Source organism: Brevibacillus brevis NBRC 100599 (assembly GCF_000010165.1).
Taxonomy (GTDB): Bacteria; Bacillota; Bacilli; order Brevibacillales; family Brevibacillaceae; genus Brevibacillus; species Brevibacillus brevis_D.
Window position 1 is genome coordinate 4,347,501 of sequence record NC_012491.1, and the last position, 230,686, is coordinate 4,578,186.

Annotated in this window: 211 protein-coding genes, 1 pseudogene and 1 riboswitch (2 of these 213 only partly in view); of the genes and pseudogenes, 62 read left to right on the forward strand and 150 right to left on the reverse strand. The window is 48.8% G+C overall.

Annotation, left to right across the window (positions count from 1 at the left end; translation table 11 throughout):
• Positions 1-1,038: the 5' portion of a tRNA uracil 4-sulfurtransferase ThiI gene (gene thiI, locus BBR47_RS20665; protein ID WP_015892361.1), read on the reverse strand. The gene continues 162 nt to the left of window position 1, outside the view; 1,038 of the gene's 1,200 nt are visible here — the first part of the coding sequence; it begins with the start codon at positions 1,036-1,038; its stop codon lies off the left edge, out of view.
• Between the two features lie 25 nt (positions 1,039-1,063).
• Positions 1,064-2,233, reverse strand: a complete 1,170-nt coding sequence (locus tag BBR47_RS20670; RefSeq protein WP_081437255.1) for a cysteine desulfurase family protein — start codon at positions 2,231-2,233, stop codon at positions 1,064-1,066.
• Positions 2,234-2,509: 276 nt separating this feature from the next.
• Here BBR47_RS20670 and BBR47_RS31365 point away from each other — a divergent pair, with 276 nt between their 5' ends.
• Positions 2,510-2,656 (forward strand): hypothetical protein, encoded by a 147-nt coding sequence (locus BBR47_RS31365; RefSeq protein ID WP_015892363.1) that lies wholly within the window; start codon positions 2,510-2,512, stop codon positions 2,654-2,656.
• A 111-nt stretch (positions 2,657-2,767) separates the two neighbouring features.
• On the opposite strand, the gene dapF is transcribed toward BBR47_RS31365, so the two are convergent.
• Positions 2,768-3,628, reverse strand: a complete 861-nt coding sequence (gene dapF / locus BBR47_RS20675) for a diaminopimelate epimerase (RefSeq protein WP_015892364.1) — start codon at positions 3,626-3,628, stop codon at positions 2,768-2,770.
• 142 nt (positions 3,629-3,770) lie between these two features.
• Here dapF and BBR47_RS20680 point away from each other — a divergent pair, with 142 nt between their 5' ends.
• Positions 3,771-4,301 carry a DUF84 family protein gene (locus BBR47_RS20680; protein WP_231850500.1) on the forward strand — a complete coding sequence of 177 codons (531 nt, stop codon included), beginning with the start codon at positions 3,771-3,773 and terminating at the stop codon, positions 4,299-4,301.
• A gap of 54 nt (positions 4,302-4,355) precedes the next feature.
• On the opposite strand, the gene BBR47_RS20685 is transcribed toward BBR47_RS20680, so the two are convergent.
• Entirely contained in the window at positions 4,356-4,937 is a 582-nt protein-coding gene (locus tag BBR47_RS20685; protein WP_015892366.1) for a hypothetical protein, read from the reverse strand.
• Between the two features lie 97 nt (positions 4,938-5,034).
• On the opposite strand from BBR47_RS20685, the gene BBR47_RS20690 reads away from it, so the two are divergent.
• Entirely contained in the window at positions 5,035-5,625 is a 591-nt protein-coding gene (locus BBR47_RS20690) for a 5' nucleotidase, NT5C type (protein ID WP_015892367.1), read from the forward strand.
• Between the two features lie 58 nt (positions 5,626-5,683).
• On the opposite strand, the gene BBR47_RS20695 is transcribed toward BBR47_RS20690, so the two are convergent.
• Positions 5,684-5,908, reverse strand: a complete 225-nt coding sequence (locus tag BBR47_RS20695) for a DUF1540 domain-containing protein (RefSeq protein WP_015892368.1) — start codon at positions 5,906-5,908, stop codon at positions 5,684-5,686.
• Between the two features lie 52 nt (positions 5,909-5,960).
• On the opposite strand from BBR47_RS20695, the gene BBR47_RS20700 reads away from it, so the two are divergent.
• Complete coding sequence (locus BBR47_RS20700; RefSeq protein ID WP_081437256.1) at positions 5,961-6,791, forward strand: SDR family NAD(P)-dependent oxidoreductase; 831 nt, start codon at positions 5,961-5,963, stop codon at positions 6,789-6,791.
• Here BBR47_RS20700 and BBR47_RS20705 read toward each other — a convergent pair.
• Together BBR47_RS20705 and BBR47_RS30495 are read right to left on the reverse strand one after the other, a co-directional pair.
• A complete protein-coding gene (locus BBR47_RS20705; RefSeq protein ID WP_015892370.1) occupies positions 6,768-8,024 on the reverse strand; it encodes an MFS transporter in 1,257 nt (418 codons plus the stop codon). The two genes, BBR47_RS20700 and BBR47_RS20705, sit on opposite strands and share 24 nt — an antisense overlap.
• A gap of 140 nt (positions 8,025-8,164) precedes the next feature.
• Complete coding sequence (locus BBR47_RS30495) at positions 8,165-9,382, reverse strand: MFS transporter (protein WP_081437257.1); 1,218 nt, start codon at positions 9,380-9,382, stop codon at positions 8,165-8,167.
• Positions 9,383-9,546: 164 nt separating this feature from the next.
• On the opposite strand from BBR47_RS30495, the gene BBR47_RS20715 reads away from it, so the two are divergent.
• Both BBR47_RS20715 and BBR47_RS20720 read left to right on the forward strand, forming a co-directional pair.
• Positions 9,547-10,269, forward strand: coding sequence for a transcriptional regulator (locus BBR47_RS20715; protein ID WP_015892372.1), 723 nt, complete (start codon positions 9,547-9,549; stop codon positions 10,267-10,269).
• On the forward strand, positions 10,241-11,548 hold the full coding sequence (locus BBR47_RS20720; RefSeq protein ID WP_015892373.1) for an MFS transporter: 1,308 nt from the start codon (positions 10,241-10,243) through the stop codon (positions 11,546-11,548). The genes BBR47_RS20715 and BBR47_RS20720 overlap by 29 nt, the downstream gene beginning before the upstream one ends.
• Before the next feature lie 70 nt (positions 11,549-11,618).
• On the opposite strand, the gene BBR47_RS20725 is transcribed toward BBR47_RS20720, so the two are convergent.
• The 14 genes from BBR47_RS20725 to BBR47_RS20790 all read right to left on the reverse strand — a co-directional run bounded on the left by BBR47_RS20725 (position 11,619) and on the right by BBR47_RS20790 (position 25,222).
• On the reverse strand, positions 11,619-13,055 hold the full coding sequence (locus BBR47_RS20725) for a serine hydrolase domain-containing protein (RefSeq protein ID WP_015892374.1): 1,437 nt from the start codon (positions 13,053-13,055) through the stop codon (positions 11,619-11,621).
• 32 nt (positions 13,056-13,087) lie between these two features.
• Entirely contained in the window at positions 13,088-14,200 is a 1,113-nt protein-coding gene (gene menC, locus BBR47_RS20730; protein ID WP_015892375.1) for an o-succinylbenzoate synthase, read from the reverse strand.
• Positions 14,181-15,188 carry an ABC transporter ATP-binding protein gene (locus tag BBR47_RS20735; protein ID WP_015892376.1) on the reverse strand — a complete coding sequence of 336 codons (1,008 nt, stop codon included), beginning with the start codon at positions 15,186-15,188 and terminating at the stop codon, positions 14,181-14,183. The genes menC and BBR47_RS20735 overlap by 20 nt, the downstream gene beginning before the upstream one ends.
• Positions 15,185-16,174 (reverse strand): ABC transporter ATP-binding protein, encoded by a 990-nt coding sequence (locus tag BBR47_RS20740; RefSeq protein ID WP_015892377.1) that lies wholly within the window; start codon positions 16,172-16,174, stop codon positions 15,185-15,187. The genes BBR47_RS20735 and BBR47_RS20740 overlap by 4 nt, the downstream gene beginning before the upstream one ends.
• 23 nt (positions 16,175-16,197) lie before the next feature.
• Positions 16,198-17,052: an ABC transporter permease gene (locus BBR47_RS20745; protein ID WP_015892378.1), complete on the reverse strand. Its 855-nt coding sequence runs from the start codon at positions 17,050-17,052 to the stop codon at positions 16,198-16,200.
• A gap of 15 nt (positions 17,053-17,067) precedes the next feature.
• Entirely contained in the window at positions 17,068-17,988 is a 921-nt protein-coding gene (locus BBR47_RS20750; RefSeq protein WP_015892379.1) for an ABC transporter permease, read from the reverse strand.
• A gap of 17 nt (positions 17,989-18,005) precedes the next feature.
• Positions 18,006-19,604: an ABC transporter substrate-binding protein gene (locus BBR47_RS20755; RefSeq protein ID WP_015892380.1), complete on the reverse strand. Its 1,599-nt coding sequence runs from the start codon at positions 19,602-19,604 to the stop codon at positions 18,006-18,008.
• A gap of 24 nt (positions 19,605-19,628) precedes the next feature.
• Entirely contained in the window at positions 19,629-20,507 is an 879-nt protein-coding gene (locus BBR47_RS20760; RefSeq protein ID WP_015892381.1) for a MurR/RpiR family transcriptional regulator, read from the reverse strand.
• On the reverse strand, positions 20,508-22,001 hold the full coding sequence (locus tag BBR47_RS20765; RefSeq protein ID WP_015892382.1) for a M81 family metallopeptidase: 1,494 nt from the start codon (positions 21,999-22,001) through the stop codon (positions 20,508-20,510).
• Positions 22,002-22,205: 204 nt separating this feature from the next.
• Entirely contained in the window at positions 22,206-22,982 is a 777-nt protein-coding gene (gene codY / locus BBR47_RS20770) for a GTP-sensing pleiotropic transcriptional regulator CodY (protein ID WP_015892383.1), read from the reverse strand.
• Positions 22,983-23,178: 196 nt separating this feature from the next.
• Positions 23,179-23,955 (reverse strand): sporulation protein, encoded by a 777-nt coding sequence (locus BBR47_RS20775; RefSeq protein WP_041749550.1) that lies wholly within the window; start codon positions 23,953-23,955, stop codon positions 23,179-23,181.
• 56 nt (positions 23,956-24,011) lie between these two features.
• Positions 24,012-24,557, reverse strand: a complete 546-nt coding sequence (locus BBR47_RS20780; protein ID WP_015892385.1) for a hypothetical protein — start codon at positions 24,555-24,557, stop codon at positions 24,012-24,014.
• Complete coding sequence (locus BBR47_RS20785) at positions 24,554-24,865, reverse strand: YtrH family sporulation protein (protein ID WP_007720892.1); 312 nt, start codon at positions 24,863-24,865, stop codon at positions 24,554-24,556. The genes BBR47_RS20780 and BBR47_RS20785 overlap by 4 nt, the downstream gene beginning before the upstream one ends.
• A 132-nt stretch (positions 24,866-24,997) precedes the next feature.
• Positions 24,998-25,222, reverse strand: coding sequence for a hypothetical protein (locus BBR47_RS20790; protein WP_015892387.1), 225 nt, complete (start codon positions 25,220-25,222; stop codon positions 24,998-25,000).
• A gap of 326 nt (positions 25,223-25,548) precedes the next feature.
• Here BBR47_RS20790 and BBR47_RS20800 point away from each other — a divergent pair, with 326 nt between their 5' ends.
• Together BBR47_RS20800 and BBR47_RS31370 are read left to right on the forward strand one after the other, a co-directional pair.
• Positions 25,549-26,796, forward strand: a complete 1,248-nt coding sequence (locus BBR47_RS20800) for an MFS transporter (protein WP_015892389.1) — start codon at positions 25,549-25,551, stop codon at positions 26,794-26,796.
• A 97-nt stretch (positions 26,797-26,893) separates the two neighbouring features.
• A complete protein-coding gene (locus BBR47_RS31370; protein WP_015892390.1) occupies positions 26,894-27,031 on the forward strand; it encodes a hypothetical protein in 138 nt (45 codons plus the stop codon).
• 70 nt (positions 27,032-27,101) lie between these two features.
• Here BBR47_RS31370 and BBR47_RS20805 read toward each other — a convergent pair whose 3' ends face one another.
• Positions 27,102-27,617, reverse strand: coding sequence for a hypothetical protein (locus BBR47_RS20805; protein ID WP_015892391.1), 516 nt, complete (start codon positions 27,615-27,617; stop codon positions 27,102-27,104).
• A 19-nt stretch (positions 27,618-27,636) separates the two neighbouring features.
• On the reverse strand, positions 27,637-28,716 hold the full coding sequence (locus BBR47_RS20810) for a M42 family metallopeptidase (RefSeq protein WP_015892392.1): 1,080 nt from the start codon (positions 28,714-28,716) through the stop codon (positions 27,637-27,639).
• Between the two features lie 153 nt (positions 28,717-28,869).
• On the opposite strand from BBR47_RS20810, the gene BBR47_RS20815 reads away from it, so the two are divergent.
• Both BBR47_RS20815 and BBR47_RS20820 read left to right on the forward strand, forming a co-directional pair.
• Positions 28,870-29,709 (forward strand): GNAT family N-acetyltransferase, encoded by an 840-nt coding sequence (locus BBR47_RS20815; RefSeq protein WP_015892393.1) that lies wholly within the window; start codon positions 28,870-28,872, stop codon positions 29,707-29,709.
• A gap of 78 nt (positions 29,710-29,787) precedes the next feature.
• Positions 29,788-31,089, forward strand: coding sequence for an NAD(P)/FAD-dependent oxidoreductase (locus BBR47_RS20820; protein ID WP_015892394.1), 1,302 nt, complete (start codon positions 29,788-29,790; stop codon positions 31,087-31,089).
• Between the two features lie 239 nt (positions 31,090-31,328).
• Here BBR47_RS20820 and BBR47_RS20825 read toward each other — a convergent pair whose 3' ends face one another.
• From BBR47_RS20825 to BBR47_RS20860, 7 genes are all read right to left on the reverse strand, one after another.
• A complete protein-coding gene (locus BBR47_RS20825) occupies positions 31,329-31,529 on the reverse strand; it encodes a hypothetical protein (RefSeq protein WP_016742115.1) in 201 nt (66 codons plus the stop codon).
• A 5-nt stretch (positions 31,530-31,534) separates the two neighbouring features.
• Positions 31,535-33,997 carry a septation ring formation regulator EzrA gene (locus BBR47_RS20830; RefSeq protein ID WP_041749551.1) on the reverse strand — a complete coding sequence of 821 codons (2,463 nt, stop codon included), beginning with the start codon at positions 33,995-33,997 and terminating at the stop codon, positions 31,535-31,537.
• Positions 33,998-34,044: 47 nt separating this feature from the next.
• Positions 34,045-34,647, reverse strand: coding sequence for a forespore capture DNA-binding protein RefZ (gene refZ, locus BBR47_RS20835; RefSeq protein WP_015892396.1), 603 nt, complete (start codon positions 34,645-34,647; stop codon positions 34,045-34,047).
• A gap of 257 nt (positions 34,648-34,904) precedes the next feature.
• Positions 34,905-35,813 carry a DUF6612 family protein gene (locus BBR47_RS20845; RefSeq protein ID WP_015892398.1) on the reverse strand — a complete coding sequence of 303 codons (909 nt, stop codon included), beginning with the start codon at positions 35,811-35,813 and terminating at the stop codon, positions 34,905-34,907.
• Between the two features lie 126 nt (positions 35,814-35,939).
• The gene (locus tag BBR47_RS20850; protein WP_015892399.1) at positions 35,940-36,938 is read right to left on the reverse strand and encodes an MBL fold metallo-hydrolase; all 999 of its coding nucleotides are present in this window, start codon (positions 36,936-36,938) and stop codon (positions 35,940-35,942) included.
• 66 nt (positions 36,939-37,004) lie between these two features.
• Positions 37,005-39,245 (reverse strand): sensor domain-containing diguanylate cyclase, encoded by a 2,241-nt coding sequence (locus BBR47_RS20855; protein WP_015892400.1) that lies wholly within the window; start codon positions 39,243-39,245, stop codon positions 37,005-37,007.
• Between the two features lie 38 nt (positions 39,246-39,283).
• Positions 39,284-39,865: a histidine phosphatase family protein gene (locus tag BBR47_RS20860; protein WP_016742108.1), complete on the reverse strand. Its 582-nt coding sequence runs from the start codon at positions 39,863-39,865 to the stop codon at positions 39,284-39,286.
• Between the two features lie 230 nt (positions 39,866-40,095).
• On the opposite strand from BBR47_RS20860, the gene BBR47_RS20865 reads away from it, so the two are divergent.
• A complete protein-coding gene (locus BBR47_RS20865) occupies positions 40,096-42,384 on the forward strand; it encodes an S-layer homology domain-containing protein (RefSeq protein WP_015892402.1) in 2,289 nt (762 codons plus the stop codon).
• 292 nt (positions 42,385-42,676) lie between these two features.
• Positions 42,677-43,276: a 30S ribosomal protein S4 gene (gene rpsD, locus BBR47_RS20870; protein ID WP_015892403.1), complete on the forward strand. Its 600-nt coding sequence runs from the start codon at positions 42,677-42,679 to the stop codon at positions 43,274-43,276.
• A gap of 54 nt (positions 43,277-43,330) precedes the next feature.
• Here the strand turns inward: rpsD and BBR47_RS32025 are convergent, their stop codons facing one another.
• Complete coding sequence (locus tag BBR47_RS32025; RefSeq protein WP_081437259.1) at positions 43,331-43,504, reverse strand: GrpB family protein; 174 nt, start codon at positions 43,502-43,504, stop codon at positions 43,331-43,333.
• Positions 43,505-43,808: 304 nt separating this feature from the next.
• Here BBR47_RS32025 and BBR47_RS20880 point away from each other — a divergent pair, with 304 nt between their 5' ends.
• The 4 genes from BBR47_RS20880 (at position 43,809) to BBR47_RS20895 (ending at position 49,486) form a co-directional block, all read left to right on the forward strand.
• Complete coding sequence (locus BBR47_RS20880; protein WP_015892406.1) at positions 43,809-46,949, forward strand: penicillin-binding protein 1A; 3,141 nt, start codon at positions 43,809-43,811, stop codon at positions 46,947-46,949.
• A gap of 71 nt (positions 46,950-47,020) precedes the next feature.
• A complete protein-coding gene (locus tag BBR47_RS20885) occupies positions 47,021-47,653 on the forward strand; it encodes a hypothetical protein (RefSeq protein WP_015892407.1) in 633 nt (210 codons plus the stop codon).
• Positions 47,654-47,687: 34 nt separating this feature from the next.
• Positions 47,688-48,332 (forward strand): CBS and ACT domain-containing protein, encoded by a 645-nt coding sequence (locus BBR47_RS20890; RefSeq protein ID WP_015892408.1) that lies wholly within the window; start codon positions 47,688-47,690, stop codon positions 48,330-48,332.
• On the forward strand, positions 48,329-49,486 hold the full coding sequence (locus BBR47_RS20895; protein WP_015892409.1) for an acetoin utilization protein AcuC: 1,158 nt from the start codon (positions 48,329-48,331) through the stop codon (positions 49,484-49,486). The genes BBR47_RS20890 and BBR47_RS20895 overlap by 4 nt, the downstream gene beginning before the upstream one ends.
• A gap of 78 nt (positions 49,487-49,564) precedes the next feature.
• Here the strand turns inward: BBR47_RS20895 and BBR47_RS20900 are convergent, their stop codons facing one another.
• From BBR47_RS20900 to BBR47_RS20915, 4 genes are all read right to left on the reverse strand, one after another.
• Positions 49,565-50,497 carry a 5'-methylthioadenosine/adenosylhomocysteine nucleosidase gene (locus tag BBR47_RS20900; protein WP_015892410.1) on the reverse strand — a complete coding sequence of 311 codons (933 nt, stop codon included), beginning with the start codon at positions 50,495-50,497 and terminating at the stop codon, positions 49,565-49,567.
• Between the two features lie 44 nt (positions 50,498-50,541).
• Entirely contained in the window at positions 50,542-51,552 is a 1,011-nt protein-coding gene (gene ccpA / locus BBR47_RS20905) for a catabolite control protein A (protein ID WP_015892411.1), read from the reverse strand.
• A 117-nt stretch (positions 51,553-51,669) separates the two neighbouring features.
• Positions 51,670-51,978, reverse strand: coding sequence for a metal-sensitive transcriptional regulator (locus tag BBR47_RS20910; RefSeq protein ID WP_007720961.1), 309 nt, complete (start codon positions 51,976-51,978; stop codon positions 51,670-51,672).
• Between the two features lie 127 nt (positions 51,979-52,105).
• Positions 52,106-53,203 carry a bifunctional 3-deoxy-7-phosphoheptulonate synthase/chorismate mutase gene (locus BBR47_RS20915; RefSeq protein WP_015892412.1) on the reverse strand — a complete coding sequence of 366 codons (1,098 nt, stop codon included), beginning with the start codon at positions 53,201-53,203 and terminating at the stop codon, positions 52,106-52,108.
• 314 nt (positions 53,204-53,517) lie between these two features.
• Here BBR47_RS20915 and BBR47_RS20920 point away from each other — a divergent pair, with 314 nt between their 5' ends.
• The gene (locus tag BBR47_RS20920) at positions 53,518-55,674 is read left to right on the forward strand and encodes a cell division protein FtsA (protein ID WP_015892413.1); all 2,157 of its coding nucleotides are present in this window, start codon (positions 53,518-53,520) and stop codon (positions 55,672-55,674) included.
• A 72-nt stretch (positions 55,675-55,746) separates the two neighbouring features.
• Here the strand turns inward: BBR47_RS20920 and ytxJ are convergent, their stop codons facing one another.
• From ytxJ to BBR47_RS20935, 3 genes are all read right to left on the reverse strand, one after another.
• The gene (gene ytxJ, locus BBR47_RS20925) at positions 55,747-56,073 is read right to left on the reverse strand and encodes a bacillithiol system redox-active protein YtxJ (protein ID WP_015892414.1); all 327 of its coding nucleotides are present in this window, start codon (positions 56,071-56,073) and stop codon (positions 55,747-55,749) included.
• A 122-nt stretch (positions 56,074-56,195) separates the two neighbouring features.
• Positions 56,196-56,594 (reverse strand): hypothetical protein, encoded by a 399-nt coding sequence (locus BBR47_RS20930; RefSeq protein WP_081437260.1) that lies wholly within the window; start codon positions 56,592-56,594, stop codon positions 56,196-56,198.
• Between the two features lie 442 nt (positions 56,595-57,036).
• Positions 57,037-57,270 (reverse strand): hypothetical protein, encoded by a 234-nt coding sequence (locus tag BBR47_RS20935; protein ID WP_015892416.1) that lies wholly within the window; start codon positions 57,268-57,270, stop codon positions 57,037-57,039.
• A gap of 186 nt (positions 57,271-57,456) precedes the next feature.
• Here BBR47_RS20935 and BBR47_RS30505 point away from each other — a divergent pair, with 186 nt between their 5' ends.
• Together BBR47_RS30505 and BBR47_RS20945 are read left to right on the forward strand one after the other, a co-directional pair.
• Positions 57,457-57,549 (forward strand): YjcZ family sporulation protein, encoded by a 93-nt coding sequence (locus tag BBR47_RS30505; RefSeq protein ID WP_016742096.1) that lies wholly within the window; start codon positions 57,457-57,459, stop codon positions 57,547-57,549.
• 173 nt (positions 57,550-57,722) lie between these two features.
• Positions 57,723-58,835, forward strand: coding sequence for an aminopeptidase (locus BBR47_RS20945; RefSeq protein WP_015892417.1), 1,113 nt, complete (start codon positions 57,723-57,725; stop codon positions 58,833-58,835).
• A gap of 53 nt (positions 58,836-58,888) precedes the next feature.
• Here the strand turns inward: BBR47_RS20945 and BBR47_RS20950 are convergent, their stop codons facing one another.
• Positions 58,889-59,422: a PadR family transcriptional regulator gene (locus tag BBR47_RS20950; protein ID WP_015892418.1), complete on the reverse strand. Its 534-nt coding sequence runs from the start codon at positions 59,420-59,422 to the stop codon at positions 58,889-58,891.
• Positions 59,423-59,668: 246 nt separating this feature from the next.
• On the opposite strand from BBR47_RS20950, the gene BBR47_RS20955 reads away from it, so the two are divergent.
• Positions 59,669-60,196 carry a S1C family serine protease gene (locus tag BBR47_RS20955; protein WP_015892419.1) on the forward strand — a complete coding sequence of 176 codons (528 nt, stop codon included), beginning with the start codon at positions 59,669-59,671 and terminating at the stop codon, positions 60,194-60,196.
• Here the strand turns inward: BBR47_RS20955 and BBR47_RS20960 are convergent.
• Entirely contained in the window at positions 60,141-61,235 is a 1,095-nt protein-coding gene (locus tag BBR47_RS20960; RefSeq protein ID WP_015892420.1) for a YheC/YheD family protein, read from the reverse strand. The two genes, BBR47_RS20955 and BBR47_RS20960, sit on opposite strands and share 56 nt — an antisense overlap.
• Positions 61,236-61,436: 201 nt before the next feature.
• Here BBR47_RS20960 and BBR47_RS20965 point away from each other — a divergent pair, with 201 nt between their 5' ends.
• The 3 genes from BBR47_RS20965 (at position 61,437) to BBR47_RS20975 (ending at position 63,618) form a co-directional block, all read left to right on the forward strand.
• A complete protein-coding gene (locus tag BBR47_RS20965) occupies positions 61,437-61,757 on the forward strand; it encodes a winged helix-turn-helix transcriptional regulator (RefSeq protein WP_015892421.1) in 321 nt (106 codons plus the stop codon).
• Between the two features lie 111 nt (positions 61,758-61,868).
• Entirely contained in the window at positions 61,869-63,317 is a 1,449-nt protein-coding gene (locus BBR47_RS20970) for a recombinase family protein (protein ID WP_015892422.1), read from the forward strand.
• 22 nt (positions 63,318-63,339) lie between these two features.
• Positions 63,340-63,618, forward strand: a complete 279-nt coding sequence (locus tag BBR47_RS20975) for a S1C family serine protease (RefSeq protein WP_015892423.1) — start codon at positions 63,340-63,342, stop codon at positions 63,616-63,618.
• A gap of 29 nt (positions 63,619-63,647) precedes the next feature.
• Here BBR47_RS20975 and BBR47_RS31375 read toward each other — a convergent pair whose 3' ends face one another.
• Both BBR47_RS31375 and BBR47_RS20980 read right to left on the reverse strand, forming a co-directional pair.
• Entirely contained in the window at positions 63,648-63,794 is a 147-nt protein-coding gene (locus BBR47_RS31375) for a hypothetical protein (protein ID WP_015892424.1), read from the reverse strand.
• A 63-nt stretch (positions 63,795-63,857) separates the two neighbouring features.
• Positions 63,858-64,139: a DUF2325 domain-containing protein gene (locus BBR47_RS20980; protein ID WP_015892425.1), complete on the reverse strand. Its 282-nt coding sequence runs from the start codon at positions 64,137-64,139 to the stop codon at positions 63,858-63,860.
• 330 nt (positions 64,140-64,469) lie between these two features.
• On the opposite strand from BBR47_RS20980, the gene BBR47_RS20985 reads away from it, so the two are divergent.
• The 3 genes from BBR47_RS20985 to BBR47_RS20995 all read left to right on the forward strand — a co-directional run bounded on the left by BBR47_RS20985 (position 64,470) and on the right by BBR47_RS20995 (position 66,917).
• A complete protein-coding gene (locus BBR47_RS20985) occupies positions 64,470-65,069 on the forward strand; it encodes an IMEF encapsulin system ferritin-like cargo protein (RefSeq protein ID WP_015892426.1) in 600 nt (199 codons plus the stop codon).
• Positions 65,070-65,106: 37 nt separating this feature from the next.
• Entirely contained in the window at positions 65,107-65,955 is an 849-nt protein-coding gene (locus tag BBR47_RS20990) for a family 1 encapsulin nanocompartment shell protein (protein ID WP_007721249.1), read from the forward strand.
• Between the two features lie 143 nt (positions 65,956-66,098).
• Positions 66,099-66,917 (forward strand): alpha/beta fold hydrolase, encoded by an 819-nt coding sequence (locus BBR47_RS20995; RefSeq protein ID WP_015892427.1) that lies wholly within the window; start codon positions 66,099-66,101, stop codon positions 66,915-66,917.
• 54 nt (positions 66,918-66,971) lie between these two features.
• On the opposite strand, the gene BBR47_RS21000 is transcribed toward BBR47_RS20995, so the two are convergent.
• The 5 genes from BBR47_RS21000 to moaC form a co-directional block, all read right to left on the reverse strand.
• A complete protein-coding gene (locus BBR47_RS21000; protein WP_015892428.1) occupies positions 66,972-68,180 on the reverse strand; it encodes a PLP-dependent aminotransferase family protein in 1,209 nt (402 codons plus the stop codon).
• Between the two features lie 195 nt (positions 68,181-68,375).
• Positions 68,376-68,846, reverse strand: coding sequence for a hypothetical protein (locus BBR47_RS21005; RefSeq protein WP_015892429.1), 471 nt, complete (start codon positions 68,844-68,846; stop codon positions 68,376-68,378).
• Between the two features lie 154 nt (positions 68,847-69,000).
• Positions 69,001-70,182 (reverse strand): pyridoxal phosphate-dependent aminotransferase, encoded by a 1,182-nt coding sequence (locus BBR47_RS21010; protein WP_015892430.1) that lies wholly within the window; start codon positions 70,180-70,182, stop codon positions 69,001-69,003.
• A gap of 82 nt (positions 70,183-70,264) precedes the next feature.
• Positions 70,265-70,381, reverse strand: a riboswitch (SAM riboswitch).
• 60 nt (positions 70,382-70,441) lie between these two features.
• Entirely contained in the window at positions 70,442-71,698 is a 1,257-nt protein-coding gene (locus tag BBR47_RS21015) for an MFS transporter (protein ID WP_015892431.1), read from the reverse strand.
• A 3-nt stretch (positions 71,699-71,701) separates the two neighbouring features.
• Positions 71,702-72,184: a cyclic pyranopterin monophosphate synthase MoaC gene (moaC, locus tag BBR47_RS21020; protein WP_015892432.1), complete on the reverse strand. Its 483-nt coding sequence runs from the start codon at positions 72,182-72,184 to the stop codon at positions 71,702-71,704.
• A gap of 172 nt (positions 72,185-72,356) precedes the next feature.
• Between moaC and BBR47_RS21025 the strand changes: the two genes are divergently transcribed.
• The 5 genes from BBR47_RS21025 to BBR47_RS21045 all read left to right on the forward strand — a co-directional run bounded on the left by BBR47_RS21025 (position 72,357) and on the right by BBR47_RS21045 (position 76,274).
• Positions 72,357-72,896, forward strand: a complete 540-nt coding sequence (locus BBR47_RS21025) for a methylated-DNA--[protein]-cysteine S-methyltransferase (RefSeq protein ID WP_015892433.1) — start codon at positions 72,357-72,359, stop codon at positions 72,894-72,896.
• On the forward strand, positions 72,889-73,602 hold the full coding sequence (locus BBR47_RS21030; RefSeq protein WP_015892434.1) for a 2OG-Fe(II) oxygenase: 714 nt from the start codon (positions 72,889-72,891) through the stop codon (positions 73,600-73,602). Before BBR47_RS21025 ends, BBR47_RS21030 begins: the two co-directional genes overlap by 8 nt.
• Before the next feature lie 12 nt (positions 73,603-73,614).
• Entirely contained in the window at positions 73,615-74,433 is an 819-nt protein-coding gene (locus BBR47_RS21035; RefSeq protein WP_015892435.1) for an SPL family radical SAM protein, read from the forward strand.
• Positions 74,434-74,536: 103 nt separating this feature from the next.
• Positions 74,537-75,244 (forward strand): molybdenum cofactor biosynthesis protein, encoded by a 708-nt coding sequence (locus tag BBR47_RS21040; RefSeq protein WP_015892436.1) that lies wholly within the window; start codon positions 74,537-74,539, stop codon positions 75,242-75,244.
• A gap of 4 nt (positions 75,245-75,248) precedes the next feature.
• Complete coding sequence (locus BBR47_RS21045; RefSeq protein WP_015892437.1) at positions 75,249-76,274, forward strand: ThiF family adenylyltransferase; 1,026 nt, start codon at positions 75,249-75,251, stop codon at positions 76,272-76,274.
• Positions 76,275-76,337: 63 nt separating this feature from the next.
• Here the strand turns inward: BBR47_RS21045 and BBR47_RS21050 are convergent, their stop codons facing one another.
• From BBR47_RS21050 to BBR47_RS21060, 3 genes are read right to left on the reverse strand one after another with little or no spacing between them, the layout of a single operon-like run.
• Entirely contained in the window at positions 76,338-77,402 is a 1,065-nt protein-coding gene (locus tag BBR47_RS21050) for a sensor histidine kinase (RefSeq protein WP_015892438.1), read from the reverse strand.
• On the reverse strand, positions 77,399-78,073 hold the full coding sequence (locus tag BBR47_RS21055; RefSeq protein ID WP_015892439.1) for a response regulator transcription factor: 675 nt from the start codon (positions 78,071-78,073) through the stop codon (positions 77,399-77,401). Before BBR47_RS21055 ends, BBR47_RS21050 begins: the two co-directional genes overlap by 4 nt.
• Positions 78,074-78,076: 3 nt before the next feature.
• The gene (locus BBR47_RS21060) at positions 78,077-79,834 is read right to left on the reverse strand and encodes an ABC transporter ATP-binding protein (RefSeq protein WP_015892440.1); all 1,758 of its coding nucleotides are present in this window, start codon (positions 79,832-79,834) and stop codon (positions 78,077-78,079) included.
• A gap of 287 nt (positions 79,835-80,121) precedes the next feature.
• On the opposite strand from BBR47_RS21060, the gene acnA reads away from it, so the two are divergent.
• From acnA to BBR47_RS21075, 3 genes are all read left to right on the forward strand, one after another.
• Positions 80,122-82,851: an aconitate hydratase AcnA gene (gene acnA / locus BBR47_RS21065; RefSeq protein ID WP_015892441.1), complete on the forward strand. Its 2,730-nt coding sequence runs from the start codon at positions 80,122-80,124 to the stop codon at positions 82,849-82,851.
• A gap of 176 nt (positions 82,852-83,027) precedes the next feature.
• On the forward strand, positions 83,028-84,209 hold the full coding sequence (alr, locus tag BBR47_RS21070; RefSeq protein WP_015892442.1) for an alanine racemase: 1,182 nt from the start codon (positions 83,028-83,030) through the stop codon (positions 84,207-84,209).
• A gap of 63 nt (positions 84,210-84,272) precedes the next feature.
• On the forward strand, positions 84,273-84,596 hold the full coding sequence (locus BBR47_RS21075) for a DUF3892 domain-containing protein (protein WP_015892443.1): 324 nt from the start codon (positions 84,273-84,275) through the stop codon (positions 84,594-84,596).
• Positions 84,597-84,681: 85 nt separating this feature from the next.
• Here BBR47_RS21075 and BBR47_RS21080 read toward each other — a convergent pair whose 3' ends face one another.
• Complete coding sequence (locus tag BBR47_RS21080) at positions 84,682-85,185, reverse strand: DUF4188 domain-containing protein (protein ID WP_015892444.1); 504 nt, start codon at positions 85,183-85,185, stop codon at positions 84,682-84,684.
• A gap of 9 nt (positions 85,186-85,194) precedes the next feature.
• Complete coding sequence (locus tag BBR47_RS21085) at positions 85,195-85,827, reverse strand: TetR/AcrR family transcriptional regulator (protein ID WP_015892445.1); 633 nt, start codon at positions 85,825-85,827, stop codon at positions 85,195-85,197.
• Between the two features lie 412 nt (positions 85,828-86,239).
• Between BBR47_RS21085 and BBR47_RS21090 the strand changes: the two genes are divergently transcribed.
• Positions 86,240-86,656 carry a MarR family winged helix-turn-helix transcriptional regulator gene (locus tag BBR47_RS21090; protein WP_041749553.1) on the forward strand — a complete coding sequence of 139 codons (417 nt, stop codon included), beginning with the start codon at positions 86,240-86,242 and terminating at the stop codon, positions 86,654-86,656.
• 22 nt (positions 86,657-86,678) lie between these two features.
• Positions 86,679-87,968 (forward strand): MFS transporter, encoded by a 1,290-nt coding sequence (locus BBR47_RS21095; protein WP_041749908.1) that lies wholly within the window; start codon positions 86,679-86,681, stop codon positions 87,966-87,968.
• Positions 87,969-88,045: 77 nt separating this feature from the next.
• Here the strand turns inward: BBR47_RS21095 and BBR47_RS21100 are convergent, their stop codons facing one another.
• Entirely contained in the window at positions 88,046-88,792 is a 747-nt protein-coding gene (locus BBR47_RS21100) for an IclR family transcriptional regulator (protein WP_015892448.1), read from the reverse strand.
• 266 nt (positions 88,793-89,058) lie between these two features.
• On the opposite strand from BBR47_RS21100, the pseudogene BBR47_RS21105 reads away from it, so the two are divergent.
• Positions 89,059-89,746, forward strand: a pseudogene (locus BBR47_RS21105) (YheC/YheD family protein).
• A 54-nt stretch (positions 89,747-89,800) separates the two neighbouring features.
• Here the strand turns inward: BBR47_RS21105 and BBR47_RS21110 are convergent.
• From BBR47_RS21110 to BBR47_RS21200, 19 genes are all read right to left on the reverse strand, one after another.
• Positions 89,801-90,625: an aldo/keto reductase gene (locus BBR47_RS21110; RefSeq protein WP_015892450.1), complete on the reverse strand. Its 825-nt coding sequence runs from the start codon at positions 90,623-90,625 to the stop codon at positions 89,801-89,803.
• A gap of 78 nt (positions 90,626-90,703) precedes the next feature.
• Positions 90,704-92,341 (reverse strand): hypothetical protein, encoded by a 1,638-nt coding sequence (locus tag BBR47_RS21115; RefSeq protein WP_015892451.1) that lies wholly within the window; start codon positions 92,339-92,341, stop codon positions 90,704-90,706.
• Between the two features lie 36 nt (positions 92,342-92,377).
• The gene (locus BBR47_RS21120) at positions 92,378-94,477 is read right to left on the reverse strand and encodes a phage tail protein (RefSeq protein ID WP_015892452.1); all 2,100 of its coding nucleotides are present in this window, start codon (positions 94,475-94,477) and stop codon (positions 92,378-92,380) included.
• A 33-nt stretch (positions 94,478-94,510) separates the two neighbouring features.
• Entirely contained in the window at positions 94,511-96,754 is a 2,244-nt protein-coding gene (locus tag BBR47_RS21125; protein WP_015892453.1) for a putative baseplate assembly protein, read from the reverse strand.
• Between the two features lie 17 nt (positions 96,755-96,771).
• Positions 96,772-99,846, reverse strand: coding sequence for a putative baseplate assembly protein (locus BBR47_RS21130; RefSeq protein ID WP_041749555.1), 3,075 nt, complete (start codon positions 99,844-99,846; stop codon positions 96,772-96,774).
• Between the two features lie 46 nt (positions 99,847-99,892).
• The gene (locus BBR47_RS21135; RefSeq protein WP_015892455.1) at positions 99,893-100,294 is read right to left on the reverse strand and encodes a GPW/gp25 family protein; all 402 of its coding nucleotides are present in this window, start codon (positions 100,292-100,294) and stop codon (positions 99,893-99,895) included.
• Positions 100,295-100,311: 17 nt separating this feature from the next.
• Entirely contained in the window at positions 100,312-101,037 is a 726-nt protein-coding gene (locus tag BBR47_RS21140) for a phage baseplate assembly protein V (RefSeq protein ID WP_015892456.1), read from the reverse strand.
• Complete coding sequence (locus tag BBR47_RS21145) at positions 101,034-102,149, reverse strand: phage late control D family protein (RefSeq protein ID WP_015892457.1); 1,116 nt, start codon at positions 102,147-102,149, stop codon at positions 101,034-101,036. The genes BBR47_RS21140 and BBR47_RS21145 overlap by 4 nt, the downstream gene beginning before the upstream one ends.
• A gap of 7 nt (positions 102,150-102,156) precedes the next feature.
• Entirely contained in the window at positions 102,157-102,792 is a 636-nt protein-coding gene (locus BBR47_RS21150; protein WP_015892458.1) for a CIS tube protein, read from the reverse strand.
• 57 nt (positions 102,793-102,849) lie between these two features.
• Complete coding sequence (locus BBR47_RS21155) at positions 102,850-106,692, reverse strand: hypothetical protein (protein WP_015892459.1); 3,843 nt, start codon at positions 106,690-106,692, stop codon at positions 102,850-102,852.
• Positions 106,693-106,725: 33 nt separating this feature from the next.
• Positions 106,726-107,190, reverse strand: coding sequence for a phage tail protein (locus tag BBR47_RS21160; protein WP_015892460.1), 465 nt, complete (start codon positions 107,188-107,190; stop codon positions 106,726-106,728).
• 5 nt (positions 107,191-107,195) lie between these two features.
• On the reverse strand, positions 107,196-107,387 hold the full coding sequence (locus BBR47_RS21165; protein ID WP_015892461.1) for a DUF6760 family protein: 192 nt from the start codon (positions 107,385-107,387) through the stop codon (positions 107,196-107,198).
• On the reverse strand, positions 107,384-107,761 hold the full coding sequence (locus BBR47_RS21170) for a hypothetical protein (RefSeq protein WP_007721338.1): 378 nt from the start codon (positions 107,759-107,761) through the stop codon (positions 107,384-107,386). The genes BBR47_RS21165 and BBR47_RS21170 overlap by 4 nt, the downstream gene beginning before the upstream one ends.
• 89 nt (positions 107,762-107,850) lie before the next feature.
• Positions 107,851-108,282, reverse strand: coding sequence for a phage tail protein (locus BBR47_RS21175; protein ID WP_007721341.1), 432 nt, complete (start codon positions 108,280-108,282; stop codon positions 107,851-107,853).
• Between the two features lie 40 nt (positions 108,283-108,322).
• A complete protein-coding gene (locus BBR47_RS21180) occupies positions 108,323-110,080 on the reverse strand; it encodes a phage tail sheath subtilisin-like domain-containing protein (RefSeq protein ID WP_015892462.1) in 1,758 nt (585 codons plus the stop codon).
• A 181-nt stretch (positions 110,081-110,261) separates the two neighbouring features.
• Positions 110,262-111,068: a hypothetical protein gene (locus tag BBR47_RS21185; RefSeq protein WP_015892463.1), complete on the reverse strand. Its 807-nt coding sequence runs from the start codon at positions 111,066-111,068 to the stop codon at positions 110,262-110,264.
• Entirely contained in the window at positions 111,068-111,640 is a 573-nt protein-coding gene (locus BBR47_RS21190) for a DUF4255 domain-containing protein (RefSeq protein ID WP_041749556.1), read from the reverse strand. Before BBR47_RS21190 ends, BBR47_RS21185 begins: the two co-directional genes overlap by 1 nt.
• Before the next feature lie 112 nt (positions 111,641-111,752).
• Positions 111,753-113,909 (reverse strand): ATP-binding protein, encoded by a 2,157-nt coding sequence (locus BBR47_RS21195; protein WP_015892465.1) that lies wholly within the window; start codon positions 113,907-113,909, stop codon positions 111,753-111,755.
• A gap of 18 nt (positions 113,910-113,927) precedes the next feature.
• Entirely contained in the window at positions 113,928-116,684 is a 2,757-nt protein-coding gene (locus tag BBR47_RS21200) for an adenylate/guanylate cyclase domain-containing protein (RefSeq protein WP_015892466.1), read from the reverse strand.
• Between the two features lie 170 nt (positions 116,685-116,854).
• On the opposite strand from BBR47_RS21200, the gene BBR47_RS21205 reads away from it, so the two are divergent.
• From BBR47_RS21205 to BBR47_RS21215, 3 genes are read left to right on the forward strand one after another with little or no spacing between them, the layout of a single operon-like run.
• The gene (locus tag BBR47_RS21205) at positions 116,855-117,241 is read left to right on the forward strand and encodes a DUF4280 domain-containing protein (RefSeq protein WP_015892467.1); all 387 of its coding nucleotides are present in this window, start codon (positions 116,855-116,857) and stop codon (positions 117,239-117,241) included.
• A gap of 19 nt (positions 117,242-117,260) precedes the next feature.
• Positions 117,261-118,934, forward strand: a complete 1,674-nt coding sequence (locus BBR47_RS21210; protein ID WP_015892468.1) for an MORN repeat-containing protein — start codon at positions 117,261-117,263, stop codon at positions 118,932-118,934.
• A 2-nt stretch (positions 118,935-118,936) separates the two neighbouring features.
• Complete coding sequence (locus tag BBR47_RS21215) at positions 118,937-120,373, forward strand: eCIS core domain-containing protein (protein WP_015892469.1); 1,437 nt, start codon at positions 118,937-118,939, stop codon at positions 120,371-120,373.
• A 54-nt stretch (positions 120,374-120,427) separates the two neighbouring features.
• Here the strand turns inward: BBR47_RS21215 and BBR47_RS21220 are convergent, their stop codons facing one another.
• From BBR47_RS21220 to dpaL, 9 genes are all read right to left on the reverse strand, one after another.
• Positions 120,428-121,066: a pyridoxamine 5'-phosphate oxidase family protein gene (locus BBR47_RS21220; RefSeq protein WP_015892470.1), complete on the reverse strand. Its 639-nt coding sequence runs from the start codon at positions 121,064-121,066 to the stop codon at positions 120,428-120,430.
• Positions 121,067-121,139: 73 nt separating this feature from the next.
• Positions 121,140-122,480, reverse strand: coding sequence for a YjiH family protein (locus BBR47_RS21225; protein ID WP_015892471.1), 1,341 nt, complete (start codon positions 122,478-122,480; stop codon positions 121,140-121,142).
• Between the two features lie 73 nt (positions 122,481-122,553).
• Positions 122,554-123,828, reverse strand: coding sequence for an imidazolonepropionase (gene hutI, locus BBR47_RS21230; protein ID WP_015892472.1), 1,275 nt, complete (start codon positions 123,826-123,828; stop codon positions 122,554-122,556).
• Positions 123,829-123,833: 5 nt separating this feature from the next.
• A complete protein-coding gene (gene hutU, locus BBR47_RS21235) occupies positions 123,834-125,504 on the reverse strand; it encodes a urocanate hydratase (RefSeq protein ID WP_015892473.1) in 1,671 nt (556 codons plus the stop codon).
• Positions 125,505-125,667: 163 nt separating this feature from the next.
• Positions 125,668-127,164, reverse strand: a complete 1,497-nt coding sequence (locus BBR47_RS21240; RefSeq protein ID WP_015892474.1) for a helix-turn-helix domain-containing protein — start codon at positions 127,162-127,164, stop codon at positions 125,668-125,670.
• 98 nt (positions 127,165-127,262) lie between these two features.
• Positions 127,263-127,820 (reverse strand): signal peptidase I, encoded by a 558-nt coding sequence (gene lepB, locus BBR47_RS21245; protein WP_015892475.1) that lies wholly within the window; start codon positions 127,818-127,820, stop codon positions 127,263-127,265.
• Between the two features lie 98 nt (positions 127,821-127,918).
• The gene (locus BBR47_RS21250; RefSeq protein WP_015892476.1) at positions 127,919-129,700 is read right to left on the reverse strand and encodes a sigma-54-dependent Fis family transcriptional regulator; all 1,782 of its coding nucleotides are present in this window, start codon (positions 129,698-129,700) and stop codon (positions 127,919-127,921) included.
• 74 nt (positions 129,701-129,774) lie between these two features.
• A complete protein-coding gene (locus tag BBR47_RS21255; RefSeq protein ID WP_041749557.1) occupies positions 129,775-130,935 on the reverse strand; it encodes an ArgE/DapE family deacylase in 1,161 nt (386 codons plus the stop codon).
• Positions 130,932-132,176, reverse strand: a complete 1,245-nt coding sequence (dpaL, locus tag BBR47_RS21260) for a diaminopropionate ammonia-lyase (protein WP_015892478.1) — start codon at positions 132,174-132,176, stop codon at positions 130,932-130,934. The genes BBR47_RS21255 and dpaL overlap by 4 nt, the downstream gene beginning before the upstream one ends.
• Before the next feature lie 760 nt (positions 132,177-132,936).
• On the opposite strand from dpaL, the gene BBR47_RS21270 reads away from it, so the two are divergent.
• The 3 genes from BBR47_RS21270 to BBR47_RS21280 all read left to right on the forward strand — a co-directional run bounded on the left by BBR47_RS21270 (position 132,937) and on the right by BBR47_RS21280 (position 137,061).
• On the forward strand, positions 132,937-134,157 hold the full coding sequence (locus tag BBR47_RS21270; RefSeq protein ID WP_015892480.1) for a hypothetical protein: 1,221 nt from the start codon (positions 132,937-132,939) through the stop codon (positions 134,155-134,157).
• 210 nt (positions 134,158-134,367) lie between these two features.
• Positions 134,368-134,769, forward strand: a complete 402-nt coding sequence (locus BBR47_RS21275; RefSeq protein WP_015892481.1) for a BlaI/MecI/CopY family transcriptional regulator — start codon at positions 134,368-134,370, stop codon at positions 134,767-134,769.
• Positions 134,770-134,820: 51 nt separating this feature from the next.
• Positions 134,821-137,061, forward strand: coding sequence for a M56 family metallopeptidase (locus tag BBR47_RS21280; RefSeq protein ID WP_015892482.1), 2,241 nt, complete (start codon positions 134,821-134,823; stop codon positions 137,059-137,061).
• 397 nt (positions 137,062-137,458) lie between these two features.
• On the opposite strand, the gene BBR47_RS21285 is transcribed toward BBR47_RS21280, so the two are convergent.
• The 20 genes from BBR47_RS21285 to BBR47_RS21380 all read right to left on the reverse strand — a co-directional run bounded on the left by BBR47_RS21285 (position 137,459) and on the right by BBR47_RS21380 (position 158,039).
• Positions 137,459-137,872 carry a VOC family protein gene (locus tag BBR47_RS21285; RefSeq protein ID WP_015892484.1) on the reverse strand — a complete coding sequence of 138 codons (414 nt, stop codon included), beginning with the start codon at positions 137,870-137,872 and terminating at the stop codon, positions 137,459-137,461.
• Positions 137,873-137,950: 78 nt separating this feature from the next.
• Positions 137,951-138,703, reverse strand: a complete 753-nt coding sequence (locus tag BBR47_RS21290; protein ID WP_015892485.1) for an RNA polymerase sigma factor — start codon at positions 138,701-138,703, stop codon at positions 137,951-137,953.
• A 133-nt stretch (positions 138,704-138,836) separates the two neighbouring features.
• On the reverse strand, positions 138,837-139,694 hold the full coding sequence (locus tag BBR47_RS21295; protein WP_231850504.1) for a putative RNA methyltransferase: 858 nt from the start codon (positions 139,692-139,694) through the stop codon (positions 138,837-138,839).
• 325 nt (positions 139,695-140,019) lie between these two features.
• Complete coding sequence (locus BBR47_RS21300; RefSeq protein ID WP_015892487.1) at positions 140,020-140,979, reverse strand: ATP-grasp domain-containing protein; 960 nt, start codon at positions 140,977-140,979, stop codon at positions 140,020-140,022.
• Positions 140,980-142,251, reverse strand: a complete 1,272-nt coding sequence (locus tag BBR47_RS21305; RefSeq protein ID WP_015892488.1) for a hypothetical protein — start codon at positions 142,249-142,251, stop codon at positions 140,980-140,982.
• A complete protein-coding gene (locus BBR47_RS21310; protein WP_015892489.1) occupies positions 142,244-143,416 on the reverse strand; it encodes a DegT/DnrJ/EryC1/StrS family aminotransferase in 1,173 nt (390 codons plus the stop codon). Before BBR47_RS21310 ends, BBR47_RS21305 begins: the two co-directional genes overlap by 8 nt.
• Positions 143,416-144,444 (reverse strand): GNAT family N-acetyltransferase, encoded by a 1,029-nt coding sequence (locus BBR47_RS21315; protein ID WP_015892490.1) that lies wholly within the window; start codon positions 144,442-144,444, stop codon positions 143,416-143,418. Before BBR47_RS21315 ends, BBR47_RS21310 begins: the two co-directional genes overlap by 1 nt.
• Positions 144,413-145,060: a sugar transferase gene (locus BBR47_RS21320; RefSeq protein ID WP_015892491.1), complete on the reverse strand. Its 648-nt coding sequence runs from the start codon at positions 145,058-145,060 to the stop codon at positions 144,413-144,415. Before BBR47_RS21320 ends, BBR47_RS21315 begins: the two co-directional genes overlap by 32 nt.
• Positions 145,044-146,054 carry a polysaccharide deacetylase family protein gene (locus tag BBR47_RS21325; protein WP_015892492.1) on the reverse strand — a complete coding sequence of 337 codons (1,011 nt, stop codon included), beginning with the start codon at positions 146,052-146,054 and terminating at the stop codon, positions 145,044-145,046. The genes BBR47_RS21320 and BBR47_RS21325 overlap by 17 nt, the downstream gene beginning before the upstream one ends.
• Positions 146,021-147,259 (reverse strand): glycosyltransferase family 4 protein, encoded by a 1,239-nt coding sequence (locus BBR47_RS21330; RefSeq protein ID WP_231850629.1) that lies wholly within the window; start codon positions 147,257-147,259, stop codon positions 146,021-146,023. The genes BBR47_RS21325 and BBR47_RS21330 overlap by 34 nt, the downstream gene beginning before the upstream one ends.
• A complete protein-coding gene (locus BBR47_RS21335; RefSeq protein WP_015892494.1) occupies positions 147,219-148,421 on the reverse strand; it encodes an O-antigen ligase family protein in 1,203 nt (400 codons plus the stop codon). The genes BBR47_RS21330 and BBR47_RS21335 overlap by 41 nt, the downstream gene beginning before the upstream one ends.
• A complete protein-coding gene (locus tag BBR47_RS21340; RefSeq protein ID WP_015892495.1) occupies positions 148,422-149,138 on the reverse strand; it encodes an NTP transferase domain-containing protein in 717 nt (238 codons plus the stop codon).
• Positions 149,083-149,910, reverse strand: coding sequence for a CDP-alcohol phosphatidyltransferase family protein (locus BBR47_RS21345; RefSeq protein ID WP_015892496.1), 828 nt, complete (start codon positions 149,908-149,910; stop codon positions 149,083-149,085). The genes BBR47_RS21340 and BBR47_RS21345 overlap by 56 nt, the downstream gene beginning before the upstream one ends.
• Positions 149,911-149,925: 15 nt before the next feature.
• Positions 149,926-151,323 (reverse strand): flippase, encoded by a 1,398-nt coding sequence (locus BBR47_RS21350; RefSeq protein ID WP_015892497.1) that lies wholly within the window; start codon positions 151,321-151,323, stop codon positions 149,926-149,928.
• A 23-nt stretch (positions 151,324-151,346) separates the two neighbouring features.
• Complete coding sequence (locus BBR47_RS21355) at positions 151,347-152,042, reverse strand: CpsD/CapB family tyrosine-protein kinase (RefSeq protein WP_015892498.1); 696 nt, start codon at positions 152,040-152,042, stop codon at positions 151,347-151,349.
• A complete protein-coding gene (locus BBR47_RS21360; RefSeq protein ID WP_015892499.1) occupies positions 152,017-152,769 on the reverse strand; it encodes a YveK family protein in 753 nt (250 codons plus the stop codon). The genes BBR47_RS21355 and BBR47_RS21360 overlap by 26 nt, the downstream gene beginning before the upstream one ends.
• The gene (locus BBR47_RS21365) at positions 152,762-153,850 is read right to left on the reverse strand and encodes an LCP family protein (RefSeq protein WP_015892500.1); all 1,089 of its coding nucleotides are present in this window, start codon (positions 153,848-153,850) and stop codon (positions 152,762-152,764) included. The genes BBR47_RS21360 and BBR47_RS21365 overlap by 8 nt, the downstream gene beginning before the upstream one ends.
• A complete protein-coding gene (locus BBR47_RS21370) occupies positions 153,847-155,742 on the reverse strand; it encodes a polysaccharide biosynthesis protein (RefSeq protein ID WP_015892501.1) in 1,896 nt (631 codons plus the stop codon). The genes BBR47_RS21365 and BBR47_RS21370 overlap by 4 nt, the downstream gene beginning before the upstream one ends.
• 40 nt (positions 155,743-155,782) lie before the next feature.
• The gene (locus BBR47_RS21375) at positions 155,783-157,063 is read right to left on the reverse strand and encodes a nucleotide sugar dehydrogenase (protein WP_231850505.1); all 1,281 of its coding nucleotides are present in this window, start codon (positions 157,061-157,063) and stop codon (positions 155,783-155,785) included.
• Positions 157,056-158,039 (reverse strand): NAD-dependent epimerase, encoded by a 984-nt coding sequence (locus BBR47_RS21380; protein WP_015892503.1) that lies wholly within the window; start codon positions 158,037-158,039, stop codon positions 157,056-157,058. The genes BBR47_RS21375 and BBR47_RS21380 overlap by 8 nt, the downstream gene beginning before the upstream one ends.
• Before the next feature lie 192 nt (positions 158,040-158,231).
• On the opposite strand from BBR47_RS21380, the gene BBR47_RS21385 reads away from it, so the two are divergent.
• Entirely contained in the window at positions 158,232-159,770 is a 1,539-nt protein-coding gene (locus BBR47_RS21385; RefSeq protein ID WP_015892504.1) for a glycosyl hydrolase family 28-related protein, read from the forward strand.
• 56 nt (positions 159,771-159,826) lie between these two features.
• Here the strand turns inward: BBR47_RS21385 and BBR47_RS21390 are convergent, their stop codons facing one another.
• Both BBR47_RS21390 and BBR47_RS21395 read right to left on the reverse strand, forming a co-directional pair.
• Positions 159,827-160,222, reverse strand: a complete 396-nt coding sequence (locus BBR47_RS21390) for a hypothetical protein (protein WP_015892505.1) — start codon at positions 160,220-160,222, stop codon at positions 159,827-159,829.
• 111 nt (positions 160,223-160,333) lie between these two features.
• Positions 160,334-163,336: a DNA translocase FtsK gene (locus BBR47_RS21395; protein ID WP_041749909.1), complete on the reverse strand. Its 3,003-nt coding sequence runs from the start codon at positions 163,334-163,336 to the stop codon at positions 160,334-160,336.
• A 169-nt stretch (positions 163,337-163,505) separates the two neighbouring features.
• On the opposite strand from BBR47_RS21395, the gene BBR47_RS21400 reads away from it, so the two are divergent.
• Positions 163,506-164,780 (forward strand): hypothetical protein, encoded by a 1,275-nt coding sequence (locus BBR47_RS21400; protein ID WP_015892507.1) that lies wholly within the window; start codon positions 163,506-163,508, stop codon positions 164,778-164,780.
• Between the two features lie 66 nt (positions 164,781-164,846).
• On the opposite strand, the gene cysC is transcribed toward BBR47_RS21400, so the two are convergent.
• From cysC to BBR47_RS21460, 11 genes are all read right to left on the reverse strand, one after another.
• The gene (cysC, locus tag BBR47_RS21405; RefSeq protein WP_015892508.1) at positions 164,847-165,452 is read right to left on the reverse strand and encodes an adenylyl-sulfate kinase; all 606 of its coding nucleotides are present in this window, start codon (positions 165,450-165,452) and stop codon (positions 164,847-164,849) included.
• A gap of 39 nt (positions 165,453-165,491) precedes the next feature.
• Entirely contained in the window at positions 165,492-166,631 is a 1,140-nt protein-coding gene (gene sat / locus BBR47_RS21410; protein WP_015892509.1) for a sulfate adenylyltransferase, read from the reverse strand.
• Between the two features lie 40 nt (positions 166,632-166,671).
• Complete coding sequence (locus BBR47_RS21415; RefSeq protein ID WP_015892510.1) at positions 166,672-167,388, reverse strand: phosphoadenylyl-sulfate reductase; 717 nt, start codon at positions 167,386-167,388, stop codon at positions 166,672-166,674.
• Entirely contained in the window at positions 167,385-168,863 is a 1,479-nt protein-coding gene (gene cobA / locus BBR47_RS21420) for a uroporphyrinogen-III C-methyltransferase (RefSeq protein WP_015892511.1), read from the reverse strand. Before cobA ends, BBR47_RS21415 begins: the two co-directional genes overlap by 4 nt.
• Positions 168,864-168,985: 122 nt before the next feature.
• Positions 168,986-169,798 (reverse strand): sirohydrochlorin chelatase, encoded by an 813-nt coding sequence (locus BBR47_RS21425; RefSeq protein ID WP_015892512.1) that lies wholly within the window; start codon positions 169,796-169,798, stop codon positions 168,986-168,988.
• A 423-nt stretch (positions 169,799-170,221) separates the two neighbouring features.
• Positions 170,222-170,989, reverse strand: a complete 768-nt coding sequence (locus BBR47_RS21435; RefSeq protein ID WP_015892513.1) for a potassium channel family protein — start codon at positions 170,987-170,989, stop codon at positions 170,222-170,224.
• Positions 170,990-171,136: 147 nt separating this feature from the next.
• On the reverse strand, positions 171,137-171,574 hold the full coding sequence (locus BBR47_RS21440) for a DUF350 domain-containing protein (protein ID WP_015892514.1): 438 nt from the start codon (positions 171,572-171,574) through the stop codon (positions 171,137-171,139).
• 21 nt (positions 171,575-171,595) lie between these two features.
• Positions 171,596-172,837 carry a glutathionylspermidine synthase family protein gene (locus BBR47_RS21445; protein ID WP_015892515.1) on the reverse strand — a complete coding sequence of 414 codons (1,242 nt, stop codon included), beginning with the start codon at positions 172,835-172,837 and terminating at the stop codon, positions 171,596-171,598.
• A 10-nt stretch (positions 172,838-172,847) separates the two neighbouring features.
• Positions 172,848-173,102: a hypothetical protein gene (locus BBR47_RS21450; protein ID WP_041749559.1), complete on the reverse strand. Its 255-nt coding sequence runs from the start codon at positions 173,100-173,102 to the stop codon at positions 172,848-172,850.
• Positions 173,103-173,112: 10 nt separating this feature from the next.
• Complete coding sequence (locus BBR47_RS21455; RefSeq protein WP_015892516.1) at positions 173,113-173,559, reverse strand: hypothetical protein; 447 nt, start codon at positions 173,557-173,559, stop codon at positions 173,113-173,115.
• Positions 173,560-173,668: 109 nt separating this feature from the next.
• Positions 173,669-174,445, reverse strand: coding sequence for an inositol monophosphatase family protein (locus BBR47_RS21460; protein ID WP_015892517.1), 777 nt, complete (start codon positions 174,443-174,445; stop codon positions 173,669-173,671).
• A gap of 112 nt (positions 174,446-174,557) precedes the next feature.
• On the opposite strand from BBR47_RS21460, the gene BBR47_RS21465 reads away from it, so the two are divergent.
• Positions 174,558-174,935, forward strand: coding sequence for a hypothetical protein (locus BBR47_RS21465; protein WP_016743021.1), 378 nt, complete (start codon positions 174,558-174,560; stop codon positions 174,933-174,935).
• Positions 174,936-174,983: 48 nt separating this feature from the next.
• Here the strand turns inward: BBR47_RS21465 and BBR47_RS21470 are convergent, their stop codons facing one another.
• Positions 174,984-175,472, reverse strand: a complete 489-nt coding sequence (locus BBR47_RS21470) for a PaaI family thioesterase (RefSeq protein WP_015892519.1) — start codon at positions 175,470-175,472, stop codon at positions 174,984-174,986.
• 221 nt (positions 175,473-175,693) lie between these two features.
• On the opposite strand from BBR47_RS21470, the gene ilvD reads away from it, so the two are divergent.
• The 3 genes from ilvD (at position 175,694) to BBR47_RS21485 (ending at position 179,486) form a co-directional block, all read left to right on the forward strand.
• Entirely contained in the window at positions 175,694-177,370 is a 1,677-nt protein-coding gene (gene ilvD / locus BBR47_RS21475) for a dihydroxy-acid dehydratase (RefSeq protein ID WP_015892520.1), read from the forward strand.
• A gap of 136 nt (positions 177,371-177,506) precedes the next feature.
• Positions 177,507-178,109 carry an ArsR/SmtB family transcription factor gene (locus BBR47_RS21480; protein WP_015892521.1) on the forward strand — a complete coding sequence of 201 codons (603 nt, stop codon included), beginning with the start codon at positions 177,507-177,509 and terminating at the stop codon, positions 178,107-178,109.
• Positions 178,110-178,229: 120 nt separating this feature from the next.
• Positions 178,230-179,486 (forward strand): MFS transporter, encoded by a 1,257-nt coding sequence (locus tag BBR47_RS21485; RefSeq protein ID WP_015892522.1) that lies wholly within the window; start codon positions 178,230-178,232, stop codon positions 179,484-179,486.
• 139 nt (positions 179,487-179,625) lie between these two features.
• Here BBR47_RS21485 and BBR47_RS21490 read toward each other — a convergent pair whose 3' ends face one another.
• Positions 179,626-180,126, reverse strand: coding sequence for a C40 family peptidase (locus tag BBR47_RS21490; RefSeq protein WP_015892523.1), 501 nt, complete (start codon positions 180,124-180,126; stop codon positions 179,626-179,628).
• A gap of 449 nt (positions 180,127-180,575) precedes the next feature.
• Between BBR47_RS21490 and trmB the strand changes: the two genes are divergently transcribed.
• On the forward strand, positions 180,576-181,220 hold the full coding sequence (gene trmB, locus BBR47_RS21500) for a tRNA (guanosine(46)-N7)-methyltransferase TrmB (RefSeq protein WP_015892525.1): 645 nt from the start codon (positions 180,576-180,578) through the stop codon (positions 181,218-181,220).
• A gap of 363 nt (positions 181,221-181,583) precedes the next feature.
• Here trmB and BBR47_RS21505 read toward each other — a convergent pair whose 3' ends face one another.
• The 3 genes from BBR47_RS21505 to BBR47_RS21515 all read right to left on the reverse strand — a co-directional run bounded on the left by BBR47_RS21505 (position 181,584) and on the right by BBR47_RS21515 (position 185,296).
• The gene (locus BBR47_RS21505) at positions 181,584-182,279 is read right to left on the reverse strand and encodes a response regulator (RefSeq protein WP_015892527.1); all 696 of its coding nucleotides are present in this window, start codon (positions 182,277-182,279) and stop codon (positions 181,584-181,586) included.
• Positions 182,257-183,912 (reverse strand): ATP-binding protein, encoded by a 1,656-nt coding sequence (locus BBR47_RS21510; protein WP_015892528.1) that lies wholly within the window; start codon positions 183,910-183,912, stop codon positions 182,257-182,259. Before BBR47_RS21510 ends, BBR47_RS21505 begins: the two co-directional genes overlap by 23 nt.
• A gap of 76 nt (positions 183,913-183,988) precedes the next feature.
• A complete protein-coding gene (locus BBR47_RS21515) occupies positions 183,989-185,296 on the reverse strand; it encodes a CitMHS family transporter (protein WP_015892529.1) in 1,308 nt (435 codons plus the stop codon).
• A 289-nt stretch (positions 185,297-185,585) separates the two neighbouring features.
• On the opposite strand from BBR47_RS21515, the gene BBR47_RS21520 reads away from it, so the two are divergent.
• A complete protein-coding gene (locus BBR47_RS21520; protein WP_015892530.1) occupies positions 185,586-185,981 on the forward strand; it encodes a VOC family protein in 396 nt (131 codons plus the stop codon).
• A 64-nt stretch (positions 185,982-186,045) separates the two neighbouring features.
• On the opposite strand, the gene BBR47_RS21525 is transcribed toward BBR47_RS21520, so the two are convergent.
• The 5 genes from BBR47_RS21525 to BBR47_RS21545 all read right to left on the reverse strand — a co-directional run bounded on the left by BBR47_RS21525 (position 186,046) and on the right by BBR47_RS21545 (position 190,468).
• Entirely contained in the window at positions 186,046-186,912 is an 867-nt protein-coding gene (locus BBR47_RS21525; protein ID WP_015892531.1) for an ABC transporter permease subunit, read from the reverse strand.
• Positions 186,884-187,846 carry an ABC transporter ATP-binding protein gene (locus BBR47_RS21530; RefSeq protein ID WP_015892532.1) on the reverse strand — a complete coding sequence of 321 codons (963 nt, stop codon included), beginning with the start codon at positions 187,844-187,846 and terminating at the stop codon, positions 186,884-186,886. The genes BBR47_RS21525 and BBR47_RS21530 overlap by 29 nt, the downstream gene beginning before the upstream one ends.
• An 89-nt stretch (positions 187,847-187,935) precedes the next feature.
• Entirely contained in the window at positions 187,936-189,111 is a 1,176-nt protein-coding gene (locus BBR47_RS21535) for a zf-HC2 domain-containing protein (protein WP_015892533.1), read from the reverse strand.
• Positions 189,108-189,656 (reverse strand): RNA polymerase sigma factor SigX, encoded by a 549-nt coding sequence (locus tag BBR47_RS21540; protein ID WP_081437262.1) that lies wholly within the window; start codon positions 189,654-189,656, stop codon positions 189,108-189,110. Before BBR47_RS21540 ends, BBR47_RS21535 begins: the two co-directional genes overlap by 4 nt.
• Positions 189,657-189,757: 101 nt before the next feature.
• Complete coding sequence (locus BBR47_RS21545; RefSeq protein ID WP_015892535.1) at positions 189,758-190,468, reverse strand: AAA family ATPase; 711 nt, start codon at positions 190,466-190,468, stop codon at positions 189,758-189,760.
• Positions 190,469-190,564: 96 nt separating this feature from the next.
• On the opposite strand from BBR47_RS21545, the gene BBR47_RS21550 reads away from it, so the two are divergent.
• A complete protein-coding gene (locus BBR47_RS21550) occupies positions 190,565-191,989 on the forward strand; it encodes a L,D-transpeptidase family protein (RefSeq protein WP_041749561.1) in 1,425 nt (474 codons plus the stop codon).
• Positions 191,990-192,135: 146 nt separating this feature from the next.
• On the opposite strand, the gene BBR47_RS21555 is transcribed toward BBR47_RS21550, so the two are convergent.
• From BBR47_RS21555 to tkt, 4 genes are all read right to left on the reverse strand, one after another.
• On the reverse strand, positions 192,136-195,453 hold the full coding sequence (locus BBR47_RS21555; RefSeq protein WP_015892536.1) for a collagenase: 3,318 nt from the start codon (positions 195,451-195,453) through the stop codon (positions 192,136-192,138).
• Between the two features lie 241 nt (positions 195,454-195,694).
• Positions 195,695-196,045, reverse strand: coding sequence for a hypothetical protein (locus BBR47_RS21560; protein WP_015892537.1), 351 nt, complete (start codon positions 196,043-196,045; stop codon positions 195,695-195,697).
• Between the two features lie 101 nt (positions 196,046-196,146).
• Positions 196,147-198,663 (reverse strand): PBP1A family penicillin-binding protein, encoded by a 2,517-nt coding sequence (locus BBR47_RS21565; RefSeq protein WP_015892538.1) that lies wholly within the window; start codon positions 198,661-198,663, stop codon positions 196,147-196,149.
• Positions 198,664-198,829: 166 nt separating this feature from the next.
• Positions 198,830-200,836 carry a transketolase gene (gene tkt, locus BBR47_RS21570; RefSeq protein ID WP_015892539.1) on the reverse strand — a complete coding sequence of 669 codons (2,007 nt, stop codon included), beginning with the start codon at positions 200,834-200,836 and terminating at the stop codon, positions 198,830-198,832.
• Positions 200,837-200,965: 129 nt separating this feature from the next.
• Between tkt and BBR47_RS21575 the strand changes: the two genes are divergently transcribed.
• A complete protein-coding gene (locus BBR47_RS21575; protein ID WP_231850507.1) occupies positions 200,966-201,121 on the forward strand; it encodes a hypothetical protein in 156 nt (51 codons plus the stop codon).
• A 16-nt stretch (positions 201,122-201,137) separates the two neighbouring features.
• Positions 201,138-201,593: an NUDIX hydrolase gene (locus tag BBR47_RS21580; protein ID WP_015892541.1), complete on the forward strand. Its 456-nt coding sequence runs from the start codon at positions 201,138-201,140 to the stop codon at positions 201,591-201,593.
• Between the two features lie 67 nt (positions 201,594-201,660).
• Here the strand turns inward: BBR47_RS21580 and BBR47_RS21585 are convergent, their stop codons facing one another.
• The 10 genes from BBR47_RS21585 to BBR47_RS21630 form a co-directional block, all read right to left on the reverse strand.
• Positions 201,661-203,181, reverse strand: a complete 1,521-nt coding sequence (locus BBR47_RS21585) for an FGGY family carbohydrate kinase (RefSeq protein ID WP_015892542.1) — start codon at positions 203,179-203,181, stop codon at positions 201,661-201,663.
• A 24-nt stretch (positions 203,182-203,205) separates the two neighbouring features.
• Positions 203,206-204,675 (reverse strand): APC family permease, encoded by a 1,470-nt coding sequence (locus BBR47_RS21590; RefSeq protein WP_015892543.1) that lies wholly within the window; start codon positions 204,673-204,675, stop codon positions 203,206-203,208.
• A gap of 24 nt (positions 204,676-204,699) precedes the next feature.
• The gene (locus BBR47_RS21595; protein ID WP_015892544.1) at positions 204,700-205,470 is read right to left on the reverse strand and encodes a DeoR/GlpR family DNA-binding transcription regulator; all 771 of its coding nucleotides are present in this window, start codon (positions 205,468-205,470) and stop codon (positions 204,700-204,702) included.
• A gap of 19 nt (positions 205,471-205,489) precedes the next feature.
• The gene (locus BBR47_RS21600; protein WP_015892545.1) at positions 205,490-205,954 is read right to left on the reverse strand and encodes a CoxG family protein; all 465 of its coding nucleotides are present in this window, start codon (positions 205,952-205,954) and stop codon (positions 205,490-205,492) included.
• A 27-nt stretch (positions 205,955-205,981) separates the two neighbouring features.
• Positions 205,982-206,821, reverse strand: coding sequence for an NAD(P)/FAD-dependent oxidoreductase (locus BBR47_RS21605; RefSeq protein ID WP_015892546.1), 840 nt, complete (start codon positions 206,819-206,821; stop codon positions 205,982-205,984).
• On the reverse strand, positions 206,818-208,233 hold the full coding sequence (locus BBR47_RS21610; protein ID WP_015892547.1) for an NAD(P)/FAD-dependent oxidoreductase: 1,416 nt from the start codon (positions 208,231-208,233) through the stop codon (positions 206,818-206,820). Before BBR47_RS21610 ends, BBR47_RS21605 begins: the two co-directional genes overlap by 4 nt.
• Before the next feature lie 162 nt (positions 208,234-208,395).
• Positions 208,396-210,438, reverse strand: a complete 2,043-nt coding sequence (locus BBR47_RS21615; protein ID WP_015892548.1) for a methyl-accepting chemotaxis protein — start codon at positions 210,436-210,438, stop codon at positions 208,396-208,398.
• A 211-nt stretch (positions 210,439-210,649) separates the two neighbouring features.
• Entirely contained in the window at positions 210,650-211,237 is a 588-nt protein-coding gene (locus BBR47_RS21620; RefSeq protein WP_015892549.1) for a DedA family protein, read from the reverse strand.
• Between the two features lie 189 nt (positions 211,238-211,426).
• Positions 211,427-211,633 carry a YqgQ family protein gene (locus tag BBR47_RS21625; RefSeq protein ID WP_015892550.1) on the reverse strand — a complete coding sequence of 69 codons (207 nt, stop codon included), beginning with the start codon at positions 211,631-211,633 and terminating at the stop codon, positions 211,427-211,429.
• The gene (locus BBR47_RS21630; RefSeq protein ID WP_015892551.1) at positions 211,630-212,028 is read right to left on the reverse strand and encodes a hypothetical protein; all 399 of its coding nucleotides are present in this window, start codon (positions 212,026-212,028) and stop codon (positions 211,630-211,632) included. Before BBR47_RS21630 ends, BBR47_RS21625 begins: the two co-directional genes overlap by 4 nt.
• 22 nt (positions 212,029-212,050) lie before the next feature.
• Here BBR47_RS21630 and BBR47_RS21635 point away from each other — a divergent pair, with 22 nt between their 5' ends.
• Positions 212,051-213,388: an MFS transporter gene (locus BBR47_RS21635; protein ID WP_331383482.1), complete on the forward strand. Its 1,338-nt coding sequence runs from the start codon at positions 212,051-212,053 to the stop codon at positions 213,386-213,388.
• Between the two features lie 64 nt (positions 213,389-213,452).
• Here BBR47_RS21635 and abc-f read toward each other — a convergent pair whose 3' ends face one another.
• The 4 genes from abc-f to BBR47_RS21655 form a co-directional block, all read right to left on the reverse strand.
• Positions 213,453-215,381 carry a ribosomal protection-like ABC-F family protein gene (gene abc-f / locus BBR47_RS21640; protein WP_015892553.1) on the reverse strand — a complete coding sequence of 643 codons (1,929 nt, stop codon included), beginning with the start codon at positions 215,379-215,381 and terminating at the stop codon, positions 213,453-213,455.
• Between the two features lie 455 nt (positions 215,382-215,836).
• Positions 215,837-216,634 (reverse strand): stalk domain-containing protein, encoded by a 798-nt coding sequence (locus BBR47_RS21645; protein WP_015892554.1) that lies wholly within the window; start codon positions 216,632-216,634, stop codon positions 215,837-215,839.
• 99 nt (positions 216,635-216,733) lie between these two features.
• The gene (locus BBR47_RS21650; protein WP_015892555.1) at positions 216,734-217,672 is read right to left on the reverse strand and encodes an AEC family transporter; all 939 of its coding nucleotides are present in this window, start codon (positions 217,670-217,672) and stop codon (positions 216,734-216,736) included.
• Positions 217,673-217,685: 13 nt separating this feature from the next.
• Entirely contained in the window at positions 217,686-218,087 is a 402-nt protein-coding gene (locus tag BBR47_RS21655; protein WP_015892556.1) for a hypothetical protein, read from the reverse strand.
• Between the two features lie 809 nt (positions 218,088-218,896).
• On the opposite strand from BBR47_RS21655, the gene BBR47_RS21665 reads away from it, so the two are divergent.
• The 5 genes from BBR47_RS21665 (at position 218,897) to BBR47_RS21685 (ending at position 222,981) form a co-directional block, all read left to right on the forward strand.
• Positions 218,897-219,724: an amino acid ABC transporter substrate-binding protein gene (locus BBR47_RS21665; protein ID WP_015892557.1), complete on the forward strand. Its 828-nt coding sequence runs from the start codon at positions 218,897-218,899 to the stop codon at positions 219,722-219,724.
• A gap of 80 nt (positions 219,725-219,804) precedes the next feature.
• Positions 219,805-220,638: an amino acid ABC transporter substrate-binding protein gene (locus tag BBR47_RS21670; RefSeq protein ID WP_015892558.1), complete on the forward strand. Its 834-nt coding sequence runs from the start codon at positions 219,805-219,807 to the stop codon at positions 220,636-220,638.
• Entirely contained in the window at positions 220,625-221,320 is a 696-nt protein-coding gene (locus tag BBR47_RS21675) for an amino acid ABC transporter permease (protein WP_015892559.1), read from the forward strand. Before BBR47_RS21670 ends, BBR47_RS21675 begins: the two co-directional genes overlap by 14 nt.
• A 17-nt stretch (positions 221,321-221,337) precedes the next feature.
• On the forward strand, positions 221,338-222,072 hold the full coding sequence (locus BBR47_RS21680) for an amino acid ABC transporter ATP-binding protein (RefSeq protein ID WP_015892560.1): 735 nt from the start codon (positions 221,338-221,340) through the stop codon (positions 222,070-222,072).
• Between the two features lie 534 nt (positions 222,073-222,606).
• Positions 222,607-222,981, forward strand: a complete 375-nt coding sequence (locus BBR47_RS21685; protein WP_015892563.1) for a YybH family protein — start codon at positions 222,607-222,609, stop codon at positions 222,979-222,981.
• Between the two features lie 90 nt (positions 222,982-223,071).
• On the opposite strand, the gene BBR47_RS21690 is transcribed toward BBR47_RS21685, so the two are convergent.
• Positions 223,072-223,842 (reverse strand): ANT(4')-I family aminoglycoside nucleotidyltransferase, encoded by a 771-nt coding sequence (locus tag BBR47_RS21690; RefSeq protein ID WP_015892564.1) that lies wholly within the window; start codon positions 223,840-223,842, stop codon positions 223,072-223,074.
• Positions 223,843-224,007: 165 nt separating this feature from the next.
• The gene (locus tag BBR47_RS21695) at positions 224,008-224,931 is read right to left on the reverse strand and encodes a LysR family transcriptional regulator (protein WP_015892565.1); all 924 of its coding nucleotides are present in this window, start codon (positions 224,929-224,931) and stop codon (positions 224,008-224,010) included.
• A 145-nt stretch (positions 224,932-225,076) separates the two neighbouring features.
• On the opposite strand from BBR47_RS21695, the gene BBR47_RS21700 reads away from it, so the two are divergent.
• Positions 225,077-225,559 (forward strand): DinB family protein, encoded by a 483-nt coding sequence (locus tag BBR47_RS21700; RefSeq protein ID WP_015892566.1) that lies wholly within the window; start codon positions 225,077-225,079, stop codon positions 225,557-225,559.
• Positions 225,560-225,601: 42 nt separating this feature from the next.
• Here BBR47_RS21700 and BBR47_RS21705 read toward each other — a convergent pair whose 3' ends face one another.
• Together BBR47_RS21705 and BBR47_RS21710 are read right to left on the reverse strand one after the other, a co-directional pair.
• Positions 225,602-226,153 (reverse strand): nitroreductase family protein, encoded by a 552-nt coding sequence (locus BBR47_RS21705; RefSeq protein ID WP_015892567.1) that lies wholly within the window; start codon positions 226,151-226,153, stop codon positions 225,602-225,604.
• 160 nt (positions 226,154-226,313) lie between these two features.
• A complete protein-coding gene (locus BBR47_RS21710) occupies positions 226,314-227,096 on the reverse strand; it encodes a SagB/ThcOx family dehydrogenase (protein ID WP_015892568.1) in 783 nt (260 codons plus the stop codon).
• A gap of 125 nt (positions 227,097-227,221) precedes the next feature.
• Here BBR47_RS21710 and BBR47_RS21715 point away from each other — a divergent pair, with 125 nt between their 5' ends.
• Positions 227,222-228,103: a LysR family transcriptional regulator gene (locus BBR47_RS21715; protein ID WP_015892569.1), complete on the forward strand. Its 882-nt coding sequence runs from the start codon at positions 227,222-227,224 to the stop codon at positions 228,101-228,103.
• Positions 228,104-228,124: 21 nt separating this feature from the next.
• Here the strand turns inward: BBR47_RS21715 and BBR47_RS21720 are convergent, their stop codons facing one another.
• The 4 genes from BBR47_RS21720 to BBR47_RS21735 form a co-directional block, all read right to left on the reverse strand.
• Positions 228,125-228,904, reverse strand: coding sequence for an N-acetyltransferase (locus BBR47_RS21720; protein WP_015892570.1), 780 nt, complete (start codon positions 228,902-228,904; stop codon positions 228,125-228,127).
• Positions 228,905-229,063: 159 nt separating this feature from the next.
• Positions 229,064-229,459, reverse strand: a complete 396-nt coding sequence (locus BBR47_RS21725; protein WP_041749563.1) for a hypothetical protein — start codon at positions 229,457-229,459, stop codon at positions 229,064-229,066.
• A gap of 84 nt (positions 229,460-229,543) precedes the next feature.
• Positions 229,544-230,524 (reverse strand): BtrH N-terminal domain-containing protein, encoded by a 981-nt coding sequence (locus BBR47_RS21730; RefSeq protein ID WP_015892571.1) that lies wholly within the window; start codon positions 230,522-230,524, stop codon positions 229,544-229,546.
• Positions 230,508-230,686, reverse strand: partial view of a PadR family transcriptional regulator gene (locus BBR47_RS21735; RefSeq protein WP_015892572.1) — the 3' end only. It continues 394 nt past the right edge of the window; the window shows 179 of its 573 coding nt (coding positions 395-573); its start codon lies beyond the right edge, outside the window — the gene reads right to left on this strand; the stop codon is at positions 230,508-230,510. Before BBR47_RS21735 ends, BBR47_RS21730 begins: the two co-directional genes overlap by 17 nt.

The window sequence follows — 230,686 nt, forward strand, 5'->3', positions numbered from 1 at the left end:
CGTGCAGCAGTCTTCATACGGCAAAATAGAAAGCTCGTACGTATCGATTTGACGAGAAATGTCCACGATATCTACCTTGTCCATGGCGACGAGTGGTCGCAGAATCGGAATTGAAATCACCTTGTTGATCGTGTCCATGCTTTCCAAGGTTTGCGATGCAACTTGACCGAGGCTTTCTCCTGTTGCGAGTGCCTTGGCATTCGTATTTTCCGCAACACGCTCCGAAATGCGCATCATGAAGCGACGCATGATGGTAATCAAATAGTCTTCTGGACATTTTTCACGAATGGCGGTCTGAATCTCGGTAAACGGTACAACGTGGAGACGGACAGTTCCTCCCCATTTCGTCAGCTTATGAGCCAAGTCACGTACTTTTTGCAAAGCGCGCTCGCTTGTAAACGGATAGCTGTGGAAGTGGATCGCTTCCAGCGTCACACCACGCTTCAGCATCATCCAACCCGCTACAGGACTGTCGATACCACCAGAAAGAAGCAGCAGTACTTTTCCACTCACCCCAACTGGCAAGCCACCTAGTCCCTTGATGGTTTCACAGCTAATGTAAGTACCCTCTGTGCGAATTTCTACATTCACGATGGTATCTGGCTCGTGCAAGTCTACGCTGATAGCTGGCAGAGCACGTAGGATGTGCGTTGCCACCATTCGATTTACTTCCATCGATTGAATCGGATAGCGTTTATCAGCACGACGGGAAACCACACGGAACGTACGTGGCTGTGGATTCAATTGACGAACCAACTCCAGCGCTTTTTCCTTGATCGTTTCAATATCAGGATCTACCTGGATCGTCGGACTAAAGGAAGAAATCCCAAAAACGCGCTTCAAACGCTCCATAACCGCGTAAGCGTCCTCGCCGTGCAGCTCCACGTACATCCGGCCGTAATTGCGTCGAACTTTTACTTTAAAAAACGAACGCAGTACGTTTCTCACGCTTTTTACAAGGGCCTCTTCGAATTGATCGCGGTTTTTTCCTTTAAGCGCCAACTCACCATAACGAATTAAAATAACATCGTAGTTCATGATTATCTCCTTTTAGTTGTCCACACTATTTTCTATGAGCGGGGGCAGGTTGTTGTTTGATATAGGTCCGAAGCACACTAACGCATTCCTCTAACGCCTTCAAAAACTGCTGAATGTCGTCCGGTGTATTTTCCCGGCCCAGACTGATCCGCAGAGATGACAACGCGCAATCCCGCTCGATGCCAATCGCAGTCAGAACTCTGCTCGGCTCATTGACTTTGGATGAACAGGCCGACTTGGTGGATATCAGAAAACCTTTTTCCTCCAAAGCATGCAACAGGACTTCTGCTTTTACTCCTGGTACTGACAAGTTCATAATATGAGGAGCCGTATTCGATTCCGGGGTATTCACAACACAACCTTCCATCGTTGCAATCCCCTCACGAAGCTGTTGATTCAATTTTTGCAGCCTGATCATCTCGACGCTGCCCAGTTCTTCTAGAATCCGGATTGCTTTTGCCATACCAGCGATGGCTGGGAGGTTTTCCGTTCCTGAGCGAACTCCCCCTTCTTGACCGCCACCCATCATCAACGGGTGAATGATCAAGCCTTCCCGTTTATACAAGATGCCAACTCCTCTGGGCCCGTAAAACTTGTGCGCAGAGACGCTCAGCAGATCGATCCCTGAATCCTTGATGCGCAAAGGAACTTTCCCAATTCCCTGGACAGCATCGACGTGAAACAGGACTTTCGGGAATTGCTTCAACCATTGTCCGATTTCTAGGATCGGTTGAATAGTTCCCAGCTCGTTGTTCACATGCATTACCGAAACAAGAATCGTATCCGGACGCATTGCTTTCTGAACAGCTTCTACCGATACGCGGCCTTCACGATCTACCGGCAGATATGTCACAGCAAATCCCAGACCTTCCAACTGTTTGCAAACATCGTAAACAGCCGGATGCTCTACCTGCGTCGTAATAATATGTTTCCCTCTGTTTTGATATTGAAAGGCTACGCCCTTAATCGCCGTATTATTGCTCTCCGTACCACCTGAAGTAAAAATAACTTCACTTTCTTTACAGCCCAAGTACTGAGCGGCAACCTTTCGCGCCTGCTTCAGTACATTTTCCGCCTCTACTCCTTTTTGATGCAAGGAAGACGGGTTTCCATAGTAGCTTTCCATCGCGCGTCTAACGGTTTCAATCACTTGAGGATGAGGCCGGGTAGTCGCACTGTTGTCCAAATAAATCACCAGTACACACCTTCCTAAGGGCAAGATGCCCGAATACTACGCTTCATCATAACATGACTTTTCGTAAAGAACATACAAAGTATTACACTTCTCGACCTTATTTTTCCCCGAGTGCATTGCTCTCAAAAGGCCAAATCAGACAATCTGAACAACCGTTCACAGACTATTCACGGATAAAGCGCTTACATCCAGATATAGGCTATTTACATTGGTTTGGCCTTTCGTTAGAATAGTCAATAAATTTAGATAAAAAACACCAACAAGGAGAGAACCACCATGACAGCACAAGCTATGCAAGAAGAAATCAAGAAGATGGAAGCCGAACTGAAAAGACTGCAAGCGGAACTGGCGAAGATGAACAAAAATATCCCTCAGTACGACCGCACGGATGTCGCATACCTAAATGAGGTGTACAACGCGTGACGCTTATTCGAATTCGATAGCGTGGTGACGGCATGAAGGCTTCGCCGTGACCACGCTATTTTTTGTAAAAAAACCGCTCCTGTCAGTTCGACGGAACGGTTTGGCTTGCTTCTATTTAAAGGGAATCTCCCCTACATACTCGCCAGAAAAAACTTCAGTAGCCGGACCCGTCATATAGACGCGATTATCCGCTTCCTTCCATTCAATAAAGAGATCGCCTCCTGCTAGGTGGACCGTGACTTTTCTTCCTGTCTTTCCACTCAAGTGGGCAGCTACTGCAGCAGCGCAAGCTCCCGTCCCACAGGCAAGCGTTACACCTGATCCTCTCTCCCATACCCGGAAAAGAATTTCCTCGTGATTCAATATTTGGATAAATTCAACGTTGGTTCGCTCAGGAAACCACTCGTGATACTCGATCATTGGCCCGTAGTGACGAACATCTTCTTCCTTCACTTCATCCACGAAAAGGATGGCATGAGGATTCCCCATCGAAACAGCCGTCATCGTAAACGCCGTTCCACCGACTTCGATCCCCTCTTCTCGCACCTGCTCTTCTGGAATGCCTGTCATCGGAATTGCTGCTCGCTCAAAACGAGGCTCTCCCATATCGATTGTTACTTGATCGACTCTACCATCTGCTCCTAGCGATACGACAGGAGTGACGGTCCCTCCCAATGTCTCCACGGTAAACGTTGTTTGCTCCGTCAAACCGTGATCGTATACGTACTTACTCACACAGCGCAAGCCGTTTCCGCAATTTTTTGCTTCGCTGCCATCATTGTTAAAGACCCGCATGCGAAAATCTGCTCGCTCAGATGGCATAATGAGGATCAGTCCATCACCGCCGATCCCAAAATTCCGATCACTCACTCTTCGTGCCAATTCGGGTAAATCTACACGTGATAAATCTTCCTCAAAACAGTTGACGTAAACGTAATCATTCCCCAAGCCATGCAGCTTTGTAAATTTCATCGTCCACTCCTCTTTCTCTTTCGTATGCTAGGTCTGACTCTTTTCTATGCCTATTATCTTATCACACCCCAGAGAATCGCGGTCGAATCAAAAGGTGGTATACTACCACTAGCATCGATGATGGGAAGAGGTGGAACAAGCATTGGATTATCATATTTTCCGCTATGCACTCGGAACGAAAAATGAAGCAAAACGCCTCGCTGTACAAAAAGCAACGGGAACGGAACCTTTCTGCATATCCGTCCCCTCTGGCGTAGCGGCTCAACCGATGAGTGAAGAAGAAACGATAACAGGAGCGATCAATCGGGCAAAAGCTGCACGTAGTCAAGCCCCGGAAGCAGACATCGGGCTAGGCTTGGAAGGCGGACTTATGTACGATGAGCGGTTTACAAAACAGTGGTATTTGATTTCCATCTGTGCAGCCTGGAATGGAAGTGAGCTATTTATTGGAAAGGGTTTGGCTTTTCCTATCCCGAATCAAGCTGTTCACCGAATCCAGCAGGAACAAATTGAGCTCAGTACCATCATAGATGAATGGGGGAAAACCGTCGGCAGTAATCATCGCGGCGGCGCCTATTCCCTTTTAACAGATAATCGCGTACGTCGTTCCGATGTGTTTTGTGACGCCGTGATCGCAGCCATTACGCCTTTTGTTTCCTCTTTGTACAAATAACATAAAAAACCCTCTCCAGCTAAACGAACCGGAGAGGGTTTGGGGTTGATGCTTTTAGCGAGCCGTATAATACGGGTAGATGACTAATGCGCCCAAAATGGCAACAGCACCTACGATCATCGCCCAGACTCCCAGCGTCTTCGAGTTGCGTCGATACGCCAGATAGCCAAGCACCATACCAATTGGAGCCACCAAGTACGGCATGAAAAACAAGGACAGGATCGATAAGCCCAAGCCAGTCATCCCGATACCGCTGGCCCGATTTCCCCGGTTTTCCTCGTCTGTGTCGATCTCACTGGCAGCACGACTCGTCGGAAACGGCTCGGCGATTTCCGCCGCCGCCTCGATGTCGTCATCTCTGACTTTGGCAACCGGTGAACGGTCCTCCTTTGTCAAAACAACGCCATCCAAACGCTCCGAAAAGTCTTTTCGCTCCTCATCTAGCTCGCCTGTATAGCGCTCTGTCAAGGAGTGGGGGTCATAGTGAACCCTGCGCCTCGACCGATCTTCCTCTTCGTCAAAGACGGCCTGTGTCCAGGTATTCGCTGCAAACTCCCTGTCGTGCTGATCAACGGTCTCGGAAAAACCGGTGTCTTCCTTCCGCTTCGCATCATTACGTTCGTGTCGATCCAACATAGCATGCTCAGCCCCTTTTTTGGTAAAGGATTAATTAAGTGAAGGAAGTAGCCTTATTGTCTGCCTACGTTGTACAATTTAAACGGGAGGCGAGAGAATGAAACCAGACAAAATCCTAACCATTGGCATTGATATTGACGGTACAGTCACATCACCCAGCAGTATTGTTCCGTTGATGAATGAGAGCTTTGGAAGAGATTTACGATATGAAGATTGTGTGGAATACAATTTAGCCAACGTGTATCAAATCACGGACGCAGAGTTTGAAATGTGGCTGGATCAAAATGGGGAGCGCCTATATGATGGTGCGCCTGTTCACGGAATAGCCGATCAGATTTTGCGCGATTGGTTTACCTCCCACAAGCTGGTATATATAAGTGCTCGTGAGGATCGTCACCGCGATGTGACGTTACAATGGTTTGCTCGCTACAATATCCCTCATCATGAAGTGGATTTGATTGGGAGCCACGACAAGCTGTCAGCTGCCCGCAAGTGGGGCGTGGACCTATTTTTGGAGGATCGTCTGGAGAACGCTTTGCAATTGTCAGAGGCGCTGCAAATTCCCGTGTTCTTGTTTGACACTCCGTATAACCAAGCTGCCTTACCTCCGCTCGTCCATCGAGTCACTTCTTGGGAAGAGGTTGCCCAAAAAGTCAACGAGCTTTTTCCAGCTAAGACAAGCGTATAGGTTGAATAGCAAAAAGACGTATCACCTTAAAGGGATACGTCCTTTTTGCGCCGAAGCGTTATTTCTTTTCGGATGTCTTCGGCTTGAACGTCAGACAACAGGTCTCAGACGATGTCTTAGCCTTATCCTGATGCTGCGTGTTTTGACCGTACTCGCCTGCGAATTCTTCTTTCAGGTTTACGGTGGCGTGTGCGTCAATCTCTACCATGATCTCTTCGGCGCTGCAAAGATTGCCCTTCGCCCAGTACTCACAGTTTGCTACAGAACATTTTACTGCTGGCATGTGCATTCACCCCCTAGAGGCTAGCCTTCACAACAACTCAGGGGCTTATACTTTGCCATTCACAGTGGAAACCAATACTCTACACAAGAAAGAAGTGGATGACATGTCGATTACCCGTATTGTCGTCATCACCGGAGCTTCTGGTGGCCTTGGTCTAGCTTTGACACGACTTCATTTGGAAAAAGGAGATTGTGTTATTGCCACTAGCCGGAAAACGATTACCCAGGAACTCGTTTCGTTACAAAAAGATTATCCGGATCGACTCCATCATTACCCGTTAGACGTCAGCAGCAACGAAGACATTCGGCAGTTCGCTGCATGGGTGCACATCCGCTTCGAACGATGCGATTTTCTTTACAACAATGCCGGGATGGCCGTCTTTGAATCACTCATCGAAATGCGCGTGGAGGAGCTGGAAGAAACACTGCGAACGAATATTTCCGGTGTTCTCTACACGACCCGTGCCTTTTTGCCGATGATGCTTCAGCAAAAGCAAGGGCATATTATCACGGTTGCTTCACTTGCTGGACAGGTCGCTACAGCCAAAGCTTCGGTATACGCTGCCAGCAAAGCAGCCGTCATCCGTTTTAGTGAAGGATTGCGTCATGAGCTGCAAGGTACTGGAATTGCTGTGACGTGTGCGATGCCAGGCCCGATTGACACCCCCTTTTTAGATAAGGCAGACAAAACAGGTAGCTATCGCAGCAAAGTAAGTCGGTATTTATTGACACCAGAACAAACGGCAAGAGCCATTTATCGAGCTGCGGAAGCAAAACGTCCGGAGGTTGCCATGCCATTTCGTCTACATGCGCTCTCCCGTATCTACTTTTTATTACCTCAGTGGCTAAAACACCTCGTCTCACCTCTCCTCAATCGGAAGTGATGAGGAATCCTCCAAGTTTTTCAATGCCCCGAATGCAAGAAGACCGAAAATGATACATACGGCTGCTCCGGCTCCAATGATCCCTTGAACGCCTAGGAAGGGTATGAGGACGCCAGAGACAGCCGCTCCCGCCGGCATTCCCGTCCCCGTAATCGTTCGAACGCTGGTTAACACCCGCCCCAAGAGAGCATCGGGCACCTGTTTTTGCAGGTAGCTTCTGTACATGATGTTATAGGGAGCAAAGCAAAAACCCGCCACAACCATCGAAGCCATTGCGATCTCCAACCGCGAGAATAAAGCGATTGGCAATGTCGTCAATCCCCACGCCACGATAATCCCTGCTAGCGTCGATCCCAACGGAAGTTTCCACGTAACCGTCGAGAAAAAGAGAGAGCCTAGTAATGCCCCGATTGCCAAAGCAGACCAAAGCATCCCTAACGCAACAGATCCCCCTGCCAAATCCTGATTCGCATACAGGGGTAATGCAATTTCAATGGGGCCATACGACATGTTAAACAAAAACGTAAAGAAAACAAGAATGATCAATTGCTTGCGTCCAAATAGGTAGCGATACCCTGTTCGCATGTCACTCCAGAGAGAACGAAAGAACACTCCCATTTGACCTTTTACAATCGTTGTAGGATTCGCACTTTTCGTAAGCTCACGAGGCAGCCTTGAGAAGCAGAAGGCACATACAAAAAAGCTAGCCGCATCAATCAATAGAACATAAGCTTCCCCAATCAACCCGATTAAAACTCCCGCGAGTGCCGGTCCAAACATATACACAATTTGCCATTGCGTTTCCATCACGCCATTTGCTTTGACCAATTGATTTTTGTCCGAGACGATTCTCGGCAACAATGTCTGCGCCCCAGCTGTGCTCAACGGAGAAAGGATTCCTGCAATCACAATCAGCACGTATATCACAAATAGTGGAACTTGATCGACCTGCAATAATGCGACCAACGCTATAAAAATAAGTCCTCGCGCGATATTGTCCATCATGATGAGCTTGCGTCGATCAAATCGATCCAGCAAAACTCCCGCTACTAAACCAGCAAAAACAGCAGGAAGCATATACGCAAGAACGACCCCACCCATCGCCGCAGGTGAGCCTGTTTTCTTCATGACAAACCACGTCAAGCCCATCCAGCCAAACTGATCCCCTAGACTAGACAAGAACATCCCCAGCCAATACCAGCGAAATGAACGCTGTTGCCATAATTCTTTCATGCTGCATCTTCCTTTTTCTCTATATTTCCATTCATTGTATAGTCAGATTAATACTTTTTCAACAATTATATTTATTAAATCTAAAAGTTTCGTTTTGTATCATAAAGAACCTCTGCTCCAAATAAGCAGAGGAATCTCTCCTACATCATTACTGTACGACTGCTATCTTTTTGTAGCTTACGACGGCTCCAAAGCCACAGAATTCCTGCTGCAACCCCAAACAAGCCAAGCCACACGGAGACAGCGGCACTACCGAACTGCTCCGCACTGAATCCGAGAATCAAGCAGCTCGCAGAAAAGCTTCCCATAGTCGCCATTTCCCGTATGGAAAAAACGCGAGCCAGATAAGCTGGATCAGACACACGTTGCAGCTTCGTCACAGACAATATCGATGAACTAAACTGAGCCGTTGATGCAAAGAGGATGGCGATTGCCAGTCCAAGTAGTAGTTTTGCATGAAACACGGCGATAATCGAGCATCCCATCGCTACGAGTGCCCAACCTTGGACACGCCAGGTTGCTTTCTCGCTCAGGCTGTCAGACAGCTTATTCACGGCAATCCCAGCGATCACACCTCCGAGTCCCAACGGAATATCGAGGAGTCCGAATACATACAAGCCCTCTCCCCGCTCCGTAAGAACATAGTACATCAACATGATGTAATAGGCGCCACATACCCGTTCCGCCATCTGATAGCCGATTACACTGCCAATTTCCCGATGCTTGCCAATATAACGGAAGCCCTCTTTTAGCCTTTCCATAAAAGGTGCAGCCGCTTTCGAATCAACAGAATTGGCGATATGCGGGAGCGGCAACAAGATGAACAGCGACAACAAATAACAGGCGGCATCGAGCAAAAAGTTGTAACGGTAGGAGAACAAGTAAACCAGAACTGCTGCTATACCCTGACAAACAATAATGAGAAACGAGGTCGTCCCCTGCAAAAGAGAATTGGCAGCTAACCTGTCCTTTTCCTCCACGGATTGTACGATCGCTACTTGCATGGCTGGTTGGAAAAAAGCACTGCAAATATTGACCAGGATCAATAACAAAAAAGCCACCCATAAGTAGGTCGCAGATGTGATGAAGAAAAACAAGCTGACGAGAATGCCGCGAAGCAGATTGACGACAATCATGACTCGCCGTTTATCCCAACTCTCCACTAGCGTCCCCGCGAAAAAGCTGGCAAATACATAAGGGAGCATGCGAAACACAGTCCCTGCCGCAAAGGAAAGACCCGATCCACTTAAATCATGTAAAAGTCCAACGACCGCAATAAATGTAAATTCATTTCCGATGATGTGTACAACGTGGGCCGTATACAAACGGCGAAAGACGGGATGTTGTAAGATCGCCACAGGAATGCACCCTCTCACCGTTTTCAATATTGTAGCATTTGTCGAAAAATATGCGCAAATCCATCTTGCGAAACGGATCGTTTTGTTGTTACAATACGTTCAAATAAAATTGAACGTCTAAAAGAAACAAAACATTCACGTTCAGAGAAACGAGGTTGATCGACTTGAAACGATACGTAGTTGTGGAAACTTTGGATCAATTAAAAGCTGTCAGCGATTCCTTGCGCCTACAGATCATCACGATGCTGGTCAAGGAGGAATACACAGGCAAGCAGCTTGCTACCCTTCTCTCCCTTTCTCCCTCTAAAGTGCATTATCACCTGAAGGAATTGGAAAGCCATGGCTTCGTTGCGGTCGTGCGTACGGAAGAAAAGAACGGGATCGTGCAAAAGTTTTATCGGGCAGTTGCTTACGACTTCAAGGTTAGTGATGATTTGCTACCCTCCCTGCGCGAAGACAGTATCCTTTTGCAGGAAACGATGATAAATCACCTGCGCTCCGGTATAAATCGCCTGTATAACGCACCAGACGAGTCATTCATGCTCTTTTCGGATCAAGAGGATCGTCCTCCTGCAATTGCAGTTAGCTCCGAATTGAGAGCACCTCAAAAAGAAATATTTGCTTGGCTCACTAAATATAAGGCCTTACTTGAGGAGCTATCCGAAATGGAAGATCGTTACTTAGAGCGGATAGCTGCTGGAGAAGCGGAGGATACAGTTGAAAACTTTTTCATGGTCACGGTCGGGTTCATGACGAATGAACGTTACTACGTCGCAGAAGACGATTCCTTGCCAGATAACTATGAGCACCAACCGTCTGAATTCAATAAGATTGTCGTGAAGAAAAAGAAGGAGGAAAATGGAGATGAGCACTCTGGCGACAAATAATTCCCTTTGGAAAAATGGATCGTTTGTGCGATTATGGTGCGGCACTTTATTTTCGGCAATGGCGGACGGAGCTTTCTTCATCCTGCTCAACTGGTATATCGTGAATGCCATCGGCTCAGGAGCAATCCTCGGCACGACTTTGATTTGTTTTTCCATCCCCCGTCTCCTCTTTATGCTGGCGGGCGGGGTGGCTGCTGATCGTTTGAATCGAAAATGGATTATGTTTTCCTCCCTTTTGGTGAGGGGAATTATTTTAGCCTGCTTCAGTTTGCTTATGCTTCAAGGAAATAGCGACTGGTTCCCAGTGAGCCTGTACGTCATGGCGGCTTTATTTGGAACAGTCGATGCATTTTTTTGGCCAGCACGCAGCTCGATTCTGCCCTCACTTGTCTCTCGAGAACAACTTTCGCCAGCTAACAGCTTAATGGAACTATGCCATCAGATTAGCATGGTTGCCGGACCGGTAGTTACTGCCTTATTAATTGGAACCGTTCGTTATCCGATCATGTTTTTGATCTTGGCATGCACATTCTTCGTAGGAACACTCTTTATACTCTCTCTCCATTCACACCCATACTCCAAAGACACGACATCAGAGTCAAGGGCAAGCTCCTATTTCAAGGATATCGTGGGAGGTATTCGTTTTACGTATTCAATCCCGATCCTCGCTCTTATTTTAACAACATCACTGTTCACCAACATGATGTTCTCTGGCCCAGTTAACATGATCATTCCCATTCATGTAAATGACCTCGGATGGGACGGTAGTGCTTTTAGTTCACTCAGTACCTCACTTGGAGTGGGCATGATTGTCGGCGGTATTTTGACTGCATTGTGTAAAGGATTCCGTGGAAAATTTATGTTACTCCCTGTCATTCTCGGATGTATGGGAGTTGGAATCAGCTCGTATTATTTCATTGAGGAGCTTTCCTATGGACTTGTCTCTCATTTTCTCATCGGAATGGCACTCAGTATGACGAACATTCCGTTTATCACCTACATTCAAAGTATCGTCCCTGCCAGCATGCTCGGTCGTGTCATGTCATTGCTTTCCTTGATGTCCGTTGGCTTCGGGCCAGTCAGCTATGCACTGTGCTCCTTTCTTCTCGCCAAAAACATCACAACACCGGGGCTTCTCTTATTCTTTGGCGGTATCATCTTTGTAAGTATCAGCCTTAGCCTGTTCTTTTTCCGCTCGTTCCGGAACATGGAGCAACATCCGAACTGGAAGCGACCTATGGTAGAGGAGCAGCAGCTTCCTGCCACCCTTTCTTCGTAACGCCTTTCCTATAAATAGAAAGAACGCGCACCACGCAAGCATGAGCTCTTGCAGGTACGCGTTCCGCTATTTATACGGTTTGTTCTTTTTCGGCTAGGACCTTTATCAGCTGACGAGCACCAAAGCCCATCCGGGTAACTACCCCTGCCTCATTGCGGACGAAGTGGATAAACATATCCGTTTCTCCCCGCTTCATGACGAAGCTGTCTTCTCCTACTGAACGAAGTGGAATATTCGCTCCATTACTCTTGGCTACCAGCCCGTTCTCTTCGATTTCTACCGATACAGTAGCCCCTTCAGACGAGCGATACTCCCCCGTAAATGCAGCGAGTGCATCTACAGAAATTTCATAATCCGAATATTCGAACGGCACTGCATCCGGAGAGCGTCCATTGGTTGCGTTTAAAATGCCATGCATCAAATCGGCCATTGGCCCGCCATCTGTGTTCATCAGTACGGCTCCTGTCAAGCCCCGCTCCGGTAAAACAAAAATTTGTGCCGCAACTCCCTTAATCGCTCCACCATGCTCAATCAGTGTTCCATCATGGCAATTGGCTACAAACAATCCATAGCCGTATGCTTGAAACGGCGAAATCGAGACATGAGGCGCCGTCAAGTCCTGCACACTCTCCGATGAGAGCAAGCGATTCTCGCCCACCAATCCACCCGTTCTAAATATTTCCGTATAGCGCAATAGATCGTGAATGGTCGATTTCAGAAAACCAGCCGCACGCATCGATGGTGAATCCCACCATGAAGGGGAACGGTATACCTCACCGCCATCCTTAGGGCTTTTCCGCGTGAATAGCGTAGCGACCTCAGCTTCCTCAGGCAAATCTTCGACGAGAAAGGCACTGTTCTTCATCCCCGCAGGCTCCAAAATATGATCCTGCACAAACTGCTCGTAAGATATCCCGCTCACTCGTTCAATAATCAGTCCGAGCATGGCGTAACTGTCGTTGGAGTAGCTAAATTCCGTTCCAGGCGCACCTAAAAACTCGTAATTCAGCTTGCCAATATAGGCCATGAATTCTTCTTTTGTATTGATCTCTTCCACTTTCTCGAGATCAAAAGCAAGACTGGAGCTAGAGGACAGGTCATCCCCTCCCTCCACAATGCTTCTTTTCATTGCACCCGCTAATGTATCCAAAGGAGGAAAACCTGCGGTATGTGTCATCAGATGCTGGATCGTGATCTCCCGGGTATAAGCTTCATTAGGCGTGCGGAGCTCAGGGAGATACTTGATGACCGGATCATGAACAGATAGCTTTCCTGCGTCTTGAAGCTGCATGATGGCGACACATGTAAAGGACTTGGTCACAGAACCGATGCCAAACACCGTATCAGGGGTTAATGCTTTTGCATCTTCTGTGTCGTCTGCCAAACCGAAGCCATGGAAATACCTTAGCACTCCTTGCTCTGCCAATCCGACTACTGTTCCTGTTACTTTTGCCTCTGCAAGTAGCTTTTGCGCGTATTCCTCAAACGACTGTACCCAATCCGCCATGTTCCTTCTCCCCTTTTTCGTTAAGCTTTGGTTTAAGGCCGGAAGTTTTCCGTGCGAATTACATAGTTGCCGATCGCCTTTTGGTTCAGGGTATAACCGATGCCCGGGCTATCTGGTACTGCCAATTGACCGGGAGCCATCAGCTCTACACCATTCTCTACGATATCTTCCTCCCAGTAACGGCTGGAGGCGGCTGTATCACCTGGGATCGTAAAATTCGGCAAAGAAGTAATCGCAATGTTGTGTGCACGGCCAACACCCGACTCAATCATGCCTCCGCACCACACCGGAATGCCGTGTGCCTGACACAAGTCGTGAATGCGCTTGGACTCTGTTAATCCACCGACCCTCCCCACCTTGATATTAATAATGCCGCAGCTGCCTAGCTCTATCGCTTTTCTGGCATCATCCACATTGTGAATACTTTCATCGAGGCAGATTGGTGTGGACAGCTCCCTTTGCAGCTTGGCATGATCAATAATGTCGTCATGAGCGAGTGGCTGTTCGATCATCATCAGCCCATATTGATCCAGCTCCTTCATCACATCCAAATGCTCCATTGTGTAAGCGGAGTTCGCATCTGCCATCAACGGGACACCCTCGCCAAAGCGTTCGCGAATCGCTCGAATCACCTCGACGTCAAAGCCTGGCTTGATCTTTACCTTGATCTTCTTGTAGCCCTCACTGAGATGGCGCTCTACTTTTGCCAAAACTTGATCAACAGTCGGTTCAATACCGATGCTGATCCCTACATCGATAACAGCTTTCTCGCCTCCTAATGCTTTGGCCAGAGAGATTCCTTTCTGCTTGCTGTATAGATCCCAGATTGCGCCTTCTAAAGCCGCCTTCGCCATGTTGTTGCGGCGAATCGGGGCAAACAACCGATCCACATCCTCAGGGGTCTCGATCTCACTCGAAAACAGCTTCGGTATCATAAACTTTTCCATCATGTGCCATGCTGTCCCTGTCGTTTCTTCACTATAATAAGGGGCCGACATCGCCACACTTTCCGCGTGCCCTACCTCTCCCTCTCCATATACACTGACCAAAATGAGCTCCTTGATGGTCGTATATCCAAAGCTCGTTTCAAAACGGAAACGAAGTGGCATGTGTAGTTGCTGCAATTCAATTCGTTCGATTTTCAATGTACTTCATCCCTTCTATTCCATATAAATGACATGCGACATAATGTTGCGGCGAAGCTAATGTAGCGACAGGACGCACTGTACGGCAAATTTCCGTAGCATATGAGCACCTGGTATGGAACGCACACCCAACGGGAACATTCGCCGGAGAGGGAACATCCCCGGAAAGAACGATTCGCTCCTTTTTCCGAAACGGATTGGCTTTGGGAACCGCTGACATGAGTGCTTCTGTATACGGGTGTAACGGGCGCAAAAACAAATCCTTTTTACTGGCGATTTCGACAATTCGTCCAAGATACATCACCGCAATTCGGTCGCTGATGTGGCGAACGACACCTAGATCGTGCGAAATAAACAAATAGCTCAAGCCTAGACGCTGCTGCAAATCCTGCAAAAGATTCACGATCTGCGCCTGAATGGACACGTCAAGTGCTGAAACCGGCTCATCTGCCACGATTAATGAAGGTTCCACCGCCAATGCGCGAGCGATCCCGATCCGCTGCCGCTGCCCTCCGCTAAACTCATGGGGAAAGCGTGTGGCGTATTGAGCATTCAGCCCGACCATCTGAAGCAGTTCTTTTACTTGATCGCGCCTTTCTTTCGCCGACATCTGCGGATCTCTGACGCCTAACGCTTCCTCCAAAGCCCCTTGCACGGTCATCCGTGGATTTAATGATGCATACGGATCCTGAAACACGATTTGCATTCGCTTGCGGAGTGGACGAAAACGTGTAGCCGACATCTCCGTAATGTTTTGTCCTTCAAATTCAATCGTTCCACTCGTAGGCTCAATGAGTCGCATGATGCTGCGACCAGTCGTTGACTTGCCACAACCGCTCTCTCCTACCAGCCCAAGCGTTTCTCCTTTTCGCAACTGGAAAGAAACCCCATCGACTGCCTTAATCACTTCGTCGCGATTGCGAAATAGTCCTTTGCTAATTGGAAAATACGTCTTTAAATCGTTTACTGATAACAAGATATCCCTCATACCGCCATCTCCTTGTTCTCGTACAGCCAGCATCGAACAGCCTGTGTGCCTGTGCCCGTTGCCATCAGCGGCGGTTTTTCTTTGTAACATCGCTCCTCGGCCTGTGAGCAGCGGAAGCGGAATGCACACCCTTGTGTCACCTCACCGAGTAGCGGGACACTGCCTTCAATCGGATCGAGGCGAAGCTTCTCCTCCTCATCCAGATCGGGTATGCAGCGTAAAAGTCCAATCGTATACGGATGCTTTGGATGCGAAAACAGACTGGCAACGTCAGCTTCCTCTACGATCTCCCCGTAGTACATCACAAGTACACGATCAGCCATTTCAGCCACGACACCTAGGTCATGCGTAATGAGTAGCAGAGAGGTATGATCGTTCTCCTTCAAATCGTTCATCAGTTCCAAAATTTGCGCTTGAATGGTCACATCCAGTGCGGTCGTCGGCTCGTCTGCGATCAATAAATCCGGGTTGCAAGCCATCGCCATCGCAATCATGACACGCTGCTTCATCCCACCCGAAAGCTGATGGGGATAGTCCCGCATGATGTCTTCTGCCCTCGGCACGCCCACTTTTTTGAGCATTTCAATCGCTTTTGCTTGGCGTTCTTTTTTCGATAAATCGGTATGCAGTTGATACACTTCTTCTAGCTGTCGGCCAATCGTATGGACCGGATTGAGCGACGTCATCGGCTCCTGAAAAATCATCGCGATATCTTTTCCGCGAATGTTGCGAAGTTCACCAGTACTCAACTGGTTCAATAAGATATCACGAAATCGAATGCTTCCCTCCATCTGTGCGTTCGCCCGGGACAAGAGTCCCATAATCGCCAAGGACGTCACGCTTTTTCCGCAGCCAGACTCGCCTACCAACGCTACCGTCTCCCCTTTTTTCAGTTGAAAAGAAATGCCTTGTAGCGCTGGCAGCTCACCCTTATCCGTCTTAAACTGCAAGCGTAAATCCTTTACTTCCAAAAGTACCTCTTTCATCAGCTCGTGCCCCCCTTCATCCATTACCTCGTTTTCGGGTCGAATGCATCCCGTAATCCGTCACCTAACAGATTGAAGCCAAGGACAACCAGCATGATGGCCAATCCAGGAAAAATGGACATCCACCAGGCTTGACTCAAGAATGCTTTGCCGACAAAAACCATGGCTCCCCACTCAGGCATCGGCGGTTGCGCACCCAGCCCGAGAAAGCTCAAGGCCGCTGCAGCCAAAATACTCACACCGAATTGAATGGTGGAAAGCACAATGATTGGGGAGAGAATATTGGGTAAAATGTGTTTCAGCAAAATCTGCCAGTCCCTGATCCCCAGAGCGCGAACAGCCTCAATGTACTCTTTTTCCCTTATGGATAATACCGCAGAGCGAACGACCCGCACATAGGACGGAATAACAGCAATGACTACCGCGATCATGGCATTCGTTAATCCAGGGCCCAAGACCGCAATGACAGCGATCGCCAGAAGCAGGGCAGGAAGTGACATGAGAATATCCATGCCCTGCATGATAAACAGATCCACACGACGATAATAGCCAGCGATAATACCGAGCGTTACACCTATCAAGGTAGAAAGTACAACCGTTATCAAACCCATCAGCAAGGAAATTCGCCCGCCGTGCAACAGACGGGAAAAAATATCTCTGCCGAAATCATCCGTTCCGAGAAGATGCGTCAGACTCGGAGCGCTTAATCGGCTGTTAAAGTTCATTTGTTCGACAGGATGAGGGGCAACGACTGGAGCAAGAAGCGATCCAAGTGTAAAGACGATCAGGATGACTACACCCGCCATTGCTGTCTTATTGCGTTTCAGCCGTTTGCCCATCCCTCCCCAATACGACTCCGGACGATTACTGTTCACCATTCATCGGCTCCTTCCTTAGTCGAAATGGATACGCGGATCAATCCGGCTGTAAATGAGATCCACGATCAAATTGGTTAAGGCAAAAATCAACGCCATGAAAAACACCATGCCTTGTATGGTCGGCATATCCCGTTTACTGATCGCCTCAATCGCCAGGCTGCCGATCCCTTGCAGAGAAAACACCGTTTCCACCACCACAGCTCCAGCCATGAGCGCACCGAACTGCAAACCTAACATCGTGACAACCGGAATAATGGCATTCGGCAGGCCGTGGCTCAAAATGACTCGGAAAAGCGCCGCCCCCTTGGCCTCGGCTGTCCGCATGTAATCCTGCTTGATGACTTCCAGCATGCTCGAGCGGGTCATACGGGCGATCATCCCCGCTTCCGCCATACCCAAGGTGATCGCTGGCAGCAGCAAGGAGTGAATCCCCTCATAGCCGGAAATCGGAAACAAGGCCAGCTTGTAAGCAAAAATCCAGATGAGAAACAAGGCAATCCAGAAGCCGGGTGCCGAAATACCGAGTAAGGAGGTAAGCACCACAAGCCGATCGATGATGGTGTTTTGCTTGACGGCAGCAATCGTGCCTAACAAAATGCCGAATATTGCGGCAATGATTACACTAAGGATGGCAAGCTGCATGGTGATCGGGAAACGGTTCATGATCTGATCCCATACCTTTTCACCAGTGAATAACGATGTTCCCAAATCGCCAGTGAACAGGTTTCCGACAAACCGCATGTATTGCTGCCATAGTGGTTGATCAAGACCAAGCTTCGCTCTCATTTGACTGATGGCCTCTGGTGTTGCAAACTGTCCGAGTATTTGTGTTGCGGGATCGCCCGGAATGAGGTGTACCATCAAGAAGATCAGGACGGATACGCCAAGCAGTGTACCCACCAGGGAAAGTAATCTTTTTATTACATATCGGCGCATGCCTTCACCTCCGTTGTCTATTTTTCAAGCGTGACATCATGCAACGTAATGTTTTGCGTGTACGGATTGACCGTAAAGCCTTTGACACCACGTGTCGCTATCACCGTCTCGCTCACCCATAACGGAACCCACGGCATGTCATTCACCAAAATCTCCTGTGCATCTTCGTAAATCTTGAGACGCGCCTGCTCATTCATTTCCAAACGTCCTTTGTTCAGTAAAACATCCAATTCAGGGTTGTTGTAATGAGTACGGCTTGTTGAATTGCTCTTTTCAAAAATGAGGTACAAGATATCCGCATCAAACCAGCCGTAGTACATCAAAGCCATGTCATACGACTTTTTCGAAATGCGCTCTTTGATGGTTGTCATTTCTTGCACGCTAATTTTCATATCAATCCCTGCTTCTTTCAGCTGGCTCTGCAATATCTGCACCGCTCGCTGAAATGCTGGCTCTTGAGAAACGAGCATTTCTACCGACAACGGTTTTCCGTCCTTATCTACGATGCCATCCCCATTACTGTCCGTCCAGCCTGCTTCCGCTAGCAACTGCTTGGCTTTGCCTAAATCTCTCGTATATAACTGCTTCGCCTTGCTTTCAATCGCTTCACTGTAGCCATAAATCGTGGGTGCCAAAGGACCATAGACCGGCTTGCCGAAGCCGTTCAACGCTACCTGAACAAGTGGATCGCGATCTACGGAGAGGGCTACTGCTTTGCGCAGACGGACATCTGAAAACAACGGGTGCTTATTGTTCAATGCGATGTATTTGTTTCCAATGTCCATTACTTTCTCAATCTTGACTCCGGGCAGTGTCTCAAGCTCCGCAACCGAGTTCGGCGGCGCATCATACAACACATGGACCGTACCCTTTTTGAATTCCATCAGGCGCGTATCGTCGTCTTTCATAAACCGGAACATCATGCTGTCGAATTGCAGAGGACCTTTGTTGGCAGCGTACTCCGGTCCCCAGTTATAATCGGGATTTTTCTTGTAGGTGAGTGAAGCCCCCCGCTCGCGTTTGTCAAAGATGATCGGCCCCGTTGCAGATGGGTTATCTGCGAAGCCATCCCCTAATTCTTTTGCCTTTTTGGCGTCAAGAGGCGAGACTAATCCTCCGACAATGACGTTTACAAACGGGGCAAACGGTTGGCTAAAATGCACCTTGAGCGTATGTTCGTCTGTTGCTTCCACTTTTTCAATCGGACCTGCAAGCCCCTTCACAGGCGATATGGTGAGCAAACGGTCAAAGGAATCTTTTACGGATGCTGCCGTCATTGGATCGCCAGAGTGATAGCGGACATCTTTGCGGAGGATAAATGTCCAAACCTTGCCGTCCTGCGAGATTTCGTACTTCTCTGCCAAACGCGGTTGAAGTTTGCCTGTTGCATCACGGGTTAACAGAGGCTCGTATATTAGACTGTTTTCCATGCTCAGCCAGCTCGTTTTGTGCATATCAAGCGAGTCTGGGTCCGTCAAGGAAGCGATGACTAATGTGTTCCCTTTGGCCGACGTGTCATTCCCCGCTTGATTGGTCGGCTGTGAGGAACAGCCTGCAATCAACGCCGTTGCTACAAATACACTCAAGGCCCCTTGCTTCCACCTGTGAATCTTCATGTACATCCCCCTTATCAATAGCCGCTACACTTCTGTCCCTTCCGCAAACGGGTATATTTGTCGACTTGTCTCTTCGTATTCTTTCAGTCTTTGTTGTACCTGTTCTCCATCAGCCTGAACCACACCACTAATCAAAATATTCAGCATGGAAAAGATCGCCGTCATTCCTTTTAAGGCAGTAGGAGCAGGTGCGCTGACTTTTAAAATTTGATCAGCTACTGGCCCAATCGGAGATAGCTCATCGTCTGTAATCCCAATGATTTTGGCGCCTCTCTCTTTGGCTGCTTTTGCAAACAGGATCGTTTCACTCGTATAGCGGGGAAAGGAGAGTGCGATCACGAGCCAATCCTGATTGATCTGGGTCAACAAATAGTTGACGTCATCAACTGGCCCATTGTACAGATGCGCGTTTCCTCTGACGACATTCAGTGTAAAGGCGAGCCAGTGGGCTGGAGCATAGGAGCTGCGAAATCCTACAACGAGAATATGTTTGGCTGCCATAATACTTGAAACCGCTTGCAAAAGATGATTCTTTTGCAATTCCCCTAACGTTTGCCGAATATACGCAACATCCTGCTCCATGTTATAAGAAATCAGGTCTTGTTTTCCCTTCATCTCCACTGCCGCTGTGCGAAAACTGTGGATGGCATCAGCTTTTGGGACTTTTTCCAATAAGGAGCTGCGAATCTCACTTTGCAGTTCACTGTACCCGGAGTAGGCAAGAGCGTAGGATAGTCGGATGATTGTCGTCTCGCTTGTGCCGCTCAATGCCCCGACAACTTTGGCTGGTTGCAGTGCAACGGTCTTCGGCTCGGCGAGAATGTATTTGGCTGCGAGTTTTTGTTGGTTGGTCAATTCCGGATAATGCTTGCGGATGCGCTCCTGTACGGATTCCATGATCATCTACTTCCTTGTCAATTGATGTAGGTTCCACTCTGTGGCTGGGTCTAACGGGTAAATCGGGCGAATGGCGCGCTCGTATTTGAAGAAGCGGAAGTTGAGCGTCGTCAATCCCGGCGAATCGACGGTAATGACGCGTGCGCTGATCGGTTCGAAGGATGCTCGGAAATGTGTGCTTGATTTCAAGGCCACGATCTTGTATTTGGTCACGTCCATTCCGTGCAACAGAAAAATTTGCTCATCCAGCACTTGCGATTTCACGGAGCAAACCAGGACGTCAACCCCGTCGATTTGCAAGCGAACGGACTTGCCAAAATTCTCATGTCCCCCTTGCCCCATCGGCGTCGTAGCAATGAATTTTCCATCTGTCAAAGCTTTGACGTAGGCTGTTACTTCAAGTGGTTCTCCATGCAGGTAGTCTGTCTTTCCACCCAGTGATAGCTGTACGGTAGCGCCTACTCCAGCCTGGTGGGCAATCTGGACCACTTCGGGATCGTAAATAAATCCAAAGCATGCATTTGTCAGCTTGGCTTCCAGCATCGCCCGCAGCAAATGCGTTCCGTCTCCGGGTGTGCCTCCGCCTGGATTATCTGAGGTCTCATTGATTACGATAGGCATGCCTTCCGTTTCCAGTGCCATCGCAATTCCCTCGGCAGGAGTGGGCATGTTCAGCTCGAATTCATCCCGTTTTTCCCAAATCAGACAGGCGACATCTTCGCTCACCTTTTTGGCGAGCTCCTGATCGTTATTCGTCACGCTCAAAACGGAGACGCCCAGCTCAGGAATGTCCGTGTACGGAAAACCGTGGAAGAATGCACAGTCGATGACGCCTTCTTCCTTTTCCCACGCCCAGCAGGCTTCGTTTATTTCACGTGCCGGGGAATGATGAGTAGCAGATGTCGGGATCAATAGTGGCAGTCGGGTCAAATGCATGGTTGGCTTGATACCTTCCGTAACCATCTTATGCGCCAGGTCGATTGCTTCAATACCGCGTTCATAGCAATCCACATGCGGGTAGAGGTGAACACCCAGGAGCGCATCAGCCTCATCCACCATTTTTTGTGTCATGTTTGCATGGAGGTCGAGCGTAACAATTAAAGGAATGTCATAACCGACCAGCTGACGCACTGATGCCAGAATATCGCCCTCCAGATCATCGATTCCTTCTACAACCCCCGCTCCGTGAAGCCCCAGACAAATGGCATCTGCACCTTCTGTCGCAGCAATCGTGTCAAGAAGCTCCTTTTTAATCCGGTCATACGCTTCTCGCAAAATCGTCCCCGCTGGATACGTAAAGGTGAGAAAGGTCGGCAGTAGCTCGATGCCCAGCTCTTCGGCGCGATCCACCATCCCTCCCGGAAAGTTGCGAACGCCCCGATTGCGATTCACAATCGTTTCATGATAATCCCACTCATAGCTTTGAAACATCTCGAGCGTCGTCGGCACATTGGAAAACGTATTCGTTTCATGTGCAAGCCCACCAATAATCACCTTCATTCATAGACCCTCCATTCGATTTTGAAGTATTAACTTTAATTTTTGAATTTTTTGAAGTTTAAACCTTTGTGGACATTATAAAGGGAAGAAAATCATTTGTTCAATCGCTAAATTATGAACGTTTTATCGCTTCTGCTATACTTGTTGATTCATAAACAAAAGCCCTCCCGTTCAGGGAGAGCTTCTCTCGTAGCTCGTGGCAAATTATGAGGTTTTCCATTTCGCCAATTCAGACGGGAATTTGTCATTCAGCACTTTGATATAGGTACCCTTCATTCCTAACGAACGGGATTCTAGCACACCTGCGCTTGCCAGCTTGCGAAGAGCGTTCACGATGACCGAACGTGTCAGACCTGCTTGATCTGCCAGCTGGCTAGCTACTAGCAAGCCTTCGCGCGCATCCAATTGCTCCATAATTTTTTCAATCGCGATCTGTTCACTGTAGGACAACGAAGAGAGTGCAATTTTGGCAAAGGTTTTGTCACGCACTTCATTTTCAATTTGTTCTGTGCGCTGCCGAACGATTTTCATACCGATCACGGTAGCACCGATCTCGCCCAAAATCATATCCTCTGTTTCAAACTGACCGTAAGCACGCAGCAGGACGAGTGTGCCAAGACGGCTCCCCCCTGCGTTGATAGGAACAATCGTCGTCATCATTTGCGGGAAGATCGAATTCAACTCTTTTGGAACCAGGCTGTACGGGCTGGTAACCGGCTCGTTGGCCAAGGTTTGTGAAGCTTCTAGCAGCTTCTGATGTACACCTTCCTGTAGCTGCGTGGATGAACGCCCTTCTTCTTGCAGGGAAATCTCCTGATTCATTCCACTTCCCAGGATTGAGCCATCTGCGGTAATGATGTAAACATTTGCAGAAATCACTTCAGATAATAGTCTTGCGAGATCTTGGAAGCCTACTCCGCTGCCACCCATTGTTTTTTGAAGCATCACATTAATTTTTCTCGTTTTTTCTAACAAATTCATTATAATATCCTCCTCTGGATTCTTCATGCTCACAGTATTGTCAGAAAAATCCAGCCCTATACATCCAAATCGAAAAATTAAAAAGAAGGTTGTGTACAGGAATTTGGGTAGAGAGAAAAGCGAGAAGACCTTCATAAAGAAAAAAGGCTGACAGAGTGGTTATTTTCACCCCGTCAGGCCTTTTTGGTATCATTCTCTAGCGAAGCTGCTTCTTAATAAGCGCTTCAATCGCTTCGGCAATGACATGCGTATGTCTGTTCATGTCTGCATTCGTTAAGCGGAAACGGACATAGCGTTCATCAAGGTTAAACGCTTCTTCAAATGCCCCCATAAAGCCGCGCGCACGTTTGTCCAGTTCCAATAAAACTTCCAATTCGCCATCGCGAAGGTAGAAGACTACTTCGAGCTCCTCCAATCTACTGCGGTATGGCCCTGTCGGACGGAATTCAAATTCCTGTACAAACGGATGATTGCGGCCAAGGTGGCGATTGTATTCGCAGTCTACCTTGTACAGCTGGAATCCGATCTGTTGAACAGCATCCAACACTTTGGTCATTAACGGATGTGGGCGAACCTCGATGAAATCGGAATCACCTGGGTCGATCGCATTTTTAATATCGAGACCTGTCCGCAAGTAAACGGGTTGACGCCCCATTGTCAATGGCGTCTCATACGGCAATTGAAAAGCGAATGGCAGAACGACTTCCTCTTTCGGTTTCAATTGTACCCGCTCAGACAGACGGTATTTGACAAGTGTGCATTCTTCCTTGGTCTTAGAGTCGTTGCTTTCTTTTTCATAGTGTGTGACGACATACATGTAGATTTCGTCGATTTCCTGGGCGACATCTCCTCCCTTGATATGGACCTCACCTCTGACCATATCTCCGGGAATGAGTGAATCCTGCTCAAGACGTGCATCTACTTGCGCAGAGCCAATACCTACACTAGCCAATAATTTTTTGAACATGGACATATGTTCGCCTCTCCTTTATACCGACCCAGACCTACATGATCTGGCTATCAGATATTCTATATTGAAATATACGGTGGAAGAAATAGAAAGTTTCGCGCAATCTTTTGCCAAACATCATCCGGTATAACGTCCGCTGTCACGAACACATGCAACGTTCTACTAATCACGACTGTTTTGATTCGTACCTCCACTGTCGTTCGATCAGACAAAATATATTCGCGGCGCCGCAGCATTTCATGCAAGACCTGATGGACCTCCGCAACCTGCTCAACCTTCTTCCCTTTTAACGAAGCGAGATCCTTTTCCACGCGATCAACTACTTGTACCACAATAGTGGCATGAAGCGGCTGCTTCTGATCTACAGTGAGTACAGAAGCGCGTACGTCTTCGATGACAGTCTCTTGCTTTTTGCGATAGACCCGCTGATTTTGCTTCAGCTCCAGATTTTCCTCGTACAGTTTTTTGTTTTGCAGCTCCAAGCTTTTTTTGATTAGCATCATCTGCTCCATTTCGCGTCCGTATGTAAATAAAATCACGGTTCCGCCCAACACGCACCCCATGAGCAAAAGCGCGAGGTAACGTTTCCAAAGAATCACTTTCATGAGCGCACCTGTACCAGCCAATGCACACAAATCGTTCCGATATGGGCACCCAAGAATGCGACGACGATCATCACGAGCTGTTTGAAGACAGGTGTCAAATTTCCCATCAGTATTTTTTCGATCTGCAAAAACGAATCAAACGTTCCGCCCAATGCCCCAACCAATCCCCATATTTTGAGCTGGTCAGCCAATTGGGCCATCGATAACAGCGGAGGCTTTTCAGTGAGAAAAGCGCCCACCCCACCTGAGAGAGCGCCGCCGACCACAATGCCATAAGCCACGAAAAACGTCAAAATGACTTGTGCCATGTTGTGCTTCATCCTTTCTTCGAACAAGCAGTATATGCTTATCCCTACGCTCGTCATCCCGGTTTTATAACAGAACTCGCCAGCGTTTCAAATAAAAAGCGGCATGCTAGATTGGGCAGCATGCCGGGTCGATCAGCGTTGGTTCCTTCTCCATTTCTTCAGTTTCTTTTCAATGCGCGGCGAGTTCATGATCATAAGATCCGTAAACAAGTTGACCATTTTTGGATTGCGCAGCATCTGGTTAAAAACCTCTGGATTTTGCTTGAACCATTGCTCATTGGCACGGATCCATTTCTTGAAAGCATCGTTTGTTTTGTAATAGTGATTCAATTGCCGAACCGGTCGATATCCACTCATCTTAATCTATCCCTTCGTCAAAAAATATAACGAGGAGAAAAACGATCACGATGATCCAGATGATCACTTCGAAACCTTCCTCGTTGAAGAAACCAAATCCTCTCACGTCAGATCCCCCCTTCATCCTGCCGCGCTCCTCGCACCATTCCATACCGCCCATGGTACCTTTCCCTATAGGTATATGTGGTTCCACGCTTGTTGGATTGGACACTTGCCTGCCTTCATATTGATTTTGTGTGCTGGCCTACTTTGTTGTGAAAAACGACGCATAGGGACACTCCTTTTCCACTCATACTAGAGAGGAATGAATCAAAGAGGAGACGAACATGACAGCCTCTACTGGATCTCTGTTACGCAACAAGCCTTACCTGCTGTTACTGCTAGTCGTCTTTTTCATGCACATGGCCTCTTACCTGGTCATTCCCGTCTTCCCAGTCTTTTTGCAAAAGGTACGGGTTCTTTCACTCTCTCAAGTCGGCATCATTTTGGCAGCGGGAAGCATCACATACCAAATCGGAAGCTTGGCAGGCGGCTTGATGTCAGATCGCTGGGGCAAACGTACCATTCTAGCCTTGGGGGCATTCCTTCAAGGATGTGCCATGGCAGGCTATCACTTCAGCCATTCCTATGGTTTCTTCTTGTTATTCTCCTCGGTCAACGGCTTGGGTCTTGGTCTACTCGCTCCTACCATAAAAGCCATGATCGCGGATGAAGTGGATGAGGATCAAAGAACGGCTGCCTTCTCATGGAGAGGGATACTCGCTCACAGCGGGATTATTGTCGCAGGCTTGATCATTACATGGATGACTGCGGGTGGGAAACAGCCGTTTCTCGTAGCTGCCTTTGTGTACGGAGCACTTGCTGTTTTTTCTCGCTTCATCCTTCCCGATGATCGTTGTGTGGGAACTGATTGTAAGCAAACGCCGCTCAAGGAGTATCGTCACATCTTGACCCATCGCAGCTTTCTGCTCTTTTCCACGATCTCGCTCTTAATCTGGGCGATCTATGCTCAATTCGCCATGATCCTGCCGCTGCGGGGAGAGCATGTCCTGCATTCCGCTACGATGATTGGCCTCATTTGGACGATCAACTCGCTCAGTGTCGTGGTCTTGCAAGGGCTGATCTCACGTTTTGTCCTACAGCGCATCAATCCGTACTTGTCTGTCACAATGGGAACGATCTTGTTGGGTGCAGGATTAACGCTCATGGGATGGGCAAACCACTTCCTCACACTGTCCGGGGCTGCGATTCTATTCATTTTGGGTGAGATGCTGTTTATGCCCATGCTGGACAGTCTCGTCACTCATTTCGCAAAAGAAGAATGGCTGGGGGCTTACTTTGGCTTTTCCAATTTCGTCTCTGGTCTTGGGACGGCTCTTGGGACAGGATTGGGTGGAGCAATGGTTGAAAAGCTTGGGGGAGTCGGGAGCATCTATCCGTGGATTGGCTACGGAGTGATTACACTGTTTTTGGCGGCGGTTCTTGGTCTGTTTGCCCTATACGCCATCCCTCGCCACAAAAATGCTGTACTTGACTCCCCCACAAAAACTCGCAAAGAGGAAGGGGCCACATGAACGCAGTGGAACACGCACAGCATCAACAAGAAAAGCAGATGGAAGTGCTTAGGCGAGTGCGCCTTGGCAGCCATGACTCTGAGAAAGGGGTAGTTATATGACTAAGCAAAACAAGAACTCCTCCCTACAGCAAAATCAACCAGACGAACGCAATCGCCAGCCCAAAAACGTTCAAAACGATGCGCCAGGCTATGGAGACAAAAAACTGGAGGGACCCAATCGTCCTTCCACCTAACCCTTAGGCAATCAATAAAAAAGTCATTTTGCGCCTTCATGCAAGGGCAAAATGACTTTTTTCAATTCCTTTACGAAATCGGTACGAGCTTGTACGGCAAGGAGAATTCTTCCAATCCCTCCAAAAATACTTGACGAGACTTTTCATCAGGCGCAATCAGTTGGAGATAGCGTGTGAAATAAAACACGATGCGATCCTCTTTGCCCTCTTGTAAGCGATAGTGTGACAGCTGTGCGATGTCCGTCAGGTTGTAGAAGTATTCATAGTGCTCCTGTGTAAAAGGCGCATGAAAGATCCGACTGACCACTACACCATTGCTTAGATTTTCCCGCATGTTCTCTTTTGTTGCCCCGAGAAAACGAAGCAGTTCACCAGCGCGCTTCGCCCCGACCTTCTCCACCAGGATGCTGTCGTTGTACTCCACTTCCAGATCAGTCAATTTGTTGGAAACGGCTGCAAGCATCGCCATCAACACCTTGCGCACTGCCAGATTCTCCGTAGCAAATTGATTGTCAAACACATTAAATTCAAACGACGTCGCTTCGCCCTGACGCCGTGTATACAATATGATCGCGTTCAAAAGCATTCCTCCGCTTTCTACTCACTTATCTAGGCAAAATAGCTTCCCACGTCGCACGGTCCACCTTGCGAATGACACTGAACAAGAGACGCTTGGCTGCCTCGTAATCCTCGCGGTCAATGATCGAAGCATGGCTGTGAATGTAACGGGAAGGAATTCCAATAACGGCAGACGGCACTCCCTTGCCATGGTACTGAACGACACCTGCATCCGTCCCGCCTTTTGCCACATAAATCTGGTACGGAATGTTCTCTTCTTCGCACGTGGAGATAAGAAGCTCACGCAATCCTACCGGCATGACGTACATCGGATCGTAGATGCGCATCAAAAGTCCACCGCCGAGCTTGCCGCCATCATCTTTTACCCCTGGTATGTCTGTGGCTGGACTCGCATCCACTGCCAGGAACAAATCCGGATCAATGGACGCAGCGGCAGTTTTCGCGCCACGCTGCCCGGACAATTCTTCCTGTACAGTAGCCCCGACGTAGACGACATTCGGATGATTTGGGTTTTCATGCAGCTCTTTTGCGAGCTCCACTGCCAAACTGCAACCATAGCGATTATCCCATGCTTTCGCCATGATGCGGCGCGGATTGGACATGACCTGCAACGGGCAAACCGGTACGATTTGCTGGCCAGCCCGAACCCCTACCTGTTCTGCTTCCTCACGTGAATCCACGCCGATATCAATGTACATGTTGCGTACATCCATCGGGCGATTACGCTGATCGTCGCTCAAGACATGCGGTGGAATCGAGCTGATTACGCCTTCAACTGGGCCGTTGTCCGTTATAATTTGTACACGTTGCGCGAGTAGAACCTGCCCCCACCAGCCTCCCAGCGTCTGAAATGAAATAAATCCTTTATCAGAAATTCGGGTGACCATGAAGCCGACTTCGTCCATGTGACCCGCTACCATAATTTTTGGACCGTTCTCGTCACCACGCATAACGCCAAAAATACTTCCCAAATTGTCGTACATGAGTTCACTCGTATAGCTGCTTATGTATTCCCGCATAATCTCGCGTACCGGACCTTCGAAGCCAGGCGCTCCTGGTGCCTGCGTCAAACGGTTCCACAGTTCAGCTTGAAATTTATTTTCCATCGCCAAAAATCCTCCCCGACCCTAGTTTCATGCCTGTTAACCTTCTCTATTATCCGCGAGAGAGAATTCAGACGCAACTACCTCCAAGCAGGAATGCAAGATCTTGTCCCGAATGAAGAAAAAACACGAATCGTTTTGAGGGGGAAAAAGCAGATGGCAATCACGTTTCGAAAGTTGTCCGAATTCAGTGAAATTGAGCAATTAGAAAGAATGGAAGGAAAAATATGGGACCCTTCTAGTGCTATTCCTCACCATATGACACTCACCATGCACAAGTTTGGCGGTCTGTTTTTAGGGGCATTCGATGGCGAGGAAATGATTGGCTTCTTGTACAGCTTCCCGGGCTTCACCAATGGAGAACCCCATCTTTGTTCGCACATGCTCGGCTTTTTGCCAGAGTATCGCAAGCAGGGGCTGGGCGTACAAATGAAATGGCTGCAAAAGGAAGAAGCGGCTGCTGCGGGCTATTCCAAAATCACATGGACCTACGATCCGCTAGAGACTGTAAACGGTGTTCTCAACATCGCCAAGCTGGGAGGTATCGTTCGAACGTATTTGCCAAACTGCTACGGACAGCTTGATGACGACTTTAATCGAGGACTGCCGACAGACCGTTTCCTCGTGGAATGGATGATCGGAAGCGATCGTGTGGAATCGCGTCAGGCAGGGAACAACCCTACTCCCTCTCTTGAACAGGTACCTGACCTGTTGCGTCTGGAAATCAAGGATGGCATTCCACATCCTATCGAAATCGATTTGTCACGCGAAGAGCCTATCGTGCTACTACCTGTCCCTGCCTTCTTCCAGGATGTTAAACGAGCTGATATGACCGTCGCTTCCATGTGGCGAGAGATGACGCGCGAATTGTTCACCGCCTATTTTGCCAAAGGTTATGTCGTTACGAATATCCTCCGTGATCAATCCATCGTTCGTTACGTCTTAGAAAAGCAGCCGTTGACTGATATTTTAGGTGCCTCGTCCTCTTTATCCTAGCTAGAATGGCGCGCCGGGTGGGTAGGTTGTGGTAAAATGGTGTTTGCCCAACCTTATACAACAAAGGACGAGAATGAAATGAATCGATCACAATACAAGTATGACGTTATTATCATAGGCGGTGGCCCCTCTGGGCTGATGTCTGCTATTGCTGCTTCTGGCCAAGGAGCAAGAGTTTGTCTCGTGGAAAAAGGCTCGAAGCTCGGACGCAAGCTCATCATATCGGGCGGCGGTCGTTGCAATGTAACCAATGCCAAGGAACAAGATGAATTAATCAAACAAATGCCGGGAAATGGTCGCTTCATGTACAGTGCTCTCACCCAATTCGGCAACCGTGAGATTATCCAGTTTTTTGAGGAGTTGGGTGTCGCGTTAAAAGAAGAGGATCGGGGCCGTATGTTTCCCGTCACAGATAAAGCAGTGACAGTCGCCCAAGCGTTGATTGATTTGTTGAAGCAAAGAGGTGTCAGCATTCATTTAAACGCCGCTGTAAAGGAAGTTCTCTACTCGGAAGGTAGAGTCGGTGGCATCATGCTCCAGTCTGGTGAGAAAATAACCGCGCCTTGTGTGATTATTGCCGTCGGGGGTTGTTCTGTACCACAGACAGGCTCTACAGGCGATGGCTATGCGTGGGCAAAAGCAGCCGGGCACACGATCACAGAGCTGTATCCTACTGAAGTACCGCTTACAGCCAATGACTCTTTTATTCGCGATAAATCGATCCAGGGTCTGTCGCTGCGTGACATCACGATGACGTTGTATGCGCCAAATGGGAAAAAGATCAATACACAGGAAGGCGATATGATCTTCACTCATTTCGGAATATCAGGACCCGCCTCCCTGCGCATGGGACATTATGTCTCTGTGTCGCAACGAAAATACGGAGCGGTTCCTCTATCTCTGACGATCGATCTCATGCCTGACAAAACGGCCGAGGAAATCACGGCGGAAAGCTGGCAGCTGATTGAGGAGCAGCCAAAAAAGGCAGTAAAAAATGCAATAAAAGGCTTCCTCCCCGAACGGATTATTCCACTCTTGCTTTCCTTGGCAGGAATTTCGGATGAAACAACCTACAGCCATATGAAGAAACAAGAGTGGAGCAAGTTCACGAACTTGATCAAAGCTTTTCCACTCACCATTACGGGGACGCTCTCTCTTGAGGAAGCGTTCATTACAGGTGGCGGTGTGAGTGTAAAAGAGATCGATCCACGCTCGATGAGATCCAAGCTCATGGATGGGTTGTATTTCGCTGGAGAGGTCATGGACGTCCACGCCCATACAGGTGGCTACAACATCACCATCGCCTTTTCGTCTGGCTATTCTGCGGGTACGCATAGTGCGCAGGAAGCATTTGAATTTTTTTACGAGAATGACGTTTAGATGATCAGGGAATGGGGAAACTATGAATCAGGTTCTCTTTTCATGAAAAGAGAAATCAGCACATTACTCCCCCCTAGTTGTAATGTGCTGGTTTAACAGACCTTACTCCCTTTATCTTCCTAGATGGGGCATCGCCTGCGTGAGCGATGCTTCTTTTTTTTTACCCAGCAAAAAGCACCTGCTACCAAAGACGGTACATCCATCTTTTCATAGCAGGTGCTTTATCATTGATGATCGGTTTATCCGACAAGGCGGAACAAATACGCAAATCCAGCGAGCAAAAAGCCTAGACCCAACAGAAAAAACGTGTTGGCACGCTGCTTAACGCGCCTTTCGTCTCCCTGAAAATGAGCGTTCATCCGCGATTGCCAACGTTTTGTCTGCGGCTGTACCATGACGAGAATCCCAACTGCCAGTAAGAAGAGAGGAAAGACCATCATCTGGCTCAACCCTTTTTCTTACGACGGAGAAGCCAACCGTTGTCATCTTCGGCTGGTGCGCCTTCGATTACCAGCCGGGCCTCCTCGGCAAGCTGATACGCTTCTGCGAAAGCTAGTTGTCGAAATGATATCTCTGCCTTCGTCAACAACTCATTGACCTGACGATTTTGGCGGCGATACCGGTTTGTATACTGGATGGCACCCTCTGCCATCTGGCAAGTTGCGATAATTCGTTCTGCCATTCGCTCTGTTTCGCCGACCAAATCACTCGCGTCCTGGACCAGCATGGCGACCTCTTCCAGATCATAGCGGTACTGTTCCATGATCGTTTGCACGCGGCCCAACGTTTGTACAACTTCTTCAAACATGTATTTCAATTGATCCGGAATGCCTGGCAAGTAGCTACGCTTGATTTGCTGACGAACGCGGACTAATGTGTTAGAAATGCGCTCCAGTTCATCCAGCGCATCGTCTTCCGTTTCGATGACCAAATACGCTTGCTCTTCTTCTTCCGGAATCATCTCTTCCTGTTCAGGCTGATTCTTCGGCATGACCAACTCGTACTCTTCTTCTTCTTCTTCTTCGTACACAGGTTCCTCAGCTTTGACTTCTGGAGCCGGCTTTTTTGCTTTTTTGTTGAAAAGCTGAGGAATTGCTTGCAACAACACGGAACGTTCAGCTTCACTCAGCTCTGAGGATCTTCCTCTCACCGCTCGCTCTTCTTCCACTTTCGTCTGCTGGAAAGAAGTTGTTATTCCTGGATTTTCTTCGCTGGCAGAATGCTCGATCTCGCTAGCTAAAGTCGGCTCCGGTGTACGAATCTCCGGCTCCACAGGCGTGGGCGTCGCAGCTACTTGCTGTAGCGAATCATCCTGTTCCACCGCGCCTACTTCTGCACTCTTTTCTTCCTGCACAAAGTCTGTTTCATCTTTACCTTGATTTCCTTCTGCTTGCGGTTCCAATTCAACTTCTGCATACACCGTGGCTGCAGCTTCATCACGTGCAAGAACGCCATCTTCTATCGCTTGATACGTCGCATCAATGAGCACTTCGAACGCTTTGACATGGGTCAACACCATTTCCAGGCTGCCCTCTTCCAAAGAGCTCTTCGCTGACATGACCAATTGCTTCGCCTGCAAGAGGGCATTGTCCAAGGAATCCTGTTTTAAATCAAAGCCGTCACGAACGGCCTGCTCAATTCCTTCTTCCAGATGCTTGAATTCTTCTGGCAATTCTTTTTTCACGCGTTGCACAAGCTTTGGAATAAGCTCCATCGCTTGTCCTACCTGCTCCAGTACTTGCTGAGCTTTTTGTGTGGTTTCGTAGGCGGCAATGTCGTCCCCTGCTGCCCGCGCAGTTTTCACGAGTTTTCGCATCGTGTCTACTTCATCCAGCGATGCTTTCAATTCATGGAAAGACAATCCGTACTCCAGACGCAAATCGGACAAACGTCGTTCCATCTGCTCCACTTGCTTTCCGATCTCAGGAACAACAACCTTATTTTCTTGCTTGGTAACTGCCACTTTGGATGTGTCTGTTTTTAGCTCATCCAGCTCATCCTCAATTTTTGTAATGGCCTCTCTCGCCTCATTCAACATACCAAGTGCCAACGTAAAACGGAAACGATCACAAGCCTCTTCCGCATCGAGAATCATCATTTCCACATCAGGGATGCGAATGCGCAACAGATTTTCTTTTTTGTCTGCCAAGTGGTGGTAACGTACTTCTGTCATGCCGCTGGAACGGCGAAGCGGTTTTTCCACCTCGATGACATTGATCTTCTCAACGAGCTCTTCCTTCCAATCCTCTACATCATCTACTTGGGCAAAAATAGCACGGCGTCTGATCATCGCGTATATCAAGCCAATCGATAACCCGGCAAATACCGCACCAACCAGATAAATCCACCACGGAATACCTCCGAGTGCGCTACTGCTTTCGCTCTCTGGCGCCTTACTAGCGTCGGTCGCATCCGGTATTGCTGTTGCTTGCTTGTTTTCAATGCGGCTTAGCTCCCTGTTTACTTCCGCGATTACAGTTTGTATACCGGTCAAATACTGCTTTTGTGTACGAAATGCGTCATAAAAAGACGCGATCTTTTCATGCAGTAATGTCAGCGTCGCACCTTTTTCCTGCAAAGAAGGACCGGCATAAATCCCCAGCTGCTCGGTGTTCATGTCAAGTACGATCATTAGTGCATCATCGGCCAAATTGTAATTGTCAAACAGCTTTTGTGCATACATATCTGGAGATTCAGCTTCTGGTGCGGTGCTTTCCACTACCACGACTTTGTAGCTGCCTGGTAGGCCGTTCAATGAATTTGCAAAGGCGGTTCTGTCTTCTTTTTTCAAATAGTTGTCAGCGTCCTGAACAACTTCATCTTTTTTATCTGGAAACGGTGTTGCATAAACCGGATTCGTATATAACAACATGCCTGCCAAACAGAGCATGAATAGTTTTCGTTTCACTTGTCATACATCCCCTTACTAGAATCATTCATTGGGAGAGGCCACGCCTAAGCAGGCAGCAAAGAACCTCGCAGATAACACATAATCGAGGTTTGCAGCCATTGGACGAACTCCTCGGAAGATGGCTCCAGATCATAGACCTGGCGAACCATTTGTGGTTGCAAAAATGGATATATCATCTGACTCGTCATAGCCAGTACTGTACGATCAATAGAGACGGGCAAAAACTCACCCGAGACGACACCGCCCTCGATCACACGTGAAAGCCCGTGCTTCCATCGGCTCATATATAGCGTCATCACTTCACGAGCAAGCATGGATTCCACGCTCAGCTCACGGTGAATCAACCGCGTGATAGGCGCATGCTCACATTGAAATTGCAAATATAGCTGCACAACTTGTTCCAATCGTTGATAGGCAGGGATGTTGTCCTGCTCGTTTTCCAGTTCTTCCAAAAGGCGAAACAACGTCTCAAAGTAAGAAGCAATCAGCGTCTCCAGGACTCCTTGCTTCCCTTCAAAGTGATAGGAAATCAGCGCGGAATTTACTTGAGCAACAGAGGCAATTTGTCTTACGGAGGTTCCTTTGTAGCCATGAACATCAAAAAGCTTCGCTGCTGCGGATAAAATACGCATTTTCGTCTGATCCATCAGGCATCTTTCCCATTGTACAGATTATTCGACGAAAAAAGATAGTCTTGTTGTATGTTCGACAATGTTTTCCATGATTCCTTCTCATCATGCTGATTCCATCGAAAAATACCGCTACCGCATAGATTTTCTTCCACATAAGAAGTACGTAAAAAGCATCGAGGACGTTACCTCATTTACTCAATTTTCCCTGACAAAAAAAAAGACGCTCCTGTCTGTTTTGCAAGAGGAACGTCTCACTTAATTACTCTTACTCCCTATTTGCTTTTTTCCTCTGGAACTGTGATGGGGGCTACTGTTCCGTATTGCTGCAAATACGTTTCTACTTGCGTATGCTCTTTTACACGCTGATCGTTCAAATCGTACGCAGATCGAATGGACATCGTCATGTTCGTGGGGAGCATCGTTTTTTTGTTGTAGTGAATCGTGTACTCTGCCTCCACTTCCATCTGGTTCACGAGCTCATTTACGTCCACCTTTTTCTTGGACTGAATCGTGGGTCCAGAATGATGGGCAGGCGCCCCTCTCCAATTTCCTTCTGAGAGTGACATCGCTAGCTTTAGCTTCGGTATGTAGGGTTTCTCTCGCCCTGCTATCGATTGGACTTTTGCTCCCGACTTTGTTTGTTCTTGCATTTGAGCAACAAGCCAGCTTTTTAGTTTGGCAGAATCCAATACAACTCCAAGCGCTTCAAAATCGTCCTTTGGATTCTCATCAGGCAGCATCCGGACGTTTCGTTTCATACCGTCGATTTGCTGAAACGAAGCGACGGGGTTCCAGTTGTTCATTTCTTGATGCAGGGCCGGGCTATCCCCTGAGACATGGTTCCAGCCTTCGTTTTGTCCATCCTTGGTATACAGCTTGTCACCATGGCTGAGCAAGGATAAGTCATCCACTCTGTTTTCCTCTGGTACAGAGAGCTTCACGTTCATGTAAACAGCCTCTCCGTCTTTTCTGCCCGAAAAGTTAACCATGTTCGCATTGGCACTGTTCGCCGTCAGCAGCTTGGTTTGCCCGTAGAACGCATACGATTTCTGCGCATCGAACTTGTCCCGGACTTGCTCAAACGTTGTATTCGCATCCTGCTTCACACGCATTTGATTACAGCCACCTACAACAACAGTGCACACTAGAGCCATCACGCAAATGGGCCAATACTTCTGCATAGATGCTACCCTCCCTCGGCTACCCTGGTCAGCCTCATGTAAGGGCCCAGGGTAATAGTCCCTTTTAGCGTTTCCGGGGAGGAATAGGCTTATTCTACTTGCAAGCCTCTCTTGCATAATCACGTTTTACAGGTGGTAATACAAGACTCGATCCTGCTCTCTCACTTCAATCTGATGGAGAATCATCAACAAATCAATGTGTCCCAATGTCTCGGATAACGTCAATGGCAATTCTTTTTGGTACAAGCCTGGAAATAAGAGAGCATTCAGTTCAAAAGCTGTCTTTTCGCCATCTGCAAGAAGCCTGCGGAGCGTGTCTGTTCTCTCCCAGTTCTTTTGCAATCGAGCGAGTATGAGCTCTCGATGGTTGTAAACCGGTTCACCGTGTCCACTCAAGACTTGTTTGATCTCCATGTCCGCACACATTTGCAGCGCTGTGCGGTATTGAATCAAAGTCAGTGGTCTTGTACTCGTGCGATTCCGGGGTGGCTCAATAAACGCATTGGATGAAATTCGCTTGATGATATGGTCTCCACCAATCATGACTTGATCCTTTGCCCGATACAACGACAGATGGCTTTGGCTGTGTCCCGGCGTGTACAGTACCTGCCAGTCCTCCAAGTATGGTACCTTTTGCTCATGTTTGAGATGAAAGTCAATCTGGCTTGGCGCAGAAAACGTCTTCATCAGCTTGTGGAATTTCGAGATAATGACCATCTTTTTTTCTGGTACACCGCTCTGGATGTACAGCTCTTCGAAAAATTGATCATGAAAAGTCATAAACTGCTCATCCTGCTGTACATAGGGCGTTGCCTGCGGATGGGCAAATGTCTTCGCTCCCGATAATTCGCGTACTTTTTCTAACTGCCCGCAATGATCCACATGATGATGCGTCAGTATGACTTGCTCGATATCCTCCACGCTTACCCCAATTGATTCTAAGCCGTTTGTTAAGGCCGCCCACGCATCATCTGTCGATGGACCCACATCAACTAAGGTCAAGCGCTCCCCTTTTAGCAAGTAGACGTTTACTGCCCCGACATCAAAAGGTGTGGGTATCTCCAGACAATAAATATCAGGCGCTACCAGCGTCGCGATCCTTTGCTTGCCATCGTTCGTTGTCATTTTTTATCTACCTCTCAAGTTAATTGCCTTTTTTTCCGAAAAGAGAAAAGAGCCATTGTTTTGGCTCTAGGCGAGAACAACTTGATTCCTACCAGAATTTTTGGCTTCATACAGAGCAATATCTGCTTGATGGAACAGCGCTTCTACACTCAGGTTTACATCCATCTCCCTGCTCCATTTCGCTAGTCCACACGAGATCGTGACCTGTGGAGATGTCTCCTGCTCGACGCATTCCCGTATGCGCTCTGCTACAGAATGCGCGGTGTTTTTGTCCACACGAGGCAAATAAACAGCGAGTTCCTCTCCGCCCCATCTTGCTGCGATATCACTGTCTCGAATGCTATGTCGAATCAGATTGGAGACCTGAATCAGCACCTCGTCCCCTACCTGATGGCCAAATGTATCATTCACGGTTTTAAAATAATCAATATCAATCAAGATCAACGAGCCATAGTTGTCTTTTTCTAAGGATCCTCTTACTCGTTCATTCAAATGTCTTCTCGTGTACAGACCTGTCAAATTATCCGTAATGACCATACGTTCCATTTCATTATGCAGGACGGCGTTGGTCATTGCCAAGCTCGCGTGCTGACCAAATATTTCGAGGAGTTTGTAGTCGTCAAAACTAAAAAAATGATAACGGGAATCTGCGACTAACAGGACTCCACTAATCTCACCCTCGACAACGAGCGGAACCCCCATGAAGGAACAGCACGAAAAGAGCGAAAAAGGGAGCGGTCCTGCCCCTGGCTGAGCCAGCAACAATGCCTGCTTGTTTTGCAAGATTTGCTGAAATGGCTTTTCTTTCGAATCGATAACCTTGCCGTTGAACGCTGGTATGGAGGAAGAGAGCACATGGAAGCAATCTTCTCCCGGCGTTTTTCGCAAAATGGCACAAAACTCCGCATCAAAGGTAGCCCGCATCATCGTCGTAACAAAATCGAGAATTTCCTTTAAATCAAGACTTCTGTTCAACTGGCGTGCCATCTCATTAATCAAACGCAATTCTCGAATTAAATTGCGCGATTGCTGATAGAGTTGTGCGTTTTCAAACGCAGTGCCAGCCGTATCCGCCAAGATCGAGATGTAGTCCTTTTCATGCTGATTCAAGGTAATTCGTTGATCGGAGGTCACTTGCAAAACACCGTAGATGCCTTGCTTGCCCAAGAGTGGCGCTGCGATCACCGTCACCTGTTGTTCCCCTTCTCCCACTTCTTCGGCAATGAGACGTCCTTCTAAATAGGCCTTGGTACTGGTAGACGGCTCTACTTCTTGAAAAGAAAGCTGTTTAACCGGGGTGGTTGCATTGGGTTCAACCGTCAGGAAAAGCTCTGCCGACAAGTACGGGTAAAGGCTGGGAATGCTCGTCACGATTTCATGCAAAACATCATTTACATCAATTGATGCCTGAATTTTTGACATCAACTGATACAATAAGTCTTTTTTGCTCGCTTCACGACGCAGGTCGTCCGACATGATCGAACGCCAAAGCGCACAGCTTGCCTTCGCGCCTATTTCCTGCAAAAAAGCCACATCCCGTTCGTCGTACACGCAATCTGTCTCTTCGGGTGGCAGATGCAAAAACAGTGCGTAGAGCGGAGTTTGATTCAAGGAGACAGGAACGACGACAAGCCTGTGGTCATCCAAAATGGATGGCATGATTTGCGTCGTACCGAATCTCGAAACCAGTTGGGCAATGTGGGTTTGTCCACCTTCGACCTCCTGCGTTGTTACGCTCTCCTGCGGAATCAACGTGGCGTCGTCCGCGAGCTTCACGGCGGAACAACAGCCTTTTTGGATAATGTCACTGATCTGACTCGTCAAGCTTTGCAGCAGCTCTTTGGTCGTATCGTGCAGCGTCAAATCCATGACAATCTGGCTTGTTACGTGTTGAATATAAGCATCATATCCCATGCGAATTAACGGCTCTAACCCGCGCATGTAGGATGACAAATCAAAATGAATTTGGTCTTGGGGCACTAACATGCCTATGACAGCTCGAACCCTTCCATCTTCTTCACACAAAGGAAAGGCTCCACACACGTTGTTCGTTTCACTGCTCGTTTTGACTACGATCTCTTTGGAGGAAAGTGCCTCTACAATAAAATCAAAGACTTTGCCAATCGATACATCGTGTTGCAGGGTAAGCCCTTGAGAATTCTGAGATGGACCAACCTGCATTTCCATGAAGTTGATTACACGGCCCCCGGAATCTGTCAAGAAAAGGATGCCTGGGCGCTTTTCCGGCCAAGATTGTAAGATAAAATGGGCCGTGTAGGAAAAGACTGTCTCTAACTTCCCCAACATTTTACTTGACACGAGAAACTCCCTCTCTCAGCATTTTCTCAAGCTTTCAAATGGTCTGTATCATTAACGGATAGAAGTTCCCACCTACGATCTACATACCGAAATATGGTAATACCGGTATTATCGATACGTGTAATCCCTGTTCCTTGTTCTCCTACCGTCACATAATGCAAGAAGCTATTAATGAGACCGCCATGCGAGACAACGACAATCGCCTCACCCGGATGGCTCCCTGCTATTTCTGTCATGGCAGCAACAGCTCGACGCTGCATGTCTTCGAATGTCTCAATTCCACAGGAGGCTTCATCCTGATTCTCAAATCGCTCACGTATTTCTTCATAGGTGAGCCCCTCCCACTCCCCATAACAGCGCTCCCGCAAGGTTGTCCGCGTAGAAACAGAGGATTGGAAGTTACCAGCAATCTTGGCAGCCGTATCACGCGCGCGACTAAGATCACTCGAATAAAAAGCGTGAATCTTCTCGCCTCGCAACCTGTCTGCTACTTGCTCGGCTTGACGTACCCCGAGCTCGTTTAACGCGATGTCACTGTGGCCTTGTATACGACGAATCTGATTCCACTCCGTCTCTCCATGACGAATGAGATACATGATGGTTTCCAAAACGATTTATCTCCTTACCGTTCTGTATTCTTTGGATAGTATTTCTTATTATATAAGATGCCTGTTCACAATTCTAGATTGATAAAAAAACATTTGGTACAAAATTCCTATATTTCATTTCTTTCTGCAAATACCCAGGACTATTTTTTCGTGGGTTTGAACTGAAACGAACTTTCAATTCCCCTCGTCAGAGGTGATAAGAAGAATATGACATCGTTGGAGGGGTTCCTATGAAACCGTGGATCATTCGATCTAGCTCATTTGTTTTATCTGCCAGTCTTTTGCTGCCTGTCGCACAAGCGCATGCACAATCACCTCATGTGAGTACCAGTAAAATGGCGACTACTGTGGCACAAGCAGACTCTGTGGCACAAGCCAAAGCAAAGCTCTCCAAGGAAGCGGCCTTGGCACTCGCTACAAAAATTGTGCCTACCGCTGGAATGACGGTGCAAAATGTGTCATTTCGTTCAGCAGATAGCTGGCGCTCATTTCCTGAATGGTCGTTTAGTTGGGTGAAGAAGGATCCAGAAAACGGCAGAGTCCTTCTATCCTATAGCGTCAGCATCCACGCTAATACAGGCGAGCTAACTTCCTACTCACGTCAAGAGCAGGAAGCATCCTCGCTTCCCTATGCAAAGCGAATTTCCTATACGGAGGCGCAAGAGCGGGCGAAGCACTTTTTCGAGAAAAACAATGCAGGAAAAGCAGCGGAAACAAGACTGTATACACGCGATATGCCAGAACCAAAAACTCCGCTGAACTCGGAAGTTTACTATAATTTCCGCTTTGTTCGTGATGTGGACGGCATTCTCTTTCCCGACAACGGCGCGGATATCACCGTAGATGCTTCCGGCAAAGTGATCAACTATTCTCTGTCCTGGAACGACGTGACCTTCGCGGATACGGATACACAAATCTCAGAAGAGGAAGCCGAGAAACTTTTTAAAAAACAAGCGAATCCAAAACCAGTTTACCTGTTGCCGTGGGAGCAGATGGAGACACAAAATAACAAGCCATCTCTCGGGTATATAAATCCCTTCCCATTCTACATTGATGCGGAGACTGGCAAAGCATTGACACAATCGTTGACCCGGTATCAACCAGCGAAGGATCCTGAGCCTGTAAGCAGCAAAGTCCTTCCTGCACGCCGCAGCGGACAACCGCTCTCCCAAGAGGAGGCTGTACAATGGGCGCTGAAAGCGTTGAAGCTGTCCAACTACGAGCTTCGTTCTGCCAATTACAATGAAAAAGACTACCGTGGCAATCGTCCTGTCTGGGATCTCGAATTCGGCGAAAAAGGCAACAGCGAAGAAGGGTTTGCGTATGTTTCTGTGGATGCTGTAACTGGGGACATCTACCGGTTGAACAAGGACTTCCGCAACCATAAAGAAAAAACAACCGCTTCTAAAAAACCAGACATGGAAAAATTCAAGGCAAAAGCGATGGAAACGATACGCGAATTGGCGCCAACCATGGCCCACCAGCTTTACTGGACAGAGCGTTTTGAAGAGGAAGTCAAATACCAACCCGTTGATTCCGAGCGGACGCAGATCCGATTTGAGCGTTTTATCAATGGAATAGCAGCAGCTAGCGGCTCTGCCTTCTTCACGTTTGACACAGAAACGGGCGAGCTAATGAGTTACAGTACTGAATTGGGCAGCGAAACATACCCGACACAAGTTCCCAAGCACCTGCCTGCTGCCGAAGCGAGCGAGAAGTGGTGGACCGAGACAAAAGCGGAGGCAGTATACGCCCTTGTCCCTCTTATTCCTGAGGATGCCAAACGCGTAAAAGAGCAGCCTTCCTACACACCGAAACGAACCGCCAAGATCGTTTATCGGGCGACCATTACGCCATTTGAGCAGCCGTATTATCTAGACGCTGTAACAGGCGAGTGGAGCTCCAGCTCTACTGGCAAAACGCTTGTGCTGCATCGTCCCGCTCCTGCCGATTTGAAGGGGCATCCAGCAGAGAAGGAACTCTCGCTGATGTATGAATACGACGCACTAACACTTGAAAACGGTAATATTATGCCGCAAAAACCGATCACACGTGGTGAAATGATTGAGATGCTCATGATCAGTCTCAACCAAGGCAGACACTATCCACAGTACTCTTTGGAACGAAAGGCCACCTACAGCGATGTGGCAAATGGTTCACGCTTCTTCTCAGCCGTAGAAGGTGCTGTTGATCGCGGACTTCTCGATAAAAATGCTTCCAAGCTGAACCCAAATGAGACGATTACACGGGAAGAGCTCGCTGATATGATTGTTCGTGCACTCGGTTACAAAAAACTGACGGACTTCCCTGGCATGTTCCAGTCTGAGCTCTCAGACATTGCCAATTCCAAGTACCGCGGTTCGATCGTGATCGCGACTACCCTCGGTATTGTGCCGACCGATAAGCAGAAATTCCAGCCGCAAAGCATCGTCCCTCGTGCCGATGCAGCCATTACCTTTACCCGTTTCCTCGAAAAACGGGATACGCAAGACGGACTGGTTACTTTGTTGCGAAAATAACACCCAAAAAGCGCCATCCATCCCACTTCTTGCGGCGGATGGCGCGCTTCTTTTCCCTTGACTTTACTATATCGCGCCTAGTATTATTGAATGTATGTGTACAGGGTAGCATTGATTGTAGGTAAAAACGGAAGGATGTACCCTCTTAGTTCCCTCCCTTTACAGACTGCGGCTGATCATCTGTGAGGAGCACGATGCGGAAACGCTACCGTCCGAAGTTCGTGTAGATAAAGTAGGAACTAACCTGCCGGAAGTAAACACCTGCGAATCCATATTAAAGGAGAATGAAAACATGTCACGTTACACAGGACCTCGCCACAAACTGGCTCGCCGTCTGGGTATTTCCCTCGATGGTACAGGAAAAGACATCAAACGCAACTTCCCTCCAGGTCAACACGGTCACAACAACCGTCGTAAACTGAGCGAGTACGGAATCCAGTTGCAAGAAAAGCAAAAACTGCGCCACATGTTTGGCCTTAACGAAAAACAATTCCGCCGCACTTTCGACAATGCTAGCAAAATGGCTGGCGTAGTGGGCGAAAACTTCATGAAATTGCTGGAATCCCGTCTGGACAACCTGGTATACCGCATGGGCTTTGCTCCAACTCGCCCAGCTGCTCGTCAGTTGGTAAACCATGGTCACTTCCTGGTAAACGGCAAAAAAGTAAACATCCCATCCTACCGCGTACAACCGGGTGATGTAATCTCCATTCGTGAAAAGTCCCGTGGTCTGCAACTGATCAAGGACGCTCTGGAAGGTCGCACTTTCCTGCCGAACTACGTTACATTCAACGATGCTGCTGCTGAAGGTACCTTCACTCGTCTGCCAGACCGTGAAGAAATGCCTGCTGAAATCAACGAAGTTCTGATCGTTGAGTTCTACAGCCGTTAATCGTCTGAGGATAAAAAGAAAAAGAGTAGTGCCGCTTGTCGGCCTGCTCTTTTTTTATGTATTTGCTTTTTGCCACGCTTTCACCCGCGCCAACACCTCTCGGACGAATTCATTTTTCTGATTGGAATAGTCCAACAGGGTTAGTGCCCCTTTTTGCACAATCTGCTTCTTGAACTCCCCGTAACGAAAGGCCTCTTCTTTATGTGCCCGCAAATAACTTCGCAGGATGAGATTGTCATTCTACAGAGCTCCCTTATAAGAGACGACATGAGCATGAAAGGAGCGCTGACCTCTTTTGCGAAAATACAGCCTTCGAGATGAATCGGCTCGTCTATATTCATTTGTCTCCTCCTCTGAAATCTATTGTCTGATCCCACTCTGTAAGCTTAACAATGCCTGTGAAACGCAATCAATCACATGTCGTTGACAGCATTCAACGATTTTTGACACATTTTGCTATCTCCTACGCATTTTCTATCCTCTAGGTTCCTCCTATGGTATAATCAGGGGGTATGCTAGGGGGTCGTAGATTATGTCGAATAACCACACATCTTCCTCTGAACCGACGAAGAAAAAGCGACGCAGAAGCCGCAGTAGAATGTTCTGGATCATCTTCCAAATCGTCTTCGTGCTAGGGCTAATGGGTGCTGCAGTCGCGGGAGGAATCGTGACAGGTTATGTTGCCGCACTCGTGAAGGACGAGCCTGTGCGCAGCAAGGAGGAACTGGAGAATAAAATCTTCACCAACTATCTGACTGGATTCGCCTACTACAACGACGGCTCTCTGATCGGCCAATTGCGGGCCGAAGAAGGCGATCGACGTTTAGTGAAGAAAGCAGATGTTTCTCCCTATTTAATTAATGCCATCATCGCAACGGAAGACAAAACCTACTATCACCACTCCGGAGTTTCGCTTCAATCTACCATGCGCGGAGCCATTCAGGAAATTACCAACCAGCCTGTCGTAACAGGTGGTAGTACGATTACGCAGCAGCTTGTAAAAAATACAATTCTTTCTGCTGAAGTTAGCCACACCCGTAAGGCACGTGAAATCTTTACCGCGATTCGAATCGAGCGGATGTTTTCCAAAGATCAGATTCTGGAAGCCTACATGAATGAAATTTACTTCGGAAAAAACGCCAACGGATCAAACGTATACGGCGTTCAGGCTGCCGCGAAAGGGATTTTTGGCAAAGATGTAAAAGAGCTCGGGCTTGCTGAGGGCTCCTATCTTGCGGGCATGATTCAAAACCCAGGTGCCTACTCTCCATTCCGTGCAGAAAGCTATCAGCGCGGGAAGGAACGCCAAAAAATGGTGCTGGATCGCATGCTGGAAAATGGCTACATCACACAAACTCAATACGATGGAGCTATCGCCGGTGATTTGAAGGCACAGCTAGCAAAACCGACGCAGCAAGCTTATCGAGAAGTACCTTTCTTGATGATGGAAATTGAAGATCGTGCCGCACGTCAACTTGTGGATGCAGACCTCTTGGAAAAAGGACGTGACAAATCAACCATCGGCCGCAACGAATACCGACAGCTGGTTGAAGAGAAACGTCGCGACATACTGCGAAAAGGGTACAAGATACATACCACGATCGACAAGAGCGTATATGACATCATGCAGGCTGTTGCAACCGACCCGAAAAACTTCGGTAAGAATCGTACCTATACGATTCGCCGCTCTAACGGCAAAACAGAAAAAATCGAAAATGCTCTGGAAGAAGTCGGCGCAATGCTGATTCACAACAAAACAGGAGCCATCCTCGGCATGATCGGGGGACGGGACTTCACGGTGGAACAGACAAACCACGCCACTGTACCTCGTCAGCCAGGTTCTGCCATGAAACCACTTGCCGCTTATGCTCCTGCTTTTGAACTGGGATTGCTCCAGCCAGCGTCTCCAATCGATGACGCTCCGGTGCTACTCGCTGACGGCCAAAACGGTTCCCATTTACCAAAGAACTGGAACAACAAATGGCAAGGGATGATGAGTGCCCGCGAAGCGTTGCGGATGTCCTGGAACATTCCGGCGATCAAGACGTATTTGAAAGTTGGCATTCCAACGGCTCTCGAATACGTAAAGAAAATGGGAATCACTACATTGGTAGATGCTGACAACTATGCAGCTACTGGTGTAATTGGCGGTCTTACCTACGGAACAACTGTTGAGGAAATTACAAACGCCTATGGGACGTTCGCAAATCATGGTTCTTTCGTGGATGCCTATCTGATTGACCGAATCGAAGATAGCACCGGAAAAGTAATTTACCGCCATGAGACTAAACCAGTGCAAGTGTACAGCGAGCAAACAGCATACTTGATCACTGATATGATGCGTTCCGTTGTCAATAACGGTACTGGTACACACATCCGCAAATACGTGCCGCGCAAAGTCGATGTGGCAGGTAAAACCGGAACAACGAACAACAGCAACGACCTCTATTTCGTCGGTTACACGCCAGAGCTGTCCATGGGGGTATGGGTTGGCTTTGACGAGCCATATCCAATGCCAGACGCAGACAAATATGTTCCGATGGTCGTATGGGGTAAGGTCATGAAGGACGTCATAGCAAAGCATCCGAACCTTTCAGCTCCTGACTCCAGCTTTAAAAAGCCGGCGGGAATTGTCAGCGCGACTGTTGACTCGAAATCAGGTCTTTTGCCAAGTGAGCTATCAAAAGAAGCTGGCCATTTGATCACTGATATATTCAACAGCAAGTTCGTTCCGAAGAAGGTGGACGATACCCACCAAAAAGCACGCGTGATTACGTATAATGGCGAACGATATTTGGCGAAGGAAGGAACACCTGAGGATTTTGTTACCGAAGGCGTCTTCTACCGCTCACCTGATCCACTTCCTACCAAGGAGCAAATTCAAGCGAAAAACAGTAGGGTCTCCACCCAACCACCAGATTGGGAGCAGCGCCTTCCTGACAAAGAAGATCCTCGCACAGAGGCAGGAGGAGCGCCATCTTCGCCAAGTGGTGTAACAGCTACAGGCTCAGGCAAGCAAATTACACTTTCGTGGCAATCAGCCAAAGAGCCTGACTTGGTCGGTTATCGCATCTACCGCGCTGATATGCAGAACGGCTTTGTCAAAGTAGCGACTGTAAAAGATCCAGCGGAATTGACTTTTGCCGATACGACTGCAATCCATCGGGATTTAGGCTATTATGTCACTTCTGTGGATATCGCTGGCCATGAATCGCAGCCTTCCGCAATCGCTTCTGTCGGTTCAACGCAGACATGGCAATTGCCTGATCCAAATCAAGGTACGGAAACAGGCATCCCGAATCCGATGGACAATAACGGGAATGGCCAAACAGATCCAGGCGGAACTGCGACGGACCCAACAGATGGATCAGGAGGCACGAATACAAACACAGATTCTGCTTCACTACCTGCTGCCCCGAAATCCTTGTCTATCAAAAATACGCCTAACGGTTGGCAGCTAAAGTGGAAAGGAAGCAGCTCGTCTGAGCAGATGTACAACGTGTATTTTAGCCCAGACTCAGCAAGCGGCTATTTGCTACTCGGTACAGTCTCTAGTACAAGCTTTACTCACGCAGCAGAAGTACCAAATGGCAGCAACTATTACATTACCGCAGTCAACAGTTACGGAGAATCGCCACATTCTAACATCGTAACTGCCAACACCTCAGAATAAACTGGAATGACAACTGACAGAGATGGTTAGACGCCATCTCTGTTTTTCTACAATCGTAAGGGGGGGAACTGATGGAGCACGTCAAACGCTATCATTCATTGAGTTTAATGGTGAACAACAAGGAGCTGCTCGTCGAAGGACCGATTACAGGAAGTTATCTGGCCTCATTACGCTTTGATGAGGGACTGAAAGCTTTTCGTATCCCTGAACAGCAGCATGAAGCTCTCATCGAAATCGCTGATTTGCCTGAAGGGCGCATTATTATTGCACGCGAAGGAGACCTCGTCCTCGGCTACGTGACCTTTCTGCACCCCGATCCACTGGAGCGATGGTCACAAGCGCAACTGCCCGATTTGCTGGAGCTGGGCGCGATTGAAATCAGTCATAAAGTGAGAGCGGGTGGCGTAGGCAAAAAGCTGCTAGAAGTTGCCTTCCTGGACGATGCCATGGAAGACTACGTCATTATTACAACGGAGTATTATTGGCATTGGGACCTGAAAGGAACAGGACTCGATGTATGGCAATACAGAAAGGTCATGGAAAAGGTCATGGGCAGCGCAGGCCTGAGCTGGATGGCGACTGACGACCCGGAAATATGCTCACATCCCGCCAACTGTCTCATGACCAAAATCGGCAAGCGTGTACCGCCAGAAACAGTCGTTGCCTTTGATGCTATGCGGTTTCAAAATCGTTTTCTTTACTAGTTTGGATGCCTTTTGATTCCAGGAGGTCACTCTTATGCGTATTGAAGAGATTATGCGAAAAAAAATGGTCACGATCCAGCCATCCACTACAATCGGAGAAGCCCTTCTTCTCCTCCGTGCAAACAGAATCAGGCATTTGCCTGTCATTGAAAACGACTCACTCGTAGGCATTGTCTCAGACCGTGATCTGCGAGACGCTCTCCCCTCTCGTCTGCTGACACATGACGATGACGACACCGTCCTGCACAAGCCTGTAGCCGATATCATGAATCAACAAGTCATCACTGCCCACCCACTGGATTTCATCGAAGACGCAGCCCTCCAACTATACGAGCACAAAATCGGCTCACTACCCATCGTCGAAGGAAATCGACTCGTAGGATTGATTACGGAATCGGATCTTTTCTCTAGTCTGATTGAACTGTTCGGCGTTAACAAACCTAGCTCCCATATCGAAGTAGAAGTAGACGACCGCGTCGGCATGCTGGCAGAAGTCAGTCAAGTCTTTCGCGATGCACAAGTAAATGTCACGAGCGTCGTAGTCTTTCCCGGGAAAAAGCCCGCGAAAAAGAACCTTGTTTTTCGGGTACAGACCATTGATCCGCGTATCGTGACGCAATTGCTCCTTGAAAAAGGCTTTTCCGTAATCGGTCCTACGGAAGGAGGGATACCCCAGTGAGCCGAAATGCTCGTCTGATCTACTCTCCAGACTACACGCAATATTATTTTCATGATGATCATCCGTTCAACCAGCGTCGTCTGCTCCTCACACACGATCTGATGAGCAGTTACGGAATACTGAAAGACGCAGATATCCTGGCACCCCGACCAGCAACAGATGAAGAACTCGCCCTGGTGCATGACCCACGCTATATCCAATTTGTTCGCGATCAGGGCCATAGTGAACACGAGCTTCCGCAGGCTGCCAGTTATGGCTTGGGAACAGAGGACGTTCCCTGTTTTTCGAACATGCATGAAGCGTCCTCGCTGATCGTCGGAGGTACGTTAAATGCAGTGGACGCGGTTATGAGTGGACAGGCCAAACACGCCTTCAATCCCGCCGGCGGGCTGCACCATGCCTTTCGTGGACGCGCCTCTGGCTTTTGTATCTACAATGATTGCTCCGTCGCGATCGCCTATTTGCGAAAAAACTGGAATGCGCGCGTGCTGTATATCGACACTGATGCCCATCATGGTGATGGGGTACAATGGGCGTTTTACGATGACCCTCATGTACTGACTGTATCCATTCACGAAACAGGAAAGTATCTCTTCCCGGGAACAGGCAATTTGTCTGAGCGTGGAGATGGAAGCGGTTATGGTTATTCTGTCAACGTTCCGCTCGATGCCTTTACAGAAGACGATTCTTTTCTGGAAGTATATGACGAGCTGGTGTCAAACCTAGCGGCTGGCTTCAAGCCTGATGTCATCCTGACCCAGAATGGTTGTGACGCTCATGCGTACGATCCCCTCACCCATTTGTCTTGCTCGATGAAAATTTATCAAGCGATTCCTCGTCTTGCTCACCGTCTCGCTCATGAATATTGTGACGGTCGCTGGATTGCAGTAGGCGGCGGGGGCTACGATATTTGGCGGGTGGTGCCGCGGGCGTGGACACTGGTATGGAGTGAGATGAGCGACCAGCCTCTTACGGACGGTTCTCTTCCCGAAGCCTGGCTCAAGCGCTGGCAACCTGAGACAGATTTACCCTTGCCACCACGGCTTTTTGACGAACCATTTCCAACAATCCCACGACGAGCAGAGATCACGGAAAAAAATCGGCTTACGTTAGAACGTGCGATGCTGCACGCACCTACTGGATCAGAGAAGTAAGAAAACCTCTACCGAAAAAAAGCGTGCTGCCCTCGTACCTTTGGGTACTGGTCAGCACGCTTTTTCTATTCCAAACTCTTATTTCACTAGCTCTTCCAGCTCAGACGGTGCAAAGCCTTTTACCGCTTTATCGCCTACGACTGTTACAGGCACACCCATGAAGCCAAAGCGCTCTACTTCCTCTTGATAGGCACGACTCGTCATGACATCGCGTACTTCAAAGGAAACATCTTTTACTGTCAGCCAGTTCTTAACCATGTCACAATCCACACAGTTTTTCGTCGAGTAGACAATCACTCCCGCAGCTATCGCTGCTCGTGTAGCTGTCAGCATGTTACGGACAATCGCGTAGGAGCGCTGGGATGCCAGCTTGGTAAATTCCACGAAGTTTACATGCGCGGAGCCGTCTGCTTTATCCGACATCGAGCGAACCACGACAAACGGCACGCCATTCATCGCACATACTTGTCCTACAGATGCCCCTTCCATTTCGGTACAGTGTGCTGCAAATTGCTCATACAGCCATTGAACCTTTTCCCGACTGGCAACAAACTGGTCACCAGACAGGATACGACCGCTCACTACTTGAACTCCCGCTTCCAGCTCCTTGCCCGCATCGATCGCTTGCTGCATCAGCCCAGCATCCGCTTGCCAGGTCCATTGCTCTGTAAACGGAATCTGTCCTGGCTCAAAGCCAAGTGGTGTCACATCAATATCATGTTGGATGCAATCCGTCGAAACCACAATGTCACCAATATTTAATTCAGGGTGAACAGCTCCTGCCACACCTGTGAAAATGACACGTTCCACTTGGAATGAATCAATGAGGATTTGTGTCGTCACGGCAGCATTCACCTTGCCGACACCTGATTTGCACAGCACGACATCCTTGCCTTCCATTTTACCTGTGTAATAGGTAATGCCTGCTTTGGTGGCAGTAGTCGTCTCTTGCATCGCTTCCAAGTAAAGCGCGATTTCTTCATCCATCGCACCGATAATTCCGTAACGCATTTCCCATCCCCCTCTTGCTGTCAATTACCAACGTTCCGTTTCGATCAAGCTTGCTCGGGTTTTGTGCTCTCCCGATACTCAATTCGATGCGGCAGCAGCACGACATGTTCTTCGACGTTCTCGTTATTCATGTACTTGGTCAACAGGCGCATCGCCACCGCACCAATATCATACATGGGCTGTACGACAGAAGTCAGTCGCGGACGCACCATTTCAACCAGACGAATATTATCGTGACCAATCACTTCGATGTCACCTGGCACGTTCAAGCCAGAGTCTTGTATGGCGTGGATTGCGCCAATAGCCATCTCATCATTCGCTGCGAAAATCGCCGTCGGCGGATTTTTAAGGGCAAGAAACCCTTTTGTAGTGGACAAGCCCGATTCATAAAAGTAGTTGCCTGTGGCAATCAGCTCTTCATCCAGCTCGATGCCCGCATCCTTCAACGCCTTTTTATAGCCTTCATAGCGCATCAACCCTGCCAATGGATCGTTTGCAGGACCCGCGATCATTGCAATGCGCTTGTGCCCGCGTGCAACCAATGCCTCCGTTGCATCATATGCAGCTTGGAAATGGTCAATGCTTACCGACGGGAGTACGTTGTCCGCATCGCGAGTCGCAGCGAGTACAGTCGGTACAGACGTGCTTGTTAATGCCTGCAAATGATCTTCTTTGATTTCTGCCCCCAGGAACAGAAGCCCGTCCACTTGCTTTTCGAGCAAAGTATTAATGAGCTGCAATTCCTTTTCCATCCGTTGGTCAGAGTTACACAGAATGATATTGTATTTGTACATGGTAGCGATATCTTCAATCCCCCGCGCTAATTCGGAGAAAAACAAACTGGAGATATCCGGGATGATGACACCAACTGTTGTCGTTTTTTTGCTGGCGAGTCCACGAGCAACCGCATTTGGTCGATATCCCAAGCGCTCAATCGCAGCCAATACCTTTTTTCGGGTCAAAGGCTTTACGTTGGGATTCCCGTTGACTACACGGGAAACTGTCGCCATCGACACCCCCGCTTCTCTTGCTACGTCGTATATAGTAACCGGCATCATGCACCCTCACTTTTCCCTATTTTTTGGTTTTCATAAGCGTTTTCATAAATATATGCACCTATGATACGACAAGCCGTATGCCGTTGCAATCGTTTTTGACGGCTTGTGCACCCGTTACTTCATGAGTTTGTTCATCGTTTTCAATAGCTCATCAATCACTTCATGATCGCCTTGCTGAATGCGATCCATCACACAGCTTTTCATATGTCCTTCGAGGAGCATTTTCCCAACCGCATTCAGTGCAGACTGCACCGCTGCAATTTGATTGAGAATGTCGTCGCAGTAGACATCCTTTTCTACCATTCCACGAATTCCACGAACTTGTCCCTCTACCCGATTCAGACGGGAGATGAGATTAGACTTGATTTTATCCGGCCTTTCAGTGGACCGATCCGTCGAGCAGCATTGATGGTTGTCTTCCATATGGCCTATCCTCCTTCACCAATATCAGCACGTAATTCTAGCTTACTTGGTCGCCAATGGTTCGTCAAATGAGAAAGGTCCTCCCGCGCGCAGGAAGGACCTTCAAAACGTACCCGAAAAGGTATTCTTATACTCTCGTTGCCACATTCTCGTCTTTGTACAGGCCAGAAGCAAGCAGTTCATCAACGAACTCGTTGAACTGTGGAATGTTCAACTGTTGCTTCGCATCAGACAGTGCCACATCTGGATCTGGGTGAACCTCTACCATGATTCCGTCAGAACCGACTGCGAAGCCTGCTTTCGCGCAAGGCAAGAGCAGATCACGACGACCTGTAGAGTGCGTCACGTCGACAAACACTGGCAAGTGCGTCTCTTGCTTGAGGAGTGGTACCGCAGAAATATCGAGCGTATTGCGTGTCGCTTTTTCATACGTGCGAATTCCACGCTCGCACAGCATGACTTGTGAGTTCCCTTCGGACAGGATGTACTCTGCCGCGTAGATGAACTCTTCAATCGTAGCGGAGAGGCCACGCTTCAAGAGGATCGGCTTGTTCACACGACCTGCCGCCTTCAGCAGCTCGAAGTTTTGCATATTGCGAGCACCGATTTGGATAACATCGATGTATTTTGTCGCCATCTCTAGATCTGCTGGCGTCACGATTTCACTGATCGTTACGAGGTTGAATTCATCCCCGATGCGTTTGAGAATTTGCAAGCCTTCTTCACCCAGACCTTGGAAGTCGTATGGCGAGGTACGAGGCTTGTACGCACCGCCGCGCAATGTGCGCAGTCCGCGTTTTGCGTGGTTTTCTGCTACGGCTCTTACTTGCTCGTAGCTTTCCACGGAGCAAGGACCTGCGATCAGAATCGGATTTTTTCCTCCGAACTCTACGCCTTTTACCGTGATAACCGTATCCTCTGCCTTTTTCTTACGGCTAACGAGGAGTACTTTTTTCTTATCGTCGTCTTGCAGATCTAAGGAAACTTGGAATATTTGCTTGAACAAATGACGAATAGCATTGTCATTGAAAGGACCTTTATTGTTTTCCACGAGCAGATTGAGCATTTGGCGCTCACGTTCTGGGTCAAAACGGTTGCTGCCCTGTTTTTCTTTTTCTTTGCCGAGCTCTTGAACCAAGGTAGCTCGTTTGTTGATCAATTCAAGAATTTGCAGGTTGATCTCGTCTATCTGCTTGCGCATGGTTTCGATTTGATCGTGTGCCATCTCTCTCCACTCTCCTCTTTTTATATGGGGATTTATCGATAAATTAGGGTAATTATAATCGATTCAAAGACCCTTGTCAGCAGTTTAGCGCCAAAAAGCGCGAAAGTAAATTTTTTCTGTTTTTTTATCTTTTCCAATTATTCGTCAAAACGAAGAAGATTCCTTGATTCGACAGGATTCTTTCCCTTTCAAATCGAATAGTTTTGGATATATGTTCTAGCTAAAAGCGATTGTTCCTTTCCGATACAGTCCAAAATTACCGATAAGTATTGTAAAGACTTCATGAACAACCTCTTACAAGGAGTGACCTACTTTTGTCTGACATCATAGCCCCTGAGCTTATTTTTTCATTAGATATTGGAACGCGCAGCGTCGTCGGCCTGATCGTGGAAACGACCGGCGAGCAATACCGCGTATTGGACTGCGCCATTCGAGAGCACGATGAACGCTCCATGCTCGATGGGCAAATTCACGATATTGTCGCCGTAGCTAAGGTGATTCAACAAATAAAAGAAGAGCTGGAGGGAAAATACGGCAAGCTGCATCAGGTAGCGGTCGCTGCTGCTGGTCGATCATTGCGAACCCGCCGCGTGCGTGTGGATATGCCCTTAGCCAGACATGCCTTCATCTCGCGTGAAGATGTTGTCGCGTTGGAGTTTTCCGCTGTACAGGAGGCCCAAGCCGCATTAGCCCAGGAGCTAAAGGACCAAGACGTCACCCGCTATTATTGCGTGGGTTACAGCGTCGTCCATTACCATCTGGATGGAGAGTTGATCGGGAGCCTGATTGATCAGCGGGGTGACGTAGCAAGCGCAGATGTGATCGCAACCTTTCTTCCACGCGTGGTTGTCGACTCGCTGATCGCTGCTCTGAAACGATGCGATCTGGAAATGCAGGCATTGACGCTTGAGCCGATTGCCGCCATTAATGTCCTGATTCCTGTGACGATGCGCCGACTGAATATCGCTTTGGTCGACATTGGAGCAGGTACTTCTGACGTAGCGTTAACTGAGGAAGGGGCCATTACCGCTTACGGCATGGTTCCTATTGCAGGCGATGAAATCACGGATGCGCTCATGAACGCCTTTCTCATGGATTTTCCGATGGCAGAAGAAGTGAAGCGTCTCTTATCCACTGAGGAGTCCGTCACCTTCACCGACATTCTCGGCATGGAGCATACGATGAGCGCTGCCGAGGTAACCAGTGCGATTGAAGCAGACATCCAACAGCTCGCTGATAAAATTGCCTTCAAAATATTGGAGCTCAACGGAAAAGCTCCGCAAGCGGTCATGCTGATCGGCGGTGGCAGCCTCACCCCTGGACTTACTGGAAAAGTCGCTCAGGTCTTGAATATTCCTGCCGCCCGTGTTGCCGTTAGAGGCGGCGATGCGATTAAACAATACGTTGGAGACAATCCTGGGCTCAGTGGACCTGAGTTTGTAACGCCAGTCGGCATTGCTGTTGCTGCTCGACGTCATCCATTGCGCTATGTAACGGTTACAGTCAATGACACTCCTGTGCGCATATTCGACTTGCGAAAAATGACGTTGGGTGATGCGCTCATTGCATCCGGACTGGATATCCGCCGTCTGTATGGTCGCCCCGGATTGGCGATGACCGTCACCGTAAACGGACGGATGAAAATGATTCCAGGTGGTCATGGTACAGCGCCGGTGATTCAGCGCAACGGAGAGGGCGTCAGTCTCGACACGCCAATCAATGACGGGGACCAAATCACCGTAGTGGCTGGTACAAATGGCGAGGATGCACGTGTGTTTGCCAAAGATTTATTCGATGAGCTGGACACGCTTGAAGTGGTCTGTAATGATCGTCCCTACTCGCTCGGTCCAGTCGTACATGTTAATGGAGCGACTGCTACTCTCGATACGTTGATCACAGATCGTGCCGAGGTGGACATCCGCCTTCCCCGTACTGTCTATGAAGTACTGGAGCTCGCCGCACTGAAAACGTCAGCGGAATCAGGCTTGCGCTTTTCTGTGAATGGACAAGATTATTCGATTCCGTCCCGTGTCGAGGTGATCGAGCTGAACGGAAGACCAGCAGCCTTGACAGATATCATCCGGCAAGGTGATGTCCTCGTCTATCGACTGGATGAAATCCCCGCCCCTTCTATACAAGATGTCATCCCCTTGGAAGAATGGGTACAGGAGACAATGATCGTCCACTTCAATGGTGAACGGGTCGTATTGCCTGTCGCACAGGTAACGATTACGGTAGACGGAAAAGCGGCGAATGCCTCTGATCCTGTGAGCGAAGGTGCCGACATCATAGTAAAGTCCTCACCTGCGTCAACACCTGTGTTTAGCGACGTCTTCCGTTTCGTCGATGTTTCCTTGGAAAAGCCCGACCGTGAGAGTATCTCTGGATTTGTGATGCTCGTCAACGGCGAACAAGCCAACTTCCAGACAGAATTGAAAAGTGGAGACAAGTTGGAGCTATTCTGGGAATAGTTTCTCCAATGCTCTTTTTCTCCATGCAAAAAGCCGGTCTCACCTCGCTTATCGGGTGTCCCGGCTTTTTGATTACACGTTGAGCGCCTGGCTAATCGCGTCTTTTGTAATTTTCCAGTGAGACGTGTGCCACTTTACTTCTCCGTCTTCCAGCAAAAAGATTTGCGGGGATTCGTGCTTGATGGAAAAACGATCCGCAACGGCGTTGGAGACAGGGCGATCTTCCCGTACCAGAATGACCGCAGATTCCACTTGATTGTCCTGCAAATACGTTTGAAACTCTTCATAGGCAGACGTACTGATCGGGCAGATCGTGCTATGCTTAAACAAAAGCTTTTTCCCATTTTTCGCTACGAACTCATCCAGTTCTTCTATGGAGTGAAGCTGTTTCTGTGACATGTTCATCTCTCCTTATCTCATGTGCCTACCAGTATACATAAGTCCAAGCAGCAAAGTCTACATTTGCGGTGCCGTGGAGAAATGAAAAAAGAGATACCTATCTTCTAGGCATCTCTTATTCCTTACACCATGATTTTCGTTAGACGTTCACGTAGCTCCAGCATCCATTTTTCATCGCCAAGGGACTGCGCCAACAAAAACAGATCCAATAGCTCGTTGACTTTTTCACCAAGTAGTTCTCTAGCGGTCGAATTCACCTTCTCATTAGCAATCAATACCAATAAGTTGGATAACTCTGACACTTCTTCGAATTCGATTGCCTGACGCTGCGGATGTTGGCCCAGTTCCTCCATGAGTGACTTCAAATCATCCTTAATCACATCTACCACTTGGGAATGGTCACAGTCTTCGTCCACGCAGACTTGTACAGGTACATTCATGATTTTAACTCGTTTCCGGTACACGACGTTGCGCAGCTCGATCTCCATTTCGTTCCCACAGCGGGTGCATCTCTTTTGCACGGTGTTCACCCCTACCTATCTATATGTATGTCTCTCATACTATTCGAGGGTCCTCCTTTCAATCCTGCTAGAGAGCAGGTGGTACTTGGTGGATATAGAGCCAGATATAAACTAGAGTCAACATAGTGGAGGAGAACAAAAAGCACAGTTCTCTTCGACTCTGACACGCCCACAAGGGGGATTGACTGTCCGTCTCCACTTCAAAAAGGGGACCGTCGATCCAAAGCCACCCTACGGGCGGATGTTTCTCAGGGAAGAAGTGTTCGACAACCGGGTCCCCTTTTTGAAGTTCCGACTGGGTAGGCGTTGTCAAGGTCTACGAGCCCTGTGCTTTTTCTTCTCACCAGCTTTGTTGGCACATCTGTAGCTTACTAAAACTTGAAAGAAAAAAGACGGTGCCAACAATCAGCATCGTCTTTCTTTTAAACATCAAACTTCAATCTCACGCGTAGATCGCGTTTACTTTTTCACAATGCGGACAAACAGCGACTTTCCCTGCTTTTCCATCTTCGTCTTCTACACGGTAGCCAGTAATTTGCTCGGAAAAACAAAATAGACATTCTGTATTGAAGTCCATATCGTACTGCGCTTTCCACACAATGGATTTAAAGTCTTCTCCAACATTAATCGTAATTTGGACCAGATCATGCTGTAGGCTCGATAATGATCTTTGCATCACATAAACATCCTTTCATACTTGCAAAGTCTTTTGGTATCCTCTAGCTTTTCCTGCTTTTCAGAATAATAAACATCAAATTTCTCAAAAATGGGCGGATGCCCGGTTCGGTCCTATGCGATCACCCATATGTTGTAGATGTAAGCACAAGAGGCTTAACACATATATGAGGAGGATGTTTATTCGATGAGCGGCATCTTTAATGGAGAATTCGACGGCTTCACTCTGGTTTTGATTCTTTTCATCCTGCTGGTTATTATCGCATGCAGCTGCGACTAATCTTTCTTCCCCGAAGATATAGCCATATTCAGCAGGCCGTTGCATATACATGAAGTACCGAATCCTTCAAGTGCGTTTCCTCCGCAAGCTACCCTCGACAGTGGGTAGCTTTTTTCTGTTTGAGTTGTGTACAATGGACAAGAATGATATGGAAAGCGAGGGATCCCCTTCCTATGAAAGATCCACGAATTGAAAAACTAGCTGACGTCCTCGTCAATTATTCAGTGACTGTCAAGCCTGGTGAAAACGTTTTAATTTACTCTATTGGCAACGTTACCGATCTGACGAAAGCCGTTATTGCCAAGGTATACGAAGCTGGAGGAAATCCGTTTGTCCAATTGATTGACCAATCCGTTCAGCGTGAGCTCTTGATGGGTGCTAACGAAACACAATTGGGTATCATGCGTGAAGCAGATGTGGCTTTCATGAAACAAATGGATTGCTACATTGGCATCCGCGGCGGCGACAACATTAGTGAGCTCTCTGATGTCCCTGGAGACAAAATGCAGCTGCATTCCAAGCTGCTAGCGCGTCCTGTACTGGACATTCGCGTACCGCATACCAAATGGGTCGTGCTTCGCTATCCAAATGCATCCATGGCTCAGTTGGCTAATATGAGCACCGCTGCTTTCGAAGATTTCTATTTCAAAGTGTGCACGCTTGATTACGGCAAAATGGATAAAGCCATGGACAGCTTGGTCGAGCTGATGGAGAAAACCGACAAGGTACGTATCGTAGGGCCAGGAACTGATCTGACCTTCTCCATCAAAGATATTCCGGCAATCAAATGTGCTGGTGAAGCCAACATCCCTGACGGAGAAGTATTCACTGCCCCTGTCCGTGATTCCGTCAACGGTACGATCGCGTACAACACGCCATCTCCTTACCAAGGCTTTACATACGACAATATCAAGCTGACCTTCAAGGACGGCAAAATCGTCGAAGCAACTGCAAACGATACAGAGAAGATCAATGAAATCTTTGATACGGATGAAGGTGCTAGATTTGTAGGGGAGTTTGCGATTGGTGTGAATCCGTACATCCAAAACCCGATGAAAGACATCCTCTTCGACGAAAAAATCGACGGAAGCTTCCACTTCACGCCAGGACAGGCCTATGATGAAGCGTTTAACGGAAATAAATCCTCCATTCACTGGGACTTGGTTATGATTCAACGTCCTGAGTGGGGCGGTGGAGAAATTTGGTTTGACGATCGCCTGATCCGCAAAGACGGACGTTTTGTTGTACCAGAGCTCGAATGCCTCAATCCAGAAAACCTGAAATAAATAAATAAGCGAAGGGCTCATTGTTCACAAGACATGAGCCCTTCGCTTTATTACTAAACGGAATAAGCTGGTTGTTTCAACAAGGAAGTCATCTTTTGTTCCATAAAGGAAATCGTTGACTCCAGATGATGAATGGTATACTCCCAGCAAAAGCGTTGATATTCGTCAAAATTTACTTCCAGCTTTTTATAAGAGGCCTTACTTTGTTGGAGCAATTGACGTTGCGTATCTAAGCAGCCCTCTAGCAAATCCTTTTGTTCGTCGATCGTGCGGCCCTTGCCGAAGAAAATCTTAACCAGCATGTCTGAACGCAATACTGGCGGCAAGATAGGCGTCTGGATTTCTTGACGGAACGATTGTTTTCCGGCTTCTGTAATTCGGTACAAAATCTTGTTCGGCTTGCCAGACTGAATGATTTCTTGCTTCGTTACGAAGCCTTCTTCCTCCAGTTTGCGCAATGCTGGATAAATAGCACCAAAGCTAGCGTCATAAAAGAATCCAATACTGTTTGTAAACGCTTGCTTAATATCGTAGCCACTCATTTCCCCATAGCTCAAGAAACCCAGTATGATCGTTTTAACATCCATCTCTTCGCATCCTCCGTTACCGTTCTTTTTCTCTCTCTAGCGGCTAGGACTTAGCCTTTATGTTCGAAATATTCTTTAACTACATGTTATTATAAATGCATTTAAATAATTATACCAATGCTATTTCTTTATCATATCAATCAAAATTAATGATATAACCATACATTCGACTAGAAATTGGGCGTCCCTTCCCTCTCCCCTCCCCATAAGATGATACATACCTATCTGCTGTAGGGGGAGAGATCGGTGAAAAGTAAAAAATGGTCCCAATATACGCGGGTAAAGTACCCTGTGAGCAGCAGCAGTCTGCACCCATTCAATTTCTTCGTTCCCATTGTCGAGCGAGTTCAAGAGGGAGTAGTCTCCATCGTAACCGAGGATGCTCCCCATTCCAAAGACGTGGATTCGTTAATTCGCAGCCTCATTGATCATGAAGATAATTCTCCACCCATGGAACGAAGCTTTGGCTCCGGATTTCTTTTTCATCCGAAAGGGTATATCTTGACGAGCGAGCATGTCATCGGCAAATCCAAAAACATTTTCGTGAAGCTATATAACGGTAGAGTGTTTGAAGCCAAACGCATTATAGCTGATCGAGTCCGGGATTACGCCGTCATCAAAATTGATGCAGACTGCAAGCTATACCCGCTGCCACTAGGCAACTCCTCTCATACAAAAGTAGGAGAATGGGTCATTAGCGTCGGTTCTCCATCTGTATTCAAAGAGACAAAAAACGAGCCTGGTTCCGGGCCAAATACAGCGCAAATTGAATAGGACGGGCTATCGCCTTTCTGTATAGAGCCATGTCACCCATCTGACGAAAAACCTCTCTCCCCGGCTTAGGGTTCACTTCGATTAACCACGCGCGTCCGTCCACATCTACCCCAATGTCCAGCCCGAATTCCATCATGCGGCCGAAATAGTCCTCGAGCGTGTTTGCTACCTCAAAAGCAAGTCGGTAACATTCCTGTTTGATCAGCTCTCCACGCTCCTCGCCAAATCGCCTGGACATTAACCATTCAAAGGGAATCGCTTTGCCTCCTCCATGCAAATTGGAAGTAGCACTACCCTTCTCCCCCATGCGTATTGCGCACCCTGTCACCGTCCACTCCCCACGCTCGTCCTTTTGGATCAATAACCGTACATCGACGACATGCTTGCGTAGCAGTCCGAGGTCCAAGCCTTGCTGCACCAGGAAATTGCCATCGCGAATGCGCTGCTCCTCTACCCACGTTTTGACCCATTTTTCCACGCCTTCCACCGTATCAATTCGAGCTACATGATGCTTATGCTTTTTGTCACATCCAGAGAGGCTATAATCCTTGCCGCTGCTCTTCACTCTGAGGATGCTTCTTCCCCCTGTGCCATTGCCTGGCTTGACATAGACGAGCCCATGGCGTGCGAGCATGTTTCGGACCTTGCCTTTTTCGTAAACATGCGTCTCCGGAATCCAGCGTTTGACGCGTTCATCAGAAGCCAGCAGATTCGTCACTCTCCATTTTTTACTGAACGGACTGTTTGCAAAGAAAAACAGATCGCTATTTCGCAGCCGGATATACTCCTTTACCCTGCGTCGGTACCGATCGATGACAACTTCTGGCCAAGGGAACGATTTACTCATCCACCCCCCATTCGGTTTGGGGATGAAGCCTTTGATCTTTCTGGCGGACACATTGACGTCCTGATGCGAAAACAGGTAGATTTCTGCGCCCAGCTTTTGCCCTGTTTGAACCAGCTTGCGCAAATAGGCTGGTTCCTCAAAGCGTAACCCCTCCCGCCAGGTTAAAATGCCGATTACCCGTTTTGGAAGCATCGCAACACCCTCTTCGCTTCTTTTCTTTCGCGATTAGTGTATGTGTGGTCTCCTAATAGGGAAACATTTGTCCATGAAAACGGGCTTGACCTCTCAAGCATTGATAAAGTGTCATTCCAGTTTTTCGTTACTTACTTTTTTCAAGCTAATCTGTTAGAATAAAGGGCAACAATAATGCTGCAAGATAGAGGTGACGCCGATATGAGTCATGATTTTTCTGGCGAACACATGTGTCCAAAATATGAATGCGCAATGAACGTCCTTGGAAAACGCTGGACCGGCCTGATTATTCATGTGTTGCTACGCGGGACTGTACGATTCAAAGATATCCGGGAAATGGTTCCTCATATGAGCGATAAAATGCTCTCGGAAAGACTGAAGGAGCTGGAAGAGCTCGAGATTTTGGAGCGCAAAGTGTACCCAGAGATCCCAGTTCGCATTGAATACGAATTGACCGATAAAGGAAAAGATCTGCGTCCTGTCATTGATTCCATTCACGAATGGGGCCAAAAATGGATGTAGCATAGCCCCACTTGTCCAAGACGGATAAGCGGGGTTTTTTATTGTGGTCAGGCATAAGCGCCTCCCTTTTGCTGTACACTCTAGCAACCCAAAGTGAAGGGAGGACGGGGAATGCGAACGGCCATCTACATACGCGTCAGTACAGAGGATCAGGCACGTGAAGGATTTTCGATCCCCGCTCAAAGGGAAAAGCTGCTCTCGTATGTTCACTCCCAAGGCTGGGAAGTCCAAGCAGTCTACGCAGATGAAGGCGTCAGTGCCAAAGATACGAAGCGCCCCGCACTCAGTCAGCTCCTGCAAGATATCCGAACGGGTGAAATCGATGTCGTCCTCGTCTATCGACTCGATCGGCTTACTCGCTCTGTCCTTGATCTGTATCAGCTCCTCCAGGAGTTCGATCGACATGCGGTACATTTTAAAAGCTGCACCGAGGTATACGATACGACTACGGCAATCGGGCGACTCTTTATAACCTTAGTGGCTGCCCTCGCCCAATGGGAAAGGGAAAACTTGGCAGAACGGGTCAAGCTGGGGATGAGCCAGATGGCAAGAGAACGAAAACGACCAGGAGGACCTGCACCATTTGGATACAATCTGGTGCAAGGAACACTGGTCGTGAATCAAAGGGAAGCATCTGGCGTACGCAGCATGTTCGAGCGCTATGATCGAGGCGAATCTCCGCGCCAAATCGCCGAATGGGCAAATCATTCCGGATTACGCGGGAAAAATGGCGCTTCCTGGAGTGCCAGTGCCGTGCTTCGTCTGTTAAAAAATCCGGTCTATCATGGCGCGTTGCGTTGGAATTACACCGACGCCGATCAACAACGCAATGACCCCGAGGAATGGATAATCGAAGAGGCAACTCACCCGGCCATCATCGATCAAGCCTGTTTCTCCCGGGTGCAGAAACGGATGAGTGCTCGCGGAACAAGCCACCCCCGCGTTCTCAGCTCCCGCTACCTCTTTTCCGGATTGCTATACTGCTCGCGTTGCGGCTCCTCGATGCGCGGGAAAACAACCACCATTACAGGAAAAGGGGAAAAACGCTACACGCACCGCTACTACTTATGTAAAAACAAGCTGGCTGGTACGTGTGATGCTCCAGCCATACGTGAGGATCGCTTGGAAAAAGCCATGGTGCAAGAGTTGATGCAGCATTCACCAGAGTCAATTGCTGCGTTGCAGGAAGTCGTTCAGACTTTGTTTCAGTCGAATTCCTGCTCCGCGAAAGAAACCGGGCAAGAGCTGCAACTTCGGAAGCAGCGCTGGGAACAAGCTTATGAAGAGGGATTCCTTTCGTTGGCAGACCTACGAGAGAAAATCAATACATTGGAGCGAGCTGCGAAAGAACGAGAACGCACTTACTCTGTTTTTTCAAGTGTAGACCAGTTTGATCCAGATGCTCTTTCCAATTGGAACCTTATTTGGTCGTATGCAAATGAAAAAGAACGGCGATTGCTCGTGTGCATGCTCATCCAACGTGTTGAAGTGGAAGCAACAGACGCTGCCTCTGGTCAAAAAAATCGAGAGGTGTGCCTGCGTCTGTTGTCTTTCCACTAAAACTTCCTCTGATTTTGTTTGTATGCTTACAGGTGGTTCCCCACTTGGTTTGGAAAATTCTGTGACAGCGGGAATCATTAGTGCTAAAAACCGCCGATTACAGGTTGCGAAGCGAATGTACGAAGAAATTTTTCAGACGGATGCTGCGATTAACCCAGGAAATAGCGGAGGTCCACTCATTAATTTGAATGGGGAAGTCGTTGGTCTCAATGCATTCATCATTCAATCCAGCCAATGCTTAGGCTTCGCTATCGGGATTGACGCCCTCAAAATGCAACTGGAGCAGTACGTATTTAAGTGAGAAGCACACGCTTCAACAAAAAACCCCGTCTAGGAGGACGGGGAATGCTTCTCTAATGCAATAAGATATACATTTGGACCTTCTGTGTTGATTTGTTCTTCTGCCTGTTTTAATTGTTGCAGCTGAGCGGCCGTAAGCTGTGCGATAGGCAGTTCACCCAAACGATTCTGTTCCATGCGACATTCCTCCGTTGGTGTCAGACTAACGATCGTAGTCTACCCGATCTGGAGGGTATGTATTTACGCAGTGAGGTCAAAAGCTTTGGCAATCGCAGAACACGAACGCTTGCAGAAAACGATGGGCAGCTCGCGATCTTTGGCTTGGCTTTTCACCGTTTTGGCCAAGTTGTGATTGACGAAATCAGTCAACACCAAAATCATGTGGATACCAGCTGGAATTTTCACCCCGGTTTGCGAGCTTTTCCGTCCAGTTACGTGATGAATATCCTTGAAGCCTTGCCCTTGCAGTAATTCGATAATATTGCCCAGGCGATCTCCGCCTATTACTAAAATCGATGACATAACTTGTTACCTCCTTAAATTTAGGTGAATGTAAGATTTATGTTTTCTTCTCTGAATACTAATTGATAATGAATATCACTCTTATTGATAAATATTATCATTCCCATTTGTCTTTGACAATACTCTCCATGATAACTTTTTTGTCAAAAAACAAAACTAGAGACTAAGCCTAAAGGCAAAGCCACGGCGCTCTAACGTTCCCGCTCTCTTTTCCAAATCACACCGCATCATATCCTTCGCAGTCATAAGAAAATGTACATAGGTGTTGCCCGGGTGTTTTTTCCAACGGTATAATGAAAAAATAGATTGTGAATGAGGAGGTGGCGTAGGGTGCAAGAAATTACACAGCTGCACGCCATTTTTGATCGCACCAGAGGTTACATCAACAACTTCATGGGCGTTATCCAGCCGATTATCGATGCGGCAACGGACGAGCACACTCGTCTTTATTACCATCACATTTTGGAAGAAGAAGAACAGCGCATGGGTCGCTTGCAGGAATTGGTTCCCTACCTGGAGAAGCTGTCAGCAGGAAAAAGCTTGGATCAGCTAAGTGATCGGGACCTCTCGCAAATGCTGTCCGATGTGAATCTGGAACGTTTTGGACTGCATAATTTCCGCGAGCATCTGGAGCTCTCTTTGTACGAATTCAAGGATGACGAAACACGTCAGCTCCTGGATGGCATGCGTGAAAAGACGCATACAGACTATTTGACAGTCAAAGAGATCATGGCGAACATGAGCCAACGATTCTCTGATGCGGCTCATCCTGATCTCACTGATCATGATGAGGGGCACGACATTCACCAGGTAGATCATTTGAAAGCCTCGGCTTCCGCTCCTCACGGTGTTGCTTCCGTGATCAAGCATTCCGCCCCTGCCGTTACCGGTAAAAAAGGACTGACAGTTGGCAGCTTGAAAGGAATGTAAAGAATCGGAAATCCTGAAATGACATGGAGGTTACACTATGGACAAGCTTCGTAAATACCCAGACTCTCCCTTGACGACGGAAGAATGGAATCAACTGGACGCAACTGTTGTTGACATGGCTCGCCGTCAGCTAGTGGGACGTCGTTTTATCGATATTTATGGACCATTGGGTGAAGGTATCCAAACCATTACCAACGATGTATATGAGGAATCCCGTTTTGGTGGTCTCTCCCTGCGCGGAGAATCACTGGAAATGACACAGCCTAGCCGCCGTGTCAGCATGACGATTCCGATCCTGTACAAGGATTTCATGCTCTACTGGCGCGACGTTGCCCAAGCACGCACACTGGGCATGCCTTTGGACATGAGCGCGGCTGCCAACGCAGCTGCTGGTGGTGCACTGATGGAAGACGATCTGATCTTCAACGGTGCTGCGGAATTCGACCTACCTGGTCTGATGAACGTAAAAGGACGCCTCACTCATCTAAAGAGCGATTGGATGGAATCTGGCAATGCGTTTGCCGACATCGTGGAAGCACGCAACAAGCTGTTGAAAATGGGCCATAGCGGTCCGTATGCACTGGTTGTTTCTCCTGAGCTCTACTCTCTCTTGCATCGCGTACACAAAGGCACCAACGTGCTTGAGATCGAGCACGTTCGCAATCTCGTTACAGATGGTGTCTTCCAATCCCCTACCATTAAAGGCCGCTCCGGCGTATTGGTAGCCACTGGTCGCCACAATCTCGATCTGGCGATTGCGGAAGACTTCGACTCCGCATTTCTTGGAGACGAACAAATGAACAGTCTGTTCCGTGTCTATGAGTGCGTTGTATTGCGTATCAAGCGTCCAAGCGCCATTTGCACCTTGGAAGAAACAGAAGAATAGGAAGCCCTTTGACACACCCATTGACGGTTCTCGTTGTGGGTGTGTTTTTTCATCCTTGAAATATGTAACAGATCACTTATAATAAGAACGTACGTTCCAAACTTTCCAAACAGTCTGATATAAATGTCGTTGGGGGGCTTTTTATGAGATGCGAGGTCAATGGCGTCAACCTTTATTATGAAGAGATCGGAAGCGGTTTTCCTGTCGTGATGATTCACGGCTTTTCACTTGATCACCGCTGCATGACTGGTTGTCTGGAACCGATTTTTGAGAAACATCCGGGGTACCGACGGCTTTACATAGACCTGCCAGGAATGGGACAAACGGAAAACTACGAACGTATCCACACCACGGACGATATTCTGGAGGTTGTGCTCGCGTTCATCGATCAACTCATTCCAGGTGAGCCCTTTTTCATTGCAGGTGAATCATACGGCGGATATCTTACACGAGCAGTTATCGAGAAGCGCCGGGAACAAGTAAAGGGTGCCCTTTTCATCTGCCCAAATGTCATTCCTGACAAAGAAAAACGCACACTGCCGGATAAACCCGTTCTAGTAGAGGAGCCTTCCCTCTGGGAGCAGTTGAGTGAGACGGAACGTGCGGAGTTTGAGTCGATGGCGGTAGTCGCTACCGATTATACGTGGAATCGCTATAAAAAAGAGATTATCGACGGCTACATGCTTTCTGACCCTGCTTTTCTCATGAAAATTAGACAAGCGTATGGCGTCTCCTTCCCATTAGATACGGCCCCCTTCCCCCATCCGAGTCTATTTGTTGTGGGGAAACAAGACCAGTCTGTCGGTTATCGCGATATTTGGGATATCATCGAAGCCTATCCCCGCTCTTCTTTTGCCGCTCTCGATTGTGCCGGTCACAATTTGCAGATCGAGCAGCCACTTCTGTTTACAGAGCTTGTAAATGAATGGCTGGATCGGGCACAAAGAGAGCTATCCCAGTAAACATGCATAAAAAAGACAACCAGCTCCTTGAGAATGGTTGTCTTTTTGCTTCTATTAAACATTTGTCACCAGTGATTCGCTGTAGGCGTGGAATGCCTTGCCCAGTCGTGAAATCGCAAGCTCCGTGTCTTCCCGGTTCAACAGCGTATAGTTCAAGCGCATCGTATTGAGATGCGGCTCGGCTGCATAAAACGGCTTCCCTGGCACGAATGCCACGCCTTCCTTTACGGATTGGGCCAGCAGCTTCTCTGCATCGAAATGCTCAGGCAGATTCACCCAGAGGAACATCCCGCCTCTTGGTTTTTCCCACTGTACACCCTCCCAGTTTTGCGCAACCAAGAGCTCATGCATCCATTCCATGCGTGCCTTGTAGGACTCGCGGATTTTCTCAATGTGACGTTCCAGATCAAAGCGGGACAGCAGTTCATACAGAGCGTACTGGTCGATTGTGCTCGACTGCAAATCAACTGCTTGCTTCGCCTTCACCATCATTTGAATCACGCGTGTATCACCGATGGCCCATCCGGTACGCAAGCCTGGTGCGACAATTTTGGAGAAGGTACTGGTGTACACCACACAGCAATCGGTCGGATGCTCATCCAGTGAGAAAATGGAACGGTACGGAGCTTCCCCATCAAATTGGATCTCTCCATATGGATCGTCTTCCAGGATGAGAATGTTTTGCGCCTTGCATTGACGAAGCAAGCCAAGACGGCGCTCAAGGCTCCATACCTTTCCTGTCGGATTGGCAAAGGTAGGAATGACGTACACCATTTTCGGGCGATACTGGGCAATTTTTTTCGCCAGATCGTCCAAATCCATCCCATTGGCATCACCGTCTACCGGAATCGCTTTGATTCCCCGGAATTGGAACAATTGAACCGCTGCCAAATAAGTAGGGTTTTCGACGAGAACGACATCGCCTTCGTCTAAATATACACGGCACAACAAGTCAACTGCTTGCTGAGAGCCCGTAGTGATGATCATATTATCTGCACCGACGTTCATATGCTTTTGCTTCATGCGGGATGCAATCCACTCACGAAGCGGCAGGTATCCATCGGTCAATCCATACTGAAGAGCTTTTGCTCCTTTTTCAAATGCGCGGTTAAACGCTTCGCGCATCTCTGCGATTGGAAAAGAATCCTCTGCTGGCAGTCCACCTGCGAGCGAGAGCACTTGATTGCCTTGGGTCAGCTTCAAGATTTCCCGGACAGCCGAGGAGGATAGTGCTTCGACAGATTTTGAAAATGAGTACTCCATGTTCCGTTCCCCCTTGATTTTGCTTATCCTTGTTTTATCACTGTCAACTGCGTAAGTCCAATCTTTGCTAGCTATGAGCAGATAGGTTTTGACTATGTCGAGCGGTTGTTCAACCATTAGTCTTCACACACTGCATGCAAAAAACCCCTCTTCGTATGAAACGAAAAGGGGTCCATATGTATCGGCTATATTTTCCTAAGCAATACGGAACATACGTGGTTTCTCTGTTTGTGGAAGGAAAGAGAGGTCGACATGATTAGACGCTTCTTCCATACCGATATCGCTTGCCAACAGCAATGCCTCTTCCTGGAAGGTCGGCGTACAGCTGCCTTCATTCAGCTCACAGAGTCGCTTCAATCGCTTCAGTCTCTCTGCTGACTTCTCTACTCTCATGCATTCGTTCGTCAGCTCACATACGTTGACGTGACGAGCATCAGCGATCATGCTGATATCATTCACATGGACAATCAGCCTTTTGCCTTCTTCCGTAACAAATCCGATCGAGCAAAAATGCGCACCTGACATTTCCAAACGAGTGAGAACAGCATTGGCGTAAACTTCTCCCGTCCGCAAGCGAATCTGGCCTGCTTCAATGGCTCCGCCGATTTTTCGCTCGTTGGCGATCACCGTATACATATCCGTGTAACCGTTAATCTGATAGCGCATGGTACCCTCCCGCTCTCGCTGAGACTAATTATCATTAACAACAATGACATCGTATAATGAAAATCATTATCTGTCAATAATGAGAATGATTTTTATTCTAGAAGAAAAAAGCCACACTCCATCTATACGGTAGTGTGGCCAATTTGCCTCGCTTTTATTTTGTTTTCGTAAATAACCCTAACCGCTCAATCCGCTGGACCGCTTCCGCGAGACGCTCTTCATTGGATAACAAAGCCGCTCTCACATAGCCCTCACCTGTTGGGCCAAAGCCATTTCCTGGCGCTACGACGACATGCGCTTTTTCCAAAAGCAGGTCAGAGAACTCCACCGATGTGAAGCCGCTTGGAACAGGAAGCCAAGCAAAAAACGAACCTTGAGATGGCGGAGCCTGCCAGCCAATCCGATGCAGATTGGAGTACAAGGCATTGCGGCGGCTTTCGTAGACAGCGACGAGATCGCGGACGCACTGTTGCGAATCCGTCATCGCTTTGGCTGCCGCCATCTGTACTGCACCGAACAGACTGACGAAGTAATGGTCCTGAATGAGGTTAATCAGACGAACTAGCTCACGATTACCTACCATGGCACCTACTCGCCAGCCTGCCATGTTGTACGTTTTGGACAGGGTATAAAATTCTACACCCACTTCTTTTGCACCCGGAACCTGCATGAAGCTGACCGGCTTTTTCCCGTCATAACTGATTGCTCCGTAGGCGAAGTCGTGGCAGACGACGATTTCGTGTTTTCGGGCAAAACGAATGGTTTCCTCATAAAACTCGAGTGGTGCGTTAACTGCTGTCGGATTGTTCGGATAGTTGAGAAACATCAGTTTCGCTCGATCCAAATCAGCCTGGGACAGCTGGCTGTAGTCTGGCAAGAAGTCATTTTCCGCCTTCAACGGCATCATAACCATCCGTCCGTTGACAACAGCAACCCCCGACCAATAATCCGGATAGCCTGGGTCTGGAACCAGTGCAACATCGCCTGCGTTCATGAGTACTTGGCAAATCTCTACGAGTCCGGTTTTACTGCCAAACAAAATCGCTACCTCTTCCTCCGGATCGAGGTCCACATCAAATTCTTGCTTATACCAATGAGCTACTGCCTGCTTCAGTTCCACGCGTCCCTGAAAAGGCGGATATTTGTGATGGAGTGGTTGTGCCGCTTGCGCCTGTAATTCTTCAATAATGTGCGGCGGTGTCGGCAAATCGGGATTGCCCTGCCCCAGGTTAATGACGTCATGGCCTTGAGCTATGACCTTGTTTACTTTTGCCACCAGGGTCGCAAAAAACTGGGTAGGGAGTCGATCAATCATATCGGCGGGTTGAATGCGCATCTTTCTTCCATTCCTTTCTTGGGCCAATACAGTAAAACCCCCTTTTTCCATACAGAAAAAGGGGGAGATCAGCTTGGTCACGTCCTTATCTGTCAGGAAAAAAAATCCTGCTGGAATTGGCACAGCATCTGTCCATCACATGGAACAGATCCGCTGCCGGGCTTCATAGGGCCAGTCCCTCCACCTCTCTGAATAAGTCAAACACACGGAATATACTGTTTTTTCGTCTATATCATACTACTTGAGCACGCAAATCGTGTCAAGATGCTTGATTCTGAACCGGCACGTGATGCCTTCTTTTATGAAAAGAGGTGTGGAAGGCGAAAAATGCAACAGACAACAGACACAAGCTTGCCATCACGAACAATAGTCCCTGGGCATGAATCGATTGGAAAATGAAGGCCCCAAGTAGTGGTCCGAGCATCCGCCCAGCTGATCCAGTCCCCGCAATCAGCCCTTGAATGAAGCCTTCTCGTCCCTCTGGCGTAAACTGTGCAGCAACTGCTGGCACCGCTGGCCACACGAGCATTTCGCCCAGCGTCATGATGAACATCCCCGCCACAAAGCCTGCATAAGCCGTTGATTGCGACAAAATCAGCATCGACAAGGCAAAAATATAGGCGCCCAAGAGCATTTGGGCTTTTAGCGTTCGGGCAAAGCGTCGAATGACCCAGGCAATCAATGGCTGACCAAACAGGATCAAGCCGCCGTTCAGCGTCCACAACAGACTGTATTGACGGAGGGAAATGCCCAAGGATTGCATATAGGTTGACAGCACGGTTGTCCATTGTACATAGACAATCCAGCTAATTAATAGCCCCCCGCATAATAGCAGCAAGGCTCCCCATACCACCTTTGGCTCTTGCTGTGGTTGTCGCAGCACATCATCAGTTGCTTGCTCAGGCATGCTTTGTCCAGTCGTCGAGTTTTGGCGTTGTTGTTCCACCATTTTTAACTGACGCGGCAAAATGAGCATGAACATGGCGAGGACGATCACTTGTGAGATAGCATTACCGAAAAACGTCCAAGCAAATGACACACTGGCCAAGAAGCCGCCCAACGCAGAACCGGCAGCTACCCCCACATTGAGCGTGACATAAATCAGATTGATTCCTTTACGTCCTCCGTCCGGCCATAACACGACAGCCAATGCATTCATCACAGGAGAAAGTAATCCATAAAACAGTCCATTCAGCAGAAGCAGCACAACATAAATCGTAAAATCCTCCGTAACACCTAATCCGAGCGAAATCAGGATAACGCCGATGGAACCGACAATGATGGTGCGCATTTTGCCCCAGCGGTCAAACAGCATCCCGCCAACAATACTCCCGATCAAGAATGCGCCTTGGTTTAAAAGCAACAAGAAGCCGGCTACAGTCAGCGGCTTTCCGAGATGGTTATGAATATAAATCGTGACCAGCGGCCAAATACATGCCATTCCGGTAGAAAAAATGACGGCAGCAATCGCCAATAAACGAATGCTGCTCGGATAAGATTCCCACTTTTGCCTCATGGCTTACTTCTCTCCCCGATGGAAATCGCCGCTTTTTCCGCCTGTTTTGGATTGCAGACTGGTCGGACCGATTATCATTTCTTTATCCATGGCTTTGCACATGTCATACACCGTCAAAGCCGCTACGCTTACAGCGGTCAATGCCTCCATCTCGACGCCTGTTTTCCCTGTCGTCTTCACGGTTCCTGTAATCGCAAGCGTCGTTTCGTCCTCAAAAGCAAATTGTATGTCGATGCCAGTCAATGGCAGCGGATGACACATCGGGATGATTTCCCACGTTTTTTTGGCAGCCATGACACCTGCTACCTGCGCTACGGCGAGTACATCGCCCTTTTCGATTCGACCTTCGCGGATACGGGCGAGGGTTTCGGGTTTCATGCTGATTTGGCTCTCGGCTACAGCCACCCGTTTTGTGACGTCCTTCTCGGACACGTCTACCATCCGAGCTCGATTTTGTTCATTAAAATGTGTTAATTGATCAGTCATACGAGTATCGTTCCTCCTCTATCTTCTCCTACCTTACTCCCGCCGCTGGATAAAAGCAATGGGAATGTAGATGGCGTAGTTTCGTTATCTTGCTCATCCACTCCTAAAAACGTACGAAGAACAAGTGAGGGAGGTATACTGTGCGTACACAGCTCAAAGGAGGCGTATGGAAATGGAAACGAAGAAGGATCAGACGGTACGTTGGTCAATACTGAGACATGGGGATTGGAGCATTTATTTGGCTGCAACGGCTTCCGGGCTTTGTTATGTCGGCTCAGTCAACCAGCCTTTTGCTGAATTGGAAGCGTGGGTTGAAAAGCATCGCCCACACAGTGCACTAGTGCAAGACGATCCGTGGCTAAAGCCTTTTGCAACAGAACTTATGGAGTATTTGCAGGGGATGCGCGAGCATTTTTCCATGGATTGCGACCTGTCTGGAACGCCTTTTCAGCTTGCTGTCTGGGAGGCACTGCGCCAAATCCCATACGGTCAAACGGCATCGTACACCGACATTGCGAACATCATTGAAAAGCCCGCTGCTGTTCGTGCCGTCGGTGCCGCAATCGGTGCCAATCCGGTTCTCATTACAGTCCCCTGCCACCGTGTCGTCGGTAAAAATGGTTCACTAACTGGCTATCGCGGAGGACTGCCCATGAAGACAACTCTGCTCAATCTGGAGAAAAAATCAAATCGGGGTGTGAAGCATGGCTAAATCAGTGACAGAAAGGATTGCTGCACTTGACTGGCAATCCATGCAACAGGAGCTGGATGAACAAGGGTATGCTGCTTTTCCTTCCTTAATAAGCGCGGATGCGTGCGAAGAATTAATCGCTATGTACGGACAGGATGAGCTTTTTCGCAATACGATCCAGATGGCGCGGTACCGTTTCGGTGAAGGCGAGTATCGCTATTATCAGGCTCCCCTTCCCTCGCTTTTGCAGGAGCTTCGCGAAGGCTTTTATCCGATGCTTGCGCAGACTGCAAATCGGTGGCTGGAACTGCTTGGTCGCGAAGCTATTTATCCTGCTACCCTCCCTGAATTTTTGGCCCACTGTCACGATCAGGGTCAGCTGCGCTCTACTCCATTAATTTTGAAATACGAAACAGGTGGCTATAATTGCTTGCATCAGGATATGTACGGCGAGGTGTTCTTCCCGTTTCAAGTGGTTTTTGCCTTGAATCAGAAGGAGAAGGACTACAGGGGCGGAGAATTTCTACTGATGGAGCAACGACCGCGCGCGCAGAGCCGGGGACATGTGATAACCTTGGACCAAGGCGCTGGTCTGATTTTCCCGACATCCTACCGTCCTGTGCAGGGTACGCGAGGCTACTATAAAAATACGCTGCGCCACGGTGTCAGCACGATTACCTCAGGAAAGCGCTACAGCCTCGGAATTATTTTTCATGATGCAAAGTGAGGAACGCCCCATATGAAAAGCATCCTTTCCTATAAAGTGCCGAAAACCCTCCTTAATAAAGGAAGCGGATTTCTTGCGGATTACACCCATTCGCTCAATCCGTATACTGGCTGTTCTTTCGCCTGCTCCTATTGCTATGTTCGGCAAATGCCTGTCTCTTTGTTTCGCAACGAGCAATGGGGCACGTGGGTAGATATCAAACAGCAAGCTGCCGATTTATTGCGCAAGGAGCTTTTGCGGGCTAAGAAAAAAGGAAAGGTGACCATCTTCATGTCTTCGAGTACAGACCCATACCAGCCCATCGAACAAACGGAAAAGGTAACGAGGTCTTTACTCGAAGTCATGGTAGAGAATCCACCTGATTTTTTGCTGGTGCAGACTCGAAGTCCCTTGGTTTGGCGGGATGCCGATTTGTTGCTCCTGTTGGGTGATCGCGTCCGCGTCAGCATGACTGTCGAGACCGATTTGGAGGAGATTCGCAGGCACTTTAGCCCACAAGCTCCCCCTATTCAAGCGCGACTCAAAACACTCCAGCGCTTGGCGGAAGCAGGCATCCCTACACAAGCAACGATTGCCCCTGTTTTACCGAGCAGTGAGTCATTCCCGGAGATTTTGCGTCCCCTGGTCACCCGTGTTTGTGTCGACGATTTTTATATGGGAGATGGAAGCGGCGGTAAGCGCACGAAAAGAAACGGCATTCCCGCCCTCTATGAACAGCTTGGACTGGAGCAATGGTACGATCCTTCCGCCTATCGGATCGTCCATGATCGGCTATTACGTGTTTTTCCCCCGGATCAGATTTATTTGAGTCAGGAAGGCTTCGCCCCTTAGCATCAACCCTTGATTGTAACACCCCATTCATTGGCAACTTTGATCGGTTTATGATATCGTCTAGCCTAGAGAGTAGTATCATCCAGGGAAATGAGGAATTGTCTTGACCATTACGATCTTGTTATTTGCCGGACTCGCCGAACGTGCGAATGCCCGGGAAGTACAGTTGACCTTATCTGAAGGTGCTACCGTTAGCGATCTTCTGCAAGCAGTGGAAAAAGAATATCCTGCGCTCTCTGCGCTTTTGGGCAGTTGCTTTGTCTCCATCAACCATGAATATGCAGCGAAAAATCAGGTCATTTCAGCCGACGACGAGATTGCCCTCTTACCTCCAGTAAGCGGCGGAGAAGAAAACCCGCGCTTTGCCATTACCGAGGAGCCTATTTCTGCGGACAAGCTCGTTCGTCTGGTGAGCAACCCGCACGCGGGTGCGATCCTTACTTTTGTCGGAACTGTTCGGGAATTTACCCATGGTCAGCGCACCGTGTATTTGTCCTATGAAGCATATGCGCCTATGGCTGTTGAAAAAATGAAGCAGGTCGCAGCTGAGATCGAGGAACGCTGGCCGGGAGCGCAAGTCGCGATGCACCATCGTATCGGTCATTTGACTGTGGAAGAGATTGCAGTTGTCTGTGCCGTTGCAACAGCGCATCGCAATGAATCGTTTGAAGCAGGCCGCTATGCCATCGAACGACTCAAGCAGATTGTTCCTATTTGGAAAAAAGAAATGTGGGAAGATGGAAGCGAGTGGAAGGGACATCAACAAGGACCGTGGAATCCGCTTGCGATGCCAGAAGGAAAGGTGGAGTAACGCCTTGGATACTCGCTATTCCCGTCAAATATTGTTTCATCCGATCGGGCGCAGTGGACAAGAAAAACTCGGTCAAAGCCGTGTAGCCATTGTCGGCATGGGAGCGCTCGGAACGGTTCTCTCCAATCATATGGTTCGGGCTGGAGTAGGTTTTGTCCGCATCATTGACCGCGACTTCGTCGAGCCGAGCAACCTACAGCGTCAAATGCTCTACGATGAATCCGATGCAGCCGAGCATTTGCCAAAGGCAATCGCCGCCCACGCCAAGCTGACGAAGATCAACTCAGCCGTTACCATCGAACCGATCGTCGCAGACCTCACCGCTTACAATGCGGAGGAATTGCTGGCAGATGTCGATCTCGTTTTGGATGCGACAGATAATTTTCAGGTGAGATACCTCGTGAACGATGTTTGCGTTAAACATAGTATTCCGTGGGTGTACGGTGGCGCTGTGAGTGCGACCGGAACCTTTACCGCGATTCGTCCGGGAATCACACCTTGCTTGCGCTGTCTTTTCCCTGAAGCGCCAAACCCGGGTGAGATGCCTACCTGTGACACGGCTGGCGTCATCGGACCGATCATTCACATCGTCGCCTCCTATCAGGCAACGGAAGCATTCAAACTGTTAGTAGGCGCAATCGATGAGCTCAATCCGAATCTGGAGCACTTTGAGATTTGGCATAACCGCCATCAGCAAATCAAGGTGGTCAATGCCCGCCGAGACGACTGTCCGACATGTGGGGAGAAGCAATTTTCGTTTTTGCAGCCGGATACCCAAGATGGACAAGCCGTTTCGCTTTGCGGTCGAGACACCGTACAAATCTCACCCGCCGCTGCAATGACACTTGATCTGCATGCATTGGCAACTAGACTTTCCCCTTTGGGACAAGTCGAACAAAACAAGTTTTTGCTGCGTTTCCGTGTTGATACGTACACACTCGTTATTTTCCCGGATGGTCGCGTCCTCGTGCAAGGCACAGATGACGTCAGCCTGGCACGTTCGCTTCATGCCAAGTATATCGGCGCGTAACTGGTTTACCCGTAATAAAAATAAGCTGTCCCAGACCGTCACTCGGACGAAGGGGCAGCTTTTTTATGCCGTTTGAATAAAGGTAATCGTAAACGTGGTACCTTTCCCTTCTTCACTCTCAACGACAATCGTAGCATGATGCAAATCGATTATTTTTTTCACGATCGCCAGCCCCAGACCGCTGCCCGAATTGGTTCTGTTCCGCGATGGGTCTGCCTTGAAAAATCTTTCGAAAATGCGCTCCTGATTTTCCTTGGATATCCCGATTCCCGTGTCGGTTATTTTCACGAGCACTTCACCGTTTACCGTCTTCAGCTTTACGCTGATTTTCCCGCCTGCCTCGGTGAATTTGATGCTGTTCCCAAGCAAGTTGGTCCAGACTTGACTCAGCATATCCTCGTCGGCTACGATTTCGACTTTTTCCAGGTCTATGTCCATTTCAATCTCTTTCGCCATCCATTGCGGCTCGCTGGCGAGGATCAGTGCGCGTAGCTGCGTGTCCAACCGATACCGCTTCCGCTCCAAATCATGCTGGATGCCCTCTAGCGCAGTTAGCTTAAGCAGGTTGTCGCTGATCTTGGACAGCCGCTTGCTTTCCGATTCGATAATCTCCAGGTAACGAATGCGCTCTTCTGGGCGAAGTCTTTCATTATGCAGGGCGCGAGCAAACCCGCTAATGGACGTCAAAGGTGATTGAATTTCGTGGGAAACATTGGAGATGAACTCCTGACGTAGCTTCTCCATTTCATTTAATTGTTCCGCGACATGGTTAATGCCGTCCACCAGCTCCCCCCATTCATTCGCCAGCTTGATGTCGAGATTGACTCGAAAATCCCCCATGGCAATTCGTCTGAGCGCATCAATCAATGGTTGAAACCTGCCTCGATGCCTTGACATGGTGAAGAAAGAAATAATTATCCCAACCCCAATAAACAACAGGCAGTTCAAAACGGAATGGATCAACACTTTTACAAGATCATTGAGATGATAGCCCATATAGCTATAAAAGAGAGTGGTAATCCCGTATGCACCTAGCCCGCACAAGGCAAAAACCGCACATATACCCACAACTCCTACGATTTTTTTCAGCAAAATATAGGAATGTTCGTCTTGTCGCCTCTTTTTCATACGACAATCTCCAAACGATAACCAAGTCCCCGGACCGTCCGGATCAAAAAGCCGTACATCGCTTCCGGAAAACGCTCCCGCAATCGGTTGATATGCACGTCTACTGTCCGCTCATTTCCTTCAAAATCATAGCCCCATATTTGTTCGATCAGCTGCTCACGGGAAATGGTCTGCCCGGGATAGCTGGCCAGTTTGAACAACATCTCGAACTCCTTTAGTGGAATCGTCCATGTTTTCGTGCCACTGGCGACTGCAAATGTTTTACGATCAAGTATGAGTTTTCCTGCTTGAACCTGATGCGAAGCGGCAATCCGGTAGCGCTTGAGCAGCGCTTTTACCCGGACGACCAGCTCCTGCGGATCAAACGGCTTCACCAAATAATCGTCTGTCCCTAACTCAAAACCTTTGATTTTTTGCGAGGTCTCTCCCTTGGCAGTCAGCATGAGCAAGGGAAAATCATAATGCTCGCGAAGTTTTCGACACAGCTCCCAGCCGTCCATGTTCGGCATCATGATGTCAAGAATCACCAGTTGTGCGGCAACCGACTCCAGTTTGTCCAGTGCCTCCTGTCCGTCAACGGCTTCCACTATCGTAAAGCCTTCATTGCGCAAGAAGACGCTGACGAGCTCGCGAATATGCGGATCGTCGTCGACTACCATAATCGTGGTCACGTTCTACACCCTCTCTTTTACGAGCAATTGCTGGCTAGCTAATTCCCGGTACATCTCATGGGTTTGATAAAGCTCTTCATGTGTACCCATACCTGTGATTTTTCCCTTTTCCAAAAAGATGATTTGATCTGCTTCCACCACAGTCGACAAGCGATGGGCAATCACAAGGGTGGTACGTCCCTTCATCAAATTTTGCAATGCCTTCTGGACAATCATCTCGGAATTGCTGTCCAAACTAGAGGTAGCTTCATCCAGCATCAAGATTTGCGGGTCGCGAAGCAGTGCACGGGCAATGCCGATTCGTTGTCGCTGTCCACCCGATAGCTTCATGCCTCGCTCCCCTACTTCTGTCTCATAGCCATTCGGCAATTCCTCAATAAATTGATCCGCATAGGCCATCTTGGCCGCTTCCTTCAGCTCCTCGTCACTAATCGTCCGTGAAATCCCGTAGCAAATATTTTCTCGGATGGTTCCGGCGATCAATGGACTTTCCTGGGACACGTAGCCGATTTGACTTCTCCATGACTTCAAGGAAAAATCTGTGACGGGTTCATTGCCCAGCCTGATTTCTCCACTGATTGGCTGGTAATACCTTTCAACCAAGGAAAACAACGTCGTCTTGCCGCTACCGCTCGGTCCGACAATCGCATTTACTTTTCCTGCCCCAATCGTAAAGCTGACATCATCGAGAATCTTTTCCCCGTTCTCATAGGCGAAGCTCACATGGCTCAAATGGATGGGCAGTCCCGCGTTTTCAAGCGTCCGTCCTGTCAAAAGATCTTCTTCTTCGGCGTCGAGAGTCGCAATGATTCTTTCGGTTGCCCCCATGGCTTTTTGTAACGAGGTGAAAAACTGTGTGAATTGCCCCAGTGGGATGACAATTTGCACCAGATACAAAATAAACGCAACCAGTTCACCAGCTGTCAATGCTCCCATGGACACGCGCATGCCACCATAGCCGATCACAACTACGAGCAGCACCATCAGGATAAAGGACATTAGCGGTCCAATGACGGCTTGGACTTTTCCTTCTCTTAACCCGAATCGGAACAAATTTCCGATTGCCTTTGTTCCCATTCCCAGTTCGTGGGTTTCGGCATTCGAAGATTTGACAAGCCGCATCTCTTGGAGCACTTGATTCATAATGGTTGTAAAGCTGGCAGTCTCATTTTGCAGACCTTTCGAAATTTTGTACATCTGACTGCCAAGCGGCATGAGAATCCCGATGCACAGCGGTACAGCAATGAGCATGGTTAACGTCATTTGCCAATCGAGGTAGAGCAAGGTCACCACAGAACCAACAATCGTGATCAATCCTGTGAAAAAGCTGGACAGGTGCTCTGTAATCAGGCTTTTCACAACGCCGGTATCGTTGGTCATTCGACTGATCGTATCACCTGTCCGGTTGTTATCATAATAAGAGATCGGCAGGACGAGCAATTTTTTCCATAGTCGTTCACGGAGTGAGGCCACCACACTCTCGCCGACATGATTTAATAAGTAGATGGATAACCCGCCTGCAATGGCTTGTGCGACAAAGGCAACGATCAATAGAATGATTTGTGGTGTGGTGATCGTCGACAGGGAAAAACCGTCCACCAAATCCTTCGTAAACAGTGGAATCACTAAGCTCACCAGTGTGGTGGCGATGCTCATGAACAATGCGACACCGATTTTTAGCTTGGATGGCTTTGTTCCCCTTATTAATCGAAAAAAAGGCCGCCAGTTTCCCCATTTCGCTACGCTATTGGTTTGTTCCATTCGTTCATTTCTCCCCTTTTTCCTCCTCATTTTCACTTACAAGTGATAAGATACTGCATGAATGTAAACGAAATATAAACGGGATAATATTGAAGTGCGTGCAATTATCTTCTTTCTAATAAGAAGACGTTTCTGATCCAATTTTCTTTACCTGTGATTTTTGTATATAAATGATGAATTTGGGGTAGAAGCCGGGAAACAAATCGTATATAATAGGTTCGTAATGAAGAAACGAAACAACGTTTCACCAGATGAAACTCCAAGATATTATAGGGAGGTTGTATACATTGGCTAACAAAGATGCTTACAAAGTAAAGTCATCCCTGCAAGTAGGCGACAAGTCTTTTGCTTACTATCGCCTGCAAGGGTTGGAAGAACAAGGATTGGGCGATGTTTCCAAACTGCCGTTCTCCATTAAAGTTCTGCTCGAGGCTGCTGTACGTCAGTTCGACGGCCGTGCGATCACCAAAGAACACGTACAACAATTGGCGACCTGGACAAAAGGCCGCGACGAAAACCAAGAAGTTCCTCTCATGCCAGCTCGTATCGTTCTGCAAGACTTCACCGGTGTACCGGCTGTAGTTGACCTGGCAGCGATGCGCATCGCGATGAAGCGCGCTGGTGGAGATCCAAAACGAATCAACCCATTGGTTCCAGTTGACCTCGTTATCGACCACTCCGTCATGGTTGACGATTTCGGTAACGCGTCCGCTCTGGACAACAACATGAAATTGGAATTCGAACGCAACCAAGAGCGCTACCGCTTCCTGCGTTGGGCACAAACTGCGTTTGACAACTTCCGTGCGGTTCCTCCAGCTACTGGTATCGTTCACCAAGTAAACTTGGAGTACCTCGCAACTGTAATCGCTACTCGTGAAGTAGATGGCGAATTGGTTGCTTTCCCTGACTCTCTCGTAGGTACTGACTCCCACACCACTATGATCAACGGTCTTGGTGTTCTTGGATGGGGTGTTGGTGGTATCGAGGCAGAAGCAGGAATGCTCGGCCAACCTCTGTATTTCGTAACGCCAGAAGTAGTTGGTTTCAAACTGACTGGCACACTGAATGCTGGTGCAACTGCAACTGACCTCGCTCTGACTGTTACGCAAATGCTTCGTAAAAAAGGCGTTGTAGGTAAATTCGTGGAGTTCTACGGACCAGGCCTGTCCAACATCTCGCTGGCTGACCGCGCTACCGTAGCAAACATGGCACCTGAGTACGGCGCTACAATGGGCTTCTTCCCAGTAGATGCTGAAACACTCAACTACATGCGTCAAACTGGTCGTGAAGAAGACCTCATCTCCTTGGTTGAGACTTACACCAAAGCACAAGGCCTCTTCCGTACTGACGAGACTGTTGACCCAGTATTCTCCGAAACATTGGAACTGGATCTGTCCACAGTCGTACCTAGCTTGGCTGGTCCAAAACGTCCTCAAGACCGCGTAGAACTGACTGCTATGAAGGAATCCTTCAATAACAGCCTCCGTACGCCGATCGAAAAAGGCGGATTTGGTCTCTCTGAAGAGAAAATCGCAGCTAGCGCACCAGTTGCTTATCCAAACGGTGAAAAAGCTACGCTGAAAACAGGTGCTGTTGTAATCGCAGCGATCACTTCCTGTACCAATACATCAAATCCTAGCGTAATGCTGGGTGCTGGTATCCTGGCGAAAAAAGCTGTGGAAAAAGGCCTGAAAAAGCCTGCTTTCGTAAAAAGCTCCCTGGCTCCAGGTTCCCGCGTAGTTACACAATACCTGACTGACGCTGGTCTGATCGACTCCTTGGATGCTATCGGATTCAACGTAGTAGGTTATGGTTGCACCACTTGCATCGGTAACTCCGGTCCATTGCCAGAGGAAACCAGCAAAGCTATCGCAGACGAAGATCTGACAGTTGCAGCGGTACTCTCCGGTAACCGTAACTTCGAAGGTCGTATCCATGCACAGGTAAAAGCGAACTACCTCGCTTCTCCTCCATTGGTTATCGCCTATGCACTGGCAGGTACTGTAGATATCGACCTGACTACAGAGCCAATCGGCACTGGCAAAGACGGTCAACCTGTATTCTTGAAAGACATCTGGCCATCTCCACAAGAGATCGCAGCTGCAATGGACAAAGCGATGAATCCTGCTCTGTTCCGCGCTGAGTACGGCCAAGTGTTCACGCAAAACGAAGCTTGGAACAAAATCGACGTTCCAACTGGCGACCTGTACGAGTGGGATGAAAAATCCACGTACATCCAAGAACCGCCATTCTTCCAAAACCTGGCTGGAGAAATCGCTAAGATCGCAGACATCAAAGCAGCGAACACCATCGCACTCTTCGGTGATTCTGTGACAACTGACCATATCTCCCCAGCAGGTAACATCTCGCCAACTAGCCCAGCAGGTCTGTATCTGCAAGCAAACGGCGTAGAGCGCAAAGACTTCAACTCCTACGGTGCTCGTCGTGGTAGCCACGATGTAATGATGCGCGGTACATTTGCAAACATCCGTATCCGCAACCAAGTAGCTCCTGGAACTGAGGGCGGCGTAACCAAATACTTGCCAACTGACGAAGTAATGTCCATCTACGATGCTTCCATGAAGTATCAAGCAGACGGTACTCCACTCGTTGTACTGGCTGGTAAAGAGTACGGTACTGGTTCTTCCCGTGACTGGGCAGCAAAAGGTACATTCCTCTTGGGTATCAAAGCAGTTATCGCTGAGAGCTTCGAGCGTATCCACCGTGCTAACCTGGTTGGTATGGGCGTTCTGCCTCTGCAATTCGCTGGTGACCAAAGCTGGAAGTCCCTCGGCATCGACGGTACTGAGTCCTTCAACATTGTAGGTCTCTCCGATGATGTTCAACCTGGTCAACGCGTAAAAGTAGAAGCAACGAAGAAAGACGGAAGCACTTTCGAATTCGAAGTAATCGTGCGCCTCGATTCCATGGTAGACGTAGACTACTACCGCAATGGTGGTATCCTGCAAACGGTTCTGCGTCAATTGCTGGATGAAGGCAAACCAGTAAACGCGTAAGCAAACGAATAACAAATAAGTTCGTATCAGCACCCACCCAACCAAAAGAGCAGACTCCGAGTATTCGGCAGTCTGCTCTTTTTACGTTCCCTTCCTGATAGGCCACGCTTAAGTGGAAGATGCCGTGAATACGCATGAAAGAGGGATTGTTTCCCAGAAAAAGGGAGGGATTCGTGATGAATCAGTTGTTTCGCGAAACCTGGATTGAGGTAAATCTCGATGCTATCAAGAAAAACATTCAGTCGATACGCCGGCATATTCCTAAACAGACGAAAATCATGGCGGTTGTAAAAGCGAATGCCTATGGCCATGGTTCTGTCGGAGTAGCTCGCCATGCCCTTGAGTACGGGGCTACTTCCCTCGCTGTCGCCATTCTGGAAGAAGGCATCGTCTTGCGAAAGGCGGGAATTGTAGCCCCTATACTCGTGCTGGGATTCACACCTCTTTCACGTGTCAAAGAGGCGATTGCCTGGAATATTGAGCTGTCTGCCTTCCAGGCCGATTGGATCAAAAAAGCCGATAAAATAATCAAATCAACAGCTTTCACTAATCGTCTAAACATCCATATCAACATCGATACAGGTATGGGTCGTTTGGGCGTACGGACAAAATCTGCGTTGCTTTCAGTCGTGACGGCCTTAACGTCTAGCTCTTCACTTGCATGGACCGGAATCTTCACCCATTTTTCCACTGCGGATGAACCGGATCACACATTGACCAAAGCGCAGCACGAGTTGTTTGTTCAGTATCTTCGTTATCTGAAGGAACGAGGCTTCGAGCTTCCAACCGTACACATGTGCAACACCGCCGCTACCATTGCTTTTCCCGAATACAGCGCCGATATGATCCGCCTCGGAATCGGCATGTATGGGCTGTACCCATCCGCTTATATCCGGCAACTCAATCGCGTCAAGCTCGTTCCGGCTCTCAGCTTGAAATCGCGCTTTTCCTATGTGAAGACAATGCTGACACCGCCGTTTACCATCAGTTATGGCGCTACCTACATAGCAAAACGCGGAGAGGTCATCGGGACGGTTCCAATCGGTTATGCCGACGGGTATTCGCGCGCTCTCTCTAACCGGGGATTTGTTCTGTATCAAGGCAGACGTTTGCCAATCGCAGGGCGAGTGACAATGGATCAGATGATGGTCAGCTTGGGAGAAGGCAGTGGAAAGCAAGGCGATGAAGTCGTGATTTATGGCAAGCAAGGAAACCGCGAGATCCCTGTCGATGAGATTGCCGAAATGCTCGGAACGATCAATTATGAAGTCGTTGCCACCCTCAGTAATCGCATCCCGCGCCTCTTTTTGGAAAAAGGGGTGGTTGTAGAAATCTCTCATCTGTTGCCGGAAGGGTAAATGCCAAAACGAATACATGTTCTCCCCTATTTTAGGCACCCTACTGATGAGGAGGGATGATACATGGATCAACGAAACTTTGAACAAATTTATGAATCGTACAAAAATGCCGGAGAACAACAGGCGATCCAGGAAAATGAAGATAACAGTCCGCTGACGAATACCGGAAAAGAGCAAATCGTCGCCGTCAGGAAAAACGAAGATGGAGACTTGATCGCCTTTAAAACGGACACTGGCCGAGAGCTCGACTATATCACCGCACTCAACGATGCAAAGGCTGGCAAGCTGGCTCATGTAGACGAGTTTCACAAGTATGGGAGAGACATTCTGCGGAGTGAGCCAGACGGCATCAAGGAAAACAATTTGGATCGCCTGCCTGACTTTTAAAGGCAAAAGGGTCGCCCACAGCAGAAGCGGGGCGACCTTGTGCTTGTTTACGACAGAATGTAATTGCTTCCGAGGTATCTTCTCTTTATTGAGTAGGAGTAGGAAGCGCTGGCTCGTTCTCACCGCCCAAACGGCGGCGTGCCGTCTCCCTTTTTCCCACAGCCGGTAGATGCTCACCCGCCTTGGCCAATCCCCAGACAGGCATATTTCCGTATAGGCATTCGTATTTTCCTGCATCGACCAAGTACGTCTCGTGAAAAATCCCAACCGTTCCATCCGTTCCTACCGCTTGGTTGAACTTCTTCCACGCGCTCAAATGATTGTGGTTTTTTCTCGCGTAATTTTCCAGATGCTCATAGGATCGCCAGTACTGGATCAGGGTGATTTCACGCAGATTAAAATGCGAAGTGTGCCCCAATAATCCGAGCTCCGGGTGCTGATACAACTCTCGCATCATACCTCCCATCGCATTGGCTACTGGCATCCACTTGTGAACCGCAAGCATACGGTTGATTCGCATCCCGATGATAAATACGACGAAAGATCCTTCCATTTGTGCTGTAAAACGCCCCGGAACTACTTTTGCCATCCGACTCCCCTACCTTATCAATGATTTGAGATGCAGTTCGTAACACGCCATATAATCAGACACATGAAACAAATGTGCCGTCAGATAGGCTCCGTAAAACATCGAGAATAGCAAAATAACGCCTTCCTCCTCCGACAGGTGAAGGGCAAGCTGACCATCCTCGGCTGCTTCTTGCACGCACTTTTGGAAAAGCTGATGCAGATCAGTAGCTCTAATGGCTTCTCTCTCCTCATGTGCGGGGAAGCGCAAATGCAATTCAGCATCAGATAGAAGCGGGACACTCGGGTGCATTTTTTGCTCGGCTAAAAAGCTGATAAGGCTAAGCATGATCCCCGGCTGCTTCACACCATCGCTCGTAACCTTGGCAAAAATATGCCGCACCGCTTCCCAGCCTCTCTTGGCAGTACTCTGCAGCTCAATGAAACACTCTGCTTGCCAAATGCTCATGTAATAAACCAAGAGCTCTTCCTTTTGCGGGAAAAATTTAAAGAATGTGACCTTCGACACCTCTGCTCGTTCGCAAATGTCATCCACCAGTACATTTCGGAAGCTCCCGTCGCCTATTAGCTCCAAGGCAGCGTCCAGAAGGGCGAATTTGGTTTTGGCTTTCTTTTTCTCACGTAGGGTTAATGCTTCTGCCATCTTGGACTCCTTTTCCATATTTCCATTTTTATTTATCTTAGTATATAAATTAACTTAAGTAAAGTTTTTTATTTTAGTAAAAAACTCGTCTTCTTGTGCTGACGATACGGCAGTAGTATTGGGAAAGTCAGTCATAAATGTTACGAAGAACGATCTCTTACGCCAAATATGCTGCATAGAGCCACGACCAATAACACGCCGGAACCCAAAAACAATACAGCCGCGCCTGCAGCGAGTCCGTAGGCTCTTCTTCTTTTATCGCCAGATACGTGCGAACCCGCATAAGCAGATGAACCGAAGTGGAAATCGGCCACGTGTAATTTATACACATATAATTTGTATACAAATTATATGTGTGCGTGATATCATGTTCCTATGATGACTCTACAAGTTGGCAAATAAGGAGGTACATATGGATCGGATTGAAGATTGCTATGGGTTTCTACTGGGAAAGGCATATCAAAAAGTGTGGCAAATGGAAAAGGCCGCACTATCCACCTACGGAGTAACTCCTGTGCAGTTTATTCTGTTGCATGCCCTTTGGGAAAAGGATGGGCAAAAGGGAGTTGAGTTGGGAGCGCGACTTCGGTTGGATGGAGCAACGATCACAGGCGTGCTGGATCGATTAGAAAAATTAGAGCTCATTGAGAGACGTTCTGATCCCAATGACCGCCGAACAAACCTCATTTTTCTAACTCCGAAAGGCAAAGAGCTGGAGAAACCATTGAATCAGCTGACCGAGGAAGTAAATAACGCGGTGATCTCCCTTTTTAGCGAGGAGGAAGCGAAACTGCTTAAAAACATGTTGACCAAATTAGGATTAAGCTAGAAAGGTGCTATTTTCAACGATGCTGAAGTGGAAACTACATTATGCTTGGATTATTTTATTCGTCACATTTGCCGCTTTATCAGCAGTACAGGGAATAAGACTTTCTTTTGGCGCCTTTATTGAACCCTGGGAGAACCAATTTTCTCTTGATCGCGGGACCATTTCACTCATCTCGGCGTTAAGCTTTGTCGTTTATGGGATTTCCCAACCAATTGCCGGCAGGCTGATCGATCGCTTTGGAGCCCGCACCATCCTGCTATACAGTACGCTCTTGGTAGGCCTTAGCATGATGTTCACACAATGGGTAACATCCCCCTGGCAATTGTTCCTCCTTTATGGCGTAATTGCGTCCATTGGCGTGGGTGGAGCATCCAATGTAGCGGCAAGTGTCATCATCACAAATTGGTTTAACGAAAAACGAGGCGTCGCATTCGGATTTTTGGAGGCAGGCTTCAGTGTTGGGCAAATGGTGATGGTTCCTGTATCTCTTTTCTTCATACAGTGGTTCGATTGGAAAATGGCCGTCGCCGTTTTTGCTCTCTTTCTGCTGATTGTTATTTTTCCCGTTTTGCTTCTCCTTTTGCGGAATCATCCAGCGGAAAAAGGCCTGCATCCTATCGGGGGCTCACGGGAAGAAGAAAACGCAAGCAGCCAAATAGCCTCTGCCAGCAAGCTACCAGTCAGGGGTATTTTTCGATCCAGGAATTTCTGGTTCCTGCTATTGCCCTTTTTTATCTGCGGATTTACCACCACCGGCTTGATGGATACTCATTTGATCCCATTTACCCAGCTTTGCGGTTTTTCAACAACCGTAACTGGTTCGGCCATAAGCCTGTTGGCTGCTTTCAACACACTGGGGACTTTATTGTCCGGTTTTATTGCGGATCGCTGGAGCAGTAGAAAATTTTTGGCGACCCTATACCTATTGCGAGCCGTTTCAATCGGTTTCTTGATTGTATTTGTGAGTGATCCCGAACTTCTCCTGTTTTTTGTCGCACATCCATCTTTGTTGATTCTGTTTTCCATCTCTTTTGGGCTTGTCGATTTTGCAACGGTAGCTCCTACCCAACTGCTAGCAACGCAGCATTTCAAAAATTACTCCATGGGACTTGTCATGGGTTGGCTTTTTCTGAGTCATCAGGCTGGGTCAGCGTTGGGGGCATACTTGCCTGGAATGATTTTTGAGCAGACGGGTCATTATACGCTGGCCTTTTATGTCTCAGTCTTTTTACTGGTGGGAGCTGCTGTTTTGAATCTCTTACTGCCTGAATCAGTTAAGGCTACAAGTCATGAGAAGGCATGCACAGAATAAGAATCAGATAACGGAGTTCGATCCTCAAAAAACAAAGCCAGTCTGACACCTTATTTTCGTGTCAACTGGCTTCTTGATTATTTCATCATTTTCCCCATCCGATAGGCTGCTTCCATGATGTACGGCGCATATTGGCTCATTTTTTCAGGAGTCAGGCGGTTGGATGGACCAGACGCTGCAATAGACGCTACCAATTGTCCGTTGCGGTTGAATATCGGGACGGCTACGGCTGCTGTCCCCAGCTCCCGTTCCTCCACGCTAGTCGCGAAGCCTTGCTTCCTGATTTGATCCAATTGCTCAATGAAAGACTCCTTGTTCACAAAGTCAGGCCAATTCGGATCGCTGATGACTTCCTGCAAAATGAAAGGTTCTGCGTAAGCAACGAGTACCTTGCTCGATGCTCCCACCGCGAGTGGCATACGCGCTCCAATTGGGGCCACCCTGCGAATCGGCTGCTTGCTTTGGACTGCCTGTACGCGTATCCGCTCGTTTCCATCCCGCACATACAGACTGATCGTTTCCTCCACCAAATCCCGCAATCGCTCCATCTCCGGCAGCAGCAATGTCGCTGGATCATCGTTTTGCGACAAATTGGCGGATAACTCCCAAACTCGAAACCCAAGTCGATACTTCTCCGTCTGGACATCTCGTATCAGAAACCCTTTGTTCTCCAGCGTTGCCAGCAAACGGTGCACGGTACTTTTATGCAAGGAGAGTCGACTCGCTATCTCACTCAGGCCCAGATCCGTCGCGTCTGTAAAACAGAGCAGGATATCCAAAGCCCGATCGACTGCTCGAACGTTTGCTTTTTGTTCTTCTTCCATAAGTGTTTGACACCCGCTTCCTACTTTGTTCCGATCGTTTCATCTGATGAAACGAATATGCTACTTTTCAGTATACGAAAAAATAAAGCATAGTAAAGAGCGAATCCGAAGTCTTCCCTACCTATTTTCTGTTGACGAGGACATTCCCACAAGCACTGAACCCAGATCGGACATACATTGACAGAAAGATTGCAATCTTTTTATTCTCGATTGGGGGAGTGACCTCCTTGGGCAAAAAAAGCGAATCAAAACTGACCAAGCATAGCGTGCTGCGTGCAAGCTCTTCACTTGTCTCGGCCTTACCCCGGACACGTCGTTTTTCCAAGCAGTCTTTATATGCTTTTCTGGATCGATACAAAAAGGTGATCGTCAAACCAGCAACAGGTAGTGGTGGTGCTGGCGTCATGCTCGTCACACGGAAAACCAAGAACCGTTACCGTGTCCAGCGTGGACCTGCACAACTCACATTGGGTGGCAAGTTGGAGACCTACAGGTATTTGCGAAGAAAAATAACGACCCCTTATCTGATTCAACGCGGTATCACACTGGCACGCGTCAATGATTCCTTGTTCGATGTAAGAGTGATGGTTCAAAAAAGACCAGGCTCTCCCTGGGTCGTCACTGGAATGCTTGCAAAAGTAGCAGGTAAAGGCTACATCATTACCAATGTCAAAAGAAGCAAAGGACGTGTGCTGCCGATCCGCTTAGCCATTCAACGCTCCTCGATTCGCGGCGCTTCTGCCTCCACGATCATTGCTCGCCTACGAAGAATCGCCATACTCGTTGGCACGCTATTACACACGCCAGAGAGTCTTCGGGCTGGATATGGGCATTGACGCAAGTGGTCGGGTGTGGATTATTGAAGCCAATCTACGACCAGACATTACCCTATTCCTGAAGCTTGCCGACAAATCGATGTACAAAAACATATGTGCCTATCGAAGACACGTATAAAAAAAGGGGAGCCGTTCTGTCACGGTTCCCCTTTTATCTGATGTGGCGGTACCTTTAAAAATCAAAATGATCGGGGTCTGGCCCAAAACGCTTGTTGTCATTTAGAGCAGTGATTTTTTCTACATCCTCTGTGCTGAGGGTGAAATCAAAAACATCTGCGTTCTGGCGAATCCGCTCTGGTGTGATCGACTTCGGAATGGTCACCACTTGGTTTTCCAAATCCCAGCGAAGCACAATTTGCGCAGGAGACTTGCCGTATTTTTGTCCCAATTCTACCAAGAGAGGATGATCGAGATTTCCTTGCATCAACGGGCTCCATGCTTCTAGTTGAATATGGTGCTCTTTGCAATACTCATGCAACTCTTTTTGGGTAAGCAAGGGATGATACTCGACTTGGTTGACAACCGGAATGATCTCGCTATGTTGGCGCAAATCCTCGAGGTAGTGGCTATGAAAATTACTGACGCCAATCGCACGTACATATCCATCGCGGTATAGCTTTTCCAAGGCTCTCCATGTATCTACATACTTGCCTTTTACCGGCCAGTGAATCAGGTACAAATCCAACGTATCCGTACCCAACTTTTTCATACTTTCATCAAAAGCCTTCAGCGTTGACTCGTAGCCTTGATCCGCATTCCACACCTTGGTCGTGATGAACAATTGGTCGCGATCAATCCCGGCTTGACGGATTCCTTCGCCTACGCCGGCTTCGTTGCCGTAGATAGCTGCCGTGTCTATACTGCGATAACCCGCCTCAATCGCGGATCGGACGGCCAACGTTTCGTTTCCGTCTTTTGCCTTCCAGACACCCAGACCCAGCCAGGGCATCTTCACCCCGTTGTTCAAAACGGAATGATCTGTGATATGTGTTGCCATTGGATCTCCTCCCGTCTATCGCTGATATGTACTTACATTAAGAAAGTGTAACATAAATACAAAATGGAGCAAACCTTGCTACTCTTCCGAATCTTGTATCACTATATCTTCTGTCCCCTCTACCAGCGGTTTGATCGCCCACCACCTGATCCTCGCCCGATCTGTCTGTACAGGTCCCTTCACCTGGACGCCGATTCGAAACGTTCCTTTCTGCGGATAAACGATGACCCCTACGGCAAACTGCGCTGCATCTGTCACATACTCCGAATCATCAAAAACACTGGTATGCCCGTACATCACTTGCTCATGCTGGGAAAGCAACTCATCGATCACATCTGCATGAAAATCCTCGATTCCTGCACTGACATACACATTCCCTTTTCCGAGAGAATGCTTGAGCTCCTCAGAAAAATAACGATTGCCGATCTTGACTCCAAACGGCCAGTTGGAGGAGTATGGATCAATTGGTATTTCTACCACGCCCGTTGCTACTTGTTCATTTGCCTTTCCTGGTCGGGGCAGACCCAGCTCAAACTGGTAGACAGACCCCAGATTATCGTAGCTCACATCGAACTGCGGCTTATCAGCTGCCGCGATTTCTTTCACTCGCGTAGTCACCCGAAAGGAATCCGCATGGGAGCCTTGCTCGACTGGCCTTCCCTTCTGTCCACGCAACGCAAGCTTTTGCAAAAGCGCTGGCGTATACACGTACTCCCCAAACGGAACAGGAACAACCTTCTCAATCACATAGGTCGCATTCATTTGCAGCAAGCATACTTTTGCCAAATATAGAAAAGGCTGTTCGTTCGCTTGTGTCACATGATCCAGCTTGCGATTGTAGTAATCGGATACGAGCCGCTCTACCAGATCGTCTGGCGTGATTTCGATTTTCCCTACAGAAACGAGATCGGTATGCACCAAGCGATCCCCGAGTCGAACCTCTGCCTTGCCACCCAGCACCGCCAGCTCTACCGTACCGCGATCCCAGCCAGCCTTGAGCGGAATGGAGACGACATAATCGGTCTCTTTCCCGTCAACAGGCTCTAAGAAGGATACGCTACCGTCACTGCTTTCCAAGACCGTTAGCCCTAGTGCATCCAGCTTGTATTCGAATTGCACGCGTGACGTTTGTACCGTCTTCTCAATGTGCAACTGCAAGGAAAATACTTCACCCGGATTGACGTATCGCGGAGTTGCCTGCCAAATGCGCACCTGTGGATCTGCATAGAGCAGCACTCTTTGCTCTACCAGTTGTACCCCTTCGATGGATGCAGGATGCGGTGCCTCTTCTTTGATAAAAAGCCGATATCCTTCTGCGACCCGGTTGTATTCAGCCATTTCCTGCTCGACGGTTTCGGAGACGGAGAAGACCTGTTCTTTCCCTTTTTCATCATAGGCCAAGCAGACGTACACATTTTTTGCGTAATCGTTGTTGCTAAAGCCTTCCATCATGGACAGCTTCAGCTTCACCGGTTCAGGAAGCACAATTTCCCTCCCGAGATAATCAAGAGCAACCCCAGCCTCGACCGAAATCTGCTTTTCGTCTACAGCGATCACTTGCAAACCGCATACCACCCCACCCCCGTGAAGCAGCCGATTGGTGAGTCGACGCTTGTCATTGAAATAGCGCTGTTCTGATTCGAAATCTCGGACGGTTAACAGCTTCCCTTTGAAATACACATTCCGTTCATGTGGAAAATAACGCAGATTCTTCATCTCTAACACCTCACTTTGCGTATAAATCTCGGCTTCTTACTCCAGCTCTGCATCCAGCCCAATCCTCGTGTCATAATCGATTCGTCTACTGCGGTCCTTCCCACTTAGCACCGTGTTGTATGGAATAGACAAATTTTGATCAAGCGTAAGGAACGACGGCTCCGTCAAATAAGAATTAATCCCCACGTAGCTATGGAGGTCGGCGTAGATGCCCGGGCGCAGAACGATGAGCTTTGCCTCTGTAAAAGCAGGCGTTTGATCTTCCAAAATCTTTTGCAAAACCGACTGCTCCCGCTCTGTTGTCGCGCATTCCTGCGAAACAATCAGACAAAACTGATACGGATGATCCATGTACAAGGAAGAGATTAGCTCGTGTAGCTCCGGGATCGCCTTCATGTCCCTGATTTGAAAATACTCCACGATCATCGGGCGCTCCCCGGTATACAGCTGTACCATCTTTTCCAATCCCGCACGAGTGCCCCGCTCAGCGTATAGCTCCGGTGCGCGACGAATCAGCTCTCGTCGCTGTGCTTCTGTCCAATGCTCATCCCTGCCCATCCCCAACCAAGAAGCGAGCCAAGGGACGAACTCTCCCGGTGTCGTATCAGGATCGAACAACCGTGAAATGGTATCAATCTGTTCCTCCAGCTCCAAGTAAAACGTCCCGAAAAGGGAGAGGAAGCGCTCCAAAAAATTAGCACTGGCAGGTTCACTTTGATAAGTCGCTGGTAAATAACGCAAAAATGTGTCGCGCGGCGAATATATCCTCATTTGCCTGAGCAACGGGGAATGGCGGTCCGTTCCAAGCCATTCGATTTTGAGCCATAGATAGCGGCCTTTTGCGGAATGAAACAGCGCATCCGAAGCGTTGATTACCGGCTCTGACCATAGATTGGCGGTCCTTTGCAGCTTGGTTCTCCAGTCCATGTCGGGTGCCAGCAAAACGTCATCCAGATTGCGGACGGCTCCATCAATCACATGCTCTTTTCGATCAGAAGAAAACGTCGAGATGAGTAACTGTGTTTCTTCCGGTATGTCTGCTTCCAGCGTGAATTTATGCCACACTGTTTCATATTCCGTGCTATCCAATGCACGAGAGAAGTAGATGCCCATCGGTATTCCCGTCGCATCCAGATTGGACGTTCGGGAGACGAGTCTCATCATCGTCAGAACATTTTTCTGCGCGTCCCAAACATACAGTCGTTGCTGGTTATCAAAAACGAGCTTGTCTGCTCGGCCGTGGTAGTTGGTCAACGGCGCAAGTGCTTCCCCCGTTGGTTGAAAACGCAAAATGAATCGGGTATGATCATGAGCCGAATCGATGGAACGCCGATCACCCACATAGAGAATGGGACCTGGACCCACTGCAAATCCCGCGGGCTTGGTGCCTGACGGGATCGCCAGTGTGCACACATCGGCGCCTTCCGAAGAGAACCGAAACACTTGATTCGTCTGTGCCCAAAAGAGATAGGCCTTGCCCGCTTCGGCAACAGACAGGCGAAACAACCTTCTTCGCCTGATCTCACGGAGTGTAGCTGTCTCTTTTACTCTCAATTCCTCATGCGCGTATGTAGCGTCCACTTTTCCTGCCCGATTCAGCCGAAGGACGACGACTTGTGTTCCCGCCGCGATTTCCTTCCGTTCGTTGTCTTGATCTACGAGCACAGGTGTCGTGATGTAAAGACGTCCTTCTTCATCCAGCCCTGCATCCAAAGGAAAAAGCCTCTGTTCCTCCCCCTCCTCCCAGCTCCAAACGCACTGGCCGTTGGCTATGGAATACGCACCGACTTTTCGCCTTGCTTCGGGGTCGAGGATATACACGTATTCATCGTCAGCGACGAGAAACGAGTCTTTGGAAAACAACCCCCGTCCAGCGCGAAACACGGTCTCCTTGAAGTTGTTGCCGTCATCATAATGCGTGATATGTCCGCTTTCATCCAGCCAGAGCAACGAACCAACCCGTGCCATGGCAAAATCCAAGAGTCGAGAGTGATGTGTCGTCCCAGCCTGGTGCACATAATCGATCACATATTCGGGCGATTTGTTCAGCGCAATCCCCTCGTTGGAGACGTGAAGGTTATACCAGATCCCCCGCTGCCAATCGGACGGATTGTTCAGGGAAAAGAAACGATTCATTGTATCCACGCCCACTCCTCCGTTTGTTCCCGTCTATCTTTCTCTATCCACAACGAGCTCCAAGACATGCTCTCCTGAGTACACCAGCCCATGGCGCGGAATCTGTATATCGCCCCCTTCATCCCTGACGATGCCTGTGCCCTCTGCGGAAACCCACAAATCCGTCACGTACAGCACACCCTCGATCTGGTTTAATACCTCGTAGAGATCGCTTTTATAAACAGGCCGACCAAATTCCCAGCCTTTTCCTTGTTGACTCGAAGAATTGTGTAGATCCAATGGTGTCAAATATCGCTGCAATGCCTGTAGCACCATCTGCTTTTTGTCTACAAACGCAGACTCCACCACGATTGTCGCAAAAACGGTCACTTTGATATAAGCTGGAGCAGCCACATGGACCTCTGTCGTCAATAGCCTTCTCTGTTCCAATTGGTGGCGAACAGTCCGCAGGAAGCCTTCACTTGGCAGTGGTGTCGGCTGATCGCTAAATGGGACGATGACGACGGTCGTTTGAGCGGCTGCGTTTTGCTCGGAAGCTCCCACTTCCCCTACTTTGTACAGGGGGATTGCCTTTGCGCGGGCTACTCGCAATCCAGGTGTCGAGAGAGCGAGGGCCTCATAGTCTTCTGCTGTAACGGCCCGCTGCGGTTTTTTCCCTTCTATTCTCATCCTGCGCTTGGCTTGATCAATCGTTTCGCGCTCGCTTCCCCCACTAGCTGGACGTGGATTCGTCACCTGTGCGGTGGTTCGCTGCCGGGCGAGCGGCAGGAATCGGGTAATTTGCCCTCCTTGCACATTCCCCTTCGCACCTTGGCTTGTCTGACAGGATAGGATCCGAATACCCGCCATACCTTCCAGTCTTTCTGGAATGGCTCCGTGCTCATTATTGCCAAACGCAATTTCTGTCCCGTCCGTATCAATCAGCATAAAATGGCGGTCCTGTGGTCCTGATCGGTCAAAATCAGTGACCAGCGACCAGTCTTCCCAGACGGGAAACGGATTGCCTTCGACCTGACGGGCCACCTGAATGACAAACGTTTCTGGCATGATCGATTGGACGTTTGGCCGAAACACTTGATGTGGCAATCCACTGCTTTCTCCGATGGACCGTTGCCCTGCAAAGTCTATCCGATAGGCGATGACCCGAATATTTCTGCGACCTTCAGGCATTGCACCTCCAAATCCAATCATCGTGGTGCCCTGTACTGGGTCACGCGAAACGCGAAACGAAAATACGCCTGTATCGGCTTGGTCTGGTTCATCTTGATCCCATCCACTTTGCCAATGTTGTCCCTTTTTGCATTGAACCTCCACAGAGCCATCGTACGATAGCGAACTGGAAAGGACGATCGTCTGATCTGCTTGCCCCGTTCCATCGAACTCCCACACTTGACTGAAGGTTTCTCGTTGGATGACACTCACGGTATTCAACTCGATTTTTTCCAGGCGAGGAGCCAATTCGAATCGACCTGCACGCAATGTTGCACAGAGCCAGAATCGAGGGCGATCATTGGCGGGGTAAAGCATGAGCGGCTTCATTGTCCCTTCCAGCTCGATCAGGACACGTCCCGAAAAGGATAGATTCATCGTTTCATCCGAGACTAGTGGTAACGGACTCCATCCCGTTTCTTGCGTGCGTTCGTCCTGTCCATAGTACTCCCACTCGAGACTAGCCGATGGAACGAAAAGCGCTGTGGGCGTAAGTGGGGCGATTGGGACAGGATAGTCCTCAAACAGGCGCAATCCAATCGAGACTGCTTTCCCTATTGGCAACGGCCGATCAAAGCCTAAGTAAATCTTGTTCCCTATCGTTGGTTCCTGGCCGAATGCGTAGTAGGAAACACCAGTATGCGCATTGGATGAACTCACATCCGCCGTCCCGCTTTCTGTATGAACCAGAACACGCTCCAGGCTGGCTGGTACCAGAACAAGCGAATGTTCCGTCTCGAAAGGAAGATTCCCCGCGAACAATATCGTCTTCTCCGGAAGGATCGCTTCTTCTGACACGTCGAAAAACGTTACATCCGTCGTCGCACATGACTGGTTCTTTGGGTGTACACCCATGAGCTGCAAAAATTTGCGTTCATTCTTTTCCGTGATCCGGTTGAGATAGTATTGCTGCATTTCCATCAACCACGCGAACATCTCCAAAAGCGTAATGCCAGGATCGTGATGACGGTGATCACCCCACTCTGGCTGCAGCTTGGGGATCGCGTTTTTTGCTTGTTCGACGATCTCCTCAAAGTAGCGATCATCCAGATTCTTGGATGGAAGCATAGCGCACACTTCCTTTTTCAATGTTTGGGTGGGTAGGCAGCCTGGCCTTCGTGAACGCGGACGCTGATTCGATGCGCACCCTCTGTGACAATCCCATGTACGATCGTTTCATATTCAGAAGCGAGCATTTCCTTTCGTTGCCCATTTTCCGTTCGAAATACAGCCAAGGTCAGATGATCCACAAAGCGGACGCCCTTTACGGATTTCAACAAGGCAAACAAGAGCGAAGGGTGCACACGCTGGCCTATTTCCCAGCCCCCACCGTGCAGATTTCCCGATATCGGGTCAAGGAATCGCGAGAGCTTGCCAAGTGTCTCCAGCTCTACCTCCACGATTTCGTCCAAAGCCCCCACTGCCAGCTCTGCTGTCACCGCAATTTCCAAGTAGACAGGCTCCCTGACATGAATCCGTTCGGGAGAGGCTATCGTCGCTGCCGCATGTGTCAGCAAGTAGTTCGTGACAGAACGCCGAAGCTCCAAAAATGGTGTGCCGAAGCATCCCGCTGCGGGCAATACGATCACAGTGACATGCCCTGCTTCTTTTTGCAGGCGGCTGTTCCGATTCGGCAAACACTTCACCTTGACGATCCCCGGATGCGCTTCACGGACGAGCCATTCGAAATCTTCTGCCGTCACCGCTCGATAGCGATGCTTGATTGTCTGTGGACCGCGCTGCAAAGCTTCCGTCAGCAATTCCCGATTACTTCCTCCACTCGCAGGCACCGGATTGCTGACAGCTTGGACGAACGGAATCGATTGTTCCAGTTGATTCAACTGCCCGGCTGGAAGATTTCCTGCTGTTCCCCCTCCGACCTTATACGTCACCCTCACGGAACCGAGTCCGGTTTGAGGAAGCTCCCTACCGTGTCGGCCATCGCCAAACAAAATTTTTCCGCTAGCACTCTCCAAGCAGTAATGGCGATCATCCGGGCCTGAATCGTGCAGATGCTCAACTCGCTGCCACAGAACCCAGCATTTTTGCTCGTTCCCTTCAGAATCGTAGAGAATGTCCACCCGATTTTCTGGATGCTCCAGCCAACTCTTTCGTTCACTCGGCAAAAAGAAGCCTGTTTCATCTACCCATACCTCTTCGTCCATGACGGGATGTCGAATCAGTCTGTACTCGGCTTGTGGTCCCTCTGCTATCCGCTCTGCCATTTCATTGCGAATCGTCTCCTGTTGAATGGCTCGTATCGTATTCGGATAAAAGCCGCTTAGGACGGGGTGTCGTGCATCCGAAGCGACTCCTCCCAGACGATTGTCTACGTTGACGGCGCGAATCCAATAACGCTCCCGTTCAAACATTTTGCTTTTTTCCATATCAAAAGGACCAGCGAAACGTACGGTACCGCTTTCCGTAAAACCAGCGGTCTGATCAATCGTTTGCAGCTTGGCCCAAGTCGTCGCACCTCTATCTCCTCGCTTGTATTCCCATTTCACAATCGGAGCAGCCCCTGGGGATTCTTCCATTGGTAGAAAAGGAAAGTAGAAAGAGAGCGGTCCTTGTAATGGCGGCTGCTCAAATCCAAAGTAGACGACGGGATGCAAGCATTCGGACGGCAAAAACGGCTGGAAGCTAGCCTGATGATTGCCTGTACTGACAGGTTGCTGCCAATCCAAGTCGTTCTGTGTGAGAATCGCTTCGGGCTCATGCAGCGACTCTCGGTACGAGTAGGTCAGACGCATATCTTCCAGCCACGGGGCCATGTATACAGGATTCGGGCCATATAAGCCTTCCACTTGAAGAATTCTTACACGAATCCAATAACCATACTGGGATTGCACGGTTGTCGGCTGCAAATCACCTGGACACGTAAAGGCAACCACAATCTCCTCATCCGAATCAGTGCTGGCGAACAGCTTCTCACGGTCGTCTCCTGACAGAAGCACCATCCATCCACTGCCATTCCAGTATTCCCATACCACCTTGCTAACAGTGACGGGTGTTGTCGCAGGAGGTTCAAAGGAAGATTCCTTCATGATCCATTTCCATTTCGGTTCCGGCTGTGATAGATGCGTTGCAGGATAAGGCACTGTCTTCATCCGAAAACGCAGGGCAACCGTACTTCCAGGCTTCGTCAACGCCTCTTCACAGGACAAAAAAAACATGCCATACGGTGCGAGCTGCTCGCCAAACGCAAGGCAACCACTCCCAGAAACCTGCACATCATTGGAGAAAAGCATGTCGGGTGCAAGGCCCTCCGGATCATCTGTCGGCAAATAATCCGTCTTCATCTTGATTTGGGTCAGAGAGGTGCTCCCGCCATTTTTCATCCACTCATGAATCATGCCTGGCTTCACTCGACAACGAAGCCAACGGTTTTCGATTCCTTGCACTTGACTAGACTCCCATTTTTTCCGTTGCTTTTTTTCCAAGCGAAGCCGATTTTGATCAGCCTCGATCTTGTCGAACAAAACCCATTCGCCCTCTGACAGATACGTCCACTCGACCAGTTCGGGATTCGCTAGCTTCTCTGTCAGCAAGGATTCCAGGTAGCGTTCCTGATTAGAAACCATCGTGAGCTGAATCGAAGCACGATCTCCTAAACAAAACAAGTCCTCATGCCCCAAATACCAGCAATGCTCCTGCTGATTAGGCAAAGCCTTGCAGTCAAAGAGAGGGAGCGGTGCATTTGTTCCAAGCCAACTCGTTGCATCTGTTAAGAAGTCTCGACTGCCATTGGAAAACAACAGGTCTGTTGGAAGAGAGGGGGTAGCCAGCATAGACTGATCGGTTTCAAAAACCACTTCATCGCCAAGGGCAGACTTCCCCGAAACTTTTGTGCCCGCCGGAATCCACACTGGCTTTTGCACGCCCGTACTCAATTCAAATGCCAAAAAGGTTTCTGCCGGTCTTGCCTGAGCCATCCCGGCACCAAGCATATTGAGAAAAGCGATAAAATTTCGCTCCGGGACTTGATTCAAACGCTCACGATTATTCATCAGCATGTCTGCGAAAAGGAGAAATAAAGCCGTACCTGAATCAGGATCTTCTGGCGTGAAGCGCCACTCCGGTGTGTAGAAGGGCACCATTTCGCGCATTTTTCGGATGACTGCCTGCATATCCCGTGGATCGACCAAAGGTGGCTTCACATTACCCACCTCCCTTCCTTTTTTTCACGCGACTGTGATTCTTGCGCTATCCATGTGGACCGAGACGGTGGACTGGATACAACAGCTGATACCCTTTGTTTGTCGCACGTACGGTATAACTAATCGTAACGTTCACCGTTTCGGAATGAGTCTTGTCGACCTTCGCCTCCACCTGCACATCCCGCACACGTGGTTCCCAGATCATGATCGCTTCTGCGATGTCCGACTGGAGCAAGGCCAGGCTCGTTCCGTCCGTGCCATCAAACATGAAGCCTTGCAATCCGCTCCCGAATTTCGGTCGCATCACACGCTCACCCTTTGCTGTGGAAAGAATGATGCGAATGGCTTCTGCGATGTCATCCTCGTAGTCGGACAAACGAATACGGCCTGTAGCCTGATCCACCTGAATAGGGAACTTCCATCCTTTTTCACCGAATGGCTGCTGCATGGAATCCCCCCCATGAGTTAATTCAATTTGATCACCGAACCGTTGATGGCAACAATACCGTCAGATTTGATGTTCAGGGACGCTCCTGCTTTAATCGACATAGCTCCCTGTGCCTCCAGATTTAGCTGGGTGGACTTGATTGTCAGTGATGTGTCTGACTGAATGGTCACTTGCCCTTTTGCATTCAACGTAATCGTACTTGAGCCGCTCTTCACCGTAACTTCATTGGCGCTGCCGCCTTTGATGGAGATTTGGTTGTTTCCGCTGCTCTCCGTCAGCACAATACTCTCATCCTTGTCCGACAGCTCCACCTGTTGTCCTTTTTTCGTGGCAATCGTGATCTTCCCGTCATTGGGATCATCGCCAAAAATCACTTCATGGCCAGCTCGGGTCGTGATTTTTCGGATGTTGTTTTTCTCCGCCATTTCCGGGCCTTTGTTTTCCTTATTCCATAACATCCCGATCACAAATGGCTCGCGTACATCTCCCCAGTGAAAAGCGACCAGCACCTCGTCGCCTACCTCCGGAATAAACAGGCTGCCGCGATCTTTTCCTGCAAAGAGAGTGGCAATTCGCACCCAATCTGTCTCCCGCTCGTTATCCACCAGAGGCAGCTTCAGCTTTACACGCGAGAGCTTTTCCGGGTCTTCGTTGTTCGTCACAATGCCGACAATGACTCCGTGGATCCTAGCCCGTTCTTCTTCTGTGATTTCATCCTGGTAGAACCAATGATCAAAGCTCATATCGTATTTCCCTTCACTTGAAACGTCGTGACATAGCCAGATGCCACATCGATGGTGTGTGTGACAGATGTGATGTAATAAGGTTGACTCAGCTTTTTCCCCATGCCCTCTAGTGTGATATAACGGCCAGCACGTATTTCTGGCAGACCAATGGCCTCACAGTTGCCGTCGAGAAGGTTCATGGCGAGTTGATTCAGGCGTGCCTTGGCGACTGCTTTTATCTCCTCAGGTGAGTCCAGCTTTTTCGTAGACTCGTATTTATCAAAATAATCACCGATTGCTCGCAGCAGATCAGCGCTTGTCTTCGAATTCGTCCCGAGCTTCCCGATATCTGCGCTCGTTGCTTTCGCTTCCTGAAGCACCGTTGTTTTGTCCTTGTCTACCCATCGCACCGTATAGGAGGAGGCTTGAGAAGCAATGTTGACATCGACGGAAAAGCTGCGCAACGAAACTCCCCAAATCAAGGTAAGGACCGGCGTCATGTTGCTCAGTGGCTTACGAAAATACAAGTTCTTCCCGACGATAAAAAAGTCGTAGTTACAAATTTTCGCAAGACGATTGATAAACTGAAAGTCAGTCTCGGACACCGTCTTGGTAATGGTCTCGATTGTCTGAACCGTATCATCCACATGCGTCGACAAGCCGTATTTTTGTCCCAGCTCTTTCACGACATCGCTGTATTTCTTTTTATTCCAGGCGGTAGACTTGTTATCGACCATAAGCAGGAACGATTTGTCCATCCCTTTTACCGTTATGGTAGGCGTCTCCTCGCATGAAAACGAAACGGCTGTAATATGTCCGTAAAAGAGGCTGGATAGCTCGGTTCCATAGCCCAGCTGAATTTCAATTTCATTGCCAGGAACCAAAAAGTCATCTACCCAGCGGAACTCCCACGCTGCCGTATCAAAAGCATTGGTTACCGAAAACGAGAACGTATCTGCTTTACCTTCCAGGCTAGAGTTGATCGTTGCTTTCGTAATGGCGACACCTACCTGGCTGATGAGCTTTTTCCCTCCAACGAGTATTTCCAAGGCTGGGGAATGAAAGTTGTTGTATGTTTGGCGCAGGTCATCGAAGGAATGGTGGTCTGTCGTCAATTTCAATTCGCTCATGCCTTCGTCACCTCACTAGTGGCACATGTAGGGTAGTAGCCGGTTTTAGAAGTCTGGGATTGTCGATCTGATTGGCGTTCGCAATGTTACGCCATTTCGACGAATCATTGTACGAGCGATACGCCATCAAGTGCAGCTGGTCTCCTTGGTTGACCATTTGTTGTGCGACCTTTTCTCTTGCAGTCCCGATATCGTCCGCGGACTTTTTCACGCTCGTGCCTTTAAATGTGACGCCTAACGTAGCTCGTACCGGTGTCCCTTGATCGAGAAACATCGTAAACCGCTGCGAAACCTTTTCAACAACACCGGTGAATTGAAAGCTGTCCCAGACAAATTTGCATAGGGGCGGCGTACTGATTTTCTTTTCTACGGCCATCAGTCCCAGCACTTGATTGGTGAATGCACGCACATCCACTCCAGCCTCGTATGTATCAAAAAACAAGTCGACCGATAATGTCTCGATATCACCGCTCGTGAACATTCCGACTGGTACCGATTGCCCCAATATCTTTTGCCACGAGTAGTTGTTGGAAGCATCGACCTTGTATTCCGAAGGGTTAAAGAGAACGGAAATACTCTCCTTGAAGTCACCTTGCCCGTTGCGATCCACTAAAATTTTGGCCTTTTTCTCCTGACCCATCATTGGCTTTTGCCTCTCTTTATCGAAGAAATAGTCGTCTGTGAGTACGGGAATTTTTGGCTATAGACCTCGTCGCTGCCGCTCTTGCGTGAGGCGCTTGTCCAGCTCCTTCATCATTTTATCCATCAATCGATCCACCTCTTGTGGGGATAACGAGGTCTGATTCCCAGTCCTCTCTTGCACGTGTAGATCGACTTGTCGTTGGGGTGGAAGTGTTGTCGCCTGCTGCACTGCGGTTTCTTGAGGAGGGATGCTTTTTCGCAAATACTCCATCGACGGTGGCGACTGAACAGTAGCAACAGGGCTTGTGTGGCTGTCTGCTGTGCGTAACGCTCGTCGATGAATATGGGTTGCGTTTTTGGACAGGGAACGCTGCTCGGATTCGCCGGGTCTTCTTTGAGCTTGTTGCATTCGTTGCAGGAGCTGAAGTTGCATCGTCATTGCTGTTGGCTTCAGATTGAATCGCCCTGGTCTTTGCAGCGACATGAGCCTAGCGTCTCGAACCTCGATCCTCTGTGTCTTATCACTCGTTAACCGATTAATCGTCTGCGTCTTCTGGTTGACCGTCAGAGTCTGATCATGGTTGGTTTGTTGGAAAAGTCTGCGGCGACTAAGTTGTCTGGCATGCAGTCTGTCCAAGACAAAATCAATAGATGTTTCTCTCGAGAATGGAGCCGAGCTGATTGGATGGTGGTGAGATAATGGCTCCAAGCGGCTCACTCGATCTTTTCGTTGGAGTGGCTCGATTGCACGACTTCTTCCACTCTCATGAATGAAACTGTCTGACGCTAACATGCTTTGATGCACAAGGCTATGAAGTGGTCCCCATTGTTTCTGAACAACCATTTGTGCATCGTGACGATTCAAAACAGTCGAGAATGAATGATGGTTCTGTACATATGCTTCCGTCCGGAAATCAGTCTGGATTGCTTTTCTGATTTGTTCCATGACCTGAAGATAGGGACGGACACGTAGGGCAAGGAATCGTGTCATCAAGCTAGCTGTTTGCTGAAAGAAGCGAGAGTGACTGATTTCACGAGATTGACGGCTTTCTCGTAATAGATTACTTTCGCCCATGCGAGACCTTGACTGATCATTCGATTGCTTTTCATTGCTTGGCGGAGCTTTCCTACTTGTGCTTGCGGTGCCTAGCTTTGCAACCCCACTTGTTGATGCGAGCTTTGCAAACTCGCTTAATGCCACTAGCTTCGCGCTTTTTTGCATGAGGATCGTAAGCCCTAGTTCCGCACTCCATCCAGCAGCTATCCGTCGCAATGAGTTCCTGTCAAAGACGTCTTCTCTCATGGAAAGCGGCTTCGCAGACGTGTTGTACAATCGCTGATGATCTGCTCCACCGGGTCCAATCCACTCTGTAGTACGAAGCATTGCAGAACCAAAGCGTTTCAACCTGAGGAAAAGTGCCTCCTGATCATGACGACGAGTAAGCACGAGTGATCGACTTGTCCTTCGCTCATTATTCAAGAAAACGGCGTGCCGTAATGGACGATGCTCATGCTCGTGTACCATTGAGATCGTCGCTTTTCGTCCCGGTAGACTAAACTTTTCTTGATTCTTGGCGAAAGAGAAGGCGACATCTGTCTGCATGTCCTTCCCACCCTGAAACGATAGTAGCTGACGTACCATTCCATATGACATCTGAGAAAGGTGCTTATTTTGCAGAAAATGAATAACTGGCTGGAAAAATGGTTGGGAGATGCCTTCAGGTGTACTTGCAGCAGGATGCAGAGGTTGCTTCCCCGGCTCATATAGAAGGTTCCTTGGCGCATGAAATCTAGTAGTATGGAGCTCCCTTGTTCTGAGCTGTTTTGCCGCCATCTGTTGAAGATGCACCCACTCCATCACAGACTTCCCGTTCGTCTTGTGGTGGGTAGTACTGACGATACGATTCTGTAACGTTTGCCAGCGTTGGCGATTTGTATGGAAGATAGGCGCGAAGCGATTCACACGGAAGACAGGCACGAAGCGCTCCCATACAAACCGTGCAGTACTTGCTATACCAGCTGGCTCACGCTCGATTTCGTTATGAGTTGCAAGATGTTCCTTCATCCACGGCTGGTTCAACCATCCTCGTTTTTCAAAGAAAACAGGATCAATGCCCGACCGGAAGCTCTCAATCCAATAAGCAGTGATCGACTTTTTGACAACTGACTGCGAGAGAAGCGGAACTGTTCGGGAGCTATCGGTGATACGCGCTGGTTGCAATGGGAACGGTATCCCCTGAATGGAGTGTAAAAGGTGTAAGGACAAACCCGTTCGCCACTCTTGCTGTAGCATATCAGGCTGCTGATATGAAGTAGGGAACATGGCAGAGATGACGCTCGTTTTGCCAAAATGAGTTTGCTCATGGCTTGATTCCAAACGAATGGACTGCTCCCTAGCAATCTCGTTCAACCTGGCTTCCTGTGATATCAGCTGTTGAAGCAACTCGTATGTCCGCTGATTCCTTCCTCTCTCTATCTGCTTCAACCTCTGTCGAGAACCGAGCGCTGCTAGCCCACGTTCGCTTTCTGCCTGAGGAAACTGTTTAGCTAAATGGAACAGCTGCTTAAACCGTTCCCTTACAGCCTGTTGTTTTGTCCGACCAGTATCCGCTGGATGAAACATGCTTGGCATTAAGGACGTGAACATCTTCGAAAACCCATTGCTCTGAAGTATCCTCTGTTCCAATGGGATAAAAGAAACGTCCGACAGTGTTTCTAGCATCCACCCGTTTTTTGCTTGCGGATGCTGACGGCTTCTCGGGAAAACAATCGGCTGTAAAACATGTAGACGTGGATGAGCGATCATCGTCATTGGCAGCCGTGTTTCTCGACTTTGTTGCCAGTGCAGACTCAGGTTTTTCCACCAGCGACCCCAAAGTTCAGTCTGCTGAGAAGCTACAGACCAATGAATATTTTCACTTTCATGAACGATTCGTCTCGTGATGTCTCTACCGTCTATTCCGGCTTGCACTGTCCACACCGAGCGATCCAAAGGTAAGGCAGTAGCTCGTCCTTCTGCTCTTTTTAGCAAATCAGGAAAAGACCGCGTCCCCATCTCTGGTTCCATCCTTTTGCGGATCAACTGCAAAAAGTAGCGGACTCCAGATTGTTCGAATCGGACTTCGCTAAAACGCGTTGCTCTGAGAAGTGGAATCGAAATTGCATCTACTCCTGCTGCTGATTCAAGCCGTATCCGTTCACGTTCATATTGCAAGCTCCTGAGTTCACCAGGATCACCCATTCGTGCCGTGTGTACCCATAATTCCGGCGAAACATAGGAGGTCTCAGGCGTCCAAAAACTTTCACGTACGGTTTCCTTGCTGTCTGAAACCATTGCTTTCAAAAGAGGCGAGGCAAAATCGGCCGGGTGTATCTGCTCTTTGAACCGCCCCAGCGGCAGCCATTTCTCAAGTGAGCTTCCTCGCTGAACCGAAGATTGAACATTGCTGGACCAGCGATATCGATCTCTTCCCTTTGAGACAACCGTGATCTGCGGCAGGGAAACCTTCTCGATTATTTTGGATGACGCCCACTTCTGAAAAAGCTCATGTATGAAAGCAGCTGGTCGTACTTTTCGTCCTGATCCCGATGCTTGCGTCATGACTACGCGCTCTTTTGATCCTGGTAAGCCAGCCTGTCCATTCGGCAACATTTCTCGATTCAATCCGAGGTAGGAGTCCACTTGTACTTGCATACGCACATGAATGAAGGTCTGATGAAAGTGGTTTTCCTGCCCTCCGATACTCGGCGAAAAATCACGATGGATCAAAGCGAGGTAGCCGGGATCGCGACCTTCCGCGTGCCGATACTTCTGCATGATGCTCTGTGCAAAGCCTTGGCTGGACGCCCTTGGCTGCAGTGATGGACGACGCGAAAGTGGGAGCGCCTTGATCGTTATCATCGTTTCTTTTGCTCCTTGCAAACGGGATAAGGCTTAAAAATACGATTTTAAGCCGTGGTGCACGATTTCCAATGTCTCAACGGCTACTTCTCCATGCGTGGCCCGAAACTCCGGTCCAACCCACTTGACCGGATAAGCCCCTTCAAATGCCCAAGCCCCCACGTCATTTCCGTTTGCGTCCATAAGAATGATTGCCCCTTGCTTGCGCTTGCGCTTTTCTGGCGGGCCAAAGTGGAATTCCTCATACCATCGCCACAGCTCGTTTGATCTCACAAACCCTCGTTTGAAGACGAGATTGGGAAACTTGCTGCGTTTCGGTAGCTTGTGAACGAAATGGTTCACGCCACCCTCTTGGTACTCCTCCAGCTCTGTTTCGACGGCCAATCCGGACACTTCACTAAATCCAGCGACCCAGATGCCATCCATCTCCAATCCAAACGGAAGAAAGTCCACACGAAATCGGAGGTTGGTGTAAAACGGATTCTCATTGGCGAACACCAGAATCACCTCCGCTTGAACACATCAAAAACATTTTCGGGTTCGTCATTTTGCCTGCGATTGATCGCGGATATCTCTTCACACCAGCGCCGCCGTTCCTTGTGTTCCATCGACATGATCTCGTCGTGAGGCCAGTGAAAATAGTAGGCGATGAAGGCGGCTTCTTCATAGATCTTGTCGACGGGATACCCACTCATACTCCCTCCAGCGCCCCTGAAAAAGCCATGTCTACCTGAAATTCATGCTCGCATTTCGGACAAGATGTCTTGAACATCGAGCTGTCCAATTCATTAATCTGTCTGTACAGGTTTTGCAGGTACGCGAGATCCGCCGTAAACAGCCGTTCCACCACTCTGGTGTCAATTCCCCGTACATCCCCCAGCTTGGTAATCACTCTCGTCAGCAAAATAATCGTCAAGTAGCCGGGATTTTGCTGAACACGTGGATCACGCATCGGCAAAATCTCATCGGCAGCCGTCGCCAAGCGCATGACGCCCCGCTTGTGCAGGTTTCCTTCTTCATCCACATAGCCGCGCGGGAGCTCAAATTCGTATTCCGTTTTAAATGCCATGGTGTCATCCTCCTCATCACCCTAGGCCAGCAAGAGTGACAAAGAAAAACCCTCTTTTCCTTGCCACTCTTAGGCGTTCGGATCTTCTCTTATTTCGTGCGTGTCATTCCTTCATGGGCGATTTCCAACTGCTCAATTGCTACCTCTGAGGACGTACCGTTAAAATCAGGCGCCGTGTATTTGGTCGGCCATGCTTCGATGACCTTCCATGTAGCGACATCATCTCCGGCTTCGTTAATGGCAATGATCGTTACCGTTTTGCGTGCGACCTTGCCCTGGATGGTGTCCTGCATCCAGTTGTACAAATCCATCGAATCTGTCACGCCCCATTTCAGCGTGATGTTCCCGTACTTCGCCAAGCCCGGGAGCTTGCGGGGTGTAATCACCTCATTGCCTTCACGATACTCGACTACGTCCACAGACGCGTCAAAGCCCGACACCTCACTGAAGCCTGCCTGCTGAATGCCGTCCATCTCTACCCGATACCGAAACTTGCGGTATGGATCCTTGCGATCTGCCATACTGTACCCCTTTCTTCACATCGTTTTTCCCCGTGAATTATTACTGATCAGATGTTTTTTGCGTAATACGGAAGATGACGAACTCTGCTGGTTTGACAGGAGCTACACCAATCACGCAGATCAATCTGCCATTGTCGATATCATCTTGCGTCATCGTGCTTCTTCCGATTTGGATGTAAAAGGCTTCCTGCGGGCTTGAGCCCATCAACGCGCCATCTCGCCAAACTCGCGTCAGGAAAGAATCGATCGTGCGTTGGACGCGGGCCCACAGCCTCTCGTCATTTGGCTCAAATACCACCCAGTTTGTCCCGTTTTTGATCGATTCTTCGAGGAAAATGAACAGGCGGCGCACGTTTATGTACTTCCATAGCCCGTTGGATGACATCGTCCGCGCACCCCAGACGCGAATTCCTTGACCTGTAAACGCGCGAATCAGGTTGACTCCCTTCGGATTCAAAATATCCTGCTCGCCCGTATTGTACTGGCAATCCAGTCCTGTGCAGCCGCGTACGACCTCGTTTGCCGGGGCTTTGTGGACGCCGCGGGTGTTGTCCGAGCGCGCGTAAATGCCTACCATGGAGCCAGATGGCGGAATGTAGATGTTGCGCTTGTCCAGCGGATCAAACACTTGCAGCCAAGGATTGTAGATGGCAGCGTATTGCGTATCGAAAATATTGCGATGCGTCAACACATCGCTTACTTTTTTCTTGTCGCGTGGGATATCGAGGATGGCGAAGCGGCTTTTCAGGTTTTCACAATGAGCCACAAGCGCGAGCTGCACATTCGGGTCTGTTACGCCAGGAATGGCCATAATGCTCACTTCGTCATTATCGATGAAGGCTTGGATTCCGGTACGTTTTCCCGGTCCATGATCCTCCCCCATGTATTCGCCCGCCGACAGATTGGCGACAGAACCGTCGCTACCCCCTGCCAATGAGATTTGATACAGACCGAATTCCGTCTTTCCACCCTCAGATTGAGTTTCTTCCGCCATCCCTGAAATGACGGTAAAAGGCGGTATGACTTCTGAGCTCGCAGGGGCAGCACCCGCTTCGACCTCTACGATATTGCTTTTGGCCAGCAGCTTGCTGACATGATTGGCAGCAGAGACATTGAGCGAGCATTTGTCGAACTCTTCGGCCTCATCGTTGTAGAAGACTTGCACCGTGAATTCGCATGTGGACAAAATTTTGACCGGCAGCAGATTGTTATCGATGACGTCTCCTGTGAGCACGGCAGACAGCTCGATCACATTGTCTTGGGAAGAAACCACTTCGCTGTACTGCTTGGTTTCACCGTCATAGAAAGAAACGACATCACCCGCTTGAAAGCCTGCACTGTTTTTCACGCGGTATTTAGGAGCCTCGCCAAGCTGCTCGTAAATCTGCGTTTTTGCCTTACTCGACGGAATCAAATTTACGCGGATCTGATTTCCCCATGCCCCCGGGTTTTTGGCCGTAATCCGAAGGACAGCCCCTTCGCTGTTGCCTTCATTGGAAGCCGGCTTCGCATCTGCTGGCGCTACCCGCATTACATAACAACGGGAGCCTCCATTCAGGAAGAAGTGATCCACCGCATAAGCGAGATAACGGTATTCGCCAAACGCATTTTCAGACAAATAGGAACCGAACAATTTGCGAAAATCATTGACACCTGTAATCAGCTCAGGCAATCCTGCAACGGGTCCTTTTTGGGCAAGCCCGATAAAGCCGGCTGTGCTCGTGCTCGCTCCCTCCATGGGAACGGGGCCACTATCAAATTCTTCGACATACACCCCTGGTGATAAGTACTCTGGCATCGTAACCTGATTGGAGAGTTCCGCGTGTATCAGCAGCAGAAACCTGCAATCAGTCCCTCCCTCCGATTAATTTCATCACTTGCTTTACCACTTACAAAAAAGCCGTTTTGATACGTGAGTCTTGCTCTATAATCAGGCAGCAGGATGTCATGGACCGACGCCAAGCAACTGCCGGATCACCCTATTTGGGTCTGTTCATTTGGATGATACCTATGGATTGGGTCGTACTGGCTTGAATGGAAAGCTCGGCAAAACCAACGGCTTCTTCCCGCCACACTTCAATTTTTATACGCGCATGAGTTTTTTCCAGAAACAACGGAAGGGCAACTACGAATTCTCCTCTGTCGTCACAGTTCGTTTCGAGCAGTGGGAGTAAGACAGTGCCTTTTGGGTAGGCAAAAGAAAGAGGTTCGGTCAAGGGATAAACTCGACCTTTTGGGGGACCTGCAAAACGAATGATCGTCCCTTTGCATGTGGGTGATTCGAGAAGAAAAGCGTCAGCCAAATCGACTTGACCCTTTTTACTGGCTACGATTAGCTCCGTGGCCTCTTTGGCAGCGTCCTCGGCCAATTTCACCGGGGCATCTCGCTCATATGAGATGACAGCCTGCACACAGGCACCACCAGCTGGAGAGCCATCCTCCACGCAAGCTCTCCCTCGAACAAGGGAGTCTCCTGCCCGAAATGGATAGGCTGGACTCGGATGCAAGGAAATGATTCGTTCGGAGTAAGAGGTGCTCCCAGTCGTCACGGAGAAAGTCACGGAGTGATCCATATACTCCCGGCTGCTTATATTGAGCTTGTATATCCCATCAGGCAAGTCAGAAAAGATATACCATCCATCCCCTTTGCATACAGGCACTTGTGGATGATTCGCCAAGCGAACAGACAAGCTCGAGCGAAAAGGGGCTCCCCTTGTATACATGTCCATCAGACGGACGGCATACGAGAAAACGGAACGAATGCGCACCTGGAAATGCTGATCCATTAACCATGACCTTCCCCTCGTATGCGAATATCCCGTTCCAGTACGCGCTTCGTTGAACGAACTCGGGTGGAATCGATATGAACCGGCCCTACCGAGTAGCCGATGGATAGCTTGTACGGAACATGTGGAAAGAGTTGGATGAGTTTATCAACGGGAGGCTGCTCCACGACGACACGAAGCTCTGTATCCATGTTGGCAAGGGAGCCTTGAAGCTGATCGCCACGCAAAATGGCGTTGTCGTAGAGAACCTGCATGGCACGCCCGAGGATGCGATGCTCGTCCAGCATGCGGGTATGCTGTTCTGCTGGGGAATGGGCAGTCAATATGTAGGATAGATTGACCGTCATTGGGGGATATCGCAACTGATCAGTACCTTCACTGATCATCATGTGCTGCCTCTCCTGACTTTCCCGGATTTCGTATAAAAACAAGGCTAACGCCAAATCTCCTGGCTGAGCAGGCGAGCTTAGACCAATCAACTCCGGTTGGCTAATCGGCTCCGGCGTCATCTCTTTTCGCAAAAGAGTGAGCAGTGTCTCTCCTACTTCAGCAATGGCGGTGTACTGGCTAATACCCGTTCACCTCGACATTATTAGACAGAATACACTTATCATAACATCCAAATTAATGGTTTTACATGAATTTTTATCTAATTTTGTAAAATTACACACTTTCTTCGACATGCTACCTGTTGGCATACTCCCCCAAATCCTCTTTCAATAGCAGCTTACCCGTCTTTTTTAATTCCTGCTTCGCAGCCTCAATCAAATGACGCATGGAAACGGGCGTGCCTTCCGATGCAGCCAAGAAAGAGGCAGCGAGCACCACATTTTTGATCCCGCCTCCCGCAATATGCAGCTTGGAAGCGAGAAACTCAAAATCGATGTCAGCAGCTCGTGGTGTATCGGCCGGGAACATGCTGCGCCATATTTCTTCGCGATAGTACGGTTCCGGAAAAGGAAACTTCACCACGTAGTTGATTCTGCGCATGAAGGCCTCGTCAAAATTTTGCAGGAGATTCGTCGCCAAAATGGAGACCCCCTCGTACTCCTCCATCTTTTGCAGCAAGTAGGCCGTTTCCACATTTGCGTATTTGTCGTGCGAATCTTTCACTTCTGAGCGTTTGCCAAAAAGGGCATCGGCTTCGTCAAAGAAGAGGATGGCATTGCCGATCTTCGCTTCCGAGAAGATATGGTGGAGGTTTTTTTCCGTCTCCCCAATGTACTTGCTGATCACCTGCGACAAGTCAATTTTAAAAAGCTCCAGACCCAGTTCTTTTGCTACGACTTCCGCCGACATCGTCTTGCCCGTACCCGGAGGACCTGCAAACAACATGCTGACGCCTTTCCCATAAGAAAGCTTTCTCCCAAAACCCCACTCTCCCAAAACAACATTTCGATAGGTGACCTGATTACAGGCGTTCCGCAACAAAGTCAGTTGCTCCTCAGGCAAAATCAGATCTTCCCAGCTGTATTTGGGTCTCAAGCGTGTGGCGTGCTTTTCTAGCGCATGTCTCATTTGCAGGAAGCAAGCTTCGTGGAGATGTGTTTTCGTAATGATCCCGTCTTTCGTCTGCATCGCCATCTCGTTTGCTCTGTGAAGCGCCTGATTGATTTGCCCGGCATTCAGCTTGAATTTCCCTGCTAAAACGCCTACGTCAATCTCTTGAGAAAAGCTCATGCCTACACGGCCTGTCTCCCATAATCGCCTCCTTTCCGTTTCATCTGGACTTGGCACCTCCATTTCCAGCCAAATCCGCTTCCCCAGTGCGTTTTCCGGCTTCCATTGACTTTTCGCCACAATGGCAATGGGACCAGAAAAGCTTTCGAGTTCATCCATCACCAGCTGCTTGCGCCCAACTGTTTGGACTTCTTCTGTCAGAAAAACCTCGAACTGATGCAAGCACAGCACACCCCGAAGCAGCTGCACCTCCCGCAATACCTGCTGTAATCTGCGCGAAAAAGCTTCCTCGCGGATCAAGCGCTCTGCATCGACGAACAACACCGGTCGCCTGACGCGGTGAAACAGATGCTTCACCCGATGCCTTTTTCCAACGCCAGTCGGACCATGCAAATGCAGGAGAAGCCGATTTGAATCTGCTCCTGCCGTTTCCCACAATGTGTCAAAGCGCTCCTGCAAATGAATCGCGCTCTCTCCTACCAACGGTTCCAGCCCTTGATCTGGCAAGCTCCAGGATAGCCAAGGCGGCAGACTGGCATCACCTCCATCCCTTGTCGTCAAAAAGTGCAGCAGTCGTTCATCCAGCTTTAACGGTCGAGAGAGCCAAGAGCCGCTGCCACCCATATCCCCCTCGGTAAAAAGCAGTAGTCGGCCCAGCTTGCTTTTTTGCGCAAACGTAGTCCAAACCTCTATCCTCTCGGTCGCTGTCCGGCAAAATAGCTGCATTGCCAATTCAGGAGTAGGTGACTTGCACGTAATATCATCGAGGAGGTAGCCAAACAGCTTTTCATACTTCCGATCCAGCTCGACTGACAGACAAAGAAATAAACACCCCAGCTCGAAGCGGTTGAGTGAAAAAGCGTCTGCCACTACCAAAATCGGTATGCTACCCGCTTCTTGTATGTGCAGGGCATGAAGTCGTTCCTCGCATGCTGCCAACCGCTCTGCGAAGGCGTCCCATAGCTGCGTTGCTGGCGGAGCTGCCTCGAGCAATTGCACGACTTCTTCCTCTGTGACAATCACCCCCCTCATTTGATCTAGCGGATAATCTTCCCCCTGCTGTGCTCGTACGGCCAGCAAGCGCATCAGATGAATATCTAGCCATCGAAGCATCTCTTCGTAATAGTTCCACTGGTTGTGATTCGGTTCGAAATTCGTCATTTCGCTTTTTCACCGCTCCTACGATATTTTCAACTCGCCAGACCAATTTTGTTCGGCCCCTTTTTGCGCGTATTCATCACATAAGTAGAAATACTGTCGCGCCGCCTGATCCCAGCGATTTTGCTTGATGACGGACAGAAAAGCGGATCGTGCATCGTGAAATCTCCCATTCTGATACATCACAATCGCTTGCTCAAACAATTCCTTCGTCTCATCCTTGTGCGTACGAATCTGGTCAGCGTCCCCCTCGTATACGTCGTACAAATGCATCGGCTGAGCCTCTCCCTCGATATGCACCCAGCCTAAATCACGATATCGATACGATGTACTCTCTCCCATCTCGGCAAACAGCGAATCGGACATCAGGATGCAGGCCCCGAGTGTTTCCGCCATCTTTTCCATTTTCTCCACCACGCGGACATGATCCGATATAATCGCAGCCTCCAGACGCGTCGCCTCGCCAATAATCCCCAACATCAGCGGACCGTGATGCAGCGCAACCCGCAATTCAATCGGATCGTATCCTTTTTCTGCCCGTTGCTCGTTATAGTCTGCTAACGTACGGCGCATCTGTACCGCCGCATCCAACGCGTCTTTTGCCTCTCTTGAATAAACAGCAAGCACCCCGGGATCGAGATATTCCGTAATCATCCCTTGATTCTCGTTTACAATCGGAGCAAACCGCTTGAGAAACGCATTGATGACGCGGAAGGTCGTCTCTGGTCGCAGACGATGGGAGATGGCATGAAACGATTGCAGACTCATCCGCATAACGGCCATTTCCCGCTCTACCTGATCACCCAGCTCTACGTCGAGTATGCTTTCCTTCCCGAGAAAATGGATAAACTGCTGCGGCACAAAGCGATTGTTGGCCTCGCTCATCCTCGTGATATTCGAAATGTACTGACGAATGCGCTTTGCCATTTGGTTGAAGCTTTCTGCCAGCTTTTGAATTTCATCCATGGAGCGAACCCTGGCCACCACACTGTAGTCGCCTTTTCCCATATGGGAGACGTTCGTTTGGAGATTGCGGATGTTTCGGTATGTCAGCCACGAGAAAAGGAAGAATAGACTCGCACAAATCGACCAGACCAGTGCAGCGCCACGGCCTAGCTCACGGGACATTTCGTTGTGCTGTATGCGGACCCCGTTCATTTCCCTGCCTAGCTCCAACACACCGGATAGCTTGCCTGAGGAGCTGTATATCGGGGCCATCGCGTACATCCAGTAGCCTGTCCGATCCTGAGCTTTACCCGAGACGATCTCCCGTTTCATGACCACACTGCGGAACTCGTCATCAATGGCCACATTCTCAAACACTTCTGCGCTGTCATTGTCATCCATCATGAGAAACAATTCGCCATCTGTGTATTTGTAAATCGTTTTATACAGCCCCCTGTTCACATTCACATCATCGGGGACCTCCAGTTTTTTCAGATTGGCCTGTACGGCTTGATAGTCCGCATTCATGTAATCAATCGCTCCATTGATTCCATCCAGCTTGTCCCCTTCGATCAGCGTAGAAATAACATAGGCTTGGAGACGAAGATCGGTTTGATTTTCCTGCTCCATAAACGAGAAGGTCAGCTTCGTTCCCTCCAGTTGAAGGAATACAGGGACAACAATGAGCGGAGCTATCACAATCGTTTGCTTGATAATCAACGGAATCCGGAAGAGGCGAAACAACAGAAACTGAATGACACAAAACAGGAGAATTGCCACGCCCAATCCTGTCCACCAGGTCCATTCCTTCAAGCGGTCTTTTTCGGATACAGACGGGGACGTGAGCTTGGTCATCACATTTCCTTGTTGATCCAGGAAAGCGAGTTGACTATCTGTGGCGACTACGATGTGATACTGGGGAGTTACAGCAAACGCCGTTAGGGCACTGCTATCGCTCGAGTTGATCTGCTCGAATGTTTTGGAAGGCACTATCAAGGCGATTTCATCTGGATGTGCGGGATCGAAGCGTTCAATGACATTTTGATCAGAATTGTAGAAAAGAAGACGACCTGCTGGCCCCACTTTGACATGATCGGGGACGGTACGATTCGTTTCCGAGCGTTCGGAGTGAATGTAGAGCGGACCTTTCACTTGAGCTTCCCCGCTTCCTTGGGGAACGTCGACCTGAAAAAACTCTCCACGCTTGGTAGTGACATAGGTATGACGCGGGTCTACTCCTGTGATTTCATTAACGTATACTTCATTAGGCAATTGGATTTGATAGAGTTGTGTGGGGGGTGAATCAGAGGGTACAAATTGATAGGCAATCACTTCAGGATGTTGATAAACATAAAAATAAAGACGATCTTTCGCAACTTGCAGGGAGCGTACCTTGCCAATTCGCTTGTACGGGCTGTTCGCTCCATAGGAATCTTCATACACGACTTGTTCGATTTCTCCATCTGGCGACATTCGCACGATTCTCTCGGATACGGTCCGCAAGCCAAAGCTATCAAGCTTTGTGATCAGCACGTACGCATGTCCTTCTTCGTCGATGGCTACCTCTGTGAAATTTTCCAAGCCTTCTTCTGGATTTTGCTCCAGGACTTGCTGGTACCGTAGCGTCCGATCGGGGTAAAGGCTAGTCAGCTTTTGGTGTCCATCCGTTATGAGGACGACATCCTTTTGACTATTGGCCGCGATGCTGTTGATCCCTTGAAACGGTTCGTCCTGCTTCCCGCTTCTATCCATGTTCCAAGCGAGCAGCAAGCCGATCCCAACAAATACAATCAGCAGTCCGGTCAACCAGGAATACTTCTTGTTATTTCCCATCGTTTGCGGTTCTCCCATCTCTCGAAAACGTATTTTCGAAAATGATACCAAGCAACATTATACTAAAAATTACAAATTTCGCTATACATCTTCTCTATTTGACATTTATACTACTATACAGATTGATTTTCAATATCTTACCAGATGACTTATGAAAAGGAGTTGGCTTCATGGGACAACTCGTCTGCGGAGGAGCCATGCTACAGTGCAGCTTTGGTGCTGCTCCCAGTTCACTCATGGTGCTCCCGGTGAATCGCGTCACAACCAGTATGCCGATCGCAAACATTATGGACAATAAACCGATGGTAAACGTCCTTCCATTCGGGATGTGCAATACGATGTCCAACCCTCAGGTCGCAGCAGCCACAGCGGCGAAGCTGGGCGTTTTCACTCCGGTCCCCTGCGTTCCTGTCACAGCCGCCCCTTGGGTTCCTGGCTCCCCTACTGTTCTCGTGGCCAACATGCCTGCCCTCAATCAAACCTCCAAGCTCATGTGCAGCTGGGGTGGCGTCATTTCGATCACGAACCCCGGACAAGCGACGATTCAGGTTCCCTGACAGGTAGGGAGGTTACGATATGGACAAACAACTCCAAAAACTAACGGAACAAACGATTGTCGACCCGCTCACCCAGCCGCTCAAAAAATGGGGGCAGGATTGGATAAAAAAAGGAGCCGCCCTCCCCAAGCAAGCCCTCGATTGGATCAAGAACGGCATTGCCGGCCTATTCACCCAAAAAGAAACTTCACTCAACGATTACGTGCATATCGGCCGTTTTTACATCGCCAAACGCTTTCTCATTTTGACAGGACTATTCCTCCTTGTCCTGGCCTACTTTCTGTTCATCAACCCTCCCGATGCCCTTAACCGCTTTTTGCAACGTCCCATCGTCATTCATTTAAAAACTCCCAATCAACAGATTTCCGACACCGGTCTGGCGATCATTTACAACCCGGAAGGCACGATGATCTATTCGGGCCAGCTCGTGGATGGTCTGTATGACGGAAAAGGCGAGCTCTATGACGACAATGGGAAGCTTCTATACAGCGGCGAGTTTAAAAGCGGCACTCCGCAAGGCTTCGGCAAAGGATACCGGAAAGGCGTTCTCGTCTATCAAGGCGGGTTTGAAAATGGGGTATACGCTGGTCAAGGAGCGTTGTTCAACGACAACCAGCAAGTTGTTTTTCAGGGAAATTTCAAAAATGGGAAGCTGGATGGAGCCGGTCAGGAATTGTACACAAATGGCGCAATCAAATACGAAGGCGCTTTTAAAAATGGGGTGTACAACGGAGCTGGCAGACTTTTTACGAAGGATGGAAAGCTACTCTACGACGGACTGTTTGACAATGGATTCTACGGCGGCGAAGGAACTGATTACTACGAAAACGGGCTCGCTCAGTATAAAGGTCAATTTGTGGACGGCAGATACAACGGGGCCGGGAGTCTTTTTGATCGGGATGGCAAGCTCGTGTATGAAGGTCATTTTCGAAACGGGCACTTCAATGGAGCCGGAACCAAATTCTCCACCAATGGCAGCATCATCTATCAAGGTGATTTTTTGCTGGGTGTGTATCACGGGCAGGGCGAGCTGAAAGATGCAAGTGGCATAACACTGTATAAAGGCGGCTTTGCCGAAGGGTATTATCACGGAACGGGAGAGCTTCGTTCTGCTGAAGACGCACTGTTGTATCAAGGGCAATTTCGGGCAGGTGCCTACGACGGCATCGGGGTACTCTACGACAAGGAAGGCTTGCCGTTGTACAAGGGGTACTTCCGCGAAGGGCGCATTGATTTGCCAGGATTCATTGGCATCTCCCGGAGCAAGCTGGAGGAAATCATGGGCAAGCCCGACGATGACACACCGAAGGAACTCGAAGGTGCTGCCCCTCTTCCTGCTGATCAAAAAGTACCCGAAGTTCCACCAGCGAAGGATACCACCTTATCACCGCAAAAACTTGCGTATCGTGAAATGAACATGGCTTTTACACTTGAACCAGCACCCGGACACCCTAGCAAGCAAATTGTCACTGCCGTCCACGTCTATCACCCACAGGTCATCTCGATCGTCAAAGAAGATCGGAACGAGCTCGACAGCAAAGCGGCCATTTTGCCCAAGACATCCTCCACGTACGCTAACCGCACTGGCGCTATCACGAGCTATTTGGTCGATCCGTATCTGTATCTCTATTTCTATCAAGCACAGCAAAAGGAACCCGTACAATTGGACGTGACAAAAGTAGAGGGGGTGTAATCATGCGACGCTATGAAACTAGCAAGCCGTCTATGGATGCGACCCATAAAAAACCGGGTGCACCTGTTTCCAGACCCATGCTCCAAATGAACCAGGTCCAAAGAAAGGCGAGTCACTCTTCCCACATCCTTTCTCTACAAAAGACTCTTGGCAATCAGGCTGTGCAGCGCATGTTAGCGAAGACTCCCTTGCAAAAATCGGAGAATCTCTCTTCCAGCAGCGGTCGCTCCCTCCCTGATTCCGTCCAAGCAAAAATGGAGAATGCTTTTCACACTGATTTTTCAGATGTACAGATTCATCCAGAATCGTCTGTTGCCTCACAAATCGGGGCGGTTGCCTTTGCCCAAGGGAATGACATTCACTTTGCCCCGGGGACGTATCAACCAGAGACGCAAAGCGGTCAGCAGCTACTCGGCCATGAGCTAACACACGTGGTTCAGCAACGACAAGGACGGGTAAAAGCGAACGTTCCTGATTCCAGCTTGCCCATCAATGATGATCCGGCTCTGGAAGCGGAAGCGGATCGCTATGGGTCACTGGCAGCTGTTGGTACCGTGACGGATGGTACAGGTACGGATGCTGGTAGTTCCGTATCATCTCCGATTATCCAAGGCACTTGGGACGAAGATGTAAAAGATGCACGCAGAATGTGGGACAAACATGTGGAAAAAACAAATAACCTGGATGAAGGAACGGTAAGTGAGCTTTTTGAGCAAGTGGGCGACGTAGATAACTACTTTGACAAAGTACGTTACGGTATCAGTCTGCACGCCAAAATTTCCGATATTTTCTCGGTTACGGGTGGGAATTATACAGAACTGGAAGAGGCACAGCGTCTATTCGGAGAAAATATCACGCCCTTTTTCGGAAAGGATAAGGACGACGATCCTGACATTGATTACACCTATTTGGAGGAGCAGCAAAACGACACGCCTAAGGAAGACCGCATGCTGGAGGAGGATGAGGATGATTCAACCGTTTCATACGAGGAAAAACGTGTGGCTATGGAGATCAAGACAATCAGCTCTCATGACGATTCCCAAATTGGCTCCCGGATTCATGAAGCGATCGGTCAATTAGATAAGCGGCGGGATACGAATCGATATAAAGAGTATGTCATTGTCATTCAAAAGTATCATCCTGAAAACCCTTGGCCGTACACCGCTGCCGAAAATAAGGCCAACGCCCCACTGGGTGATCTCAAGGCTAGACTGACCGCTAGATTGAGCAATATGAACAGTCTGCCAGGGTATGATATCAAGGTAATTTTCCGGGGCATTACAAAAGGAACCCCAACGGGGGGAACCGGAAACGTCGACCCGGTCTTCATAATCCCGGAACATATACGTTATTCGAACATGCCCTCTTATACAGTCGAATGCTATTACTGTGGCAGCTCCAATACTGGGTGGTTGGTAGGCGACCCTATCCCTGAATAAACCGAAAACGGCAGGCTCCACAACGAAATGGGAGAACTGCCGTTTTTCCTATGCTTAATACAATCGATTCGTATAGCTGTCTTGCAAGCCCTCTGCCACTTCTTTTGCCGTCACACCCGGAAGCTTTACATGATCCGCCAGCATTTGTGCGACATTAGGAGTCGTCCCCTCTGCCGGCCAGGACTCCGGCTTCCATAGACCAGAGCGCATAAATGCCTTCGCACAGTGGACGAAGCACTCCTCTACCTTTACTCCGATTCCGAGCGTTGGCGCCTTCCCGTTTACCGCCATCTTCGCCAGTATTTCTTCATCGCGAATAATGCATGCCTTGCCATTCACGCGGAACGTCTCTTCCAGCGTAGGAATCAAAAAGATAAGCCCAATATGCGGGTTGACCAAAATATTCGTAATAGAGTCCATCCGCTTGTTTCCTGGGCGCTCAGGGATGACCAGATGGTGATCATCGATGACATGCACAAAGCCAGGCGCATCTCCACGTGGCGAAGCATCGCAATGGCCATCTTTGTCTGCTGTGGCAATGATGAGAAATGGCGCTTGGGCAATGTAATTGCGGCTATGGTCATCCAGTTGGGGTATCGCCTTGTTCTGTACGAGACGGCTTGGCTCTCCGACCATTTCGCGCAGCTGCTGCTCTGACGTAATAACATCACGGAAAATTCCGAATCCTGACATGACTAGCCCCTCTTTCCTCTGCTTGTTCGAACCTGCCACCATCATACCATAATTGTCCGTTCGCTTTTTATGATTATGGCAGAAGAAAGAAAGCCAGTGGGGTAACAAACAGCAGCGTCAGGATCGTACGCTCTACCCAAATCACCAGAAGCTTTGGAATACTAATTGGAATCTCGGTAGACAAAATGCAAGGAATCGTCGCGGAAAAGAACAGGATAGAAGAAACCGAAACAACGGCAATGACAAACTTAGTGACCAGAGGCGCTTTTACCACTAGGAGTGCGGGTAAAAACATTTCGGCAATTTCGATCGCTGACGCCTTTGCCGCCAGCATTGGCTCTGGAATTTGCAAGAGCCATGTTAGTGGATAAAACAAGTAGCCTAACCAGTCAAACAAAGGGGTAAATTCGGCCAGCACCAACCCGAGCAAACCGACCGACATGATGGACGGAAGAATACTCATGGTCATGATAAAGCCATCCCGCAAGTTCTCCCAAATGTTCCGTGTAAGCGGCAGTGCTTTTCCCGCTGCATCCATCGCTTCCGTCCACGCCTGGCGCAGCCGTTTTTCCTTGATTACTTTTTCAGGATCGCCGTTGTCCTGGTAATACGCATCGCTCATGTTGGACAGCGGCCAAATACGCACAGTCACTGCGGTTACGAGAAACGTCACCACGAGCGACACCCAGAAGTAAAGATTCCAGTAATTCATCAAATCCAATGTTTTTGCAATCACGATCATAAATGTCGCAGAAACGGTGGAAAAGCCGGTTGCAATAATGGCTGCTTCTTTTATTGTATATTTGCCTTCTTTGAATACCCGGTTCGTGATCAAAAGACCGATCGAATAGCTTCCCACAAAGGATGCCACCGCATCTACTGCAGAACGGCCAGGTGTTTTCCAAATCGGGCGCATGATCGGTTGTACCAATACTCCAATAAACTCCAAAAGGCCGTAGCCAACCAGCAGAGCCAAGAACACGGAGCCGATCGGAACCACCATGCCTACGGGAATCACTAGCTTTTCGAAGAGAAATGGCCCCATATTCTTGTCCAGCAACCATGCAGGACCCGCCTGAAAATAAATCAACAGAGCGATAGGCACACCCAGTACTTTTAGCGCCGAAAAGACGAGGTTTACTTTGCTCTGCTTCCAACTGCCTGTCACAAACGGATAAATGGCCCCAAGCACAATCACAAGCAAAGCGTACACCGGTATTGCACCCGGCATGATTTGACGAACCCATGTCACGATATGATCGAGCATAATTGAGCTTGTGTCATTAACGGTAACAGGAATAAAAAAGACGAAAATACCAATGAGGCTAAAAACAAAAAACTTCCAAGCATGTGTGGTGGATACGGCTTGCTGACTAGGATGCGGCGCAAGATTGCTGTTCGAAATATTGCCCATACATGTCCCCCCATTTCAAAGACAAGCCGGTCTCCTCCACTTCTATCCGTTTTTTCTTTTGCTCTCTTTCGTATTACGCCAGTCTGCCCTCAGCAACGACAATCGTTCCGTTTTTGATGACCGTGTTTACGTGGTTGATCCCATACCGATATTGCAAGGTCATGAAATCAGGAACGTCAAAAATCGTGACATCCGCTTTTTTCCCCACCTCAAGGCTGCCGACTTCATGCGCGCAGCGGATTGCGTGAGCAGCATTGATGGTTGCTGCTGTCAGCACCTCGGCTGGCGTCATCCCCATTTTCAGGCAACCCAGATTCATGATGAGTGGGAGCGAAACCGTTGGAGACGAGCCCGGATTGCAATCCGTTGAAATCGCGACAGCCACGCCACGATCGATCATTTTCCTGCCATTTGCTGACTCTGCCATCAGGAAAAATGCCGTACCAGGCAGTAACACAGCGATGACGCCCGCTTCTGCCATCTGTTCAATCCCCTTGTCTGAGGCGCGCAACAAATGATCCGCAGATACCGCGCCAACCGAAGCTGCCAGCTCTGCCCCTTCATACGGTTCGATTTCGTCTGCATGAATCTTCGGCAATAGCCCATGACGGACCCCTGCTTCGAGAATGCGTCGGGATTGCTCCGGAGTGAACACACCTCTTTCGCAAAATACATCGTTAAAAACAGCCAGCTTGCGTCGAGCGACCTCCGGGATCATTTCCTCGATGACCATGTCTACAAACGCATCCGGATTCTCCTTGTATTCACGTGGCACAGCATGTGCACCCATAAAAGTACTGACGATGTCGATGGGATGTGCTTCGTTCAACTGCTTGGCGACCTCGAGCTGCTTTAGCTCATCTTCCAGTGTCAGGCCGTAGCCGCTTTTCGCCTCGACGGTTGTGACTCCATGCAACAAAAACTGGTCAAGACGCTGCTTGCTCTGGGCAAACAGCTCTTCATGGGTAGCTGCACGGGTCGCTGCGGTAGTCGAGTGAATCCCTCCGCCATTATTCATAATCTCCATATAGGTCGCACCATTTAGCCGCATGTTAAACTCGTTTTGCCGACTGCCCGCGTGCACTAGATGTGTATGCGGATCGATCAGCCCTGGCGTGACCAGCTTGCCCGAAGCATCGATGATTTGCGCCTCATGCGTACGGTCTCGATAGTGAAGCGCCAGATCTTCATCTGTTCCCACTCGCTGGATAACGCCGTCTTCCAGCCAGATGCTTCCGTCCTCGATGATCGACAATTCATTCATTTTCGCTCCTACTACCGGGGAAGAGGAGCCACCAGCCAGCGTGGCAAGCTGACTGGCGTGGCGAATCCATACAGGTTTTGTCATGGCTTTTACTCCTTCATCATCGGAATGTTGACGCCTTTTTCCTTGGCTGTTTGAATCGCGAGGTCGTAGCCTGCATCCACATGGCGGACGATGCCCATGCCTGGATCGGTCGTGAGGACACGCTCCAGACGACGTGCTGCTTCTGGAGTACCATCTGCCACGATGACCATTCCTGCGTGGAGAGAGTATCCCATGCCAACACCGCCTCCATGGTGTACAGATACCCAGCTCGCTCCGCCTACCGCATTGATCATGGCATTGAGAATCGGCCAGTCTGCAACCGCGTCGCTGCCATCCTTCATCGCTTCCGTCTCACGGTTTGGCGAAGCGACAGAACCGGAGTCCAGATGGTCACGCCCAATGACGATAGGGGCCGATAGCTCACCGCGTGCCACCATCTCATTGATGATTTGACCAAAACGCGCACGCTCGCCATAGCCTAACCAGCAAATGCGGGAAGGCAGTCCCTGGAACTGAATGCGCTCCTGTGCCATGCGAATCCAGTTGCACAGATGCGTGTTGTAGGAAAACTCGCGCAGGATGACTTCGTCTGTCTTGTAAATATCCTCAGGATCGCCAGACAGCGCTACCCAACGGAACGGCCCCTTGCCCTCGCAAAACTGCGGACGGATATAGGCTGGCACAAAACCAGGAAAGCGGAACGCATCCTCCACACCCTCGTTTTTTGCCACCTGCCTGATGTTGTTACCATAGTCGAAAGTGACGGCTCCTTTTTCCTGCATGGCGAGCATCGCGCGGACGTGCTCAGCGATGCTTGCTTTTGCCCGAGATTCGTACGCTTTCGGATCGCGTGTCCGTAGTTCAGCTGCTTCCTCCAGTGACATACCGATGGGAATGTAGCCATTGAGTGGATCATGCGAGGAGGTCTGGTCCGTCAGCACATCCGGGATAAAGTCGCGAGCCAGCATGGCATCCAGCACTTCGGGAGCATTGCCCAACAAACCGATGGAAATGCCTTTTTTGTCACGTTTCGCTTCTTCCGCCAAACGGATCGCTTCATCCAGACTAGCTGTCATTACATCCAGGTATTTCGTGTCCAGTCTGCGTTGGATACGGGTCGGGTCCACCTCGATATTGATGCTCACACCGCCATTGAGCGATACGGCCAATGGTTGCGCACCACCCATGCCGCCCAAGCCTGCTGTGACGGTAATCGTTCCAGTCAGCGTGCCTTCAAAATGCTGGCGTGCCAGCTCTGCAAACGTCTCATACGTTCCTTGTACGATGCCCTGGCTGCCAATGTAAATCCAGCTTCCTGCTGTCATTTGTCCGTACATCATCAAACCCTTTTTGTCCAGCTCGTGGAAATGCTCCCAATTCGCCCAGGCAGGCACCAGGTTCGAGTTTGCCAACAGCACACGCGGTGCATCGGTATGCGATTTGAATACAGCAACTGGCTTCCCAGACTGGATGAGGAGTGTTTCATCGCTCTCTAACGTTTGCAATGTTTTGACAATCGCATCGAAGCATTCCCAGTTCCGTGCCGCCTTGCCAATTCCGCCGTATACGACCAGATCCTCTGTACGCTCCGCTACATCAGGATTGAGGTTATTCAAAAGCATGCGCAGCGCAGCTTCCTGCACCCATCCCTTTGTATGTAATTGGGTACCGGAAAAGGCTTGGATCAATTGTTCAACGGATTGTGTCGTCGTCATCATTTCCACCTGCTTTTCTAAAAGGATGTACTTCTTAGCTCCATTGTAAAAAAGCACGGAAAGACAAAAAAGACACCGCGCTTTCGATTTGGTGCCTCTAATTTCGATTCACTTGCAACCGCATTCATGGTTTGACGAAAAAATCTGTCTTTTCTTTCGATTTCTATCTTTTCTTCTGATTTCGTAACAAACGTGGGGTTGTCCCTGTCTTTTCCTTAAAAATTTTACTGAAATAATTCGCGTTAATGAATCCACATCGCTCTGCCACCTCTTGGACAGACAAGGATGTTTCGAGAAGCAATCGACGTGCTTCTTTTACCCGCAAGGAAGTGAGAATCTGGCGGAAAGAGCTTCCTTGCTTTTGCGCGAGCAGCGTACTGAAATAGGATGGGCTCCGGTCGATATAGCGTGCGACTTCCTCCAGGCGCAGTGCCGGATCGGTATAACGTCCTTCTATATAGCGAATCGCCTGTTCCACGACATCCACACGTGATTCGTCGATGGGATGGTGAGCAGCATCAAGAAGCTGATTGATGAACAGCAGCAGTTCCACTACGATCCGATACAAGATCGGCGAGTACAGAATCGTTTCGAAAACCCGGTGATACTCTTCTTCCAAAGGTGCGGAGTCAAGACCACGTGATTTCATGTACCGTCTGACTTGGGCCAAAATACTCGTCAGCCGAATACGCAACAATCCCGGCTCTGGATAAGGCTCTTCCTTGTAAAAGAAGTGTGTATACAGCCACTGCTTCAACTCTTCCCGATTACCTTCATCCAGCATTTCTACCCAGGTGCGCTGTTCGGCGGGCGTCAAAAATGGGTCTATCATCGTCCAATTCACGGGATTGTCCATAACCGTCACTTGCCGATATCCTTTGAAAAAGCGCACTTGCAGGGCTTGGCTCGCCTCCGCATAATTTTCGTTCAAGCTCTGCTCATGGTTACTTGCGTCATACATGACCAAAAAGAGTGGCGCATCATTGTTTGCTTCCCAGTCCATCAGCAAACGCTTGCCCATTTGGTGGAGCGTAGAAGGCGAGACCGCAGCATCCATTGGAAAAACCCCCACAATGGTCTCCCCTAACGGCAAAAGATCAGGTTTGTCGCGAAACGGATATTCTTCAAAAAAGCGCAGCAGCTCAGGATGCCGCTTCGGGTCCTCCAATTGAGCCAGCATGAGCGAGTAAGACTTGGCTTGTACATGCCCGGGGAAAAACAGGTCTAGATACGAGACATCCCTGTGTTTGTCCGCTCCTGTTCCCTTCTCTTCGTTCACTCGCTTTCGATCCAAGCGCTCCTGACAGCATCTCGTCAGGATTCTCCTGATGTATTCCGGTGTCTGTGGCTTTAACCATAGATCGCGTGCAAAAAGTCCAATTCCCTGCATCGCGCGCTCAAATGTCGCCTCTGATGTGGTCACCACAACAGTCGGACGATATTGATCCACCAAAAGCTTCAGTCGGTCCCACTGCCCGCGCCCGATCATGTCTAGTTCAATACAGAGCACTTCCGGTGTATGCGCTTCCATCATTTCAAAAACGTCTTCCATGGTCCCGGCACTATGCACCTTGTCATACGGAATGGCATAGCTGTTGACGAGCCATCCGATCCCGATTCTTTCGTTCGAGTCTCGATCCGCTATCAAAATGCTGGGCATAAGCTGGCCTCCTTTTTAGAGCGATCAGAAAAGTGAGACATCTTTCCCTATGAAACAAAGGTTGCCCATAAATGGACAACCTTTTCTCCTTCACGGTCTTACTTCTTAAGAGGATTTTCGATCATGGTTCCCATCACATGATCCAGCGGAATAAAGCCAATATCGCGGGAATCTGTGCTGTGATTTCGGTTATCTCCCATGACAAAAATATGATCGGCTGGAACCGTGATCTTTCCGTCCGCTACATATTCCATCGTTTCTTTGATGTATGGTTCGTTCAATGCCTCACCGTTTCGATACACCTTGTTGTCTTTGAACTCCAGTACGTCGCCTGGTTTTCCAATGACGCGCTTGACATACATCGTGTGATCATCAGCTTGACCTGTGACCAGCGACACCAAGGGATGCCCCATGATATCGTCCATCAATGTACGGTTTCGTTCTACCCGACTGTCGATCACGACAATATCGCCGTAATCTGGCAAATAAGAAAACGTGTGTGATAGTTTAGACACATATATGCGCTGTTCGTCTTGTAAGGTAGGGTCCATGGAATGCCCATCAACCTTGAATGGTTGAAATACAAAAATTCCGAGGACAAGAGCGAAAACGACAGCAAAGGTTATCGATCGAATCCATCCTAATACTTCTCTCATTTCTTTTGGCACTCCTTCCTTTTACCACTCTACTTCCGGTATCGAAACCATCATACCACATTATCCGCTCAATCCCAAAAAATCGACCAGAAGTCGGATCAGGTGATACCGTACTCGCGCAGTTTCCGAAACAGCGTTGCCCGGCTTATACCTAATAGCGCAGCTGCTTCTTCTTTTCTTCCGTTTCTATCACGGATTTGTTGCATCGCGGTATCGATTGCCGCTCGTTCCAATTCTTTCAGCAGGAGTCCTTGCTTTTGCCAATCAAATGGCCCCTGACTTTCTTCTACGGAATGCGGAGAAGATTCACGTAGCCTTCCCGTTCGAATGGGCAAGCTCGCAGGCTGGACCCAAGAGGTTGCCTCCATATTGACCGCATATTCGATGACATTTTCCAACTCTCGGACGTTTCCTCTCCAGTCGTGATGGAACAGGATGTTTTGCGTCTCCTTGGAAAAACCGTGCAACCCCTTCCCCACCCGATTCGCATGCGCCAAAAGGATATCGTTTGCCAAAGGCAGGATATCCTCTCTTCGTTCTCGTAGCGAGGGCAAGTGGATGGGAATCACATGCAACCGATAGTACAGGTCCAGCCGAAACAGCCCCGCGTCTACCCGCTCCTGCAAATCCAGATGGGTCGCTGCAATGATCCTTGCCGCTAAGCGTATAGGCTTGCCGTTCCCTCCTATTCGGTACAGTTCCTTTTCTTGCAAGACGCGCAGCAGCTTGCTCTGTAAATGCATAGACATATCTCCGATTTCATCGAGGAACAGTGTGCCTTTACCTGCGACCTCAAACAAACCCGGTTTTCCACCTTTTCGTGCTCCTGTAAATGAGCCTTCCTCGTAACCGAACAACTCGCTTTCCATCAAATGCTCAGGGATTGCGGCGCAATTAATCGAAAGGAACGGCTCGTCACGGCGAGGGCTTGCCTGATGAATGGCTTTGGCAAAGAGCTCCTTTCCGGTTCCACTTTCACCTTGGAGCAGGACAGTCGAATCACTGGCCGCCACACGTCTTGCTACTTCCTTTGCCTGTACAATCGCAGGACTGTTACCACCAATCATCCGAAAAGGGTCGGGCTCCGAATATCCACTAACCTGCCTTGCGATTTGCACGACTTCCTGCACATCATCAAGCGTAATCACCCATTCTTTGACCGTTCCGGCCAGTAGAATGGGCTTGATGGCAAACAAAAATGTCTTATCTTCCTGCCCGACTGACAAAACGACCTGCTTTGGCGCTGACTGCGCAGCATCTGCAAGTCGGATGGCATCTATCCATTCTGCCGTTTGACTGTCGTCATGATCGAGCTGCAAATATTGACGGGCACGCTGGTTCGCCTGAATAATTCGATTGTCTTGATCGACGAGAAAGACTGCTTTATCCATTTCATCCATGACGACACGCAGCTTTTCTACCGTATGCAACTGCTCGACGTACAAGTAGTGCTCTTTTAGCTTAATGGCGATCAGCTCGGCCATTTTTTGCAAATAGGTCAATATCGCGTCCACATCTGCAAACAACCGCTCGCGCTGCTCCTCATCGAAAGCGAGTAGGCCGATCACCCCAATATTTTCATTGTCTAATTGTATCGGGCAGCAAATCTCTCCCGTCTCCGTACAATTTCCATAATGCATACAGGGTCGACACCGCTCATCCTGCCCCGGATTCATGATCACAACAGGATGTCCAGCGAGCAACGACTCCCGATATATATGATCCTCTCCTGCCATCGTCCGCAAAACGCCAGCCTCATTCTTCCCCGTCCCTGCGATCCGCAAAAACTGACTGTCCGCAATCTCTACCTCTACGCGCAAAACGGATGCAACAGCCGAAGCAATCTGTTGCACACTCTCTTGAATATCTCGCAAGGGCATCTGGCTTCCCCTCCCGTCAATCTCTTGCCTCCATTATAACGTATCATAGGAGAAGCCAGCCCTCTATGCCATTTTTACTGGCAAAAATCGCAAATCGTCTCCACCAAGATGGCACTCATGTCTACCAAGCTATCCACCTCTACATATTCGACTGCGGCATGCAAACCGGCTCCCACTGGTCCAAACAAGACAGTGGGGATTCCCGCTTCCTGCAACAAAGCTGCATCCGTCCATCCCGAGAATCCGCATACTTCGGGTATTTTTCCCATCACGCTCTTACACGCTGCCTGAAGAGCTAAATAAAGGGGTTCATCCAGCCCGAACTCAAATGGCTCTCGCAAAAATGACAGCTCAGCGCTTGCTTGAAACGTCTCATCTTCAGCGCGCAGCTTCTGTAGTAATGCTTCGATTTCATTGGCCACGTCTGCCTCTGTCTCGCCTGGCAGCGTCCTTCTCTCCCAATCGATGCGGCAATAGTCTGGGTAGGTCGACAGCTCCGTTCCACCCTGAATGATTGAAGCATGAACAGATGCCGCACCGAGTATCGGATGAACTGGCCCTTGAGCCAACCTGTCTGAAAGACGCTCCAGCTCTTGCAGGACCCTGCCCGCCCGAACGATTGCATCAATCCCTTCTGCTGGACGACTTCCGTGAGCTGCCTTGCCCAGCACCTCGCACTTGACCCAAGCAAAACCTCTGTGTACGACACCAATCGCCAGATCGGAAGGCTCACAGCATATCGCCGCATCTGCTTTGTACGCTTTTACCAGCTCCTCCGTGCCGATGCTTTTATATTCCTCGTCAGCGACAAAAGTCAAAATGACATCTCCTGCCAACGGAACCTTTACTTGTGCGATCGCCTCTACTGCGGCGATCATGGCCCCCAGACTTCCCTTCATGTCCTGACTGCCTCTGCCGAAAATTTTGTTGTCTGCAAGGGTAGGCTCAAACGGCGGAATCTCCATGCGCTTGGCACTTACGGTGTCCATATGTCCGTTGAGCATCAAGGATTTTCCACCGCCTGTTCCGCGTAAAATCCCGACGACATTGACCGCTGTGTCGTTAATCGGCGTGACGTGAACCTCCAGTCCTGCCGTCTGTAAACGATCTCGAATAAAAGCAGCCATCTCTTTTTCGCCCGGCCCATCCTCATCGAGGTATGGATTTACGGAGTCGATACGGATTAAGTTCTGCACCAATGAAATCAGTTCGTCTCGATTGATCGTCACGTTCATTTTGTCATTTCCCCCTCTTCCCGGCATGCGCCTTCCCAGATGATGCGTTTGTATATATCCTGATCCGTGTCCCCTTCCGTACTAAAGCACAGAACAACGGAATTTTCATGTAAGCCAAGCTGCTCACGCTGTTGATGATACATTGGTTTGCTCATCAAGGCAGCGAGTAGCCCTACGCCGACTGCTCCACTTTCCCCGCTCACAATAGAAGGGTCGCCTCCTGTCGGTGCTGCAAGTATACGCATGCCGTTTGCCGCCACGTAATCGGCACAACTGACGAAGAAGTCTGCATGTTCCTGCAAGATTTCCCATGCCAGCGGATTCGGCTCGCCACATGCCAGTCCTGCCATGATGGTTCCTAGCTCTCCTGTAGCAGCATGTGGTTGTCCGTCGTTCTCTTCTGCTGAGAGGACCATGCAATTGGCGCTATGCGGCTCGACGATCACGGTTGTTAGGTTTTTGTTTGCTTGCGCCGCTACGAAATATCCCAAGACTGCGGCAGCCATGGAACCGACACCTGCCTGCAAGAATAGATGCGTCGGCTGTTTGGCGTCCATGGTGGCTGAGAGTTGTTCCATCGCCTCTGCTGCCATCGTCGTATAGCCCTGCATGATCCATGTGGGAATGGTCGTGTAGCCTTCCCATGCCGTATCTTGAATCACTTGCCAACCACGTTCCTTGGCCATTTGTTCTGAGAGACGCACTGCTTCATCGTAGTTTCCATTGATGACGTGAGCTTGTGCGCCGGCCTCGCGGATCGCATCTACCCGTTGTTGGGCGGAGCCTTTGGGCAAGTATACAACGGCATGCTGTCCGAGCTCCTTAGCAGCCCAGGCAACGGCCCTTCCGTGATTGCCATCTGTCGCCGTGACGAAAGTGACTTCTCCGATTCGCTCTCTCACTTCTTGGGAGCACAGTGCCTCGAAGGTCATCTCTTCTGTCGATATGCCCAACTTCTCGCACAAGAAACGCGCCATCGCGTAAGAAGCACCCAGAACTTTGAAGGCATTGAGGCCGAAGCGTTTGGACTCATCTTTTACAAGTACTTGTCCTACTCCCAGCTCACGTGCTAACGCAGGCAATGTAACGAGAGGAGTCGGCTCGTAGTTTGCGAGAGATTGATGAAAGGCTTTGGCAAAACGGGATTCTATTGGGGTCAAATAAGCAGGAATGCGAGCACTCTCGTTATTTTTTCTCTTGTTTTTTACGACGTAGATTGGTGGTTGATTACCTTTATCCATTTGATGTGTACCTCCTCGGTTGGTTTCATCCTATTGAAAAAGCAAGGATCGTGCCAACGGTATGAGGCCGTGGATGGCTTATTGTTTTGGTGATAATCGTATCAAAATGAGATTTTGTTGTATCAATTTGATACTTTAAGTCTTGATTTGATACTTGCTATTCCTGCTGCTGTGGTGGGAGGAAACAGGAGAAAACGCTCCAGCTTCTTGGGTCACCAGCTAGGGGGATTCACTGCACGGCTCCATGGAAAAAGCGAAACCGCGTCCAAAGTAGAGGTTCAGGGATGCTTCTCAGAGGTGGACGCTTAAAGGCGTGTTTCGCCTTTTCCATTGCGCCTCGGTAGGTGCCCCAAAGATCTTCGCTTTTTTCTCCTGTTTCCTTGCGAGCTGTTGGGTTTTCAAGTGGGTTTTAAAGATTGAGTACAAACAATTAGCAACGTCAGAGAAGAATATTTCCAGTCCTAGCGACTTTCGAAGTCCAACCCAGCTTCGCAGTGATTTGCGGGCAAAAGAAATGCAACGTGCCCAAACGACGAAGCGGCTACCACTTTTGCATTTCCCCGCAAATCGCTGCGGAGCGGACAGTCTACACTTCCTAGCAGGACGTAGCCCGGAGCGTAGACTGGAAATATTCTTCTCTCCACCGCAGCAACTGGAACCTCGGCTTGGCTTTCTATGCTATATTTTTAGTAAGCCAAAAGGTATTGATATAGTGATACATAGCTGATAAGTCAGAAGTTAAGAAGGAAGGATGAAGGAAATGCCAATTCATAAGCAAGTTGGTTCTCCTGCTGGTTCTATTAGAGAGGATGGTCGTTATCCTATCGACCTGACTGGCCCTCACAGCCACACACTTGTTCTCAAGCCCGGCGTAGGCAGCCTCTCCATTGGACCGTCACAAGCGGGCAATAAAACAGACCTACACGTCGATCCCTATACACCCATTAATTGGAATGTATTCGATTCCTTCGCCACACCAGCTGGCTCGCCTTGGCCTCGAGTTCTGTACTACGCTGGGAGTGACACGAGCTTCTTCGACTGGGCCATAGAACGCCCCATTGAAGAAATGACGTGGGTTCCGATCCTGCCTAAAGACATAGTCGTGGACGCCAGCCAATCCAATTTGCACGGCTTACATATTGAACTGGACCAGTTTGAAAGCCGTTTGCACCTGAAGCTCCCGAAACGCCAGGTCTCTGAATATTTCCGTCTGAGTGTAGCTGGTGATCTATCGCGTTTTTCTGTCGCTGGCGACATGCCCTACTCTCTGACATTGAAGCCGCGCACCAGCCGCCGCAAGAATCATGAGCCCTTCTTGCTTCCCGATCTGGGCGCACTACACCAGGTCACGAACCTGACTCTTCGAAACGAACCGCTTGCGCAGCCTATCTCGCTTGCGTGTCTAGAGAGATTTCAAAATCTTACATCACTGAGTTTGTGGGGGAATTTCTGCGATTTGGAGCTGCTAGCTCATCAGGCCCAGTTAACGAATTTGGAGCTGCGCTTTATGCCTGATCTGGGTGATTTGCCGCCATTAAATGTATGGCCGTTGCTTGACAGATTTATCGCCTATAACGTGGAGGAGATTACGGGTAAGCGACTGAAGCAGCAAATGAAAGCGCGAGCTAAGACCCGTCCGTGGACTGGCTACGCTTCCGTGAGCCAATTACGTAAGCCCGAATGGTGGACAACCGAGTTTGGCCGCCCATTTTCGTCCTGGCCGAAACGTCTGGCCAAGCTGGCTAATGAAGCCTATGACGTTGCACAAGCGGCACTGGCACAAGCCCGCAGCCTTGCTGATGCCGAGGCAGCCATCACCGCCTTCACCGTGCGCTTTAACCCCCTCAAAGGTATCGAAACCACTGAACGAGAAGACTTGGGTGAAGCTGTATGGCAACTAAGCCAGTCTGACCACCAAATTGGCCAGCCTATTACGGAGGAAATGGCTCAAAGCTGGTTCGACGCAGCACGCGATTACTAAAGGCCATCCTTTGCGGAATGGCCTTTTTTGCGTTCACTGCTCTCATGTGATCACCAGATAACTGTAGTTATTCTATCTGGTCTGCATCCGGCAGACACCGTGGTTAAAAATGGAAACTTTCCCTTGACACACTCCATTTACATTTGTAATATTAACCCAACAGATTATATTTACATCTGTAAATCAAAAGATGAATGAGGAGGTGAGTACATGCCCAATATCCCAAAAATTTCGGAAGCAGAGTGGGAAATCATGAAGATCATTTGGAAGAACAATCCTATAAACGCTGAAAATATCGCACTCCTCTTGCCTGATGAAATCGAGTGGACCGATCAAACCGTTCGTACCTTCATCAACAGACTTTTGAAGAAAAAGGTGATCGGTTTTGAAAAATCGGGAAGGGGCTATAAGTATTTTCCATTGATTTCCGAAAAAGAATGCATCCGGGCAGAGAGCCAGTCGTTTTTGAAAAGAGTCTTTAGCGGGGCGGCAGACATGATGATGACCAATTTTTTAGAAGACGTCAAATTGTCCCAGAAGGACATCGAGCATCTTCAAAAGATTCTGAATGAAAAACAGAGAGACATGGGCAGCAGAGGCGATGACAGATGAGAAAAATGACAAAGCAGCAGATCTTACTGTAAAGAGGTAGAAGGCATGGATATGCTATGTGATATTTTTTTATGGGTTTTTGATGCCACCATTGGAGCTAGCCTCGTCGCTTCCATGGTGATAGCCATCAAGAAAATCTTTCATCACCGGATAAGCGCTCGGCTTCACCACGCGCTTTGGCTGATTGTGTTAATACGGCTTCTGTTTCCTTTTCTCCCAAACAGTTCGGTAAGCATCTTCAATATCTGGCAACTAGGTGTAGACAGCATAAAAAATGCTGTTTCCCCCCACTCCCCTGTTGCGAATGACGCGTCACAAAAAGAGAGAGAGCAAAACAGCAAACAAATAAACTCACCTCAAAATGATAAGACAAAACAGCCAGAAAATCAAAAACTTCTGGATCCCTCCATATCCAACCCAATCAAGATCGATCCAGACCCTGTCGAGGACACTCACACCCTTGGCGTAAAAATAGCAGCCATCGTCTGGCTAATCGGATGTATTTCCCTGCTTGGATTTATGTGTGCCTACCTGTTGCGGACCAGACGCAGAATGAGCAGCCTCAAAATCGTGACAGACCCGCAAGTCATTTCCATCATGGATGATTGCCGAAAAAGATTTGGCATCACCAAACCAATCCCTATCTATTCAGGAAGCTATAGAAAAAGCCCACATATCGCCGGGTTGATCCATCCATGGATTTACTGTCCCGAAGAGATATGCAAGGAATCGAACGCCTCTGCGCTTACCCACGTCTTCTCCCACGAGCTTGCCCACTACAAAAGAAAAGACATCGCGTGGAACCTACTGGGTCTACTTGCTCTGGCCATTCACTGGATGAACCCTTTTATTTGGATGTGTGTAAAACAGATGAAGGCCGACCGGGAGCTTGCGTGTGACGCTTATGTGTTGAACGTTCTGGGTGAAGCTGAGTCTGTGCCCTACGGGATGACGATTATTCAATTTTTGCAGCGTTTTTCTACCAACCGCCAGCAGCTTCACTTGCTTCCCTTTACCGAAGCAAATAACAGGAATCAAATGATAAGGAGAATTCAGATGATAAAAAGCTTTAAAACAGGATCTTACAAACTTTCGGTTGCTGCCGTTTTGAGCGTAGCTTTGATGAGTTCGGTGACCCTTACGAATGCCGCAGTGAAGGTAGAGAGTACCGTCAAGCCAGTCGCTTCCGATCAGGCTACTACAGAGCAAGAGGCTAGATTTTTGTTTGACTCAGATGAGCGAGCATACGACCGTTTGTCAAAAGGAATACAGACAACTGGTTTTGCCTTTAAAGTTCCTGATGTGCTTGCTATGGACTATGAGTTTAAAGGGATGTATATCGATCAGAAAAAGTTGCGTACCAATAAAGAAACTCACGTTTATATTGAATTTAGCAAAAAAGATCCCTCATCTGAATTTGTGCGTTTTTCTGCAAGTAGCGGACTACATGGATTGGAGGCGGCTTACAAAAAAATCGTGGATGAACAAACAAAGGGATATGGGGAACAAAAAATAGAGAAGCAAAATTTGAAGGTCCAAGCGCTAGATGTAATGAAAGTGACTTTTATTGGCGCAGATAACAACATTAACTCCGTTTACTATCTATGGCAAGATAACGGAATACAGTATAGCCTTAATAGTTTCGCAAGCGATCTTCAAGAAGACATTGTGAAAATAATCTCGAATGTGAAATACCCGGATCAAGCGATGAAAGAACGCTATGTAGGCTATTCCGTTTACGTCATGGGCTTATATGATACGGAAGATGTACAGCATGGCTCAAAAGCAATAGGGTTTACTCCCAAATTTCCTTTGGAACTGCCGGGACAGTTCAAAGGTACAGCAGCAGATATAAGCTCAAAGGTAAATTTCAGCATGCCTGCAAATGAGAAGGATTATAAGACCATGTACCTTGGGATTTACTACGATGTTGCTGAGAAAAACAAAAGATTGAACGGGGAAAATAGAATCTCATTTGATCAAATTAAAGACACGAAAATATACGAAGATATGAAAAAGAATGGGAATGTAGCCTTTTACCAATCTATGGACGAAGCGTACAAAGTTAAGGTAAACATGCTGAAAATCGCTGGAAATGAAGTGTTCAAGACGGAGAAATACAAACGTTACGGAGAGGCGAGCACCGCAGCGGATCCAACTCTCATCTCCTATTTCTGGAGAGAAAATGACGTTTGTTTCAAAGTCACGTTTACGGACGGAGTGTCCAATGAGGAAGAGATTGTTTCCTACCTGATGAGCCAAAAAGCGGTAGACTTTCAGAACTTGAAGTAGTAAAACGGGTCAATCAAAAACGCGAAGGGAGCTAGCAATGAGCAGCCCTTCCGCGTTTTTTTGCACGCTTAAGAGCGTGTTTCGCTTTTACCATGGAGCCTCGGTGGGCTGGTCATAGCCGCGTCAGAGAAGAATATTTCCAGTCCTAGCGACTTTCGAAGTCCAACCCAGCTTCGCAGTGATTTGCGGGCAAAAGAAATGCAACGTGCCCAAACGACGAAGCGGCTTCCACTTTTGCATTTCCCCGCAAATCGCTGCGGAGCGGACAGTTCCCACACCCTAGCAGGACGTAGCCCGGAGCGTAGACTGGAAATATTCTTCTCTCTACCGCTGCCCCGTTGATAAGAATAACCACCTGCATAACTTTCACAGGTGGCATTTATCGAATCGGATATCTCTATGCGTTTCTCTCTTCATCCTCAGCAGAAGGCCAGCCACCCCATAGGTGGTTCAAGTGCCCATCTGGATCACGAAATCGAAAGCTGTAGCCTCCGCCTCGCTTGTACGTCATTTCACTTACTTCGATTCCTTTACTTTTCAGCTCCTCATAGACCTCATGGATTTGGTCTACCTGCAAGGAGATGATCGGCTGGGCTTGTCCTGCCATATTGGTAAAGTCCAAACGAGGAACTTCCGGACAACGAATGAGCCCGAGACCTACTCCGCCTACGTTCAACCACGCTTCATTGTCTCCAGGTGAAAATTCGAAGGTAAACGGAATGCCGAGCACATCGCGATACCACTTTATCGATACCTCCAAGTTTTTGACGGGCAGCTGTACAACCGCAAAATTACGCACATGGATACTCATTTGTGTTCGCTCCTTTATTTCAAATATGTACTTTCATCCTCTTAAACGAAAGAAAAGAACAAAAAGAAACGGGTGCTTCTACCACTTCTGAAAAAAATGCAGCAAATGTCCATCCGGGTCACGAACAGCAAAGAAAAGGCGATCGCCTGCTACCGAAACCTTTTCCACGCTCATGCCCTGATCGGCGAGACGCAGGTACGTTTGACAAATCGCATAGGCATCTCCCGCACGAAAGGCAGCCAAAAATTGCTCAAACCCTTCTTTTGATACAAATCCGGACGAATCACGATGTCCAGCTTTGTCAATTTTCTTTTTGTTGGACGGGCTTTCATCCTGTCTGGATTGCTCTGCTAACACGAACAAGCGCTGGCGTGCCCTCTTCACCCCTTCCTTCACTGCCCCTACGGTCGTATGCAGTAATGTGGCTGTTTCCTGCGCCGTAAACGAAAAAATGTCCATCATGAGAATCAGCACCATCTGTCTGGCATTTAGACGATCAGCCAGTTGCTCGAACACCTCTCTTTGCACAAACGCATCGGATACGCTGGACTGGTGCAGATAGATCGCTTCATCAAACAGGGCGGGATGCTCATTCGCCTTTCCCTTCCTGCAATGATCGATCCAAGCATTCGTAGCAATTTGCCTCAAAAATGCCTTGGTTAGTTCTCTGTCTGGGGCCTTCTGCAAGGAACGATATACCTTCGTCAATGTTTCTTGCAGGAGATCCTCCGCATCCCAGTCGTTTTTCGTGAGGGACAAGCAATGCTTTTGGATATCCGCTAGAAAAGGTTTTACGCGCAAAAAGGAAGCCTTATCCTGATCAGCCCCCATACTATCCCTCCAAGACTTTTCCGAGTATTCATACTTATTTTCAAAAAAAGAAAGAACGCTGTCAACAAAGACCATGTAAAAATAGGAAAGCGACCGTCCAGAACGAATTTTCCCGCTCAGGACAGTCGCTGTTTTATTTCCTGCCAATCAACACAACCAAGTCTATCGTCATATCCATTCCAGCCAAGTTTGACACCCGTTCCAACTGCTCAGGTGTCGCCCCCCATGCCAACGGCGTCATCTGAAGCAGGGAAGCTAGACCCTCTTCATCCAGTCGGAACTGATACTGAACCCGTTCCTTACCGATTAGTTGAAAGCTGGTTTTGAAGTGGTCGATCGTACGATGATTTTCATATTGTGTTTTGGGTGTCTCTTGATACAAGACTTCCCGTAGCTCTCGCAAGTAGTTCGCCTCTGGTATGACTTTGATCATTCGTCCTTCATCAGCCAGAAGTCTATGAAACTCATCCGAATTGGATGGAGATAACAGATTGAGAATGTAAGGAAACTGTCTATCCACAAACGGTGCATTCGTCAAATCACCGACGCACCAAACTATTTCTGAATCATTCTTCGCCGCAAGCATAACTCCCTCTTTAGCGAGATCGACACCCACTCCAATAATGGGGACTTGGCTTGCTTGCATCACTCTCTGCCGAACCTGCGTCAAATGATAGCCTTCGCCGCATCCTGCATCCAGCACGTACGTCCGGTTTTCCTCAGGTTCTGTCGTTTGCAGGATGACTTCGCTCAACACGTCATACAATGGATCAAAAAAACCTTGCTCCATGATCGCCCTTCTTGCTGCAAACAATTGCTTGTCATACTTTGTTTTGTAGGTTCGCGTAGCCAAATGAACGTAGCCGTGCTTGGATAAATCAAAGCAATGATGATTGTTGCATACCAAGCTGGTCGCAGGTACGTTACGCATAGCTGCCTGGCAAATTGGACAACGAAAAATCCCCACATGTTGGGAGATAGCTGTAGACATCAAAAAGCACCCCATTCATTCGTATTTCGGTGAATGAAAAAAGGCACAGTCAAATAAACCCCAAGCATTTTCAAAAAAATGCGGGATTACGTTGATCTGTACCTCACATTACCGTAGACGAATGAACTGGATGATCATGGTGTGTAACACTCCTGCTTTTTGATAAAGTAGGCATCGCGATAGACGCCCAAGTAAAATTGTAGCACATTTCAGGAATATACAGGCACTTCCATTACGGGAACGGGAGTCTTAGGGGGCAGGTACGCCGTCTATGTCTTGTTTTTGCTTCCTGCCCATGCCCTGCTCCTGAAAAATATTTTTGCGCTCACTCCAACAGCATGACCTCATCGTATTTCATCAGGATGCTTCCTTCCTTGTACTCCCCCACTTTTGGCACATTCACCAAACCCTTTATGTTTTGGAGAAGCGCACGAACGATGTTCACTCCGCTTTCGTGAGCATGCGGATACCCGCCGCCAAAACGGGGATTGATCTCCGACACAACGTACTGATCTCCGACCAAAAAACAATCGATGTCAATGGGTCCACGCGGCTCTAGGACACGGATGAGTTCCTTCGCAAGTGATAGCAGACGCGGATCTTTTACCGCGAGGGAGCGATCCGTCTCCCCTGCCCGCATTCGCAGCTTTTTGCGGGTGAAAAGTGTCACCAGCTCCCCCGAGATCAGATCCACATAACCATCCACTCCGTACTCCTCTGCCTGTAGGAACGGTTGAATGACGACATCCTCCATTTTTCCCATGAGCACGGACCATTCTTGGTCATTCTCCACACGTGTGATGCCCAAACTGGCACTTCCATACCGCGGCTTGACGATCAATGGATACGTAATCTGCCCTGCAAAAAGCGCTGCTTGTACCTCGTCCATTTTGGTAAAGGTGGGAATGGCGGGAATCTGATGCGCGGACAAAAAATCATACGTTGCCCTCTTATCCAAGCACATCTGGATTACATCCCGGCTGGACACGATCACCTCGATGCCCTGCATGTAGAAACGATCAGCATGCGCTGCCAACAACGTCAGCTCAGGGTCTATTAAAGAGAGGATTGCCTTGATCTCGTATCGTTGGCACATGTGCAGAAGGGCATCGAGATAACCAGGATCATCGATACGCGGCACCTGCTCGTGATGATGAGCAGCGTACAAGGCCGGGGCCGTCGGATCGCAGTCTACTGCTATGATTCTGCCAGTGTCCCCCCATTCGCGTACAAAATAGTGGAGCAGCTTAACTCGTCTGCCTACACTGGTCACAAGTACGTTCATTCAGTTCACTACCTCCTGCTTGTCAACGTGAAAACGATAAACCGATTCGGGAATGAATTGTTGAAGAGTCTCTTTTCCCCTAACAATGAACGCTTCATTTCCATCGATGGCAAGAACAGGCGGCCTCTCCCGAATAAATGGTGGATTAAAGACGAGCGTATAAGCTCCCACGTGCCCGAAGACAAAATAATCCCCGATATCAGGCAGTGGCCCCGTGTAGCCTTGAAGCAAATAATCTTTTTCCATGCACGTATACCCGACAACATGATAGGTCGCTTCGGGAACTGGCTTGCGGTTGCACACAAGTCGGGCTGGCAAGAGGTGAGAATGCATCGTCGGCTTGACATTGTGAATACTTCCATCCACGAGAACAAATCGCTCGCCTTTGTTTTCTTTTACATCGATGACTCGGCAAACAAAATCAACGGCATCTGCCACAAGGGAAATTCCCGGCTCGAGAATCAGCAATGGCGCATGATCCAGCTCTGCCAGCTCCTCCTTCACAACTGATGTAATCGCTTCGGCGTACTCCTCAAAGGTTGGAGCAGCCGTCATCCCAAATGAGGTCGGGAGCTCGCCAAAAAATCCGCCTCCTATATCGATAAAAGCAAGCCGCTCTCCCAAATGCTGCTTCCCCAAACGGCATAGATGGCGCGTAATTTGGCGATACACGCCGACACTGCGATTGGTTGAAAAGTGTCCATGCAATCCGACTACATGCACATTCGGGGCGACAGCTAACTGACTCAGGGCTTTTTCCAAATTGCCGTTTTCGACGCAAAAACCAAATCGGCTGACCTCGTACCCATTTTGCAGAGGACTCACTCCACCCCTGGCCAAATCCACATTGATCCGTAGCCCAATCCGAAACGTCTGCTCGGGATACTGCATGGCGTAGGCCACCACCCACGGGATTTCCGAAAAAGAATCCAGATTGATCAGACTCCCCTGCTCCAAGGCAAAGTGAATGTCGTCTTCCGTTTTGAGCGGGCCGTTAAATATGATGGAGGCAGGATCGACGCCGAGCTTCCGGGCCAATTCGTACTCCAATCGAGAGACGACTTCCGCATGCGCCCCTAACTGATGCAGCTTTTGGCATAAAAACGGCAAGTAATTGGTCTTATACGAATACGCGACGACTACATGCTCATAGCGCCGAGTAAACGCTCGTTGGAAACGACGATAGTTGTCAGAGAGCTTCTCTGTGTCCAATACGTAAAAAGAAGACGAGCAAAGACTACGCCATTTTTCTAGCTGCTCATAACTATACATGGCGCACCCCCTGTTCCTGATTCAGGAGGCTACTCGTGATCACACCGATGACTCGCTCCTGCTGTTCGGCGGTTAAGCTGGAACCAGACGGCAAGCAAACACCTTGGGCAAATAGCCGATCTGAAATACTCTCATCTGGTTGGTGTGGATAGTATTGGCACTGTGCGAACAACGGTTGAAGATGCATCGGCTTCCACACGGGACGGGCTTCGATATTTTCTTTGCCCAGTTCATCGATCAGTTGTGCAGCTGAGAGGGTTGTATCCGCTGGATTCAGTGTCATCACCGTCAGCCATCGTGTGGATCGCCCTGTCGTCGGCTCGGGCATGAACGAAATACCAGGCAATTGTCCGAGGGCTTGTTCATAACGATTGAAAATCCCTCGCCTTGCCTCGATTCGCTCCTCCAAAACGTGCAGTTGGCCCCGGCCAATTGCAGCCAGCACGTTGCTCAACCGATAATTGTAGCCCATCTCTTCATGCTGGTAATGCTTGGCTGGCTCCTTCGCCTGCGTCGACCAGAAGCGCGCCTTTTCGATTGCCTCAACATCATCGGAGACGAGCATTCCCCCACCTGAAGTCGTCATGATTTTATTGCCATTAAATGAAAAGGTCCCAACATGACCAAAGGCGCCGCTCATTCTCCCTTTGTATACAGCCCCCAACGATTCGGCTGCATCTTCCACCACGCGAACCCCATACTGCTCACAAAGCGCCATCAACGGTCCCATATCGGCGCTCTGTCCATATAAATTGACGATGACGACCGCCTTGGGCAACTTGTCCGCTGCTGCCGCTTCCCGCAGGGCACGCTCTAATGCCAACGGAGACATATTCCAAGACCCGGCCTCGGAATCAATGAATACAGGAGTCGCTCCCTGGTACAAAATCGGATTGGCACTGGCGACGAAGGTGAGACTGGAGCAAAACACCGTGTCACCCGGAGCGACATCCGCTAGCCGAAGCCCGAGATGGATAGCAGCCGTACCAGAGGACACAGCCAGTGCAGCTTTTACGCCCACATACTGGGCAATCTCTCGCTCAAAGGCATCGACGTGTTCCCCCAATGGTGCAATCCAATTGGAGGCAAAGGCGTCTGCCACCAACTCCCGCTCATCCTCCCCCATATGTGGCGGTGATAAAAATATCCGCTGCTTCGCACTCATTACGACGTCCCCCCATTGCGATAGGCAGGAAAAAAATCTTGCTCGCCAGCCTGATCGACCTGTAGTTTTTGGCACAAAGCCAGATACACTTCCTCATCGTGAACTTTTTTGCCCATCCAGTAAGGAAAATGATTGCCGTTTGCAAACGAGGACTTGAAACGGAACAAGCCATCTCCATCCAGATTTCCTCCTCCAAGGAGAAGTAGCTGTGCTCCATCCTGCTTTGCCTGCTGGATCATGGCGTCGAAGAGGAGGTGGTTGACGCCAAGCGCCATGTCTTCCGTATGGGATGCCCCTAGCTGATAATGGGCGAATTGTTTTCCACTGAGCAAAAGCACTCCCGCCACCGGGCGATCCTCATGCATGGCGAGCAGAAGCCGCGGCTTGCACAGCGCTGTTTTTTTCATGAGTCCCCCAAAAAATTCAGGAGCATAGTAATAGTGCGCCGCGGCATGGTTACGGTCCATCGTCTCCCGATGCAGCTGGATAAAAGAATGCAACCGATCGATTCCGCCCAATGTAACCCGGACGTCGTTTGCCGCGGCCTTCCTCATATTTCTTCCTACGTTTTGTGTATAGTGGGCGCGGATGAAGGCAAGGGTGGGGCGTAAATCGACCGCCGTTACCATCCTCACCAGATCCAGTTGCATTTGATCCGCGAACAGCTCCGCATTCCCCAGCAACGGATGAAAGCGAACCGTTTCTGTCAGATAGTTTTTGTACCGACAGTAGACGTGGAATTGCTCCTGGAACAATCGGGCAGCCGTCTGTCCTCCCACGACAAATGGCCCTCCGTATCCAATCGAAACCAAATCAGCATAGCCGGGAATCCACCCATCCAGACGTCTGACCAAATAGGGATAGAAAACCTCGTTCTCCCCACTCTTGAAAAAAACAGCTTCTGGCGTGCCCTGCTCCATTTTGGCGTATAGCTGCACAAATTCTTTCGTGTAGGACACGTCTAACTTTAAAAATCGTCGCAAATATTCGGTCCAATCATCCTGTTCCGACAGTACGATCAGGCTCACATGCTCCCCTCCCAGCGCGCTCTGTGTTTTCACTCCCTCTGAAGTCTTCTACCGTGACGCTGCCCTGCTGATTTATGCCTGTCGATTGAAAAACATGCTTGATCGTCAGACCGATAATCCGCATATCCAGAAAAAAGCTGCTATTTTCTACATACCAGACGTCCAGCTCGAACTTTTGCTCCCAGTCAATTGCATTTCTCCCATTGACCTGCGCCCAGCCTGTAATCCCCGGCTTTACATCGTGTCGCTTCAACTGCCGCGGCGTGTACAGCGGCAGGTACTCCATCAGCAGCGGTCTCGGCCCTACGAGACTCATTTCACCACGGAGCACATTCCATAATTGCGGCAGTTCATCCAAGCTATACTTGCGCAAAAGCGTTCCGAATGAACCTAATCTCTGCTCATCAGAGAGAAGCACTCCACTCTCATCACGCTCATTGGTCATCGTGCGAAATTTGTAAATGAAAAACGATTTTCCGTGCAAACCTGGTCGCTCTTGTACAAACAAAACCGGAGACCCCAGCTTCCAGCGGATGAGAAGACTCACCAGCAAGATCAGTGGGGACAGTATGACGAGCATCAGGAAGGATACGCAACGATCAAACAAGGACTTCATGTCGCACCTCCTGATGATTCCACTTCGCTGCCGCTTCCTCCATACTGAGGCTCTGCATGCCGTACCTATCGCGTAACATGGAATAATGCTGGAGTATTTCCTCCAAAAAGGAGAGATTCTCTTCCATGTGGTTCCCGAAGTTCTCCGGATGCCACCATAGATGGTACAAACGATTGTGCTCTGCCGTGTGAGTCAGGTCGCATTTGATTCTTTTCATGCGCCATTTTTCCAACCTCTGTAGTCGAGGATGATAAGGACGCAAAAACCGGCTGGATGGAACATCGATCATTCCATCTGGACTACGCTGCAATGAAACATAGTTGTTATGGCCGGAGAGATTCACATACGCATCCATCAGCCGCATGGCTCTTTTGAACAATGTCTCTTCGGCAGCCCCTCTTGTGTGGTACATCCAAGACTGCTCGTTGCCGCGATAGGAACAGAATCCCTTTTTCTTGCACAAAGATAAATAAGCGGACTGCACCTGATTTCGCGGAAAAACAATGCTGGATGGGGCGTATCCTTTTTTGCGAGTTAATCTATGAAAAGAATCAAGGTCAGCAGCAAAAGCTTCGGGAGTCTGTCCCGGCTCTAGACAATAGTAGTGGGAAAGGGTGTGGCTTCCGATGAATTGATGCGGGTAAGAGGATATCAGCTTGATTAAGGAAGGAGCAAAATGATACGGGTCGACTTGCTCATGCTCTCCTATCGCATCTGTCTCCATATAGGGATAGGGTGACAGCTTTTCATCGGAATACGCCGGGAGATGCCGTGGGACGACACTTGCCAACTCCTTGCGCGACTCGCAAAACAAAAAACCGACAGTAGCCCAGGTGACGTGCATTTCATACTTGGCAAACAGCTCCAAAAGTGCGGGGATCACTCGACGAACGCCTAACAAATTTTGCTCATAGGATGGAATGGTTCTCTTGTCTCGGACGCCCCAGTAAAGTTCAAAGTCTAGGGAAATGACGAATGCTCCCGTCTTGTCCAATCTTCTCCGCTGCCTCCTTTCTCCTGCTCTCTTTCTTCTCGCAGCTGACCAGTCAGTTGGGCAAATAACGCCGCCTGCTTCGCAAGGACTGTCCGCTCATCGAAGTGCTCAAGCGCGATGCTGCGGCTATTCTGTCCGAATGCTTCTCTGAGTCTCGAATCCACTACGAGCTTTTTTAAGGCTGCATACAAGGGACTTACTTGTTTTGGTTCTACTAAAAATCCGTTCACACCGTCCCTGACTTCTTCCCGACATCCACGGATATTCGTAGCGACGATCGGTTTTGCCATCGCCATCGCCTCAATGATGGATCGAGGCAGCCCTTCGCGATGAGAGGGAAGAACAAAAATATCGCTTGTGGCCATCAGCTCCGGGATGTCTGTGCGGAACCCAGCCAAAATGATTTGCGGATGCTGTCGACAAAGCTCCACGAAGTTTTGCCCCCGCTGATCGCGTTCACTGGAAGATACGTCCCCCACCAACAAGAGGCGCAGACGCGGAAATTCGCCCGCCAGCTTGCGAAAGGCTTCCAACAGCTCAAAAATCCCTTTTTCCGAGACCATACGTCCCACATAGGTAATCACCACATGATCATCCTGCAGCCCGAGTGAGGACTTGATAGACTGGACCTTTTCTCTCGTAACGTGTCGTGGTTGAAAGCGTTCTGTGAGATCAACACCGTTGCCAATGTGCAGAATCCGCTCCGTCTTGGAGGAGAAGCCATCCTGCACGCTCAACTCGTAATCCTCTCGACTCTGAAGCAAAAGATAGTCGGTCATATGCCTGGCAAACCATTTTTCTAGCGTGTAGTACATCTGATACGTACTTTTGCTCATTCCCTCATGAAAGAAGTAGCCATGCGCTGTGTAAATGACATGCGACACTCCTGCCAGCCTTGCTGCCACACGCCCGAGAACAGCGGCAATTGGCGTATGGACATGCACGACATCATATTTCTCCCGTTTCATCAGCCGATACAAGGCTCCAATTGTGCCCAAATTGGAAATCGGGTCGATCTTTCGCTTAATGGGGATACTTCGAAGCGTCAATCCCTTTGCTGTTAGCACATCAAAGCGTCCTGTATCCGAACACGCAGTATGCACCTCATAGCCTTCATCCATCAGCTTTTCAATCAGGGGATACAGCAAGCTTTCTACAGAGCGGTCAATTGCGCATACTTGCAAGATTTTTTTCAAGCAGATCACCGCCATTTTTGATCTGACGCGTATTGATTTCGGCTGTCACGAAATACAGCGCGAGCAAGATCCAGAAAAACGTTTCGCGAATTCCGTTATGCGTGAGTCCATACAAAACTTGGAAGACAAGCGGATACCAAGCAACCAATCGATGCCCACGGACCGCCCCATAAATCATGAGAATAAACAACACCGTGCCTATTACGCCGTAGGAAAAGAACAGATTGGCTAAGGTAGAATGCAGCTCCAACGAAATGCTGCTGTTAAATCGCTCGTACATCCCTTCCCCTGCTCCGAACAAAATGTACTGCGGATGGTTGGCAATCCGGTCATACCCCCGCGCTGCCAAATTGTCATCCGAATCTTCGCCGAGTGTTACCATTCGTTCTTCGATTTGTGTGTAAATAGATGCGTCGCTCAGCACGTTTTCGTTGGTGTACAAATAGATGAAGAAGACAGTGAAGGACGAGACGAGCACGCAAAGCAGATTTATCCAAAACAAGCCCGTTCGTTCTTTGATGGAGAGGAGCAAAAAAACGAGGTACATCCCTACGGCACTAATGATCGCTGCTTTCGACAGGGACGCTGCAATGATGCTAAACGCCGTGCCTATCGAAATAAAGAGAGGAATGGTCTTTACAGACACGAAGCGAGCACACAGTAGGCATATTCCCATGCACAAGAGCCCAAAATAGCCGAGCTGGTTCGGATTGTTAAAGAACAACGATTGCCTGAACTCTCCGCTATCCGGTGACAAACCTGACACGAGAAGGAATGCCTGAACGAGCAAGGAAGTGGATGTAGCCAGGAAGATCCATTTGACGTACTCTTGCGGATTGCGCCTGAACAAAATAATCAGGGCAAACATCACGGCTCCGTTGTACATGTACCACTTGGTCGAGCTGAATACATCCATTTCCCCGCCCAGTGCAATCGCCCATATGCCATTCACCATCATAATGTCGTACAAAAACAGAAGGGTAAGGAAGAGAAACAATCCGAGTCTGCGATTGACCCGCCCCAGGCGAAACAAGAAGCTGTAGGCGATCAAAATCAGCATAAGAAAATCGGCGATTTGCGGATTGCCACTTGGGAAGAAGTAGAAGGGCTTAAGCACCACATATAGCAAAAGAAGGATCTTGTCCGGGGAGAGCTTTTCCTTGATCATCATTTACCTGTGTGCCAGATGGTTAGTGAATTCCAGGATTCGCCGATAATCCTCCCACGTATCAACCTCTGCCCAAAACAATCCCGGTGGTATTTGTGCGACATACACATTCTTTTCGCCCAAAAAAGAATAGAGGACATTTTCCCACCATAAATCATACTGCTTCTCCTGAATCAACCTTTGCAATCGACGCAAAAATATCGGCAGAAAGCTCTCTTGAAGTTTGGCAATTCCAACGTATTCGCCAGTTGTCTCTTCCAGAGAGAGTCCCTTTCCGTGGCGAAGCAGCAGTCCGTTTTCATAACCAAATTTATAATCTCCCTCATAGCGACGGACTGGATCAGCAAACATGACGGGACATGTGGTCTCTTGCAACACGACTTCCAGCACCTTTGATTCAAAGTAAACGTCGGCGTTCAATAGCAAGCAATCGCTCCCTTGCAAAAAATCGCGGGCGAACCAGAGGGACACGATACTATTTGTCCGATCATAAAAAGGATTGTGGTAAAAACGGATAGGTTCATCTCTGAGCTGCTTGATAATCACGTTGGCTTGATAGCCCACCACCATCGCGATCTCTTCAATTCCGTTGCGCTTAAGCTCCGTTATCGTATTTTCAATGAGCGTTTGGTTCCCGATATCCACGGTACACTTGGGAATACCGTCAATTTGCTCGTTGATTCGTGACCCGAGACCTGCCGCCATGAGCAGTGCCTTCATCCGACTCCCCTCCTTCTCTCAGAGATGGCATGACGTATTTGATGTTCAGCTTCAGCTTGTACATCGATCTGGCCAGTCCGACGAACAGGTGGTAGAAGGTCCATAGGAGCAAAAATAGCATCTGCCCGCTGATTGCCCACAGAAACGCGGTAACGAACACGCCCAACTGATAGCCCGTTTGGGTAAGAAAAAGGAAGACAAAAGCATCGATCCATTTGCTGCGCTTTCTCATAGAGACTGTTTCGTGAGAGATTTTCCCTTGGCTAAAGACGAGATCGGAACCATTGGTCGCCAAAATCTCGGCAAAAATCGAGAGCAAAATCAAATAGAGTAGCCACGGATCAAACATCGCGTGATGATCCGTGATTCCGTAAATCACACCGAATGACACTAGGTAGAGTGCATAGTTGAGCCCGATGTCCAGCCATTCTCCTCCCTTGCTCTTCTGATTACGCATGCGGGCTACTTCCCCGTCGACGCAATCCGCCAAGTAGCACAATTGACAGAAGAAGCAGCCGAGTAGAAAGGATGCTGCCGTTCCGTACATAAATGCCGCAGCGCTAAGGAGTCCGGCGACAATCCCTCCCATTGTAATCGCGTTGGGTGATATTTGTGTTTTTCGGGTCAGCAATAAGCTCACATAGATGGAGATGCGACGAATGAAGTAGTACGACCAAAATTCTTCCCTGCTCCACGGCTTCTGCACCTGCACACGGCAATGGCGTGTCTCTTCACTATCCCAAAACATAGACGGATACAGCTCATCCTTCACGGTAAGCCACCTTCTTCATGACCTCGTCTCCTGGAGCGAGACGGAATATTTTTCGGACAAAAACGGGATGTACCATGTGCGAAAGCCAAAATATTTGGATGCCCAATACGAAGCACAAAGATCTCGACAGATCAGGCTGATTGAAGTTGCAATGGCCGCCCCGATAATTCCATACAGCGGAATGAGACAAGCGTTTCCGATTATGTTTAGTGCAGCTGAACAAACAAGAATATTGCGGGCCGTTTTTTGATGCCCGGTCATTGTCAATAAAGGGATAACACTGCCTGTGCAAAAATTGACAAACTGCCCCATGCACAAAATCACAAGGACGAGACTCTCACTCGCAAACTCTTCGCCAAAGAAAGTGAGCAACGGAACGGCGAATATCGCCACCAGCAGATTGAGAGGAGCAGAGGTGAAGAAAATGAGCCGATTGGCAAACGCAATCATCTTTTTCAAGCCATCTATATCATTACGTGCGTACAGCTCAGAAAACTTGGGAGAGAGGATCGTATTGATGGAAATCAGCGCAAAGCCCGTCACCATTGCCAGACGAATGACCACACTGTATACTCCGACAGTTTTGGCATCCGTAAAAATACCCAGCATGATCATATCTGTCCACGTCATGATCAATTCCATCGACGCACTCAGATACATCGGGAGTGCCACTGCAATAATTTCCCTCAACCCAACACCAGGCTCTCCCCCAGTCGGCTGTACACTGTTACGGAATCCTCGGCTTGTCACATACCACTGCCCCATCCCATAGACAGCATTCAAGAAAACAGCAGCTGCGAGCAGTTGAATCAAGAGCATCGTACTGGGTTCGAAAAAAGGAATGGCGATAAAGAGAAACGCCAAGTGCAGAAAACGCATACCGACAATATCGACAGTGATCGAGATGACAACCCGATGTAGCGCCCGAAATGCAGATGCATACAGCCTTGCGAGCGACACAAACGGAAGCATCCACGCGACGACTCGCAGTGCCTCTGCTGGCAGCTCCCCTGCAAACACGTAGGCAGACATCTGCTCTGAGAACACATACAAAAGTACCCCAAGCACAATCGAAATCAACGTCGCCCACAGCACTACTTTGTTGAATACTTCAGAAATCTGATAAAGCGAGCCTTTCGCACGAAACTCCGAGAGAAAGCGGATGATGGCTGTATCCGTCCCCAAAACGGCCAGCACCATTCCGATGTTCATCAGGGTGAGCGTCAGCGAATAGATGCCCAGGCTCTCGGCTCCATACTCTCTGGCAATGTAGAACTGCAAGAGATAGAGCAGTACGAAGCCAAGGAGCCGAAACAAAAACGTGAAGGCCGAGCCGCGAATCACTTCGTGAACATCGCGATCTTTATTGAGACGGCCCCATTGTCGTTGCCAAGCTAATTTGAGGGCATGCATGCCTACAAACGCCCCGCTTTCTGCTATGCGTTGTACCCATATCCGTAGTAGCCTTCTCTCTTCCCTACCTTTTTGTTGTTGAGAACAACACCAAGCAGATTGGCTCCTGCTGCTTTTAATTGCTCTACCGCCTTGACAGCAGAATCCCGCTTCGTCTTGCTAGCATCCACCACCATGACACAGCCGTCCATTTCCCTCGCCAGCACCATTGCGTCGCTTACGATTAATGGCGGGCTATCGACAATGACAAAATCATAGCTGTGGCGCAGATAGTCCATCAATTCCAAGAGCCGTGGCGTCCCGAGCATTTCCGCTGGATTATGCGGGATTGGCCCTGCCGTAATGATCGACAGCTCTGACACCCCAGACGGTTGGATGATATCGGGAATCTGGCACATATCCGAAAAGTAAGAACTGATCCCATACAGATTGGGCATATCAAAAGTGAAATGTACCCGCGGATTGCGCAAGTCAAAATCAAGCAGCACCGTTTTCTTGTGATCCTTTGCCATCATCAAGGACAGGTTGGCAGCGGTGATCGTTTTTCCCTCAGAAGCCCCTGGACTGGTGACTAAAATCGTTTGCATCAGCTTGTCGCCCATGGAAAACTGAATGTTTAAGCGAAGGGTACGGTAGCCCTCTACCAGCGGAGACAGCGGCTCCCAATGGGCGATCAGCTTTTGGTAACGATCATCAGGCTTCTGCCTTCTCATACTCATTCCTCACTTCCTCCACCTTGGGCTGGCGAAATGCCTTCCGCGTTTTTTTATCAATCACCGCAATGGTTGCCAGTACAGGTAAGCCTAAATACTCCTCCACTTCTTTTTCCGATTGAAGTCGGGTATCCATCTGCACGAGTAAGAAGACGACGACCATAGACGTTGCCAACCCGAGGACAAAAGCGATTACCGAATTGAGGATCGGCTTTGGACTCACGGGAATGGCCGCCGGATTGTTTCGGGCTTCCGCCAAAATATGCACGTTGTTCATGCTGAGCATTTTGACGACTTCTTCCTGAAAGGTTTTCGCGATTGTATTGGCGATGAGCACAGCTCTGCCCTGATCCGGGTCTTCTACCGTAATGGAAATGACCTGCGAGTCCTTGACTGGCTCTACCTTTGTTTGAAGCAGCAGCTCCTCCATCGTAGAACCCGCCCCGATCACTTCGAGCACACGCTCCATCACCCGCGGACTTTCAATAATGACGCGATAGGTCTCAATCAATTTCAGATTGGAATCAATTTCTGCGACGGATAGCATGCTCTCTACGGTTGAATCCAGCGAGCGATTCACTAATATTTCCGTCTTCGCCTGATAAATCGGTGTCAGCAAATAGAAGCTCACGAGCGCTGTTCCGATAGTGCATAAAGAGGTAATCAAAAGGATCAGCTTCCATCGCTTCAACAACATCAGGAGTATTTCACGAAGATTAAGCTCCTCATTCATCCTGCTTCCCCCTTTGCCCCGCTATGCTGTCACTTCCTTCTTTTGGCAGTTGTACGGGAGGTTCGATTTGTTTTTGAAAAGTTGAAAGACTCTCGGTCAACCTCTCGCGCTCTTGCGGGCTGACAACATAGTAGTAGATTCCATTGATCATTTGACCCTTTCCTTCCAAACGAATCGTCTCAACGGAGGTAACTGCCGTACTGTAGCTTAGGGCAAGCTGTTTCATCACATCAAACGTCATGTTCGTTTTCACGTATTTCCCCATCGTCGTAAGGACATCATTCAATCGAGTAGGCGATGCAAGGGTTACCCCTTTGTCCAGCAATGCCTTGATGATTTCCTGCTGTCTTTCGTTGCGCCCGAGGTCGCCTCTCGGATCTTCGTAGCGCATCCGAGCATAGACCAAGGCTTGCTTCCCGTCTAGCTGGATGGGACCGACCGGAAAGGTGTAATCGGCATAAGTAAAGGCAAGCTTGTTGTTGACTTCTACTCCGCCCAGCGCATCGATCACACCTGCGAACCCTTCCATATTCGCGGTCACCACGTAATCAACGGGTAATTGGAGAAACTGCTCGACGGTGTCTACTGCCTGCTGCACGCCGCCGAATGCATAGGCGTGATTGATCTTATCCTGGGTACCTTTGTGAGCGATAACGGTTCGTGTATCACGCGGTATACTGATGAGCAACGCAGATTTCGTTTTCGGGTTGACGGAGAGTACGAGGATGACATCTGAGCGCCCCTTGTCATTCTCTCGTTCATCAACGCCAAGAAGCAGTAGAGTGATCGGTTCTTTGGGCAAGATAGCGGAGTTCTCCACTTCAGCCGCAGGCGGTGTAGCTCCTTCTGGGGGATTCATGGTCGACGTTTGTCTCACAGATGCTGGTTCAGTCGCTACAGGTATCTCGACAGATTTCTGCGTTCGAACAGGGAGGTACATTTTGCTGGCCGTTTCTTTTAACGAAAGATAGACATACACACCATAACCACTCAGGCTGATGAGACAAATCAATCCTCCCCATGCTAGCAGCCGCTTCCACTTGATCGTGGCGATCTTTTCCTTCCATTTGCTGACGCTCATCCGATCGCCACTGGATAAGGGACTGGCGTAGACTCTTCCTTCACGTAAGAAGTGGATTGATAGCCTGGCACGATCCCTTGCAAAATCTCGATGATGGATTGTTTATCCTCCATCGTCGCTCCCTTGTCTGCAATTTGCTCCAACCGGGCGATCCCTGCCAAGAGCTCATTCCAGGAAAAATCGAGCGGCTTCCCAATGAAGATGCGATTATGGCAAGTAGACGACAAGCCTTCTTCCGCCGTCAAAATTTCTTCGTACAGCTTCTCACCCGAACGAATTCCCGTGAATACGATCGAAATATCCTTCCCGGGCTCCAAGCCTGCCAAGCGAATCAGGTCGAGGGCCATATCGACAATCTTGACCGGTTTCCCCATATCGAGAATGAATATTTCCCCTCCCTGAGCGAGTGCTCCCGCCTGGATAACAAGCTGGGCAGCCTCAGGAATGGTCATAAAGAATCTCTCCATATCTGGATGCGTAATGGTAATCGGTCCACCTGCCCGTATTTGATTGAGAAAAACGGGAACGACGCTCCCCCTGCTCCCCAGGACATTTCCAAAGCGAACAGCCGCAAACCGGGTAAGTCCGAAATGGTTATAACCCTGGATCAGTAGCTCAGCGATCCTTTTCGTGGCTCCCATCACACTGGTTGGATTCACTGCCTTGTCCGTCGAGATAAGGATGAAATGAGAGACGCTGGTTTCCAGCGCGCATTCCGCCACGTTTTTCGTACCCAGAATGTTATTTTTTAATGCCTCACACGGGTTGTTCTCCATTAACGGCACATGCTTGTGGGCTGCCGCATGAAAAACAACGGCGGGACAATATTCATGCATAATCGAAGAAATTCTTTGTCTGTCACGAATATCTGCAATCAAGCTGACTGTCTCCTGCTCAGGAAACAAACGCGAGAGCTCCAGGCCCATTTCAAAAATACCGTTCTCTTCGTTCCCCAAGAGAAGAAGTTTCCTTGGGCCAAATCTAGCTATTTGTCTGCAAAGCTCAGACCCAATCGAGCCGCCCGCTCCTGTCACAAGTACGACTTGCTGCCGCAAGTACCCCGTAATCTCTTCCAGATTGACTTGAACAGGCTCTCTTCCCAATAAATCCTCCAACGCTACATCCCGAATCATGTTCATCGTGATTTTTCCGCTGATGATATCTGCTACATGCGGCAAAATTTTGACGCTTGCTCTCGTCGTTTTGCAAATATCGAAGATCTCCTTAATCGTCTGTCGAGAAGCAGATGGCATGGCAATCACGATGTCTGAGATGGAAAGTCGTTGAACGACACGGACAACGTCAGCCCGATTCCCTACAACGGGCAGGCCGTACACACGCAGATTTTGTTTACTGGGCTCATCGTCGATAAAAGCCACTGGACGCAGCTCCGACAAAGGCGAGGTTTTCATCTCTCTGGCTACGAGCACTCCTGCACTACCTGCCCCGATAATTAATGTGCGCCTGCGATCCTGCGTTCTTTTCTCCCGCTCTTCATACCACCACTTCCATACAAACCGAGAGCCTGTGATCCCAAGCAAAACAAAGGCTAGTGTCATGAGAAAGAGTGAGGTGGGAAATCGGACGGACCAACCAAGCAGGTACGTCATTTTTAGTACCAGATAGAGAGCCAAAACAGAAAAGCTCGTGGCAAAAATGATCGAGACCAGTTCGCGAACACTGACATAGCGAAAAACAGGTCGATAGAGCTGAGCAAAGTGCATGCCTGTCACGACGAACAGTACGTGGCCAATCATTAAATACATAGGTTGATAGTCGCTTATCTCCGTGAAAGAAAAATCAAATCGAACCAGGCAGGCCAACCAGACAGCCAAGCTGATAATTCCTGCGTCCGATAAGCTTAACCAGAATCTTCTCTTCCGGTAGCTCATATTCATCCGCTCCAGGTGATCGTTATTCAAAAAATGGTCATCATAAACGCCACAGGCTAATTTCTGCCGGGCATGTTTCGCGATTGAGCACGCTTTTCACATCTGCGATAACACCTTGCCCCTGATACAAGAGCCCTGCAAGCTCCTCCCATCCCAGGTGCAGATATCGCTCATGAGGTACAGCCAATACGATTCCGTGGGCAGGCTGCAGGTCTTCCCATTCCCGCAATTGAATGCCGTATTCCTCTCTCGTCCGCTCTGGACAAGCCAATTCATCTGTCACTTGGACCTCTACTCCGAACTCCTTTAATTCCTGAATAATGTCGATGACCCGACTATTGCGAATGTCGGACACGTTTTCTTTAAAGGTGATGCCCATAATCGTAATCCGCGAGCCTTGAATCGCAATATTTTGCCAGATCATTTGTTTCACGAGTGAGGTCGCGACGAACTTGCCCATGCCGTCATTGATCCGGCGTCCAGCCAGTATGACCTGTGGATGATAACCAACACTCTCCGCCTTGTATGTCAAATAGTACGGATCGACGCCAATACAATGACCACCGACGAGTCCTGGAGAGAACGGAAGGAAATTCCATTTGGTCCGTGCGGCTTGGAGCACATCTGCCGTAGAAATGCCCAAGCGGTCAAAAATAATCGAGAGCTCGTTGATTAAGGCGATGTTGATGTCGCGTTGCGTGTTCTCAATCACTTTGGCTGCCTCAGCCACCTGAATCGAGGGCGCTTTGTGAATACCCGCCTCTACAATCAACCCGTACATCTCGGCAATCGTTTCACACGTCTGGCGATCTTGCCCTGAAACGACCTTGACGATCTGAGACAATCTCCGTTCCCGATCCCCAGGATTAATTCGTTCAGGTGAGTAGCCGACGAAAAAATCAATTCCCGCCAGCTTTCCAGACGCTTTTTCCAATACAGGAATACAAATTTCTTCTGTTGCCCCTGGATACACGGTCGATTCATAGACAACGATGGTCCCTGAAGTCAGATATTGCCCAACGCTTTCAGACGCGAGAGTGAGTGCGCGCATATCGGGTCGTTTCGCAGAATCGACAGGTGTGGGTACCGTGATGATGATAAAATCACACGTTGCGAGACTTGCGGGGTCATCTGTATACGTGATGTTGGCTCGCATCAGCTCTTCTGTAGACATCTCTCCGGTTTCATCCATTCCGCTCTCCAGACTGCGTATGCGTCTTTCGTCAATGTCAAAACCCACTACTGGAAGCACTTGGCTAAAAGCAATCGCGACAGGCAGTCCTACATATCCTAGACCTACTACTCCCACTTTTTTACGCATGAGCGACACCATAATAGCTGACGTACCAGTCTACAAAGCGGGATATTCCCACATCGACTGGTGTTTTTGGGCGAAAGCCTGTCGCCTCATACAGAGCTTCTACTGATGCATAGGTAGCAGGAACATCCCCCGGCTGGATGGGCAAATAGTCGCGAACAGCCTTTTTCCCCAGCTTCTCTTCCAAGATCGAGAGAAACGTAAGTAAATCGATCGGCTGGTGATTCCCGATGTTGAAAACCTCATGCGGCGCCTTATCCCCTTCCCTTTGGGGGATTCGATTCATCAGTCGCAGCATCCCTTCGACGATATCGTCCACATACGTAAAGTCCCTTGTCATGTTGCCGTAGTTGAAGATACGGACAGGCTCTCCCGACAAAATCGCCTTGGTAAACGTATAGAGCGCCATATCGGGTCGGCCCCACGGCCCATATACCGTAAAGAAGCGCAGTCCCGTCGCAGGCAAGCCGTATAAATGACTATAGGTATAGGCCATCAGTTCATTGGCTTTTTTCGTTGCTGCGTACAAGCTGACCGGCTCATCTACGGGATCGTACTCCGCAAAGGGTAGCTTTGTATTCCCTCCGTAGACGGAGCTAGAGGATGCGTAGAGCAAATGCTTGACCCTCGACCGTCGGCATCCTTCCAAAATGTTTAGAAACCCGGTGATATTGGAAGTCGTATAGGCATGAGGATTTTCCAGACTGTACCTGACGCCCGCCTGAGCGGCCAAGTGAATGACAGTCTCCGGCTCCATTTCTCGGAACAACTCGTCCATCTTGCTCTGATCTGCAATATCCGCTTTGACAAAACGAAATAATGGATACGCTTGGAGGATTTCCAGTCGGTTGCTCTTCAAGACCGGGTCGTAATACTCATTGCAATTATCTACCCCCCACACCGTCTGTCCTTGTTCCAAAAGCCGTCGTGCTACATGAAAACCGATAAATCCAGCTGCACCTGTCACCAAAATCGACATACTATCCACCTCTTTGCTTATTCATACGGAGGTTCTAGGACAAATATGCCAGTCGTGGCCCAAAGTTTATGGAACACATTTTTATGGAGCCCATGCCCTTTTTACTAAATGGTTGTCAACTTTTGAGAAATGGTTGAATGAAATGAAAAGAAGACAATCTTGTCTACCCATTTTTTGGAGGGGAATGCTTTTATGTGGATTGATGTAAAAACGTACGGAGCAAAGGGGGATGGGGTGACCGACGATACCCAAGCAATCCAGACTGCATTAACTGCTGCTCTGAACCTGCAAATTCCATTGTTTTTCCCTGCTGGCACCTATATCATTGAGCCAAACAGATTGGAGGTTATCCTAGGAGCAGGAAAAAGCCTAGTGATGCAGGGAATCGGTCCTTTTTCCGTAATAAAAAGGAAAGCGAATTCAACTGCCGCAGATTGGCGCTGGCTGTTCTCGATTACGTCCGCGGGTGGGGATGCTGATTCTTTTGTGGTCGCCAACCTGAAGATCGATTCCAATGCGAGAGCAAACCCGCTGCCACCCGACCCTTACGATTACGAGCATAGCACCGATTTCTACATTCGTGGTGGCGGTCCTAGCAGCTATATCAATTACGTAGCGCTACAACAAGTATGGTGTACGGATGGAGTCGCCGACCATTTTTACTTTGCCGGGGAAAAAAACTGCTATGTCCGCACTGTGCAAATTACCGATTTTTACAGCGACAACCGCAAGCGTACACGCTCAGACATTACCGTGACGGGTGGCCTAGAGCGGCTGAATGCAGCGAATGTAGCGTGTGATCGTTTTGAGGTCGAGCTCAATCAAGGGTACGACGGAGCTACACCCATGTTCGTAAACCTGACCAATATCTCTTGCCGTCAACAGCTCGACTTGGAAGGAGATTTGTCCTCCCCAATGGTCGTGCAAGGTAGTCATCTTGTTTCGCTCGCTAGCTTCAGTCTTACTGGCATGACAGGCTGTATCAGCTCCTCGGTATTTTATACGGCACCTGAACAGAAAAATCGGGTGAACTTTATGAAAAACATGACGTTCAGCAATTGTCGCTGGGTATTGCATACGACCACGCAAGGAAGCACCAAGACAGTTGGTACCGGTCTCACCGTGGATTATTCAGATGTAGGACTTGTATTTGATGGCTGTAGCTTCGAGGCCAATGATACAGCGACTTCCATCGGCGGCTACGCCTTGAGTTTGGAGCCATGGGAAGTGCTCGCCGAGAGACAAGTTACTGTCAGAAACTGTTCGTTTGACCCTCGACTGACCCAAAACATCTCTTTGAACCGCTGCGGAAATGTCTCCCTCATAAACAACCGTTACTCCGGGTCCGATCACGCCATCATGCTCTACGGCACCGGAACGTACCCATTGGTAGTCACCGTGGATGGTGGCGACTTCAGCCAGGTTACTGGAAAAATGTTTTATCACAAGTCTTCGGATAAAATAACCCTCTCCATGAAAAACCTCCCTGTTCCTGTTTCCCTCACAAGCGGCTACAAATCCGAAAACTCTTCCTTTACCCCAATTGTTTCCATCAACGAACGTGTTGTGTATGTCGCAACAGCCCCCAGCGCCTCCGTCAAATATGGCGGTATCAAAGGCGATACTCTGCGCTTGATCACTCCTGTAAACAATCAACCCTGTGAATGGATTGCGACTACGACAAATAAGACAGCCTGCACCTGGTTAGTAACCAAAACGGCCAAAAGCTAAGGGGAATGAAAAACATCCATCTGACCCCTCGTTGTGGGATAGATGGATGTTTGTTATTAGGCAATACGCTCCAAATCCGGATTGTACCGTTTCACATAGGTATAAATTTCTTCCCCAAGCAATTGCGTTCTTACTAGCCCATCTGCCTGCTCACTCAAATGCTGGGTGAGTTGATTGGTTCCATTTTCGATGCGTCTTTTGGCAGCCTCAGGCAGTGTCAATACATGCGGTACGAGCAATTGCAGGTACCAAACGCCCTTGTCTTCCTCAGAGACATCGATCTCCAGTTCCATGTCCGGACTGTCGAAATCGTACAGCTGGTTAAAGAGCGACTCCCTTTTTTCCAGCGTCAATGCGGTAATGTCGATTTTCTCCACGCTCAAATAATACTCTTCATTGAACAAGACAACTTTGTCGTCAATTTCCTGAAACTTTTTCGCCAGCGGATTCATCGTCATCGTTCCTTTCCATTTCACATCTATTTTATAGCATACTACCTTACTGAATATTTAGGCAACTCGTCCGTATAGAAAGGGCCTTGCTCCATGCAAGACCCTCGTATTTTACAGGAGAGTCGATCCCTCCACTACGGCTTGGGCGTCCTCCTTGGAAATAAGGACGGCGCGAGCCTTACCGCCGCTTTGTCCTGCGACGTACCCATCTGCCTCCATCATTTCGATGAGACGGGCAGCACGGTTATATCCGACGCGGAAACGGCGTTGCAATCCAGATGCAGAAGCTTGGCCCTGCTCAGCCACGAACACAAGGGCTTCCTGATACAACGGATCATCTCCGCTGTCAAACGATGCAACCTGCTGCTCCAAATCTTCTTTGCTGAAAATGTACGCAGGCTTTCTTTGCTTTTTGATCATCTGCGTGATTCGCTCGATCTCGTCATCCGAGACGAAGTTCCCTTGCAGACGAACCGGAGTCGTACCGCTCTCAAGAAACAGCATGTCCCCTCTACCCAACAGTCGTTCTGCCCCAGATTGATCGAGAATCGTACGCGAATCAACTTGGGAGAACACGGCGAAAGCAAGACGAGTCGGTACGTTTGCCTTGATGTTTCCGGTAATGACATCCACGGATGGGCGCTGTGTCGCCAAAAGCAAATGAATACCGCAAGCACGTGCCTTCTGAGCGATCCGGATAATGCAATCCTCCACATCCTGCGGCGAAACCATCATCAGGTCAGCCAACTCATCGATGACGATCACGATATAAGGAAGCTGATCATCTGTCGTCTGATTGTAGCGGTCAATATCGCGAACACCCGCATCTACGAACAACGCATAGCGCTTCTCCATTTCTTCCACAGCCCACTTGAGAGATGCCGTTGCCTGCTTGGCCTCTGTCACGACAGGCGTAACCAGATGCGGCAAATGATTATAAGGGGCGAGCTCTACCATTTTCGGGTCAATCAAGAGCAATCGCACCTGCTCAGGAGTCGCCTTGTACAGCAGACTGACGATGATCGAGTTGATGCAGACACTTTTACCCGAGCCTGTCGAGCCGGCAATCAAACCGTGCGGCATCTTTTTAATATCCGCAATAATCGGCTCGCCGCCGATGTCCATACCAAGTGCGACTGCCAACGGAGAGGAATGCTCCTGAAACTTGTCTGAACTGATGATCTTCTCGATTAATACAGGTTGGCTGGACATATTCGGGACTTCGATTCCGATGGCATTGCGTCCTGGAATCGGTGCCTCGATACGAATATCTTTGGCAGCTAAATTCAGCTTGATATCGTCGACCAATCCCGTAATCTTGTTCACTTTTACGCCCGGAGCCGGTTGCAACTCAAAGCGTGTCACGGATGGGCCTTTGACAATCCCTACTACTTGAGCGCTGACATTGAAATTCACGAGCGTCTCTTCCAATAATAGCTTTTGAATTTGCGTATGCTCATCGTCGTCATCACTGACCGGTGGGCTTGGATTCAGCAGTCCCAAATCCGGCAAGGCGTATGGCGGCTGTGCGGACTCTGCTCCTTGGTCCGCTTCATTGGACGAGTCTTTTACCGGAGCTGACGCAGGCTGCATCGACTTGGATGCCTGAGACAGGTTCACGGACTGTGTAGCGGATGAAGCAGGGACTGGTACGGTGGTTTCAGGTACAGTTTCAGGTACGGTTTCAGCAACTGGTTCTTCAATAGGTTCCACAACGGATTCCACAATTGGTTGAGCAATAGATTCAGGCTCACTTGGTTCTGCTGGTTCTACGTGCTCAGGCGACTCTTCGGAACCTGAACCCACTCCTATTGAACTGAGCTCCTGTGGTGAATCTATTTCTGCTCTCTCTAGCAAACGGCTGATAGCAGATGCATAGGCAGGCTCTTCGACATCATCGCTCTCTAGCTCCGTATCGACTGCTTGATTCTCCTCCCCCACGGAAGGAGGCTGCACGGTATCGCCATCATTCTCGCTCTCCACCTGCACAACCCCACTAAATGTAGGAATCAGTCTATGCTCGGCTTCCTCATCGGCTAGTCGCTCTTCCATCGTTTGAGACTCCAATACCTCTTCTTCCGCATCCACGCTCGCCATTGGTTCTACGAGTTCGCTCACTTCTATTTGTACCTCTTCTTCCTGATGCACTTCAGCCACCGTCTCTTCGGCTTTTGGCTCGAGTGCATCAGAATCTTGCAGATCCGTAGCTAGCAACCCCATATCCACCAGCGTTTTTTCTTCTATTTCTTCTACTACTGTCTCTTCCACTTGTTCGGAAGCAGCAACCTCTCGTTCTGAATCAAGAGCTTCTGCCACGACAGTCTTTGCAACAGTATTTTCTTCTTCGTTATGTACAGAATCATTCGCAACAACAACATACTGCGGTTCATTTTGCTCAAAAGAAGCAGACTCTTGCTCCTCCGGAAAATATCGCTCGCTGATCTCTTGTTCCCACTGCTTCATCTGCTGCAAATGCTCTTCTTGCTCCTGACGCGGATAAATGATTCCCGCAGTCGTATGAATCCGATGCTCTGCCTCACGCGTCGCCGGGGTTATTTTCCCATAAACAGGAGAAACGATTTCAGACGGCTGGTAGGCACGCTTTTCTTCTGTAGAAAAAACGGGTCTCGTTACTTTTTCCACTTCTTTTTGCGGCGCACGGTTTGGACGCTGCGGTATCTCGATGTTGTTTTTAACAAGCTCAGGCTTCTTTTTCTCGAAAACGGGCTCTATCTTTGCTTCCAATCCGCGATCATTTACTGGTCGCATCGTTTCACGCTTGGGTTCGAATCGCTCACGAGGTGCCTGCTGGCGACTGCGATCATTCGATTCGGCAGGATTCTCGCTACGATTGCGCTTCTTCTCCAAATAGTCATCCGGGACGACTGGAAAACGAAATTGACGCTCTCTTCTTTGACGCACATTGTCTTCTATATCTCGAGTGTCTACCCGTTCTTTTGGGTATATGCTTTTTGTTCTCGCTTGAGGCTGAGGCTGACGGGGAACAGGATTATCTGCTTGGTTACCGCTACCTGCTGGACGGCCTTCTTCCTCTATCTCTTCTTCTCTTTCTCCCTGAAAAAAGTTCATCAGCTTTTGAAGCCACGACCACATGTTGCAACGCCCTTTCTTCACTAACCATCTTTTCCCCTTCATTTTACCATGAAAGTGGGACAGAATTAGCCGGATTGTGATTTTTTTCCGTTTTTGCGAAACCTTTTCTCTATTTGTGCGTAGAACAAAGGGGGAATAAAAAATAATATACATAGGGGAGGAACACATCATGTGGAAAAAAGGTAGCGCTCTTCTGGTAGCAGGTACGGTACTGCTCACCGGTTGTGCAGGCGAGGCATCCCTGGTGCGTGATTCTATCGTAGCGACAATTGACAAGCCAAACTATGATTTTGAAGGCTCCTTGAAGCTGACAGGCGACGTTGAGAAATTGCCTGAAGCATTCGGAGAACCGGCTGACAAAGAAGGGAAAGCGTTGTTGTCTGCTTTGAAAGCAGGCGTAACAGTAAAAGGCTCCCAGCTGGATATGGACACAGTGAAGTTTGAAGTAGAAGTAAAAGACGACAAGCTCCTGCGCGACAACAAGCTCTGGACAGGTGACAAAAAAGCATCCGTAGAAACAATCGTTGACGAAGATAAAGTCTACGTGAAGTCTCCACTGGACAGCAAGTACTTGGTACTCGATTCGAACGTATCCAATCCTTTCATGGCTGAGTTTGGCGGCTCCGATGCTGCTAACGCTGCGAAGCTGAAAGAATACCAAGACAAAATGAACGACCTTACTTTCAACTTTGTGAAAAAGTATGTAAGTAAATATGGCTACACATTGGCAGACGCAAAGAACCATGGCAAACAATCCGTTACATTGCCAAACGGTGATAAAGTAGAAGCAACTCATGTAACTGTAAAAATCGACGCAAAAGAATTGGTAAAAATGTTCTTCTTCACAGCTAACGATGCAGTAGCTAGCAAAGAAGTAAAAGATTTTGCGATCGATATGATGGTACTGACCACTTCCATGACAGAAGATCTGTATCCGGAAATGGGCAAGAAAACCACAGAAGCTGAAAAGCGTGCAAATGCAGAAGCAATGGTAAACGAAGGCATGGCTGAAGCGAAAAAATGGCTGGATGAAACAGGTAAAGCATACACACCTGAAAAAATCGTAGAAGAAATGAAAAAAGAAGGCTTCCACAAGCTCGCTTGGAACCTCGACTTCTACATCGACAGCAACAAAATGCCTGTAAAACAAACAAGCGATCTAAGCGTAACTTTCCAAGCGCCAGAAATGAAGCAACCTGTAACAATTGGTCTGTCTGCTGATCAATATGCATACAACTTCGGAAAAGCAACCAAGTTCAGTGCGCCAGCAAAAGATGCTAGTCTGACTGTAGAACAACTGGTGAAAGATGAAAAAGCAATCAACAGCTTTAGCGACAAAGGCTTTGTTCGTCCAATCGCTGAAAACATGGTTGATCAACAAAAATGGATGGAAGAATGGGCTGAGGATCTGGAAGCTGAAGAACCAGCGACCACTACGAAGTAATATTTTTCCTCACGAAGAAAAGCACGGCGCCTCTCGCGTCGTGCTTTTTTTTACCTATCCATAGAACTAGAGAATCTTGAGCTCTTCCAGGTATGTAAGGACCATCTGGACAGATTCTTCAATCGTCTGCTTGTCGCTCTCAATGACCAACTCCGCTCGAAGAGGCTCTTCATACGGTGCTGAAATCCCCGTAAACTGACCAATCTCTCCACTTCTCGCTTTTCGGTATAGTCCCTTCACATCCCGGCGCTCACACTCATCCAATGAACACTTTACATATACCTCGATGAATTCTCCCGCCTCTACCAGATTACGCGCAAGCTCCCGGTCTTCCCGATACGGAGAGATAAACGCGGTCAAGGTAATCACGCCTGCGTCCACGAATAGCTTCGCGACTTCGCCAATTCGGCGAATATTTTCTTGTCTGTCCTCTGCCCCAAACCCCAATCCGCGATTTAAGCCGTGGCGTATATTGTCACCATCCAGCACGTAACTGGCTAGCCCTCTTTGATGCAGTTCGTGTTCGACTGCATTGGCCAACGACGATTTGCCAGCACCAGACAGCCCCGTAAACCATAAGACACAGCTTTTGTGGCCTGCACGCTTCTGACGGTCTTGTTTGGTTATCGTCGTCGGATGCCATACGATATTCGCGGTGCCCTCTCTACTCATCGTCTCTCTCCTCTCTATCAACCGCTTTCTTCTCGCCGATTAAACGGACACAGGTCGCAGCCCTTCGATCAATACCCGCGCAACCTCAGGACGGCTAAATTCAGGTGGTGGAGCCTCTCCGCGCGACAGCATTTCCCTCACCTTCGTCCCGGACAGTGCGACATGATGCTCGCTATCATGCGGACACGTTTTGGTAGAGGCCATGTTTCCGCAGCTCTTGCAATAAAAGCTGTTCTCGAAAAATAATGGCGTAATCCCTAGCTCCTCCGGCTGGAATTGGCGGAAAATATGCTGGGCATCGTACGTCCCGTAGTAGTTGCCAACACCAGCGTGGTCCCGACCTACAATAAAATGTGTGCAGCCGTAATTTTTCCTCACCAAAGCATGAAAAATCGCTTCCCGTGGTCCCGCATAACGCATGGCAGCCGGGAAAACAGCCAACTCTACCCGGGTAGCCGGATAGTATTTTTCCAGCAATACCTGATAGCTGTTCATCCGCACATCAGCAGGGATGTCATCTGCCTTCGTTTCGCCCACAAGAGGATTCAAAAACAGACCATCGACGATTTCGAGAGCTGACTTCTGGATGTATTCATGCGCACGGTGGACTGGGTTGCGTGTCTGAAAGCCGACAATCGTTTTCCAGCCCTTCTCGGCAAATCTTTCTCTCGTTTGTGCCGGATCGAAGTGATAGCTGGCAAAACGCCCTTTTTCGGTGCGCTTTACCAGCGTAATCGGGCCAGCCAAATAAACAGCGGGACGCTCCAGCAGCTTTTTCACTCCGGGATGATTCGTATCGTCGGTACCATAGACGAGCCGGGCTTCTCGCTCCTTGTCAGGTGAATAAATATCAGTGATTTCAAGAATGCCGTAGACTAAGCCTTGATGGCTCAATCGCACCTTGTCTTTGATCTGCAAGGCTCCTGCGACAGTGGTCGAGACCGGAAGTGTAATTGGAATGCTCCAAACGGTACCATCTGCCAGCCGCATCTGCTCAACGACGGATATATAATCCTCCCGATTCAAAAATCCGGTAAGCGGACTATAGCCCCCAATTCCGATTAACTCCAGATCTGCGAGTGCAAATGCATCTATCTCCACTTCATGCGTAGTCACCGACAGGTCTGCCTGTGGATCAAAACGGTTTACCAGCTCTCCCCCGTGAGGTTTCCCACTCATACAAAAGCCCCTCCTATCCTTGGTTTGTTCTTCTCTTTCGCTACCTTGCGAGATGCAGGCCGCATTCCGTTTTCCCTGCTTGCGCCCAGCGTCCTGCCCTCGAATCCTCGCCCTCTTTTACAGGACGTGTACAAGGAGCGCAGCCGATGCTCGGATAGCTCTGGTCGTGAAGCGGATTGTACGGCAATTCAAATGCTCGGATGTATTGCCACACTTCTTCCGACTTCCAATGGATGAGCGGGCAAATTTTTAGTGACTGGAATTTTTCATCGCGGTTGATAAACCCGACATTCGCTCTCGTGGCAGACTGCTCTCTGCGTAGTCCTGACATCCAGGCAACCGCTCCGGTCAGCACATCTTCCATCGGCTGTACCTTGCGGATATGGCAGCACATATCCGGTTGCCTACTCCACAATTCTTCGCCATGGAGGTCTGCCTGCTGGGCCAGCGTGATGTCCGGCTGCTTGACCGTTATCCTCAGCGCGGGATACCTCGCTCTCACTCGCTCAATCAAGCTGTACGTCTCGAAAAAGTGGAGATTGGTATCCAAAAAGGTGACCTTGGCATCCTTTTTCACATCGCTGATCATATCGAGCAGCACCATAGCTTCGGCCCCAAAGCTACACGAATAAATCAAATCATCCGAAAACGTCTTGTATGCCCATTTGATGACGTCTATGGTGTCGCCCTTTGCGAGATGATTATTGATAGTAGCGAGTTGTTCCTCTGTCGCTGACGCAAAATTCAGTTGGCTCATGTGCCCCCTCCTTGATCATTCAGCGTACGATCATCCTTCAGCTCGTTTATATTGATCGCGTGATCTTCATGACTGCTCACGGATTGCCAGCCCATTTCTCTCGCTGCAACTGCTGTTTCCTTTCCGACACATACAATCGGTGTCTTTGACCAGGCATCGCCAGCGAATTGCGCCAGCGCTGACAGCGTATAGACATCATCCGTCGCTAGCGAGTCAAATGAGCATCCATCCTTTTTCGCACTAAGCTCCTTCCCATCCCATACGAGCGTGCCGGCTTGGATCACGTGAATCGCCTTGCCGTGGTCCAGCGTGATTTTTTGCGGCTTCCGCTCCCCTGCGTAAAGCACTTGCTCTTCTTTTTCCAAGGCAAGCAGGTCAGGGAGTGCCAGCAGAGATGTATTTTCATCCAGCATCAAGTCCGGATAAATCCCCTGTTTCTCGAAAGCCTCAGAAGCCCGTTGTCCACAAACAGCCAGCTTGCTCGTCAAGCGCCGTACATCATAACGCTGTTGTCGCAAAACAGAAGTAAAAAAGGATACTTGCTGCTCATTCTCGAAGACGAGCCAACGATAAGTGGCAAGCTCCGTCAATGGTGTGTCAAACGTGCAGTGCTCGACCAAAGGAATCGGCATGACTTCGGCGCCCAACTGCTCCAAGGCAATCACGAGCTCGCTATTTCCTTCATCACTCACTCTTCTTGCAACCGCTACCCGTTGACCGAACAAGGGGCGTGATTCGTACCAGTTCAGCGATTCCCGCAGACGGACGACCTCACCTATGATAATGATGGCAGGTGCGGCAAAACGGGCCTGCTCGACTTCCTTATCTATCGTCCCAAGCTTGCCGATCAACGTCTCCTGCTCACGCACCGACCCCCAGCGCACGAGAGCAACGGGCGTATGGGCGTCTTTTCCATGCGCAAGAAGGCGCTCCCTGATGCGAGGCAGATTTTTCACACCCATGTAGATGACCAACGTTTCCATCGAAGCGAGGGCTGCCCAGTCCGGCTCCTTTCCTGCATTTTTTTCACACAGGTGACCGGTGACAAAAGCGACGGAAGAGTTGTAGTCACGATGCGTCAGCGGAATACCTGCGTAGAGCGGAGCCGCCATCCCGGAAGTAATCCCTGGGACGATCTCAAACGGAATCGAATAGTCGCGGCACATCTGCGCTTCCTCTCCTACCCGCCCGAACATGCTCGGATCGCCGCCTTTCAGACGAACGACGTATTTCCCTTTTTGGGCTTCCTGGATGAGCAGAAGGTTGATCTCTTCTTGCGGCAAGGTATGATGATCGGCCTCTTTCCCGCAATAGATGAGGGTGGCTCCCTTTTTTGCGTACGAGAGAAGCTGCTGGTTTGCTAGACGATCGTACACAATCACATCCGCTAGACGAAGAGACTCCATGCCACGAATCGTCAGCAGCTTTGGGTCACCAGGCCCTGCTCCGACAAAAACGACTCTGCCTGTGTTCATTGCGAATCCGTCCTCCTTGCTGCATTGTTCCTTCACAGGAAGAGTCTTGGCCGTTTTAAGTTAAACGTAGAGGTTTCCACTACGAACCCGACTCATTGGCGTCCGAGCGGCTTCTTTTCCAATCAGCAGCCCACTTCCACTGCTTTCTCTCTGCCATGCTCGTACATGCTCCTTTGTGTAAAGATGTCCGTTAGTAATGCCATTCGAATCGATTGGCTCATCCAGTCCGCAATCAGTGGATGGGGCAAGTACGCACTGCCCTCATAGCGATAAGCCAAGCCCGCGAGCCGTTTCGGGATTGCTTGTCGCGTGAAGTAGCCCTGGCTGACGAACAAAGGAAGCACGAGGACATCCCCTTTTTGTGCCAGTGAACAGGCTTGTTCGTACAATGTATCGGGCCTCAGTGTCGCATATCCGGCAGCAGCAAATGCATAGCGGTTTTGCAAGCGGAATGTCAGACGCAAGAGCAGCTTTTCCCAGCGCTCATGACATCCAGGCAAGTCACTGCCGTGCCCGACGAGCAACAAAGCCTCCCGACTAGGCACGCGCGATAGACTTGCGATTCGCTCTGCCACGATCTGCTCGACGTTTCCGTGATCCTCCAATGGCGGACACCAGAGAATTCTTGCCTGAACCGGAACGCGAATCAGGTCTGTCTCTCCTGTAGGCCATGGGTCTAGTCCAAGCATCGCGCGGATTTCCCCTACGTGATTGCTTCCTGCCGTGGCGAATAGGGGAACGACGACAATTGTTGTGGCTCCTGATGCTTCCAGACGATTCACTTCATCGCTGATGCTTCGTCCTTCCACTCCTCCCAAGTAAGCTACCCGAATTGGCAAATCAGTGCGGCACTGCCATACGGCTGATTCCACCAACGCTAACCAGTCAGGATCGGGTGAACCGTGAGCAATTACCAAAACCGCTATTTTCGCCATCGGATGACCCCTTTATCCAACCTTATTTTTGTAATTCATATATGTTTACTCGGAATTATAGTTGGGATGGATTGCCTCGTCAATAACAAAATCATATTTCACTTGAACATAGTGGTTCGGGACGATGCTGTTGTGGAGGGAAGAAGTTCATTTCCAGTCTACGCTTCGGCCTACGCCCCGCTAGGGGGATTGACTGTCCGCTTCGGAATAAATGGCGGGAGCGCTTCGAACGTCGAAGTTTCGAAGAAGGATTTCATAAGCGAAGCTGAAAACCCCCGCCATTTATTCCTACGCTTGGTCGGGCTCCAGAGGCGCTTGGACTGGAAATGAACTTCTTCCTACGCAGCTTTTTAAAACATTATGAAAGTGATTCAAAATGGAGAAGAAAAAAGCTGCCAGGCCTGATGCCTGACAGCTCTTCGCTTATTCCTCACTCTTTTTCCTCGTTCGACGGTACAGCAAATCCATACTTTCTTTGAGCGTCTCATACTCGCGCTCGGTCAAGTTTTCGATCTGTCGGATATTTGTGATCGTCTGCTTTTTAATCTCTTCGGTCAAGCGATCTTTCTCATCTGGGCTTTTGCTTTCATGTGTCTCTGTCCAATGCGTAGCAAAGTTTGCCGTCAAGGCTCCCAGCATTCCGATCCCCGTAATCATCAAGATCGCGGCCATGATTCTTCCACCTGAGGTCACAGGCGAAATATCACCGTAGCCGACTGTCGTGGTTGTCACAATCGACCACCACAACGCATCCGGAAAGCTTTTGATATTCTCGTTTACACCGTATTCGAGCAAATAAATCGCAGTCGAGCTCCACAGCATGATAATCGTGACGACGCCAAATACTTGACGCATCGGACCTGAACGAATGATTCCCAACAAAAACGGTGAAGCGCGCACGATGCGCACCAGCCGAAGCACGCGCATGATTCTGGCTAAATACAAATAAGAGTCCAATGGAATCATTGCAACCAGATCGAACCAGTTGGCCAAGACGAATTTCCGCTTGTCTTTCGCCCTCCATAGCCGGACCAAATACTCGACAATCAGCATGATGATCAGCCAAGTGTCTACCTTGTCCATCAGTTCATCCGTCAAGAGTGGATGATTAGAGAAGTCTGCGAACAACAGGATCGCATACGTAATCACTAACATAATGATAAAAATCTCATACATGACGCGCCAGAACAAAAAGACTCCTCCCTGTGCTCATAAGTGCCTATTCAAAATATGATCGGTTCCGCATCGAAAAAGAGGCGGGAACCTGAAGCGGGAGGAGCCAAATGTAGAGAACCTACATGAGCACCAGACTTCGAAGGTGAACGCCTCTTTCCATGCTTAGTAACTGATCAGCGCAGCCATCAACAAGCCCGCGGCAATACTCAACCGCGAAGCGAAAATACCGACGGATACGTTTCCGTTCGGAATTTCAGACACGACTTTAAATGGTGTGATCCATTCGAACAAATAAAAAACGATGACTTGAAATACCATTCCTACAATACCCCAGATGACCAAATCCCACAAGTTAACCGAGTGGTATACAGCCGAAGCGAGGACGATTGCCAAACCGATGATTTTCCCTCCCAAATCGTGCGAGGCTGCTTTTGCCGCTGCCATTTTCTTCGGATCATCAGTCTGTGCTCCCTGCTTGATCAGATCAAACTCCTTGTAAGGAGTCGTAATCGTAAACACAAAAATCCCTACAGCCAATATGGGAATGGTCACTGCCAAATACGCTAAAAAGTTTACTACGTAATCCAATTGTCCCAACATGTACGTTGTCCTCTCCTTTCGCTACTTGTCTATGCCGACCGGCAAATAATAGGATAGGTTGTTTGTTATCGGTCCCCCGACACGAGCTACAATGGCCGATGCCTCTGTGCCGATCCAAAAGGACCCCCAGAGCAGCCGTCCAGCATATATTCCCTTCATCGTCTGAACCGTTATCTCTGGAAGCTCCACCCGTTTCTGATAAATCATCGGCTGCTCCCAGTAAAACTCTTCCTGATCCTTCTCTTGCAGTGTACCATCTGATGCAAACAGCATGACACCGCCACCTTCCCGCCCAAAAATCGGCTTCGTGACGTAGTCCTCCCTGCCTGCAAACCGATTTTCAAAATAAGTCGGCAGCATGTAAGCTTCGATGATCGCGTGCTCTTCTTCGGTGAAAAACTCACTCGCATCATGCAAGTTCCAGATGAGCGCCTGCAAAGCCTTCGTCTGAATGAGGAACGCAGAAGGAGGATTAATAATGGCCAGCTTTTTGAGGGCAATCAGCGAGAGCACATGCTCACCTGTCGGATAACCATCTTCATCCTGTTCTACCGCCAGTTTTTCCAAAGCATGCAGGCGGTACAGCACATCGACTGGCAATAGCTCCTCATTTTCCTTTACATAAAGACGATCTTGCCAAACTCGCAAATGCTCCAAAGCAGCAAACCGGGCAGGCAGACCTGATTGGTCCAGTAAGTACAACGTCGTTCCCTTGTCTTCCTCATGCCAGTCGAGCGAGCTAAACCAGATAGAATCTGTATCATAGCCTTGCGCCCGATAGGCGTCGAACACCTTACTGAATGCCGAACGCAACTGCCGCTCCATCCCTTCATTCGGGTCCTCACGCAGGAAATGGCGACAAGCGCGACCATTCACATAAAAAGCCTCGACGATTCCGGTAGGGGTATCGCTGTTGCACTCGAGCATCTTCAATCCTTCTGTCGTCTGGGCAAAATCAAAGCGTCCAATCACAGTCGGCACCGTTTGGGAAACGACGATCCTGACTGCCTGTAATGCCTGCATTGGCACTCCTAGTTCTAACAACAGGGAGTCCTCTGCACGCTGCAATACGGGAACGACCTTGGTAAAGATTTGCCCAAGCCGCTCGGTTGCCATCGCGATTTCTTCTCGAAAAGCGGGAGAGATCAGGTGGATATCATATAGCGCATACTCCTCGCCATACATCCAATCCCAGGTAAATACGCCCTCTTCCCGCATCGGGCCGTACAGCGCCTCACGTTCTCGTTGGTTATGGTCTTCCACTTCCCTCACCTCACCCGGAGCTGGAATAGCCCGAGCTGCCAATACCGCCCTTGGAGCTGCTCGTGCTTATCCCACTCGATACTCCGGATTTGCTCTTGTAAGACCTGTAAGTAGAGCTCGAACCTCCACTGCTGCTATCGTCACAATAGCCGTCATTATCGTTATCGTAGCAATCATCATAGTCGTCCCCGGAAGAACAACCGCTGACCGCAAGTGCAGCTGCGACGAACAGACCGACTACTTTCTTCGATTTCGTTTGTGCCATTTTTTTCCTCCTACACTGGCTTCGCGTAGTAAACATAAACCTGCCGATCTTCATCCACCTCGGCCGATGTCTTCTCCCATTCGCGTCCATTCACATACAAGTAGTCACTTTGCAAATGCAAGAGAGCATCGTCATCGTCCTTGAAATAAAACGAGTGTACGAGCGGATAAACGCTTGCATTTTCTTGATATTCACGCATTTCGATCTGGATGCTGCCCCAGCGTGCTGACACAGACTCCGCATAGTCGACAGCTTGCTCTTCTGTTGAGCGCTTGACGTAAATGACATACGTGCCGTTTTCGATTGCACAGGACGTCTTTTCATAAACGACATGCCCCTTCACCAAATAATCGCAAGCAAAACGCAAGGAGACCTCATCTTTGTCCACGTTGTCATAGTAAAACTGAACAGGGAATCCCCTCGCCTCATCCAGCAGCCGATATTCCAACCGTGCCATTTTTCTCACCTCTTTTACCTATCCCAGAATAACAAATCATTCGCAACTTTTTTATACGTGAGCCGAAACATTTGGTTGCACGACATAAGTCCTGCTTCTTTTGTTCCCGTTACTGTCGAATCATACCGCGAATGGTTTCATGCAAATGTCCGTTGCTCGCCACTAATGAAGGAGTGTGATCTTGTTGGAATGGTTCATGCTGATACGGCTTTCCAGACCAGTCCGTAATCGTTGCCCCCGCCTCCTGGGCGATAACAATTCCGGCGGCCACATCCATAATATTGGAGCGTTGCATCACGATATAATCGAGCCATCCGTTTGCCAGCAAGCACCAGTCCAGTGCAGGCGCAATATTTCGCATGAGACGCTTGGTCTGGAATACAAACGGTTCCGTAAAAGCCATCTCTTCTTCCTTCGTTACCGTGTTGCGTCCACGGATGTATGTCCCGACTGCACGTGTGAGGTCTTGGCGGTTATTGACGTTCAATCGTTTTCCGTTCAAATAGGCTCCTTTTCCTTTTTCCGCCCAAAACATTTGACCTGCTACCGGATTGTAGACGACGCCCAGCACCAGCTCGCCCTTGTGCTGCAACGCAATCGAAATCGAGAAATACGGATAGCCGATAAAATAGTTATTCGTTCCATCTAAAGGATCGATAATCCACAGATACTCTTCCTCACGGGAAACCATTCCGACCTCTTCAGAAAAAATAGTATGTGTCGGGAAGTGGCGATGCAGTACCTCGATGATGCGCTGTTCACTGCCTTTATCCTCTGGCAGCTTCACGTCGTTATGCAATTCCTCATCGGGCACGAGCTGTTCGAGAAAACGTTCCTTCAAAAACGCACCCGCGACACTTGCTGCTTCTTTTGCAATTTCGATCATGACATTTCGCTCCTTTATAACATTGGGAACAATTTTTTTGAACAACCTTCCACTTGCACTTGTATAGGAAAGATTACTATCATAGAGAGATACCCGAAGGAGGGGGATAAACATGAACACCGACTTCATTCGGCTAAAAAATATGGAAGGTGAACTCAAATTCACCCAAATGAACAATAGCTACGGCTTCTCTGTCACCACAAAGGAGCTCGTTTTTTTCAAGCCACACACGACCTACCATTTGTTTTTGCAGGATATCATCAGCATGGTCCCGATGAAGCTGGACACAAGCCCAGTCACGTTTCGGCATCGGAGTGAGACGGTTCACGCCTCGTTTGGTTCCGATTACTACAAGCTGACCGCCAAGTGGGCGCGGATAGTTTCACGATCCGGTATCGCAGAAAAAGAAGACATGGAGTTTATCGTGCCGCTTTCCACCAAAATGCTCACCTATATCTCGGAATACAGCGGTCTCGTTGTCATTAAATAACGCCGTCACCCCTCGCTCCCACCTTTTTGATGGGAAGCGAGGTTCTTTTTATTTCCGTCCATTTCTCGTGAGAACAATGAACGTTCCTGTACCGTGGGCGACCCGCCTATCCCGATCATCGTAAACACTGCCCTCCATGACGACCAATGTGTGTCCGCGATGCAAAAAGCTCGCTTCAGCGCGCAGCCGCTCCCCTTTTCCCGGAAGCAAATAATTAAGCTTTAGCTCTGTCGTCACTGCATACTGATCGGGTGGCAAGGACCGATTGATCAAGGAGCCCATCGCCGAATCGATCAAGATCGCAAGAATTCCTCCATGAACAACTCCCCCTGAATTGTGCATAAAAGGGGTCAGAGGCAATTCAAAGCGATATGACTGTCTTTCTTCGTCTATGAACTCTCCCTTTAATCCGAGAAACCCAGAGATAAACGCGCTATTCCGTTCCCGCTTTTGATGAATGGCAGCAACAGCCAGCTCGAGAATGCGGCGCTCCTCTTCATTCCCGTCCGACCAGATGTTTTTTAACTCATCTAACATTTTGTTCACTCCAAACGAAATAGAGTCGATTCTTCTATTTTATCCCAAACAAGCTGATTTCGCTATGATTCCTAAACGTATGCCAATCGAGAGCAGCTCTCCGAACCACCCGGGGCTGAGCGAATGTTCAGACTTTTACGGTTGTTTCTGTAATTAAAAATTGATAAGATAGTTCAAAACATAAGACAGGCATGATCCGTATTGGAAGGGAGTTTTTCAAATTGGCCAGACAACGAAGTGATATGATCAAAAAAGGATTCGACCGCGCACCACACCGCAGCTTGCTTCGTGCAGCAGGTGTAAAGGATGAGGATTTCGATAAACCGTTTATCGCTATTTGCAACTCGTACATCGACATTATTCCAGGTCACGTGCACTTGCAGGAGTTTGGAAAACTGGTCAAGGAAGCCGTTCGCGCTGCTGGCATGGTTCCATTCGAATTCAATACGATTGGTGTTGACGACGGAATCGCTATGGGACATATCGGGATGCGCTACTCCCTCCCGAGCCGCGAGATCATCGCAGACAGCTTGGAAACCGTTGTCGCTGCTCACTGGTTTGATGGCATGATCTGTATTCCAAACTGTGACAAGATCACGCCTGGGATGATCATGGGTGCGCTTCGTGTCAACATTCCAACCGTATTTGTAACCGGCGGTCCTATGAAAGCCGGAAAAACGAGTGATGGCCGCTCCATCTCGCTTTCCTCCGTATTCGAGGGCGTCGGCGCTCACCAAGCAGGCCTGATCAACGACCAGCAACTCGAAGAGCTGGAGCAATATGGATGCCCGACTTGCGGTTCCTGTTCCGGTATGTTTACAGCGAACTCGATGAACTGTCTGCTCGAAGCCATCGGATTGGCTCTGCCAGGCAACGGTACCGTACTCGCTGTCTCTCCTGAACGTCGCGAGCTGGTACAAGCATCTGCTGAAAAACTGAAAAATCTGATTGAACGCGACATCAAGCCACGCGACATCGTGACACTCGAGGCAATCGACGATGCATTCGCTCTCGACATGGCGATGGGCGGGTCAACCAATACAGTTCTTCATACACTGGCTATCGCACAAGAAGCAGGTATCGAATACCCAATCGAGCGCATCAACGAAGTAGCGAAGCGCATTCCACATATTTGCAAGCTGGCTCCTTCCTCCGACTATCATATCGAGGATTGCCACGAGGCTGGCGGCGTATCTGCGGTTCTGAAAGAAATCGCGAAAAAAGCAGGCGCGATCCATCCGGACCGTATCACAGTCACGGGCAAAACCCTTGGCGAAAACATCGCTGACGCTGAAATCAAAAACGATCAAGTCATTCGTCGCCTTGATAACCCGTACAGCGCTTCTGGCGGTCTCGCTGTTCTGTTCGGTAACCTGGCGGAACAAGGCTCGATCATCAAAACAGGCGGTGTCGATCCTTCTATTAAAAAGCACGAAGGTCCAGCCATCTGCTTCGACTCCCAAGAGGAAGCTCTGGCAGGAATCGCTGCTGGCAAAATCAAATCTGGTCATGTTGTCGTCATCCGCTATGAGGGTCCTAAAGGCGGACCAGGTATGCCAGAAATGTTGGCTCCTACCTCGCAAATCGTGGGTATGGGTCTCGGTAAAGAAGTCGCGCTCGTTACAGACGGACGCTTCTCCGGTGCTTCTCGCGGAATCAGTATCGGTCACGTGTCTCCAGAAGCCGCAGAAGGCGGTCCAATTGCCTTCGTACAGGACGGAGATATCATCTCGATTGACCTTGAGGAGCGCACGATGCAACTGCTCGTGGATGAAGCCGAGCTGGCTCGCCGCAAGGAAGGCTGGAAAGAATTCGAGCCGAAGGTAAAAACAGGCTATCTGGCTCGTTACTCCAAGCTGGTAACGAATGCGAGCATGGGTGGTATTTTGAAAATCTAGTGTTGCAAGTAAAGCCAAAACCCTTCCTTTGTGAATCACCGTCACTCAGGAAGGGTTTTTGTATTGACTTTTCCATATATCCCCTCATACAATCAAGTTAATAAATTTTAACTGGTTAAAAGGATTGTGATGCATATTGGAGCAAAAGTCGATTTTTATCATCGAAAACTACGATCAGCTAAAAGTGATCAGTGACCCGTTACGCACGAAAATGCTAATGCATCTGGTGGAAAAGCCGCACACGGGGCAACAGCTTTCCCAGCTTTTTGGACTGTCTCGTGCGAAGATCCTGTACCACCTGCGTGAGTTGGAGAAGCATGGCATCATCCAGTTGGTTAAAAAGGAAGAGAAGGGCGGCAACATTCTCAAATACTATCAGGCGGTGGCAAGAGGCTTCATACCCGCTGATCATCTGCTCACGTATACGGAGTCGAAGGAGGCTACCAGACAATCCTATGTCGAAGTGTTGCAACGGGCGAAAACAAGAGCGCTCAGTGCTCCTGAAGAAGCCTTTGCACTGACATCAACGGAAGTCGAGAAATGGCCGCGCATCTCCCTACAGTCTGAAGTCAGAGTCAGTGAGCAAGCGTTTGTGTCCTTTTTGCAAAAATACCGGAGCCTACTCCACGAATTGCAGCAAAGCTCCCTAGATGCCCCCTCTTCGAAGCAGGATTACTACCTGATGATTACGGGATTTCAAATTGATGAACCGTTATTTAAAAAGGATGGACAGGAGTAACAAAGGAACATGTAATCCGATAAGTCCACATGTGTATGAAAAGCCTATTCGAGTAGGTTTTTCTTTCAGACATGCGGTTAATATTTTTTAACCGGTTAATAATAAGGAGAGTGAATTTCCATGGAAGCTGTCCCCAAGCAATCTAGCCTTCCCTCAGCGGATACATCCCGCTTGTTTACGAAACCTTTTACCCTTCTTTGGATGTCCGCCCTTTGTTCCGGACTCAGTATCTCTCTCTTTCTTTTCTCGCAAACCTGGTATATCATCCAGGTTTTATCTCAGGAGGCCTCATTAGGCATCGTATTTATGGCGGCAACCATTCCCAGGATCGGCTTCATGCTGATAGGCGGAACGCTCGCTGATCGGATGAGCAAAAAGAGAATCCTGTCAATCACAAGCATGTTGAAAGCATTTTTGATGCTGTTGCTTGGGGGAATCATCTGGTGGGGGTATTCCTCGCTGGCGCTATTTATTTGGTTTGCTCTCTTCTTCGGTACCATTGATGCCTTTTATTGGCCAGCTCAAAATTCGTTCATTCCGTCAATCGTACCCTCTTCCTCCCTTTTGCGAGCGAATTCTGTGCTACAAACGACAAACCAAACCTCACAACTGCTTGGTCCTGTTCTTGCCGGTTTTGTAATTGAGTGGGGAAGTTACCCCCTTTTATACGGCTTTGTTGGCTTGCTTCTGCTGGTTGCAAGTGTATCTGCATGGTGCATGCCGAAACAGGAACCAGACGTTCTTTCCAAACCACAGCAACGGCTCAAGGAATCTATAGAGGAAAGCTTCTACTATGTCAAGCAATCGGATTTCCTTCCCTTGCTATTGACCTCCATCATCTGCTTGAACGTATTTTTGATGGGCCCCTTATATATCGGCTTGCCGATTTTTGTAGATCAGGTGCTAGCTGGTTCTACGCTGCAGTACAGCTTTTTGGAAGGGGCACTCGCTTTTGGCATGCTTGCTGGGGCAATCGTGCTCACACTCACGACACTAGGCCAAAACAGGTTGCAGATCGCCTTTCTTTTTATGATCATGCAAGCACTTGTCTTTTTTGCTTTTAGTCTCACCCAACAGTTCTGGCTCAGCTTGCTTATTCTATTTACGCTCGGCGTCACGTTTTCTCTCATTAATGTTCCGATTCTCTCTTTTGTTCAGGAAAAGGTGCCACAAGCCTCGTTGGGGAAAGTCATGAGTTTGGTTTCGCTCTCCTCTTTAGGCTTGCAGCCGATTTCACAGGCAATAACGAGTCTATTGATCGCATGCGGACTTACGGCCAAGGAAGTGATGCTGCTTGCCTCCATCCCCCTCTTTCTTGCTTCCTGTTTCTTTTATTGGCGGCAAAAGTATGCTCGGCCTGCAAAGAGATCCGATTGAGTTTCGCGCGACAGCAAAAAGGGATGATCTGCAATGGATCATCCCTTTTCCCTATCCTATTTACAAAACTTGCCTATTCGCTCGTCGCAACTTTACCGCGTGCGAGACGTATTAGTAAGTAGAGAGCCAGACGGGTAGATTACAAGACTCGCCGTGCCGAAACGAAGCGTTTCTCCCAGGACGTGCCCTTAAAGGTCGAATACGTCACTCCTGGTTTTCCATATGTATGAAGGAGTTTGTTGTTACCTGCATAGATCGCCACGTGTGTGATCCGTTTGGACGTCGTCGTTTTACTCGCCTTGAAGAACACCAGGTCTCCTTTTTTCAGGTTCGACTTGGACACACTCGTTCCTACCTTGGCTTGATCGCGAGAAGTGCGTGGCAAGCTCTTGCCGACTGCGACTTTAAATACGCGCTTTGTAAAGGAAGAGCAATCAAAAACGGCTGTGGTATTGCTGCTCGCACCGAATTTATAAGGAGTACCCATATACTTTCTTCCCGTGGCAATGACTTTGTCCGCCTTGGATTGCGTCCATGCCGCCTCAGCTACATTTTTCTCTCCTGGCAACGGAGCGACAATCGCTGTGACTCCCAATGCTACTCCCATTACGATTCCTATGAGGGCTTTATGTAATTTCATGCTGTTCATCCTCCCTTTTCTTTTGAAAAAGATCCCTGCTCAACAGGGGACCATTTTATGCAAAGTTTGGCTGACCTCTCACTTGTTCTCTACTTTACCAAAGCCCACACACTATGAAATTACCAAAAACTTGCCAAAAATGATTTTTTCAACTGGACACGATTACCGCTTGACGCCTTCGCGCTTGATTTAACAGGCATTCCTCAAATTTTCAGTCTATTTTCCTACCAGAATGTCCCTCTCAAATTGGCAAAATTTATCCAGCCATCCTATGTTAAAATCCGCGCTGTATGCGACTTTCGTCCTAGTACCTTTTACAAAAAACCCCTTTTCGCTCCTTTCTCACGTAATCTGTCTCCGGAATCTCACTTCTCTTTCTTCTCTCTCTACTTGCAACTAGCAGGGAGTCATCGTAAAGTAGATAGGAGTTCGTTTTGAAGGAGGCACATATGCGACTGCGTAACATTCCAGGTGCCGAAGCGGCCCTGAGAGAATATCCGACGTTCGTAGACAATCCCCTTTTCTATAAAGGGAATTGGAAGGAACGCTTCGGGAATAACAATCCGATTCACGTGGAGATCGGCTGTGGAAAAGGACGTTTCATTAATACATTGGCCGAGCGTCACCCTGACATCAATTTTATTGCGGTTGAACTGAAGGCAGAGGTCGTTCTGCGCGCTGTCCAGCGTACGGAGTACAAGGCTATTCCGAATCTGGCTTTTGTTCAGTACGACGCTTCCAAGTTGACCGAGTTGTTTGCCGATCATGAAATTTCTCGCATCTATCTGAACTTTAGTGATCCGTGGCCAAAAACCCGTCATGCGAAACGCCGTCTTACTTACAAAAGCTTCTTGAACACGTATCGTCAGGTGCTTGTGGCAGACGGTGAGCTTCATATGAAGACAGACAATGAGAACCTTTTTGAGTTTTCACTCAACCAATTCGCTGCGGAGCGTTTCCAGATGCGCAATATCACCTTTGATCTGCACCAGTCCAAACTGGCAGCGGATAATGTGATGACGGAGTACGAGGAGCGCTTTTCTTCTCGTGGGCAGCGTATTTATCGGGTGGAAGCGAGCTGTGTGATTAAGTAGAACCGGGTTTGAGTCAACATAGGGGAGGAGAAGAAAAAGCACAGTTCTCTTCGACTCTGACACGCCCGCAAGGGGATTTTACTGTCCGTCTCCACTTCAAAAAAGGGCCCGTCGAGCCAAAGCCACCCTACGGGCGGAAGTTTCTCAGGGAAGAAGTGTTCGACAAGCGTGGTCCCCTTTTTGAAGTTCCGACTGGGTAGGCGTTGTCAAGGTCTGCGAGCCCTGCGCTTTTTCTTCTCGCCAGCTTTTGTTGGTTCATCGGAACCTTCTAAATACTTGTCAAAAATCATATGTACAAAAAAAGACCCTCCACGCTCTCAAGTAAGCTTTGGAACTTACTTGATTGCACGGAGGGTTTTTTTATTATTTTTGCCGCCCGACGCTTTTGTACACGCGTTCTGGACGTCCGACAACACCGTACGAAAGGTCTGCGATGGCGTCTCCTTTGGCTACCAAATATTCGAGGTATCGCCTTGCTGTTGAACGGCTGATGCCTGTTTCTTTGCTGACTAAATCCGTTGTGGCCTCCTGTGTCTGCATGAGAAAGCCAGAGATCTTGTCCAGCGTAATTTGATCAATTCCTTTGACTGCTTTTGTCTCGGGTGTCTTCTTTTGGCCTGTCCGGGCAATGAGTTCATCGATTTGGGTTTGACTGATCTGATCGGTGTCTTTTTTCCAATCACTGACCTTTTGCCTGAACTCCTGGTAATTCCGTAACGTTTGTTGCAGGCGTGCAAAGATAAGCGGCTTGGTAATAAAATCGAATACGCCGTAGCGGATCGCCTCTACAACCGCATCCACTTCTTTGGCAGCTGTCAGCATGATGACATCCGTTGTAGGGAACTGCTCCTTTATGATCGACAAAAAATCGAGGCCGTCCATATCCGGAAAATAAATGTCGAGCAACACGAGATCGGGCTGCAAAATTTCCATTTGGTCTTTGGCCTCTTGTCCATTCGTGGCAATGCCAATCACCTCGTACCCCTCCACTTTTTCCACGAAGCGTCGGTTCACCTCTGCGATTCTCAGGTCGTCCTCAATAATGAGTACCCGTATCATCTAGTACGGCCTCCTTCCGTTCTGCCGTGTGTGCATCCTTTGGTATCGTCACAGTAAAAATTGTTCCACCTACCGGATTACCTGTATGCGTAATATTGCCATGTACATGAATAACAGCTTGTTTGACTAAGTACAGTCCGTAGCCATGATTCGGCTGTTTTTTGGTAGAGAAGCCCAACTCAAAGATTCGTTCAGCATTTTCTTCGGAGATGCCTGGCCCTCTATCCTCTACCTCGATGAGCAGGACCTCTTCCATATTGAGCAAAAAGATCGTGATTTCTGGTGCAAATGCACCCGGAGCTTTTACAGCGTCCATCGCATTATCTATCAAATTGCCAAGAATGACAATCAGCTGTGAGCGATCAATCGAGGCAGGAATGTCACGGAAGTTGCTTTCTGGATCAATTTTCAATTCCACTTTGCGTTCGTTGGCTTGATTCAGTTTCCCGAGCAATAAGCCACCTATCAGTGGGTCGGGGACTTCTTGCATAATAAACGTCGTATTGTGGACATGTACATTCAACTCAGAAGAGATCGTTTCAATGGCTTCCTGATACGATTCGAGCTGGATGAGTCCTGATATGAGGTGCAGTTTGTTGGAATACTCGTGCGTCTGGGAACGAAGGACTTCCGCATACTCCTTCACTCGTGACAGCTCCTGTGTGACCTCGAACAGCTCGGACCGATTGCGAAAGCTCGCTACCGCACCCAAAACATGGCGCTCCTTATCCATAATCGGTACCCGGTTCACCACTAATATGTGCTCGTCCACTTTCGTTTCGCGGTCAAATTCGGCTTTCCCTGTCTCAATCACCTCATGAAGGCCCAACGACCGAACCAGCTCGTCCTGTTTGTCCATGATCCTGTCATTATCCTTCGCTTGCCCCAGCATATGGAGAGCGGTCTGATTCGCGAGTGTGATCGCTCCATCCTTATTGACCGCCACAATGCCTTCGCGAATCGATTCCAGCACGGCTTGATTTTCCTGATACAATCGCCCGATTTGTTCAGGCTCCAAACCAAATATGGCTTTTTTTACATTTTGTGAAAGAATGAGCGTAGCCACCACACCCAAGAGCAAGGTGACGATGCCGATGACGAAGATTCGATTGCGATACGATTCGATCGTCTCATTTATATCCTCAAACAAGAAGCCGACCGAAACGACCCCCATCACCTTTCCTTCCTCATCATAGATCGGTGTCTTTCCTCTGAGTCCAGGTCCAAGCGAGCCGACTGTCTCAGAGATGATAGATTGCCCTTTAAATACTGCCTCATTGTCGCCTCCCACCATCTTTTTGCCAATCTGCTCTGGATCAGGATGGGAATAGCGAATGCTTTGCAAATTTCCTACTGTGATAAAAGCCGCATTTGTGTCCACGCGTATTTTTTCCACGATTGGATTGATAATCTTGGCGGGATCTTCTGTGTCAAACGCCCGTTTGATCTCGGACATCTGCGCGACGGTCTTGGCGGTATGCAGTGCACGCGTCCCGATCTCATGCTCCAATACGCCCGCCAGCATCTGCTCAAACATTGTACCGAGTATGACCGTCACACCAAAAAGGAGCGAACAAATAATCAACATCAGCTTGCTGTGAAAACGCACATCGTTCCCTCCTCTTCTTCTCATTGTATCTCATTTCGCTCGATGACGAAAAAGAGGCCATGAGCAGGCCTCTTTTTCCTTTCTTCCTTCTTATCTTTGACTAAAATGAGATGACTCCGGTAAGAAGAGCAAGCGCAATCATCACGATCGATGTTCCAAACGCCCATTTCAGGATGAACTTTTGGGTTTCTGCATAATCGACCCCAACCATTCCGATCAGCAGGTACTGTGCTGCAAACAACGGGCTGAGTACATGCAGCGGTTGACCCAGGATGGAAGCGCGACCAATTTCCGCCGGATCGATTCCGTAAGCGGCTGCTGCATTCGCCAGGATGGGAACGATCCCGAAGTAATACGCATCGTTCGACATGAAATACGTGAATGGCATGCTTGTCAGCGCTACGAGTAAAGGCATATGAGAACCAAGTGAATCCGGAATCCAGGAAACGAGTGTGCTCGCCATCGCATCGATCATTTTCGTTTCAGTCAGGATGCCTGTAAAGATACCCGCCGCGAAAACCATGGACACGGTAGCCAGTGCGTTAGCTGCGTGGGCGGCAATTCGCTCTTTCTGATCTTGCATTTTCGGATAGTTCACAAACAGGGCAATGGCAAAAGCGAGCATGAACAACGTCGGCAGTGGCAAAAAGCTCGTAATCAGGCCGACCATCAGGGCTGCGGTTAACAACAGATTGAACCAGATCAAGCGCGGACGTTTCAGTGCAGCGGTCTCATCCGTCGCCGCCACCTCTTGTCCTGCAAGCGATTTCAAATCTTCATCTGGTATCTCAATAATCCCCAGACGCTTACGCTCTTGTTTGCCCAGAATACAGGCTACGATCATCACCCACGCAATTCCGCCAATCATCATAGGAATCACAGGGACAAAAATCTCGGAAACATCCATATGGAGTACACTCATAACACGTGCTGTCGGTCCACCCCAAGGCGTCATGTTCATGACACCGAGTGAGAGCATCGCCATGGCTGCCAAAATCATCGGTCTGATACCCAGCCTGCGATACAAAGGCAGCATCGCGGTAACGGTAATCATATAAGTCGTGGTTCCATCTCCATCCAGTGCGACCAAGGTAGCGAGAATCGCTGTACCTACAATCACCTTCAGTGGGTCACCCTTCACCATTTTTACGATTTTTTTAATTAATGGATCAAACAGACCTGCATCCATCATGACTCCAAAGTACAGAATGGCAAACAACAGCATGATTCCCGTAGGCGCAATTTTCTTGATACCTGCAAGCATCATGTCGCCAATTTCTGTACCAAATCCGCTAATCAACGCAAATACAACAGGAACAACAATCAAAGCAACCAATGCCGAGAGCCGTTTCGACATAATCAAGTACATAAAAATGGCTACCATGAGAAATCCAAGTAATGCCAGCATACGCGAGTTCCCCCTTGCAAGAATGCGCTTTCATATCGTGCTGTCATTATAGCAATGTTCGTAAAAATCCGAATAGAATATGCGCATAAACTGTTTTAACCGCATTTCCTCTATTAACTTCATAAAAATTACGAAATGCGCATACGGTGTTCGGAGCATGCAACACCTTCGTAAGTAAGCCTAACGGACCGTTTCGTGATAAGAAAGCAATTCATAAGAAATACCCATTTTTCATATTTGCTATGATGGAATCAACACCCATTTACAAACGGAAAGCAGGGGGGTACGTATGAAGAGTTTAGGATCTAGGAATGTGGATGTCATCACGCTGTTTGTGGAGGATTTTCAGCAGGTGAAGGCGTTCTATCAGGAAGTATTCGGCTTTCAAGCCGTATATGAAGACGAGGTCTCTTCGGTGTTTCGTTTCGGGAATATGAGCGTGAACCTCTTGGATATTTCCGAGTCACACGATTTAATGAAACCGGGAACAGTCGCAACACGTGAATCAGGATCCCGCTTCCTGCTCACCATGTGGGTCGATGACGTAGATGAAGTCTGCGAAGAATTGAAAAACCGGGGAGTTGCTCTACTTAACGGTCCGATCGACCGGCCATGGGGAGTGCGAACGGCGTCCTTCATCGATCCGGCAGGACATGCCTGGGAGATCGCGAAACAATTGGCATAGGAACAGATTGAAAAATATGGAAAAGAAAAAGAACGGCACGGAATCAGCCGTTCTTTCTTGTATTTTATACATCCCGCTTTTGAAACACCCGGATGGACAACCCCAACGCCACGATGCCATAGAGAATGGTGTAGATGAGCATGGCAGTACTCGGTGGAGAAGTCGTCCCGAAAATTCCTTGTGAAGCAAAGGACAACGGATCGTCTGCCGTGTCAAATAGTGAGAGCGTCGTTTGCCTGAATAACGAATCCGTTGGAAAAACCAGACTGGAAATAATCCCGATGTTCGTGAGTGAGCTGTTGCTAAAGGCAACACCAAGCTGCTCGATAAAGCCACCGATGAAGCTGATCCCGTAAAGAATGATCAGGATAATACCGCCTGTTACTGTTGTAGTTATACTGCTCAAGAGCATGGCTACACAGACAAGAATGATCGGCATACTTACGAAGAAAGCTGCTGCTTTCAGGATTTGGGCTCCACTTACCTGAACAGCCAACGCACCGCCACCCACCCATTGGTTGATCGCCAAAAGTCCGGCAAACATCAGGAGTGCGTAAAGCCCCAACATACTTGCCAACCCGAAAAATTTCCCCAATACATATTTGTAGCGAGGAAGGGCGCGGGCGAGCCACGTGTCGATTTGGTGGCTCTCGATTTCAGATGCAATACTCCCGACACTGCTCAAAATCGCCAGGAGTGCCGTAATGACGGAGCCAAAGTACAAGCCCATTCCCAAGAGCTGCGTGGAAAAGAAGTTTTTTTGCAGCAAAGCTTCTGGACCTGCGCCCCCAAATGAGTCCTTCATTTCCTTGACGGCATAGCCTGTGGCAAGTCCAAACAGCAGCAAGAAGGCCAGCGACATGATCAGCGTAATCGTGAAAATACGCTTGGAAATCATTTCTCTATACGTGATTTTGATGATCGGCCACATGTCGTTCTCCCTCCTTTCTCTGCACCCAATACAGGAATACATCTTCCAGTGATTGCTGCTTGCGGACGACTTCATGTACCCCAGCCCCGGATGCGATCAACTGTTGCAACAGAGCGGGTACCCGATTGTCCTGATCCAGCGTCAATAACCATGTATCACGGTCTTCCTCTTGTCTAACGAGACGACTCTCTGTGACGAAAGAAGGAAGCTCGTTATGAAAGCCAGCGCTATCCTTTTCCACAGTCAATTCAATTTGTGGTTGGACGCTGCTCAGCTTGCGCCAGTCGCCATGTACGACCAGCTCACTGCGGTGAATGATCCCAACGTGATTGCACACGCTCTCCATTTCGCTCAGTAAATGGCTGTTGAGAAAAACCGTCTTTCCCTGGTCACGCAGTCGAGCGATTAGCTCGCGTACTTCTTTTCGCCCGATTGGGTCCAGCGCGGAGGTCGGCTCATCGAGAAAGATTAGCTCTGGATCGGATAAGAGGGCGCAGGCAATCCCGATACGCTGCTGCATGCCTTTGGAATAGCCCCGGATGCGTTCACGCTCGCGTCCAGCCATTCCGACCAGCTCAACGACATTTTTTATGACTGTTTTGCTCTCGCGATGTGTTAATCCACACAACTCGGCATGATGCTCTAAAAGCTGTTGACCTGTCAACCAATCCGGATAGCGGAATAGCTCTGGCAAGTACCCTACCTTTTTTCGCGATTCTACACTTCCAATCGGCTCCCCAAGCATAACCGCTTTGCCATTCGTTGGGTGCAATAACCCGAGCATCGTCCTGACAAAGGTACTTTTACCCGCTCCATTTTGCCCGAGGAATCCAAATACGGAGCCGCGTGGTACTTGTAGCGTAATATTTTTGCAGCCGGCCTTGCCGTTATATTGCTTGGTCAAGTCCCAGGTCTCAATCACATAATCTGACATCGCTTACCTCACTTTCTCCATGACAAACGGGACAAAGCAGAGCCCTCCCTTTTCAGGAAAACTCCGCCAATGCCCGACTATTTGTTTCCTTATTTCAGCTGATTGGCAAAATCCAACAGCCCATCAGGGTTCTTTTCGCTGCCTTCCAGCATGTGAATGTGTCCATCCTGCTGCCACATCAGATGCACATTGTATTTACCTGTGATCAGCATTCCCTTTTGACCGTTCACTTTTACTTCCTTCATCTTACTCTCGCCGTCTGCCATGTATGGTACAGGGAGGGTATGTTGCCAGTCTTCGATGCTAATCATCTGCTTTTTCACTTGATCAGGAATGAACGGCAGGGCCAAGATTGTCTCGCGAAGCTGTGCCAGATCGACTCCCTCAGGAGCAGTTAGCTCAGGTGCGTCCATGACAGAGTAGCCATAGCTTTCTTTTCCTGCGGTCATCCAAACGTTCTGCATCTGTGGAATCTTCAAGGAGAAGCGTTTACCACTCAGCTTTTCATCAAAACGCGCCTCTACCTGTAATTGTGCCAATAGCTTGTTTGCACGATCTGCATCGATTTCCATGTACATGGTGTAAGGAGAAGTGACGTTTACGCTATCCACCGTGACATCTTTCGGCAGCTCAGGCAGCTTGACTCCAGCCTTTACAGCAGCTTCTTTGCTGTTGTAATAATGGTTTCTTTGTTCGAGCTTCTCTTGATCGTTTTCGTCAATCCAGATTTTTCCGATCCCTTTCAGTTCCATCTCGCCCACATTGCCGTTAGCGATCCATTGTTCCACCTCTCGCAGATCCTCTTGCGTCACTTTGACAAACTCTACTTTATCCATGCGGAAAATGGACAGAAAATCGTTCGCTGCTGCTTGTACTTGGGGGAAAGACAGGGACACAGCCAATACTGCTACTGCCGAAGCACCTGTTACCCATCTTTTTGTTTGCTTGTTCATCTGATTCCAGCTCCTTCTCATTGTTGCTCGATTGGTTATCGTTTGTCGCTCTTGTGCATAGGTGTCTGTCGTTTTCTCGATGGATTGCGAAAATCGCTGCCACGCTGCTTCCGTATTGACCTTCCCACCGTTTGTCTCGGAAAAAGCATGCTCCATCTTCTCACGAGTCCAGCTATCCAACGCGGACAGTTCGTTCAGCTGTGTGCGGCAGGTTTCACAGTACTCCAGATGAAGCAGGAATTGCTTACTTTCTTTTGAGCTGCATTCCCCATCCAAGAACGCCTGGATAAAGCCTGTATCGGCGCATTTCATTCCTCTTCCCCCCTCATCCGGCCATATATGGTACGAAATTTACTTTTCGCTCTCGCAAGGAGTGTTCCCACTGAGCTGATCTGCGTGCCAGTCGCTTTCGCCAACTCCGCATAAGGAAATCCGGAATATTTCATGACCAGCAAGGTTCGTTCCCGCTCGTCTAGCTCCTCTAGCACATCGCGAACGATACTCTGGGACTCTTTTGCAAGCCACATCTCTTCTGAAGAAGGGCTGACGTGTTCTTGCTCGGATGCACTTCGCTCTTGTCTTGCGTACCTGCGTTTTTCTGAACGAAGAAAATTGTACGCTGCGTAGAGCGCGGACTTGGACAACCATGCCGGGATATGTTCGATCACCGTGCGATCGGTATGGTAAAAGGAGAGAAATACATCCTGTGCAATGTCTTCTGCGGTTTGCTGATCTTTCACAATTCGCATGATCTGTCGGACTACAAACGGATAATAAGTCGTAAACAATTCTTGAAAGGAATCTGTATGATCCTCTACTCGAGCATGGTTCATCACCAGGTTTGCTTGCACCTCCACTGGATTCCTCCTTCCCGCGTGCGCCATTAACGAATGCCTCTACTGCTTCGTTCATCTAATAGAAACCGCCAAGGCGAGTTTTGTGACAGGAAGAATGAAAATTATTTTTCATCTAAAAATAGATCTGGCTTCTCCAGGAAACGGCGCGTCAATTGATAGTGCTCCGTATCGCGATAATTCACCTCTTGTACCGGCGATTCGTCAAAATTAAGGATAGTCGCTCCGGGATAGCCCAATAGAATCGGCGAGTGCGACGCAATGATAAATTGTGCGCCTTCTTCTACCAAATCACGCATCATGTACAAAAAAGCGATTTGACGCTTCGGTGAAAGAGCAGCCTCGGGCTCATCCAGCAGATAGATTCCCCTGCCGTTGAAGCGATTGGCAAACAACGAGAAAAAAGATTCTCCGTGCGACTGCTCATGCAGCGAGCGTCCGCCGTAATGATGATAGCTTTTCGGACCCATCTCATCGATATGGCTGGCAAACTGATAGAAGCTCTCCGCTCGTAGGAAAAAGCCATTCGTTATTTTAGGCAGCCAGGAAAGGCGTATGTAGTCACCCAGAATCGCCTCCGAGCGATGCACCTCATAAAAGTTGTGACGCGATCCTCCAGCTGTGTGAAAACCGCATTGATAGGCAATGGATTCCAATAAGGTCGATTTACCCGAGCCATTCTCTCCTACAAAAAAAGTGACACTGCTCGCAAGCTCAATCTCTTCCAGCTTGCGCAAGGAAGGCAAGTGAAATGGATATTCTTTCGTGTTGGGAAATTTCTCCCGCAGCAGCTTGATCGTTCGTAAGTAAACCATTTTTGACCTCCACTCTCATTATTTTCCCGACTCCCGCCGATACATCCTAATAAGGGCGCCTTTTTAAACGCTCATTTATTTGGGGGAGAAGCATCCGTGGACAAGGTTTCCTTTCTTCAGGAAAAAAGTACCTTTCATATGAAATATCCGGATCAGAGCGACCTCGCCTTTTACCGGTGGTATACGGCTCAGTATCCAAACGAAGCCATTGGGTGGTTTCACCTTGGCAAAGAACGAGAAGCACAAGGAAACTCGGAACAAGCTCTCGAAGCGTATAGGCGTGGCCTGGTATCCAAGCAAGGCCCGTATGACAACGAGACGCGTGACGCTTATCACAGACTGCTGCGTGAGCGACAGCGCAGCTCCTTGGGCAGTCGAACACGTTTACTCTTGGCTTCCCTTTTGTTTCTCTATTTTCAATTCGCTTTTTCGCCCGGACCGTTGAGAGATGGGTCATCCGAGACAATACCGCAGGCTGCCAAACAGCCCGTACCGACACCTGGGCAAACACAGCCACATGTAGAGGTCATTGCCGTCCCTCCTACACTCAGTGCCCGTGAGCTATCTGAACAGGTCCGGCGGTATGTTGAGTCCCGGCGTCCAGCTCTGACACAGCCTTTTACAGTGATGGTTGTCCCAGAAGTACCTGGTTCGCCGTTGTTCCGTCCCTTGCTGTTTTATCAGCCGCGCGAAGTCCGAGGCATCTTGCGTTACAATCCGACGAGTCGAACTGTTATCAGTGAAAAATGGTGGGATAAACCCGTGCAACTGGAACGAGAACCGACACTTGCTTCAGTAAAGGCAGAACTCACGGATGAGCAGCTAACCCTTCAGCATGTACTGATCTTGCGAAACGCCTTGTATCGCTACTATCAGCAAACGGGTACGTTGCCTGCCCAGCTGTCTGATCTGGCTGGCGCTTATCCAGGCAATTATTTGCCGCAAATTCCAGTACCGCCAAAGAGACTTTTGTTAAAAAGCTATCCGTATCATCCCAAAGCCTTCTTGCCAGAGTCCGCATGGGACAGCTTGCGCAATGTACTGCCGCTTCCCGGCTATCCGGAGCCAGTCGCGCCTTTCGAACCGTTACAGCTTCAATTGACTACATCGACACATACGTTGAAGCTCATCAGCGGTTCTCATCTCGTACGCAGCTATCCCGTCGCGATAGGCAAAAACGATTCTACACCCGAAGGCTACTATACCATTCAACAAAAAATCAATCAGCCTCGCGGACATGACAATATTTATGGTACGAGGGGTATGGTCTTTCAGGAGAACGGATATGCCCTCCATGGGACGAACCATCCCGAAAGCATCGGCTCATCTGTTTCACTCGGCTGTGTTCGCTTGTACAATGCCGCTGTTGAGGAGCTGTACAGCTTTGTTTCATTGGGGACAGAATTCATGATCTCCAATGCCCCGTCCCCTGCCCAGCCTTGGAGCAATCCTGCTCCATTCGTCCTCCCGGCTGGTCCTGAGGAAGAGACGCCACAAGTCATTTACAATTGGCTCCATTGATTCTTTACGCTACGTAAAGAAAAGACGTGCAGAACGTCATAGCGTTACGCGCTGATTTTTACCAGACGCTTATCAAACGAAAAAAAGCCCTTCTATCCTTTTTAAAAAGGGGGTAGAAAGGGCTTTGCTTCCTATAAATGGGGAGGTTACTCAGCGTTCACGATAGCTTTGTACGGAATCTTCGTGTTGTTAGTGTTGTAGACTAACAAGTAGTATTTTCCTGGTTTTGCCTCAAATTCTCCAGTCAGTTTCTTACCTGTGGTTTTGGGGTAGGCGAAATATGTTTTGAGATCATCTTCATGGAACACCACCCAGTTTAAGCCTTCGTCCTTCTCGCTACTTACCGTAACTTGAATGACTCCTTCCTCTTCAACCTGAATCATGTACGTGTCCTTGTCATCTGTACGATCGGTTTGCCCACTTATCTCTTTGCCCAACTGTAGTGTATTAGCGTCATCAAATGAATTGTTCGGTTCCACTTCGGTCGGTTCTGTATTTTCTTCTGGCCATTCCGCGGTTACTTTGTATGGAATGGTTTCACCGTTAAAGTTGTACACGGACAAATAATAGGTGCCCGGAGTTGCTTCAAACTCACCAGAGAGCGTTTTGCCTGAGGTTTTGGGGTAAGCGAGGTAATTATTCAGATCATCCTCGTGGTGAACGACCCAGTTCAAACCAGTATCATGCTCACTCGTTACGTTGATTTTGACCGTTCCGTTGCCCAATACCTTCAAGGCAAAAATGTCCTTGTCGTCCTGTTTACTTGTTTGACCACTCAGCTCCACGTTGCTTTTCAACGGATTTGCCTCTGAAAAGCTGTTGTTTGGCTCTTGTTCCTTTTCCCCAATTTCTCCACCCTGCTCCTCGATCGTGATCGTCATCGATTTCGCAGTAACCGCTCCTTTGTCATCCGTTACTCGCAGTTTCACGGTATATTCTCCCTGATTTTCGTAGACATGCGTAGGATTGGCATCACTGCTGCTTGTGCCATCTCCAAATTCCCACAGATAGGATACGATGCTCCCATCCGGATCGGAGCTTCCGTTACTACTGAATGCAACCTCCTCGTTTACAGCTGCTTTTGACGGTCCGTTCATGACAATAACAGGCGGCTTGTTCTCACCATCTCCTTGTTCTGGAAGTACTCCGTGGAACGTAACATCATACTCAAACTGATTGGACGCATTTACTCTATAGTTGGTAAAGTAGGCGGTTACGGTTTTGTAGCCGTTCCACGGGTGGGAAGTAAGTGTAGTTAGAAACTCGTCAGTCATGCGACTCATCGTTTCCCAGTCTTGCTTCTCCCCTTGTGCCTGCGTACCCGTGTACGTCCCGGTTAACGTAAAGGTTTGGAAAAACTCTGAATGATGCCTGTTTGTAGACACATTTTGCAATCCAGCGACATCCTCAATTTCTTGGTAGATTTCTGCACTTGCTTTGGGGGCTGGTGTTACCAAATAATCATCAGACACCAAGGGCACGGTCAGATCAGGATAGCTGTCCACCAACGATTCCATGGTTCGGTGGTAATCCCGATTTAGCTCTGAATCATTGCTGAGCGTACGGATGAACTGGTCATAACCATCCACGTTATTGGCCTCTATGTAATCCATGATGTCATCGAGCTTGTTCCAGTCCTCTTTCATCATGTGATACTGCAAGGCGTATGAATACGTATAAAAATCCCACGTGCCGTAGCGTGCGTGCAAAGTTTGAGAGGCTGTATACCAATTATTTTGTCCAAAGCGAATCAGATTGTTGACCATGGATTTTCGAGGCAGAACACCTGTTGTTCGCGTGGAGCCTGCAAACAGTTCCGCTCCTCCTTCTTCAAACCACGACAATCTCTCGTCTCTGTAAATCGGTCCTTCATTCCACAAGCCAGGTATGGCATAGCGCCCTTGCAAATAGTGCGTGAATTCATGGCGGAATAATTCTTCCAGTGTGTACGTGCTCTGCTGCGGTGTTCGTTCGTAGGTGAAGAAAGTTCCTTTTCCCTCGATATACATGCCCCCGTTGTTCGTCTCATAGCCAAACAGGGGGTTGTTCATCTTGTACTCTGAAGGACTATTGTAAAGGACCATGGTTAAAATATCGTCGGGGTTCCCTTTCTCCATCGGTTCATCTCGCCCTGCCATACGATGAAACTGCGCTTTTACCTCTTTTGCCGCCCAGTATAACCGTTTGACTTTTTCTTCTGTGACATCCCCTCCTGTTTTCATGACGATGCTTCCGTCATCAAATGTGTATTCTTTGGGCAAATACTTTTCCATGGCATCCTCACGAATCTTGTTGAACTGGATGTCCCTTCCCTTAGCGTCTTTTCCGCCATAGACCGTCTGGATCAGCTTCGCTACCTGCATATACTGCAGTCCCACATACGGATAAAGCTCTAACGCTTCTGTGAGGACCTCGTTGCCCTTATTCGGATTGGAGTGGTATTCTCCCAAATGCGCACTATGATAAAACCCATTGTCGAGGACCCATTCCTTCGCTTCATCCGTATCGCCATGCAACGCGAGTTTTCCCAACTCGTTCAGATACGTATCGATTTTGCCGTAAAACTCCTGTTTCTTGGTTGGTTCATCCACTTTCCACATCAGAATATAGCTAAACTGGCTCATGATGCGGAATACAGCATCTCCCGCACTCCGCTGCGTGATGAACGTATCCATTTGTTCTTCGTATTGACGGATGATCGGTGCAGCTTTCTCCACAAGGGAAGCGCTTACAAACGTGTTTCCAATAAGTCCACCAAATGCACCTACCACCTCATTTTGGACATCTGTCCCTAATTTGAAATTCGGATTGTCGGCAATGGCTTGTAGAGCAGGGAACACTTTTTCATGCTCGCTTCTCTGATTGAGATAGGATAATTCCTGATGGTAGTAGCCGAGGTAATATCCAGAGCGAAGAACCTCTACCAAGGTGTCTATTCCTTTGGAATCGCTGCTGGAGTATTGTGTGCCTCTGACTTGCAATGCGTCAATGATGGCCTGAACGCGCTGCCGATCATTGTAAAAGGCGTACGAATCGGGGGTAAAATCGAATAATTCAGGAATCTGCTCCCAGCTGACCGTCACCAGTATATTAACTAATTCGTCATAACTGAGCTTGTTCAAATCGGCCATCGCGTACTTTTCGGCATTTGCCTTTATGCTCCGCTGCTGTTCGTTCGAAGACTCTTGCTCCTCTACACGCCGGGACGGCTCCACTGGATGCGGATATTCCTCTGCTTTGTCACTGGATTGATGCTGAAACGAGGTGACTGGGTCCAGCCTTCCCTCTACATATTTCCCAGAAGGCGGAACGTTTTGATGTGCATCCCTTCCGATCGCACTCGAGTAATCCTTGACTGCCAAGGCTTGGGCAGGAGTACCAACTGTCCCCAATAGAAAGGATGTTGAGAGAAGAACACCAGCCATCATGCGGCTTGTGTGTACCGTGTGGCGCTTTTTCTTCATGAATGAGCAAACCTCCTTTGAATGGTAACGGATTGAGATAAATGACACGCTGTTAGAAATTGCAAGTATGGTGCCAATGCATATAACAGAAAAGAAGAGCAAAGATGTATACATTTTTTTACAAAAGTACATAAACATGTATGTAATATTAGACACTATTCCTTTCAAAAGTGAGCCTACTTCGCGCACGCAAAAAAGCGCGTTCCCGCAATGGGAACGCGTCATCTTTTTACGATCACATTTATTTTTCTTCTTCCAATTCCCTCATCGATTCTTCTTGTTCTTCTTCTGGGTTCCAATAATCGAGCACTTTTCCTTGCAGAACCTTGCCTTGAATGAATTCTACCTGCTGCTCACTGAAATCCTCTGTCCACTCAATACCCAATTGTTCAGCTAGACGTACGACTGTCAACAGTTCTGACCAAGCCACGTAACGTTTGTACCAGAAGAACTGTGGCTGTTCGTTCATGTATGGGTAAAGATCATCGAAATCGGTGTGTTTACAGTCAAGTGCTCGCTCAAAATTCACCTTGGTTTGGCGTAACTGTTCTTTGAAAAATGTGGGTAGATCCCTTTGTGCGTAGCTAGACATGGACTGTCCCCCCTGTCTCCCGATTTAATGGTATTGTACCACGCGAAAGAAGCTGTGCAAATAGTCGAATCGGTTTTGAATCGTTCTTGCTGGGCTAATCTTTAGCCGTTTGAAGCATCTGGGGACTGGTTCTGCCCATCCTCTTGTGGAGGTGGTGGTAATTGAATTTCATTGGAAGAACCATTTGTCTGACCAGGCACTGGATTCATGATGTCCGGTGGAACCTCACCTGTTCCCGGATTTGGCGGTTGGCTACTGCCTCCATTATTAGTATGCTCACCAGTTTCTCCGGTACCTTGGTCAGGTGGAATTTCCCCGTTGCCATTTCCCGTACCATCCGGATTTTGTCCCTGATTGTTGCCTTCCTCGTTATGACCTGGATCTTGATTGATAATATTCTCCAGCTTCTTGGAATCGATTGGGACTGTTTTGGAAGGTGTGCCTTCCTCGCCTTGTGCATTTCGTGGAACGACTTGATACTGATACTGTTTCGGACTATCCAACACATCTACATAAGAGGTTTCCTTCATACCCGCAGAGATGAGTTTCCTTTCGCCGCTTTCACTAATGCGGTAAAGATCGTACGTATCGCCGTCAGAGCCACCAATCCAGCTAAGCACGACCATCAATTTATTCGTATTTGTGTCCAATGTCATGTCTGCAGCCAATTGGATTTCCGGTTCAACTTCTTCTTGTTTATGCTGTACGGCGCCTTCTGGTCGAACGAAGTCCGATGACGGCACACCTTTTAAGGCGGTTCCCATCACTTTGGAGAACATTTGCGCCGTCATGCTACTTCCTTGGTGCATCAAATGCTGTTTGTCCTCCGGATCGAAGCCCATCCAAACGGCACCGACATATTCCGGAGTATAGCCCACAAACCAAGCATCCTTGTTTGCTTTGCTGTCGCCTGCTATCGATTGGGTCGTACCGGTTTTACCCGCAACATGGCGGCCAGAGATACGCGCTGCCTTCCCTGTCCCTTCCTGAACCGCTTTCTCCAGCATGGTGTGAATCTCCCAAGCTGCTTCCGGCTTCAGTGCCTCTGATTGTTTTGGCTGGTATTCACGGACGACACCCTCATCCTTATTCTCGACCTTGCTAATCGAGTGCGCCTCGGAAACTACCCCTGCATTCACAAAAGGTGTATAGGCCTGAGCCATTTGCTTCGGGGATATACCTTGATTCAATCCCCCGAGAGCAATCGCCAGGTTTCGGTCATTCGGTGTCAGCTCTATGCCGACTTTCTTGAGGTATGCCAAGCTTTCTGATACCCCAATTTCATTTAACAGCCAAACAGGCGGGATATTTGCAGAGTCGATCATCGCCCGGCTCATACTGACTGTTTCCGTGTAGCGGTTATTGTAGTTGCGCGGCTCATAGCCATTAAAGCTCTGCCTTTTGTTACTCAGTTGCGAATTCGCGTTCCATTTGTTGATATCTTTATTGACTGCTGGAGCGAACACGGCAATCGGTTTAAAGCTGGAGCCCGGCTGACGCTTCATGTCTGTCGCATAGTTAAAGCCTTTTGGCGCATAGTTGCGTCCGCCAATCATCCCGGCAATTCCGCCTGTTTTCGCGTCGATGACAATCATCGATGATTCTACACCGCGCTTGGCGCCGTCTTTCGGGAAGTTTTTGGCATTGGCATATTCCTCTACCATGGCATCCTGCACTTTCGGATCAAAGGTGGTGTAAATGTCCCAGCCTCCGCGGTACAGTTCTTCTTCCGTTACACCAAACTCTGCTTCGGACTCTTTTAACATATTGTCAAAAAACGCGCGATAGCCTTTTTTCAAGCTTCCACCGGCCACTTCATGCGGTTTGGTCGGCAACGCCTCTGCTTGAGCTGCATCCTTTTGTTCATTAGTAATAATGCCTTGCTCAGACATTAGACGTATAACGGTGTCTCGACGTAGCTTGGCTTTTTCCGGATTGTTAAATGGTGAATAGGTGCTCGGTGCTTTTGGAATCGCCGCCAGCATCGCTGCTTCTGCAACGGTAACATTACTTACCGACTTGCCGAAGTAATACTGGGCAGCATCCTCTACCCCAAATTCCCCTTCGCCCAAATAAACGCGGTTCAAGTACATCTCTAAAATTTGATCCTTGGAGTACTTACGCTCCAAGCCAATCGCAATACTCATTTCTTTTGTTTTGCGCCAGAATGTTTGATCTAGGGTGAGAAAGACGTTTCTTGCCAACTGTTGGGTAATCGTACTTCCCCCTTCAGCCAGCGATCCTTTTTTGATGTCATTGACTATGGCGCCACCGATCCGAACCATATCCACGCCCTTATGTTCATAAAAGCGCTTATCCTCTACAGCGAGGAACGCATCGATCAGGGTCTTTGGCATTTCGTTAATCGGTTTGTATACACGGTTCTTCTGACGAATCAGACTAATTATCTCTTTTCCGTTTTTGTCGTAAATGACAGTTGGTTCTGCTTTTAAGTCCTGTAGCTTTTGTACGTTTTGCTCAATCATCCGGTCTCCCGCATACAATAGGGCGAAGTAGCCCCCAATCACACTAAGGACAAGGAAAATTGCAAACGATACGGCAATCATCAGCAAGTTGTTCTTTTTCTTCTTGACTTTCTTCTTGGCCTTTGCTGCCATTATTTACCTCCTGGTATTCTCTCTCTCCCCCACATCTTATATAGACGGTCCCATTTCAAAAAAGTTTCTGTTTTGGGTTGTAGTCTATCATTCCATACAAAATTCCGTTTGTCACTGGAAAAGCCTATCTCCTGAAACAGAAGATAGGCTTTTTCCTAAAGGTTTACTATTTCAGCAGTTTTTCTGCTTCAGCTACAACATTTTCTACCGTGAAGCCGTATTCCTTCATGATACGCTCACCTGGTGCAGATGCGCCAAACTGATCGATTGCGATGACCGTACCGTTATCACCAGCATAACGCTCCCAGCCCATTGGAGAGCCCATTTCTACCGCCACACGCGCTTTGACAGACGGTGGAATCACAGCGTCTCGATACTCTTTTGGCTGACGCTCGAACAGGTTCCAGCTCGGCATGGAAACAACTCGTGTTTCAATACCTTTCGCAAGCAATTGCTCACGCGCCTGCATCACGAGGGATACCTCAGATCCAGTTGCGAGCAGGATGAGCTGCGGATTGCCGCTTGGAGCGTCTGCGAGAACATACGCACCTTTGCTCACGCCTTCTGCCGCTTTCTCAATGGTTTCAGGCAGAACTGGCAGGTTTTGACGAGTCAGTACCAGAACGACTGGCTCATCTGTACGGGATACAGCATATTTCCAAGCCTCGTTCGTCTCCACTGCATCAGACGGACGAAGAATGGTCAAGCCTGGCATTGCACGCAAGGAAGCGAGCTGTTCAATCGGCTCATGCGTCGGTCCGTCTTCACCAACCGCGATCGAGTCATGTGTAAATACGTAGACAACTGGCTGCTTCATTAGTGCAGAGAGGCGAATCGCCGGACGAACGTAGTCGGAGAACACGAAGAATGTACCCCCGTATACTTTAACGCCACCGTGGAGAGCCATACCGTTGAGGGCTGCACCCATCGCGAATTCGCGAACACCAAACCAAATGTTCCGGCCATCATAAGAACCTGGCAGGAAGTTGCCAGCTTCTTTAATCACCGTGTTGTTGGAATGTGCCAAGTCAGCAGAGCCGCCCAGGAAGAACGGAACGCTGTTTGCCAATGCATTGATCGCATTACCAGAAGCAACGCGTGTCGCCAGCTTTGCGCCAGCTTCATACGTCGGCATATGGTTGTCCCAACCAGCAGGCAGATGACCTTCTTCTGCAGTCGTAAATTGCAGCGCCAGTTCCGGATACGCTTTTGCGTATGCAGCAAACAGGTCGCGCCAAGCAGCTTCTGCTTTTTCGCCAGCGTCAGCCAAGCCTGCAAAGAAATCCGTCACTTCTTGTGGTACGTGGAACTCACTTTCATGATGCCACTCGTAGTTTGCTTTTGTCAGCTTCACTTCGTCTTTTCCAAGAGGAGCGCCATGAGAAGAGCTGGAGCCGCCTTTGTTCGGGCTACCGTATCCAATGACAGTTTTTACTTCGATCAAGGTAGGACGGTCCAAATCTTTTTTCGCTTCTGCGATAGCCGCGTCAATAGCAGCCAGATCATTGCCGTCTTCTACGCGAATGTATTGCCAACCATACGCTTGGTAGCGACCCGCAACGTTTTCAGAGAAGGAACGGGAAAGCTCGCCATCCAGAGAGATATCGTTCGAATCGTAGAGCACGATCATTTTGCCCAGTTTCAGGTGAGCAGCCAGGGAAGAAGCCTCGCTGGATACACCCTCCATCAGGTCACCGTCGCCGCAAATTACGTATGTGTAATGGTCAACGATGTCAAAATTGTCGCGGTTGTAAACAGCTGCCATGTGCTTTTCAGCCATCGCCATACCGACAGCCATCGCGATCCCTTGTCCCAAAGGACCCGTTGTCGCGTCAACACCCGCTGTATGTCCAAACTCAGGGTGACCAGGCGTTTTGCTGCCCCATTGACGGAAATTATGTAGGTCTTCCAGTGAAACATCGTATTTCATCAGATGCAACATCGAGTATAATAGCATAGAGCCATGTCCTGCTGAGAGGACAAAACGGTCGCGGTCAATCCATTTTGGATTGCTCGGATTTACTTTCATAAAGCGGCTCCACAGTACATGTGCCATAGGCGCTGCACCCATCGGCATTCCCGGGTGACCGGAATTCGCCTTCTCGATGGCATCAATCGCCAGCGTGCGGATGGTATTAATGGATAGCTGATCAACAGACGTATGCTGAGTCATCTCGCAAAATCCTCCCTGCGTTTTCTAGAAATTACTACCGAGAATCAGGTAAAAACACACTGTGCCATTATAGCATAGTTCCCATTCATAATCATGTTCGCTTTGCATGAATTAAGGAGGTCTTTTTCAATGAATTCGCTGTATCTTACTATCGGGATCGTTTTAGGGGTTGCTGGAATTGGAATGCTGCTCTTCGCGATGACCAGCTCTCCTATTTTGAAAAAAAACAGACTCGAGCGCCGGAAACAGGCTGCCGAGAATCATCGTCCGGAAGAGTATCATTAAATAGAGGAGAATTCCCATGCTGAAAGAGCGCTTCGCGATGCAGGTAGCCGTTCACCTTTTCCTGGTAAAAGATTCGCAAGTCTTGTTATTACGCCGCTACAATACCGGCTACGAAGACGGCAATTACAGTGTTCCCGCCGGACATCTCGATGGGAATGAAGAAGTGAAGACAGCCGCGATCCGCGAGGCCAAAGAAGAATGCGGAATTGACATCGATCCAGCGAGCCTGGAGATGGTAGGCGTCATGCATCGGCTCTCTACAGATGAACGCATTGACTTTTTTGTTGCGACCACCGAATGGCGCGGAGAAATTATCAATGCCGAGCCGAATAAATGCGATGAGCTCGTATGGGTGGACATGGATAAATTACCCCCGAACGTCATTCCTTATGTGAGACAAGCTCTCTTGAACTTTAGACGTAAAGAGTGGTTTGACAGCTTTGGCTGGGAGCGTGCCATTCGAGTGGAATAAATCATAAAAAGCAACCCATCCGCCAGGCGCCTTGTGCCCGCTTTGGCAGTTGGTTGCTTTTTTTACGTTACCCTTCGCTTACTTGTAACAGAAGGTGAACCGCCTTGTTCCAGCGAGCACGCAGTTTTTTCCTCACCGATTCATCAAGTGTCGGCTCATAGCGACGCCCTACCTTCATTCGCGCTTCCAAGTCTTTCACCGACCACCAGCCGCACTCTTCCCCAAGCAGAAACGCAATGCCCATCGCTGTTGTTTCATGGCTCTGGGGCACCTCAACCGGAACACCTAGCAGATCTGCCTGAAACTGCATCAAATACGGATTTTGCGTCAAGCCCCCATCTACGCGCAAGACCGAAATCTTTTGTCCGACCGCCTGTTCCATTGTGACAAACACATCCGCTACACGGTGAGCGATCCCTTCCAGAATCGCTTTTGCCATTAACGGTCGGTCCGTATGCTGAGAGAGTCCGAGAAACACCCCTCTGGCCTCCGAGTTCCAGTACGGCGTGCCGATCCCATTCAATGCCGGGATAAATAAAAGATTGGTTGGGGCTTCCCCCTTGTGTAGTTGTTCATACCACTGCTCCGACCACCGTTGTAGCTCTTCTATATCCTTATACAGTCCAAGCTGCTCCTTTCCCCATTCGACAGCAGACCCCGCCGCATAAATCGCTCCATCAAGCGCATAAGTCTGTTGTGCCCCGCGTTTCCAGACAAGCGTCGTCAAGAGTCCGCTCTCATTCGTAGCAGGCGGCTCGTTTCCGACGTTCATGTAAGCGAAGCAACCCGTGCCATACGTGCATTTGGACATCCCCGGCTCTATGCAGAGATGACCGTAAAGGGCGGCTGGTTGATCCACCTGGTTGACGAGAATCGGTGCTTGAATGCCGCAAAATTGATCCGGATTCGTACGACTAAAAGAACCAACGGTTGAACGAATCTGCGGCAGCCAGTCCTCCTCTATTTCCAAATACCGCAATATTTCCTCATCCCAATTCCCCTGCCGATGGGCAAACAACAGCGTTCGGGCAGCAGTCGAAGCATCGGTTACATACGAGGCGCCTCCTGTCATCTGCCAGATCAGCCAAGAATCAAGCGTGCTGCAAAAGGCCTGCCGCTGTCGAATCTTTTCTCGCACCAGAGGCACTTCCTCCATCATCCATCTGATTTTGGTCGCAGAAAAATACGGGTCAATCAAAAGTCCGGTTTTCTCGGCTACCTTCTTTGCCCACTCACCATCCGCCTTCCAACGCTCGGCGATTTGATCGGAGCGGCGGCAAGACCAGACGACAGCCGGATAAAGCGGCTCCCCGCTGACCGAATCCCAAAAGAGGACCGTTTCCCCCTGATTAGCCAGACCTACCGCTTCCACCTGCTCAGGCTCGATACGTCCCTTGAGCATCACGTCGGCCACTCCCATCAAGACCTTTTCCCAGATCTCCTCTGGATTATGCTCCACCCATCCGGACTGTGGATAAGATTGCGTATGCTTCTGATAGCTTTCAGCAACAACTCGTCCATGGCGGTTGACCAACAGCACCTTGGTCCCAGTTGTTCCCTGGTCGATCGACAGCAAATACTTCTCCATACAGCAGACTCCTTTTTTATTATTCTAGGCGGAATGATCTTCTTTCTCTTCACCAAATCCGAATGTTCTGTCTCTTATACCGATACGGCCCTCCCTAATCCCTTTGCGGAACAGCAGATGATACAAAATCACACCAACTGCCAGCAAGGTAGCTGCTACGATCGCTACGCTATGGAAGTTTTCCGGAATAGTCAAAATGCCAATTTCAAAGATCAGCCATGCAATCGCTAGGAACGTGAGCGGTGTGCGCCATTTTCCTAGATCAAAGTGCTTCGATTTGGGCAGTTCCTTGCGTTTCCATGCATAAGCCGCAATCGTTGTCAGATAGAGAAGGGCAGGCAGAACTGAGGTTGCCCCTACCAGAAGGGTCAAGGAATCTGCGAATAGCACCGCGAGCATGCCTAGCACGAAAACGAGTAAAACTGCGTTTGTTGGTACGGAAGTCTGAGGTGATACCTTCTTGAAGATGGAGGAAGCGAAGAATACATTGTCGCGTGACAACGCATAGATGAGGCGGGAAGCGGAAGCCATGATGATCAAGCCGCACGCGAAGATGGAAATGAGGCAAAGCACCAGAAAAAAGCTGGATACAGCAGAGCCAAGACTTGCTTGCAATATGTACGGAATCGGATTCGCTACACCAAGCACAGTCGGCAAATCAGTAATGGCAACAGAAATGACGATCAACAGTAAGAAACCGATCACACCACTTAGTAATACGGATAAAATCATCGCACGAGGAACCGTTTTCTTCGCATTGATCGTCTCCTCGGAGAGATTCGCAGCAGCCTCGAAACCTACTAATGTAAAGGAACCCATCAGGGCAGCCATGATAAAAGCGCCTAGGTACGAACCATCTGATTGAGTGGCAGTGGTACCGATCTCGGTCAGCATGTTCCAATTTGCCCCTTTGTACATCACAACTGCCCCCAGCACTACAACGATCCCAACCATACCGATCACTTCGGTGTACACGGCGATATCGTTAATGCGAGTTGCTAGCTTCACTCCATAAATGTTTAATAAAGCTTGCACGACTAGGGTACCAATCACGATCCAGACTAGCGTCTTGGAGCCTGTATCCCAACCAAACATCTCGGCAATGATGGGCGCCAGCGCATAGTCGACGGTTGGAACCACGATAACGAGAAAACAAAAGGCAATCCAGCCAGCAAACCAACCCAGCCCCGGGTTGGCAAGACGTGTCACCCATTGATAGGAATAACCGCTCAATGGAATTCTTCCAGCCAGCTCTGCAAAAATAATCGCCACTAACAAATGCCCTATGGTTACAATCGGCCAGGTCCAAATACCAGCCGGCCCAGCTGTACTCAGCACAAATCCATAATTGCTAAAAATACCTGTTGTAATGGAAATGAAAGAAAACGCGACGGCAAACGAACTGAACAATTTTAATGTCCGTCTCAATTCTTGCTTATAATGATACGTTTGCATATCTTGCGAATCATTTACTTGTACCGATTGCTTCACCATGGACTGCCTCCCTCACCATTTGCTTTACACGGATGTCTTAGCAACGATGACTTGCAATCCTTCCTGAGCCAGTCGCCCAGCAAGAGATTGGGGTAGTTCCTCATCTGTAATGACTACGTCGATATCGGATAGCTCTGCCACTCTCATAAAAGCGGTTACATTTATTTTGGAATGATCAATCAGGGCATATGTTTCTTTGGCGTTTGTAAGCATCAGCTGCCTGATGTCTGACTCGCCTACATGGTAATCCGTAAAACCAGTTTCGGCGGCCAATCCACCCACACCAATAAATGCTTTGTCCACAAACAACCCCTCGAGGCTTTTCCTGGCAATCGGACCGGACATGGCCAGATCCCCTGCCCGCAATTCACCTCCACTCATGATCACCTTTGCATCCGGGTGATGAGATAGTTCCAATGCCACCAGTAGCGCATTGGTTATCACCGTAATTCCTTTTTTATGGTAAAGGTGTTTGGCGAACAATTGTGTCGTCGTGCCTAAATCAATATAGATCGCGTCACCGTCCTCCACCAAAGAGGCGGCGGCCACTGCAATCGCCTCTTTCTCCGCCAAGTTTAAACCACTCCGCTTGGCATAAGGAGGCTCTACGTTGGTTTTATTCAGAATAGCGCCACCATGCACCTTTTTCAGTAGCCCCTGCTGCTCCATTTCATACAAATCACGCCTGATTGTTTCGCGGGTCACCATTAGTCGGCTGCATAGCTCTGCAATACGAACGGATTGATTTTCTTGTAGCATTTGCAGGATCAGCTGCTGCCTTTCTTCTTGTAGCATGGATGATCACCAGCTTCTCTTAATTGTAAATCTCCTGACTAGACTGAAACAAGGTTTGGACGTTCGTCGCAAATTCCTCTGCCTTTTTCTTCACAGTCCCCTTCATTAGTATATCTCCTAATGATGCCAATCGTCCTGTCATTTGCAAATCCATCTCGTATTGAACTCGTGTGGTTCCCGGCTGTTCCTCTTTTAACTGAAGGTGCAATTGATTGCGGAATAATCCGGCCAACGCTACTGGTTGTCCGGTCATCTCTACTTGTAGCGCTTCTCCTTCTACTGCTTCTCTTAATTCTCCGGTGACACGGAATGGAATCGTCATAAACTGTATTTTCACTTCCATGTTCGCTTCATAACGGGTTAGGCTGCTCATTTTTACTTCTTTGCAGCCCGGTACGCATCCTGACAGCTTTTCTACATCCATAAAGACCGACCATACATCCGCTTTGCTTGCCTGAATCGTAAACGAGTCGGATAGCTTCATCGTAAACTCTCCCTTCTGATGATCGCTTTAAAAGAGGTGCTTGGCTGTTTCTTTTGCCAATTCCATTGAATTGGTGTGATCATCGTCGCCAAGGCAAGTACAGCTCCCCACTGCATAAATATCTGGCAGATTCGTTTTCCCCGTGGCATCTACGATGATCGCATCGCGATGATCTCGCTCGATTGGCGTTCCTTTCAAGAAAAACGTGCAAGGCACACGACCTTTTGCAAAAATGAGTGTATCGCACGCCACTTCGTTTCTCTCATCCGTCATCCGATTCCGCAGCTGCACTCCTTCTACTCGGGACAATCCCTTGATAGAGGTAAGCTCCCAATCGGACTCCGCATATTTGACCAGATTGCTCGTCTCTTTTTCCAGAAGGGTCGCTGTACTGCGTGAGATTCTACCATTCTCGATCAACACAATCCTGTGGCCTGGCTGATATCCTCGCTCTACCAGCTGCATCGCCATCATCGGCGTCATGATTCCTGCTGGACGTGTCCCCGGGATTTTATGCGCCTCACGCGGTTTTTCCAGTGAGCCTGAGGCGATCAGTACCTTTTTTGCCTCAATAGAATAGGTGCCCATCGGTGACTGGACGTACAACTGATGCAGTTGACCGTTTGCCCCTGGGAAAAAACCGACGACCGTTGATTGTTCGTGAATCTCGAAGGGAAGCGACGCGATTTTTTCCAGCAGCTCCCGTTCTGGTGCAAACTCCTCGGAGCTCCAATACGGTAAGGTGAAGCCACCTTTTCTCTTCTGGTAATCAATCATCAGAACAGAGCTGATTCCTCCTTCCCACGCTGAAACGGCTGCCGTCAATCCCGAGATTCCTGCTCCAATGATCACCAATTCATACTTCATGCCTGCTTCTCTCCTTGTACTACAGCTAGATAAGAGTTTTTTACTCCTTTTAAAGGCTGCTTCCCGGTCTGATCAGGATAGGTCTCGGCCATAACATCGATGATTTTGGGAATACAGCAGTTTCCTTGGCACTCTCCTAAGGTGGCGCCCGTCCGCCGCTTCACGCCATCAATAGTCTGCGGGGTGAGTGGACGCTTCAAGGAGTGGACGATCTCACTCCGGGTAATCGAGCGGCACAGACAAATGATTTCTCCTGTATCCTGCTCCTCTGAAAAGAGATCGGGAAGGGTGTGCTGTGCCTGTTCGTTTGCTTGCAGCTCAAGTCCAGCTTTCTGAAGTGTTTCCGCTACCAGCTCTGCTATGCCAGGGGAAGCAGATAGTCCGGTGGAACGAATCCCGGCAGCATGAATCATGCGTGGCTGCACAGCGGATGGACGGATGACAAAATCTCCTTCGCTGCAAACTGCCCTGACTCCGGCAAACTGACGAATCGTGGAAAACTGCCGCGTGTCTGGAACGAGTTTCTCACAGCCTGCCAGCACCGATTCCATCCCGGCCTCCGAGGTGGAACGATCCCATTTGTCCTCTTGATCCTCCGCCGTTGGCCCAAGCAGAAAACCGCCGAACACGACTGGCGAAACCAACACGCCCTTGGAGGTTTTCGTAGGAACCGGCAAGATGATCGAGGAGATGGATATCGCCTCTTCGGTCAGGATAAACTGGCCTTTGCGCGGTGAAATCGAGAAGCTCTCCTCTCCCACCATCCGGGCAATTTCATCAGACCATAATCCGGCAGCATTCACCGCATAACGGGTCGTGACCGTTCCCCCATTTTCTAGCGTAAGGCGCAGGTCCTCTCCATCCGGTACCGTCTCGATGTGGGAGACGCCATGCCCAAGCACAACCTCCGCACCGTTTAACACTGCTATCTCTCCGAAGGCTCTGGTGGCCCAGAATGGATCGCAGATAGCTTCACCTGGCACTGCCAATCCACCTGTTACCTTGGTTGTCACAGCGGGATTCATCTCCAGAATCTCCTCAGCAGACATCCAGTAAACATCTACGTCATTTGCCTTTGCTTGGGGAACATAGGTGGTTTCGATAATCTGCTTTTCTTCTTCGTTTGTCGCCACCATTACAGCGCCACATGGAATGAAGGGAATTCTCAGATTCTCAACCAACATCGGCCATAAGCGGCGGGAGCGGCGAAGGCACTCTGCCTCAACCGTGCCTGGCTTTGCATCAAACCCGGTATGAACAATCCCACTGTTCGCCTTGCTTGTCCCTTCACAAACGTCAGGCTGCTTCTCGATTAAAAGCAGTTTCAGTTGATAAAACGAAAGGGCGCGTAATATGGCTGTACCGACTACTCCACCACCAATCACCACAACGTCATACTTATGGTTTTGCATTCTGTTCCACCAGCCTTGGATTTTTGTTTGCAAAATATTGCTTTTGTTTGCTTTATTTCAAATTCATTATATTCTGACTTGTATTTTTCTGTCAATAAAGCGAACTGCTCCCATCATATGACAGCAGCAGTTCATCATTTTGCATTTTTTTGCAAACAAGGTTTAGAGTGTGAAACGGTTGATCATTTGCTGTAATTCCCTCGCCATCTGGTTTAGCTGCTCGGCGGATGTAGAGAGCTGGTCCATCGAGATGCGCTGCTCTTCCGTTGAAGCAGCCACACCCGATGCACTTGCGGCAGATTCCTTTGCAATCAAGGACAACTGCAAAATAGATGCCGTCACCTGTTCCGTTGCCGCTGACATTTGCTCGGCAACGGAGGAAATCTCCTGAATCTGATCGGCAACATCCTGGGTAGAATCCATGATCCGGCGGAATGCTTCCCCTGTCTCATAGGCAATCTGGATTCCGGTTTCTACCTCGCGTGTTCCCTCATCCATGGCTTGTACCGCCGAGGTCGTTTCCCGTTGGATTTCCGTAATCAGGTTGGCAATTTGGTTTGCGGAGTCGTTGGACTGCTCTGCCAGCTTGCGCACCTCATCTGCTACCACTGCGAAACCTCTTCCCTGTTCACCTGCACGCGCAGCTTCAATCGCTGCATTGAGCGCCAACAGGTTCGTCTGGGATGCAATGCTTGCGATGACTTCTACGATCTGCGAAATTTCTGCTGAGCGGCTATCCAACGAACGAACGACATCGGCAGAATGGCTTACAGATCGGTTGATGGAGTCCATTTGTCCTGACACCTTCTCTACGGATTGGTTGCCCGTCACCGCTTCGTTTGCCATATGTTTCGAAGATTCGGCCATCGTGGATGAGGCTTCGGCAATCCGCTGAATACCGATGGCCATCTCTTCCATAGCACGCGCACTTTCTTCGGCACTATGCTGTTGATTCTCCGTGCCGATTGCTACCTCTTGGAACGACGACGCCACCTGTCCAAAGGCAAGCCGTGCTTCATGAGACTTCTTTGCGGAAGTTTCCGAAACAGTTCCGACTTGACCGGTATAGCCGCTAATATTTTTCATCATTCCGTGCAGATCCGCAATGAATACATTCACCGCTGTCGCCACGTCGCCAATCTCATCCTTGCGCCGGATTGGGATCGTCTGGGTTAAATCCTTTTTTTCCACCAGGTTGACGATGCTTGCTTTCAGCTGCAGCAAAGGGCGTGCTACCTGTCGATTGATGAACCAGTACAAGAGCACGAGGAAAATGCTGATCGAGACACCAAAAATAATCAGGCTGATGTAAAAGTATTGGGTAACCGGTCCGTTAATCTCTGCTGCGGGCATGACAGTAGCTAGTGTCATGCCTGTTTCCCCGATAGGAGCGAAGGTGACGAATTGCGTTTGACCAGCGATGGTTGCTTGCGTCATACCCGTCGCGGTTGCTTCTGTTATTTGATTGGCAATGTCCCGCAGTCCCGTTTCAGATTCGTCCGTCATTTTCACCTGCAAGTTCTTTTGGGCATCGCGATGGGATACGTAAATGCCCGACTTGGAAACGATAAAACCGTAGCCTGTTTCGCCAACCTTCAGATTTTCGATGCTTTTGTTAAGCTCCGTAAGCCCGATATCCAATGTCGTCGTACCGCTGATTTTTCCTCCCACCTTAATGGGTGCAATTGCTGTCACCATAGGAACTTTGGAAATCGGGTCGGCATACGGCTCAGTCCATACATATGGCTTGTCCACCATCCCCGCCTTGTACCAATCCTGCGCGAGATAATCATAGCTGCCATCGCTATAAGCCGGATCGAGCTCTACTTTGTCGTTATTACGGATGGCGTACCTGCCGTACAGCTTTTGCGTGCTGTCGAAGCTGTATGGCTCCATCCAAAATCCACCGCCAACAATCAAAGGCTCAGACGCTACGACATCGACCAGCGTCCCTTCTATTTGCTTGATTGTTTCCTTGGAGCCATGCGAGACAGAATAAGTGAGTGTTTCCGAGAGCTTGCCTGTCTTGTCCAGCATCCCATTCAGATAAGCCGCCTCTTTGGCTACCTGCATTTGTAGCTTTGCTTCTACTTCATTCGAGATAATTTGCTCAAACTGGAGAAAACCAAACACTAGCTGAAGAATAAAAATACCGATCGTGATAGCAGCCAAAATGGTTACCAGCACATTTTTTATGCTCCTCATGCAAAAGCCTCCAATCATACAAATTTTTTAAAATGGAAATTCATGACACGACGACATTTGGTAATTTACCCCATCGTTACCAAATGTAAACTTCTTCTTTACAAACTTTTAAAAGTATCAGAACAGAACGATAATAAATCCGCATAAAAAAAGGCGCCTGCCATCCGAAAAGCTCGTGGATAGTAGACGCTGCACTAAGAATTCATATCGGTTACGAAACAGGTGGTTGCTTATTCGTTCGAGGTCCTTTCATTCCACCAAGACGCTGCAACTGGCGAATCATGAGGAACGAAAACCCTGCAAAACAAACAATCGTCAATGTAATTTTGCTATATTGATAAACACCGGCAATCATTATTTCCAGTTGATCAAAGAACAAGTAGCCTGCCACGAAGTAATGCAAGGTCCAAACGATACTGCTCGGCAAAAAGAATAGAAGGAACTGCCGAAACGACATTCGGCTGGCACCGGCGAGGATAGGCACGATATGACGAATAATCGGAAGAAAGATACCAAAAGCAAGCAACCAGCCCATTGACCCGCGCAATGCCGATAGTCTATCAGCACGCAAGCCCAGCCTCCGGGTCATCCAGCCAAATACCTTCGCTCCCAGCAAGTATCCCACGCAAGAAACGATGAAAAAAACGGGGTATATGATGGCAAATGCTGGAAAAAAGTCCGCTCCTGTATTAGCAACCTGTGCCCCCATGGTCATGACCGTAATCTCATCAGGAATGAATTTTCCCAGCATGCCTGTAACCATCTCCCAGAATAGCTCGTAATACCCTGTAAACTCCACCTGTGCCGCCTCCTTTCTCTCTGCACTCTATCCTAACGGGTAAACCTTTCAAAAGAAGACAGAAATCCTTAAGAAAAGGATAAGTATTTCTGAAGAATTTCTTACAAAATAAAATTCGAGATGCCCAAACAAAAAAACGTGTTCACCAACTACCGCTTACACACGGCTTGGCAAACACGTTCTTACGCTCTATTCTCTTCCCTCAGCCTTACGCTTGCTGCGCAACGCTGACATGGCTTCAATGAACTCTTCCTTGTCAATGACATTCAGCTCATATAGCTCCCGAATTTCATCTTCTATCAACAGCAAATCCCCTTCAGGATCACCTGTATAAATAACCAATCCGAAACGGTGCAGAAACGCCTTCAAATCGAATTCATTCGGGTTTATTTTCAATGAGCTCCCTCCAGATCGATTTCCATCCTTGCGAGGACGGCATCGTAATCAAACTCGACAGCAAAGCCGGTAATGACGATGATCTTCGCGTGTGGATACGCTTCTTGCCACGCCTCCTCCTCTTCCGGTTTCAATCCGACGATATACAAAGGGTCCGCGGATAGCTGTGGGTGTTCTTGAAACAAGCGTAAAAACTCTTTGCATCTCTCCTGTTCGACAGCCGCATTCAGAACGAGGACAGCTCGCTCAACTTCTCCGGACTCTCTTTGTTTAGCCAGCAACTCAAACGTTTTGACCGAAGGCACAATGGCATTAATCTCAGGAAAACGATCGAGCACTTCATCCAGCCAATCATCTTCATGCCAGGCCAGGTAGTATAGCATCGCAGTAGACATGTAACAAACACCTCATGGATATATACTTGACAATATAGGTAGCCATTCTTGTTTCTTTTCTATTATAGCACGTCTCGCTATAACTGCCCACGCTGCTGGCTTGACTTCGACATTTCCTTCACGTAAGGTGGAAAAAGCAAACAATTCGCTTGAACAGATTTTTGTGCGAAAAGAGGTAGACGTAGTGAATAAGAAGCACCTTGCCCTCTTGTTCTTTATTGCTTTTTTCATCATGCTCGGTTTTGGCATCATTATCCCCATTCTTCCCTTTTTCGCGGAAAAATTGGGTGCGACTTCGTTACAAATTGGCGTACTTTTTGCCAGCTACAATATTATGCAGCTGGTGTTTGCACCGATTTGGGGGGCACTTTCAGATAAAATCGGGCGAAAGCCACTCCTATCATTTGGGCTGTTCGGCTTTTCTATCACCTTTATCCTGTTTGGACTCGCTGACAGTTATACAGAAATGCTCCTGTATCGCATTTTGGGTGGAATCGTCTCGGCTGCCGCATTGCCAACCGTAACCGCAATGGTAGCGGATCTCTTCCCTTCAGAAGAACGGGCCAAAGGGATGGGGGTCATTGGCGCAGGGATTGGACTTAGCTTTGTCTTCGGTCCGGTCATTGGTGGACTGCTCAGCAAATTCGGCTTTGCCGTTCCCTTCTACGCTTCGGGTATCGTGGCGTTGCTTACATTTTTCCTGATCCTGTTTTCCTTGCCAGAAAGCCTGCCGAAAGAAAAACGGGCGAATCTGCAAAAAGAACAGCGGCAAAATCCGCTTGTCTCTTTGTTCGGATCCATGTCCTTGCTGTACGGTATTTTGTTCACCGTTTCCTTTGCTTTTTCCGGACTGGAAACGACTTTTGCCCTGTACATAAGTGATTTGTACGGTTTTACCTCCATAGACCTCGGCTACATGTTTCTCGTCATGGGCTTGATCGCTGCCGCTGTACAGGGCGGGCTGATCGGAAGAATGGTCAAGCAGCTAGGGGAAGCAAGTGTCCTCGTCATCGGGATGATTCTTTACGGCATTGGATTTTTCGCCATTCCGTTATCGGGTAACTTTTGGGTGCTGGCGCTGATCCTCTCCTTATTCGGGGCGGGACAAGGCATGATCAGAGCGACAGCCACCGCAATGATCACCCAGCGAACCACGCAAGGCCAAGGCGTGACAAGTGGAGCAATCAGCTCGATGGATAGCCTAGGACGGATCTTGGGTCCATTAGCTGGTGGAGCGGTTTACCAAGTCTCCCACGGCGGTCCGTTCTTCCTCGGAGGGGTCTTGATGGTGTTGCTCCTCCTGTGGTTCGTAAGCAGCTATCGCCGCCTTCCAGAACCAAGCACACATGCGCAATCGTAAGTCATACAAAAAGAAGCACCGCCAGCATTCAACAAGTTGCTGGCGGTGCTATTTTTATGGCAGCCTACTGTTCCTGTAGCTCCATCCAAACTGAAAAGGTTACCTCTATCTCCTGCTGTACCTGATCAATCAACTGTTGCCAAGCCACTAACTGCTCGTAATCGGCCCCTTCAGTTTGGAGCAAGGCAGTCAGTTCGCCTTTTCTTCCTTCTAACGAGGCTATTTTTTGTTCAAGCTCTGCTAGTTTGTAAGGATTTGGACGTTTTGCTGTCGCATTCGTCACGGCCGTCTCTTGGACTTGTTTGACTGCTGACTGCTTTCGCTCTATTTCTTCTTCTGGCTTACCCGCACGAGCAGCAATCCTTTGTTTTTGCTTTTCCCTTGCTTCCTCATAGGAACCCACATCGTGAACCAGCCGCTTATTTTCTACCCAAAATACACCATCTGCCATCTTCTGCAGGAAATAGCGATCATGCGAGATGATAAACAACGACCCGCGAAAATCCGCCAAGGCTTCCTCCAATGTTTCTCGCGCTTCAATATCCAGATGGTTGGTCGGTTCGTCCAGAATGAGCAGGTTGATTTCCTGATGCATCATTTGGGCCAATCGTAGTCGCATCCGCTCTCCGCCGCTCAACTGCCCGATCCTCTTGAAAACTTGTTCGCCGTAAAACATAAACCGCGCCAGCAAATGTCGTGCTTCCGGCTCCGTCACGCTGGCTACCTCGCGGAAAACATCAATCAGACGTTGGTTTTGGTCCCCTTCCAAAGCTTGCTGTGACAAGTAGCCAACCTTTACGCTGCTGCCAATTTTGAGCGTACCTGCGTCTGGCTCAATCTCTCCCAGCAGCATGCGAATCAACGTGGATTTGCCGCAGCCATTTGGTCCAAGCAGCGCTTTTCGCTCCCCGTAGCGCAATAAAAAGCTAGCGTCTGCAAACAACTGTTTTCCGCCAAATGCTTTCTGTACCCCCGTCGCTTTCAGCACATCCTGCCCGCTTCGGTCGGTTTTCATAAACTGCAAGCCCATGCGATCTGCTTCCATTTTTGGTCGCTCGATACGTTCAATCCGCGCCAGCGCTTTTTCCATACTTTTTGCCCTTCGGTGAAAGGCTTCGTTCGGTGGATTGGAGCGATTGCCCCACTCCTTGAGCCGTTTGATTGTCTCTTTCATTTTCTTGATTTGTTTCTGCTGTTCCTGATAAGCGGCAAACTGTCGCAACAAGCGCTCCTCACGCTCCGTGGCGAACGCACTGTAATTGCCGATATAAAATTCAGCTTCCCCTCCGTCCACATGATAGACAGACGTGACGACCGCATCCAAAAAATAACGGTCATGGGAGATGATCAGGATCGTGCCTTGATAATTTTTCAAAAACTCCTCTAGCCACTCCATCGACTCCACATCCAAATGGTTGGTCGGCTCATCCAAGAGCAGAACATCGCTTTGTTGGCAGAGTAGCTTTGCAAGGCCAGCCTTCGTCTTTTCCCCACCACTCAGCTGGGCAAAAGGTGTCGCTAACAGCTCCGAACTAACTCCCAAGCCCTGTGTCACCTGGGCCATTTTCGTCTCCCACTGATAGCCATCCCGCTGTTCAAATTCATCTTGCAGCTTTTGATAGCGCAGCATGAGGCGGTTTAGCTCTTGTTCATTTTCGTATAGCAAGCCCATCTGTTGCTCGAGCTCGCGCATCTGCTCCTGCAGCTTGATGACATCCGCAAAAGCACTGGCTACAACATCGGCCCCCGTCCACTCCGCCGGATACTTCGGCGTTTGCGGCAGGTACGCCCATATCGTTCCTTTTGCCCGAAAAAGCTCACCAGAATCTGGGCTTTCGATACCTGCCAACAGCTTGAACAATGTGGTTTTGCCTGCTCCATTCGGTCCGACGATCCCGACGCGTTCTCCTGCCTTTATTTCCAATGTGATATCTTGTAAAACCGGATCGGCTCCGTACGATTTCTGCAATTGCTGTGTCGCGACAATAATCATGATTGTTTCCTCCTTGAAATGTTGGTAACGGTTCAAAATAATGGATTTCCTGGTGGCCCCGGCACAATTTTGAGACCACACCGCACGTACGAGTGGACGCAAAAAAGCCGCAGGCCATTACCTGCGGCATCGTGAAAGGGACCGACCTTACGTCAGTTACCCATTATAGACAAGAACAAACCGCCCCTGATCGATGCATGGTACGCCTATGGAAACTCCGTTCAGTTGTATGCGCAAAAAAGGACAGACTGATCCCGTTGAATGTAAAATCATGCGTCATACTGGAAGTTTCTACCACAAACCACGCTTGAAGAGTTCCGGACACGTACACACACCTCCATTTCTCAAGGGATAGGAAATCACAACCATATCTTACATCAGGAGTTACACAAAAACAAGAGGGCCTGCTACGTGCTCCTCGTTAGCAGGCCCTCTGCGTCGTTTGTTCGATTTTTTTATCGGCTTCCGTTGCCCTCTGTGGGAAACAGCGGCTTCTTCGTCTCTGCATCTAGAAAGGAAATCGTCGTGTAAGGTGGCAACTTCACTTTTGCAGTCAAATACGGATAGGAAATTACTTGCGGATACATTTTGCCCGGATCAGGCTGCGTTTGTTTGACATACACAAAAAGCTGCTCCAAGCTCTGCTCGACTTTGGTTACCTGCAGTCCGTAGCCAGGATTCGGTGAGGACCCGCGTGCGATGACATAAAGATCTCCCTGCTTGTGAATGCCTTGCTGTTCTTTTACCGATTCAATAAACGTACGTTCCTGTTCTGTCAGCTTATCGGCATCGACAAGCGTAAAGGCACTCTCTTCCCCAGCCATCACAATTTCCACCGCCTTTTTCTCGGCATTCCACGTGATTTGATGTCCGGCCTGCTCTGCCATCCATCTCAACGGCACATACACTTGCTTGTCACGCACGATTGCGCCCTGCCCATCTAACAGCCACTTGCCATTCAACGCTACTTTTCCTGTAACGAGTTGGAACGTCAGCGTCCCTTTTGCCAGCTTCATTTCTCCATTCGTTGCATCCTGTTTCCAAGTGCCTCCTAAAATCCGACTCGCATCCTCGGCAGTTACATAGGTACGCTGCTGGACGAGAATCGGTGCTTTTGCCAAGGAAGATTGCTCTCCGTTTACCAGTATCGCATTTGTCGTTGTTTGTGGTGTGCTAGTCACTGCCGCCTGCACAGGATAAGCCGCCAACACTTGCAGTGTCAGGGCAACAGCCAAAATCGATTTGCCTTTCATTGTTGTTCCTCCATCCCTCATCATCATTTTCGTCATTCTTTACTTGTTAGACATAGGTTACCTCTGTTTCGTTTCACTATGACTGAGATTGGCGAGAGATTAGTGCAAAAGCCAATTTCCCATGACCAGAACAACCGGGATGGACAAGAGCGCCAGCAAGGTGGAACAAACCGTCGTCATGGCCCCCATCTCCTCATCCGCTGCATAACGCCCGAACAAAATCGAGGCCAATGTCAGGGTGGGCATAGCTACTTGCACAAGGGAAACGCTGACGATATCGCTGTCGATTGAAAAAACGGACAAAAGAAACGCCGTCATCAGCGGAAAAACAACGAGTTTAAACGTGAGTGGCATGCTCAAAAGCTTCAAGGATACTTGTGGTTTGTTGCGCAAAAACATAGGCAAAAGCATACCAATATACATCATGGCTAACGGAGAGGCAAGCTTGGACAGCGTTCCAAAAAGCTGCTTCACAGGCTCAGGAGGCACAAAACCGATGATGGCAGAACCGAGTCCAAATACAATCGCGATCATCGGGATGTTGATGAGTGTCTTGAGCCCTTTCAAGGAGAAGCTTCCTTTTTCCTGGAGCATCATCACCCCTACTGTCCATAGCACAACATCCACACCTGCGTCAAAAATCGCTGCCAAGAGTGCCCCTTTTGGCCCGAACAATGCTGCACAAAGCGGTAAACCGATGAAGCCTGTATTCCCCAAGCCAGACAAGAGCGCGATCTCCCGGCGTTTTTTCACAGGAAGCGGAAGAGCACGCGCACCTAACCAGCCGATGAAAATACCCAAGCAGTTCAGGATAATAGAAATGAAGAATATTGCAAAAATTTGGTATAGAATTTGTTGATCAATGGTTGTCTGAAAGATCCCGTCTAAAATAATGCACGGCATGGCCACGTTAATAATAATCGTGATGACGAGTTGGCGGGAGTCCGCAGTCAAGGGTTGTCGGTAGCCGATTAAGCTACCGATCCCAATGATGACGGCCATGATGAGGATGGACTGCTGCAACGTTTGTAGTTCCATGCTGCCCTCCTGCCTACATTTCTACCGGAAGCCATTCGAGTTTTGCCGGCTCCCCTTTTTCACATGTTCGGAGCAAATCCCCGCACAAGGGAACAACCTGCTCAAGCGGAACACACCAGGAAAGGGGGAAGGCAACCTCACTACCCTCAATGACGAGTGTGGACATCACCGCCGATTGCTTGTCTGCCGCAAGGACAAAGTGCTGTTCAGAAGGCTCGTGTTCTTTCCATTGCACCAATACTTTGCCGTTGTTCCCGCCTGCTACGACCAAATCAACATGGTCTCCGTACGCTGCGTGAACCAACGTCCGCGTTACTCCATCCAATTGAGCGATTTCCTTCAGCACTTCATGCCAGGCTACATGCTTTTGCTCGATTCCACTTCCATCTGTATACATACGCCAGTCGTTTAACATGTTGATTGACTCCTTTTGTCGGTGCGCTCTCCTATGAAGAACAAGCACGTCATTGCTTGTAGGCCTTTCAATTCGTACTAATTGTACGCTTCTTGACGGGGAACCTCAACCACTACTTCTGCGCCAAGTTTTCGTCTCATGCACATAGCTACTGCGTGAATGGAGAATCCTTAAAAGAGATAGCCGGTATGTCGTTACTGTAGTGGTGGGGAGGAAACAGGAGAAAACGCTCAGATTCTTGTCCCACCCGCTGTGGGGTTGACTGCCCGCCTCCATGCAAAAAGCGAAACCGCGTCCAAAGTGGTCCTTTCAGGATGTATTTCAGAGGTGGACGCTTAAAGGCGTGTTTCGCTTTTTGCATTCCGTCTAAGTCGGTGTACCAAAGATCTTCGCTGTTTTCTCCTGTTTCCTCTACGAGCTTTCCGTGTTTAAACAGGCTTTTAGAGATATAAAAGAATGGAAGAAATGTCATCAGTTACGACAGAGAAGAATATTTCCAGACGTAGCGACTTGTGGAGTCCTACCGAGCGGAGAAGGGATTCGCGGGCATCAGAAACGCAACCGTGCCCACGCGACGTAGCGGCTACCACTTTTGCGTTTCCCCGCGAATCCCTTCGGAGCGGACAGTCTTTACCCCCAGCAGGACGTAGCCTGGAGCCTAGACTGGAAATATTCTTCTCTTCACCGCAGCTGTATAGTTCTCAATTCAAAGTAATCAAATAGGATTTAACAATTTAAAGATTGACAAAGGCATGAACGACCACTACTATGAATCCATGAAATCCGATTAACATAAAGGGGATTACAACATGAAAAAAGTCATTCTTTCTACCTTACTCTCTTGTCTGCTACTGGGAATGGTTGGCTGTAGCACTTCCGGTTCTCCTTCTCAGCCGAATAATACGACTCCGCCTGCTGATCAAGCAGCTTCGCAAAATCTGCTGGAAAAAGTGAAAGCCGAGAAGAAACTCGTCATTGGTACGGAAGGTACATACTCTCCGTTTACGTTCCATAATCAGTCGGGCACATTGACTGGCTATGATGTGGAAGTAATCACGGAGGTTGCCAAGCGACTCGGTGTAGAGCCTGTGTTCCAGGAAACCCAGTGGGATGCCATGTTTGCGGGACTCGACTCCAAACGCTTTGACGTCATTGCCAATCAGGTAGGAATCCGTCCTGATCGTCAGGAAAAGTACGATTTCTCCAAGTCATATACGATTTCCCGTGCGGTTTTGGTCACGCACAAGGACAATAACACCGTCAAAGACTTCAAGGATATTAAAGGCTTAAAAGCCGGACAATCCATGACCAGCAATTACGCTGACCTCGCACGCTCCCATGAGGCAGAAATCGTCGGTGTAGACAACTTTAATCAGGCGATTGACCTGATCGCGCAAAAACGCGTGGACGTAGTGATCAACGATAATTTGTCGGTGCTTGATTTCCTGAAACAAAAGCCGGATACGCCAATCAAAGTCGTGGCGAAAAATACAGAAGGCCAACCAACCGCTTTCATGTTCCGCAAAGGTAGCACGGAATTGATTGATGCGGTTAACAAGGTGCTCGATGAGATGCAGCAGGACGGCACCCTTTCCAAAATTTCCGTCAAATGGTTCGGCGAAGATATCACGAAGTAATTCTTAGCCGTTGACAAAATTGTCTGTCCCTTTTAGTATGTTCCTATTCAAATTCACATCGGTTTAGTGGGGGTTACTTTATGAAAAAACTATTATTTTCCCTTCTCGCTTCCACTCTGTTAGTCGCATTGGCAGGTTGCGGGTCGTCTTCAACAGGACAATCACCGCAAAATAGTGCCGCTCCTGCCCCAACAGAAGAGAAAAAAGAACAAAACTTGTTGGAAAAAGTAAAAGCTGACGGTAAAATGCTGATCGGAACCGAGGGCACATACGCGCCGTTTACGTTCCACGATCAGTCTGGCAAGCTGACAGGCTATGATGTGGAGGTCGTGACAGAGGTAGCAAAGCGCATCGGCGTCGAACCTGTGTTTCAAGAAACACAATGGGATGCCATGTTCGCTGGACTTGACTCCAAGCGCTTTGATGTCGTAGCGAATCAGGTAGGCATTCGCCCTGATCGTCAGGAAAAATACGATTTCTCCAATCCATATACCGTTTCCACAGCAGTCCTTGTCACCCATAAAGACAACACGACCGTAAAAGGCTTTGCGGATATTAAAGGTCTAAAAGCAGCGCAAACATTGACGAGCAACCTCACAGATATCGCGAAGAAAAACGGAGCGGAAATCGTCGGTGTGGAAGGCTTTAACCAAGCGATTGACCTGCTTGTTTCCAAGCGTGTAGACGTTACGATCAACGATGGGATTTCCCTGTTGGACTTCATGAAGCAAAAACCTGATGTTCCGATCAAAATTATCGCAAAAGATCCGAACGTAGCGAAAAACGGCTTCCTCTTCCGCAAGGGCAGCACAGAGCTGGTTGATGCATTCAACAAAGCACTGGATGACATGACGAAAGATGGTACCCTCGCAAAAATATCAGAGAAATGGTTTGGTGCAGATGTCTCTAAGTAGCTTCTTTGAAAACCCAGAACGCCTGAACCGATGGATCGATATCGCGCAAAGCTCCTTTCTTCCTCTGTTGAAAGGAGCCTTGCTCTATTCTTTAACAATCGCCATCGCTGCCTTTTTCATTGGTCTGATCCTTGCCGTTCTCACTGCGCTGGCACGACTATCCGGCATTAAGCCGCTGATTGGCATCGCCCGCTTTTATGTATCGATCATTCGCGGTACCCCTTTATTGGTCCAATTGTTCATCATTTTTTATGGCCTCCCGAGCATCGGCTTGATGATCGATCCGATACCGTCGGCAATCATCGGCTTCTCTCTCAGCGTCGGTGCCTACTCTTCCGAGGTAGTACGTGCCGCGATCTTGTCGATTCAAAAAGGGCAATGGGAAGCAGCCTACTCTCTGGGAATGACCTACTGGCAAGCACTGCGCAGGGTCGTGCTCCCTCAGGCAGCTCGCGTCTCCATTCCTCCTTTGTCCAACTCGTTTATTAGTTTGGTCAAGGATACTTCGCTGGCTTCGGTCGTTCTGGTACCGGAAATGTTTCGCAAAGCCCAAGAAGTCGTTGCTGCGACATATGAGCCGTTGCTCGTCTATGCGGAAGCAGCCCTTATCTACTGGGTGATTTGCTTCGTACTCTCCATTATCCAGGATCGCATCGAAAACAAGCTGGACCGTTATGTCTAAAAAGCAGGTGAAAACGAATGATTACGATCACGGATGTGCATAAACAATTCAACACCTTACATGTGCTCAAAGGCATTTCCCTCTCGGTGGAAAAAGGAAAGGTAGTTGTTATCATCGGTCCTTCTGGCTCCGGCAAAACAACCTTGCTTCGCTGCCTGAATGCACTTGAGGTTCCGACCAGCGGCAGCGTCCAGATCGGGGACGTCAAGCTGGACTTTTCCAAAAAAGTTGAGCGAACAAGTATTCCGAAGCTGCGGAAGCAAACCGGGATGGTGTTTCAAAACTACAATCTGTTCCCGCACATGACAGCCCTTGAAAATGTGATGGAGGGGCCCGTCACTGTCAAAAAAGAAGACAAAGAAAAAGCACGTGCGAAAGCCGCTGCTCTCCTGACAAAGGTTGGTCTCGGTGACAAGCTGGACCATTTTCCTGCACAGTTGTCTGGCGGACAGCAGCAGCGCGTAGGGATTGCCCGCGCACTGGCGATGGACCCGCAAGTCATGCTATTTGACGAGCCTACTTCCGCTCTCGACCCGGAGCTCGTTGGCGAAGTGTTGAAGGTGATGAAGGAGCTTGCCCAGGAAGGAATGACAATGATCGTCGTCACACACGAGATGGGGTTCGCCCGTGAAGTTGCCGACGAGGTGATTTTCATGGACCAAGGCGTCATCGTGGAGCGAGATACACCTTCCCACTTGTTCGCAAAGCCGCGTGAGGAACGTACACGTCAGTTTTTGCAGCATTTGAAGTAGTAACCAGAAAAAAGACTCTGTCTCTTGTATAAGAGCACAGAGTCTTTTCTTTGCAAGCGTACCTTAATCATCAAAGAAGCAAATCACTAGAAAAATAATAATGAGAATCCAAATGAACCCGCCACCAAAAAAGCCGAAACCATCGCGATTGCAACCCATGATCTTCTCTCCCCCTCTCATTGAGATCAGATGGAAGCACCGATCTGCTGGCAAGGATCAGTACTGCATTCAGCTTATGACAGTCGCATCTCCCCTGTATGGATGCCTGTCTATCCCAGCGATCAAAAAGAAAAAAAACGGGTGCTTGCCCTCGGCATTTAGACAAAACCTAAAAATTAACAAATGCTTCATGTTCTCTCTACTCTTCCTTAACATCAGACAACTATCATGAATGTGTCAGACCCTACGATGGACATTACGTCCTCCATTTCCGCCCGAATAGCCCCCTTCTACATCGGGCGGGCTTTTTTTCTTTGCCGCAAACCTATAAAATATGGATAAATAGACCATTTATAGCGGAGAGAGGGATCATTTGTGGAAGGATATAAACAGGCGTTCGCGCAATATATGGACGCTACTAATACACATGACTTTGCCAATGTAGAGAAAGTGCTTCATCCGAATGCTATTTACTGGTTTTCCGACAAGACTTGTACATCGATGAGTGAGATCCGCGCTTACTTTGAAAATGCATGGCATCTGATCAAGGATGAAGTCTATGCGGCTACGGATGTCCAGTGGATTGCTGTCGATCAAAGATCCGCTAGCTGTGTATATACGTATGAATATCAAGGCTATTATAACGGGGAATTCGTCAAGGGAAGTGGCAGAGCCACGAATATTTTTACGAAAACGGAGACAGATGAATGGAAGCTCATTCATGAGCATTTGAGCGGCAAAGTTGAGTAAGCAAAAAAAGAAAAGCCTCGCTAGGAAGCAAGGCTTTCTTGGAAGGTTGAGACCCCTACGTACAAAGGGTCTCATTTGTTTTTTTATCCATTAAAAAGGAATTCGCTCTGAATGAATCACATAGTGATGTTGTGCAGCCCACTCTTGGAGACCATCCCAGAATGCTTCGCAAGCAGTAACGATTTTTACTGGATCAGTCAGATCTCCCGCCATTACCAATCTGGCTACCTGATCGTATCCAGCCGGGCGATGCGGCAATTCCAGCGCTTCTGGCAAAACCTTGGCCCCTGTCGAGTACAGCTTTCGGTTATGCAGCCCGATCAACATCGCACCGTATTGGGCAAATTGCATGGCTAAATAGGGCAGATAGGTATGTGGACCGTCTAGATTTACGTTTCGCAACTTGCCAATAAACTCGTACATTTCCCCTACGAGAATACCGTTGATATTCTCTGTGAACTCTTCCTGCGCCGGTGATTCCGCTGCTTTTTTGAGCGTTTCAAAAAAGCCCTTCGGATCGTACAGACTCAGCGGAGAAAAGAATGGGCCGTGTGTCAGCGGCCAATCATCCTCGACAGTAGCGGCAGTGTTCAGCAAAACATCTGCACTGCACACATTCACTTCCGCCTTCCAAGGCCCCGCTGACCATTCGTAGCTAAATTCTATTTCTTCCCCTGTTTCTTCTAGTACACAAAACATCTCGATATCCGAATAAGGGCCGTCTGTCCCACGAGAAATAGAACCATACACCCCAATGGCCAGAATCTTTTCTTTGTACACGTCATGCAATCTCGCAGCAATTTCTTGGCAGGTTTGAAATCGTTCACTTCGAGACATTTTTACAGGTCCATTCATGTTCATTTACGTACATCTCCCTTGATATTTTTTGAGGTGAGCTGACACAAATACATGAATGGAGGACCTCGGGATTAACGGGGGACTTTTTTTGGATGCATGTGAACTTCCTCCCATCGACCAGATCGTACTGTTCGTTATGATATGTATTTTACCAAGGAAAGGAAAATCTTACGAGTGATTATTATTGATGGCGGAAGCCTGGGCGTTGTCGATGGCCGATTGAATATACGCTTGTAGCGTATCGATGAAGGTACGAGCGGCGAACCCCATATATTTGTCCTTGCGATAAACCAGACAGATGTCTTGGCTGGGTGTCGGATGCAAGAGATTGATGATCGCAATCTCGTCGTCGTTTACGTTTTGCAGCAGTAAGCTAGGCAGGATACAGCCTCCGATCCCTTTTTTTACAAGACTCAATTGAGACTGGAGTGTGGTGGTTTCGATATGAGGCTGCAAACGAAAGCCTTCCTGTATGCAATAGCGATTGATGAGCTGTCTTGCTTGATGATCCGGCGGAAACATCACCATTTTTACCTCTTGAAGCTGCCCAAACTTGATTGCCTTTTCCTTGGCGAGTGGATGTGCGCGATGAACGGCAAGCGCGAACTCTTCGTGAAATAGCGGAATGACAGTGATTCTCTCATCCGGCTCAGGTAACACCGTCACGCCCAAATCAATCTCGCCGGATGTGATTTGCTCCACGATTCTTGTAGACTCTATGACAGATAAGGATGTTTTCGGATACAAGCGGTGGAATTCTACAAGAAGAGCATCAAACAACAAATCGGCATCGCCAGGCAGGACACCGATCGTGAGCGTGCCCCCTTCGTTGTTTTTCATGGCTGCAATTGCTTCACGTGCGTAGTCGATATGGGAAAAAACATGCCGACTCTGTTCCAGCAATACCTTTCCTGCTTCTGTCAGCGTGATTCGCTTGCCCAAGCGGTCAAACAGCGGGACACCCAGCTCATTCTCTAAAAACTTGATTTGCTGGCTGAGGTTGGACTGAGAGGTACATAGCTTTTCTGAGGCCCGGGAAAAATGCATTTCCTCACATATTGCCATAAAATACTCCAATTGCCTGAGCTCCATTGCTTCACCCCTTGCGCCCATGATCATTTTTACTAATCATTCTCATCGGAAAAGCATGATTGTTGCGTTTTCCCCTACGACGTACACTTTAGATGACGGTAAGAGCGCTGTCAATCATAGGAAAATAATAGGGAGGTTTTGTCTCATGTCTCAAAGCATGATCACTTCTGCCACATCCGTTCGTCAAATTGGTCTGCAGCAGATTCCCATGATTCCTGAGGAGCTATTGGATGTTCAATCTCCCGCTTTTTCAAATACACTTCGCTGGAATATCGGGCATATCGTCTTTTGTTTTCAGCATTTCCTGTCCATCGGCTTGCCTTACCAATCTGACCTGCCCGCTTCTTACTCTACTCTTTTTCAGACGGGAACGAAGCCTTCTGACTGGACGACTGCACCTCCCTCGAAAGATGAACTCATTCACTACTTGTCCGTACAACTAGATCTGCTGGCCTCCGTTACCCCTGAGCAGCTAGAAGCAGCTTTGCCTGCCCCCATTACAATGGGTCCCTTCCAATTTACGACGGTAGGAGAAGTCTTTAACTTTGCCCTCATGCACGAGTCCATCCATCTAGGAATCATTTCCAGTATGGTAAAAGTCATCGCACAGGAAGCAGCAGCAAAGTAGTTACAAAAAAAACGAGACCTTCGATTGGTCTCGTTTTTTCGTTTATTCGAACCGAGTGAACTTTTCTTCGGCAGGTGTGCGTGTGCGAGCTGCTGGTACATTTTCCTGATCGAAAAAACCGAGGTGCAGGAAACCAACGATTTTCTCTCCTGGCGCAACACCCAAAATAGCGTGTGCCTTCGGGTCCCAGTTGTGCGCGTTTGTTTTCCACACAACGCCTAGTCCACGCTCCCATGCGAGCAACTGGAAGTTTTGAATGAGAGCAGCCGTCGCACTGAAATCTTCTTCCCATTGTTTTTGGCGCGGATCTTCTTTCATGATAACAACCAAATAAGCTACTGGCTGGTTGTACATGTCTCTGCGCGCCTGATGGGCTTCAGGCGGATAGCAGGTGATCAACTTCTCGACAAACGCTTCTTTTTTCTCTGAAGATACAAACATAAATCTCCATGGCTCACGAATACAATGGTTCGGCGCGTATACGGCGTCATTCAACAGCTCTAGAACAAGTTCTTCGGACACAGTATCTGGTTTATAGTCTTTTTTAATAGAGCGGCGCTCTCGAATGATTTTGGCAATGGACACAACGGTCACCCTCTTCTCTTAGACTTCCATACTTTGATAATGGTTATCACTCTTATTTAGAACATATGTTATCGTGTACACTCGGCAAAATCAAGTAAGAAGTAAACGAAACTGCACACCATCAAGATGAAAAAAGGATGCGACTTTTATGCGCATCCTTTTTACCTGCTTATTCCGGCCGTCGGTCCGTCAGCCAATGTCCGCCTGCGATTTTGCCCACTGATGCCATCAAAACAGACAGATGGGACGTGCCATCAATTCCTAAATATTCGTTCATGTCATGATCCATCCAGTGACCAATCGTCGTTACCCCAAGCCCCAATCCGTTTGCTACCAAATGCAGATTTTGCGATACGTGCCCGGAATCCCACCAAATATAGCGGTACGCACGCTCTTTGTATTTGTCTTTCGTGCGATCTACCATTGCTGTCCAAACGAAATTGACTGCAGCCCGTCTCGTCACCTCTTGTTCTTCCGTGAACAGATAGGCAATCTCGGACGTGTCTTCTTTCTTCAGTCCCTCCAAGCACCAGTTCTGTACATCCAGGTGATACAGGCCCTTCTCGAGTCCCTCCACGTTGTTGATCATCAGGTACGTCTCAATCGGATACAGAGCTCCGGCAGATGGCGTCGTGCGTAATTGATAGTCTCCCATATCATCTGTGATCCCCTGTGTCCCCCACAGCAAGAGATTCAATTCGTTAAGCGTCATGGGCTGTTTCAAGAAATTACGCTTGGATCTTCGATTAGCGAGGACCTCCCACAAATCGACGGATGCTGGAAACTGCGGCTTGCCCAATTCTATGCGTGCAAACACCTCTTCAAAGCGCAAATACGTCGCTGGTCTTTTGGAAAAATCATAACGAGAGGCCCAGCCTTTTTCTAGCTCGCCTACCCGGTAAGAGGTCGCCTCGATAAATTCATTTGCAATTCGCTGCCATTCGGGATGCATCTATGTTCCTCCTCGTATGTGCTTGGTGGTGATGTCTTTTACTATACGAAGCTCTTTTCCATTAGTAAAACAATGATTTATAATGTTTTTCATAAGATAAAACTAATGAAAAGGAACGAGGAGACATGACGCTTACCCAACTGCAAGTGTTTGTCGCCGCAGCAAAAGCTGGTAGCTTCACGCGGGCAGCAGAAGAAATCGGCTTTACGCAATCCGCCGTCTCGCAGATGATTCAGTCCCTGGAAAAAGAGCTAGGCGTCAGCCTTTTTCAGCGCAGTCGCAGCGGGATCACTCCGACGAGCATCGGAGAACGAATGCTTTCGCACGCTCGTGACATCTTGAACATCACATCCTGCATGACGGAGGAAGCAAACGTGGCCCGCGGGATTTCGTCCGGCACCTTGCGTATTGCCTCGATCCCCAGCGTCGCCTCCCGCTTTTTGCCTGGACTTTTGGGCAGCTTTCGCAAGCGGTTTCCGGCTGTGGACATCCTGCTTTTGGAAGGCGACAGTGATGAAATTAGCAACTGGCTGCACAGCTCGGTTGTCGACATTGCTTTTACCGTTATGCCTGATAAGGAAATGCAAACGTTGCCGCTCTTACAAGACGAAATGATGGTCATTTTGCCAGATACCCATCCGTTGAAGGACAGTCAGACCCTTCGTTTTTCCGAAATTGCGGAACGCTGCTTTATCATGCCAAAGGATGGCTGCATCCGAAAAATGCTGCAAGAGAATCAAATCACCCCAACAGTTACGTTTGAAGTGCGTGAGGTGTATACAATATTGACCATGGTGCAGGAGTATATCGGCGTCACCATCATGCCAGAGCTGTACATGCCACCTGTCATCCCCAAAGTCGTCGCGATCCCTCTGTCACCCCCGATTACACGGGAAGTGGTGCTCGCGGTGCGCAACTGGCAGTCGATCTCCCCACTCACGGCAGAGTTCGCCGTTCACAGCCAGCAATATGTAAAAGGAATGGATTTTGCGCCAACGAGCAAGTAGTCACACAAACAAAGCCCTCGCCTATTGGGATGGGCGGGGCTTTTGGTGTGCGAGAAGCTCTGTTAGCCATTTTTCAAATTTATTGGCACTCATAATTTCATGGGTAATAAATTCCCCCTCATAAAACAGGCCAAAGGTCGTCCATATGACAGGCGCGTTCTGTGCTGCTTCCCTCGTTGTTAGCTTGTACGCATGAAAGGGAACACTTTTCGCTTCCGCTACTTTTCTCAGCTCTTCCAAAACACCAACAGCAAATGGACACTGCGCTGTGTAATAAATGGTGACGCCTTTCTCCTTTGAAGAAGTCGTTCCTGTTTTCTTAAAGGACGGCATAGCGGCTTGTTCATTCCATTTCCATGCCACTAATTGAAAATACGGCTCTGCTTGGTCTGCCAGCTCAAACCCCATATGCTCAAAAAAACGCCTCTCACTCAAATACGGGTACTTGTTCTTCCCTACGATATGAACGATTCCGTCCATACCACGTTTGATAGCATCTTCCTTGCAATGAAGCAACAATTGTTTCGCATGCCCGTTCTCTTTATATCTGCCAGACACCCACAAACAGTTAATGTACATATAATTGGGCGCTTCCATTGGAACCCATGCCATTTCCGCAGGCAAGTACTCAATAAACACTTTTGCTCGCTCATCCAAGCGATAAAAAACCAAACCTTCATCCATTCGCTCTGTCAGCCACTTCTTCTTCTCGGCTACTGAATGTTCGTATTGTTTTGCACCTAATGCACAGCATATGTGCTCCGTTTCTATACTCTTTTTCGTGATTTCTATATACCCCATTGTTTACCGCCTCCACCTTTCCTCTGCTTTTATCAACGATCACGGATGAGGATTTTAAATAAAAGTGGTTGGTTTTTGGTAGCTGAGTAGTTATGTATATTTTACCACTTTTTTCTTGTCATAGAAAAAGGAGAAGTAGTGAATAGCTAGTTGGTTTTTTCATTCGAACAATGAAAGCTCTATTTCACCTGCTTGATCTTGCTCTAGATGAACAAGTGGAACAGGAGAGTAAATAAACGTATCCCCGTCGTTTTCAAGCTTGTACATGATACAAAACAAAGCTGATCCTCGATGATCGCCACTCGGTATGGAGAAAATCATGGCTGGACAGCGCAGCTCAGCAGAATGAACGCTTGCACATAGATCTTTATAAGTCACAACAGCAAGGTTGTCGATATCAACGAGATGCTTTTGACAATCCCCGATAACTTGCCTGTAATACTCTATATTTTGATGATACTTATTCGCAAAGCTCTGCTTATACTCCTCAATGCTAAGAAAGCAACACTCCCAATCCAAAGGTGGGATACTTAACACATAGCGATAGAACTTCAACTTTCTGATTCCTCCTCTTTTGAAATCGAGCTATTATACTTTAAGCATAAAGGAATGATTCCGTTCCATGTAAGTGTAAAGCTATCACAACAATAGCTCCATGGCTGCGCGTTCTTTATCCGCAATCTCGAGCAACAGCTTAGACGCATGCACGAGCTCTTGGTGCTCACCTGTTCTTCCTGCATGGTCGATTGAAGCAGAGACGCTAACCCACATTGGAGCGATCTCTGTAAACATACAGTGGGCTTGTTCGATCCTCGGGTCCTCCAGCCGATCCGCACATTCTCTCAAATAATCCCTATACAGATTCCGAAATAAAGCGCCACCGGTTCCCGCCCGCTCCATTAGCATCGCGGTAAGACATAAATCATGTTCGAAATTGTTACTGCGAGAAGGCCACTTCAAGATTTCATTGCTCATTTTAACAATGCCTCTATTGCCAATATTCTGAATGGGTGGGTTCAGATAGTCTTGCGCATTCATGGTCAAGGATTCACGTATAGCAGAAACAAGCGGAAGCAATGCGTCGTTTGGCTCGATCGTAAAGGAACGATTCCGAGAGCTCATGGGTCCCTTTGCATTTCTGGCAGCGGCCAAGCTTGTCAAACTCGTCTTCACAAGTCCACCCTGTTGTCTCGTGTCCGCCAAGTAGGCGTATTCGTCATCTATACCGTAAAGTACCGCATAGTGACCGGCGAAGTGCACTTTGTTCGTAAAATAATCCAAGTAATAAGAATCTAATTTAAGCCCAACCGGAATGCCGTGTTCGATGCTGCTTCGGACGTTCTGCCAAGCCTTATTGACGGACGAGGTTTCTTGATATCTGACGTTCAAGCCGAGTCGTTCGGCGAGATAAGCGGTCAGTTTATCCGGTTTTATCCTTCCTCCGATGAAAGGGAAGTCCATTCCCTTCGAATCCCAGTATATGAATCCAAGCCCTTGCCCGAGTCCGAACAACATCGGCTCAGACAGGTGGACTCCCGCATATTGCAATAAATTGCCCATGGCGGTTGTTTCGCAATGTTCCCCTTGATAAGGAATGAAACCTTCAATAAATTTGACCATGTTTACTTGCCTCCTCCAATAATTCATGGATGAAACGACTAACGAACGCTTGCTCGCTCTCGATTAAGTTTAATGGATGCAAAAACAACGCCCTTACGTTCAGCGGCAAGCTAGCTCCCCCTTGTGATTCGTACTTCTGTCTAATTTTTATCGAGACTTGTC

What these genes read in the sequence shown, in the direction of transcription:
- BBR47_RS31365 (WP_015892363.1), top strand. Translation starts at nt 2,510, where the DNA reads ATGACAGCACAAGCTATGCAAGAAGAAATCAAGAAGATGGAAGCCGAA.
- dapF (WP_015892364.1), bottom strand. Translation starts at nt 3,628, where the DNA reads ATGAAATTTACAAAGCTGCATGGCTTGGGGAATGATTACGTTTACGTC.
- BBR47_RS20685 (WP_015892366.1), bottom strand. Translation starts at nt 4,937, where the DNA reads ATGTTGGATCGACACGAACGTAATGATGCGAAGCGGAAGGAAGACACC.
- BBR47_RS20690 (WP_015892367.1), top strand. Translation starts at nt 5,035, where the DNA reads ATGAAACCAGACAAAATCCTAACCATTGGCATTGATATTGACGGTACA.
- BBR47_RS20695 (WP_015892368.1), bottom strand. Translation starts at nt 5,908, where the DNA reads ATGCCAGCAGTAAAATGTTCTGTAGCAAACTGTGAGTACTGGGCGAAG.
- BBR47_RS20705 (WP_015892370.1), bottom strand. Translation starts at nt 8,024, where the DNA reads ATGAAAGAATTATGGCAACAGCGTTCATTTCGCTGGTATTGGCTGGGG.
- BBR47_RS20720 (WP_015892373.1), top strand. Translation starts at nt 10,241, where the DNA reads ATGGAGATGAGCACTCTGGCGACAAATAATTCCCTTTGGAAAAATGGA.
- BBR47_RS20725 (WP_015892374.1), bottom strand. Translation starts at nt 13,055, where the DNA reads ATGGCGGATTGGGTACAGTCGTTTGAGGAATACGCGCAAAAGCTACTT.
- BBR47_RS20735 (WP_015892376.1), bottom strand. Translation starts at nt 15,188, where the DNA reads ATGAGGGATATCTTGTTATCAGTAAACGATTTAAAGACGTATTTTCCA.
- BBR47_RS20740 (WP_015892377.1), bottom strand. Translation starts at nt 16,174, where the DNA reads ATGAAAGAGGTACTTTTGGAAGTAAAGGATTTACGCTTGCAGTTTAAG.
- BBR47_RS20745 (WP_015892378.1), bottom strand. Translation starts at nt 17,052, where the DNA reads ATGGTGAACAGTAATCGTCCGGAGTCGTATTGGGGAGGGATGGGCAAA.
- BBR47_RS20750 (WP_015892379.1), bottom strand. Translation starts at nt 17,988, where the DNA reads ATGCGCCGATATGTAATAAAAAGATTACTTTCCCTGGTGGGTACACTG.
- BBR47_RS20755 (WP_015892380.1), bottom strand. Translation starts at nt 19,604, where the DNA reads ATGAAGATTCACAGGTGGAAGCAAGGGGCCTTGAGTGTATTTGTAGCA.
- BBR47_RS20760 (WP_015892381.1), bottom strand. Translation starts at nt 20,507, where the DNA reads ATGATCATGGAATCCGTACAGGAGCGCATCCGCAAGCATTATCCGGAA.
- BBR47_RS20765 (WP_015892382.1), bottom strand. Translation starts at nt 22,001, where the DNA reads ATGAAGGTGATTATTGGTGGGCTTGCACATGAAACGAATACGTTTTCC.
- codY (WP_015892383.1), bottom strand. Translation starts at nt 22,982, where the DNA reads ATGAATTTGTTAGAAAAAACGAGAAAAATTAATGTGATGCTTCAAAAA.
- BBR47_RS20775 (WP_041749550.1), bottom strand. Translation starts at nt 23,955, where the DNA reads ATGTCCATGTTCAAAAAATTATTGGCTAGTGTAGGTATTGGCTCTGCG.
- BBR47_RS20780 (WP_015892385.1), bottom strand. Translation starts at nt 24,557, where the DNA reads ATGAAAGTGATTCTTTGGAAACGTTACCTCGCGCTTTTGCTCATGGGG.
- BBR47_RS20785 (WP_007720892.1), bottom strand. Translation starts at nt 24,865, where the DNA reads ATGGCACAAGTCATTTTGACGTTTTTCGTGGCTTATGGCATTGTGGTC.
- BBR47_RS20790 (WP_015892387.1), bottom strand. Translation starts at nt 25,222, where the DNA reads ATGAGTGGATATCGACCGGTTCGGCAATTGAATCACTATTACAAAACA.
- BBR47_RS20800 (WP_015892389.1), top strand. Translation starts at nt 25,549, where the DNA reads ATGACAGCCTCTACTGGATCTCTGTTACGCAACAAGCCTTACCTGCTG.
- BBR47_RS31370 (WP_015892390.1), top strand. Translation starts at nt 26,894, where the DNA reads ATGACTAAGCAAAACAAGAACTCCTCCCTACAGCAAAATCAACCAGAC.
- BBR47_RS20805 (WP_015892391.1), bottom strand. Translation starts at nt 27,617, where the DNA reads ATGCTTTTGAACGCGATCATATTGTATACACGGCGTCAGGGCGAAGCG.
- BBR47_RS20810 (WP_015892392.1), bottom strand. Translation starts at nt 28,716, where the DNA reads ATGGAAAATAAATTTCAAGCTGAACTGTGGAACCGTTTGACGCAGGCA.
- BBR47_RS20815 (WP_015892393.1), top strand. Translation starts at nt 28,870, where the DNA reads ATGGCAATCACGTTTCGAAAGTTGTCCGAATTCAGTGAAATTGAGCAA.
- BBR47_RS20820 (WP_015892394.1), top strand. Translation starts at nt 29,788, where the DNA reads ATGAATCGATCACAATACAAGTATGACGTTATTATCATAGGCGGTGGC.
- BBR47_RS20825 (WP_016742115.1), bottom strand. Translation starts at nt 31,529, where the DNA reads ATGATGGTCTTTCCTCTCTTCTTACTGGCAGTTGGGATTCTCGTCATG.
- refZ (WP_015892396.1), bottom strand. Translation starts at nt 34,647, where the DNA reads ATGGATCAGACGAAAATGCGTATTTTATCCGCAGCAGCGAAGCTTTTT.
- BBR47_RS20845 (WP_015892398.1), bottom strand. Translation starts at nt 35,813, where the DNA reads ATGCAGAAGTATTGGCCCATTTGCGTGATGGCTCTAGTGTGCACTGTT.
- BBR47_RS20850 (WP_015892399.1), bottom strand. Translation starts at nt 36,938, where the DNA reads ATGACAACGAACGATGGCAAGCAAAGGATCGCGACGCTGGTAGCGCCT.
- BBR47_RS20855 (WP_015892400.1), bottom strand. Translation starts at nt 39,245, where the DNA reads ATGTTGGGGAAGTTAGAGACAGTCTTTTCCTACACGGCCCATTTTATC.
- BBR47_RS20865 (WP_015892402.1), top strand. Translation starts at nt 40,096, where the DNA reads ATGAAACCGTGGATCATTCGATCTAGCTCATTTGTTTTATCTGCCAGT.
- rpsD (WP_015892403.1), top strand. Translation starts at nt 42,677, where the DNA reads ATGTCACGTTACACAGGACCTCGCCACAAACTGGCTCGCCGTCTGGGT.
- BBR47_RS20880 (WP_015892406.1), top strand. Translation starts at nt 43,809, where the DNA reads ATGTCGAATAACCACACATCTTCCTCTGAACCGACGAAGAAAAAGCGA.
- BBR47_RS20885 (WP_015892407.1), top strand. Translation starts at nt 47,021, where the DNA reads ATGGAGCACGTCAAACGCTATCATTCATTGAGTTTAATGGTGAACAAC.
- BBR47_RS20890 (WP_015892408.1), top strand. Translation starts at nt 47,688, where the DNA reads ATGCGTATTGAAGAGATTATGCGAAAAAAAATGGTCACGATCCAGCCA.
- BBR47_RS20900 (WP_015892410.1), bottom strand. Translation starts at nt 50,497, where the DNA reads ATGCGTTACGGAATTATCGGTGCGATGGATGAAGAAATCGCGCTTTAC.
- ccpA (WP_015892411.1), bottom strand. Translation starts at nt 51,552, where the DNA reads ATGCCGGTTACTATATACGACGTAGCAAGAGAAGCGGGGGTGTCGATG.
- BBR47_RS20910 (WP_007720961.1), bottom strand. Translation starts at nt 51,978, where the DNA reads ATGGAAGACAACCATCAATGCTGCTCGACGGATCGGTCCACTGAAAGG.
- BBR47_RS20915 (WP_015892412.1), bottom strand. Translation starts at nt 53,203, where the DNA reads ATGGCACACGATCAAATCGAAACCATGCGCAAGCAGATAGACGAGATC.
- ytxJ (WP_015892414.1), bottom strand. Translation starts at nt 56,073, where the DNA reads ATGTCACAGAAACAGCTTCACTCCATAGAAGAACTGGATGAGTTCGTA.
- BBR47_RS20935 (WP_015892416.1), bottom strand. Translation starts at nt 57,270, where the DNA reads ATGCAAAGATCATTATCGAGCCTACAGCATGATCTGGTCCAAATTACG.
- BBR47_RS30505 (WP_016742096.1), top strand. Translation starts at nt 57,457, where the DNA reads ATGAGCGGCATCTTTAATGGAGAATTCGACGGCTTCACTCTGGTTTTG.
- BBR47_RS20945 (WP_015892417.1), top strand. Translation starts at nt 57,723, where the DNA reads ATGAAAGATCCACGAATTGAAAAACTAGCTGACGTCCTCGTCAATTAT.
- BBR47_RS20950 (WP_015892418.1), bottom strand. Translation starts at nt 59,422, where the DNA reads ATGGATGTTAAAACGATCATACTGGGTTTCTTGAGCTATGGGGAAATG.
- BBR47_RS20960 (WP_015892420.1), bottom strand. Translation starts at nt 61,235, where the DNA reads ATGCTTCCAAAACGGGTAATCGGCATTTTAACCTGGCGGGAGGGGTTA.
- BBR47_RS20965 (WP_015892421.1), top strand. Translation starts at nt 61,437, where the DNA reads ATGAGTCATGATTTTTCTGGCGAACACATGTGTCCAAAATATGAATGC.
- BBR47_RS20970 (WP_015892422.1), top strand. Translation starts at nt 61,869, where the DNA reads ATGCGAACGGCCATCTACATACGCGTCAGTACAGAGGATCAGGCACGT.
- BBR47_RS20975 (WP_015892423.1), top strand. Translation starts at nt 63,340, where the DNA reads ATGCTTACAGGTGGTTCCCCACTTGGTTTGGAAAATTCTGTGACAGCG.
- BBR47_RS31375 (WP_015892424.1), bottom strand. Translation starts at nt 63,794, where the DNA reads ATGGAACAGAATCGTTTGGGTGAACTGCCTATCGCACAGCTTACGGCC.
- BBR47_RS20980 (WP_015892425.1), bottom strand. Translation starts at nt 64,139, where the DNA reads ATGTCATCGATTTTAGTAATAGGCGGAGATCGCCTGGGCAATATTATC.
- BBR47_RS20990 (WP_007721249.1), top strand. Translation starts at nt 65,107, where the DNA reads ATGGACAAGCTTCGTAAATACCCAGACTCTCCCTTGACGACGGAAGAA.
- BBR47_RS20995 (WP_015892427.1), top strand. Translation starts at nt 66,099, where the DNA reads ATGAGATGCGAGGTCAATGGCGTCAACCTTTATTATGAAGAGATCGGA.
- BBR47_RS21000 (WP_015892428.1), bottom strand. Translation starts at nt 68,180, where the DNA reads ATGGAGTACTCATTTTCAAAATCTGTCGAAGCACTATCCTCCTCGGCT.
- BBR47_RS21005 (WP_015892429.1), bottom strand. Translation starts at nt 68,846, where the DNA reads ATGCGCTATCAGATTAACGGTTACACGGATATGTATACGGTGATCGCC.
- BBR47_RS21010 (WP_015892430.1), bottom strand. Translation starts at nt 70,182, where the DNA reads ATGCGCATTCAACCCGCCGATATGATTGATCGACTCCCTACCCAGTTT.
- BBR47_RS21015 (WP_015892431.1), bottom strand. Translation starts at nt 71,698, where the DNA reads ATGAGGCAAAAGTGGGAATCTTATCCGAGCAGCATTCGTTTATTGGCG.
- moaC (WP_015892432.1), bottom strand. Translation starts at nt 72,184, where the DNA reads ATGACTGATCAATTAACACATTTTAATGAACAAAATCGAGCTCGGATG.
- BBR47_RS21025 (WP_015892433.1), top strand. Translation starts at nt 72,357, where the DNA reads ATGGAAACGAAGAAGGATCAGACGGTACGTTGGTCAATACTGAGACAT.
- BBR47_RS21030 (WP_015892434.1), top strand. Translation starts at nt 72,889, where the DNA reads ATGGCTAAATCAGTGACAGAAAGGATTGCTGCACTTGACTGGCAATCC.
- BBR47_RS21035 (WP_015892435.1), top strand. Translation starts at nt 73,615, where the DNA reads ATGAAAAGCATCCTTTCCTATAAAGTGCCGAAAACCCTCCTTAATAAA.
- BBR47_RS21050 (WP_015892438.1), bottom strand. Translation starts at nt 77,402, where the DNA reads ATGAAAAAGAGGCGACAAGACGAACATTCCTATATTTTGCTGAAAAAA.
- BBR47_RS21060 (WP_015892440.1), bottom strand. Translation starts at nt 79,834, where the DNA reads ATGGAACAAACCAATAGCGTAGCGAAATGGGGAAACTGGCGGCCTTTT.
- alr (WP_015892442.1), top strand. Translation starts at nt 83,028, where the DNA reads ATGAATCAGTTGTTTCGCGAAACCTGGATTGAGGTAAATCTCGATGCT.
- BBR47_RS21075 (WP_015892443.1), top strand. Translation starts at nt 84,273, where the DNA reads ATGGATCAACGAAACTTTGAACAAATTTATGAATCGTACAAAAATGCC.
- BBR47_RS21080 (WP_015892444.1), bottom strand. Translation starts at nt 85,185, where the DNA reads ATGGCAAAAGTAGTTCCGGGGCGTTTTACAGCACAAATGGAAGGATCT.
- BBR47_RS21085 (WP_015892445.1), bottom strand. Translation starts at nt 85,827, where the DNA reads ATGGCAGAAGCATTAACCCTACGTGAGAAAAAGAAAGCCAAAACCAAA.
- BBR47_RS21090 (WP_041749553.1), top strand. Translation starts at nt 86,240, where the DNA reads ATGGATCGGATTGAAGATTGCTATGGGTTTCTACTGGGAAAGGCATAT.
- BBR47_RS21100 (WP_015892448.1), bottom strand. Translation starts at nt 88,792, where the DNA reads ATGGAAGAAGAACAAAAAGCAAACGTTCGAGCAGTCGATCGGGCTTTG.
- BBR47_RS21110 (WP_015892450.1), bottom strand. Translation starts at nt 90,625, where the DNA reads ATGGCAACACATATCACAGATCATTCCGTTTTGAACAACGGGGTGAAG.
- BBR47_RS21115 (WP_015892451.1), bottom strand. Translation starts at nt 92,341, where the DNA reads ATGAAGAATCTGCGTTATTTTCCACATGAACGGAATGTGTATTTCAAA.
- BBR47_RS21120 (WP_015892452.1), bottom strand. Translation starts at nt 94,477, where the DNA reads ATGAATCGTTTCTTTTCCCTGAACAATCCGTCCGATTGGCAGCGGGGG.
- BBR47_RS21125 (WP_015892453.1), bottom strand. Translation starts at nt 96,754, where the DNA reads ATGCTTCCATCCAAGAATCTGGATGATCGCTACTTTGAGGAGATCGTC.
- BBR47_RS21135 (WP_015892455.1), bottom strand. Translation starts at nt 100,294, where the DNA reads ATGCAGCAGCCATTCGGTGAAAAAGGATGGAAGTTCCCTATTCAGGTG.
- BBR47_RS21140 (WP_015892456.1), bottom strand. Translation starts at nt 101,037, where the DNA reads ATGAGCTTTGATCATTGGTTCTACCAGGATGAAATCACAGAAGAAGAA.
- BBR47_RS21145 (WP_015892457.1), bottom strand. Translation starts at nt 102,149, where the DNA reads ATGAGCGAATTGAAATTGACGACAGACCACCATTCCTTCGATGACCTG.
- BBR47_RS21150 (WP_015892458.1), bottom strand. Translation starts at nt 102,792, where the DNA reads ATGATGGGTCAGGAGAAAAAGGCCAAAATTTTAGTGGATCGCAACGGG.
- BBR47_RS21155 (WP_015892459.1), bottom strand. Translation starts at nt 106,692, where the DNA reads ATGATAACGATCAAGGCGCTCCCACTTTCGCGTCGTCCATCACTGCAG.
- BBR47_RS21165 (WP_015892461.1), bottom strand. Translation starts at nt 107,387, where the DNA reads ATGAGTGGGTATCCCGTCGACAAGATCTATGAAGAAGCCGCCTTCATC.
- BBR47_RS21170 (WP_007721338.1), bottom strand. Translation starts at nt 107,761, where the DNA reads ATGGCATTTAAAACGGAATACGAATTTGAGCTCCCGCGCGGCTATGTG.
- BBR47_RS21175 (WP_007721341.1), bottom strand. Translation starts at nt 108,282, where the DNA reads ATGGCAGATCGCAAGGATCCATACCGCAAGTTTCGGTATCGGGTAGAG.
- BBR47_RS21180 (WP_015892462.1), bottom strand. Translation starts at nt 110,080, where the DNA reads ATGCCAGAGTACTTATCACCAGGGGTGTATGTCGAAGAATTTGATAGT.
- BBR47_RS21185 (WP_015892463.1), bottom strand. Translation starts at nt 111,068, where the DNA reads ATGGATCAGCATTTCCAGGTGCGCATTCGTTCCGTTTTCTCGTATGCC.
- BBR47_RS21195 (WP_015892465.1), bottom strand. Translation starts at nt 113,909, where the DNA reads ATGACGAATTTCGAACCGAATCACAACCAGTGGAACTATTACGAAGAG.
- BBR47_RS21200 (WP_015892466.1), bottom strand. Translation starts at nt 116,684, where the DNA reads ATGGGAAATAACAAGAAGTATTCCTGGTTGACCGGACTGCTGATTGTA.
- BBR47_RS21205 (WP_015892467.1), top strand. Translation starts at nt 116,855, where the DNA reads ATGGGACAACTCGTCTGCGGAGGAGCCATGCTACAGTGCAGCTTTGGT.
- BBR47_RS21210 (WP_015892468.1), top strand. Translation starts at nt 117,261, where the DNA reads ATGGACAAACAACTCCAAAAACTAACGGAACAAACGATTGTCGACCCG.
- BBR47_RS21215 (WP_015892469.1), top strand. Translation starts at nt 118,937, where the DNA reads ATGCGACGCTATGAAACTAGCAAGCCGTCTATGGATGCGACCCATAAA.
- BBR47_RS21220 (WP_015892470.1), bottom strand. Translation starts at nt 121,066, where the DNA reads ATGTCAGGATTCGGAATTTTCCGTGATGTTATTACGTCAGAGCAGCAG.
- BBR47_RS21225 (WP_015892471.1), bottom strand. Translation starts at nt 122,480, where the DNA reads ATGGGCAATATTTCGAACAGCAATCTTGCGCCGCATCCTAGTCAGCAA.
- hutI (WP_015892472.1), bottom strand. Translation starts at nt 123,828, where the DNA reads ATGACAAAACCTGTATGGATTCGCCACGCCAGTCAGCTTGCCACGCTG.
- hutU (WP_015892473.1), bottom strand. Translation starts at nt 125,504, where the DNA reads ATGACGACGACACAATCCGTTGAACAATTGATCCAAGCCTTTTCCGGT.
- BBR47_RS21240 (WP_015892474.1), bottom strand. Translation starts at nt 127,164, where the DNA reads ATGCCCAGCATTTTGATAGCGGATCGAGACTCGAACGAAAGAATCGGG.
- lepB (WP_015892475.1), bottom strand. Translation starts at nt 127,820, where the DNA reads ATGAGAGAAGTATTAGGATGGATTCGATCGATAACCTTTGCTGTCGTT.
- BBR47_RS21250 (WP_015892476.1), bottom strand. Translation starts at nt 129,700, where the DNA reads ATGCCCTTGCGAGATATTCAAGAGAGTGTGCAACAGATTGCTTCGGCT.
- BBR47_RS21255 (WP_041749557.1), bottom strand. Translation starts at nt 130,935, where the DNA reads ATGAACGTGACGATCAATCGAGACGAACTGATTTCATTGGTGCAGAAC.
- dpaL (WP_015892478.1), bottom strand. Translation starts at nt 132,176, where the DNA reads ATGGATAAAGGTAATCAACCACCAATCTACGTCGTAAAAAACAAGAGA.
- BBR47_RS21270 (WP_015892480.1), top strand. Translation starts at nt 132,937, where the DNA reads ATGCCAATTCATAAGCAAGTTGGTTCTCCTGCTGGTTCTATTAGAGAG.
- BBR47_RS21275 (WP_015892481.1), top strand. Translation starts at nt 134,368, where the DNA reads ATGCCCAATATCCCAAAAATTTCGGAAGCAGAGTGGGAAATCATGAAG.
- BBR47_RS21280 (WP_015892482.1), top strand. Translation starts at nt 134,821, where the DNA reads ATGCTATGTGATATTTTTTTATGGGTTTTTGATGCCACCATTGGAGCT.
- BBR47_RS21285 (WP_015892484.1), bottom strand. Translation starts at nt 137,872, where the DNA reads ATGAGTATCCATGTGCGTAATTTTGCGGTTGTACAGCTGCCCGTCAAA.
- BBR47_RS21290 (WP_015892485.1), bottom strand. Translation starts at nt 138,703, where the DNA reads ATGGGGGCTGATCAGGATAAGGCTTCCTTTTTGCGCGTAAAACCTTTT.
- BBR47_RS21295 (WP_231850504.1), bottom strand. Translation starts at nt 139,694, where the DNA reads ATGTCTACAGCTATCTCCCAACATGTGGGGATTTTTCGTTGTCCAATT.
- BBR47_RS21300 (WP_015892487.1), bottom strand. Translation starts at nt 140,979, where the DNA reads ATGAACGTACTTGTGACCAGTGTAGGCAGACGAGTTAAGCTGCTCCAC.
- BBR47_RS21305 (WP_015892488.1), bottom strand. Translation starts at nt 142,251, where the DNA reads ATGTATAGTTATGAGCAGCTAGAAAAATGGCGTAGTCTTTGCTCGTCT.
- BBR47_RS21310 (WP_015892489.1), bottom strand. Translation starts at nt 143,416, where the DNA reads ATGAGTGCGAAGCAGCGGATATTTTTATCACCGCCACATATGGGGGAG.
- BBR47_RS21320 (WP_015892491.1), bottom strand. Translation starts at nt 145,060, where the DNA reads ATGAAGTCCTTGTTTGATCGTTGCGTATCCTTCCTGATGCTCGTCATA.
- BBR47_RS21335 (WP_015892494.1), bottom strand. Translation starts at nt 148,421, where the DNA reads ATGATGATCAAGGAAAAGCTCTCCCCGGACAAGATCCTTCTTTTGCTA.
- BBR47_RS21340 (WP_015892495.1), bottom strand. Translation starts at nt 149,138, where the DNA reads ATGAAGGCACTGCTCATGGCGGCAGGTCTCGGGTCACGAATCAACGAG.
- BBR47_RS21350 (WP_015892497.1), bottom strand. Translation starts at nt 151,323, where the DNA reads ATGCATGCCCTCAAATTAGCTTGGCAACGACAATGGGGCCGTCTCAAT.
- BBR47_RS21355 (WP_015892498.1), bottom strand. Translation starts at nt 152,042, where the DNA reads ATGAGTATGAGAAGGCAGAAGCCTGATGATCGTTACCAAAAGCTGATC.
- BBR47_RS21360 (WP_015892499.1), bottom strand. Translation starts at nt 152,769, where the DNA reads ATGAATGAGGAGCTTAATCTTCGTGAAATACTCCTGATGTTGTTGAAG.
- BBR47_RS21365 (WP_015892500.1), bottom strand. Translation starts at nt 153,850, where the DNA reads ATGAGCGTCAGCAAATGGAAGGAAAAGATCGCCACGATCAAGTGGAAG.
- BBR47_RS21370 (WP_015892501.1), bottom strand. Translation starts at nt 155,742, where the DNA reads ATGAGCTACCGGAAGAGAAGATTCTGGTTAAGCTTATCGGACGCAGGA.
- BBR47_RS21375 (WP_231850505.1), bottom strand. Translation starts at nt 157,063, where the DNA reads ATGCGTAAAAAAGTGGGAGTAGTAGGTCTAGGATATGTAGGACTGCCT.
- BBR47_RS21380 (WP_015892503.1), bottom strand. Translation starts at nt 158,039, where the DNA reads ATGTCGATTTTGGTGACAGGTGCAGCTGGATTTATCGGTTTTCATGTA.
- BBR47_RS21385 (WP_015892504.1), top strand. Translation starts at nt 158,232, where the DNA reads ATGTGGATTGATGTAAAAACGTACGGAGCAAAGGGGGATGGGGTGACC.
- BBR47_RS21390 (WP_015892505.1), bottom strand. Translation starts at nt 160,222, where the DNA reads ATGAATCCGCTGGCGAAAAAGTTTCAGGAAATTGACGACAAAGTTGTC.
- BBR47_RS21395 (WP_041749909.1), bottom strand. Translation starts at nt 163,336, where the DNA reads ATGTGGTCGTGGCTTCAAAAGCTGATGAACTTTTTTCAGGGAGAAAGA.
- BBR47_RS21400 (WP_015892507.1), top strand. Translation starts at nt 163,506, where the DNA reads ATGTGGAAAAAAGGTAGCGCTCTTCTGGTAGCAGGTACGGTACTGCTC.
- cysC (WP_015892508.1), bottom strand. Translation starts at nt 165,452, where the DNA reads ATGAGTAGAGAGGGCACCGCGAATATCGTATGGCATCCGACGACGATA.
- sat (WP_015892509.1), bottom strand. Translation starts at nt 166,631, where the DNA reads ATGAGTGGGAAACCTCACGGGGGAGAGCTGGTAAACCGTTTTGATCCA.
- BBR47_RS21415 (WP_015892510.1), bottom strand. Translation starts at nt 167,388, where the DNA reads ATGAGCCAACTGAATTTTGCGTCAGCGACAGAGGAACAACTCGCTACT.
- cobA (WP_015892511.1), bottom strand. Translation starts at nt 168,863, where the DNA reads ATGAACACAGGCAGAGTCGTTTTTGTCGGAGCAGGGCCTGGTGACCCA.
- BBR47_RS21425 (WP_015892512.1), bottom strand. Translation starts at nt 169,798, where the DNA reads ATGGCGAAAATAGCGGTTTTGGTAATTGCTCACGGTTCACCCGATCCT.
- BBR47_RS21440 (WP_015892514.1), bottom strand. Translation starts at nt 171,574, where the DNA reads ATGTTGGGACAATTGGATTACGTAGTAAACTTTTTAGCGTATTTGGCA.
- BBR47_RS21450 (WP_041749559.1), bottom strand. Translation starts at nt 173,102, where the DNA reads ATGGCACAAACGAAATCGAAGAAAGTAGTCGGTCTGTTCGTCGCAGCT.
- BBR47_RS21455 (WP_015892516.1), bottom strand. Translation starts at nt 173,559, where the DNA reads ATGGCACGGTTGGAATATCGGCTGCTGGATGAGGCGAGGGGATTCCCT.
- BBR47_RS21460 (WP_015892517.1), bottom strand. Translation starts at nt 174,445, where the DNA reads ATGATCGAAATTGCAAAAGAAGCAGCAAGTGTCGCGGGTGCGTTTTTG.
- BBR47_RS21465 (WP_016743021.1), top strand. Translation starts at nt 174,558, where the DNA reads ATGAACACCGACTTCATTCGGCTAAAAAATATGGAAGGTGAACTCAAA.
- BBR47_RS21470 (WP_015892519.1), bottom strand. Translation starts at nt 175,472, where the DNA reads ATGTTAGATGAGTTAAAAAACATCTGGTCGGACGGGAATGAAGAGGAG.
- BBR47_RS21485 (WP_015892522.1), top strand. Translation starts at nt 178,230, where the DNA reads ATGGAAGCTGTCCCCAAGCAATCTAGCCTTCCCTCAGCGGATACATCC.
- BBR47_RS21490 (WP_015892523.1), bottom strand. Translation starts at nt 180,126, where the DNA reads ATGAAATTACATAAAGCCCTCATAGGAATCGTAATGGGAGTAGCATTG.
- trmB (WP_015892525.1), top strand. Translation starts at nt 180,576, where the DNA reads ATGCGACTGCGTAACATTCCAGGTGCCGAAGCGGCCCTGAGAGAATAT.
- BBR47_RS21505 (WP_015892527.1), bottom strand. Translation starts at nt 182,279, where the DNA reads ATGATACGGGTACTCATTATTGAGGACGACCTGAGAATCGCAGAGGTG.
- BBR47_RS21510 (WP_015892528.1), bottom strand. Translation starts at nt 183,912, where the DNA reads ATGAGAAGAAGAGGAGGGAACGATGTGCGTTTTCACAGCAAGCTGATG.
- BBR47_RS21515 (WP_015892529.1), bottom strand. Translation starts at nt 185,296, where the DNA reads ATGCTGGCATTACTTGGATTTCTCATGGTAGCCATTTTTATGTACTTG.
- BBR47_RS21520 (WP_015892530.1), top strand. Translation starts at nt 185,586, where the DNA reads ATGAAGAGTTTAGGATCTAGGAATGTGGATGTCATCACGCTGTTTGTG.
- BBR47_RS21525 (WP_015892531.1), bottom strand. Translation starts at nt 186,912, where the DNA reads ATGTGGCCGATCATCAAAATCACGTATAGAGAAATGATTTCCAAGCGT.
- BBR47_RS21530 (WP_015892532.1), bottom strand. Translation starts at nt 187,846, where the DNA reads ATGTCAGATTATGTGATTGAGACCTGGGACTTGACCAAGCAATATAAC.
- BBR47_RS21535 (WP_015892533.1), bottom strand. Translation starts at nt 189,111, where the DNA reads ATGAAATGCGCCGATACAGGCTTTATCCAGGCGTTCTTGGATGGGGAA.
- BBR47_RS21545 (WP_015892535.1), bottom strand. Translation starts at nt 190,468, where the DNA reads ATGGTTTACTTACGAACGATCAAGCTGCTGCGGGAGAAATTTCCCAAC.
- BBR47_RS21555 (WP_015892536.1), bottom strand. Translation starts at nt 195,453, where the DNA reads ATGAAGAAAAAGCGCCACACGGTACACACAAGCCGCATGATGGCTGGT.
- BBR47_RS21560 (WP_015892537.1), bottom strand. Translation starts at nt 196,045, where the DNA reads ATGTCTAGCTACGCACAAAGGGATCTACCCACATTTTTCAAAGAACAG.
- BBR47_RS21565 (WP_015892538.1), bottom strand. Translation starts at nt 198,663, where the DNA reads ATGGCAGCAAAGGCCAAGAAGAAAGTCAAGAAGAAAAAGAACAACTTG.
- tkt (WP_015892539.1), bottom strand. Translation starts at nt 200,836, where the DNA reads ATGACTCAGCATACGTCTGTTGATCAGCTATCCATTAATACCATCCGC.
- BBR47_RS21575 (WP_231850507.1), top strand. Translation starts at nt 200,966, where the DNA reads ATGAATTCGCTGTATCTTACTATCGGGATCGTTTTAGGGGTTGCTGGA.
- BBR47_RS21580 (WP_015892541.1), top strand. Translation starts at nt 201,138, where the DNA reads ATGCTGAAAGAGCGCTTCGCGATGCAGGTAGCCGTTCACCTTTTCCTG.
- BBR47_RS21585 (WP_015892542.1), bottom strand. Translation starts at nt 203,181, where the DNA reads ATGGAGAAGTATTTGCTGTCGATCGACCAGGGAACAACTGGGACCAAG.
- BBR47_RS21590 (WP_015892543.1), bottom strand. Translation starts at nt 204,675, where the DNA reads ATGGTGAAGCAATCGGTACAAGTAAATGATTCGCAAGATATGCAAACG.
- BBR47_RS21595 (WP_015892544.1), bottom strand. Translation starts at nt 205,470, where the DNA reads ATGCTACAAGAAGAAAGGCAGCAGCTGATCCTGCAAATGCTACAAGAA.
- BBR47_RS21600 (WP_015892545.1), bottom strand. Translation starts at nt 205,954, where the DNA reads ATGAAGCTATCCGACTCGTTTACGATTCAGGCAAGCAAAGCGGATGTA.
- BBR47_RS21605 (WP_015892546.1), bottom strand. Translation starts at nt 206,821, where the DNA reads ATGAAGTATGAATTGGTGATCATTGGAGCAGGAATCTCGGGATTGACG.
- BBR47_RS21610 (WP_015892547.1), bottom strand. Translation starts at nt 208,233, where the DNA reads ATGCAAAACCATAAGTATGACGTTGTGGTGATTGGTGGTGGAGTAGTC.
- BBR47_RS21615 (WP_015892548.1), bottom strand. Translation starts at nt 210,438, where the DNA reads ATGAGGAGCATAAAAAATGTGCTGGTAACCATTTTGGCTGCTATCACG.
- BBR47_RS21630 (WP_015892551.1), bottom strand. Translation starts at nt 212,028, where the DNA reads ATGTCTACTGCGATGCTATACTACCTGGCCTGGCATGAAGATGATTGG.
- abc-f (WP_015892553.1), bottom strand. Translation starts at nt 215,381, where the DNA reads ATGATTATTGTCGCGACACAGCAATTGCAGAAATCGTACGGAGCCGAT.
- BBR47_RS21645 (WP_015892554.1), bottom strand. Translation starts at nt 216,634, where the DNA reads ATGAAAGGCAAATCGATTTTGGCTGTTGCCCTGACACTGCAAGTGTTG.
- BBR47_RS21650 (WP_015892555.1), bottom strand. Translation starts at nt 217,672, where the DNA reads ATGGAACTACAAACGTTGCAGCAGTCCATCCTCATCATGGCCGTCATC.
- BBR47_RS21655 (WP_015892556.1), bottom strand. Translation starts at nt 218,087, where the DNA reads ATGTTAAACGACTGGCGTATGTATACAGATGGAAGTGGAATCGAGCAA.
- BBR47_RS21665 (WP_015892557.1), top strand. Translation starts at nt 218,897, where the DNA reads ATGAAAAAAGTCATTCTTTCTACCTTACTCTCTTGTCTGCTACTGGGA.
- BBR47_RS21670 (WP_015892558.1), top strand. Translation starts at nt 219,805, where the DNA reads ATGAAAAAACTATTATTTTCCCTTCTCGCTTCCACTCTGTTAGTCGCA.
- BBR47_RS21675 (WP_015892559.1), top strand. Translation starts at nt 220,625, where the DNA reads ATGTCTCTAAGTAGCTTCTTTGAAAACCCAGAACGCCTGAACCGATGG.
- BBR47_RS21680 (WP_015892560.1), top strand. Translation starts at nt 221,338, where the DNA reads ATGATTACGATCACGGATGTGCATAAACAATTCAACACCTTACATGTG.
- BBR47_RS21690 (WP_015892564.1), bottom strand. Translation starts at nt 223,842, where the DNA reads ATGAACATGAATGGACCTGTAAAAATGTCTCGAAGTGAACGATTTCAA.
- BBR47_RS21695 (WP_015892565.1), bottom strand. Translation starts at nt 224,931, where the DNA reads ATGGAGCTCAGGCAATTGGAGTATTTTATGGCAATATGTGAGGAAATG.
- BBR47_RS21700 (WP_015892566.1), top strand. Translation starts at nt 225,077, where the DNA reads ATGTCTCAAAGCATGATCACTTCTGCCACATCCGTTCGTCAAATTGGT.
- BBR47_RS21710 (WP_015892568.1), bottom strand. Translation starts at nt 227,096, where the DNA reads ATGCATCCCGAATGGCAGCGAATTGCAAATGAATTTATCGAGGCGACC.
- BBR47_RS21715 (WP_015892569.1), top strand. Translation starts at nt 227,222, where the DNA reads ATGACGCTTACCCAACTGCAAGTGTTTGTCGCCGCAGCAAAAGCTGGT.
- BBR47_RS21720 (WP_015892570.1), bottom strand. Translation starts at nt 228,904, where the DNA reads ATGGGGTATATAGAAATCACGAAAAAGAGTATAGAAACGGAGCACATA.
- BBR47_RS21730 (WP_015892571.1), bottom strand. Translation starts at nt 230,524, where the DNA reads ATGGTCAAATTTATTGAAGGTTTCATTCCTTATCAAGGGGAACATTGC.